178 protein-coding genes, 1 pseudogene and 1 CRISPR repeat array are annotated in these 230686 nt (G+C 62.6%); of the genes and pseudogenes, 83 read left to right on the top strand and 96 right to left on the bottom strand.

The genetic code is table 11. The features are described 5' to 3' along the window. Window positions 1–1036: 1036 nt before the first annotated feature. On the top strand, window positions 1037–2071 hold the full coding sequence (locus ACR9Y2_RS34895; RefSeq protein ID WP_435046531.1) for a hypothetical protein: 1035 nt from the start codon (window positions 1037–1039) through the stop codon (window positions 2069–2071). A 268-nt stretch (window positions 2072–2339) separates the two neighbouring features. On the opposite strand, the gene ACR9Y2_RS34890 is transcribed toward ACR9Y2_RS34895, so the two are convergent. From ACR9Y2_RS34890 to ACR9Y2_RS34875, 4 genes are all read right to left on the bottom strand, one after another. Then, a complete protein-coding gene (locus ACR9Y2_RS34890) occupies window positions 2340–2696 on the bottom strand; it encodes a hypothetical protein (RefSeq protein WP_435046530.1) in 357 nt (118 codons plus the stop codon). 631 nt (window positions 2697–3327) lie between these two features. Continuing rightward, window positions 3328–4272 carry an HNH endonuclease gene (locus tag ACR9Y2_RS34885; RefSeq protein WP_435046529.1) on the bottom strand — a complete coding sequence of 315 codons (945 nt, stop codon included), beginning with the start codon at window positions 4270–4272 and terminating at the stop codon, window positions 3328–3330. 36 nt (window positions 4273–4308) lie between these two features. Then, window positions 4309–4902, bottom strand: coding sequence for a hypothetical protein (locus tag ACR9Y2_RS34880; RefSeq protein ID WP_435046528.1), 594 nt, complete (start codon window positions 4900–4902; stop codon window positions 4309–4311). Window positions 4903–5136: 234 nt separating this feature from the next. Then, entirely contained in the window at window positions 5137–5574 is a 438-nt protein-coding gene (locus tag ACR9Y2_RS34875; RefSeq protein WP_435046527.1) for a hypothetical protein, read from the bottom strand. A gap of 675 nt (window positions 5575–6249) precedes the next feature. Here ACR9Y2_RS34875 and ACR9Y2_RS34870 point away from each other — a divergent pair. Further along, window positions 6250–9024, top strand: coding sequence for an nSTAND1 domain-containing NTPase (locus ACR9Y2_RS34870; protein ID WP_435046526.1), 2775 nt, complete (start codon window positions 6250–6252; stop codon window positions 9022–9024). Window positions 9025–9574: 550 nt separating this feature from the next. Here the strand turns inward: ACR9Y2_RS34870 and ACR9Y2_RS34865 are convergent. Both ACR9Y2_RS34865 and ACR9Y2_RS34860 read right to left on the bottom strand, forming a co-directional pair. Beyond that, on the bottom strand, window positions 9575–10765 hold the full coding sequence (locus ACR9Y2_RS34865; protein WP_435046525.1) for an IS91 family transposase: 1191 nt from the start codon (window positions 10763–10765) through the stop codon (window positions 9575–9577). Further along, entirely contained in the window at window positions 10762–11655 is an 894-nt protein-coding gene (locus ACR9Y2_RS34860; RefSeq protein ID WP_435046524.1) for a tyrosine-type recombinase/integrase, read from the bottom strand. The genes ACR9Y2_RS34865 and ACR9Y2_RS34860 overlap by 4 nt, the downstream gene beginning before the upstream one ends. Window positions 11656–11686: 31 nt before the next feature. Between ACR9Y2_RS34860 and ACR9Y2_RS34855 the strand changes: the two genes are divergently transcribed. The 9 genes from ACR9Y2_RS34855 (at window position 11687) to ACR9Y2_RS34815 (ending at window position 24732) form a co-directional block, all read left to right on the top strand. Next, complete coding sequence (locus ACR9Y2_RS34855; RefSeq protein WP_435046523.1) at window positions 11687–11947, top strand: hypothetical protein; 261 nt, start codon at window positions 11687–11689, stop codon at window positions 11945–11947. Between the two features lie 328 nt (window positions 11948–12275). After that, the gene (locus ACR9Y2_RS34850; protein WP_435046522.1) at window positions 12276–12869 is read left to right on the top strand and encodes a hypothetical protein; all 594 of its coding nucleotides are present in this window, start codon (window positions 12276–12278) and stop codon (window positions 12867–12869) included. 37 nt (window positions 12870–12906) lie between these two features. Beyond that, a complete protein-coding gene (locus tag ACR9Y2_RS34845; RefSeq protein ID WP_435046521.1) occupies window positions 12907–13851 on the top strand; it encodes a hypothetical protein in 945 nt (314 codons plus the stop codon). A 608-nt stretch (window positions 13852–14459) separates the two neighbouring features. Continuing rightward, window positions 14460–14927, top strand: a complete 468-nt coding sequence (locus tag ACR9Y2_RS34840; RefSeq protein WP_435046520.1) for a hypothetical protein — start codon at window positions 14460–14462, stop codon at window positions 14925–14927. 316 nt (window positions 14928–15243) lie between these two features. Beyond that, window positions 15244–16686 carry a hypothetical protein gene (locus ACR9Y2_RS34835; protein ID WP_435046519.1) on the top strand — a complete coding sequence of 481 codons (1443 nt, stop codon included), beginning with the start codon at window positions 15244–15246 and terminating at the stop codon, window positions 16684–16686. Between the two features lie 442 nt (window positions 16687–17128). Beyond that, complete coding sequence (locus ACR9Y2_RS34830; RefSeq protein ID WP_435046518.1) at window positions 17129–18961, top strand: tyrosine-type recombinase/integrase; 1833 nt, start codon at window positions 17129–17131, stop codon at window positions 18959–18961. Between the two features lie 483 nt (window positions 18962–19444). After that, complete coding sequence (locus ACR9Y2_RS34825; RefSeq protein WP_435046517.1) at window positions 19445–19858, top strand: hypothetical protein; 414 nt, start codon at window positions 19445–19447, stop codon at window positions 19856–19858. After that, window positions 19859–24559, top strand: coding sequence for a DUF5724 domain-containing protein (locus ACR9Y2_RS34820; RefSeq protein WP_435046516.1), 4701 nt, complete (start codon window positions 19859–19861; stop codon window positions 24557–24559). It abuts the gene before it with no gap. Window positions 24560–24603: 44 nt separating this feature from the next. Then, window positions 24604–24732 (top strand): hypothetical protein, encoded by a 129-nt coding sequence (locus tag ACR9Y2_RS34815; protein ID WP_435046515.1) that lies wholly within the window; start codon window positions 24604–24606, stop codon window positions 24730–24732. Window positions 24733–24739: 7 nt separating this feature from the next. Here ACR9Y2_RS34815 and ACR9Y2_RS34810 read toward each other — a convergent pair whose 3' ends face one another. From ACR9Y2_RS34810 to ACR9Y2_RS34800, 3 genes are read right to left on the bottom strand one after another with little or no spacing between them, the layout of a single operon-like run. Further along, complete coding sequence (locus ACR9Y2_RS34810) at window positions 24740–28381, bottom strand: efflux RND transporter permease subunit (protein ID WP_435046514.1); 3642 nt, start codon at window positions 28379–28381, stop codon at window positions 24740–24742. Then, window positions 28378–29547, bottom strand: a complete 1170-nt coding sequence (locus tag ACR9Y2_RS34805) for an efflux RND transporter periplasmic adaptor subunit (protein WP_435046513.1) — start codon at window positions 29545–29547, stop codon at window positions 28378–28380. The genes ACR9Y2_RS34810 and ACR9Y2_RS34805 overlap by 4 nt, the downstream gene beginning before the upstream one ends. Next, the gene (locus ACR9Y2_RS34800) at window positions 29544–30884 is read right to left on the bottom strand and encodes a TolC family protein (protein WP_435046512.1); all 1341 of its coding nucleotides are present in this window, start codon (window positions 30882–30884) and stop codon (window positions 29544–29546) included. The genes ACR9Y2_RS34805 and ACR9Y2_RS34800 overlap by 4 nt, the downstream gene beginning before the upstream one ends. A gap of 154 nt (window positions 30885–31038) precedes the next feature. Here ACR9Y2_RS34800 and ACR9Y2_RS34795 point away from each other — a divergent pair, with 154 nt between their 5' ends. Further along, a complete protein-coding gene (locus ACR9Y2_RS34795) occupies window positions 31039–33186 on the top strand; it encodes a hypothetical protein (protein ID WP_435046511.1) in 2148 nt (715 codons plus the stop codon). 23 nt (window positions 33187–33209) lie between these two features. Here ACR9Y2_RS34795 and ACR9Y2_RS34790 read toward each other — a convergent pair whose 3' ends face one another. Next, entirely contained in the window at window positions 33210–33917 is a 708-nt protein-coding gene (locus ACR9Y2_RS34790) for a hypothetical protein (protein WP_435046510.1), read from the bottom strand. Window positions 33918–34050: 133 nt separating this feature from the next. Next, a complete protein-coding gene (locus ACR9Y2_RS34785) occupies window positions 34051–34428 on the bottom strand; it encodes a TraR/DksA family transcriptional regulator (protein ID WP_435046509.1) in 378 nt (125 codons plus the stop codon). 101 nt (window positions 34429–34529) lie between these two features. Between ACR9Y2_RS34785 and ACR9Y2_RS34780 the strand changes: the two genes are divergently transcribed. The 9 genes and pseudogenes from ACR9Y2_RS34780 to ACR9Y2_RS34740 all read left to right on the top strand — a co-directional run bounded on the left by ACR9Y2_RS34780 (window position 34530) and on the right by ACR9Y2_RS34740 (window position 42999). Further along, entirely contained in the window at window positions 34530–35102 is a 573-nt protein-coding gene (locus ACR9Y2_RS34780) for a sigma-70 family RNA polymerase sigma factor (RefSeq protein WP_435046508.1), read from the top strand. Between the two features lie 57 nt (window positions 35103–35159). Next, window positions 35160–35798 (top strand): DinB family protein, encoded by a 639-nt coding sequence (locus ACR9Y2_RS34775; RefSeq protein WP_435046507.1) that lies wholly within the window; start codon window positions 35160–35162, stop codon window positions 35796–35798. A gap of 189 nt (window positions 35799–35987) precedes the next feature. Further along, window positions 35988–36680, top strand: coding sequence for a hypothetical protein (locus tag ACR9Y2_RS34770; protein WP_435046506.1), 693 nt, complete (start codon window positions 35988–35990; stop codon window positions 36678–36680). Window positions 36681–36701: 21 nt separating this feature from the next. Continuing rightward, window positions 36702–37211 carry a DUF4136 domain-containing protein gene (locus ACR9Y2_RS34765; RefSeq protein WP_435046505.1) on the top strand — a complete coding sequence of 170 codons (510 nt, stop codon included), beginning with the start codon at window positions 36702–36704 and terminating at the stop codon, window positions 37209–37211. A gap of 304 nt (window positions 37212–37515) precedes the next feature. Further along, the gene (locus tag ACR9Y2_RS34760; RefSeq protein WP_435046504.1) at window positions 37516–37842 is read left to right on the top strand and encodes a hypothetical protein; all 327 of its coding nucleotides are present in this window, start codon (window positions 37516–37518) and stop codon (window positions 37840–37842) included. 60 nt (window positions 37843–37902) lie between these two features. Beyond that, window positions 37903–40602 (top strand): PEP/pyruvate-binding domain-containing protein, encoded by a 2700-nt coding sequence (locus ACR9Y2_RS34755; protein ID WP_435046503.1) that lies wholly within the window; start codon window positions 37903–37905, stop codon window positions 40600–40602. A gap of 185 nt (window positions 40603–40787) precedes the next feature. Next, window positions 40788–40946 (top strand): annotated as a pseudogene (locus ACR9Y2_RS34750) (zinc-ribbon domain-containing protein); the annotation flags it as partial. A 186-nt stretch (window positions 40947–41132) separates the two neighbouring features. Continuing rightward, complete coding sequence (locus ACR9Y2_RS34745) at window positions 41133–41891, top strand: hypothetical protein (RefSeq protein WP_435046911.1); 759 nt, start codon at window positions 41133–41135, stop codon at window positions 41889–41891. Window positions 41892–42003: 112 nt separating this feature from the next. Next, window positions 42004–42999, top strand: coding sequence for a DUF4339 domain-containing protein (locus ACR9Y2_RS34740; protein ID WP_435046502.1), 996 nt, complete (start codon window positions 42004–42006; stop codon window positions 42997–42999). A gap of 6 nt (window positions 43000–43005) precedes the next feature. Here the strand turns inward: ACR9Y2_RS34740 and ACR9Y2_RS34735 are convergent, their stop codons facing one another. Then, window positions 43006–43329, bottom strand: a complete 324-nt coding sequence (locus ACR9Y2_RS34735; RefSeq protein ID WP_435046501.1) for a hypothetical protein — start codon at window positions 43327–43329, stop codon at window positions 43006–43008. 185 nt (window positions 43330–43514) lie between these two features. Here ACR9Y2_RS34735 and ACR9Y2_RS34730 point away from each other — a divergent pair, with 185 nt between their 5' ends. Genes ACR9Y2_RS34730 through ACR9Y2_RS34720 form a run of 3 tightly spaced genes read left to right on the top strand, consistent with a single transcriptional unit; the run spans window position 43515 to window position 48808 of the window. After that, complete coding sequence (locus ACR9Y2_RS34730) at window positions 43515–44402, top strand: hypothetical protein (protein WP_435046500.1); 888 nt, start codon at window positions 43515–43517, stop codon at window positions 44400–44402. A 4-nt stretch (window positions 44403–44406) separates the two neighbouring features. Further along, a complete protein-coding gene (locus ACR9Y2_RS34725; RefSeq protein WP_435046499.1) occupies window positions 44407–47493 on the top strand; it encodes a hypothetical protein in 3087 nt (1028 codons plus the stop codon). Window position 47494: 1 nt separating this feature from the next. Next, complete coding sequence (locus tag ACR9Y2_RS34720) at window positions 47495–48808, top strand: GYF domain-containing protein (protein WP_435046498.1); 1314 nt, start codon at window positions 47495–47497, stop codon at window positions 48806–48808. 31 nt (window positions 48809–48839) lie between these two features. On the opposite strand, the gene ACR9Y2_RS34715 is transcribed toward ACR9Y2_RS34720, so the two are convergent. From ACR9Y2_RS34715 to ACR9Y2_RS34705, 3 genes are all read right to left on the bottom strand, one after another. Continuing rightward, on the bottom strand, window positions 48840–49430 hold the full coding sequence (locus ACR9Y2_RS34715; protein ID WP_435046497.1) for a hypothetical protein: 591 nt from the start codon (window positions 49428–49430) through the stop codon (window positions 48840–48842). Window positions 49431–49545: 115 nt separating this feature from the next. After that, complete coding sequence (locus ACR9Y2_RS34710; protein WP_435046496.1) at window positions 49546–50667, bottom strand: substrate-binding domain-containing protein; 1122 nt, start codon at window positions 50665–50667, stop codon at window positions 49546–49548. Window positions 50668–50898: 231 nt separating this feature from the next. Beyond that, entirely contained in the window at window positions 50899–54216 is a 3318-nt protein-coding gene (locus tag ACR9Y2_RS34705) for a TonB-dependent receptor domain-containing protein (protein ID WP_435046495.1), read from the bottom strand. A gap of 150 nt (window positions 54217–54366) precedes the next feature. Between ACR9Y2_RS34705 and ACR9Y2_RS34700 the strand changes: the two genes are divergently transcribed. Then, window positions 54367–55302, top strand: a complete 936-nt coding sequence (locus tag ACR9Y2_RS34700) for a 3-keto-disaccharide hydrolase (protein WP_435046494.1) — start codon at window positions 54367–54369, stop codon at window positions 55300–55302. Window positions 55303–55400: 98 nt separating this feature from the next. On the opposite strand, the gene ACR9Y2_RS34695 is transcribed toward ACR9Y2_RS34700, so the two are convergent. Next, the gene (locus ACR9Y2_RS34695) at window positions 55401–56462 is read right to left on the bottom strand and encodes an alpha/beta hydrolase (protein WP_435046493.1); all 1062 of its coding nucleotides are present in this window, start codon (window positions 56460–56462) and stop codon (window positions 55401–55403) included. Between the two features lie 160 nt (window positions 56463–56622). On the opposite strand from ACR9Y2_RS34695, the gene ACR9Y2_RS34690 reads away from it, so the two are divergent. Then, window positions 56623–58179 carry a TolB family protein gene (locus ACR9Y2_RS34690; protein WP_435046492.1) on the top strand — a complete coding sequence of 519 codons (1557 nt, stop codon included), beginning with the start codon at window positions 56623–56625 and terminating at the stop codon, window positions 58177–58179. A gap of 20 nt (window positions 58180–58199) precedes the next feature. Next, complete coding sequence (locus ACR9Y2_RS34685; RefSeq protein WP_435046491.1) at window positions 58200–59435, top strand: oligogalacturonate lyase family protein; 1236 nt, start codon at window positions 58200–58202, stop codon at window positions 59433–59435. Window positions 59436–59442: 7 nt separating this feature from the next. Here the strand turns inward: ACR9Y2_RS34685 and ACR9Y2_RS34680 are convergent, their stop codons facing one another. The 14 genes from ACR9Y2_RS34680 to ACR9Y2_RS34615 form a co-directional block, all read right to left on the bottom strand. Beyond that, on the bottom strand, window positions 59443–60540 hold the full coding sequence (locus ACR9Y2_RS34680) for an ROK family protein (RefSeq protein ID WP_435046490.1): 1098 nt from the start codon (window positions 60538–60540) through the stop codon (window positions 59443–59445). A gap of 6 nt (window positions 60541–60546) precedes the next feature. Further along, the gene (locus ACR9Y2_RS34675; RefSeq protein WP_435046489.1) at window positions 60547–61695 is read right to left on the bottom strand and encodes an MFS transporter; all 1149 of its coding nucleotides are present in this window, start codon (window positions 61693–61695) and stop codon (window positions 60547–60549) included. 173 nt (window positions 61696–61868) lie between these two features. After that, window positions 61869–62738, bottom strand: coding sequence for a hypothetical protein (locus tag ACR9Y2_RS34670; protein ID WP_435046488.1), 870 nt, complete (start codon window positions 62736–62738; stop codon window positions 61869–61871). Beyond that, window positions 62735–64018, bottom strand: a complete 1284-nt coding sequence (locus tag ACR9Y2_RS34665; RefSeq protein WP_435046487.1) for a TolC family protein — start codon at window positions 64016–64018, stop codon at window positions 62735–62737. Before ACR9Y2_RS34665 ends, ACR9Y2_RS34670 begins: the two co-directional genes overlap by 4 nt. Beyond that, window positions 64011–67133, bottom strand: coding sequence for an efflux RND transporter permease subunit (locus ACR9Y2_RS34660; protein ID WP_435046486.1), 3123 nt, complete (start codon window positions 67131–67133; stop codon window positions 64011–64013). Before ACR9Y2_RS34660 ends, ACR9Y2_RS34665 begins: the two co-directional genes overlap by 8 nt. Continuing rightward, window positions 67133–68347, bottom strand: a complete 1215-nt coding sequence (locus ACR9Y2_RS34655; protein ID WP_435046485.1) for an efflux RND transporter periplasmic adaptor subunit — start codon at window positions 68345–68347, stop codon at window positions 67133–67135. Before ACR9Y2_RS34655 ends, ACR9Y2_RS34660 begins: the two co-directional genes overlap by 1 nt. After that, on the bottom strand, window positions 68344–69051 hold the full coding sequence (locus ACR9Y2_RS34650; protein ID WP_435046484.1) for an RraA family protein: 708 nt from the start codon (window positions 69049–69051) through the stop codon (window positions 68344–68346). The genes ACR9Y2_RS34655 and ACR9Y2_RS34650 overlap by 4 nt, the downstream gene beginning before the upstream one ends. Before the next feature lie 77 nt (window positions 69052–69128). Beyond that, the gene (locus tag ACR9Y2_RS34645) at window positions 69129–69779 is read right to left on the bottom strand and encodes a response regulator (RefSeq protein ID WP_435046483.1); all 651 of its coding nucleotides are present in this window, start codon (window positions 69777–69779) and stop codon (window positions 69129–69131) included. Beyond that, on the bottom strand, window positions 69776–71140 hold the full coding sequence (locus ACR9Y2_RS34640; RefSeq protein ID WP_435046482.1) for a sensor histidine kinase: 1365 nt from the start codon (window positions 71138–71140) through the stop codon (window positions 69776–69778). Before ACR9Y2_RS34640 ends, ACR9Y2_RS34645 begins: the two co-directional genes overlap by 4 nt. A 138-nt stretch (window positions 71141–71278) precedes the next feature. Continuing rightward, entirely contained in the window at window positions 71279–72088 is an 810-nt protein-coding gene (locus ACR9Y2_RS34635) for a DUF4097 family beta strand repeat-containing protein (RefSeq protein WP_435046481.1), read from the bottom strand. Window positions 72089–72098: 10 nt separating this feature from the next. Beyond that, window positions 72099–72920 (bottom strand): DUF4097 family beta strand repeat-containing protein, encoded by an 822-nt coding sequence (locus ACR9Y2_RS34630; RefSeq protein WP_435046480.1) that lies wholly within the window; start codon window positions 72918–72920, stop codon window positions 72099–72101. Window positions 72921–72983: 63 nt separating this feature from the next. After that, window positions 72984–73793 carry a HEAT repeat domain-containing protein gene (locus tag ACR9Y2_RS34625; RefSeq protein WP_435046479.1) on the bottom strand — a complete coding sequence of 270 codons (810 nt, stop codon included), beginning with the start codon at window positions 73791–73793 and terminating at the stop codon, window positions 72984–72986. Continuing rightward, window positions 73777–74382 (bottom strand): RNA polymerase sigma factor, encoded by a 606-nt coding sequence (locus tag ACR9Y2_RS34620; RefSeq protein ID WP_435046478.1) that lies wholly within the window; start codon window positions 74380–74382, stop codon window positions 73777–73779. Before ACR9Y2_RS34620 ends, ACR9Y2_RS34625 begins: the two co-directional genes overlap by 17 nt. A 187-nt stretch (window positions 74383–74569) precedes the next feature. After that, complete coding sequence (locus tag ACR9Y2_RS34615; protein WP_435046477.1) at window positions 74570–75154, bottom strand: OmpA family protein; 585 nt, start codon at window positions 75152–75154, stop codon at window positions 74570–74572. Between the two features lie 193 nt (window positions 75155–75347). On the opposite strand from ACR9Y2_RS34615, the gene ACR9Y2_RS34610 reads away from it, so the two are divergent. Together ACR9Y2_RS34610 and ACR9Y2_RS34605 are read left to right on the top strand one after the other, a co-directional pair. After that, on the top strand, window positions 75348–75998 hold the full coding sequence (locus ACR9Y2_RS34610) for a response regulator (protein ID WP_435046476.1): 651 nt from the start codon (window positions 75348–75350) through the stop codon (window positions 75996–75998). 114 nt (window positions 75999–76112) lie between these two features. Beyond that, window positions 76113–76439, top strand: a complete 327-nt coding sequence (locus ACR9Y2_RS34605) for a PadR family transcriptional regulator (RefSeq protein ID WP_435046475.1) — start codon at window positions 76113–76115, stop codon at window positions 76437–76439. A gap of 5 nt (window positions 76440–76444) precedes the next feature. Here ACR9Y2_RS34605 and ACR9Y2_RS34600 read toward each other — a convergent pair whose 3' ends face one another. Then, window positions 76445–77041: a hypothetical protein gene (locus ACR9Y2_RS34600; protein WP_435046474.1), complete on the bottom strand. Its 597-nt coding sequence runs from the start codon at window positions 77039–77041 to the stop codon at window positions 76445–76447. A gap of 167 nt (window positions 77042–77208) precedes the next feature. Between ACR9Y2_RS34600 and ACR9Y2_RS34595 the strand changes: the two genes are divergently transcribed. After that, entirely contained in the window at window positions 77209–78393 is a 1185-nt protein-coding gene (locus ACR9Y2_RS34595; RefSeq protein ID WP_435046473.1) for an ankyrin repeat domain-containing protein, read from the top strand. A 15-nt stretch (window positions 78394–78408) separates the two neighbouring features. On the opposite strand, the gene ACR9Y2_RS34590 is transcribed toward ACR9Y2_RS34595, so the two are convergent. Beyond that, complete coding sequence (locus ACR9Y2_RS34590; RefSeq protein ID WP_435046472.1) at window positions 78409–81156, bottom strand: TonB-dependent receptor; 2748 nt, start codon at window positions 81154–81156, stop codon at window positions 78409–78411. A 299-nt stretch (window positions 81157–81455) separates the two neighbouring features. Here ACR9Y2_RS34590 and ACR9Y2_RS34585 point away from each other — a divergent pair, with 299 nt between their 5' ends. Both ACR9Y2_RS34585 and ACR9Y2_RS34580 read left to right on the top strand, forming a co-directional pair. Then, window positions 81456–82007 (top strand): RNA polymerase sigma factor, encoded by a 552-nt coding sequence (locus ACR9Y2_RS34585; protein ID WP_435046471.1) that lies wholly within the window; start codon window positions 81456–81458, stop codon window positions 82005–82007. A 115-nt stretch (window positions 82008–82122) separates the two neighbouring features. Next, window positions 82123–82944 carry an anti-sigma factor family protein gene (locus ACR9Y2_RS34580; protein WP_435046470.1) on the top strand — a complete coding sequence of 274 codons (822 nt, stop codon included), beginning with the start codon at window positions 82123–82125 and terminating at the stop codon, window positions 82942–82944. Window positions 82945–83085: 141 nt separating this feature from the next. Here ACR9Y2_RS34580 and ACR9Y2_RS34575 read toward each other — a convergent pair whose 3' ends face one another. After that, entirely contained in the window at window positions 83086–83715 is a 630-nt protein-coding gene (locus ACR9Y2_RS34575; RefSeq protein WP_435046469.1) for an NAD(P)-dependent oxidoreductase, read from the bottom strand. 12 nt (window positions 83716–83727) lie between these two features. Further along, entirely contained in the window at window positions 83728–84126 is a 399-nt protein-coding gene (locus ACR9Y2_RS34570; protein ID WP_435046468.1) for a hypothetical protein, read from the bottom strand. Window positions 84127–84344: 218 nt separating this feature from the next. On the opposite strand from ACR9Y2_RS34570, the gene ACR9Y2_RS34565 reads away from it, so the two are divergent. From ACR9Y2_RS34565 to ACR9Y2_RS34530, 8 genes are all read left to right on the top strand, one after another. Beyond that, on the top strand, window positions 84345–84551 hold the full coding sequence (locus ACR9Y2_RS34565) for a hypothetical protein (protein WP_435046467.1): 207 nt from the start codon (window positions 84345–84347) through the stop codon (window positions 84549–84551). Window positions 84552–85071: 520 nt separating this feature from the next. Further along, window positions 85072–87729, top strand: coding sequence for a type I-G CRISPR-associated helicase/endonuclease Cas3g (gene cas3g / locus ACR9Y2_RS34560; protein ID WP_435046466.1), 2658 nt, complete (start codon window positions 85072–85074; stop codon window positions 87727–87729). Next, on the top strand, window positions 87726–90155 hold the full coding sequence (gene cas8g1, locus ACR9Y2_RS34555) for a type I-G CRISPR-associated protein Cas8g1/Csx17 (protein ID WP_435046465.1): 2430 nt from the start codon (window positions 87726–87728) through the stop codon (window positions 90153–90155). Before cas3g ends, cas8g1 begins: the two co-directional genes overlap by 4 nt. Next, window positions 90148–91173 carry a type I-G CRISPR-associated RAMP protein Csb1/Cas7g gene (gene cas7g, locus ACR9Y2_RS34550; protein ID WP_435046464.1) on the top strand — a complete coding sequence of 342 codons (1026 nt, stop codon included), beginning with the start codon at window positions 90148–90150 and terminating at the stop codon, window positions 91171–91173. The genes cas8g1 and cas7g overlap by 8 nt, the downstream gene beginning before the upstream one ends. Window positions 91174–91181: 8 nt before the next feature. Next, window positions 91182–92786 (top strand): type I-G CRISPR-associated protein Csb2, encoded by a 1605-nt coding sequence (gene csb2 / locus ACR9Y2_RS34545; protein ID WP_435046463.1) that lies wholly within the window; start codon window positions 91182–91184, stop codon window positions 92784–92786. A gap of 39 nt (window positions 92787–92825) precedes the next feature. Then, window positions 92826–93695 carry a CRISPR-associated endonuclease Cas1 gene (cas1, locus tag ACR9Y2_RS34540; protein WP_435046462.1) on the top strand — a complete coding sequence of 290 codons (870 nt, stop codon included), beginning with the start codon at window positions 92826–92828 and terminating at the stop codon, window positions 93693–93695. A gap of 178 nt (window positions 93696–93873) precedes the next feature. Next, window positions 93874–96738: direct repeats of the CRISPR family, unit length 36 nt; unit sequence CCTTCCGTGATCTTCGGATCACGGCCTCATTGAAGC. 238 nt (window positions 96739–96976) lie between these two features. Next, a complete protein-coding gene (locus tag ACR9Y2_RS34535) occupies window positions 96977–97876 on the top strand; it encodes a tyrosine-type recombinase/integrase (protein WP_435039120.1) in 900 nt (299 codons plus the stop codon). A gap of 4 nt (window positions 97877–97880) precedes the next feature. Further along, window positions 97881–99047, top strand: a complete 1167-nt coding sequence (locus ACR9Y2_RS34530; protein WP_435039121.1) for an IS91 family transposase — start codon at window positions 97881–97883, stop codon at window positions 99045–99047. 1103 nt (window positions 99048–100150) lie between these two features. Here the strand turns inward: ACR9Y2_RS34530 and ACR9Y2_RS34525 are convergent. Continuing rightward, window positions 100151–101218: a TIGR04053 family radical SAM/SPASM domain-containing protein gene (locus ACR9Y2_RS34525; protein ID WP_435046461.1), complete on the bottom strand. Its 1068-nt coding sequence runs from the start codon at window positions 101216–101218 to the stop codon at window positions 100151–100153. A 734-nt stretch (window positions 101219–101952) separates the two neighbouring features. Continuing rightward, complete coding sequence (locus tag ACR9Y2_RS34520; RefSeq protein WP_435046460.1) at window positions 101953–102654, bottom strand: Crp/Fnr family transcriptional regulator; 702 nt, start codon at window positions 102652–102654, stop codon at window positions 101953–101955. Between ACR9Y2_RS34520 and ACR9Y2_RS34515 the strand changes: the two genes are divergently transcribed. From ACR9Y2_RS34515 to ACR9Y2_RS34505, 3 genes are all read left to right on the top strand, one after another. Next, complete coding sequence (locus tag ACR9Y2_RS34515) at window positions 102594–102884, top strand: 4Fe-4S binding protein (protein WP_435046459.1); 291 nt, start codon at window positions 102594–102596, stop codon at window positions 102882–102884. The two genes, ACR9Y2_RS34520 and ACR9Y2_RS34515, sit on opposite strands and share 61 nt — an antisense overlap. Further along, the gene (locus ACR9Y2_RS34510) at window positions 102877–103218 is read left to right on the top strand and encodes a cupin domain-containing protein (protein WP_435046458.1); all 342 of its coding nucleotides are present in this window, start codon (window positions 102877–102879) and stop codon (window positions 103216–103218) included. The genes ACR9Y2_RS34515 and ACR9Y2_RS34510 overlap by 8 nt, the downstream gene beginning before the upstream one ends. Window positions 103219–103410: 192 nt before the next feature. Continuing rightward, a complete protein-coding gene (locus ACR9Y2_RS34505; protein ID WP_435046457.1) occupies window positions 103411–104007 on the top strand; it encodes a DnaJ domain-containing protein in 597 nt (198 codons plus the stop codon). A 106-nt stretch (window positions 104008–104113) separates the two neighbouring features. Here ACR9Y2_RS34505 and clpP read toward each other — a convergent pair whose 3' ends face one another. The 3 genes from clpP to ACR9Y2_RS34490 form a co-directional block, all read right to left on the bottom strand. Beyond that, window positions 104114–104740 carry an ATP-dependent Clp endopeptidase proteolytic subunit ClpP gene (gene clpP, locus ACR9Y2_RS34500; protein WP_435046456.1) on the bottom strand — a complete coding sequence of 209 codons (627 nt, stop codon included), beginning with the start codon at window positions 104738–104740 and terminating at the stop codon, window positions 104114–104116. Between the two features lie 62 nt (window positions 104741–104802). Beyond that, window positions 104803–105273 carry an RrF2 family transcriptional regulator gene (locus tag ACR9Y2_RS34495; protein ID WP_435046455.1) on the bottom strand — a complete coding sequence of 157 codons (471 nt, stop codon included), beginning with the start codon at window positions 105271–105273 and terminating at the stop codon, window positions 104803–104805. A gap of 290 nt (window positions 105274–105563) precedes the next feature. After that, window positions 105564–107228 (bottom strand): AsmA family protein, encoded by a 1665-nt coding sequence (locus ACR9Y2_RS34490; protein WP_435046454.1) that lies wholly within the window; start codon window positions 107226–107228, stop codon window positions 105564–105566. 42 nt (window positions 107229–107270) lie between these two features. Here ACR9Y2_RS34490 and ACR9Y2_RS34485 point away from each other — a divergent pair, with 42 nt between their 5' ends. Beyond that, entirely contained in the window at window positions 107271–108611 is a 1341-nt protein-coding gene (locus ACR9Y2_RS34485; RefSeq protein WP_435046453.1) for a glycoside hydrolase family 32 protein, read from the top strand. Here ACR9Y2_RS34485 and ACR9Y2_RS34480 read toward each other — a convergent pair. Further along, the gene (locus tag ACR9Y2_RS34480) at window positions 108588–109382 is read right to left on the bottom strand and encodes an inositol monophosphatase family protein (RefSeq protein ID WP_435046452.1); all 795 of its coding nucleotides are present in this window, start codon (window positions 109380–109382) and stop codon (window positions 108588–108590) included. The two genes, ACR9Y2_RS34485 and ACR9Y2_RS34480, sit on opposite strands and share 24 nt — an antisense overlap. Before the next feature lie 115 nt (window positions 109383–109497). Between ACR9Y2_RS34480 and ACR9Y2_RS34475 the strand changes: the two genes are divergently transcribed. The 4 genes from ACR9Y2_RS34475 to ACR9Y2_RS34460 all read left to right on the top strand — a co-directional run bounded on the left by ACR9Y2_RS34475 (window position 109498) and on the right by ACR9Y2_RS34460 (window position 115835). Further along, entirely contained in the window at window positions 109498–111303 is a 1806-nt protein-coding gene (locus ACR9Y2_RS34475; protein ID WP_435046451.1) for an AMP-dependent synthetase/ligase, read from the top strand. A gap of 39 nt (window positions 111304–111342) precedes the next feature. After that, window positions 111343–112788 (top strand): NADP-dependent isocitrate dehydrogenase, encoded by a 1446-nt coding sequence (locus ACR9Y2_RS34470; protein WP_435046450.1) that lies wholly within the window; start codon window positions 111343–111345, stop codon window positions 112786–112788. A 117-nt stretch (window positions 112789–112905) separates the two neighbouring features. Beyond that, a complete protein-coding gene (locus ACR9Y2_RS34465; RefSeq protein ID WP_435046449.1) occupies window positions 112906–113247 on the top strand; it encodes a PadR family transcriptional regulator in 342 nt (113 codons plus the stop codon). Continuing rightward, window positions 113247–115835, top strand: a complete 2589-nt coding sequence (locus ACR9Y2_RS34460) for an ABC transporter permease (protein ID WP_435046448.1) — start codon at window positions 113247–113249, stop codon at window positions 115833–115835. The genes ACR9Y2_RS34465 and ACR9Y2_RS34460 overlap by 1 nt, the downstream gene beginning before the upstream one ends. Window positions 115836–115847: 12 nt before the next feature. Here ACR9Y2_RS34460 and ACR9Y2_RS34455 read toward each other — a convergent pair whose 3' ends face one another. The 3 genes from ACR9Y2_RS34455 to ACR9Y2_RS34445 all read right to left on the bottom strand — a co-directional run bounded on the left by ACR9Y2_RS34455 (window position 115848) and on the right by ACR9Y2_RS34445 (window position 119100). Further along, window positions 115848–117257, bottom strand: a complete 1410-nt coding sequence (locus ACR9Y2_RS34455) for a nitrilase-related carbon-nitrogen hydrolase (protein ID WP_435046447.1) — start codon at window positions 117255–117257, stop codon at window positions 115848–115850. Next, window positions 117254–117856 (bottom strand): TetR/AcrR family transcriptional regulator, encoded by a 603-nt coding sequence (locus tag ACR9Y2_RS34450; RefSeq protein WP_435046446.1) that lies wholly within the window; start codon window positions 117854–117856, stop codon window positions 117254–117256. The genes ACR9Y2_RS34455 and ACR9Y2_RS34450 overlap by 4 nt, the downstream gene beginning before the upstream one ends. Window positions 117857–117918: 62 nt before the next feature. Beyond that, on the bottom strand, window positions 117919–119100 hold the full coding sequence (locus ACR9Y2_RS34445; protein WP_435046445.1) for a peptidylprolyl isomerase: 1182 nt from the start codon (window positions 119098–119100) through the stop codon (window positions 117919–117921). Between ACR9Y2_RS34445 and ACR9Y2_RS34440 the strand changes: the two genes are divergently transcribed. From ACR9Y2_RS34440 to ACR9Y2_RS34425, 4 genes are all read left to right on the top strand, one after another. Beyond that, on the top strand, window positions 119092–122334 hold the full coding sequence (locus tag ACR9Y2_RS34440) for a hypothetical protein (RefSeq protein WP_435046444.1): 3243 nt from the start codon (window positions 119092–119094) through the stop codon (window positions 122332–122334). The genes ACR9Y2_RS34445 and ACR9Y2_RS34440 overlap by 9 nt on opposite strands. Before the next feature lie 105 nt (window positions 122335–122439). Then, on the top strand, window positions 122440–122769 hold the full coding sequence (locus ACR9Y2_RS34435) for a PadR family transcriptional regulator (RefSeq protein ID WP_435046443.1): 330 nt from the start codon (window positions 122440–122442) through the stop codon (window positions 122767–122769). A gap of 2 nt (window positions 122770–122771) precedes the next feature. Beyond that, window positions 122772–125435, top strand: coding sequence for an ADOP family duplicated permease (locus tag ACR9Y2_RS34430; RefSeq protein ID WP_435046442.1), 2664 nt, complete (start codon window positions 122772–122774; stop codon window positions 125433–125435). A 44-nt stretch (window positions 125436–125479) separates the two neighbouring features. Next, the gene (locus tag ACR9Y2_RS34425; protein WP_435046441.1) at window positions 125480–125950 is read left to right on the top strand and encodes a DinB family protein; all 471 of its coding nucleotides are present in this window, start codon (window positions 125480–125482) and stop codon (window positions 125948–125950) included. A gap of 6 nt (window positions 125951–125956) precedes the next feature. Here the strand turns inward: ACR9Y2_RS34425 and ACR9Y2_RS34420 are convergent, their stop codons facing one another. The 4 genes from ACR9Y2_RS34420 to ACR9Y2_RS34405 are packed head-to-tail and all read right to left on the bottom strand — an operon-like array spanning window position 125957 to window position 132018. Then, window positions 125957–127315 carry a DUF1501 domain-containing protein gene (locus ACR9Y2_RS34420; protein ID WP_435046440.1) on the bottom strand — a complete coding sequence of 453 codons (1359 nt, stop codon included), beginning with the start codon at window positions 127313–127315 and terminating at the stop codon, window positions 125957–125959. Window positions 127316–127317: 2 nt separating this feature from the next. Beyond that, complete coding sequence (locus tag ACR9Y2_RS34415) at window positions 127318–129885, bottom strand: PSD1 and planctomycete cytochrome C domain-containing protein (protein WP_435046439.1); 2568 nt, start codon at window positions 129883–129885, stop codon at window positions 127318–127320. Between the two features lie 43 nt (window positions 129886–129928). Beyond that, the gene (locus ACR9Y2_RS34410; protein WP_435046438.1) at window positions 129929–131194 is read right to left on the bottom strand and encodes an alpha/beta hydrolase; all 1266 of its coding nucleotides are present in this window, start codon (window positions 131192–131194) and stop codon (window positions 129929–129931) included. Then, window positions 131191–132018, bottom strand: a complete 828-nt coding sequence (locus tag ACR9Y2_RS34405; protein WP_435046437.1) for an ankyrin repeat domain-containing protein — start codon at window positions 132016–132018, stop codon at window positions 131191–131193. Before ACR9Y2_RS34405 ends, ACR9Y2_RS34410 begins: the two co-directional genes overlap by 4 nt. A gap of 78 nt (window positions 132019–132096) precedes the next feature. On the opposite strand from ACR9Y2_RS34405, the gene ACR9Y2_RS34400 reads away from it, so the two are divergent. The 4 genes from ACR9Y2_RS34400 (at window position 132097) to ACR9Y2_RS34385 (ending at window position 138806) form a co-directional block, all read left to right on the top strand. Further along, on the top strand, window positions 132097–134502 hold the full coding sequence (locus ACR9Y2_RS34400) for a DUF1592 domain-containing protein (RefSeq protein WP_435046436.1): 2406 nt from the start codon (window positions 132097–132099) through the stop codon (window positions 134500–134502). Continuing rightward, a complete protein-coding gene (locus ACR9Y2_RS34395) occupies window positions 134489–135859 on the top strand; it encodes a DUF1552 domain-containing protein (protein ID WP_435046435.1) in 1371 nt (456 codons plus the stop codon). Before ACR9Y2_RS34400 ends, ACR9Y2_RS34395 begins: the two co-directional genes overlap by 14 nt. A gap of 32 nt (window positions 135860–135891) precedes the next feature. Further along, window positions 135892–136767, top strand: coding sequence for an amidohydrolase family protein (locus ACR9Y2_RS34390; RefSeq protein WP_435046434.1), 876 nt, complete (start codon window positions 135892–135894; stop codon window positions 136765–136767). Between the two features lie 266 nt (window positions 136768–137033). Further along, window positions 137034–138806, top strand: coding sequence for a DUF3300 domain-containing protein (locus ACR9Y2_RS34385; protein ID WP_435046433.1), 1773 nt, complete (start codon window positions 137034–137036; stop codon window positions 138804–138806). 89 nt (window positions 138807–138895) lie between these two features. Here ACR9Y2_RS34385 and pheT read toward each other — a convergent pair whose 3' ends face one another. The 5 genes from pheT to ACR9Y2_RS34360 are packed head-to-tail and all read right to left on the bottom strand — an operon-like array spanning window position 138896 to window position 143715. Beyond that, entirely contained in the window at window positions 138896–141238 is a 2343-nt protein-coding gene (gene pheT / locus ACR9Y2_RS34380; RefSeq protein WP_435046432.1) for a phenylalanine--tRNA ligase subunit beta, read from the bottom strand. An 18-nt stretch (window positions 141239–141256) separates the two neighbouring features. Continuing rightward, window positions 141257–142279: a phenylalanine--tRNA ligase subunit alpha gene (pheS, locus tag ACR9Y2_RS34375; protein WP_435046431.1), complete on the bottom strand. Its 1023-nt coding sequence runs from the start codon at window positions 142277–142279 to the stop codon at window positions 141257–141259. Window positions 142280–142293: 14 nt separating this feature from the next. After that, window positions 142294–142650, bottom strand: a complete 357-nt coding sequence (locus tag ACR9Y2_RS34370) for a hypothetical protein (RefSeq protein ID WP_435046430.1) — start codon at window positions 142648–142650, stop codon at window positions 142294–142296. After that, entirely contained in the window at window positions 142610–143218 is a 609-nt protein-coding gene (locus tag ACR9Y2_RS34365; RefSeq protein WP_435046429.1) for an ankyrin repeat domain-containing protein, read from the bottom strand. Before ACR9Y2_RS34365 ends, ACR9Y2_RS34370 begins: the two co-directional genes overlap by 41 nt. Before the next feature lie 32 nt (window positions 143219–143250). Further along, complete coding sequence (locus tag ACR9Y2_RS34360; protein ID WP_435046428.1) at window positions 143251–143715, bottom strand: hypothetical protein; 465 nt, start codon at window positions 143713–143715, stop codon at window positions 143251–143253. A 90-nt stretch (window positions 143716–143805) separates the two neighbouring features. On the opposite strand from ACR9Y2_RS34360, the gene ACR9Y2_RS34355 reads away from it, so the two are divergent. Continuing rightward, a complete protein-coding gene (locus ACR9Y2_RS34355; RefSeq protein WP_435046427.1) occupies window positions 143806–145110 on the top strand; it encodes an adenylosuccinate synthase in 1305 nt (434 codons plus the stop codon). Here ACR9Y2_RS34355 and ACR9Y2_RS34350 read toward each other — a convergent pair whose 3' ends face one another. Together ACR9Y2_RS34350 and ACR9Y2_RS34345 are read right to left on the bottom strand one after the other, a co-directional pair. Beyond that, window positions 145111–145557, bottom strand: a complete 447-nt coding sequence (locus ACR9Y2_RS34350; protein WP_435046426.1) for a DUF1648 domain-containing protein — start codon at window positions 145555–145557, stop codon at window positions 145111–145113. A 12-nt stretch (window positions 145558–145569) separates the two neighbouring features. Next, window positions 145570–147159: a matrixin family metalloprotease gene (locus tag ACR9Y2_RS34345; protein WP_435046425.1), complete on the bottom strand. Its 1590-nt coding sequence runs from the start codon at window positions 147157–147159 to the stop codon at window positions 145570–145572. A 401-nt stretch (window positions 147160–147560) separates the two neighbouring features. On the opposite strand from ACR9Y2_RS34345, the gene ACR9Y2_RS34340 reads away from it, so the two are divergent. Further along, window positions 147561–151046 (top strand): TonB-dependent receptor domain-containing protein, encoded by a 3486-nt coding sequence (locus ACR9Y2_RS34340; RefSeq protein ID WP_435046424.1) that lies wholly within the window; start codon window positions 147561–147563, stop codon window positions 151044–151046. 75 nt (window positions 151047–151121) lie between these two features. Here the strand turns inward: ACR9Y2_RS34340 and ACR9Y2_RS34335 are convergent, their stop codons facing one another. Genes ACR9Y2_RS34335 through ACR9Y2_RS34320 form a run of 4 tightly spaced genes read right to left on the bottom strand, consistent with a single transcriptional unit; the run spans window position 151122 to window position 154202 of the window. Further along, the gene (locus ACR9Y2_RS34335; RefSeq protein WP_435046423.1) at window positions 151122–152417 is read right to left on the bottom strand and encodes a dihydroorotase; all 1296 of its coding nucleotides are present in this window, start codon (window positions 152415–152417) and stop codon (window positions 151122–151124) included. Next, entirely contained in the window at window positions 152414–153325 is a 912-nt protein-coding gene (locus ACR9Y2_RS34330; protein ID WP_435046422.1) for an aspartate carbamoyltransferase catalytic subunit, read from the bottom strand. Before ACR9Y2_RS34330 ends, ACR9Y2_RS34335 begins: the two co-directional genes overlap by 4 nt. A 12-nt stretch (window positions 153326–153337) precedes the next feature. Next, window positions 153338–153889: a bifunctional pyr operon transcriptional regulator/uracil phosphoribosyltransferase PyrR gene (gene pyrR / locus ACR9Y2_RS34325; RefSeq protein ID WP_435046421.1), complete on the bottom strand. Its 552-nt coding sequence runs from the start codon at window positions 153887–153889 to the stop codon at window positions 153338–153340. Between the two features lie 19 nt (window positions 153890–153908). After that, entirely contained in the window at window positions 153909–154202 is a 294-nt protein-coding gene (locus tag ACR9Y2_RS34320) for a hypothetical protein (protein ID WP_435046420.1), read from the bottom strand. Between the two features lie 28 nt (window positions 154203–154230). On the opposite strand from ACR9Y2_RS34320, the gene ACR9Y2_RS34315 reads away from it, so the two are divergent. Both ACR9Y2_RS34315 and ACR9Y2_RS34310 read left to right on the top strand, forming a co-directional pair. After that, on the top strand, window positions 154231–155535 hold the full coding sequence (locus ACR9Y2_RS34315; protein ID WP_435046419.1) for a homoserine dehydrogenase: 1305 nt from the start codon (window positions 154231–154233) through the stop codon (window positions 155533–155535). Further along, the gene (locus tag ACR9Y2_RS34310; RefSeq protein ID WP_435046418.1) at window positions 155535–156191 is read left to right on the top strand and encodes a methyltransferase domain-containing protein; all 657 of its coding nucleotides are present in this window, start codon (window positions 155535–155537) and stop codon (window positions 156189–156191) included. The genes ACR9Y2_RS34315 and ACR9Y2_RS34310 overlap by 1 nt, the downstream gene beginning before the upstream one ends. Here ACR9Y2_RS34310 and ACR9Y2_RS34305 read toward each other — a convergent pair. The 9 genes from ACR9Y2_RS34305 to ACR9Y2_RS34265 form a co-directional block, all read right to left on the bottom strand. Further along, window positions 156181–156708, bottom strand: coding sequence for a hemerythrin domain-containing protein (locus ACR9Y2_RS34305; RefSeq protein WP_435046417.1), 528 nt, complete (start codon window positions 156706–156708; stop codon window positions 156181–156183). The two genes, ACR9Y2_RS34310 and ACR9Y2_RS34305, sit on opposite strands and share 11 nt — an antisense overlap. A 44-nt stretch (window positions 156709–156752) precedes the next feature. Continuing rightward, window positions 156753–158192, bottom strand: a complete 1440-nt coding sequence (locus ACR9Y2_RS34300) for an ASKHA domain-containing protein (protein ID WP_435046416.1) — start codon at window positions 158190–158192, stop codon at window positions 156753–156755. After that, on the bottom strand, window positions 158189–159196 hold the full coding sequence (locus tag ACR9Y2_RS34295; RefSeq protein ID WP_435046415.1) for a uroporphyrinogen decarboxylase family protein: 1008 nt from the start codon (window positions 159194–159196) through the stop codon (window positions 158189–158191). The genes ACR9Y2_RS34300 and ACR9Y2_RS34295 overlap by 4 nt, the downstream gene beginning before the upstream one ends. Window positions 159197–159207: 11 nt before the next feature. Further along, entirely contained in the window at window positions 159208–159957 is a 750-nt protein-coding gene (locus tag ACR9Y2_RS34290) for a DUF1638 domain-containing protein (RefSeq protein WP_435046414.1), read from the bottom strand. Next, entirely contained in the window at window positions 159942–160826 is an 885-nt protein-coding gene (locus ACR9Y2_RS34285) for a homocysteine S-methyltransferase family protein (RefSeq protein WP_435046413.1), read from the bottom strand. Before ACR9Y2_RS34285 ends, ACR9Y2_RS34290 begins: the two co-directional genes overlap by 16 nt. After that, window positions 160823–161470 carry a cobalamin B12-binding domain-containing protein gene (locus ACR9Y2_RS34280; protein WP_435046412.1) on the bottom strand — a complete coding sequence of 216 codons (648 nt, stop codon included), beginning with the start codon at window positions 161468–161470 and terminating at the stop codon, window positions 160823–160825. The genes ACR9Y2_RS34285 and ACR9Y2_RS34280 overlap by 4 nt, the downstream gene beginning before the upstream one ends. A gap of 98 nt (window positions 161471–161568) precedes the next feature. Then, window positions 161569–165111, bottom strand: coding sequence for a glycosyl hydrolase family 95 catalytic domain-containing protein (locus ACR9Y2_RS34275; protein WP_435046411.1), 3543 nt, complete (start codon window positions 165109–165111; stop codon window positions 161569–161571). A gap of 440 nt (window positions 165112–165551) precedes the next feature. Next, the gene (locus tag ACR9Y2_RS34270; protein ID WP_435044547.1) at window positions 165552–166871 is read right to left on the bottom strand and encodes an IS701 family transposase; all 1320 of its coding nucleotides are present in this window, start codon (window positions 166869–166871) and stop codon (window positions 165552–165554) included. 104 nt (window positions 166872–166975) lie between these two features. After that, entirely contained in the window at window positions 166976–167455 is a 480-nt protein-coding gene (locus tag ACR9Y2_RS34265) for a hypothetical protein (protein ID WP_435046410.1), read from the bottom strand. 460 nt (window positions 167456–167915) lie between these two features. Here ACR9Y2_RS34265 and ACR9Y2_RS34260 point away from each other — a divergent pair, with 460 nt between their 5' ends. Then, window positions 167916–169685, top strand: a complete 1770-nt coding sequence (locus ACR9Y2_RS34260) for a hypothetical protein (RefSeq protein ID WP_435046409.1) — start codon at window positions 167916–167918, stop codon at window positions 169683–169685. Between the two features lie 65 nt (window positions 169686–169750). Here the strand turns inward: ACR9Y2_RS34260 and ACR9Y2_RS34255 are convergent, their stop codons facing one another. Further along, the gene (locus ACR9Y2_RS34255; protein WP_435046408.1) at window positions 169751–171082 is read right to left on the bottom strand and encodes an FAD-dependent monooxygenase; all 1332 of its coding nucleotides are present in this window, start codon (window positions 171080–171082) and stop codon (window positions 169751–169753) included. 911 nt (window positions 171083–171993) lie between these two features. Here ACR9Y2_RS34255 and ACR9Y2_RS34250 point away from each other — a divergent pair. Beyond that, complete coding sequence (locus ACR9Y2_RS34250) at window positions 171994–172731, top strand: hypothetical protein (RefSeq protein WP_435046407.1); 738 nt, start codon at window positions 171994–171996, stop codon at window positions 172729–172731. A 386-nt stretch (window positions 172732–173117) separates the two neighbouring features. Here ACR9Y2_RS34250 and ACR9Y2_RS34245 read toward each other — a convergent pair whose 3' ends face one another. Beyond that, window positions 173118–173972, bottom strand: coding sequence for an HNH endonuclease (locus ACR9Y2_RS34245; protein WP_435046406.1), 855 nt, complete (start codon window positions 173970–173972; stop codon window positions 173118–173120). Between the two features lie 259 nt (window positions 173973–174231). Between ACR9Y2_RS34245 and ACR9Y2_RS34240 the strand changes: the two genes are divergently transcribed. Beyond that, the gene (locus ACR9Y2_RS34240; protein WP_435046405.1) at window positions 174232–174903 is read left to right on the top strand and encodes a hypothetical protein; all 672 of its coding nucleotides are present in this window, start codon (window positions 174232–174234) and stop codon (window positions 174901–174903) included. A 444-nt stretch (window positions 174904–175347) separates the two neighbouring features. Here the strand turns inward: ACR9Y2_RS34240 and ACR9Y2_RS34235 are convergent, their stop codons facing one another. The 3 genes from ACR9Y2_RS34235 to ACR9Y2_RS34225 form a co-directional block, all read right to left on the bottom strand. Continuing rightward, window positions 175348–175803, bottom strand: coding sequence for a hypothetical protein (locus ACR9Y2_RS34235; RefSeq protein WP_435046404.1), 456 nt, complete (start codon window positions 175801–175803; stop codon window positions 175348–175350). Window positions 175804–177000: 1197 nt separating this feature from the next. Beyond that, window positions 177001–178845, bottom strand: coding sequence for a hypothetical protein (locus ACR9Y2_RS34230; RefSeq protein ID WP_435046403.1), 1845 nt, complete (start codon window positions 178843–178845; stop codon window positions 177001–177003). Further along, complete coding sequence (locus tag ACR9Y2_RS34225) at window positions 178842–180233, bottom strand: DUF3142 domain-containing protein (protein WP_435046402.1); 1392 nt, start codon at window positions 180231–180233, stop codon at window positions 178842–178844. Before ACR9Y2_RS34225 ends, ACR9Y2_RS34230 begins: the two co-directional genes overlap by 4 nt. Window positions 180234–180693: 460 nt before the next feature. Here ACR9Y2_RS34225 and ACR9Y2_RS34220 point away from each other — a divergent pair, with 460 nt between their 5' ends. The 5 genes from ACR9Y2_RS34220 (at window position 180694) to ACR9Y2_RS34200 (ending at window position 187290) form a co-directional block, all read left to right on the top strand. Next, the gene (locus tag ACR9Y2_RS34220) at window positions 180694–181029 is read left to right on the top strand and encodes a PadR family transcriptional regulator (RefSeq protein WP_435046401.1); all 336 of its coding nucleotides are present in this window, start codon (window positions 180694–180696) and stop codon (window positions 181027–181029) included. A 16-nt stretch (window positions 181030–181045) separates the two neighbouring features. Then, window positions 181046–183760, top strand: a complete 2715-nt coding sequence (locus ACR9Y2_RS34215) for an ABC transporter permease (RefSeq protein ID WP_435046400.1) — start codon at window positions 181046–181048, stop codon at window positions 183758–183760. 68 nt (window positions 183761–183828) lie between these two features. After that, on the top strand, window positions 183829–184341 hold the full coding sequence (locus ACR9Y2_RS34210; RefSeq protein WP_435046399.1) for a peroxiredoxin: 513 nt from the start codon (window positions 183829–183831) through the stop codon (window positions 184339–184341). Window positions 184342–184547: 206 nt separating this feature from the next. Beyond that, entirely contained in the window at window positions 184548–185996 is a 1449-nt protein-coding gene (locus tag ACR9Y2_RS34205) for an IS1182 family transposase (protein WP_435046398.1), read from the top strand. A 274-nt stretch (window positions 185997–186270) separates the two neighbouring features. After that, window positions 186271–187290 carry a glycoside hydrolase family 43 protein gene (locus ACR9Y2_RS34200; RefSeq protein ID WP_435046397.1) on the top strand — a complete coding sequence of 340 codons (1020 nt, stop codon included), beginning with the start codon at window positions 186271–186273 and terminating at the stop codon, window positions 187288–187290. Between the two features lie 20 nt (window positions 187291–187310). Here the strand turns inward: ACR9Y2_RS34200 and ACR9Y2_RS34195 are convergent, their stop codons facing one another. Next, on the bottom strand, window positions 187311–187988 hold the full coding sequence (locus ACR9Y2_RS34195) for a SanA/YdcF family protein (protein ID WP_435046396.1): 678 nt from the start codon (window positions 187986–187988) through the stop codon (window positions 187311–187313). A gap of 76 nt (window positions 187989–188064) precedes the next feature. On the opposite strand from ACR9Y2_RS34195, the gene ACR9Y2_RS34190 reads away from it, so the two are divergent. Further along, complete coding sequence (locus tag ACR9Y2_RS34190) at window positions 188065–188889, top strand: isocitrate lyase/PEP mutase family protein (protein WP_435046395.1); 825 nt, start codon at window positions 188065–188067, stop codon at window positions 188887–188889. A 34-nt stretch (window positions 188890–188923) separates the two neighbouring features. Here the strand turns inward: ACR9Y2_RS34190 and ACR9Y2_RS34185 are convergent, their stop codons facing one another. After that, the gene (locus tag ACR9Y2_RS34185) at window positions 188924–189907 is read right to left on the bottom strand and encodes an AraC family transcriptional regulator (RefSeq protein ID WP_435046394.1); all 984 of its coding nucleotides are present in this window, start codon (window positions 189905–189907) and stop codon (window positions 188924–188926) included. A gap of 517 nt (window positions 189908–190424) precedes the next feature. Between ACR9Y2_RS34185 and ACR9Y2_RS34180 the strand changes: the two genes are divergently transcribed. The 3 genes from ACR9Y2_RS34180 (at window position 190425) to ACR9Y2_RS34170 (ending at window position 196054) form a co-directional block, all read left to right on the top strand. Continuing rightward, window positions 190425–191801 (top strand): phosphatase PAP2 family protein, encoded by a 1377-nt coding sequence (locus ACR9Y2_RS34180; protein ID WP_435046393.1) that lies wholly within the window; start codon window positions 190425–190427, stop codon window positions 191799–191801. Between the two features lie 30 nt (window positions 191802–191831). Beyond that, window positions 191832–192668 (top strand): class I SAM-dependent methyltransferase, encoded by an 837-nt coding sequence (locus ACR9Y2_RS34175; RefSeq protein WP_435046392.1) that lies wholly within the window; start codon window positions 191832–191834, stop codon window positions 192666–192668. Between the two features lie 137 nt (window positions 192669–192805). Next, window positions 192806–196054, top strand: a complete 3249-nt coding sequence (locus ACR9Y2_RS34170; protein WP_435046391.1) for a hypothetical protein — start codon at window positions 192806–192808, stop codon at window positions 196052–196054. A gap of 29 nt (window positions 196055–196083) precedes the next feature. On the opposite strand, the gene ACR9Y2_RS34165 is transcribed toward ACR9Y2_RS34170, so the two are convergent. From ACR9Y2_RS34165 to ACR9Y2_RS34155, 3 genes are all read right to left on the bottom strand, one after another. Beyond that, entirely contained in the window at window positions 196084–196608 is a 525-nt protein-coding gene (locus ACR9Y2_RS34165) for a GrpB family protein (protein ID WP_435046390.1), read from the bottom strand. Between the two features lie 153 nt (window positions 196609–196761). Next, window positions 196762–197346 carry a DinB family protein gene (locus tag ACR9Y2_RS34160; protein WP_435046389.1) on the bottom strand — a complete coding sequence of 195 codons (585 nt, stop codon included), beginning with the start codon at window positions 197344–197346 and terminating at the stop codon, window positions 196762–196764. Window positions 197347–197438: 92 nt separating this feature from the next. Next, window positions 197439–198218, bottom strand: coding sequence for a CmcI family methyltransferase (locus ACR9Y2_RS34155; protein ID WP_435046388.1), 780 nt, complete (start codon window positions 198216–198218; stop codon window positions 197439–197441). Here ACR9Y2_RS34155 and ACR9Y2_RS34150 point away from each other — a divergent pair. After that, window positions 198217–198948, top strand: coding sequence for a class I SAM-dependent methyltransferase (locus ACR9Y2_RS34150; RefSeq protein WP_435046387.1), 732 nt, complete (start codon window positions 198217–198219; stop codon window positions 198946–198948). The two genes, ACR9Y2_RS34155 and ACR9Y2_RS34150, sit on opposite strands and share 2 nt — an antisense overlap. Here ACR9Y2_RS34150 and ACR9Y2_RS34145 read toward each other — a convergent pair. The 3 genes from ACR9Y2_RS34145 to ACR9Y2_RS34135 are packed head-to-tail and all read right to left on the bottom strand — an operon-like array spanning window position 198930 to window position 202215. Further along, window positions 198930–199754, bottom strand: a complete 825-nt coding sequence (locus ACR9Y2_RS34145; RefSeq protein ID WP_435046386.1) for a TylF/MycF/NovP-related O-methyltransferase — start codon at window positions 199752–199754, stop codon at window positions 198930–198932. The genes ACR9Y2_RS34150 and ACR9Y2_RS34145 overlap by 19 nt on opposite strands. Further along, window positions 199727–200119, bottom strand: coding sequence for a glycosyltransferase family 2 protein (locus tag ACR9Y2_RS34140; protein ID WP_435046385.1), 393 nt, complete (start codon window positions 200117–200119; stop codon window positions 199727–199729). The genes ACR9Y2_RS34145 and ACR9Y2_RS34140 overlap by 28 nt, the downstream gene beginning before the upstream one ends. After that, complete coding sequence (locus tag ACR9Y2_RS34135; RefSeq protein ID WP_435046384.1) at window positions 200116–202215, bottom strand: radical SAM protein; 2100 nt, start codon at window positions 202213–202215, stop codon at window positions 200116–200118. The genes ACR9Y2_RS34140 and ACR9Y2_RS34135 overlap by 4 nt, the downstream gene beginning before the upstream one ends. 204 nt (window positions 202216–202419) lie before the next feature. Between ACR9Y2_RS34135 and ACR9Y2_RS34130 the strand changes: the two genes are divergently transcribed. Then, complete coding sequence (locus tag ACR9Y2_RS34130; protein WP_435046383.1) at window positions 202420–203277, top strand: hypothetical protein; 858 nt, start codon at window positions 202420–202422, stop codon at window positions 203275–203277. Between the two features lie 577 nt (window positions 203278–203854). Here the strand turns inward: ACR9Y2_RS34130 and ACR9Y2_RS34125 are convergent. The 5 genes from ACR9Y2_RS34125 to ACR9Y2_RS34105 form a co-directional block, all read right to left on the bottom strand. Further along, the gene (locus ACR9Y2_RS34125) at window positions 203855–206413 is read right to left on the bottom strand and encodes an ADOP family duplicated permease (RefSeq protein WP_435046382.1); all 2559 of its coding nucleotides are present in this window, start codon (window positions 206411–206413) and stop codon (window positions 203855–203857) included. 11 nt (window positions 206414–206424) lie between these two features. Next, window positions 206425–206766 (bottom strand): PadR family transcriptional regulator, encoded by a 342-nt coding sequence (locus tag ACR9Y2_RS34120; RefSeq protein WP_435046381.1) that lies wholly within the window; start codon window positions 206764–206766, stop codon window positions 206425–206427. A gap of 210 nt (window positions 206767–206976) precedes the next feature. Then, window positions 206977–207291: a hypothetical protein gene (locus tag ACR9Y2_RS34115; protein WP_435046380.1), complete on the bottom strand. Its 315-nt coding sequence runs from the start codon at window positions 207289–207291 to the stop codon at window positions 206977–206979. A gap of 360 nt (window positions 207292–207651) precedes the next feature. Beyond that, entirely contained in the window at window positions 207652–209274 is a 1623-nt protein-coding gene (locus ACR9Y2_RS34110) for an arylsulfatase (RefSeq protein WP_435046379.1), read from the bottom strand. A 174-nt stretch (window positions 209275–209448) separates the two neighbouring features. Continuing rightward, the gene (locus tag ACR9Y2_RS34105) at window positions 209449–210480 is read right to left on the bottom strand and encodes a cupin domain-containing protein (protein ID WP_435046378.1); all 1032 of its coding nucleotides are present in this window, start codon (window positions 210478–210480) and stop codon (window positions 209449–209451) included. A gap of 109 nt (window positions 210481–210589) precedes the next feature. Between ACR9Y2_RS34105 and ACR9Y2_RS34100 the strand changes: the two genes are divergently transcribed. After that, window positions 210590–211225 carry an NADPH-dependent F420 reductase gene (locus ACR9Y2_RS34100; protein ID WP_435046377.1) on the top strand — a complete coding sequence of 212 codons (636 nt, stop codon included), beginning with the start codon at window positions 210590–210592 and terminating at the stop codon, window positions 211223–211225. On the opposite strand, the gene ACR9Y2_RS34095 is transcribed toward ACR9Y2_RS34100, so the two are convergent. Further along, window positions 211222–212007: a methyltransferase domain-containing protein gene (locus ACR9Y2_RS34095; RefSeq protein WP_435046376.1), complete on the bottom strand. Its 786-nt coding sequence runs from the start codon at window positions 212005–212007 to the stop codon at window positions 211222–211224. The genes ACR9Y2_RS34100 and ACR9Y2_RS34095 overlap by 4 nt on opposite strands. Before the next feature lie 224 nt (window positions 212008–212231). Between ACR9Y2_RS34095 and ACR9Y2_RS34090 the strand changes: the two genes are divergently transcribed. Beyond that, window positions 212232–212720, top strand: coding sequence for a hypothetical protein (locus ACR9Y2_RS34090; RefSeq protein ID WP_435046375.1), 489 nt, complete (start codon window positions 212232–212234; stop codon window positions 212718–212720). A gap of 62 nt (window positions 212721–212782) precedes the next feature. On the opposite strand, the gene ACR9Y2_RS34085 is transcribed toward ACR9Y2_RS34090, so the two are convergent. The 7 genes from ACR9Y2_RS34085 to ACR9Y2_RS34055 form a co-directional block, all read right to left on the bottom strand. Then, the gene (locus ACR9Y2_RS34085) at window positions 212783–214030 is read right to left on the bottom strand and encodes a nitrate/nitrite transporter (RefSeq protein ID WP_435046374.1); all 1248 of its coding nucleotides are present in this window, start codon (window positions 214028–214030) and stop codon (window positions 212783–212785) included. Beyond that, a complete protein-coding gene (nirD, locus tag ACR9Y2_RS34080) occupies window positions 214027–214356 on the bottom strand; it encodes a nitrite reductase small subunit NirD (protein WP_435046373.1) in 330 nt (109 codons plus the stop codon). Before nirD ends, ACR9Y2_RS34085 begins: the two co-directional genes overlap by 4 nt. Then, a complete protein-coding gene (gene nirB, locus ACR9Y2_RS34075; protein WP_435046372.1) occupies window positions 214353–216794 on the bottom strand; it encodes a nitrite reductase large subunit NirB in 2442 nt (813 codons plus the stop codon). Before nirB ends, nirD begins: the two co-directional genes overlap by 4 nt. Before the next feature lie 5 nt (window positions 216795–216799). Further along, window positions 216800–218980 (bottom strand): molybdopterin oxidoreductase family protein, encoded by a 2181-nt coding sequence (locus tag ACR9Y2_RS34070; RefSeq protein WP_435046371.1) that lies wholly within the window; start codon window positions 218978–218980, stop codon window positions 216800–216802. Further along, window positions 218977–220440, bottom strand: a complete 1464-nt coding sequence (locus tag ACR9Y2_RS34065; RefSeq protein ID WP_435046370.1) for a DmsC/YnfH family molybdoenzyme membrane anchor subunit — start codon at window positions 220438–220440, stop codon at window positions 218977–218979. The genes ACR9Y2_RS34070 and ACR9Y2_RS34065 overlap by 4 nt, the downstream gene beginning before the upstream one ends. Beyond that, entirely contained in the window at window positions 220437–221186 is a 750-nt protein-coding gene (gene cobA / locus ACR9Y2_RS34060) for a uroporphyrinogen-III C-methyltransferase (protein ID WP_435046369.1), read from the bottom strand. Before cobA ends, ACR9Y2_RS34065 begins: the two co-directional genes overlap by 4 nt. 197 nt (window positions 221187–221383) lie before the next feature. After that, window positions 221384–222166 (bottom strand): uroporphyrinogen-III synthase, encoded by a 783-nt coding sequence (locus ACR9Y2_RS34055; RefSeq protein ID WP_435046368.1) that lies wholly within the window; start codon window positions 222164–222166, stop codon window positions 221384–221386. 39 nt (window positions 222167–222205) lie between these two features. Between ACR9Y2_RS34055 and ACR9Y2_RS34050 the strand changes: the two genes are divergently transcribed. From ACR9Y2_RS34050 to ACR9Y2_RS34020, 7 genes are all read left to right on the top strand, one after another. Further along, window positions 222206–222787 carry a precorrin-2 dehydrogenase/sirohydrochlorin ferrochelatase family protein gene (locus ACR9Y2_RS34050; protein WP_435046367.1) on the top strand — a complete coding sequence of 194 codons (582 nt, stop codon included), beginning with the start codon at window positions 222206–222208 and terminating at the stop codon, window positions 222785–222787. A 6-nt stretch (window positions 222788–222793) separates the two neighbouring features. Next, entirely contained in the window at window positions 222794–224368 is a 1575-nt protein-coding gene (locus tag ACR9Y2_RS34045; protein ID WP_435046366.1) for an Hsp70 family protein, read from the top strand. Beyond that, complete coding sequence (gene cax / locus ACR9Y2_RS34040) at window positions 224365–225501, top strand: calcium/proton exchanger (RefSeq protein ID WP_435046365.1); 1137 nt, start codon at window positions 224365–224367, stop codon at window positions 225499–225501. Before ACR9Y2_RS34045 ends, cax begins: the two co-directional genes overlap by 4 nt. Next, the gene (locus tag ACR9Y2_RS34035; protein WP_435046364.1) at window positions 225458–226204 is read left to right on the top strand and encodes a cyclase family protein; all 747 of its coding nucleotides are present in this window, start codon (window positions 225458–225460) and stop codon (window positions 226202–226204) included. Before cax ends, ACR9Y2_RS34035 begins: the two co-directional genes overlap by 44 nt. 3 nt (window positions 226205–226207) lie before the next feature. Continuing rightward, the gene (locus ACR9Y2_RS34030) at window positions 226208–226972 is read left to right on the top strand and encodes an SDR family NAD(P)-dependent oxidoreductase (protein WP_435046363.1); all 765 of its coding nucleotides are present in this window, start codon (window positions 226208–226210) and stop codon (window positions 226970–226972) included. 94 nt (window positions 226973–227066) lie between these two features. After that, a complete protein-coding gene (locus tag ACR9Y2_RS34025; protein WP_435046362.1) occupies window positions 227067–227678 on the top strand; it encodes a DVUA0089 family protein in 612 nt (203 codons plus the stop codon). 108 nt (window positions 227679–227786) lie between these two features. Then, window positions 227787–228419: a hypothetical protein gene (locus ACR9Y2_RS34020; RefSeq protein ID WP_435046361.1), complete on the top strand. Its 633-nt coding sequence runs from the start codon at window positions 227787–227789 to the stop codon at window positions 228417–228419. Window positions 228420–228962: 543 nt separating this feature from the next. Here ACR9Y2_RS34020 and ACR9Y2_RS34015 read toward each other — a convergent pair. From ACR9Y2_RS34015 to ACR9Y2_RS34005, 3 genes are all read right to left on the bottom strand, one after another. Further along, the gene (locus ACR9Y2_RS34015; RefSeq protein ID WP_435046902.1) at window positions 228963–229658 is read right to left on the bottom strand and encodes a transposase; all 696 of its coding nucleotides are present in this window, start codon (window positions 229656–229658) and stop codon (window positions 228963–228965) included. Window positions 229659–230013: 355 nt separating this feature from the next. Beyond that, window positions 230014–230346: a hypothetical protein gene (locus ACR9Y2_RS34010; RefSeq protein ID WP_435046360.1), complete on the bottom strand. Its 333-nt coding sequence runs from the start codon at window positions 230344–230346 to the stop codon at window positions 230014–230016. A 2-nt stretch (window positions 230347–230348) separates the two neighbouring features. Next, the coding region (locus tag ACR9Y2_RS34005; RefSeq protein WP_435046359.1) for a hypothetical protein at window positions 230349–230686 on the bottom strand (338 nt) is incomplete at its 5' end.

Here is a 230686-nt window from a genome sequence, read left to right as displayed (position 1 = left end):
GATTGCCGCATCTTTCAGGATTTGAGTTCCTCGAAACCGCAATGAAGTCCCTTGGAGTGAGAGCCTACGCAATCACTGATCTGATCGGCGACGCATGCTCAATCACACAAAGGTGGTCAGACAGTATTTGCCCATGGGAAACCATTGAATCAATATTAAATAGGGGGTGGAAATCCCTTAGCTCGAGATGTGAATTATTGCAACTGCCTGACGGAATGATCTCAAGGAACATGCTCGTATGCAGACTTGGCGAATTCCCAGAACGGGACGACTGGACGCGTGCGCTAATCCTCGTTGGCCGCACGACTACATTCGGCTTAGAATTCCCAGGCTTTCTGACTCGGGACTTCCCATTTGTGGAACTTGTTGCCGATCGAATGTCAAACCAGCATAAAAGATCTCCACATGACTCGGTATGGGAGGCCAGTGCAATTCGAAATCGGTTGGCCGGCCTTTTTGGAAGCCGCACTAAGTTAACTATTACGGAGCATGATTTGGTTGTCGCGGGACTGAGACCTCGTCCACATTATCAGGAGCTGCAAGGACTCTTCATGGTCGAGACGGCCATTCGTGAGCTATGCGGCTGGAGCATCGCAGAGAAGACTATGCTAGTAAGCCAAGGAATGCAAGAATCTCGCAACGAACTGCGAGAGCGATTTAGGATTATTATATACGGATACTATGTCTATGACAGAACGCTCTCCGTGCGCTTACTTCCAGGAGACTATGGGGGCGAAGTTATCCTCCCGACTGGATGGTGGTGGAGGTCAGGACCACTTGAGTGTTCGACACCACGTGAAAAGGCGGTAGAAGTCGCTCTTAATCACGAACGCCTGGCTCAGCCTCATTCCCCAGATATCCAGGCCGAGTTTGTCGAGTTCGCATTGTGGCCTAAACTTCCTGGAGGGAGGACGGTACACGTGATTCACTTAAAGACAAAGCAGGGGAAGAGTTCTCTGGTCGGAATTTGCGGACAAGATTCCAGTATCCTATTTCGTCGCTCATTGGTGAGGGTCTAAGCGAGATGAGTGAGCTCGTGAGACGACACCGTGCGACAGGAGTGGTTTTCGATACCAACCGACACCGTCGCGATGTTGTCGAGGTGGGCCTTGGCTTTCTGCGTGTTGTTCTCAGCGACGGCTCTCACCGCGTTACTGATTCGGATGGTTGGTACGATGTCCCGTCAAATCTTCACGTGCGTGGATCGCTCGAAGGGGAGTATTGCACGGTCTTCAAATGGCATGTCCACGAAGACGGTCGCCGTCAGTTGTACCATCGCGGCTCACCATATTTCCAATGGAATAAGAGCAGCCGTGACAACTACCGATTGAGAAGTGCGATGGCGTATCATCACGCCACTTGCGCCCGACACAAATTTTCGTCACTCTTGAAACGGGAAGGCTTCAGCACTTCGCATTCAAATGTCTTAGCCCATATCAAGATTATTGTTGACGATGCATCTGAATATTGGTCCAGATGGTCGGGATGGGATTCTACGAATGGATTGATTCGATTCGGGCGCGATGTACCCTACGTCCTTGATGCCGTGGCAATATATCACGAGTACGCACATTGTGTTATTGACTTCCTCACGAATGATGGCTTCCCTTGTGCCTATAGTCGCAATGACTCTGACGCCGATCGCGCCGCCACCGCGGTTTGTGAAGGATTTGCAGATTATCTCGCCTGCTCTCTCAAAGAGTATCCCGTGGTTTTGCAAGGCGAAAAGGACCACGAGAGGGCTCTCGCGTCTTCCGCATCTGGAGTTATTTCGACCGATGATGTTTACAGCATCTCACTTGGTCTATCTCGTGGACTCTGGAGACTCAGGGAAGAACTTGGCGCTGAACTGGTCGACGGCTTGGTTGTTCATTCGTTAGTCGAAATATCTCGGTTTAGCCAAGGTTGCTCAGATAGCACCCTGCTGTCTTCAATAGAAACGATGATAAGTGTTGATGAGCGCTATGCTGATGGAAAGCACCTTGCCAGCATTGCTGCAGCATTTGCCAGAGCTGGTGACAGGAGCGCCACCGCACCGATCGAAGATCCCCCACGCCCTGACAGAGCCTGAAGCTCGTTGCAGTGGATAGAGGTAGTTCGGAGATCTCTTTGGCGGAGCGAAGAGACATGCAGAATTTGGTCAGAATGAACCGTTGGCAGTAGATATCCAGATCATCAAGAAGTTGGTGGAATGTATAACGGGATAACCCTTCGCAAGTACCTGCTGCAGGCAGAAGCTTGACTTCCTGATATGGCGGCGGCCGAGCACGGTGAGACCTCCGCACTGATCATGTTGTCAAGCGTATGCTTTGGTGAGCGACCACACAGCAGAAGTTGGATTAGTATCGCTCTACGCAGTCCTTAGTGAGGGGCGGTCCTGAGTCGTAAGTGATCGTATCTAGCCGGTCCTCAATCGGGATGGACTCGTCCAGGAGCACCTTCAGACACTCCTTCAGCCGCATCATGTCCGAGTAGATGTCAGGGTGGCGATGGATCCCAGTCCAGTGGCGGTTGTTCTTGAGGAGCAGGAAATCCTTGAACCCTTCCACAGAGATTTTGTCAATGTTCGCCGGGGCGAAGAAGCGGCCGTAGCGATCAATTGCGGCCTGCTGGGCAACCACTTCCTCTGGGGCTCTCTCCATCCAGTCGTTCAGGAGTTGGACTCCCGCTTCAAGTGTGAGCTTTTCGTTGTCCATGGAGTGTCTGAGCTCTGTATTCGGCTGGATACGCTGTAGAATTTAGTCCCAAGATCGAAGAAAATGGCGACTGGAGCCAGGCAGGCGCTAGGGACCCGCCAATCCTCACCGTCACGTCGCGCCCGAACGCCCAGTTCAGGGATCCGCCCAGACTTTAGAGTCTAAAGTTCGTGCGCGCCACGTAAACCCCACGTCCAGAGATTCGACAAATTCGCCTTGGGCCGGCCCTCGGGCGGCGCGGTCAGCCGTAGCTCCGTTCATCCGGCAGCCACCCGGCGAAGTCAATTAAGTGCGCTAACTGGAGATTGGTCAGCAACTGCGTTATGCAGAGCTGCGGATCGGCGGTGCTGCGACGGCAAATACTCTTCAGTCTCGCCAGAATCGATGCAGTCCGGCGTTCGTGCTTGGCCGGATTGTCGACCACGCGATCTCCCGCGTCGCCGAACTCAAGCCTTGGAATGTTCAGGTGCCTGCCACACCCGATGGAACCCAGCCATCAACCTGACACATCCTGAAGTGTCCACTTATTGGGTAGGCGGACGGGGAGCCTTGCCGCCTAAATGGACACTTCGGACGGGACTGTCGAGTCCGGACGCTTTCGATGATATGACGTGTCCCTGCTCTTCTGAGCCTACTCCCTAAACACGTTGTCTGCGTGATAGGCCAGATATTCTCGCGCTGGGCCGGTTACGACCTCCATCGGGTCCCTCAGCACTCGACCCTCCAATGCGTAGTAGTCGCGCCCATTGTCAAATTCCTCCCGGATCCGCCTACTTACCAGGATCCGCCGTTCGTCTGGATCCACTGTCAAGTATCCGGCGTCGAAAAGCTTGTGGAGATCACTCCTCAGCAGCAACCCGTTTCGTAGCTCGTGCACTCCACCCTCTGCGTAAGGTTTGATGTGCGCCGCCTCCAACACGGGCAGTGTTCTCTCGCCTGTCATCGCACACCTGCGTTGATAGATGTCGGTCACCATTACTCTGAACGCACCTTGCCCAAGCCTGGGCGTCACGATCATGGGACGGCCATATCTCGCCGCATCCGTCGCCGCCAGAATTGCGGGGCTTGACGTGGGGCGGTTGACTTGTATCTGCGCTAGGCGTTCCCCCACAGCTCTCCAAATATACTGCCCATCTTCCTCATCGAGCCCGTACCCTCGCCCCTGAACGATGTTGAGCTTAAAGGCCGCGGGCACCGGGATCCAGTCTGGCTCCGGGAAGAAGAACGGCTCAACGAGAATGATGCACCCGATGTTCGGGTCTTCGTGCGGACCTATTGCAACGTTGCGGTACTTGGAGATACGGCTCTTCACCTCGGCCAGTGACCGAGCCCCATTTGCCTCACCGAACGAGTCCCACGCGAGGCTCACGGGAAGCCGGAGGAACTTGGCAAAGAACCCACCGCCTACAATGTAGTTACGCGGTGCATGAAGCTTGAAAAGAAATGGCTCGCCGGGCGCAAGAGCTCTGAAGTTCGTCTCAGCCGACGGACGCCAAAAGTTGACTTCCTCGACCAGGTGCTTTGAGGCGTGGAGGCTGAACCAGTCATAGTCTGTGATGCCAAGAAAAAGACGCATTTGAGTTCGAATCATGACCGCCGCTCAGCTGAGCGATTAAGCGCCTCCGGTGTCCACCGATTGCCTGACTCCCTTGAGAAGCTCGAATCTGAGCGTCGCCAAGTGATCAACGCTTTTCTTTGCCGCCGAGCCTCCAAGGAAGACTGCAGCCCCCCAAGCCATCACAAGTGTGGCAATCTTCGCTGCACTTGGCATGGCAATCCAGAAAACGCCGACGGACATCACCATTAACGCGATGGCCATGTTGATTTCGAACTTCAGCATCACCAGAATGTGCTTGAGGAAGCCGTGACCAACGGGCTCTATCACAAAACCGGTCCGAAGATACAGATACCATTCAGCTGTCGGATCGCGAGGAGGCGTGCTTTCTGAAAGCTCGGCCTTGAGCCCCTTGAAGTAGCGATTCTCCAGAATCATACCCACATCGTCAATGAGAAGCCCGGCAGCCGAAGCGACGAATAGAATGACTAGGTCGATTTCGAGCCGAAAGTCCCTGCATACCGCCGGAGAAGGGGTGAGGTGGGAGGCGAGCAGCCAGACGTATGTACTGATGGCAGTGGCGCCTGGAATTAGTCGGGTGACGAGGAGTTTGTATACCGCGGAATCAAGGATTCCAGTCAATTCCTTCATGATTGTTGTTGGCGCACAATAGTTTACCTCATGGCGGGTGCCAAGGGGACCAATCCCCGGGGATCCTTCAGAAATTTAGAGTCTAAATCTCTCCCCGACTGCCGCCGGCATTGAAGTGGAGGCGATAAGGAGTGAATCTAGCACACCGGCGGTAACCTCTGCCCACAAGCAGAACCTGACTAGTCAGTGAAGCTGAATAGTTTGTGAGTTCCGTTGCTCAGGCTGGCGGCCTGCTTAGGACTGGCGGGGCAGGGGCCGGCGGGTCTTCTGCCCGACGAAGTGGGGGGGGTAATCGAGGCGGCCGAAGGCGAATCGTATCCATGATGAGAATTGACGCGCATCCAATACTTGAAACCAGCCAGGGTTGGCAATGTCCCAAACGACGTTGAAACTGTCAATCCTCAATATCAGCCATTGGTAGCCGGAGATCTTGAACCCCATCGAGAGGTCCCGGCCGTGTTCCTGGAGCATCGATTTCGTCACCTGGGCGGCGAACCCCCGAGAGATGTTGCAAACGTGGGTCTCGACGTGTACTACGTCGCGGCGAGGTTTGACGATCTCCGCCGCTGGGAAGTAGGCTTTGGTTGAAGATTCGAGCTTGGAGTCGACTAGGTCACAACCCACGAGGAGGAGAGTCAGGGCGAGAATGGGTAGGAGGAGCGGTCGTGGCACGTGAGTATCCGGAGACAATATCGTCGGAATGATCGGGGAGGATTAGCCCATCAAGAACCCCGGCGTTGCGACTTGAGATACCGATCTCAATGGACGGAGAACTGGGGTAGGGCCGCAACCTGTCTGCAGGATGAAGGCCAGCCTGGGATCTCAGTAAGGAATGGCCCAGTGGCCGGTGACAGGCGATGTGCGTTACCGACGACAAGCCGACTTCTCGTTTCTAATTCGGCGACGCTTCCCCGAACGCCGTTTGGGGTCAGTGTCACCATAGGCGACTACACGTCCAAGTGGATTGCTTCCGAGTAGCCGACCACTCGGGAGTTCAGCAACCATGCTCTGCACTTCGCCGTTTATCGGTCCCGATCACTCGAAACCGCTCGAGTTCTTCAGCATCGCAGGTTTGGGCGTAATGCGGCCAAGTGGCGGGAAAGCGACGCGACGGCATGAACGCTTAGAGGCAAGACTCAGTGCGCCTTACGTCTGTTCTTAACCATACCGCCCTTTTACCGGGGCGCAGATCACCGGAACGGCACGGTATGCGCCTCCTCCAAGGGAGCAATTCGATACAATCAAGGCCCGACATGTTTCAGCGTGCGAGTCGGACTGTTTTCATACGGAGTGGTGTCGGCGCATCTCGGCAGAATAGGGTGCTCGCGGTGACGAGGTCTATCTTTCATGAATATCATTCAGGTATCTGATCCTCGAGTACTGATTCTGGCTGAGGGCGATTCTCCGGGCGCAGTATCACATGCTGCGGGTCATCTTTTCGAGGATTTTGTCGGACGATTGCTCGAACGCTATGGGTATTCCGAGCCCCGAACGGACAACTTGCGAGTAACCGCACGAGGCATTGAACTCGATTTGCAGGTTCGTCACAAACTCACAGGGCATCCAGCGATTGTGGAGTGCAAAGCCTACAGCAATGCCGTAGCAGCTGAGCAAGTGGCAGCGTTCTATGGAAAGCTCAGTGTTGCAAGGTTCAATGAACCAGACACGCAGGGCTTCTTTGTGGCGCTGCCAAGGCTCACCGGGGAGGCGACGGAGCAATCGAAGCACATCATGAACCGTGACCTGCGATTTAAGTCGCTTATCGCGCAAGACGTTGTTGACGCCCTCACCGAGCTCGGCGTTGTCGTCCCACCCCCACGCGATCTTGGCGTCACCAGCGATCCCGCTGTCGTTGTCTCGGAGCACGGTGTATACAGTGCGGTCATTGAACTCGAACCACTACAACGTACGGGATTACGGGTGCTAGCTTGGGGAACCCAACCGGTACCCGATCCCGTAAAGAAACTGCTTACCGCACATCAGGATTATGGGGGAGGTTTGCCCGTCCACGATGTGGCAAGTGAGTTCGCGAGTGTCGCAGCCCGACCGCGGTCAGCGGATGCAGAGCCGCTGATTGTAACTGTCGCCGGCAGTACTGAAGATTTCGAGTATCAGTTGCCTGCCTCGCCGCGCTTCTTCATCGGCCGTCAGAACTTAGTCGCAGAGCTTTCTTCTCTAATCGACCAGCGGACACGCGTGATTGTACTTAATGCGCAATCGGGATGGGGGAAGAGTTCCCTTGCGTTGAAGCTACGCCAACTGGTTGAAGACCTGAAGGGGCATGCGATGATCGTCGATTCAAGGACCGCGTCGCCGGGCAACTATCTGACTGCCGTTCTCAGGCGAGCCGCTTTGGAATCGCAGAGTGGCGGCCTCTTGAAACTCCGCGGCGAGAACTCATGGGCGACGCTGGGTAGTAGTCTTCGATCCATCAGTTCCGCAGAATGGGCGGAAGAGCGTGGCCCGCTTGTTGTTTTCTTCGACCAGTTCGAAAATGTTTTCCGCGATGCAGTTCTCACTCGCGACTTCAGAGACCTTGCATTGGGCGTTCGAGAAACGGCCGGCCGACTGATCATCGGGTTCGCTTGGAAGACCGATCTAGTGGGTTGGACTGAGGGACACCCATATCAACTCCGTGATGAGATTCGGGCAAATGCGAACGTTTTGACGCTCGCCCCCCTTGGCGCTCGTGAAGTCGAGACACTTCTCCGTCGGTTGGAGAAGCGGATAGGCCAAAAACTACTTCCGGATCTTCGCCAACGATTGCGCGAGTACTCGGGTGGGCTGCCTTGGCTCGTGAAGAAGTTGGCAAGTCACTTGATTCGTGAGATTGACTCGGGCGCCACGCAGGAACGGCTGCTAGCAGATGCCTTGAACGTACAAAACCTATTCGAGGCTGATTTGGCCGAGTTGCAACCGACGGAGCAGGAGGCCCTACGGTTTGTTGCCCGATTCGCCCCGGTCGCTGCGAGCGAAGTGATGGAGCGCGCCTCAGCGCCCATCGTTCAGTCCCTGATCGACCGGCGACTAATTGTACAAGTTGGCGAGAGACTAGACACGTACTGGGACATTTTCCGGGACTTTCTGACGACCGGGCGCGTGCCCATCGAGGACAGCTACATTCTCAGGCAATCACCGCGTGCTGTCGCCCGACTGCTCGCAGCTGTCGCCGAACGTGACGGCGACGCTGGTGTACCGGAGGTTGCTGAGGCCTTAAATACAAGTGAGAACGCCATATTCAACCTCGCTCGTGAGCTCCGGTTGCTTGGTGTCACCGCATACGAACCGAACCGTGTACGCTTCCCTGAAGATCTGTGGAATGCCGCAGATCGTGAGAATGCAGTCCGCAGGAGAGTCGCAACGGCGCTGCGGCGGCATCGCGCTTTCAGCGCTTTCGTTCGCTTGGCTGAGCGGGCCGACAGCAGCTTGTCATTTGCAGAATATGCGCGCGAACTCCCGAGTACCTTTCCGGCAGTTTCTGTGGCCGCCACTACTTGGCTGGTTTATGCGCGAGCCTTCGTGTTGTGGTTTGAGTACGCTGGCCTTGTTACGACAATCGGTCAGGTTGCGATGCTTGCGGCGGAAGGCGACCATTCGGAAGCACCCAAAATGTTTGGCGTCCGCCCGCCCATACGCACGAGGGGAGTGTTCCCACAACGGCCGCCTGGTCCGAGCATCGCGTTGTTGCGCCGAATCGCGTCAGGCTGTCAAGTTGGCGGCAAACCAACTGAACTTGGAAGGACGGATGCATTGCGCGATCTTCTTCTGCTCGGGGCGGTCGAATTTACGGCAGAAGGTTCTTTTAGGCTCGTCCGACCTGAGTTGATCCGCGACGGGGAGCTTGACCAGTCTTGCCTTCGCACCATGATCGAGGCCAAGAAGGGTTGCAAGGCAGCGCTCGAACTGATCGAGGAAGATTCCGCTGCGAACCCGGCGACGGTCGGCGAGGTTATCTGCAAAGCGCACGGTGCTGAATGGGCGTCAGGGACTGTGCACTCAACCGGTAAACACCTGCGCGCTTGGGCTCGTCTGGCGGGCATTAGAACGCGTTCGCGTCCACCTCGAGGCGATGACGGTTCCGCATCCAGTCTGCAGTTGGATTTCAATTCACTCCAAGACTAACGAACATGAGGGCGACCGCTAAACGAAGTGTTCGGGGACATAGGTCGGATAAGTCGCATAGTGTAGAGCGAGCCGCGCGGTTGCGGATCGATCCCGCGCCACTCGGAAGTTGGGCGGCCAGGCGGCCAGTCAAGTTGCCGCGTAACGCCCGTTCCACCGATTGTCGTCGGACACTGTCCCGAAGTCCCGTTCTGGGAAGTCAGTCTCGACAAACGATAGGTCCCTATCGGGACTGCCCCGGCGCGATGAGTCCCGAGTAGTGACGCAATCTTCAACGCCGGGGCAGTTTCGATAGGGCCGTTTGAACTGAGACGCTCGCGTTTGCGGCGGGCGCGGCACCTATGGGATTTGATCGCTGGTTTGGTACTGCGGCGGTGGCGTGAGGACCGGCGAGCGAAGCGAAATAGCGGTTTCGGACGCAGGGACGGTGGGGATTTCACGACGAGCGCCCATGGTTCGACAGGGAGACGACGTGGTTATCGCCTCGCTGGAAGACACCTCACCGGTTCGCGCCGAGGGGCGTTCATTGTTGGACAGCGGTGAGGGGCAACTACGAGGTGTCTGCAAAGGCTTCCAGATCAGCGCGCCGTCTTCGGATCTGTTGAGCGGACAACCTCTCTGAGATCGTCATCGGGCCAGCGCAGAGAGGGCAGGACCACGTGGTCGGGGCGGTTGGGTTTGGTCGACTTGCGTCTGCTGATTGCGGTGGGGCAACGCCGATCAATTGCCGGCATAAGTGGACGGACTCAGAACGTCGGCGATTTGCCAGGAATCCGAAGTGCCGGATCCGGACGAATCCTCGGGGTAGTACATGGAGCAGGAAGCGGCGGAGAAACTCCTCCTCCGTGACCGTCATCGCCCTCTTCTTGCTGCCGTGTGCGTAGTCCTTCCAGCGAAATGTAACCTTGCCATCGGCAAACGAGATTAGCCGATGGTTGGAGATTGCCACGCGATGGGTATAACGTGCGAGGTAGTGCAGGACGTGTTCAGGTCCGCCGAAAGGTCGTTTGGCGTAGACCACCCAATCCTGCCGAAACAACTGGCGGAGAAAGCGGCGGAATACTTTCGGGTCAGAGAACTGCCCGAGCTTCCCGTGAAAATCGAGCTCGCCGCGTCGGAACGCACGCTTCAGTGCGGCGACGAACTTGCCTCGGAAGACTCGACTGAGCACCTTTACAGGAAGGAAGAATCGGGAACCCGTGGAGATCCACGCCGCTCGATTGCTGGCGATCCCGCCAGCCGGTATGACGCAGTGGACATGGGGGTGATGCAAGAGGTTCTGCCCCCACGTGTGCAGCACGCTCAGGAAGCCGATATCGGCGCCAAGATGCTTTGGATCGGAAGCGACCTCCAGCAATGTTTCCGAACTGGCGCGGAACAGCAGGCTGTACAACACCTGCTTGTTCTGCAACCCCAAGTCGGACAGTTCCTGTGGCAGCGTGAAGACCACATGGAAGTAAGGAACTGGGAGCAGTTCCTCGGAGCGCTCAGCGAGCCACTTGTTCCGTGCATTCGTCTGGCACTTTGGACAGTGGCGATTGCGGCATGAGTTGTACGAGATGGCATGATGCCCACAGCGCGGGCAATGATCGATGTGGCCTCCCAGGGCTGCTGTGCGGCAGCGCTCGATCGCGCGGAGTACTTTGAGGTGCTGCCACGTTAGCCAGCCATGATTCTTGTCGATGAAATTGTTCCCTGCGCTGCGGATGATGTCGGCCACCTCGATGGGTGGCGGCCTCATTTCTTAATGCGTTTTCTGGAGCGGCTCACTTGATCCGGGTTGGACAGCTGGATGGACTCCAACGGACTAGCAACGGCTTGTAAGTGACGTCGGGACAGATGCAGGTATACCGTCGTATCGGCGAGCTTGGCATGTCCAAGCAAGACCTGGATTGTGCGCAGGTCGGAGCCTGCTTCCAGCAGGTGTGTAGCAAAACTGTGCCGCAAGGTATGGGGCGAAACTCGTTTGGTGATCCCAGCGCGTTCCGCCGCAGCGGCGACCGCAGCCCAGACCATTTTCTCGGTGATAGGCACGTCTGCACGCCAATTCTTCACCATGCCGGGGAACAAATAGGTTTTCGGCTTTATCCAACGCCAATACTCGCGCAGGGTCTCCAGCAGTTTGGGGCTAAGCGGGAGATCGCGATCGCGGCCGCCCTTTCCCTGCTGGACGTGAACGAGCATCCGGTCACTGTCTATATCGGCCACTTTCAGCCGGCAGAGCTCGGCGCGGCGCACGCCGGTTGCATACAGCGTCATGAGCATGGCGCGGTGCATCAGGTTCTTGCTCGACTCGATAAGTCGCTGGACCTCTTCCTGGCTCAGCACTGTCGGCAGTCGCCGGTGCTGCTTTGGAAACGGGATGTGGTCAGACAAGTAAGGCCGTCTCAAGGTCTTCACGAAGAGGAACCGGAGAGCGGCGCTATACCCTTCGATCGTACCCGCCGAGAGCTTGCGTTCCCGAAAGAGATAGACTTGGTATTCGCGGATGTGATCTGGCCCCAACTGATCCGGCGGGCGATTAAAGTATTTTGCGAAATCCTCGACCGCGTGGATGTACGACCGCACGGTATTCTGAGAGTAGTTACGACGCTGGAGTTCGTCCAGCATCAGCTTTCGAAGACGGGTCACAGGGACCTCCTTGTGACCCACACATTACCGAATGTTCACCTCGATCGAAGTATGGAAACGCGTAGACGAGCGCACGGCGATCCGGTATCGGTGCTTCCGATCTCTCGGAACCGGGAAGTACTCCGTACAGAGTGCAGACTTCTATCAGCTGCCACTGGATCCTGCACGCATTGCCACTCTGGACGAGCAACACATCGAGTTGTTCGTAGAGCAACCGCCCGATGCCCGCGCCGGCAGCTTCGACACTATCGAAGAAGCGATCACCGCACACGATGACGAATTCGCTCGCTAAGCGGGGTCTCGAACCCTGGATACGCGTAGCGTCCGCCGCGCGAGCGGCTTAGTTCAAACGGCCTTACATCGACCGATCCGCCTCTCTTGCCAGGCCGCCTGTCAAGCCTCTGCTGTGCGGGAGACCAAGAGGGCGGGCAATCTGAGCTGGTCAACGCCTCACTAATAGGTCCCCCCGACCATTCGAAGTCCGACCTCTGCGGCTCGGCCCTGCCCCGCCAGTCCTTCGGCTGTAGTAGCCGTAGTAGCCGGCTGCAGTCGACAAGAACAGGATTGTCGCGACATACAGAAATGGTTTCATTCCGCCGATGTAATGCCGAGCCATTTCGATGCAAACCCAGTTGCCAGAAGACCGCAAGCAAGAGATCCTCGAGGAAGAACGACGACGTATTGTCGAGGAGGACTACCGAAGACAGGTCCGCGCGGAGCTAAGACCCGCGCCGAGCCCGCCCAAGAGCCCGACGTGGAGCAGCATACTCATCAAGTCCCTCGTCTTCACCGTCCTAGTGTCAATCTCGATTCTTGTGCTGGGGAATGCGTGGAGTAGGATCAGCGCCTCATGGAACCGCCCTCCGACTCGGCACCTGTTGCTGGGTGGGAACATCGTCGTGCAACCCTCTCAATACCGGCACGCGACGTTTGAAGTTGACGAATCAAGGATGAAGGAGCCGGTTCTCGCCGGTTCAATTCGCGCAAGTGGAGGAATGGGCAACGACATCGAGGTCGTGGTGGCTGAGATGGGAGAGTATGAGAACTGGATCAACGGCCACCCGGCGACCCTCCTCTACACGTCGGGCAAGACGACCAATGCCAAGCTGCGCGTCCCCATTCGGCAGTCGGGGACATATGTTGTCGCACTTAGCAATTCCTTCTCCCTCGTCTCCTCGAAGACAGTCACAGCCGACGTCGGGTTGGAGTACTGACCTCGGTAACCCGACGAGTTCTGCAGAGGAGGCCGAAATGGCGAGACTAGACAGGGGACTTACTGACGCGGCATTCCGTCTCTGGATCGAGAAGGAGGTTCCAACCACCCTGCTCGGTCCAATTCTCACCTGCATCCCCAACGACCCGTGTGCGCTCGATGTCCAACTGCGCAAGGGTGGGGTGCTGCAGGTCTACCATGGGAACACATCGTTGCTTCGAATAAAGACCGGCAAGAGCGGAGAGCTCCTGCAACTCGACTTCGGCTCCTACGAGTCGGAGGTCGCCAAATTGGACTCGAAACTACGAGGAAGATGGCGGATTGACGAAGCCGAAGACCTAAGCCGGCAACTCTGTAGGGTACTTCCAACTCTCGCGGCCTGCGTGGGACGCTCCTACTACCAGAACCGGAAAGAGGGTTTCTGGGAGAATCAGCTGGCCTACACCCACGGCCGCGGCTGGAGGGCTGACAAGGAGTGGTTGGTCATCGATCGTCAAGCCGTCGTCGGGTTTGACTCCGGTGCAGAGCTCAATGACACCGTCGGCCCGATCGTCGGACGCCACGCTGCGGCCCTCGAATCGCTCATCGACCGGCAGCCCCGGAGGTGGGCCAAGCCAAAGGCCGTCGGCAACGAACTGGACCTCCTCGCCGTGAATCATCGAGGGGAGATCCTCTGCATTGAACTCAAGCACGCGTCCAACAGCGAGGGCGTCTACTGCGGCCCATTTCAGGCCGCCGTCTATCGCGACACGTTCCACGCTGTGGCGGAGTCCATCGTGCCCGACCTGGACCGACTTGTGAGGCAGAAGGTGGTGTTGGGACTTCTCCCACCAATGGCTCTGGGACTGATGCCATTTGTTAAACTTCCTGTGGTCCGGGGAGTCCTGGCGGTCGTTGGGAACCAGTCGAGAGAGGTGCAGAGGCGATTGAGGCTGTGTCTCGACAGCTGCGAGTATGTCGAATACTGGCAGTTGGATGATTAGCTCTAGCTCGATTGCAGCTGGCCAGGCACGCTCTCACGATTCGACGAGTGGGAGGGTCGTATCGGCGAGTTTAGAGAATAAACGCGAAGGCTTATTTGAAGACTGCGCCTCCTTCGTCTGAGCTTGGGAGGCTAGCGGAAATCTAACGCTACCTAGACTGCTTGGGCGTTGAGAGTGACGTCATCGATTCCGGAACCCCGTGATATTCTGGTCGAGGTTCCGGCCTGCATGGACCTTACCCGTGCGGTATTGGAGTTCCAGCTGACGACGGAGGTCACCCTCTGCTCTGTCCGCTTTTGGGGTGTGACATGAATCCGGCCTCCGAAGAACAGTCGATTCTATCGGCTATTGCGAAATGTCTCCTCGTACTGGAGACCCAGCGCCAACGTTTCGATAGCGCCACAAAGTCACTGGGTGGACCCGACATTAGCACTGCGAGGGACTCGGAGCGTGAAATTGTTGAGGCCCATTCGGAATTGGTCCGATCTACGCACCAGCTTGCCCAATTGCACCCCAGCGACAAGGAACTAAAGGAATTCGTCGACGAAGTGGAGTCCCTCCATCCGAGGCCAAGCAACGTAAGGCGAATCGTTAGGACAGTCAACTTGATGCTTGCGCCTCTGAACCACACTGGTTCGATTAGTGGCGGCGTGCTCGACCAGCGCCCTTTCGCTCAAAACTCATGTTTCAACGAGAGCGTGGAGGCGGTCGACCAACTCCCGATCAGCCAAAGCCAGGATGGGAAGATTGGGCTCAAGAAGAGAGAACGTGGACCGGACTTGGTGATGAGCCGAAAGCGCATTGAGCTTGAAGAACAACTCCGAGGGGAGCTGGCCCAAATTGCAGTATTGATTAAGAAGTACGCCACGCTCGAGAGTCTCAAGAACGCTTTGCCGAATGCCAGGATCTGGGGCATTCTTACGCTGGGGGAGGAGAATGCTCTCCTGAGGGGTGAATTCAAACCTAAGTTTTACGCTCGAGCGCTGACTGCCCGGTTCAATGACGTCACAGTAGACGCGATCAAGAAAGACCGCGCTAAGCTGCGACATGCGGCCAAATCGACAAACCCCGCTTGAGCACTGAGCCAAGCTCCATTCCAATCGGCTGCCGTATCTAACGTTCCCCCTTAACTGTATCTATTTTTATCCCGATTACCCCATTTCCATCCTTCATCATGGTCTCTGGGAGGTATGAGCGTGGAAGTTCCCAATTGTGATCTTGAAGACCTGTGGCAGGGACTGCGTTGTCGATTCAGGCACCGCCAGGGAGTGCTGAGGCGCATCCAGTGGGTGCTCTATCAGCGCTTCTACAGGTTCGTTCGGGCTGTGCTAGTGGCAGGGATTCGATAACTGATGAGCCCCAGGGGGATTGCGGCCCCCCAGGGCGGAATGGATGGTTCAGGTGCTTCAAATACATAATACCCAAAAATCAACGGTCGGCAAGCTCATTCAGAAGATGGAGAAGTATGAACTCTTCTTGTCCGAAATGGGCGAACCATGCATCACATTGCCGGTCTCGGAACACGATGAGACCTATTTGATACACACTTCCGCGTTTCGACGACAGCTGCATGCTGTAGCCCGTTGTGAGATCGGCGGCTCGATCGGCGGGCCTGCGGTCGATGAGGTTGTGATGGCGATCGAGACGACTGCCATGAGTCGTGGCTCACGAATGCCTGTGTTCTGTCGCGTGGGCGAGATGGATGGCAAGGTATATCACGACCTCGTCAATCCACGATGGGAGGCCATTGAAATCGACAAGACGGGCTACCGAGTCGTCACTAGGTGCCCTGTGAAATTCCGCCGCGAGCCCGGCATGCTCGAATTGCCGGTGCCCGTATCGGATGATTCAGGAGGAGAGCGGCTGAGGGGGGTACTCAATCTCAGGAATCGGGATCAGTTTGACCTGATCGTAAGCTGGATGTTGGGCGCAATGTCTCCATCGGGGCCGCACCCAATCCTAGGTGTGTATTCGGAGCCCGGCTCAGGAAAGTCTACACTTACGCGGATGCTCAGGGAGATTCTGGATCCCAACGTCGCCAGCATTCGAGGGATTCCGAGATCGGAACAAGAGCTGATCATTAGCGCCAAGAATGCTTGGATCTCGGCCTACGACAATGTGGGGGCCCTACCTGAGTGGATTTCAGACTGTCTCTGTCGTTTGGCAACCGGCGGCGGCTTCAGCACACGCAAGCTGTATACAGATGCTGATGAGGTTATTTTCAACACCAGACGGCCTGTGATTCTGAATGGCGTAACAGATATCATTACGCGACCTGACCTCATGGACCGCTCAATCATCGTTGACCTTCCTCCGGTTTCCTCAGAGCGGCGCCAGACAGAACGGCAGTTACTTCAGGAATTCCATGCTGCGCTCCCAGGCATTCGCGGGTGGTTGCTGCAGGTAATGGCCAATGGACTAGACGCTCGCGAGTGGATGACACTCAAAGAGTTACCGAGAATGGCGGATTTCGCCTCCAATGTGTATCCGGCGACAATCGGTTTCATGGACGATCCAGACAGGTTTCCCGCGCTTTTGGAGGGGAATCGACGGGAAGCGAATGATTTTTCGCTTGATTCTTCTCCCATCGGCCGCACGATTCTGGGTCTTGCGCCATGGGTGGGCACAGCATCCGAACTTCTCCGCGAACTCCAGCGCGGTGCGAGTGAGCCAGAGTTGCGATCTCAGTCGTGGCCCACAACGCCTCACAGTGTATCGGTGCACCTGCATCGCATTGCGCATGTCCTCCGGATGAGCGGAGTGGATGTTGTGTTCACGCGCGACACGGGGCGCCAACGTGAGCGCAGAATCTCGCTCTTGCGGAGGCCCAGTTGAAGATCGCGGAATTCTCTAGTCGCCGGTCGAATTCAGTTCGCCGAGCCTTGACTTCTGGATGCACGCCTGGGGTAACCGAAGCATCCGGACGTTCGGACGCATTCGGACGCAGTTTTTCTATATCCTTCTTCTTCTTCGCTAGAGGAAGGGGGAGGAAGGCGGGATGGGAGAACTGCGTCCGGATGCGTCCGAACGTCCGGCTCTCTGGCCCGGCGAATCGACAATCGACTCGCCGCAATCCAGGTTCTTGCTCGGCCTGGCAATCGGGGTTTGGGTCATGGCTAGAAACTCCCACGTCATTTGGCTGTTTGGGGACAGGTTCCGTCTGGCCGGGATTATGGAGCGGTTGCGAGAATTGCAGCAGTTTAGTTGCTGAGGAGGATGGAAGGCGAAATATGGATGCCAAGCCTGCCCAGGAAGCTGACGGAAGGGAGGCTGTTGAATGTTCGTGAATCTCGAATCGGCTATTCGCTCCACTGTCTGGGCCTTTGCTCTAGCAGAAGTCGCGTGGCTGGGGTTCCATCTAGTCTGCCCTCTCGCCGGCTGCTACCTTTGGGCGCCTTCCTTTTACTTAGACGCCTACGCCTCATGCGGGCTGGATTACTGGGTTTGGCCCGGCGCCGCATGGTGTGGGTCGTATGCCCGGACCCTTCTGCTCGGCCTAGGCCTCGGACTCGGACTGGGACCTGCTCCGGCCGCGGCGTCGGTACCGATCACGACCTCGTCCCAGGTGATTCAGTCCGGCGACATCATTTCCTCCAGCTCACTGACTGCCTCAGTAACGATCGAAGGCTGGGCCGCAGAAATGTGCGCTCGTCTGGCGGTTGCGACGGTGCCGAGCACGACGGCGCCCCAAGCGATTCAGTCCGGTGCCCCCGTCGCTTCCGGAGCGTTGACCGCGGAGGTCAAGGCGGGTGACCGGAACGCGGAAATGCAGTCAAGGCCGGTTGCATCTGCCACGGTCGATGAAAAGGGCCGGGCCATGGAGGCAAGCGAAAAGGTACGGGGGGATGCAGTACTCAAGGATCAGACGGACCGTGATAGGCTGTGCGGCGAGGCGAGCTACACCGGGCTATTCAAACGAGGAGAACTCGAAAGAATGGCCCGTCGGAGATTCCAAGACCCAGAGCCAAAACGTGAGGGCCGCTGGTGGTACCTGATCTACTGGCGTGATGTGATCGAGAACGGAAGGAGGAGGAGGATTCGGACGAGAGACAAGCTCGGCCCAGCAACCATGCCTCAGCGTGAGGCGAAGAAGCTGGCAGCGGAGTTGCTCAGGCCAATGAATCAAGGCCTTGAATCGTTCGGTTCCGCAACGCTGTTCATGACCTTCGTGAACGATGCGTATAGAGCCGGAGTCGTCCCAACTCTTGCCGCAAGCACCAAAGAGAGGTACGAGTCAGTCCTGCGCAATCATCTGCTCCCCACATTCGGTGGCGTGGCACTGAGGGATATCACCCCAGCCGCGGTTCAGCGCTACTTCGCCGGGTTTGCACAAAGATCGTTACAGCATGAGTCTGTGGACAAGATTCGAGACGTGCTGTCGGCGATACTCGGAGAGGCCATCCGCTGTGGGATGCTGACCAAGAATCCGGTTGAAGGTGTTCGATTGCCAAAGCCCAAGCAGCGAAGGGCAGCGAAGCATTACTTGACACCGGAGGAGTTCACTAAGCTTGTGACCGAGTTACCGGAGCCCTACGCCACGATGGTCTTTACGGCAGGACTGACTGGATTAAGACCGAGTGAGTTGATCGGCCTCCATTGGAATGATCTCGGGGAGGACTGCATCAGAGTTGACGAACGATACTACCGTGGCGACTGGAGCGAACCAAAGAGTAATGCCAGTGCTGCCACAATCCCGGTTGGTCGTGAGGTGATTGAACGGCTGCATCGATTAAAGCTACTGACCGTGCGCGTGAAAGCCGGACGTGCCACGCGCCACTACAGAGTGGTGAAGTCGCATGGACCGGCTGATTTAGTGTTTCAGTCCTTGGAGGACGGGCTGCCTATGAGGGACAACAATGTCCTCACGCGGCATATCAAACCTGCCGCCAGGAAACTTGGGCTCGATTGGGTGAACTGGCAAGTACTCAGGAGGTCCTACGCCACCTGGTTGAAGATATCTGGCGCAGACCCCAAGGACGCCCAAGCCCTGATGCGACATAGCAGGGTGGCCACCACCCTGGAGATCTACCAACAACACACCCCGGCCAGCCAGCACCGGGCAGTAGAGAATATGGGACGGCTCATGCAGCCGTCCTCAACCGTCAACTGATCTGTTCCAGAAGCTGTTCCATTACTGTTCCAATAAGTGCACGGAAAAAGGGCAAGAAGTAAGGATGAAAATCCAAGGCATCAACGAGATGCGGCTGATTGACGCTGGCCCTGAAAAGGCCGGCGTCGGCGGTTCAAGTCCGTCCCTGGCCACCAATTTTCTAAACTACGGATCCCATCGGCTTTCCGTTTCCCTCCTGGGCATACCCGCCCCAATCTTAGTCAATCACAAATCTGCCAGAGCTCCCGCTACGCCGTAGTTCCGCCCCGATCCGCTGAGCGGATCTCCCACGTGGCGCGACTGTTGCCTGCGTGTCCCTGTTGCATGGCGATATAGCCACTGGTTCCGACGGATTGGATGACGAGTTATCGGTTTCCCCGGTGCGAATTTGCAGGGAGTATCTGAACGAAGGAGGCGGGTCGATGGGAACCCCGAACGCTGGGCATGGGCGCGGCCGAGCCGCTGAGGCTATGATGGAAAAGCTTGACACGCATCACGATACAGGCGAAAGTCGCCGGACGCCGTGGGCCGGCACTGACCCCCCTGGAGTTGGAGACAGAGGTACCGATTCAGACCGCCCGTGAGCTGCTCTCGGCCATCGTCCGCCAGCAATTGGCGGCGTTTGCGGAGCGAAAACGCGAGGGCGGATTGCTGAAGATTCTGACGGAACGTGAGCTGGAAAGCGGCCGCGAATCCGGCAGGATTGCCTCCGGCGGGCAGGAACCAGATGACCGGATACCGGACGCCGAGAAGTCCATCGAGAGCGCAATCACCGCGTTTCGGGACGGCCTTTTCTTTCTGTTCGTCAACGATCTTCAGGTGGAGCACCTGGAGCACCCGCTCCATGACATCAGGGAGGTCCTGATTGTCCGGCTGACCGCCTTGGTGGGAGGGTAGATGCCGACACCGGAAGAGTTAGCGGAGCAACTGCAGCGGTTTGAGAATCCGAAGGGCGCCGAGGAGTTGCGGATCCGCCTGGCTGCACTGCCGGTAGAGCTTGCGACGATCGGGTTCGCCTTCCAGGACGGCCTGACCAGCGCCTGGGACGATGAGCGCGGACCACAGATCAAGCAGGAGCGGCGAGCGATCGAGGGTCTTTCCACCGGGGCCCGGCTTCAGCTTTTTTCCGCCCTGTTCCCGGGGATCGCGGAGCATGTCGAGGCCAGTTGGCAACTGCAGAAGAAACTGCCGTATCAGATGGGATATGCACGCCGGGCATTCCGCGCGCCGCGGCACCCGGAGTACACATCCGAAACCCGCATCAATTGGCTGGACGATCTTCTCCGGCGGGCGCTTCAGTACCACTGTGATCTCGAGTTCCTCACAGTTTGGGGCGCTCACCTCGGCTGGGGCGCGGAGCAGGCGGTGGGCCTCCTGCTGGGGGGCTTGCTCGATTCTGAACACGAAGCGCGCTCACAGACGTACGACACCCTGGTTCAGATTCTGAACGGCGAGCACGAGACTGCTGCGCCGGCCCGATATGCCGTGACGGCCCTGCTCTCGAGTTCGAGGCCGGAGGGGTGGGCTGTCGTGGAGCGGCTCCTGCTGGCGGCCCAGCGGCAGGAAGGATTGAGACAAGTCGTGTTGGAGTCGATCGACTTCGCGCAGCGCGATGCCTTCGTCAGCATGCTGCGGCTGATCGCCCGCGAGAAGCTCAACCGTTTTGCGGCGGTGGCGCGCGCCGTCGCCGTGTGGTTCGGGCTGCTGATCGATTCCGGGCAGACCAAGCTTATCGACGGCCTGATCCTGGAGACGCTGGAGAATCTCGAGGACGCGAGCGTGCGAAAGGATCGAATCGAACATGCCCAGGGGCAGGCACTCTTCCTGGCGCTGTGGGCGCAGGCATTCGACGATGTCACCGTGGCGACTGAGACCGCGGCCGGGATAGCGCTCGAACCCGAATTCGAGAGGCGCTACCCGGCTGTTCATCTCCTGGCCCAGATGGGCACCCTGCCCGCGAATCGAATCTTGCGGGAAGCCCTGCGTGACACAGACCTGAGGGTGGCGATCCTGGCGCTGGCAACTGTCCCGGCGTATTCGCGCTGGAATGTCGCGGAAGCTGACACGGGCGAGACCTTCGCCCATTTGCAGCAACTGATTCCGCGTGTGCCTGTTGACCAGACGCTGCCGCCGGCAGTCTGGGATTGGAACCGGATGAAGGCAAGGCAGGCTGATGTCGCGGCCAGGATGATCGCTCAGCGAGGCGACCGTCCATTTGCCGAACTCGCCCCTTACTTGCCCGCCATGGATGCGGACGGACGGCGGTCGCTGCTGGCTTCGATGCAGGAAGCGGTCAAGCAGCGGCAGACTCTGGCGGCGGATGAGCGGTCACTCGCGCTGTCACTGCTGGGTGATCCCAGTAACGGAGTGAGGCAGGCCGCGTTTGAGATTCTGAACAGCGCGACATTGACGGGCAGCGAAGCAGAGGAACTGGAGCCATTGTTGGCGCGGAAGGCCTCCGACCTGCGGCGCGGCCTCATTCGGCTGCTGCTGAAACAGAATACTGCCGATTGCCGGCTGAGTATTCAACGCCTTTCCGGATCCACTGATGGCCTGATGCGAAAGGCGGCAGAGGAGATCCGGTCGGAACTGGAGCCGAAGAGCGTACCGGCCGCTTCGTTGCAGGATGGCTTGGGCCTTTTCGACCCGGAGCAGAGAACGAAGCCAGTTGCCCCGCGGAACGCAATTGCGGGCAAGTTCTCATCCGAACTATCGGAGAGGCTGCTACAGTCGCTCAACGAGCTCATCGATCAGAATCGCGAAACACCAGTTACCTTGAAACGCTACGACGGCGAAGAGACCCACGAACTGTTTGGGAATTTGCGTTGGCTGCAGGCGGACGGGGAGTATCCGTTGGGCCCGGTATGGGCGGAGTGGTGGACGGATCAGAAGACAGCAGACGGAGTCGATGAGGTGGAGCTGGTCCGCGCACTGTGCACGGCCGGGCTGGCCACCAGCCAGCGTGACCCTGAGTGGGTGAAGAGCCTGTCAGCCGAGCTGGTGGTGAGTGTGAGGTTGAAGTATCCGGAACTGGTGAGAAGCACCCTGTGGTATCTGGCGATCGAGACCTGTTCCCAGCCATCGACAGGCTTTCTCCTGGACGCGGTCGAAACATACCTGCATCGGGTCTCGCAGACCTATGATCCCGATGTGGCCAAAACACATCACAACTCCAGTTGGCGCACCTCACCCCTGAGCCTGCTGACAAACGTGCTGGAGTCCTGCCGTGTCCGGCATCCTGAATACTGGGACGCCGGCCTCTGGCGGCGGTACTGGACACTGCTGCGCTGGATCGATGAAGGCATGCCGGCGGACTTCCGGCAATACCCGGCATTGGAAGTCACACTCGCCGCGCACAAGCTCGGCGTTGCCACTGATGCGGATGTCTACGAGCAATTGCTGGGTGGACGTGGACGGCATGGCCACGGCACGTATGATCTGGCGAGCTCCACGAAGCGCAAACCTCACAAGCTGGCCGCTGAATATCCGGAATTGAGCGTCTTCGCGGGCCGCTGCCGTGACCGCATCCTCGAAATCGAACTGAAGCGTGGCGACCTGCCGACGGCGGCGAGTGCGGCGGCGCTGAGCATCGGCTGTGTCCATGGCGCTGAACTGGTGGCCGAACTGCTGGAACTGCTCGGTAAGGATCCGTTGTCGAGGGGCTACAGCGTCGACAACGAGAGTAAATCCGTCGTGTTGAGCCACCTGCTTCGGGTGAGCCTTCCGGCGGAGGGCGACACTGCCGATAGTTTCGAGAAGTGCACGGCCAGGAGGCGAGTTTCCCGCAGGCGATTGGTGGACTTCGCTGTCTATGCTCCGCAGTGGGCCGCCTTTGTGGAACGGGCAACCGGCATTGACGGACTGGAAGACGCTGCCCATTGGCTGCACGCGCACACGAAAGACTCGCAGTGGACGGTGGAGGCGGAGATCCGTGAACTGTGGTTCGCCGAGGTGAGCGAACGAACGCCGCTGCCGCGGCAGGAACTGCTGGATGGAGCCGTGGACGTCGACTGGTTCCACCGGATGCGGCGCAGGCTTTCGAATGAGGACTGGCGGCTTATCGTGGACTCCGCGAAGTTTGCGTCGGGCGGAGCCGGCCACAAACGCGCGCAATTGTTTGCGGATGCGCTGAATGGAAATGTGGCATCCGGGGCATTGGCAGAACTCATCCGCGCGAAGCGGCACCAGGATGCGGTGCGGGCTCTTGGGCTGATTCCACTCCCGGCGCCCGAAGCCGAGAGGCGGAGTGAAGTGCTCAGCCGCTATGTGGTGCTGCAGGAGTTTCTGCGAGAGAGCAAGCAGTTCGGCGCGCTCCGGCAAGCAAGTGAGAAGCTCGCCTATTCGATTGGGCTGACGAATCTCGCGCGAGTGGCGGGCTACGCCGATCCGCAGCGCCTGTCCTGGGCGATGGAGGCGGAGGCGATCGCCGACCTGAAGGCCGGACCCGTGGTATTGCCAGTGGGGGAGGTGAGCGCCACCCTCTCTGTAAACCCTTCGGGCGAACCCGAGTTGACCTTTGAGAAGAACGGCAAGGCGTTGAAGGAGCTGCCCGCCTCGCTCAGAAAATCGCCGGGCATCGTTGAATTGCGGACCAGAAGAACGCAATTGGCACAGCAGGCATCGCGGATGCGGCAGTCGCTGGAAGAGGCGATGATTCGAGGAGACCGGTTCACGGGCAAAGAGTTGGAGGAGCTGTCGGCGCATCCTCTGCTTCGCCCCATGGTCGCCGCGTTGCTCTTCGCCTGTGAGGATGGCCAGATCCAGTGGCAGGAGGAGTTGGGTGCGGCGCAAGGGCCTTTCCGGATTGCGCATCCGGTTGATTTGTTGAGCAGTGGACACTGGCCTGACCGGCAGAGGGAGTGCCTGCAGGCGGAACGGGTCCAACCATTCAAACAGGCATTCCGTGAACTATATATCCCCACACAGGCCGAGCGTGACGCCGCGAAGCAGTCCGGGCGGTACGAGGGCAACCAGGTGAATCCTAAGCAGGCCATGAGCCTGTTGGGGAAGCGGGGTTGGGTGAACGTGCCCGATGAGGGCGTGCGCAAGACCTTTCACCACGACAATCTTTCGGTGTGGGTGACCTTCCTGGAAGGCTGGTTCACACCCGCCGACGTGGATGGACTGACGGTTCAGCATGTGGTGTTCACGGGCAGGAGCGACGGGAAGGCGATTCGGCTCGACGAGATCGACCCGCGCATTTTTAGCGAGGCGATGCGTGATCTGGACTTGATGGTCAGCGTGGCGCATCGGGGCGGAGTGGATCCGGAGGCGACTGCCTCGACCGTGGAGATGCGGACGGCTCTTCTCCGGGAGACGCTACAGCTTATGAAGATCGGCAATGTCCGCTTTCAGGAGCGGCATGCGTTCGTGGATGGGAAGATCGGAAACTACAACGTCCATCTGGGCAGCGGCACAGTCCACCGGCAACCCGGGGGCAGCCTGTGCATCATACCCGTCCACTCGCAGCACCGCGGCAGGTTGTTCCTGCCCTTCGCGGACAATGATCCGAAGACGGCCGAGATCATCTCAAAGGTCCTGCTACTGGCGCAGGATGACAAGATCAAGGACCCGACGATCCTGGAACAGTTGCGGTAGAACCGCATTGACCGGATGCATCCGGGGCGGCCCAGGACGGACAGGTGAAGCAATCGCCCAAGGGCGTCTCGCGCTCCAGGAGTGTCGAAGGGTGGAACCGCATGGTCGCCGCCGGTTCCATTCCCGTCGACGGCGACCATTGGACCCACCCCTGCCTGCTCACGTTCCGCTGAGACCCGCTCAGACAACCGAGCGGGTCTCGAGGACTTGACGGGCGGGCTGCCCAGCGGCGGCCGGCTCCGCGGGTTCGGGTTGTGCCGGGCCGGAGTCGGCGGCCACGCGCTCCCATTTCACGATCTTGAGGTCGAGGACGCAGATGGAATAGAACACGGGGACCAGGAGGAGGGTGATGAACGTGGCGGCGGTGAGACCGCCGATCTGGGCGTAGCAGAGCGGTTCCCAGAGCGGGCCGCCGTGCATTGCCAGGGGGACGAGTCCGAAGACCGTGGCGCCCACGGTGATGAGGACCGGCCTGAGACGGACGATGCCCGCGTCGAGCACCGCCTGTTCGAAGGGCTCGCCTTCCTCGTGCTTCTCCTCAATGAAGTCGAACAGCACGATGATGTGGCTGACGATGACACCCACCAGGCTGATTACGCCGAGGAAGGCCATGAAGCCGAAGGGGGTGTCCAGGATCCAAAGCGCGGTCATGGCGCCTACCGCGCCGAAAGGGACGGCGGCGAAGACGATAAACGGCTTGATCGCGTTCTTGAACTGGAAAGTGAGCGCGAGGAAGATGGCGACGACCGAGATCACCAGCACGACGGACAGGTTTTTGAAGCCATCCACCTGTTTCTCCTCCTCGCCGCCGATTTCGATTTTGTAACCGGGCGGCAGCGAGCGGCTGATGGAATCGAGCTCGGGGCGGAGTTGCTTCATGACGTCGGAGGCCAGCATACCTTCCACCGGCCAGGCGGAGACGGTGATGGCGCGGACCTGGTTGATGTGACGAATGACCTCGCTATTGAAGCTGTAGTCCAGCTTGGCGACCTGGCGAATGGGCACACGCTGCCGGCCGGAGTTGGAGTATGCATAGAGACTGTTGAGATCTCCGAGCCCGGCGAATTCATCGGCGCGCATGCGGGCGACGACAGGGATCTGTTTGTCTCCATCGCGGAGATAAGTGAGCGAGGTGCCGCTTACGGCCGTGGCGGAGGCGCCGGCGATGTCGCGGTTGGTGAGGCCGGCGAGGTTGGCGCGGTCCGGATCGATCTTCAATTCGACGTTAAACCGGTCTTCCCCCCAGTTGTCCCGAACGCGAGTGGCGGAAGGAGTGTTGTGGATGGCGCCGGCCACACGCTGGGCGATGGAACGGAGGGTGGTGTTCTCCAAGCCTGAGACGCGAATGGCCACGGGCAGGCCGACAGAGTCACCGGTTTCCAGCTCGCGGGCGTCGATGCGGGCCCCGGCGATTTCGCGGCTGACGCGCTCCTGAATATAAGGCAGCAGGTGGTGGGTATCGTGCTTGTCCTTGAACACCAGCACGATCTGGGCGTAGTTGGTGTGGGGGGCCTCAGGGGAGAGCGAGTACCAGAAGCGAGGCGCGCCGGCTCCGACGAAGCTGGACATTGCTTCGATGGGCATCCTGCGGGCGGCTGAGACTTCTTCCGTGATCTTCTCGACCTGGGCCAAAGTTTCGCTGGTCGCGGTGAACGAGGCGTCCTCCGGCAGCATGACGTCGATGAAGGCGAGTTGCGAGAGGTCTTTGGGGAAGAACTGCGGTTTGAGCGAGCGGCCGATCGCTCCACCAAAGAGGAGGATTCCGCCGGCGCCGGCAAGCACGAGCCAGCGGTGACTGATCGCCCAATGCCCGACCCGATAGTAAGCGGCTCCGAAGCCGTGTGATTTGCGCTGGTCCAGGGTGGACTCTCCGGTGGCGCGCAGCAGGTAGCCGCCGAGCAACGGGATGAAGGTCCAGGAGACGAGGCGCGAAGCGACGAGAGAACAGGTCATCACGACGGGCAGCGAGTAGACGAACTGACCGTTGGTGCCGGGCAGGATGAGGAACGGAACGTAGGCCACGATGTTGGTGATGGTGGCGTAGAGGATGGCCGTGGCCAGTTTAGTGGGCCCGAGCCAGGCTGCGATGCCTCGCGGCGATCCCGCCGCCAGTTCGCGTTTGATCGCATCACCGGCGACGACCGGATCGTCCACCAGGAGACCCAGCGCAATGATCAGGCTGGCGATGGAGATCTGCTGCAGATCGAGGCCGAGCAGTTTCATCATGCCAAACGTGAGCAGGAGGGTGAGCGGAATCGAGAGGGCCATGAGCAGGGCCGAGCGCCACTCCCAGAAGCCGATGAGGGAGACGAGGACGACGAGGGCAATGGCTTCGTACAAGCTGGCCATGAAGAGGTCGATCTTCTCTTCCACCTGGAGGGGCTGATCGCTGGTTCGCGCGACGATCAGGTCCTGCGGCAGCCGTTGTTTGAGGCTGGCCAGGGTCGCATCCACCTGTTCGCCGAAGTCCTTGATCTGTTGACCGGCACCCATCTGGATGGAGAGGGTGACCGCGCGGGTGCGCTGCCACTGCCCCTGGGGATCACGCCAGGAGTAGTAGTTGAGGAAGCGCGGCGGATTCTCATAGGTGCGCACGACATCCGCCACGTCGCGAAGGTAGAGCGGAGCGCCGGTTGAAGTGGCTCCAACAATTACGTCTTTGATTTCCCGTTCGCTCTTGAACTCGCCGGAGGGGTGGAGGGAAATGGACTTATTACCTGTGTCCAGTTCGCCGCCCCCGGAGGTCAGATTGCGGGCCTGCAGGACGTTGGAGAGAGATGCGGGCTTCAGACTGTAGGATGCCAGGCGCTCCTGCGAGTAGACGACCTGTACCTGTTCGGCGAGCACGCCGGAGCGAGTCACCTTGGCCACCAGCGGGGCATTGACGTCGTTGCGGCCGGTGGCCATGAGCGCCTTTTCCATGGCGTCGGTGTAGTCGTCCAACTCCCGATAGCTGTACTTGTCACCTACTACGGCAGCGAGATTATGCCGAAGTTCGGCGAGATCGCGGACAAGGAATGGCTGCCAGAGCCCTGGTTCGCGCCGGGACTGTGGAAAGAACTCGTGGAGAAACGATGACAGCAACTGCATGAGCTGTGCGTCTGTCCTGGAGGCCTCGACATCGGCACCTACGCAACTGGCGCCATCGAGCAGCCTGGGATCCAGAGTGGGGTCGGCCGCGGCCAGCCAATTGACCAGCTTGACGGCGCCCAGGCGGGGCAGGCGGAAGTCGTCGCGAGGAGGGAAGCAGAACACCATGGTGGCGCGCTGTTTTCCGGTGGGCCGGATGGCGGTGATGGCGTCGTGGACCTGGGCGCTGCGTACATCTATGTCGGTGCTGCTCATGCGAGGACTGGCGACCGTCAGCATGAGAGTCGCGGTGTCGCCAAAGTCGCGTTGATAGCGAATGGGCCCGGCGCCCTCGGGCAGGTCGCGGATGGCGGCCAACCGGCCGGCGATGTCGTCGAGCACCTGGCTCGCATCCTTGATTTCGTCTGAGACAGAGAAGGTAATGATGGAGATGTTCGAGCGCGAGGTGGACTCGATCTTCGAGATCTTGCTGTTGGAAGCCAGCACTTTCTCGATGTTTTTGGTGACGAGTTCCTCGACGCGCTCAGCGCTGGCGCCGGGCCAGTGTGTTTCGACAAGAGCCATTTTGACCGGGATATCGGGGTCTTTGCGCTGAGGCATGTTGCGGTAGCCGTAGATGCCCCAGAGCAGGGTCCCGATGAGGAGAACCCAGGTGATGTGCGGATGTTCCACCGAGAATCGCGAGGGATTCAGGCCGGAAGCGTCATTGGCGGAGATGTGTCCGTGTGTCATCGAACCACCTCCACGGCATCACCGTCCTTCACGAGCGTTCCGCCCGCGCTGATCACAAGTTCTCCTGGCTTCAAGCCATGCGTGACGGCCAGCAGTTCGCCAAACGTGGGGCCCAGGGCGACGCGGCGCGAGCGAGCCATTTTGCCATCGACCACCATGACGGCGAAGTTGGCCGGACTGGTTTGGTCCCGGACGACGGCGCTCAAGGGGACGACAGGCACGGGCGGGGTATCCACACGCTCCTGCAGTTCGAGTGCGGCAATCATCCCCGGCTTGAGTTGACGATCGTGATTCGCAATGTCGACTTCCACCTGGAACAGCCGGGTTTCAGAATCGGCGACAGCGGCGATGGAGGTGATGGCGCCTTTGAAGCCGCGGCCGGGCAAAGCCTCGACAGTCAGATCGATGGGGCGACCCGGCCTGAGTTGGACGACGACGGTATCGGGTACACCGAAGACGGCCTTGACGGTCCCGATGTCGGCCAGAGAGTATGCGATTTGGGACGGTCCGGCGAGCATCCCCACCTCGATGTTGCGTTGGACGACGGAGGCTACGAAGGGCGCTACCAGGGCCGTGTCGACCTGCGCCAGGCGAGCGGTGCCGAGTCCGCCTTCGGCATTGCGCACGTTATGGGCGGCGGTATCGACATTGGCTTGTGCGGCAGCGACCTGGGCGGCGGCGACGTCACGCTGAGCCTTGGCGGCATCGAACTCCGGCCGGGTAAGACTCTGGGACTCGAAGAGCGCCTGGGCGCGAGCGAAGTCGGCGTCCGCCTTAGCCTGGGAAGCCTGCATTTGCTGGAGTTGGGCGGCTGCGCCCTTGAGCGATTCGCGCGAGGCAGCCAATTGGCTGGAGGCCTGGGTGGCGGAGTGGTTGAAGTCTTCTTCCCTCAGCCGGGCCAGCACGGCTCCGGCCGGCACGATATCGCCGGGTTCCAAGCCGCGGCTTCCCAGGCGATAGATGTTGCGAACCAGGCCGGAGACGCGGAAGGCGAGGCTCACCTGGCGGGCCGGCAGGATGGTGGCGGAGTAGCGCGCGGCCGACTTGGGTTGGTAGGTGTCGACAGCCGCTACGCGAACTGGCGTGATGGTCTTCCCGGCGGGTGCCTGGTGTCTCTGGCACGCGGCCAGAGCGCAGAGCGGAACAATCAGTGCGATGCGATTCATCGGTCTTCTCCTATGGCCCGCTCGAAATCAGCACGGGCGTTCCAGAATGAGGTCAGCGCCTGTTGGGAGTCGGAGTTGGTCTGTTCCAGGCTCACTTGCGCCTGGAGCACGTCTTTCAGCAACACCGACTGAAGGCGGTATTTGTTGTTGGCCACGCGCAGATTCTCAATGGCCGTCTGCTGGGCCATCCGCGCCACGAGCAATTCCCCCCGGTAGTAGCGCAGCTGCCGGTATTTGTCATTCACGTCGGCCAGGACAGAGTTGCGCGCATCCCTTTTCGAGACCTGCGCCTGGTCCCGGATATGGCGTTTTTCGGCCATCTCGTGTTTTTTCCGGTTCCAGTCGAAAGGCTCCCAGGTCAGGCTGACGCCGACGCTGAGAGTCTGTGTCGGCATGAACCGGCCCCAGTTGAGAAAGGAGAGGTTGTTGAATTCGGCGGCGACATCAGGGATGTACTCCGCTTTTTTGGCCCTCAGGTCCTGCTCGGCCTGCAAACCGCGCAGCTCGGCCTGGCGGATTTCGGGGCGGTTCTCGAGAGCCCGGGTGTGGGCTTCCTGGAGGGTGATTTCCTCACTGGACGCCTCCAGAACAGACTGGACTTCAAATTCGGCGGTAACGTCGCGGCCCAGCAACTGATTGAGCTGCTCCCTGGCGGTGGCCTGCTGATTGAGAAGATACATCTCTGACTGCTGGGTTTTCGCAAGTCGCATCCGGGCGTCGAGCAGGTCTCCTTTGAGCGCGACCTGCTGGAAGACATATTTTGAGGTGAGCTTCTCAACCTCTTCATAGAGGCCGGAGGTCTCGCGAATGCTGCGCAGCGAAGCGTCGAATTGCTGGAGGGTGTAGTAGAGCTTCTTAACGTCCCGGACCGTCTTCTGGCGATCGACCCGCGTCTGTTCCTCCGCAAGTTTGACCCCTGTCCTGAGGGTGTCCAGGTTCCTCTGGATGCGGATCAGCGTCGTGAGGGGCTGGGATACGCGGCCCATGATGATTCCAGTGGGCTCGAGCGGAGTTTTCAGGTGGACATCCTGGGAGGGGAGCGGACCCGTGCCGGCGTAGTCGCCCAGCACGCCCTTCTCCAAGGTGAAGTCGAAAGAGCGCAACTGTTGCGCCGCCAACATATAAAGACTGAAGTTGGGGAACAGGCGGGTGCGTGAGTAAGCCAGTTTGTCCTGGGCCTTGAGCACGTCCAAGGCGGAGGACTGCAGCGTGCCATTGTTGTTGAGCGCCAGCGCAATCGCCTGGTCGAGGGTGAGCGTTTCGGCAGCGCTGGCGCTGGCCCCGGAGCACAGCACTGCGAGGGTGAATGGGACGGCGAAGCTGAGTCGATTTGCCACGGAAGCCCCTCTCTTTCCGGCGAGTTTCTATCGCCAGAACCAGAATGTCCGAGGGCGGGCTTTTTAAGCAGTGGCTTACCGTATGCTACGTGGCGCGGCGGCTGGATACCGTATGATTCTTGGGCCGGGCGAACCGGAATCCCATACTGGCCTCATGAAACGAAGTATGTGGATTCTCGCCTGCACCGTGATGTGCTGCGGCAGCGATCTCTACGGACAAAGCCGGGTCACAGACCCGGGCTGGCCGCGCACCTTTTCGAATGGAAGCGCGGAACTAGTGGTCTATCAACCCCAAGTGGATGAATGGAGCGGCTACAAATTGCTGACAGGCCGCTGCGCGTTTACGCTGAAGCCCGAAAGGAACGCCGGGACAGTGTATGGGACTTTCCGGTTTACGGCCGACACCCTGGTGGAGGCGGATGAGAAGTTGGTTCTCCTGCGCAACATTCGAGCCTTCGACATGCGCTTCCCCTCGGCCGGGCCCGATGAGTTAATGCGGTGGGCCGGACTTGCCGGGCGGTTGGTGCCGGGCGAGGCCATCATAGTGTCGCTGGACCGAATGCTTGCGTTCGTGCGGGCCAGGGATGTTCCCCGAAATGAGGCAGAGGTATTGATGGAGCCGCCGCCGATCTACGTGAGCACGCGGCCGGCCGTACTGTTGATGCTGGACGGCGAAGCCGTGATGGTGAACGTCGAAAACACACGGCTGCAGCGTGTGATCAACACCAATTGGGATTTGTATCTCGACGGGAGCACCAATACTTACTACCTATACGCCGCGAAACGGTGGCTGTCGGCGGCCAGCCTGCAGGGCCCGTTTACATTGGCACCGAGCGTTCCAGGCGAGCTCGCCCGCCAACCCGTTGAGGAGCAACTGGAAGGTCCGATACCGCGGGCAATCGTCGTGGACAGGCCGTCAGAACTGATCGTGGTGCGGGGCGCGCCACAAATGAGCCCAATCGGCGGTACGCAGATCGCACTCGTGAGCAATTCCGAGAGCGATCTGTTCTTCCACTCGGGGACGCGCTCGTACTATTTCCTGACTTCGGGCCGATGGTTCCGCTCAACGACCCTGCAGGGTCCATGGCAGTCTGCAACAGCCAGCCTGCCCGACGACTTCCGGAGGATCCCGCCGGAGCATCCGCGGGCTCACGTTCTCGCGGCTGTGCCTGGTACACGGGAGGCCGACGATGCCGTGCTGCTGGCCGGCATTCCACGGACGGCTGAAGTAACTCGGGCCGAGGTCAGGGCGGAGGTGGAATATGTGGGTACACCGCTGTTTGAGCCGATTAGTGGAACCCGTGTTTCCTTCGCCCGAAACACTCCGGGCGACGTGCTGCAAGTGGGCGGCCTCTACTATTTGTGTGCCCAGGGGGTGTGGTTCGCCGCCGCAAGCGCCACGGGTCCGTGGGTGGCGGCGGACCGGGTGCCGGAAGAGATCTACTCCATCCCGGCCAGTTCACCCAAGTACCACGTCACCTTTGTGCGGATCTACGCCACCACGCCGGCCACCGTGGTTGTGGGATACACGCCTGGCTATACCGGCGCCTATATTGCAGGCGGGGTTGTGGTGTGGGGTACGGGTTACTACTATGCGCCCTATGTGGCCGCCGGCGCCGCCGCGGTTCCGGTGTACTGGGGTGCGTCCTGTTACACATATGGCGCCAGCGTCTGGTACAACCCGGCGAGCGGCGCTTATGCGCGAGGCGCTGCGGTTTACGGGCCTTACGGCGGGTATGGAGCGGCGGCCTCATACAATCCACACACAGGCGCTTACACTCGCGGAGCGGCCGTCTGGGGACCGAATGGCGGCGCCGCGGCAGGCGGGCGTTACAATCCGTCGACGGGCACCTACTCCGCCGGGCATCAGGCTGCCAGCCCTTATGGGAGCTGGGGCCAGGGAGTGGTAGGCAACGGCGACAATTGGGCGCGAGGCGGATTCCAGAGCACGAGCCGAGGCACGGTTGCTGCCGGCGAGACCTCCAACGGAGGCCGCGGCGTGGCAGTTGAAGGGGCCAACGGAAGGAGCGGGTATGTAGGGAAGAGCGGCAGCGGAGATGTATACGCCGGAGCCAATGGAAACGTTTACAAACGCGACAACGGGCAGTGGTATCAGAACCAGAACGGCTCCTGGAACGAGGTGGACAAGGGCGCAGCCCAGGCGGAGAGGAGTCAGGCGGCGGCGCGTGACCTGGGCAACCGGAATACCCAGGCGACGGAAGCGTGGAGGTCGAGAGGAAGCGCCGCGAGCGGTGGGCAGGGAGTGGAGCAGAGACCACGCGTGCAAGCCAGCCGGAGGTAAGGCCGGCAGCGAGTGGATGGGCGCTAGGCGGCCCGGACCAGTTTCAACGGTTCGGGCTGCGCCAGGCCGAGATGCGCGGTGACATCAGCCGTGATCTCGCGGCTGAGTTCGGACTGGAAGGCGATGGTGGAGCCCGATTCCGAATGGTACTCCCGCGCCCAGAGTTGGGTTCCGTTGGGGATGTAGATGAGATTGACGATGATGCGGCAGCGGTTGCCGGATTCGATAATGCTGCCGTGGATTACGTGGCTGAGCCTCAGTTCCGAGGCGGCTTCGCGGAGGGAACACTCCCGCAGGCAGCCAGTCGCCACGGCCTCCAGACCTTTCAGATTTGTCAGGCCAGCCGTCAGTGACAGGGAGAGCGCGCGGCCCGCCAGTGCGGTCTCGGGGGCGGACGAAATGACGTCGAACGGAAGGACGGCCAAACGCCGCACCGCTTCGGAGGGCGCTGGGACCGGGTCCTCCTGGGGTGAATGGCGGTGGAACGCCGGAACATAGCCGCCTTTGGGGATATCGATGATCAGGCTATCGGCGGGGTCAACGGGCGTAAGGCGGTAGTATTCGAGCAGTTTGAAACGCAGCCGGCGAGCGTCGTTCCGAACGATGGGATCCAGCATGGGTTCGAAGTCGGCGCCGCGATCAAATACGGCGACACCGATGCCATACTCGCCAATCTGGCTCGAGCGGCCGGCGAGAGTCTCCTCGACGATGAACTGGAGGAATCTTTGCATTCTCGGCGAACGAGCAAAGATCGGGCTTTGGAGAATCCTTGATAGGTGCACGCGAACTACTTGCGGCGGAATCTCACGATTGAAGTTTCTGAGTTCAGTCATTTTGTCCTCCTGTAACGCCGCACGCCGGAAATCAAGCGGCCATGGGGAGGGCCATGCGGCGCGGCCTGGCCTCCCGTCCGCTATCGGCGGCTTCCTGACACTCGATGCACAACGATGCGGCAGGCAGCGCGGTAAGGCGCTTCAGGCTGATCTCGTCATCGCATTCCAGGCAAATGCCAAAGGTACCGTCATCCATTCTCTGTAGCGCCGCACGAATGGCGCGTATTCCGACGGATGCCGCCTCAAGAGTGTGCACAGCCAGGTCGCGTTCGCTGGCTCGCAGCGTACGATCCAGATCGTCGGCAGCCGTTTCAACCGCGATTGCATCGCGGCGCAAAGCCCTGCCACCCAGTTCGATCAAGTTTGCTTCCAGAATGTTACGGAACGATTTTGCTTGGCTCTTTGTCATAGCGCCCTCCTGCATGAAGATGCGCAGGCACGCATGGGACGCTATCATCAAACTCAAATTTCATTGTCGTTTTTATCAACACTTGGTACCATACCGACAATGTGCCGTTGGATGTAACCAAACTCCTGACGGACTGGAGCCGGGGCGACCAGAGGGCGCTGGATGAGCTGATACCGCTTGTGTATCAGGATCTACACCAGCGGGCGAGGAACTATCTGCGCCGCGAGCGTCCAGACCACACCCTGCAGCCAACTGCGGTCATCCATGAAGCTTATCTGCGCATGGTGAAGGACAGCCTTCCCGAATGGAACGGTCGAGCTCATTTTTATGCGGTAGCTTCAAAAGTCATGCGGCAGATTCTGGTGGACCACGCGCGCCGGCATCAGGCAGGCAAACGAGGCAGCGGAGTGGCTAACGTCAGCCTGGAAGAGGCATTAGTGCCGGCCCAGGCAGAGAACACTGAACTGGTGGCCCTGGATGAGGCTCTGCGAAAACTGGCTGCGCTGGACGAGCGGAAGGCCCGCATCGTGGAGATGCGTTACTTCGGGGGTTGTACGGTCGAAGAGACTGCTTCCGCGCTGGGCGTAGCCGGGATTACAGTGATGCGGGAGATGAGGCTGGCCGAGGCATGGTTGCGGCGAGCCATGCAGGGTGAACTTCCTGGTGAGGGATGAACCCGGGATCGGCCGGGACCGGGAATCCAAATCGTCCGGACCGGATGATAGCCCGGGATGCGTTTCCGCGCATTCACTGGCATGGGCCCCGAAGCGAGAGGCTTCGACCTGGCGAGATGGCTGGACGCAGCCGCCGCCATCGAAACCGAACTGATTGAACTAACGACTGACCTGACGGAAGCGCAATTCCATGCACCACCGCGAACCGGCGGCTGGTCGATTGGCCATTGCATCGAGCATCTGATTCTGGCCGGAAATGCGCTGCTTCCGGAGTTGGATGCGGCCTTGCGTCGACCCAACGGTGCTGCTCAGCGTGTGGAGCAAGGACGGCCATATTCCTGGTGGCAAAGAAAACTGTTGCGCTACGCGGAGAGCTCCGGCCGGCTGAAGCTAAAGACACACCAATCGTCCGTGCCTTACCTGCGCCGGTCGATCAACCAGACCATGGCGGGATTTCGCGACATGCACCGGGAACTCACCAGGCGAGCCTGCCACCTGAACGGATTCGACAACAGGCAGGCTAGAGTGCGATTCCCCTTCGCCGGCTGGGTGCGGTTGTCACTGGCCTACTCATTCGATTTCGTGCTGGCTCATGAGCGCAGGCACCTGCACCAGGCCGCTCGAGTGCGGCATCAGTTGCTGGATTTACCGCCGCGGGTTGAACCGAAGCAATCAGGTTCCAGGCCGGTTCGCTGAAGGAAGCCCAGTGCTGTCACACCCGGCTCCGGAGCCGTCCCCGCAGATTAAGACCCTCAAGCGATCAATTGCTGGTGCAGATGGAGATTTCGCAGTTCAAGAGAGTTTCCTCCTCCGACTGTCCGGATGCAAATGTTTTCGAGCTGGCCGGGTTAACCAATAACACTTCGCTCATTCGGTATGACACTTATGAAGGCGCCGCTTTCTGAAGAAACTGGAATTGCGATGATTACCAAGCGATTCGCAATAACAATTCCTCTGCTGATGGGCGTATTACTGGCCCAATCACAGAAAGCGCAAGCGCTGCTCATGGCGCTTAGCGCGAACAGCAGGCAGGTGGTGACGTACGAATGGAAACAGAAGTCGACAGTCATCCGAAGAGGCACTCCAGCGGGCTTCAAAATCGACGAAGTCCGTTTCGACTCCAATGGCCAGCCGGTAAGAATCACGCTGGCGCAACCGGAGGCGAAGAAGATGGGACCGATCAAGGCACGTAAGGCGGCCGAGATCAAAGATGACATCCAAGACGTGATGCAGCTGGCCGGCCAGTACACAAATCCTCATCAGCTCAGCCAGGCGATTCGAAAAGGCGAGATCTGGGAGGGGCAAGGCAGCCTACGCATCCGCGCCCGGTCTATCATCTTTCCCGCCGACGAAATGAACATGGTAGTCAGCAGCGCCTCCTGTCTGCCTGTGCGGGTCGAGTTCAAGACCCAGCACGAGGGCCGGCCAGTGATGATCGAAGCCGACTACCAACAATTGGCCAACGGTCCGAACATGCTGGTCCAGATGACGGTCCGTATCCCCGGCGATGACGTGGTCGTGCGTGTTGAGTCATTCGATTTCATGCGAATGGCGAGCCGCGCCGTCCCGGGACTGTAGAACTTTCAAGGAGAAACCAAAATGAAACGCATTACCTTCGCAGGACTCGTGTGTCTCGGCATGCTGGCGGCAGCCCAGGATATCCATTTCGATTACGACCGAACGGCCAGCTTCGGTGCATACAGGACTTACCGCTGGGTGGACGCTCCTTCTGGCGGAGCAGAAAACCCGTTAATGGACCAGAACATCAAACGGGCCGTGGATTCGCAGCTTGCGCTCAAGGGACTGAGGAGCGTCGAGACCGGCGGCGATCTACTGGTCAGCTACCAGGTGGGCATCGAGAAGGAGAAGCAGCTCAATGCTTTCGGGACAGGCCCACGCTGGAACGGCAGCGGCCGTGTGACTACATCGACAATCGAGAACGGGAAACTGGCCGTCGCATTCGTCGATGCCGCCAGGAACCAACTCGTATGGCAAGGTGCCCTGGAGAAGACCCTGGACATCAAGAAGGATCCCGAGAAGAACTTCCGGAACCTGGAAAAGGCGGTGGCCAAGTTACTGAGCAACTATCCCCCGTCCAGTGGCAAGTAAGTCCCCCAGTGGGCCCGGAGACAAACCGAGATGGATTGCAGGGGCAGTCCGTGCGGGCCGGGCTCCATGACCAGAGAACGTCCGCAATGGGGGGAATCGCCACTCTGTCCGGTTCCCTTCCAAGCCGTCACAACCGGGCAAAGGAGTCTGCAGGCCGCCGCCAGCATCCTCCTGAAGCCCACGGCGGGACGGGCCTCAAGCCATATACGCCGCAGAAGGCTGAGTGAGTCTCAAATCGCGGTGATTGGGCGAGTTCGTCCGCTCTGCTTTGGGTGGCAAAGATCACAACTCCGTGGAGAAGCAAATGAAATTTCCCATGCTGACTTACAGTGTGTCGTTGGGCGGATTTAGCTCCGTACTCGATGGCCTTTCCGGGCTGCAGGCCTGGAATGGAACTCTCTCCGAGCTACTGGGGGATCTGGCCGTCCCGATCCTCACAATATGCGCCGCGACCATTCTGGTCTCCGCCACCCTGCTGGCTTGCGTGCTGGCGCTGGGTCCTCCAGCGCCCGACTCCTCGCGTGAGACCATGCGCGGCCGCGAACGAATCTGTTTCGACGTCACCTGGACGTTTCTTCCGCTGGCCATCGTGTTTCTGTTCGCAATAGGCGCGCGCACGGGCCGATCGTAGCCATTTAGACGCCTCGCGCCAAGCATCAACTTCGAAGAATCAATCAACACAGAGAATGCAATGACCTCATCAAACCTGGCCCGAGCAGCCACATTCAGTCCCGATCATGAGCAGGAGTTTGTCCTCAACCTGGCAGACGTAGAAGCCGGCATGTTCCCTCTGGTGGGCGGCAAGGCCGCCAACCTGGGGGAACTCATCCGCGCACAGCTCCCGGTGCCCGCTGGCGTCTGCGTCACCACAGAGGCTTACAGGGTAGTAGCCGCCTCTGCGCGTATTGATTTTGAAGCATTGGCCGCCGCCCCCGTGGAACAGGTGGACGTCCTCGCCCGCCAGGCGCGAGAGGCATTGATGGCAGCGCCTGTGCCGTTCAGCATTATTCGAGCGATCGAAGAGGCCTACGTGCGGCTGGGCGACAATGCGCCAGTAGCAGTGCGTTCCTCCGCGACCGCGGAAGATCTACCCAACGCCAGCTTCGCAGGCCAGCAGGACACATATTTACACGTGATCGGCGTCAGCGCGGTGCTGGATGCGGTGCGGCGCTGCTGGGCTTCGCTGTGGACGGAGAGAGCCGTGGTTTACCGCACCAAGAATGGCATCGACCACCGCTCGGTGCGGTTGGCCGTCGTAATCCAGCGCATGGTGGAGTCCGTCGTCTCTGGCGTCCTGTTCACGGCCAATCCAGTCACCGGCAAGCGACGCCAGGCGGTGATCGACGCCAGTCCCGGACTGGGCGAAGCAGTTGTTTCGGGAGCGGTCAATCCCGATCATTTCGTGGTCGACACGGAAACGCGGCAGATCCTGGAGCGGCGAATCGGCGACAAACGGTTCCAGGTGCGTTCGCTGCGCGGCGGCGGCACCGCGCATGTGGAGGTGGCCGACTCCTCGACCGAGCCATGCATACCGGACACGCAGGTTCGGGCGCTCGCGATGCTGGGCGATCGAGTCGAGGCTCACTACCGCGCGCCACAGGATACGGAATGGGCCATTGACGCCACAGGCAAACTATGGCTCACGCAGGCGCGCCCGATCACCACGCTTTTCCCTCTCCCCGCGGGTGCGCGTCCTGAGAAATTGAGCGTCTACTTTTCCTTCAGCGTCGCCCAGGGGGTCAATCAACCGATGACGCCTATGGGTTTGGCCGGATTCAGGTTGATGGCGTCAGCAGCGGCCAGGCAATTGGGGATCCGGGTCGATAACCCTTTGAACGGTCCACCGACCTACGCGGAAGCCGGCCAACGCATCTTCATGGATCTCGCCCCAGTGCTGCGCGGCCGGGTCGGGCGCGAGCTCATGCCGAGGGTCCTCGACGTAATGGAATCACGCTCAGCGGCGCTGGTACGCCAGCAGATTCAGGACCCGCGCCTGTCGATCACTCACAGATCGCCCTTCCTGTTCCTGCGGAGAGTGATTCGGATGGCCCTTCGCTTTGGGGTTCCGCTGCAGTTGATGCGAGCGCTGGCGCAGCCTGGTCTGGTGCATGCTCGAATCAGGCAACAGGAGGTGGATCTCACAGGCAGGCTAACCCTGCCGGATTCGGCAGGCGCACTTCAACGGTTGAACTTCGTGGAGCAGGTCCTGCTCGAAGGAGTGGTTCCACTGGTTCCTCTTGCGCTTCCTTCCGCAATACTCGGGATGGGCCTGCATGGATTGGCCGGCCACCTGTTGGGTGGAGAGGCGCAAGCCAGTGAGTTGCAGGCCGTGCTCCGCGGCTTGCCGAACAATGTCACTACCGAGATGGACCTGGCCCTGTGGGCACTGGCAGCCAGCCTTCGGAGGGATGAGGCTTGCTGCCGGGTAATGCGAGACACACCACCCGCGGAGCTGGCCCGGCAGTACCAACTGCGAACCTTACCGCCGCATGCGCAGCAGCAATTGGGGGAGTTCCTCACGCGCTACGGCCATCGGGCGGTGGCGGAGATCGACCTCGGCGTGCCCCGCTGGGCTGATGACCCGACACATATCCTGGGGGTTCTGTCGAACTATCTGCGGCTGGATCAAACGGAGGCGTCGCCGGATGCTGTATTTGCCCGCGGCGCCGCGGAAGCAGAGGCAATGATCGAGAAACTGGCTGCGCGAGCCCGCCGGCGCGGCCTGCTGCGGGGGGCCCTTGTCCGTTTCGCACTGGGGCGAGCAAGACAGCTGTGCGGGTTGCGGGAGATTCCCAAATACTACGCGATCCTGGTCCTGGCCGCGGCGCGCCGGGAGTTGCTGCGCGTAGGCAGGGAACTGTCGCGACAGTCGCGCATCCAGACGCCCTCCGACGTCTTTTTCCTGAACCTCTCGGAGGCACGGGAGGCATTGATGGGCAGGGACGTGCTTGCCCTGATCGAGGAACGTCAGCGCACTCATGAGGTGGAACTGCGCCGCAAGCGCATTCCACGGATCCTCCTCTCCGACGGCACCGAACCGGAGATGCGAATCACAGAAACGGCCAGCGCGAACAGCCTGGCAGGAACGCCCGCCTCCGCCGGTTCGGTCACGGGAATCGCGCGCGTGGTACTCGATCCGGTCGGCGCCCGGATCGAACCCGGGGGAATTCTGGTGGCTCCGTCGACTGACCCCGGATGGACGCCGTTGTTCCTGACAGCCGGCGGTCTTGTCATGGAGATGGGTGGCGCTAATTCGCACGGAGCGGTGGTGGCCCGGGAGTATGGGATTCCTGCCGTGGTCGGAGTGCCGGAAGCGACTGTGCGGATCAGGAACGGCCAGAAAGTCACGGTGGACGGGGCAGCCGGCACAGTCTCGATCGTGGCCGAGTGAGGCGAGACCACGTGGTTCGACCAGGCCGGAGCACCTCAATCTGACTCAGGAGGCGGGCGGGGAATCCTCGTCCGCCGTCCGCATGCCTCCGAGTTGGGCCGGCAAACGAACACCACTGTGATTCTTCTCGAGATTCAGATATAGTTATCGTGAATTTTTGAGAGCCTCGGATAGGCTTGCCTGGAGTGAGCGTGACCTGCAAGGTATGTAACGCGCCCCTGCGGCCCGGCGCCGCGTTCTGCGGGAAGTGTGGAAAGACTGTGGAGGCTGAGGCGGCTGCCGCCCCGTCGGATCCCGGGAGTTGCGCCTGCGGCGCTCCTCTGCGAACCGGCAAGGCGTTTTGCGGCCAATGCGGAAAACCGGTTGCCGTTGCGGCCGCCCCGGCTCCACCTGTAACGACACCGCCACCAGCGGCAAGCCAGTTCGCGGCAGCACCTTCGAGGGCTCCAATTGGACCCGCTCCTGAGTTCCCGGCGCCTGCCGTCGCAGCTCAGTCCAGCTCCGGCGGAAAGGGTCTCATCCTCGGCGGCGTGTTACTCCTGCTGGCGCTGGCCGGCGGAGGCTGGTGGTACTACCAGCGCGGGCGCGAGGCCGAGGTGGGCACCGCACCCAACACTGAAGTTGCGCCCTCCGGACAGGCTCCGGCGCCACCAGGGCAAGCGGCGGTGACTCCTCCGCTGCCGGCCCAGACTGCTCCAGACAACACGCCAAGCCAGCCCGAGCAAGCTACCCCGCAGCAGGCAACCGTGGTCCAACCGGCCCCCACCAAAGCAGGGGGGCGGGAAACCGAGGTTCGCCGCTCCAATGCGCAGCCGCCGGCAGCCCAGCCTGCCGCCGTTCCCCCTCAGGTGAATACACCAGCTAGCCCGCCCGAGAGAGCGCCTGTGCAGCAGCAGGCGGCCGCCCAGCAACAGATCCCCCCAGCCCCCGTGGCACAGGCACCGCCGCCCAGTGCTGCACCGCCGGTTGTGGATACACCCAGGCCCCCGGTGGTTCGGCCGGAACCACCAACGCAACGTCCACAACCAATGGTGCCAGCGGCTGGATTGCTGACCTGGTCGGGCAAGTTGAAGAAGAACGAAGCAGTCGCCATTGACGGCTCGGGTGCCTCCACGGGCACGCTGCATGGCGCGCTGCCGGGCGTGCCGGTGATGATCGATGTCGAGCCGAAAGAGATCGGAGTGGCCGAGGCGCCCGGCCCCGGCAATGGATGGAGGCGCCTGGTTCTGCGCAGCCGCGCGGATCGCAACATGGTAGTCACCATTCGCTGGCAGAAATTGGGGAACTGACTCAGGAGGAACTGTGAATCGATACTGTGGAACTTGCGGAACACTGGCGGACACGGACGACCGTTTCTGTCCTGGCTGTGGCAAACCAATTGGCGGAGCCCCGGCACCTGTAATGGCGACTCAGCCCGCCCCGCCGCCGGCGCCGGCCTACGTGGCGCAGCCGGTCTCCACGCCAGCCTATGCACCACAGCAGAGAACCCCGCCCCCACCGCCCTTCCCCATGCCGGCCGCGCCTCCCCCCGCACCACCCCCACCTCCAGTGGCGCAGCGGCCGGAAGCACAGTGGTTCTACGCCGTGAATGGGAAACAACAAGGGCCCGTCCCCGAATCCGTCCTGCGCGTCGCCTTACAGACGCTGCCGGCGGATACCCTGGTCTGGCAGCCCGGTTTGCCCAATTGGAAACCCGCGGGCGAGGCAGGGCTGAAGGCCCCGGCCGCCCCTGCATACAATCCGCCGCCACAACCATTCCAGCCCGCGCCTTCTGCTCCGGTCCCTCCTGCCTTCGCAGCGCCACCACCGCCCGCAGCCTACAACACGCCTTCCTCAGGGTTCAACCAGCCACCGCCGCCCCAGCGCCCGTCATTCCCTGCCGGCGCTGGATTCGCTGCGCCAGCCGCACCGCAGTTCGGCGCTTCCCCCTTCGGCGGGGCGGCGCCCATTAATGGCCCCACCCCACCCAATATGCACTGGCTGGTGGTGCTGATCCTCACCTGGGTCACGGCCGGACTGGCCGGCCTGGTTTGGACTTTCCGCCAGGCATCGTTCGTGAAGAAGATCGACCCATCGAGCAAGGCCGTGATCCTGCTGGTGGTCACAACACTCGGCATGGTCGCGCAGGTAGCGATGTACATTGCCGCGATGCAATCGCTGTCCTCCTCCTCAGTGGCGACGGCGAGCGGCGTGATCATGATCCTCAATCTGGTGATCATCATCTGCGTACTCGTGGCCATCTTCTCCATGCGCAGTTCGATCGTGCGTTATTACAACAGCACGGAACCCATCGGCCTGAAGTTGAGCGGAGTCATGACGTTCTTCTTCAGCATCCTGTACTTCCAGTACCACTTCTCGCGCATTGCGGAATGGAAGAAGACCGGCCGGCTGGGTTGAGACGCACTATCCGATTGGTGGGACGCGCTGCGGCATGCCGGCTCCAGCCGGTTTGACCAGGCGGTCACCCGGTTGCATGCCCTTGTACCAAAAGGGGTAGGAAGTGGCTTCGCACTCGAAGGACAGGATCTCGCCGTCGTCCCGGATGTAACGCACCAGGTAGAACTCATGCGTATTGCTGTCGCCGTAATCGGCGGAACGCCGCTCAATGGCGCTTACCGTGCCTGACCAGGCATCGCGATTCTTCCGCTTCTGGACCAGCATGATGATGGCCGAAAGCACTCCGGCGGCCAACAGGCCCAGCAGCACTTGAACGATCTTTTCTCCCATCCGTGTTCTCCTTGTCCCGCGAGGCCGCCCTTAGCTGGGCCCGGCGATGGCACTGCGTCAGGCTACTCCGGGGTCCCAACTCACCCCCTCCAACTGCTCGAGCACGGCCTACCAAGGGAAGGGGCGCAAACAGTATATCTCTACAGATAGATTCAGATCTCTTTCTCGTATATGATGCGTGCAGCGTGCCGCACCTGCGAATCAGGACCCTCTCTGAGGATGAGTCGAGAGCTGTTACCAATCACGTGGATCAGCGGCTGTGCGTGTCGAAACTGTTGGCCGGACAACACCGTCTCGAAGGCGAACATCTTGTCCTGCTGACGCCACTCGATCTGAAGCTGCGCGGCTGTGCATCGGCCTTCGGCTATGCGGACCGGCGCCGTGGCACGGCCGTCGTCTCCACCTTCCGGCTGGGTGGGAGCGGAGAGCAGCAACTGGCGGCGCGGCTCATGAATGTGATTGAGCACGAGCGGGGGCACCTGGACGGGTTGAAGCACTGCCAGACGGCGGGCTGCATCATGTCGGTGGCGCGGTGTGTAGAGGATGTCGATGCGCGCAGCCTGCAGCGCTGTGAGCGCTGTCGTCAGCCCCACTCGGCGTGGCGTGCCCGGGCGGCAGCGATTGCAGTCTGCGTGCTGGCGATTGCCGCCGCCCAGGGGGGCGCATCGCTGGTTAAGGTGAAATCGCCACCGTTTTCTTCCCAGGCGGGCGAGGGCTCCGCCGTTGTGCTCTTCAAGAAACAGCCTGTGCTGGCGCTGGCCAGTGAGCAGGAGGCACACGCCGCGGCGTGTGCCCTCAACGTGCTCTACGCCCAGATCACGCCGCCCCCCATTGAAGTCAATGCCTCCGGCGCCCACGCGGTATTGACGGCAGGCGGCGCGAGGTTGGCAGAACTGGACGCGCGGAGCGTCGGCGGTAGGGATCCGTTGCCTTACGCGCGGGACTGGGCCGTGCGGACCGATTGGTTGATGCGTGCCAAGGGCGAGGAGGTGGAGGGCTGTCCCAGTTGCCACATCCACCGCCTCGACGAGGTGCTGGCAGCGGCAGAACTGCGGCGCCGGCGGAGGTGGTAGTCGAATGCGCGAGTTCCTGAAGACGATCGCGAAGAAGCAGGCGGACCTATTGCGATGGCTGGAGGCGCAGTCCTTCTGGAAGCCGGTGCTGGGGATGTCGACTCTCATCTGTGCGCCCGTGGTGAAACTGGCGCGCGGAACCTTGAACGCGTTTCCAGCACTGCACAAGCTGGAATGGCTATTGGAGATCGAATCGCTCACCAAGCGCCATCCCGTCCTGCTGGCGTTCTCCATGGTATTCCTGGCCTGGCGGGGCATTCAAACCACGCCCTTGGGCCATATCGGCACCGACGCCATCGTCTATCCGCTGATGGGCATCATCTCAGGCTTCAATCCATTTCTCGGCCTGGTGTGCGGCGGGGTTTACGGGGCGGCGGACCTGCTGCAGAAGTTCGTTCTGCCCGACATGTACGGGGCGCGCGGATGGGGCGACCCGAACTACTGGGGCGCCATGGGCGGCTATGTGGTGGCCTATTCGTCGCTGATGCTGATGGGCGTGTGCCCCGGAATGCTGTCGCGCTGCTTTCGCGCCGCCGTCCGCGGGCTCATCAAGAAACTCTTTTTCAATCGCTCAGCCTCCGCCGCCGATGGCGCGGTGCCGCTGGGAGAGGCAACCTATCCAGCGGCCGAACTGCTGGCCGCCGCTGTCGGCGGATACGCGGGCGGCTGGCTGATCATGCACCAGGTGGCTCCGGTCACTGAGATGCCTGCGTTCATGTGGCGCCCGAATCCGGATGTCTCCTGTCACCAGTTGGAGATCGGCACCCACTTGCAGGGGCGCGCCAACATCGGGGGTGCCGGCTCAGCGGTCGGAGGCACCATCCCCGCACTGATTCCGCCCACGCAGGGGCCACCGCCCGGTGCTTACGGTGCCCAACACGACGCGGCGACCTCGGCTCGCGACAAGGCCCTGGATGAATACGATCGCCTGAAGAAACAGTGGGACGAGCAGGACGCGACCGCGGACAAGACGGACCCCAACTACGAGCGGCTTCGCCAGCAGTATCAGGACTACATGGACTACCTGAAACAGCAGGCCGTGGCCAACGATGCGCAGGCCCAGGCGATTGCGGCAGCCACGGATCAGGCGCGCAACACGCGCGTGCTGAAGGGGCTCGATGGCCGCGACTACGAGATCGTCTACGATCCGCAGGCCGGCCAGTGGAGGAATGCGGCCAGTGGGACTTTCTTCGACCCCAATGAATTCGATCGCTGGCAACAGGATCTGGTGAAAAACCGCCAGTTCATGGACGCCGAAAACGAGAAGATGCGGCGCCGGGAAGACTGGTTCAGCAAGGAGATGGACCAGCAGGTGGCCCAACGCAAGCAGCAGGCAGAGGCGGCTGCCTACCTGAGCCGCATCCAGCAGGCCGCGTTGAAGCACGATCTGTGGAATCCGGGTGGTCCGGGTGACGTCGTCGGCAAGACCGACCAACTGATCAAGGACATCTACGCCGGCAAACCCATCGACTGGAACGCTATCCAGGCAACGCGAAAGTATACCGGTGACTCGATCAGCGGAGCCGTGGCCCCGGAATCGTCATTGCGGAACCAACCCGGCTTCCTGGATACGATGTCGGAAGCGGCATCCGGCTCCTTGCGCGAAATTATCACGGGAAAAGACGCGCAGGGCAACTCGACCCTGGCCGGCACAGCGGCCTCACTGCTGGGCCGGCTGACGGCAGGCGTCGCCACGGCCGGGTGGTCGGAAGCGGCCTACACGGCAGCCAATATGGGCTACGCGCAGCACGATGCCGCCATGCGCGGCGCCTCGGACGCCGAGATCTTCAAGGCTGGTTTCAAGACGGGCGTGATCGAGGCGGGCCCCACCGTATTGGGCGGCGCGATGATGCACTACTTCCCCAAGGCGTTCCCGAATGTCGCACGGGGCGTGGGCGAAATGCTGGAGCCTGTGGGCAAGGCGGTGCAAACCGCTGACCAGGCCGTGCAGGCGGGCAGCAAGTCACTCAGTAATCGCATGTCGAACCTGTTCACCACGGTGCCCGAAACCCTTCAGCCGACCCGGTCGGCCGTCAGCCGGGTGCTGGCTTCCAGCGATCCAGCGGACATCGCCAAGCTCTATAGCCAGGGCGGCATGGACCGCTTGGCCAACCTCCAGAAGGCTGGCGCACTGAGTGCGGAGGAAGCGAAGCTGCTGAATGCCCGGCTGGCAAATCGCGTCGGCCAGAATATCGACAATGGCGTCCGCGACAGCATGCGCTCATTCGAAGCCGAGACGGGCGTGAAGGTGAAGAGCAGCGTCATAGGCGATTCCGGATCGAGCGCCAAGCCGGGTGGGAATCCCAAGGCTCGGACCGACTTTGATGCGACGCATTCGACCAACTTCGACAAGGCGGATCTGGCCGGCTACGCCGAACAGCGCAGCCGTGACCTGGGCCGCACGATGAGCATGGAAGAGGCCAACAACGAGTTGCAGGCGAAATTCGGCCAGCACCTCACCGAAAACGTGGACCGCAACCTGCGCGCCGACGGGTTCAGCCGCGGCATCAATGACATCGACTACAAGACGTATAACGGCATCGGCAAAGGCTCCGGACCAGGCGATGCCTATCCGCCTGGGTTCACCGGCAGCCGCATGGCGGTGCAAGGCAAAGGCAAGATGTTTGAGTCGTGCAGCGACGGGTCGGTCAGTTCACACAACATTTCCGGGCAGGCCGTGGTAGACCAGCATGGCATGAACCAACTGGCTGTCACCGGACAACTGCCCGCGGATCCGACCAAGTTCGCCGCCAGCGAGTTTAAGGACTTCAGTGCGCAGCAGGTGAAGTCAGTCACCGAGCATACCGATGTCAAATCGCTGGCGAAAGCGATGGGCCGTGAGCAGGATCTGGCCGGGCGCATCAACAACATGTCGGGCAATCCGGTGCAGGCCGGGCAACTGCAGTCGGCGGGTCTGCCCAAGTCGCCCCCGGGCCTGGATCCCAAGCTCGTCGAGATCTCGAATCAGATCAACCGGAATCCCAGCCAGGCCCTGAAAGTGCTCGAGAAGAACGGCTTCACCGAACAGAGCTTCGGAGATGCGGTGCGGACTAATGTGACCCAGTACCACGGGGCCATAGGAGGGAAATAAGATGAACACTGCAATCACAACACCCCTGGTGCTCGTAGAGGAAGAAGACTTCCTCATCGCACTCGACGATCTGGCAGAGCTGGCCGATTCGCTGGGCGCCCGCGCGAATGCAATGTCGCTCATTCCTCCCGGGACGGGCGGCCAGCGCACAACTGAAGTGGCCGCGGCCTTTCAGGCTTTGAGCCCGGAACTCCAAGTGCGTCTGGCTGTGGCTGCAGCCATCCTGCGTGCCCCGGCGAAGATGGCCCACTGGCATCACACCATGGCGGACGAGACCGTCAGCCGTGCGGCCCTCGCCTGGTCCACCAGCGTGGAAGACTCGATTGTCGCGTTGGGGGGAACAGTCGACCCGCGACGCATTACCTTCTGGACCCAGGCCAGCGTCCAAACCTCCATCAGCAAAATGCTCGCGGCCGGCAGCGGGCTCAGCAACGACGAGATCGGCTGCAAGCTTTCGACACCCGCGGTGGTTGTGTTTCTCGCGGTCCTCGATCAGATGCGGGCGGCCCGTCTGCACGGCATGCTGACCCACAGCGCACCTGGCTCGACCTTTTCTCGCGATGAGATTCTGGAGCGCCTGCGCGACTCCGCGAGTGAAGACTTCCGCTGGCCGCTCCTCTTCGTCGAGAAGCTGATTCCCGGCCAACTCGTCACGTCCCTTACGGACCACGAGGTGGCCTCGGCGCTGGGGGAACTGATGCGCGCCGGATGGGTGGAGACCGCGGCGGAAAGCCGCAGTCCTCGCTACGAACTCACCACGGGCGGCAAGGTTCTCTCCGACGGCGTGCTGCACGATGTCAGCAAGGTGGCCCTCGGCGTCACGGAACCGCAGGCCGATGGCCAACTCGGTCGCGACATTGTGCTGCTGATACGCAGCACCTATCACTTGTTGCTATTCGCCATGGCTGGGCAGGCCGGCGCAATCGCGGCGCTCGACCAGGATGAACTGGCAGCGACCCTGCACTTTGCCCTGCGTCCGCCCGCACCGCCGCCACCCAGCGTACCGGCGCCGCCTCCGGCCGCCGCACCCGAGCCACTCGCGGCGTCCGCGCCGCCTCCTCCGCTGCCGCCGAAAGCCTGGCATGTCATCCATGCCGGCCAGAGCCGTGGACCCATCGACGAGGCGACACTGCTCAGAATGCTGCCTTCCCTTCCACCCGAAACACTGGTGTGGAACCAGGATCTGCCCAATTGGATGACCGCGAGCGAAGCCGGTTTGACGCCGGCGGAGACGGTGCAGCTCTGTTCGCGGTGCGGCACGGTGCGCGTTCCGGGCCAGCGCTTCTGCGCGAATTGCGGCCAGCCCCAGGCTTAGCGCGCTTATGTGGAATTGCGGTTGGGGCGGCCTACTTGGCTGCCTCACGCCGCTCACGGACTGAGAGCACAATCTCACTGCCCGAGGCGAAAGTGACGTTGGCTCCCTTGGCGCCCACCTGGATCAGGACGAGGGCCGCCGCCGCGCCTGCTCCGGCTCCAATAGCAGCACCTTTGGCTCCACCCGCCAGCGCGCCGATCAGGGCGCCAGCCCCGGTAACCGCGGCCAGCTTGCCGACGTTGCTCTTCTTCTCAATGATGCGGCCTTCTTCATCCACGTTCGCCTGGCCTTTGGAGTTGAAGCAGGATTTCACGTCGGAGTTGACCGGGATCACCTTGCCGCCGCTGTTGATGGTTTGAAACGTGAAGCTCAGGATCGACTTGCCGTTGACCTTTCCGCCGCTCTTCGACTCCTTCACCTCACCTTCCATCATGGCGTTCGCGAATTCCGGCGGCTGCAGGATCATGGCGGTGATCTTGTCGCCCTTCTTGTTCGTCTCCGTGCTGAGCGGCGCCGTGAGCTTCACGCGGAACTCCGTGTCGTTCTTAATAGTCTGGGCGGGCGCAACAAATAGGGCGGATCCCGGAACCAGGAGAAGAGCAATCAGAATTGGATGGCGCATAAGATCCCTTCGAGGATGAGTCATTCAAATCATAGTTTCAAACCTGAAAGACTTCAATGGACCTCCGAGCGCTCCGAGAGACACAGTGACCTCGGCCGGCAGCAATCGCTGGCTCTCAGGCCTGCACCGATCCTGTCTGCGCCGTATCGTAGCCCGCCAGTGTCTCCAGCTTGCGCCGCAGTGCCGCTCTCTGCAGCACATCCAGCAGGCTCTGCACCGCGGGCATCTCCAGGGTCTGCCGCCGCATGACGAAATCGTAGCGCTCGCTGCGCAGGGGCACGAAGTCTAGCCCGAATGCCTGCGCCGCAGAACGTGTCGCCAGGCAGCAATCTGCCTCGCCGGCCAGGACGGCATAGGCGGCCGCCAGATGCCCGCAGGCAACACGATCGTAGCCTGTCACCCTTCGCGCGGGTACGCCGGCCTCGGCCAGCAACCGGTCGAGCAGCCCGCGGCTCCCTGAGCCCTGTTCCCGATTCACAAACCGCACCGGGGCTCCGGCCAGATCGCCGGCCGAGCGGATCCCCAACGGATTGCCGGCTGCAATGACAAAACCCTCTTCCCAGCGGGCGAAGGTGACAACGGCCAGATCGTCATCGGGAAACACCAGCCGCAGATACGGCAGATTGAATTCGCCTGTCGCGGGATCCTCCAGGTGCGAACCCGCGATGTGGATCTTGCCTTCCTTCAGCCAGTTGAGCGCCAGCCGGCTGGAGGCGGCCGCGGAGACCAGTTCCACCCCACTCAGCTTCTCCACCATGCTGGAGACCAGGCCGATCGCCGGATCGCACCCCGCCAGCGTAATCTTCTTCTGCTGCGGGTCTTCCGGGGCAAACACGGCCAGTTCCGCTCGTCCGGCCGACCGCCCAACGCGAGCGATGACACCATCCGCCTCGGGTAGATAGTAAGGCGCGGACTGGACCGGAATGCTCACCAGGTGCTCCCCTACGCGGCAGATCCGCACAGCCTGGCCCTTCTGGGCCGGGACCGCGCTCAGCACCTCCGAATCGATGGCATCCGGAGCGGCAGAAGTCTCCGGCTCCAGCGCGAACAACTCGGCCACCTGGACTTCCAGTTCGCGGCTGAGCTTCAGCGTGACTTCCGTATTGGGAATGTACGAACCGGCCTCAATCGCGTGAATCGTCTGCCTGCTGACGCCCACCCGCCGCGCCAGTTCGGCCGCGCTGACGCCACGCGCCCGGCGGACAGCACCAAGATAATTGCGGATCGAAGTCGGCATGCAATTCCTGCCTTCTCATTGTGACGCTCTTCGGCCGGCCGGTCACTTTCTGAGGAGAGCCAACTGGAGCCCGGTTAACATGCGAACTCCGCGAGCGCCTCGTTTATCCCCCGGCGCCACCAACCCGAAAGGGCCTTGTCCCTCGCCCAAAGGCTTGCCATCCGCCGTATCGGCCAGCAGCCAAGGCCAGCAGCAGTATCAGGCACGCCCGGCGAGAGGGCATAATTCACCTCAAAATTGAAGCTTCAGAACCAGTTCGAAAACACGCGGATCCAGGGCCGTTGTGATCGTCCCGAAGGCCGCGCTGCCGAAGCTGCCGTTCGGGTTGCCCAGCGGCGGAGTGTTCGTCACATTGAACGCTTCCGCGCGGAATTCAGTCCGCACGCGCTCCGTGATCGGAAATGTCTTACCCACCATCAGGTCGACCGTTCGGTAGCCGGGTCCGCTGACGGGATTGCGGGAACTGCTACCAATGGTGAACTGCGGCGCCTGGATGAAGGCCGCGGTGTTGAACCAGCGGCCGGTGCTGCGTTGATCCACGGGCAGGGCCGGGTCCGCGACGCGATTGGGCCGCTGGATGCCGAATCCGGCGAAAGCATTGAAGTTGGTGGCCTGCGTTATCGCAATAGGGCTGCCGGATTGCGCACGCACGATTCCGCCCACCTGCCAACCGCCCGCCAGTGCGTCCTTCCAGCCCTCCAACGCTTTTGCACGGCCGCGGCCCACCGGCACCTGGTAGACGAACCCGCTGGAGAAGATGTTCGGGATATTGCCCGTCGAGACATCCTTCTCCAGTCGCTTGTTGTAGCTGTCGGCCGCCTGGAAGTTCGCGACTGGTCCGGTGAGCACCGCGGAATCGAACACCGCGCCCGCATCGTCGATCAACCGGGAGAACGTATACGCCGCGGTGAAAGTCAGTCCCTTCGAAAACCGTTTCTCCACCCGCGCCTGGAACGAGTGATAGGTTGAGTGGCCCGTATTGTTGCGGTACAAAGTGACCGTAGTGAATCGCGGATAGGGCCGCAGCAACTGCCCGCGCGCAATCGTCTGGGTCCCCAGCGAGGTGTTCGCCGGGATCTGTCCGAAATACGGATTCGCCACCTGCTGCGTGAGCTGCGAGCCCAGTGCCAACTGCTCCACCGCGAGCTGGTTCAGATTGACGTCGGGCACGCCCAGGCGAGTTAGTTTGGAGCCCAGGTAGCCGGCTTCCACGCTCCAGTCCTCACCCCAGGTCTTCTGCAGCGTAAAATTCCACTGCTGGGCATAGCCGCTGCCATTGTTCTTCTGGACGCCGAAGACGCCCTGCCCCAGGCCGGAATCGGGCGACGGACTCTGCAGCCCCACCGTGGGACCGGACGACAGCACAAAGGCCGGATTGATGTTGTCCAGCGACTGCTGCCCCAGCGTCTGGATGAAGGGGAAGAGCGGTGTTGTGAATGGGGTTGTAATGCCCGCCTGCTCGATCCAGGTCATGCCATACCCTGAGCGAACCACGAGCGTATCGTTGACCCTGTAGGCCAACCCGGCCCTTGGCGCGAAGTTCTTCTTCTCCAGATTGCGGGCGGCGCGTGGAAACCCGTTCTGCCCCAGGTAGTCCAGCTTCTGCGTGGCCAGGTTGAACACAGCGCCTTGGTCGTCCACGACGGTTGATGGGAAGTTCAGCGTATAGCGCACCCCGAGATTCACATTCAGCCGTCGGCTGGCGCGCCAGTCGTCCTGCAGGAAGAACTCGGCGATGTTGGCTCGAGGCTGGATCAATTGAGGTTGCGCGTCGATGCTGAACCGGCCCACCTGGCCTACCAGAAACGACGCTACGCTGTTGCCGGTGCCGGCCTGCGCCGTGCCGGCGGCCGTGAGTCCGCTGGTGAAGATGTTGGTGAACTGGAAGTTGCCGGTCGGGCTCGGCGGCTGCAGCACATCCAGCGTTTCGTGCCGGATGTCGGTGCCCGCCTTCAGGCTGTGTCCTCCGCGGACCCAGGAGAAGTTGTCGATGAACTGCGTCACGGATGTCGTGAAGGCAGCATTGCCGCTGGCCGGCGCACCCAGTTGCTGCAGGCCCACCACATCGTAGGTGGGCAGGACATCAGGAAATGAAGTCACCGGGATGTTGGGGATCAGCGTCGTCTGCGCGACCGGCTGCCCGGTGCGCAGCGCATCCCGGTCGAACTTGCGGCGGGTGTAGCCGAAACGCGCCTGATTCACCGACAGCGCCGAGAGGCTCCAGGTGTGCTCCGCGGCGATGCTGTCAGCCCGCGTGAGCGTGTTGCCGATCACGCCGCTGGTGAGATTGCCGCTGCCGTCCGGCAGTGGTGTGGTGGGACGGCTGTCGTCCCGCAAGTAGGAATAGCGGCCAAACAACCGGTGGCGGGCGCCCAGATACCGGTCCAGGCGCGCGTCAAACTGGTCGGCCGCCGTGGTGTCGTTGCCCAGCCGCCGGTAGTTGTTTGCAGAGGCTTCACCACCCGCCGCGGTGAAGACATTCGGCGCGGGATAGCGGCCCAGCACCGCCAATGTTGCACGGTCGAACCGGCTGGCGGGCACGGTGTTCGCGGCAAATGCATCGCGAGCGTAACCGGCCTCCGTGCGGCGGGTGGTCAACGGATCGAAGATCGCATTCGTGAAGACGCCACTCTTTTGGGCCGTGGTGGGCACCGTACTCGTACGCACCACACCTGTATTCAGCCGCGTACCCTGCCAGTCGAGGAAGAAGAACGTCTTGTCCTTCTGGATGGGGCCGCCCAGCACGAATCCATACTGGTTGCGCCGAAACAACGGCTTGCCGCCCGTGGTGGCAAACAGGTTCCGGGCGTTCAGCTTCTCATTGCGGAAGAACTCGAAGAGTGTGCCGTGCAGATCGTTGGTGCCGGCTTTCTGGTTCACCATGATCACACCACCGTTCGACCGGCCGTACTCTGCTGAATAGCTGTTCGCTTCCACCCGAAACTCGTCAATCGCGTCGATGACGGGATAGAATGCCACCTGCCCGGGTTCCGGCTGCAGCACGCTCACACCGTCGTAGATGTACTCACTCACCCGCGGCCGGCTGCCGTTCACCCGCGGCAGCAGGTTGCCAGGCGGCAGGCTGACTCCGGGCGAGAGCGCGATCAACGGGACAAAGTTGCGCCCATCCAAGGGCAGCGTCACGACCTTGCGCTGCTCCACGACATAACTCACCGTGCCCCGGCTGGCCTGCAGCAAAGGAGCCGCCGCCGTCACCTCCACAACCTGGGTCGCGTCGCCCACCTTCAACGTCAGCGGCACCTCCAGCCGGTCGCCCACCCGCAAGGTGATTCCATCCCGTTGCAGCGGAGCAAAGCCCGGTTTCTGCACCGAGACCTGATAGGCGCCCGCCGGCAGGGCCAGGAACTGGTAGCTGCCATCCGTCCGGGTCGTCACCGAAGACACCAGGTTCGTGCCGGTGTTTGTCAATTGCACAATGGCCAGGGATACAGGCAGATGACCGGGATCGGACACCACGCCGAAGAGTTCGGCCTTCGTGGACTGACCCGCGAGAGGACCGAACGAGAGCGCTGTGAGAGCTGCCAGCAAGCGAAGGAGAGAGGACTTCTTCCGATGACAGTTATACACGACATAGTAATATTAACATTACAATCCACTATCGGCGCCCACCCCTGCGGCCGTGCACATCTTCCGGGCAATCCCGGGCCGCCTCGGCCCGCTTTGTAATACACTTCGACCATGTATAAGATCGCCGCTGGATTTGCCCTCTTCGCGTCCCTTCTAGTGCCCGCATTCGGCCAGAAAGGCAAGAGCCCCCTGGTGGGCCGTTGGGATTTCAATATGACCACCCCGGGTGGTTCACGTGCCGCCTGGCTGGGCGTAACCGAGAAGGATGGCAAGCTGGACGTCTGGTATCAACCCACCGGCGGAAACGTCTATCAGGTGAAGGAGTTCAAGGCGGAGGGCGCCCACCTGAGCGCCACAATCTCAGCCGCCGCGGCCAATCGGCCCGCCGTCCTGTGGGAACTCGATGCCGCCGGCGACAAACTGACGGGCGTGCAGAAACGTGGCGACGCCAGCACCCCGCTGGCCGGCGTGCGTGCGCCGGAGTTGAAACGCGCCGAACCCAAGAACTGGAGCAAGCCCGAGCCGCTCTTCAACGGCAAGAGCCTCGACGGCTGGGAGCCGATGGGCGATCCGTCGGCCAGCCACTGGACCGTCAAGGATGGCCTGCTGGTCAACGAAGCCCATGGCGCCAACCTGAAGTCAGTGCGCAAGTTCGACGACCTGAAGCTGCACTTCGAGGTCAATTGCCCCGATCACGCCAACAGCGGCTTCTATCTCCGCGGCCGCTATGAAGTCCAGATCGAATCCGAACCGCTAAGTGCGAATCCCGTGGAACGCCGCATCGGCTCCATCTACGGCCGCATTGCCCCCAAGACGGAACTGCCTCGCACACCCGGTGCCTGGGATACGTTCGATGTAACCCTTGTCGGGCGCACAGTGACCATCGTTCGCAATGGAGTCACCACCATCGATCATCAGGAGATTGAGGGAATCACCGGCGGCGCGCTTGACGCGAATGAGGGCGAACCCGGGCCGTTCTACATTCAGGGCGATCACACCGGCGGCCTGAAGTTCCGCAACATTACTGTTGCCGTGCCCAGCCGTTAGTCGACTTGTCCACCGCGGGCGGCCCCACTTGCGGAGCCGCCCGCTTACCCCGCCTGATTACGCACCAAGCTGCGATTCCACCTCAACTACCACACCGCTCACCGCTTCGTCCCGGCAAACACAAGGTTCGACGAGAAGAACGGCAGCACCTTTTTGTCGATCCGCTCGGCGATGTGGTTGATGTGGTTTCCCTTGTACAACTCATAGGTATGCGTCACCCCGTAGGCCGTCAACATGCGATCCAGCACCACGTTGGTGCCGGCGATCATACGATCTTCATCGCCCGCGTCAAACGCAATGGCATGCAGTTTCCGGATGTTCGGGATGTACTGGTCCAGCATGGACAGCGGAGCGTTCGCCGCCCACCGCGCCAACACCTCCGGTTGTGGCTCTCCACCTTTCGAAGGCAGATCCAGGAACAGCGGCGGATTGGCGGGATTGGGCGACCAGGCAGCCGCCGATGCCAGCATAGCCTTAGTTCCAAAATCGGCCTTCTCCACATCGGCCGCGCTTTTCACTGATTCCGCCGGAACTGGTCCAGGCTGCGTCCTGCTGCTGAAACGCGTACTCATGCAGCACGGGCTGAGCAGATAGATGCTCGAGAATACTTCCGGGTTTTTCATGCCGATCCGCATCGCACCATAACCGCCCATGGAATGTCCGGCCAGTCCGCGGCTTTCCGCGCGCGGCATCGTGCGGTAGTGCTGGTCGATATAAGCGACGAGTTCGCGCGCCACATACCCTTCCCAATCGCCTGTTGTGACAGAGCTGGAGTACATGCTGCCCTGATACGCCGTGAAGGCGTTGGGCATCACGATGATCATTTCCTTCGCCTCACCCGCGGCCATGGCCTTGTCGACGATGGGCGGCACGGAAATCCAATGCTTCTTGAAACCGAACCAGAGCTCATCACTGTCCGTGAAGCCGTGCAGCAGATACAGCACCGGATATCGGCGCTTCGTCTCCTTCTTGTAACTCGGAGGCAGATAGATGGAGACATCGCGATCGGGCGAATCACCCTCCAGGTTCTTCTCCAGGCCAACGCCATGGACCTTGATCCGTTGAACCGATCCCTTCAGCGGCGCACTCTCCACCTGGCCGAACAGCAGGCTGGCCGCGACCGGCGCCAGCAGGGCGCATTTCAGGACAGTGACTCTCATAGCTCCTCCTTGCACCGGGATTCCGGCAACCGCTATCCATGCTATGCAGCATGCATCGCAATCGCAAGCTGGCAGAAGAGACCCGATCCATGATAAGTTCGGGGCGTCCCACGACCGGCGGATCGCCTGGGGCGAGCGAGCCGGCACCAGGAGCCCAGCTATGCAAATCAGGATGAACCGTTTCCATTCCGGCGTCGCCGCACTGGCCGCCACATTTCTGGCCGCCGGATTCGCCCACGCGCAACCCGCCGCCTCTCCTCTGGGCCAACTCGAGTCGAGCGCCGATATCGGTATCACCCCAGTGAAGGGCAGCGCCGTCTTCGACTCCGCCAGCGGGGAGTACCGCATCACCGGCGGCGGCGCCAATATCTGGGCCGTTGAAGACGCCTTCCAGTTCGCCTGGAAGCGCATGCCGGGCGACTTCAACATGACCGCCGATGTCCGTTTCATCGGCACTGGAGCGGTGGCCCACCGCAAGGCCGTACTCATGGTCCGGCAGGACCTCACGGCTGGCTCCGCCTACGCCGACGTGGCCTTGCATGGCGACGGGCTCACCTCTCTCCAATACCGCCCCACCGCGGGCGCCGCTACTCAGGAGGCTCGCTCGACGGTCACTGGCCCTGTACGCATCCGCCTCGAGCGCAGGGGCAACCGCTTCACCATCGCCGCCGGAAATCCAGGAGCTGACCTGACGCCTGGCGGCCCGGTTACCCTGTCGCTGACTGATCCCGTCTACGTCGGCCTCGGCGTCTGCTCCCATGACGCGAATGTCCTCGAAACCGCGGTCTTCTCCAACGTCCGCATCGAGCAGGTGCCGCGACCGCCCGCCTTCCGCAGCAAGGTCACCATCTATGACCTCAAGAAGCGCAGCACGGAAGTCATCTACCAGATGGACGGCATCATGGAAGCGCCTAACTGGTCGCGCGACGGCAAGTTCCTGCTCGTCAATACGGGCGGCAACCTCTACCGGTTGCCTCTGGGCGTCACGGGCGAACCAAAGCTGGAGAAGATCGAACTGGGCCCCGGCGGCTACCGCTGCAACAACGATCACGACCTCTCCAAGGACGGCAAACTCCTGGCCTTCTCGGCTTCCAGCACTGCTTCCCGCCAGTCGCAGGTCTACACGGCACAATCCGACGGAACAGGCGCGAAGTTGCTGACACCCGCATCGCCCAGCTACTTCCATGGCTGGTCGCCCGACGCGAAATGGCTCGTCTTTGCCGGCCAGCGCGACGGCAAGTTTGCACTGTTTCGCGTAGCGGCCGAAGGTGGACCGGAGGAGCGGCTCACCTCCAAGGGCAACTATGACGACGGTCCGGAGTACTCTCCCGACGGGCAGTGGATCTATTTCAATACCAACCGGTCAGGCAATTGGGACATTTGGCGGATTCCCGCCAACGGCGGCGGCCCGGACGATGTTAAGGCCGAACAGGTCACCAAAGATGAGGGCGAGGATTGGTTCCCTCACTTCTCGCCGGACGGTAAGAAGATGCTCGTTTTCTCTTTCCCCAAAGGCACCGCCGGACACAACGACCGCATGAAGGGCGTCGTCCTGCGCGTCATGAAGGCGCCAGGCAAGAAACTCAAACCGGCGAAGTTCGACAAGCTGCTCGAGTTCTTCGGCGGCCAGGGCACCATCAACGTGAACTCCTGGTCGCCCGACTCCAAGCGCTTCGCCTTCGTGCAGTACGAGCCCATCGCACCGCCCGCCCAGTAGCAGGAAAGGCAACCCTGGTCATGTCGCGCCTGCTACCGCTCGTGCTTCTGGCCGCCTGCGCGGCGGCCCAGCCTCCGGCTGCCTCGGAACCGCCACGCGACTGGATCGATAAAGACACCGGGCATCGCGTCGTACGGTTGACCGGCGAGCCGGATAGCGCCAGCCTGTACTTCAATCAGAACGGCTATACCGCCGATGGCAGGAAGCTGATCTACACGACGCCGGAAGGCATCTCGGCCCTGGATCTCGCGACCCGTTCGGCCAAGGCCGTTGTGCAGGGCCGCGTGCGCGTCATCGTCACAGGCCGCAAATCGCAGAAGGTCTACTACACAAAAGACGGGGCAGTCTTCTCCACCGATGTCGACAGCGGCGCGACCACTGAGATCGCCAAACTCCCGCCGCGCGGGTCGGTCACAACCGTGAACGCGGATGAGACCCTACTCGCCGGCACTTACATTGAAGGCCAGGGCGCGGACTACAATCCCAACCGTCCCGCCCAGCCCCAGCAATTGGATCAGCCCAGGAATAAGGGCGAAATGATGGAGCAGCGGCTGGCGGCGCGCCTGCCCATGGCCCTGTTCCTGATCGATACGCGTAACGGCACCACCCGCGTCCTCCACCGCGCTACCGATTGGTTGAACCATCTGGAGTTTTCACCCACCGACCCCTCGCTGCTGATGTTCTGCCACGAGGGTCCCTGGCACAAAGTCGACCGCATCTGGACCATCCGCACCGACGGCACGCAGCTCACCAAGATCCATACCCGCACCATGGCCATGGAGATCTTCGGGCACGAGTTCTGGAGCCCCGACGGCAAAGTGATCTGGTACGATCTGCAGACGCCGCGCGGCGAGGACTTCTGGCTCGCCGGATTCGAAGTGCAGACCGGCCGCCGCACCTGGTATCACCTGCAACGCAACGAGTGGTCCATCCACTTCAACGTCACACGGGACGGCAAACTCTTCTGCGGCGATGGCGGCGATCCTGGCCAGGTCGCCAAAGCGCCGGACGGCCAATGGATCTATCTCTTCCGCGCGGAACTGCTGGAGAATCGCGGCACCGACGACAGGTCGTTCGTCCAGCCGGGCGTCTTGCGCGCAGAAAAGCTCGTGAACATGTCGAAACACCAATACCGGCTGGAACCAAACGTCAGCTTCACGCCCGACGAGAAGTGGGTGGTGTTCCGGTCGAACATGTTCGGTCCCACCTACACCTTCGCCGTGGAGATCGCCAAGGCAGCTCCGCAACAGAAGTAAGAGCGGTTTACAGGCGGCTGAGCGCGAACGAGTACGCGCCGATCGCGGTCGCCTGGCTCGTGCCCAGCCGTGATAGGCCAACGCCGGTGCGTTGCAGCCCGTCGAAACGCACCGTGCGCTTGCTGTGAGGCACACTGAGTTCCTTTGTCTCTCCGCGCAGGAATTCTGCCCGCTGCGCCTCGTCTTCCAGGTTGAAAGCGCGCGGGATCAGCCGGCGGAACCGCTCGCCCTGCGGCGACAGGTATGTCCCGTTCATCTCGTCGACAATCGCGGGCAGGAACTGCCGGTGCGCCCCGGCGATGCCGCCGCCCACCACAACCAGCGCATCCATCAGAGTGATCGCTTCTGAAATCGCATCCCCGGCCACCTCGCCCATCCGCCGGAAGGCCGCCTGTGCCGCTTCGCGATTGCCTTCGACGGTGCCTTCCGCAATCTCATAGATCACTTTGGGCTCCGGAGCCTCCGCGAAGCCGATGCCGGAACGTTCCGCGTAGACCCTCCGCACGGCGCGAATCGCCGCACCTTCCTCGGCGTTGGTGTCCCGCTCCAGCTTGTGCCGCAGCAGCCACACCTCGCCGGCCACGGAGTTGTCACCAGTGAAGAGTTGACCGTCGCGGACGATGCCCCCGCCGAAGCCCGTACCCAGCGTGACGCCCAGCAGGTTGCGAAACCGCTTGGGGCTGCCGGCCTGTTCCAGCAGACCGTTGACATAAGGCAGGAAGCCGCTGGTGGCCTCGCCATACGCAAACAGGTCGCCATCGTTATTGATGAAGGTAGGCAGGCTGAAAGTGTCTTCCAGCATCGGGCCCAGGGCCACGTTCTTGTACGCAGGCAGATTCCGGGGTCCGACAATAATGCCGTTGAAATAGTCGGCCGGCGCTGGAAAGGCGAAGCTGATGGCCACGGGTGGTGCGGGCGCGGCCGCCTGCACCCGCTTAAAGCCCTCCACCAGGGTATTCAGGGAGAGTTCCAGATCATCGGCGCGCGACGGCAGAGAGAAGCTCTCCACCACCGGTTGATTCGCCCGCATGGCGGAGAAGACAAAGTTCGTGCCGCCGGCATCCAGCGTCATGACAACGCGGCTATCGTTCGAAGGATTGGACATGGGAAATTACGCCTTTGCGGTCTTCAGGTTCATCAGCGCGGTCCAGGTGATATACAACACGCAGGCCAGCGGAACCAGGAAGCTCAGCTGTACGGTGCTGCCGTCGGCCACCAGGCCGGTCAACGGTGGGACGAACGCCGCGCCGACAATCGCCGTTACCATCAGGCCCGATAGCTCATTCACGTGGTTCGGCATCGACTCGACCGCAATCGCAAACACCAGCGGGAAGATATTCGCAAATCCAATCCCGGTGAGGAAGAAACTGGCCACGGCAATATTCTGGTCCGGCACGAACAGCCCGAGCAAGCCCAGAATCGAGACGCCGCAGGTGACCAGGAAGAACTTGCGCGGCGACATCCAGTTCAGGATTACGCCACCGGAGAAGCGGCCCACCGTCAACGCGGTGAAGAACAGCCCCGTGCCCAACAGCCCCACCTTTGCGATCTCGAGGCCAAACCGTTCCTTCAGGAACAGCGGGATACCCGCGCTGACACTCACCTCGGCGCCCACATACACAAAGATCGCCCCCACCATGGCCAGCGCATAGCCGTTCTTCAGCAGCGCCATGCACGATGCAAGCGTAGCCGCCTTGTGCTCTGCCTTGTGCTCCTGCACCTTCATCGGAGCGATGGCCAAAATCGTCAGGATCAGTGCGCCCGTGTAGACAAGGAAGATCACCTTCCAGTCGGCCCCGAAGTATTTCGCCGCAATCACCGGAATCATGGGGCCGGATAGCGATCCAATCGCTTTGATAAATTGGCCCAGCGAAAGATTCCGTGCGTATTTCCCTTCCTCGGAAACATCGCGCATGATCGGATTGCCCGCCACCTGCAGGATGGCCGCTCCGGCGCCCACCAGCATCACCGTCACCAGGAATTGGGCGAACGAGCCCAGGCCGATGCTGGCATTCAGCAGGCCCATCAGCGCCACCAGCAAGCCCATCATCAGGACAAACTTCTTACCCTTCTTGTCCTGGAGCAAGCCCACGGGGACCGACAACAGGCCGAACATGCTGAATCCCACGAAGGGAATCAGTGAGGCCACACTGTTGCTCAACTGGAATTCATTCTTGGCGAGGCTGACAAAGGGCCCCACGGCGTCGGCAAATCCCATGGCGAGAAACGCCAGGAACACCGGCATCGTACGCAATCTCATGCGAACTCCTCTTTTTCTTCGACCGGCGGACGCCTGTGGAGCCCGCGCGGTCCTCACTAATCCGGAGCCGCTCATCTGAAAGCCCGGAAGCTGTCAGTATATCGTCAAGGCTATGCCGGGCTCTGGTCGGAGGAGTTGTGATTGTGCGGCGATTCCCGCCGGGCAGGTGCGGCCTATCTCTGACGAGACGGTTGCATGCCCAAACCGTTCGGCCACTGCCTCTGATACCGAAGATTCACGCCGCCGTGCGCCACCCCGGGCGTCCAGTCCACTTTCAGGCGCTGCTCATGCGCGCAGGCCGCGGAATCCGCGGCGGAGAGCCATAGGCGGTATTGGGGACGCACGTCAACCCGAGCCAGTGCATCCCCTAGCTTCGCGAAAGACGAAACGTCCCACGAATCGCCACCGCTCTCCTGGGCCAGTTTTTGCAGCTCAAATGCCACCGGCACCTGATCGTCTGCAAATCGCGGGCACAGGTTGACCACGTAAACAGGAATGTGGGCGGATAGCAGGCGCGCCGCCAGTTCCTTGGGTTTGATCACGCTGGCCACATCGTCATTGGCGAGAATCACTATCAGTGCCCGATTGGTGTTTCGGGCATGCCCCAGGTAGTCCAAAGCGAACGTGATGCCGTCCAACAAGTGCGAATGCCGCTTGCCTGGAGGAACTGAGATGCTCGACACCAGCGCGTTTACTTCCGAGGTGAAACCGGCGCCCAGAATGGGCGCATCCAGGCTGTTCACTGTGAAGAACTCGTCGCCCGCCCGGGCATGCTGCAAAAATCTGCGCAGCGCCAGTTGCGCATGGCCCGTGTTCTCCTGCATCGCCTTGCTGCCCTGCACCACGATTCCGACCGAGATTGCGCCTCCGCCCGCTTTGAGCTTCGCGCCGGACACCGTCTGGCGTCCGCACGACACGCGCACGTCGGAAGCCTTCAACTCGAGCGGCCGGTCTGAGTACACAGAGAGGGGCAGCCACCGTGCGTCCTGCCCCGTTACCAGCAACGGCGCCAGCAGGAATGGGAGTTGCTGCCACCATGTCATTTCAGGGCACCTGTCTGATAGTTGAGAGACGCCCGTTCAGCCTGGTAGTCAAACTTCGCGCTGGCCTGTGCAATCTGGGCACGCGTCACATTCAACTGCGCCTGTGACAGCTCAACGATGCTGCTCAAGCCCAGTTCATAGCGCGCCTGGGCCAGCTTCAAAGACTGCCCGGCCTGGTCCAGCAGCTGCGCCGTCAATTGCAGCCGTTTGTACGCATTGACAGCGGAAAGATAAGCCACGCGAACGTCCCGCGCGATTCGGTTCTCGATATCCCGGCCCTGTTGGCGGGCTGCTTCCATCCGCAACTCCGCTTCGGTCCGCCTCGCCGTGAACAGCCCTCCATTGAAGATCGGGATCTGGACATTCACAGCCGCGGCAGCCCATCCGGGGCTGAAGCGTTCGGGACGCACCGGAGCGCCTCCAGCGTTTGCGCCCGCCGATAGAGTCGGATAGCGCAAAGCTCTTTCCGCCCGTGCAAACCGTTCAGCTGCCTGGATCTGCAGCTTCGCCTGTTTGGCCTCCGGCCGCTGATTCAAGGCTTCACTGATCAGCGGTGACGAATCGGCCGGAAGCTCACCAGGAATTTCGTCCTCCTGAAGTGTGTACTCCATAGGAGCACTTTCGCCTAACGCCGTTGACAACTCGGCCATCGCTGCCCGCTCTTCGTTCTCTGCGTTGGAGAGCAACAGCAGCGCCTCTTCCAGGTTTACCTTTGCGAATGTCACATCAAGGTCTGAGCGCAACTTGCTCTGCGCTAAGGTGGATGTCTGGTCCGCAACCAGTTGCCTGGCCCTGACTGTCTGCTGCGCCACGCGCAATATCGCCTGAGACCGCAACGCCGTATAGTAGCTTCGGTCAACCCCTAAGAGAACCCCGGCGTGCGTGGTATTCGTCACCTCGCCTTGCGCCTGAGCCTGCAGTTGCGCACTCGCCGTGAGGTTCCTCGTCCGGCCAAAGTCCGTGATCAACTGACTTACCGAGAGCCCGGCACCCACGTGATTGAAGAGGCTCGGCGCGTTCAGGGCGCCCGCGAAGATCCGGGCCGTGTCGTCATTCACGATCGCCCCGGTCACATTGCTCTCCACTGTGGGAAACAGGCGGGAGCGCACCTCTTTCGGCACCTCCAGCGACGCCTTTTCCAATGCCCTCGCAGACTGCAGCGAAGGGTGGTTCTTCAGCGCCAGTTCCTCTGCCTCCCGCAGGCTCAGCTTACGGGGTGGATCGCCTGGGGCTCCCAGCAGGACCGCCGGTAAAAGGATCAGCCAGACACGCCTAAGCATGCTGCGCCTCCTGGCGGTCGCGGCCGCGATACCACAGGTAATAACCTGCCGGCACCAGGAATACTGTCAACACCACGGAAAGGGTAAGACCTCCTATGATAGCCCGCGCCAGCGGCGCATAGGCCTCACTGCCTGCGCCTAGCTTCAGGGCCATTGGCATCAAGCCGATAATCGTTGCGAGCGATGTCATCAGCACCGGGCGCAACCTCACGCGGCAGGCCAAAGCCACTGCGGAACGCACATCCATTCCTTCATGCCGCAAGTGACGCGTGAACTCGACGATCAGAATACTGTTCGAGACCGCGATGCCCACGAGCATCACCACGCCCATCAGCGACATCACATTCAGCGTCGTACCAGTAGCCGCCAGTGTGATCAGCACGCCAGCCAGGCCGGGCGGCACGGCGAGCAGGATGATCAGCGGATCCACGAACGACTGGAACTGGGCTACCAGGATCAGGTAAAGCAGCATCACCGCCAGCACGAGTCCAATCGAGAAACTTCGGAATGAGGCGCGCATGCCCTGCACCATGCCGCGCAACGTAACCGCAACGCCTTTCGGAATGGGGGTGACGGCGATGATCCCGTCGATCGAATTGGCCAGCTTCCCCAGGTCCTCATTCAACGGCCGGACGTAGACATCGATCACACGCCGCAGCTGGAAGTGATCCACTTCCGTGGGCGAATCCACGCGCTTCGTCGTACTGATGGATTCCAAGCGCGCCGGATTCTTCTGCCCCGGTCCGCGCAACGGGATTGCCTTGAGATCCGCCAGCGACTTCACCTGATTCTCGCCATACTGCACGGTCAGCAGGTAGTCGTTGCCCGATTTCGGGTCGATCCAGAACGTAGGTGCGATCATCGCATTCGAGGTCAACGCCGTAATCACGTTGCCCACCACTTCGCGCTGATCCAGGCCCATCTGGGCCGCCCGCACGCGGTCCACGTCGAGCTGCAGCGCCGGATAGTCCAGATCCTGCGGGATGTAGAGGTCGGCCACGCCCGGCAGCTTGCGGATCTGGGAGGCGAGTGCCACGGCGGTCGAGTAGGAGTGCTCCAGATTCGAGCCATCCACCTGCACGTCGATCGGCGCCGGCAACCCCAGGTTCAGCACCGCGTCCACCAGTCCGCCGGACTGGAAGTAAGCCGTGACATCCGGCATCTCCTCGGCCAACTTCGCCTTCACCCGCGCCATATACTCAAAACTATTGACCTTGTGGTCTTCCTTGAGACTCACCTGCACAAACGCGGTATGCATGCCCGCATTGGGGGTGTAGACAGCCGAGAAGTCGTAGTTGATCCCGATATTCGAGACGATCAGCTCCAACTCCTCGGGAGGAACGACCTGGCGCACAATCTGCTCGACGGCGGCGATTCGGGACTCCGTCCGTTGGATCCTGGTGCCCGACGGCAGTTTGATGTTCATCATGAACTGGCCAGCGTCTGTGCGCGGGAAGAACGACATCCCCATCAGCGGCCACAATGCCAGGCTGATGGCGAACACCGCCCCAAATCCGGCCAGCACGCGGATGGGGCGGTCGAGCACGCGCGACACCACGCCGTCATAGGAGGCGAGCATCTTCTCGAACCGGGCATTGAAGCCCGTATTGAACCTCGCAAAGAAACCCGTCCCGGCGGACTGGGAATGCCCGTGAATGAAGCGCGCGCAGAAGAGCGGCACCACTGTCAGCGCCACCACATATGATGCGAGCAGCGAGATCACCACGGTCAACGCGAGCGCCGAGAACAGGAACTTGCTGACGCCGTAAAGCAAAGTCACGGGGAAGAACACGATGGCGGTGGTCAGGGTCGCAGACAGCACCGGCAATGCCACCTCACGCCCGCCCTTCTCCGCCGCCACTTCCGGACTCTCACCCAACTCCAGGTGCCGGTAAATATTCTCCAGCACCACAACTGAGTTGTCGATCAGCCGCGAGAAGGCCAGCGCGAGCCCGCCCAGCACCATGCTGTTGATCGAACTTCCACCCAGCGCCAGAATCACGAAAGTCGCCAGAGCGGAAAGCGGAATCGAGAAAAAGACCGCCGTCGTCGCCCGCATGCTGCCCAGGAAAAGCAGAATCATCAGCGAAGTCAGAAACAGGCCGATCGCCCCTTCGTGCAGCAGCGTCTCAATCGCCGTCTTCACAAAGACCGATTGATCGAACACCACCTTGCTGGTCAGTTGCGCGGGAACGTCCACCAACTTCTTCAGCGCTTCGCGCATGCCATCGACCACGGCGATCGTGTTCGTATCGCCGCCCTGCTTCAGCACGGGCACGTAAACCGACCTCTGTCCGTCCACGCGCACCACGTTTGTCTGAATCTGCTGGGCATCCTTGGCAGCGCCAATGTCCACAACACGAACCGGCGTCAAACCCTCCATCTTCACTGGCAGCTGGTTGATGTCTTCCAGCGAACGCAGTTGGGAGTTCGTGTAGATGTTGTAGTCGAGATGCCCCACCTGAACGTCGCCGGCCGGCAGAATCAGGTTGCCCAGATTGATAGCCCGGACCACGTCCATCAGGCTCAACTGGTGCGCTTCCAGGCGGTAGGGGTCGGCGTACACCATGATCTGCCGCAAGCTGCCGCCAAACGGCTGCGGCACCGACGCTCCGGGCACATTGGCGATCTGATTGCGCACCTGGAACTGTGCCAGATCACGCATCGCTGTCTCCTGAATTCCTTCCCCCTTGAAGGTCACCAGGCACACCGGCAGGCTCGATGCGTCGAACTTCAATACGATCGGAGGCAGCGTTCCAGGTGGAAGACGCCGCAGGTTCGCCATCGCCAGATTACTGATCGAGGTCACCGCCGAGTCTGGATTCGAACCAGGCTGGAAATAGATCTTGATGATGCTGACCCCGGGCAATGACCTCGACTCGATATGTTCCAAGCCACTGGCCAGCGTGAAAAACCGCTCAAAGCGGCTCGTGATGTCGGTCTCGATCTGCTCCGGCGGCATGCCCGAGTAGTACGTCGCCACCACCACCACGGGGATGTTCATCGAAGGGAACATGTCCACCGGCATCTTGGACAGCGTATTGATGCCTAGGATCAGGATCGTCAGGCACACAACTACGATGAAGTACGGCGTCTTGATCGCGAATCGGGACACTACTCAGCGCCCCCTTCCAGCTTCGGCTTCACCGTCTGCCCGGCCGTCAACTGGCCCGCGTTGCTGACGATCACCATGTCGCCCGGCTCCAGCCCCTTCCTCACTTCAGACAGCAGCGCTGTCTCAATACCCGTTTCCACCTTGCGAATCGCCACCTTGCCGGACGCGTCAACGACATAGACAGTGCGCCCGCCGTCTTTCTCCTTGAGCGCTGACACCGGCACCGCCAGTGCGTCCTTGCTCGCCGCGAGAGTCAGGTCCACTTCCGCGAACATGCCCGGAATCAGCTCACCCGTCGGATTGGGCACATCCACTTCCGTTTCCATGGTTCTGGTAGCGGAATCCACCTTGTCCGAGGTGCGGGCGATCACCCCGCGGAAGGCCTTCTGCAGCGTCGGGATGCGTACGGCGAGAGTGTCTCCTTTGTGCATCAATCCGGCCGCGGATTCCGGCACCGGCATCACCAGCCTCAATAACTGGTTCTGCGACAACCGCACAATCGGCATGGCCTGCAGGTGGCTGGCCGTACCCGCCTGGATCATCGAGCCGTTGTCGGCAAAACGTTTGGTCACCACTCCTGTAAAAGGAGCTGATACCCTCGCATAACTCATCAGGGTCTTCAGCTTTGTCTGCTCCGCCTCAGAGACGCTGATCTGCTCTTGTGACGCAATCAACGCCGACTTCGCCGCTGCCACCTGCGCCGCCGCCATCAGGTCTCGGCCCTGGGCGTCATCGATCTCCTGCTGCGCCACTAGGCCCGGCTGCGACTTCAGCACTCCCGCCAGGCGCGTGTAAGCCAGATGCGTCATCTGGTTCGCCGACTCCGCCCTGCGCAACTCGTCCTTCGCCCTGGAAAGCTCCGCCCGGTTCCGCTGGATGGCCGCCGCCGCCCTTACCAGGTCGTCCCCCATTTCTGGCACTTCCAGCACGGCCAGCAGTTGGCCCTGCGTCACGTGATCGCCGACATCGACGTACATCTTCTGCACATAGCCGGCGACCTTGGCCATCACTTCCACTTCCTGGAATGGAATCAGTTCAGCTGTTACAGTCAGTGTCTTGGCCAGGTCTTGACGAGAAACCTTTGCGACACCCACGGTCGTTTCCTTCTCCGGTTCCACCGATGCCGCCACGGCGCGCGGCCTCAGTGCCAGATAGCCAATCAAAGCGCCACCCGCCAACACGGCGGCGAGCAGCGGAAACAGTCGTCGCTTCATTGCACATTCTCCAGTTCCTGAATCTCCACCCTGAGCCGGTCGAACGAGAACCGGCCCCCATGGCAAAGATCGATGATCTTGACTAGTTTTTGTTCCCGCTCGCGCGCGACGCGCAGGATGTCGCCGACATGCTCAACCGGGATGGACAGCATCCCGTGAACATCGGCATAGAGGAGGTCGCCAGGTTTCACGCGCAGCCCGAGAATCTCCACCTCGACGCCGTACTCCACCATATGGGCGTAGGCGTGCGACATCGTGACATGGCACGAGAACGCGGGGAAGCTCATTGCTGCCAGCGAAGGAATGTTGCGCACCGCACCGTTAGTCACCACGCCGCAGCACAGCAGCGAACGCAGAATCTCTGCGTGCATCTGACTCAGCACCGCGCCCTGCCCCGGTTCCGGATCGACGTCCTCGATCACCGCGATCCGCGGCGCACGGCGATCTCGCAGTTTGGCCCACCAGTCCGCCAGTTCCAGATGCGAAGTGCCGCGCATTGGGGGATCGGCGCACTTCACTTTGCTCGTTACGGCATAGCCGAGAATGGCGGGAAAGCCTCCGGTGACGCACCGCAAACCGGGGCGCGTAAAGCCTTCGTTTTGCAGGCGTAGTTTTAAGACTTCGATCGCATTGGCGATCTTGCAGGTGTCGAATGCGAGGATCTCGCTCAGGTTCGGTACTGGTTCTGACGGCGGGGAATGCACCACAACTCCCAGCCTAGGGCTATGGCCCTTTCGGAACGATCCCGCTGCGGCTGTATTTTAGTCCGCTCGCGGACAGGTCAGGTGACGATCCCCTTACGCACCGCATATAGGATCAGCTCCGGCACGGAGTGCAGATTCAGCTTCTGCAGAATGCGCGTCCGGTGGGTCTCCACGGTGTGCAGGCTCAGGTTCAACAGCGAGGAGATCTCCTTATTTGCCTTTCCTTCGGCGATGAGCTGGAGAACTTCCCTTTCCCGGTTCGTCAACAACTCGTAGCTGTCGTCCGTCCCCTTTACCCGCATCTGGCGGACATAGTCCTCCAGCAGTACCCGGCCCACCGATGGGCTGAAGAACGATTCGCCTGCATACACCGACCTGACCGCGCGAATCAGGTCCACCTCGGCCGAATCCTTCAGTAGATACGCCTTGGCCCCTACCTGGAGCGCACGCATCACATAGCCTTCATCCGAGTGCATGCTCAGGATCACCACGGCCACCTTCGGGTTCCGCGCCACAATCTGGCGCGACGCATCGATTCCGTTCAATTGCGGCATTGCGATGTCCAGCACGGCCACATCGGGCGTCAGCTGCTCCGCCAGGTCCACCGCCTGCCGTCCGTTCTCCGCTTCGCCCACCACTTCCAGGTCAGGTTGCCGCTCCAGCAACAGCTTTAATCCGGACCGGATCACCGTATGGTCATCAGCCAGTATGATTCGAATCTTGCTCATGCAGCCTTCCCCGCCGGCACAGGCGGCAGTTCAATGCGTAGGACAACACCTTGTCCCACCCCTGACTCCACTTCCATCTGACCGCTCAGGTGCGCAATGCGCTCCTGCATCCCCAACAATCCCATACCTTTGGTCGTGTCGGGGTCAAATCCTTTGCCATCATCCTGGATCAGCACCAGCAGGCGCCGCGCCTCCGCCCTTACCAGAATCGAAACATTCTTGGCCTCGGAGTGCCGCGCCGCGTTGTTCAAAGCCTCCTGCACCACCCGGTAAATCGTTGTTCGGTACTCGTCCGGGAGCTCCAGGTTGTAGTCCTCCGCCAGCACCTCCACCTCCATGCCGCTCCGCCTGGCCGTCTCCCTCGCCTGCCAGCGCAACGCGGCGATCAGCCCCAGGTCGTCGAGCATCGACGGCCGCAGCAGCAGGCTCAGATTTCGAATGGAGGAAAGTGTGGACTCGGCAGACCGCTTGATCGAGGCCATTCGCGCCTTCAACGAGGGTTGGTCGCCCGTAATCTCCGCCGAAGCGTTCGCCACATCCACCAGCAGCCCGGAGAGAGCCTGGCCCGCTTCGTCATGCAGTTCACGCGAAATCCGGCGGCGCTCCTCTTCCTGGATCTCCAGCAGGCGCGTGGAGAGCGCTTCCAGTTGAGCACGATCGTTCAGCGATGCCTCGTACCGCTGCGATGCCGCCCGCTCCAGCCGCATGAAGTAGTTAAGGGTGATGCCCGCCAACGCCGCGCCTATCAGCAGCGCCAGCACCACAACCATCGCCAGCCGTTCCTGCAGCAACCCGATCAGCGAGGCCGAATGGTCGATCGCACTCCGCAGGTCCACCTCGTTCGACCGCCGTAACTCATCGCACAGCCTGAGAAACTCGTCCCGTCGCGGCGTCAGTTGCTCCGACAGCAAGTCGTAGCCATCCACCTCACGCTTCGTGTCATTCCAGCTCAGGGCTTGCCCCGCCACGTTCCAATAGGCTTCCAGCGACAGTCGCAGCTGTTGAAATGCGGGCCTCTGCGCCTCCGGGCTCACCGCACTGTAAGCCTTCAAGGCAGTCAGCGCCCTGTTCCACGCGGCCACCGCATCCTGACGGTGAACGTGCGGCGCTTTCGGTTCACGGTCCAACAGGAAGTCCCGCACCCGGCTCGTCGCGGTATACGCGTTCTGCCGGATTACTTCCAACGCATCGCTCCGCTTCACGAATTCCCGCGTGCTCTCATCATCCGTACGTGCCACCTTCCGCAGCGCGTGCAACGAGTAGAACCCAGCGAACCCCAGCAGGCATAACAGTCCCAGAAAGCCCGCCACCAGGACCAGGCGGACACCGGAGAGCAACGGTGGTTTTGAACTGGGGCTCATCGGCAACAACGGGCAAACTCCTCCAGGCCCTCCCCTCCATTCAAGCATCACGGGACGCCATTTGTGCTGTCCATACGGTCCACACCGTATTGGCACACCCGCGATGGTTGTACTGGATTGAGCCTGGAGGAGTTAACTCTACTTGCCGGCTTTGCGGATGTAGATCGACCCGTTGAAGTTGCTGAACTGCATCTCCGGCCCGCCGCCGTTGATCGTCCCGTAAATCGACTGGTCCAGCTTCACCCGGTACTTCCCCTTCTCCGTCCGTGCTCCCTCGGTCGTCGCCTTCGGAGCCGCCGTCATCACCACGTCGAAGTCGCTGTATACCTCGCCGCGCTGCGTTTTCAGCTTCACGTTCGCCTTCAGGTTCGCGGGGAACGTCACATCAATGTCCCCGTTCAGCGAACTGAACGACATCTGCTTCTGCGGATCCACCTGGCTGAACACCACCTTCACCTTCTCATTCAGGGCATGCGCCACCACCGAACCCGAAATCCCGGTCAGCGTCACCGGACCATTGATGTTGCTCACCTCCACGTCCCCTTGCACGCCCTCCACCGTAATCTCACCATCGTTGGTGGACTTCAGCTTCAGCGACGTCCGCATCGGCACCTGGATCTCGATGTCAATCGCCCTGTGCATCGAGGACGCCCCAATCCGCACCACGTTGTTATCCTCTTCCGCCTCCAGGCCGGTCGAGTTGATCGTGATACGGCGCATGCCGTCCTTCCGGGCCGTGTCCGAAGCCTTCTCCTGCCGGGATTTGGCCTCCACGATGATCTCCTTCCCGGAGTAGCCCTTCACGTGAATACTGCCCGTTAACAACGAGGCCTGCAGCGTCGCCGGCCGCGACGGATCGCTCAGCGGCACCGTCAGTTTGTCCTGTCCCCGAGCCGGCAGCGCCATCGCCGCTACCGTCAAAACACCCACCCACATCGTCTTCGTCATTGCCTTATACCTACTTGCCTTCCAGAATTCTAATCTCGCTGTTAAACCCGTCCACCAGAATCTCCGGACCGCCGCCGCCGATACGGCCTCCGGAATACTTGTCCGCGCGGAACACCCGCTTGCCATTCCGCGTCTCCTCCGCCACCGGTCGCACCGGCAGCGCTGTAAACTCAAAATCCGAGTAAATCTTCCCGTTGAAGGTATTCAACCTCAGGTCGGCTGCCAGGCCTGGCCGGAAGTAGAGGTCAATCGGACCATTGATCGTCTTGAACGAGGTGCGCCCCTTCGGATTCCTCGCAAACTCCGCCTTCACATGCCCGTTTACCGTCTTTACCTCACCCGACCCCATCAGCCCGCTCAGGTCCACCGTCCCGTTCACATTGTGGATCGCGAAGTCACCGCCGACGCCGCTCATCGCAATCCACCCTTCGTTCACCGTCGACAGCTCGACCGCCATGTTCCGCGGCACCTGCAGCTCGAAGTCGTAGCGCACCACATACCCTCTCCGGCGCCGTTCCCCTGACCACCGGCCGTCCTCGCAGTGACAACGGAAGGGCCCATCCACGTAGATCCGCGCCGTCTCGCCCTTCGTCTCGACATCCAGCCGTACTTCCTTGCGCGCCAGTTCCAGGTCCGCCTGCGAATCCGCCCGCACCGTCTCCGTGGCCACCATCTTCACTTCGTGCCCGTCGTAGCCCGTCACCCGGATGCCGCCCCATACCGTATCCACTTCCAGCCGCGCGGCCTCCGGCAGGCTCTTCCGGATCGTCTGCTTCTCTTCCAGCGCCTCCGCCATCAACAGCATCGGCGCTAGCCCCAAAAGTGCGAACACACGTATCGCCATAGCTCCGTACCTCACTTCGAATCGAAACTTGAGAAACCAGCCTGGAAAACCCTAGAACCGGCCAATGGCCCACTTCGCCCGCTGGCGGACCGATTCATTCGCCGCCTGGTCCGCACTCAGCTTGTTCAGCACCGTGACAGACCGCCGGTCTTTCATCTCCACCAGCGCGTCGATCAGCGCAATCTGCACCAGTGGGGAATCCGATCGGCCCAGGGCCGTCACCATGCCCTGCCCCACTTCCGGAACATTCGAGTACTTGCGCAGCGCATCCGCCGCCGCCAGCCGCACATCCACACTCGGATCCTGGTCTACCGCCGCCAGCAGCGCGCCCAGCACCTCTTCGTCCGGCCGGTTCAATCGCGCACTCCAGCTCACGCCCCGCAGACGATCACTGGCCGATTGCTGCCGCATCAGCGACACCGCCACCATCTCCCGCGTCCCGCGCAGCTCATCGTGCAGCTTCGCGAACTCCTTCGCCGAAGGCGCGCTCGATGACGCCACCACTCCAATCGCTACTCCCACAGCCAGGCAAGCCGCCGCAATCGACACTTGGAATTCAAGCTTCGCCGGCCACCAGCCATACAGCCATTGGGAAAGCGAGAACTTCTGCTTCGGCTTTGGCTGCTCCGCCTGCTCCAGGCCGTGACGGTACGCCGCCAGCATGGTCCGGAACCGCACCGCCACCTCCGGGCCCGGCTGCTCGTCCGGCAGCTCGCCCAGCATCGACCACAGCCGCGACGACTCCCGGCAATCCGCGCACTCCGCCAGGTGGCCGTTCACCAGCTCACGATCCTGTGCCTGCGCCGATCCCGCCCAGAACTCCGGTAGTAACTCCTGAATCTCTTCACACCGCATTGCCATGTCCCTCGTCCGCAACAGCCCACGCCCCACGGCCCGTCCGCTTGTGCTCCGTCAACAGGCCCTGGTACACCTTCTTCAACTCCTGCACCGCCCGGAAAACCCTCACCTTCACTGTGCTCACCTCGCAGTGCAGCAGCTCCGCAATCTGCTCGTGCTTCAGGTTCTGATACCGGCTCAGCACCAGCAATTCCCTCTTCTCCTCCGGCAGCAGCGCCAGAGACCGCCGCAACAGCTCTTCCTGCTGCGTCGACTCCGCCCGGTCCGCCGGTGTCGGCCGCTCATCCGCCGGCGATAGCGTTTCCAACTCCACCCCGATCTCCGGCCGTTTCTTTCTCAAGGCATCTACCCGTGCATTCCGTGCGATTTGGTACATCCACGTCGTGAACGACGTCCCATCCCGATACGTCTGCCGGTATCGCAGAATCCGGAAGAACACATCCTGTACCAGGTCCTCACTGTGCGCCCGGTCGCCCGTCAACCGCAGCAGGAAATTGAACAGATGAACGTGGTGGCGTTCAAATAACGGGCCCAGCGCGCGCAGTTCGCCCTGCCGCACCCCGGACATGAGATCTTCGTCTGTCTGCGCCATCCGTCCTGTACTCTGAGTCACCCGGCCGGAACGTCAATGTCCCTGCCTTCAGTCATATATACAGCCGAAGCGCCTCGTGGTTACGGGAATTTGCGGGAATCGCGGGGAGGGAAGCAGAAGGAGGGGGGAGCCCGCCGGCCGGTTCTACGCGGCCGGCGGATACTCTCAAAGGGGCAAACTCAACAAACTACTGGGCTTGCGTCAGGTGCGCGCGGCGGTTCTTCTGCCAGCAGTCTTCGTCATGCTCGGTGCAGACCGGCTTCTCTTTGCCGTAGCTCACCGTCTTCAACTGTCCAGCCGGCAGGCCCAGCGATACCATGTAATCCTTCGCCTGCTTCGCGCGGGCATCGCCCAGCGCCATGTTGAACTCGTCGGAACCGCGCTCGTCGCAGTAACCTTCCACCGTCAGCCGGAAATCCGGGTATTGAGAGATGATCTCGCTCAGCGTCTTCGCATTGGCGCGCAGCGCCGTCTCAGCGTCGGGACGCAGCGTGTGGCGCGCAAAATCGAAGTACGCGTCCTGAATCCGGTTCAACAAATCCTGGATCTGCAGTTTGGTCGCCGCATCGGGCATCCGGCTCTGTTCTTTCGCCACAACCCGCGGCTGGGCAGGCGGCGCGGGCGCAGGCGCGGCCGCACGTGTCGGGGCAGCAGGCGCAGGCGCGACGGTCGGCGGCGGCGGTGTCTGCTGAACCGCGGTCTTCTTCGTACAGGCGCCGAGCGACAGACAGAGGACTGCTCCAGCGAGGCAAGTGGCAACGTTTAACTTCATGTAAGGCTCCTTCGGGAGAGGATGTGCTAATTCTATTAAACCGAATCTTTCTGCCATTGGCCATACCTTCCGGACACTAAAGGTCCAGCCCGCAAGATACTTTGCGGAGGGGATGGTTTGCCGCCCCCCCCAGGCCTTATCCTGTCATTGGAAACGCAACCCCGCGCCTCACGGCCGATTGAGAGTGCAAGCTATGGATTCGATCCGCATCCTGCTGGCTGACGACCACAACGTCCTCCGCGATGGTCTCCGCCTCCTCCTGGAACGCCAACCCGGCTATGTCGTTGTAGGAGAAGCCGCCGACGGCATCGCCGCCGTCCAGATGGCTACCGACCTCAAACCTGACGTCGTCGTCACCGACATCGCCATGCCCACCCTCAACGGCATCGAAGCCACCCGCCGCATCGTCGAAAAGAATCCGCACATCGGCGTCGTGATTCTAAGCATGCATTACGACGAGAGTTACGTCCTCCGCGCCCTCAAAGCCGGCGCCCGCGGCTACCTCCTCAAAGACTCCGTCAAAGCCGACCTCCTCGGTGCCATCCAGGCCGTCGCCAAAGGACGCTCCTTCTTCAGCCACAAGGTCAGCCAGATCCTCCAGGAAGACTACGTCCGCACCCTCCAACGCATGAACGCTGAAGACAGCTACGACCTCCTCACCGACCGGGAACGCGAAATCCTTCACCTCGTCGCCGAAGGCCGCACCAGCAAGGAGATCGCCAACTTCCTCAACCTCTCTGTCTACACCGTGGACACCCACCGCGGCCATATCCTCGAAAAACTCAACCTCCACAGCGTCCCCGAACTCATCCTCTACGCCGTCCGAAAACAGCTCATCTCCTAGCCCAAATCTGGAAGCGACAACCCGCATTCTCGAATTGACTCCGCCCGAATAATCCGGCGCTCAATCCCCCGCCCCAAACCTCAGCCGTTCTTCAGTCGTATAATCAGTCAGTCTATGGGAAAGAACGACCTCCTCCCCGGCACGCTCGACATGATGGTCCTCAAAACCCTCACCCGCGGCACCCTCCACGGCTACGCCATCGCCCAACTCCTCCGCCAGCTCTCCGAAAACATCCTCCAGGTGGAAGAAGGCTCCCTCTATCCCGCCCTCCAGCGCCTGGAACTCAATGGCTGGATCGAAGGTGAATGGGGCCAGTCCGCCAACAACCGCCGCGCCCGCTTCTATCAGCTCACCGCCGACGGCCGCCGGAAACTCGACTCGGAAACCGCCCGCTACCGCGAAATGTCGGGCGCCATCGCCCGCGTCATGGGGCTGGCCTGACGCCCCTACCTCATCTCCAGATAAGGCCGTAGTATCACACCCAACTCCTCCGCCGTCACCCGCCCCGCCTCCTGCTCCGATCCAAACCGGATGTTGAACCGCGACCCGTGCCGCGCCCGCTCGTCCCGCTCCAACTGCTCCCGCAAGGGCCGCACCCGCCGCCTCCTCACCCGGTCATACTCACTCTCCAAACGCCGCCGCCGTGCCTTATCCCGAGTCCCGATCATGCTATTCCGGATCCGCCGCTCCTCCTCGGACATGCCCCAGTGCACTGAGTCATACCCCGGCAAACCCAGCAGTTGGCGATTCGTGAACCCTCCGCCATTCAGGTGGAACTCAATGTGGTCGCCCTTCCGCTTCACCAGGGTGACCTCCGCCGCCTGACCCCGCCGCAACGCCGGCCCATACTTCGTCAGCCTCTCTCCAGCCTCATCCTGATGACCGGCCGGAGCCTCTCGCGCGTACACATCCACCCCCGAATCGTCCCCCGGCATGTCCACCAGCAGCTTCACCGGCCGCCCCTGGAAATGCTCCTCCAACGCCGCCGGCGGCTGGCCGTGCAGCACCGCCGCAAAACCCAGAAACGCGAGTGATCGCATCATAGTGGCTGCCCAGCCCCCCGCTGCAATGGAATACGGCACAGGCACAGCGGCAACCAGCCCGGCACCCGGTTACTCCGCCAACCCGCACGAAACTCTCTAGAGTATGCCGCAAGATAGCCCCGTTTGCGCCCCCGCGAATCGTCTCAAAATCGACGACAATGTCTGGTATGCCGCAAGGACCCTCCCCCCAGAATCCGGGCGGCCCGCCCTGCCTCCACCAGGCCGTCGGCGGCACCGCCACGTGGCGCAGCCTCTCCGAAGCGTTCTACGGCCGGGTCGCCCACGATCCCCGCATCCGCCACCTCTTTCCCGGCAAGACCTTCCACTGCGCCATTGAGGAACTCACCGCCTTCCTCGTCCAACTCTTCGGCGGACCCGGCACCGACACTCAGCGCCGCTGGTGGCTCAGCCTCCACGAGTCCCATCAACGCTTCCACATCGGCCAGCCCGAACGCTCAGCCTGGCTGGACAACATGCGCCTCGCCCTCGACGACATATCCCTGGAGCCTCATCACCGCGCCGCCCTCCTCGCCTTCTTCGAACAATCCTCCGCCTACGTCGTAAATACCGGCGAACCCATACCGGCGCAAACGCCCGGTGCCCCTCCGGATGCCACCCGCCACGAGATCGCCCGCCGCTGGCAAAGCCAGTGCGCCCTCGACCATCTCGTAGCCACCCTGCGCACCAACACCCCGGAAGCAGCCCTATCTCTCCTGGACGACCCCGTCCTGCGCGACCGCTTCCAGCACGACCGCTCCAGCCTCGTCGGCCTGCTCGCCCTCATGCTCGCCCTGCCGCATCCTGCCCTCCAGGCCTACGTCCTCACCCGCCTCACCAACGACCCCACCCTCGCGCGCGAACGCTTCGCCGGCCGCACCCTCCTCCACCAGGCCGCCGCCCACGGCCACCGCCCCGGCGTAGAGTTGCTCCTTCACCTAGGAATGGATCCGAATATAGAGGATGCGGGCGAACACACCCCGCTCTATGCCCTCGCCAACGGGTACTCCGGAGCCGGCGGCGGAGACATCGTCCGCCTCTTCGTCCACGCCGGAGCCGCTGTCGATGCCAACGCCGGCGCCAAACGCTGCACCCCCCTCCACATGGCCGCCCGCCGCGGACACGTCGAAATCGCCGCCGCCCTCCTCGACGCCGGAGCCGCCATCGAAGCCCGCGACAGCCTCGGCGAATCACCCCTCCGCCGCGCCGTCAATTGCGACAAAGTGCAGGTCGCCGCCCTCCTCCTCAGCCGCTCCGCCAACCCTCACTCCCTCGGCAGCAAACGCCTCACCCCGTTCCTTGCCGCACGCTCTCCGGCCATGCGGCAACTCCTGCAGGCGCACCAGTCGCGCTGACGCCGGCCAAGCCCCTCAGAACTTCAAGCGCAATCCCACCCACGCCCCCCGCGGAGCCCCCGGCGCATAAAACGTCGACTGCTGCACCGGATACTCTCCATTCCCAGCCACGGGAAACGGCCGCGCCACAAAGTTGCCTTCCGCCGTAAAACCCGTCGGCCCCAACTGCGCCCCCGTGTAGTAACGCCGGTCAAACAGGTTGTTCACCTGCGCAAACAACTCCACCCGCCGGTGCAGGCTATACCGCGCTCCCAGGTTCACCAGCCCATACCCCGGAGTCCGCCCCGGACCCAGGTAATAGGTCCCGTCCGGCTCATGCTCATTGTTCTCGTTGCCCCGCGCATACGACCCCGACACGCCCACCACACTCACATCCGCCAACAGCTTCGAAGTCACCTGGATATCCGCATACGCCTTCACCAGATGGCTCGGGATGAGCGGAATATGGCTACCGGGTCCAATCTCGATCGTGCCCTCCAACCCGCGCGACACCGTGTGCGCCAGGTCGTTGCTGCTGTTCCCGCTGCCGTTCACCGTCTCGCTGCTCTCGAACGTCGCCCGCAGCAAAGTGTAGCCGCCCCCCAAGGTCACGCGTCCCGCCCGCGCATTCACATCCAACTCCACGCCCTGCCGCCGCGTCGTCTCGAAATTCTGGAAATAGCCAAACCCCGTCTGCTGCGACGCCACGAACAGAATGTCATCGTGATTGGTAGCCCGGAACCAGCCCGCGCTCCAACGCAGCCCGTGTTCGCCGCTGCCCCGCACACCCGCCTCCCACGTCCTCGTCACCACTTGCCGCAACGGCGGATCCCCGGCCATCGCATTCGGCAGCTTGCAAGGCGTCTCCGGATCCGCGCAGCCCAGCTCAATCGACGTGGGCGCCCGGCTCCCCTCCGTGAAGCCTCCATATAAGCTCAACGCTCCAGCCGCGCGATACGTCGCGCCCAGCGCCGGATTGAACCGCCGGAACTCGTGCCGGCCCGTCAGCGATCCGCTCCCCGCCGCCGGCCGGATCTGGTCCACGTTCTCGATCGTCGTCCGGTTGAACCGCCCCGAGGCTGTGAGATTCAATCGCCCCGCCGTCAACGTATCCGTGGCATACACACTCGCGCTATGCGTTCGCCCCTTCAGGTTCACTCGGACGTCATAAGGTGCGCCATCCACATCGCCACCCGTCACCCCATCCCCATAAGCCCCCGTACCCACCACGCTCCGGTCCGCCGCCAGATACCCCAGCTCACTCGACTGCTCAAACCCCACCCGGCTCCCGTCATACGCCGCCCCGGCCGTCAATTGGTTGCCATACCCGCCAACGCGCCCCACCCAGCTCACCTGTCCCGAAACTCCGTAATTGCGCTGCTGCGAAGCGCCCCGGTTGATCAGCCCATTGCACTTCTCCGCCGGCTCATCCCCCAGCAGCACATTGCCGATACACCGCCAGAAAGGAAACGGTGTGTTGGCCGCCGTCGCGCCGGATGTCGGGAAACCCGTATACCCCGCCGCGGTCAACGCCGCCCGCTCCGCCGCACCCGGCTGGTAGATCGACTGGTCCAGCGAATCTTCGTTGATGTCCCCGTTCAACGTCCGCGTCCGGATGTACCGGAAATAGGTATTCCCAGAAAAGGTCACCGTATTCGAAAAATTGTGCCGCAATTGCAGGTTGATGAACGGTGACCGGTTCGCCGTCCGGTCCGGCTTCGTATACACGCTCCCGTAATCCCGTTCCAGCAGCCGCAACTCCTGCAGCCCGTTCCCCGTCAGCGAATTGTTCGCATAGGCCGCCGTCAGCCCAAGCGAAGTGCGCGCCCGCTGCCACCCCACCTTCCCCAGAAACTGCCGCGCATTCGAAGGCGAAGTCACACGCCACCCGTCTTCGAAAAACAGGCTGCTCGCCACATACCAATGCAGCCCCTGCGTCGTCGATCCGCCATGCTCCAACTCCGCCATCTTCCGCCCGAAACTGCCTCCGCTCACTTGCAGCGCAGTGCCCGGATGACTGACCCCATCCTTCGTTCGCAGCGACAAGGCGCCCCCCAGCGTATTCAGCCCGAACAGTGGATCCGACCCCGCAATCATTGCCATCTCCGCCACCGCCACCCGCGGAATCAGATCCCAACTCACCACATCGCCAAAAGGCTGGTTCATCCGCACGCCATCCAGATACACCGACACACCCTGCGGAGTCCCCAACAGCGGCGAGGCCGTATACCCGCGGTAATTCACATCCGGCTGCAGCGGGTTGCCCTGCATCTCATTCACATAGACATTGGCCAGCCGCCGGTTCAGGAAGTCCGCCACATCCAAAGCCCCGCTCGCCTCGATATCCCGATCCGTGGCCGCCTTCACCGGAGCCGGAATCTCCTCCAGCAGCCGTTCCAATCCGGCCAGCGGAGTCGCGCTCACCACCGCAACGGCATACGACGAAGCCCCAATCTCCAGGCGCACCGTCCGTTTCACCAGCCCGCCAGCCGCAACCTCCAGCGTCTCTGTATAGGTCGCAAATCCGTCCCGGGCCACCCGCAGCCGGTACCGGCCCGCAGCCAGTCCGGAAACCGTCCCCAGGCCCCCACGGTCGCATTGAAAACTCCGTCGCAAGCCCGAAGCCACGCCCTCCACGAATCCATGAGCCTGCACGGCCGCACCAGACGCGTCCTGCACGTCCACCTGAATCGAACCAGCCGCCCCCTGCCCCAGCAGCGAGGGCAACGAGGTCAACAAGGTGAGAACAATAAGGCGCAACGAACGCCGCCAGAACAAAGCCATATGACAAATATCCGGAAAGCCCCCAACCTGTTCAGCCTTTTTCACCGCCACAAAGCCGCGAACCAACAAATAGCGCCGCGACAAACCGAGCCGCAACAAACCGCGCCGCGAACCGACACATTGAGCCGCGACTGTCAAGGAGCGGGGGAGTCACCGCAAGCCCCCAACCATCCGCAAGGAAGGGCCACCAACCCCGCCCGCCAGCAACCGGGGCCCCCGAGCCCAGCCGAGTCCACCCGAGCCCTCCCCCACCACCCCACTTGCTACAATCAACCCCAAACCCACCGAGCCCACCAACCATGTCAGACTTCTCCTGGACCCAACTGGCCCGCATCGTCTCCGCCCGGGACCAGGAACCGCCCAACCCCACCCACGACGAAGTCGTCCGCTTCTTCACCGAACTCCGCACCCCGCTCCTGCGCTACCTCTACACCCTGGGCCTCCCGCTCAGCGAAGGCGAAGACGTCATCCAGGAGACCTTCCTGGCCCTCTACCGTCATCTCTTAGAAGAGAAACCCCGCGACAACCTCCACGGCTGGATCTTCCGCGTAGCCCGCAACCTCGCCCTCAAACGCCTCCAGCGCACCGCAACCACCGCCGTCGACCCGGATTACACCACCCTCGCCGACCCCTCCGCCACCCCGGAACAACAGGCCCTCCGCAACCAGCAGCAGCGCGCCATCCAATCCGTCATCGCCGCTCTCCCCGAACTCGACCGCCAATGTCTCTACCTCCGCGCCGAAGGTCTCCGCTACCGCGACATCGCCCAGGCCCTCAACATCTCCCTAGGCTCGGTAGCGCAAGCCCTCAGCCGCGCCCTGGACAAACTAGCCCGAGCCGCGCAACGCTAGCCGGCAATCCATCCCTGGAAAAAACCATGAACAGAAACGGCGCCAACGGAATATCCCAGCAGGAGCAGCCGCGAATCAACCCGGGCAAACCCCGCCCATCAGCCAGGACCGCAGCATGACACCGGAAGCCCACATCTCCGAAGAGGAACTCCTGCTGGCCATGGACGGCGAACTCGACGCACCCCGAGCCGCCCAGGTCCACAGCCACCTGCTCCACTGTTGGGACTGCCGCGCCCGCCGCACCCGTCTCGAGCAATCCATAGCCGGCTACATGGACCTCCACCGCTCGGCCCAGCCCCTGCCCATCCCACCAATAGAAGGACCCGCCGCCAAACTCCGCGCCAGCCTTCGCCTCGAAACGCCGCCCTCCACTCCTCAATCCTGGTGGCGCTGGACCTGGACCCGCCCCACCCCCTCCTTCCTGGCCGGCGCCCTCGCGCTCCTCATCACCCCGCTCGCCCTGCTCCTCTGGCTGAGCGCCAACAAGGTGGAAGCCGCCGGCCCGCTACCCGATGGCCGCCTCACCCCCGGAGCAGCCCACACCCTCTCCCGGCAGCAGGTCTGCGGAGCCCCCACCGAAGACGAAGGCCGCCTCGTCCCCGCCCACCTCGCCCGTCTGGTCTTCGCGGAATACCGCATCCACAACCCCAGACCCCGAACCTACGAAGTCGACTACCTGATCAGCCCGTCCCTCGGAGGCGCCAGCGAACTCAGCAACCTGTGGCCAGTCCCCTACGACCAGGGCGTCTGGACCTCCCGCGTGAAAGACGCCCTGGAAGCCCATCTCCGGACCCTCGTCTGCGAAGGCCAACTCGACCTCCCCACCGCCCAGCACGAAATCTCCACCAACTGGATCGCCGCCTACCAGAAACACTTCCACGCCAGAAAGCCCCTCCCCGCCCACACCCGCTTCGTCAAAGACAGCCCCTGGGAATAAGCCGCGGCTTTCGAAAGCCACCCTCGACCGCCCGCGCCGCGGCCGCTGCCCCGCCAGCCGCGAGCATCACTCCGCGTCGCCGCAAAGCCGCCGGAGTCCTCGCGCAGCACCGGCGGAGTGTCCGGCGCCGGCCACCTGGGATCAGTAGCCCACCAGGGGTGCTTGGTGAATGTACGTGTCGCTGCGCAATTGCGCCAGTACGAAGGCCGCCGCGTCGGCTCGGGAGATGGAACGGATCGTGACGCCCTCCAAGTTGGTCAAGGCCCGCAAATGCCCACGCTGCGGACCATTCGTGAAGGACGCTGGGCGCACAATAATCCAGTCCAGGGAGCTAGCCCGGATCAACGCTTCCTGCCGGTCTTTATCAACGTAAGTCTCCCTGGTGATCCATGGGAATACGATCCTGTCGTACAGGAAGCCGCCGTGGCCTCTGCTGTCGCCGGCCCCGATTCCAGTGACGCAGACCAGGCGCCGCACGCCGTGTGTAATCATCGCGTGAATCAGGATCCGGGTTGCGTCGGAGAACATCGTCGTCGGCGCGCGATGACTCCGCCGGCCGAGCGAGAATACGACCGCGTCTTGCCCAAGCACGGCGGCGGCCACGGCCACCGGGTCCAAGGCGTCCCCTGGCATCGCACGCAGGCGTTCGTGCCTGGCTTCGAGTTGGGAAGGATCCCGGACCAGCGCGGTCACCTCATCGCCCAATGCGAGAGCCTGCGGCACCAGATGCCGGCCGATGCTGCCCGTTGCCCCTAGAATGAGTACTCTCATGACGTCACCCCGCTATTGCTGCCGAACTCGCCAAGCCAGTCCCACCCCGGCCATCACGGCGCCCAGCAGCAGATAGAACGGCTGCAGCGGTGGGTCGCTACTGTAACCAATGATCGCGACCTCGACGGCCAACCAGATCAGCAGCGCCACACCGATGCTGAATGTGGCATCGGGCGCCCGAGGATTTCGGCGCCACGCCAACCAGGCCGCCGCCAGCGGTCCCAGCCCAAGGATGGTGAACAGAATCACTCCTGGCACGAAGTAAGTGGCAAACGGCGAGCCCTGCAGCGCCGACAGCGGCAGTGGGATGATCTCGCCCCGTGGCCCAAGCATCAGGGCGCCGCCGCCCGCAAGCGCGCCCAGGCTCAGAAAGATCTCCAGCGAAATGGCGGCCTTTGCAAGCGGGCGCAAGGAACGCGTTTCAGGCATGACCTAGATTGGATCACGAAACACCTCCGCTTCACCGGGTCTTTTCAGAGGCCGAGGTATCAATCCCGTGCGGAATCCGCCTTCTGGCTCGCCTTGTTCAGGCGCCGATCTCCGTCGCCCCGGTCGGGACGATCGCCCGCGCCTGAAGTTATCTTTGGCGGTCTGATCCGCGACCAGTTTCCTATGCGCTCAAACTCGCGATGTCTGGCGTCAACCATTCCGCCGGTCGCGTGAAAGACGCACTGGAAGCCCATCTCCGGACCCTGGTCTGCGAAGGCCAACTCGACCTCCTCACCGCCCAGCACGAAATCTCCACCAACTGGATCGCCGCCTACCAGAAACACTCCCACGCCAGGCCCCCCCTCCCCGCCCACACCCGCTTCGTCAAAGATAGCCCCTGGGAGTGAGCCCGCCCGCCAATCGCCCCTCCGCCGCACGGGAATAAAAAAGGAGCAGGCCCGCCACCGCCAAGCCGATGTGGGGTGGGCTTTAGCCTGCGAGGGACTTCAGTCCCGCCACGGCAGCCTCGGCAGGACTACGCAGGAACGTTCATCGCCCCGCAAGCCAGGCCGGCAATCACCGCACCGAGTCACAAGGAGACTTACATGGGATCTCCGGATCACGGCCGACGGCCTGAGTCCATGCACCTTGCTCAGCACAAGGCACCACAGAAAATGCCTCCCGCGAATCAATCAATCTACGGAGTGAAACATTCCTTCGCCGCGTTTCGTGACCGTTTCGATTGAAACACCGGCATATAATTCGCACCATTCACACGACAGGCGCAAATTCAAGTATGATATCCAATCGAGAACCTTGACTACGCTACAGCTGCTGCAACGATCTCTTTTGTCATCCAGGCGCACTTGGTGCGCTTTACCGTCTAGCTCTGTCCATACCTTGAAATAGCGGCCATCAAATCCTCACATGTCGCAATTGCCTCCGATCAAACAGTGGTTCCAGAAAATAACCGGCCACACATCCCCGCATGACTGGCAGCGGAAGCTACTTGCCCTTGAGTCGTGCCGGAGTCAGATCGTTCGGGTGCCAACCGGACTCGGCAAGACAGAAGGCGTCTTGGCCGCCTGGAGTTATCATCGGATCTGCAAGGCAGATCGCAATTGGCCACGTCGACTGATCTGGTGCCTTCCAATGCGAACCCTGGTTGAACAAACCGAGCACGTTGCGAGGGAATTGGCTGCCAGAATACCGGCAGAAATGCGGCCTGAGGTCTTCACGCTTATGGGTGGTCAAGACTCTGGTGAGTGGTTCTTGTACCCGGAGCGTCCTGCCATCATCGTTGGAACACAGGATATGCTTCTCTCCCGTGCTCTGAATCGGGGCTTTGCGAGTGGCAGGGCGCGCTGGCCAGTCGAGTTCGGCCTCTTCAATCAGGACGCCCTCTGGATAATGGACGAGGTCCAATTGATGGATGTTGGACTGGCAACCTCGGCCCAACTGCAGGCATTTCGTGAGCAGGACCATGAAAAGCAGATCCGATCTACTTTCACTTGGTGGATGAGCGCAACAGTACAGCCGGAGTGGCTGACGACAACCGACACGGTCCCATTCCACACTGGATGGATTGAAGATCCTTGTCGGGTCGAGCCGGAGGAAAGACTTGGCTCATTGTGGACAACTCGCAAACCACTTTCGACCAAAACGGTCGACGCCTCTGATTCTGCACTATTTGCGCGGCTAATCTTGAATGGCCACAACAACATTCAACTCGGAGGTCTTGGCAAAATCTCACTGGTGGTCTGCAACACAGTGGATCGTGCGATCGCAGTCTATGACGCACTCAAGCAGGCAGGCCGAACTCAGCAATTGGAGCTCGTGCACAGCCGATTTCGTGCCGCGGAGCGCAGGAGGTGGCGCCAGCAATTCCTCACGCGCGAGGCATGTAACCCGACCTCAGACCTAATCATTGTCTCAACTCAAGTTGTTGAGGCTGGCGTCGACATATCGGCGGGGAGCTTATTCACCGAACTGGCGCCATGGTCGAGCTTGGTCCAACGGTTCGGACGTTGTGCGCGATATGGCGGATTTGGGCAGGTGACAGTGGTCAACCGAGGTACTGCGCCCGGCGAAGCTGCACCATATATGCCGGCGGACCTTGAGGCATCAATTGAGGCAATCGCTTCACTCGATGATGTCAGTGTCTCAAGCCTTGAATCCTTTGAGGATTCCTTGACGATCCAAATCCGTGCGCGGTTATATCCTTATTCGCCGGACCACTTGCTGCTTCGTCGCGACTTCGACGAGCTATTCGATACCACACCAGACCTGACTGGCGCGGATCTCGACATAAGCCGCTTCATCCGTTCAGGTGAGGAACGGGACTTGCAGGTATTCTGGCTCGAAGTCGACAACCTGGAAGCCCCCCCTAACGACCGTCGCCCCTTCCGAAACGAACTCTGCGCCGTGCCCTTCCTTAAGGCTCGCAATTGGCTTTGCGGAGACGAGACAAAGACCAAACGAAAACCCCATCTGCGCCCCGGGATCCGGGCATGGGTGTGGGACTGGATAGACGGAACCTGGATTGAGCCAACGCGCTCGAGTTTGTTACCGGGGAGAATAGTATGTGTTGCGGCGGAAAGTGGAGGTTATTCCACAACTCATGGCTTCGATCCTCAATCTCGCCAGGCCGTACCTCCCGCCCCAATCCCTCCGGTTTCGACAGAGCATATAGCTCTCGAGTCAGCCGACAATCAGCAGGATGGAGAGGCCCTCAGCATCAGCCGATGGAAGTGCATCGCTTCTCACAGCCACGAGGTTGTCGATGAAGTGCTTGCCATCGGGAATTCTCTTTCATTGCCGGAAAGGCTGACAGAAATCTTGGCAGTGGCTGGCACTTGGCATGACTGGGGCAAGGCGCACCCGGCATTCCAAGGAGCGATGCGTGCATCTGATCGTCCAGCGCGAGAAGACCTGGCAAAGGCACCGAATGATGCATGGCTGCGTCCGAGGGGGACCTACAGATTTCTCAACGATAGCGAAACTCGTCCAGCACTTCGTCACGAGCTAGCGAGCGCGCTCGGCCTGTTCTCCCTCCTCGAGACCTATGATCCAGGACACCCGGCCCTCCTGGGCCCCTGGACCGAGGCGTTTACGCTGATCGGGCTAAATCCAGCGGTACCGACATCGACAACTATTTCGCACAACGCAGTCCGGCAAGTAGTAGAGTGCTCTGCGGAAGAGTTCAATTTAGTCGCATATTTGATAGCCAGCCACCACGGCAAAGTCCGGATCGCCCTTCATTCCGCACCCCTCGACCAGTCCTACGTTGACCGTGACGGACGAGGCCTACCAATTCGTGGAGTGCGTGAATCCGACACTTTGCCTTCGATTCTGATCCGGCCAGGGTTACCACCCATCGAGCCGATGACACTTACACTGGAACCTGCTGCACTGGGACTTTCCACTCGTACGGGCTCCAGTTGGAGGGAGCGCACCATCAGTCTGCTCCATTCCTACGGCCCATCGGGGCTCGCCTATCTGGAAGCACTATTTCGCGCCGCCGATGTTCGCGCATCCAGAAGGAGCACTGAGGATCCCGTCATCCCAGGCGAGGTCCGAAAGTGAGTCTCTACATTCATGTCCTCAGTGGCTGCTCTCCTATTCCACTGGCAAGCTATTTGAAGTCTCTGGGGATTCTCCGTTTGCTCGTCAGACAGGGCTTCGACCCGAACGCGCGCGGCTGGTGGCAGGATCGGCAATTCAACCTTCTAACCAAACTTGACAGGGATCAATTGGAGGACTGCTTCCTCACGCAGTACGAACCCACTCCCCTGCTGTCGCCATGGAACAAGGGTTGCGGATTCTACAAGCCCGGCGATCCTGGGCTCACCCCTCTTGAGCACTCCACTGCGGACCGATTCGCAGTATTTCGACGTGGAATTGCGCAGGCGCGCACAATCCTCGATGCAACGTCGAATGCCGATGCGGTGATCCGCTCGCTTAAAGCCCGAACCAAGACAAATAGGGCATTTCAGTCCGATCAACAGCGGGAGGTACTGAAGGGAAGCGAGATCTACTCCTCCACTGTTCAGTTCCTCCGGGAGCAACTGTCAACCGCACAAGCTGCCGGATCACCTCAACGGGAGGCGACTGAGTCCGATCTCTCAGTGGTGGAGCAACTAGTTGCCCATACATCCAAGCCACCATCTAAAGCCGAAGCCGATCGGATTAAGGCCTCATCGGGATACAAACGCCTGCTCTCTACTGCGGAACGCCGCTACAAGTCACTGAAGGCCACTCTCATCGCCGATTGCTACAGGACATGGCGCGGCCCCCATTCGGATTGGTTGTCGGCGGCTGTTGTGCTCGACGATGAAGGGGGTCAAGTCTGGCCATCCTTGCTTGGGACAGGGGGAAATGATGGAAACCTCGACTTCACCAACAACTTCATGCAGCGGCTTGGTGAGTTATTCGAAATCCTCTCGCCGACCGGTAGACCAAGACCAAATTCTCGTGAGCTTCTCTCAAACGCTCTGTGGTCGGATCCCACGCGTGAACTTGGCAATTCAGCGATTGGGCAGTTTCACCCTGGGGCCGCTGGGGGCGCGAACGCAACTACAGGAGCAATTGGAGAAAGTCTCGTTAACCCTTGGGACTTCGTGCTAATGATGGAGGGCACTATTCTTCTCAGCCCAAGAATCACACGTCGCCTCGATCAGATCTCGTTCAGCCACGCTGCCGCCCCTTTTGTTGTACGTTCCCACTCGGTAGGCAACCTTTCCCCCGGAGATGAGAACGCCCAGCGAGGGGAGCAATGGATGCCCCTTTGGTCTAGGCCGGCCGCTCTTGACGATATTGTCGCCCTGTTCGGAGATGGACGGGTCCAATTGAACCGCCAAACCGCAGCCTATCCAATCGACGCGGCTCGCGCAGTTGGGCGGCTTGGTGTCGCCCGCGGCATCTCAGCCTTTACCCGCTTCGGTTATTTGGAAAGGAACGGGCAGTCGACCCTTGCTGTTCCGCTAGGATTCGTCGAGGTACGACCATCAACAAGAGGCCACCTCGTTGATGATCTTTCACCCTGGCTGGATAGGCTGAGACGTCTCACACGTAGCAAGACTGCGCCGGCGAGCCTAATACACCGAGAGCGGCAACTCGCAAATGCGGTAATGGCCGCACTAACACATGACGATTCAACCCAACGTTGGCAAGCCGTTCTGTTGGCTGCCGTTAATATCGAGCGGCTGCAATCCACTGGGACTGCAATCGAGGTTGGCCCGATTCCTCCACTTGCACCGCATTGGATCTCGGCGTGTGGAGGCGATGCCACAATTAGGCTGGCACTCGCGCTTGGCAGTGCTGCCGGCTCCTACTCCAGATTGGGACGGCCGCACGATCCTGTGCGGCACCATTGGCTCGCACTGGAGACCGGTGCCCGACGATTTCGGCTATCTGGCGGCAAACTCGCCAACGACGCACGCGTGGTTGCACCCGGGTTCGACCCCTTAGTGGATTGCAGCTCGCTCGTGAAGCGCAGAATCATTGAGGCCGCCACTCAAGGCAGCCGCCACCTCGCCATCGTTTCCCCTGTCGGTTACGCAGCCAGACTACCCGATCTGGCCTTACTACTCAGAGGCGAGGTTGATCTGAATGTGGTGGTCAGCCTCGCTCGGGCCTTCATGGCTCTCTCTTGGGACCGCATCGGAGAGATCTCAACACCACCTAACATATCCTCAGCCGACCGCCCTCTAGAATCCTGGCTCGCTCTGAGGTTGTCCTGTCTCCCCTGGCCGCTCTATTCGGTGGTAGACATCCCGACTGAGCCCGGCCTACTGTACAGATTGCTGGCGGGAGATGGTACCGGAGCCGTCAGGATCGCTCTGGATCGCCTTCGTGCGGCACGCATCCGTGTGCCGTTACAAGCAGCGGTAATGAGCCCTCAGACCTCCCGGCTGTGGGCCGCAGCACTTGCGTTCCCAATTGACAGACACACCGCCCGCCAAGCGAGCACCGAACTTGACCCCGCCTTGAAAGGATCGCCCAATGTCTGACTATTCTTGCCTGCTACCTCTGACGCAAGCCCCCCGTGTCCTCTTCTCTGTCGCTCTCCAGCCCGTGCAAGGCGATAGGTTTCAGCCCACGGGTTTTCCGAGCCTCGGCGCCGCAACCTACCAGACCCGGCAGGGGCTCAAGCTACTCGTTGAAAGCTCTCAGAGCATGGCAAACAGGCTTGAAGCAGCATGTTGGGACTCAACTCTCAACTCTCCAGTTGCCGAACTGGAGGGCATTAGCCATATCACTGCCACACGAGCTGGACGTTTCCTTACAGATTCAATGCTTGAGGCTCATCGGATCAACAGCCCCTATTTCCTTGAGGGAAAGGATCGGAAATTTTTCGAAGCTCTGAAATCTGACCTCGGAGGGCTTTCAGCCGGTCCAATCGACCGGAAGCGTTTGGCCCAGGTTCTCTTCAAGTATGATGTTGGGTGCCTCATCCACGGTGCCTTTCTTGCCAAGAAGGACTTAGCCGGTGGTCGCCTGAGGGTAGCCAGATCTCTTTCTTCCTTTATTGAGGCCTCCGGAGTCAGCGCCGCACCCTCTGGTGGCGTAAAAAATGATCATGTCAATCCCTCTGGGGACACGAAGAGCGGATTTGGAAATGTCCCCTTCTCCAGAGACGAATTCGTTGCTGACCAGATCGACTGTTTTTTCAACCTCGATTTGGCCCAAATTCGTGGATACGGTCTCAATCTTGACGAGACAAACTTGCTCATTCTACTCGCGCTCCATCGTATTCGGAGACTACTCGACAGTGAGCTGCGTCTGCGAACTGCCTGTGACCTTGAGGTTCGCACAGACCGCCCCATGGTCATCCGGCCGGTCGAATTCCAGCTTCCCGAGTTGCCAGTCCTCATTGAAGCGGTAATATCGGCCATCGGGAAATGTCGCGCCTCGATGACCCATTCGACTGTTGCCTTCGAGGATGAACTCAGGAAAGGAAAACGCGCAGGGCTTGACATCGAAGAACCTGACAATGAGCCGGACGATCCGGATTCGGATCTCGACTAGGAGCAGAAATGCCGGCGCTCCTTCTCAGATTCCCGGGAGGGCGGTACCACGCCACTCCCTTTGAGCACCACGTCAATGAAGGTCATATCGAGTGGCCGCCCAGCCCCTGGAGGCTTCTGCGCGCGCTGATCGCCGTAGGTTTTGCAACTCAACACTGGAAGGAGGTTCCTCCTGTTGGGAGACGCCTAATCGAAAAACTAGCGTGCGTGTTGCCCACCTATTGCCTCCCGCCCGTCAACGCGGCTCACACCCGCCACTTCATGCCCGTTGGAAGAATCGAAAACGGGCGCGAATTGACAACGCTTGTTTTCGATACATGGCTTGACATAGGAAACGGAGAAGTGACAGTTCATTGGCCGTGCCCACTAGCGGAAGAGGAAGCAGGACTCCTCCATGACTTAGCAGGATGTCTAAATTACCTGGGCCGCAGCGAAAGCTGGGTCGACGCAAACCTCATTCCCGATAACTTGATTCCTGCAGTGCATTTCAATGCGTTCCCTCACCGGGCAGGGGATGTTCTCGGTGCCGGCTGGGAGCAAATCGCACTCCTGGCTCCGCTGCTGCCAGGGCGGTACGCGGAATGGCGAAATGCTGAGGTGAATCGAGTAGCAGCTCAGCTCCCAGGAACGAGCAAAAGGCCTTCTAAGAAAGTAGCTGGCGATCTTCAGCCGGAACACCTAGCCTATCCCCTGGATCTAGTGGATTGTTTTACGAAGGATACGGCTTGGTGGAAATTGCACCGGTGGGCTCAGCCTCCAGGATCTCAGCGAGTGATCTACTGGCGCTCGCAAAGCGCAATTGAGTTGGTGACAACTTCTGCGACAAAAGCGGCGCCTGCTACGCCAGTCACAACCATGGTCCTCTCCATGACCACACCAAGCGGGAATTGCTCCTCCTTGCCGGCACGCCACCGGACACTGCAGCAAGCCGAGTTGCTCCATCAGGCGATAATCAGTTCCGCCGCTAGGGGCCAGCGGATCCATTGTCCTGAATTGACGGGCCGTGACGAGGACGGATCACCCCTTAAGGGAAGGCATGGCCATCTCCATGTCCTCCCCATTGATTGTGACGCCGATGGACATCTGGATCACATCGTTCTTCACGCGCCGATGGGGTTTGGGGCTGAGGCACAGGAAGCTGTTCGACGTCTTAAGCGTACGTGGACCAAAGGAGGTGCAGGCACAATCCAGCTTGCCTTAGCCGGCTTCGGTGGCCTCGACCTCCTGCGCGACTTGCCCGCCCCTCTAGATAGATACATCACTGCCTTTTTGGCCCCGCCGGACGGTGCGCGCACTTGGATAAGTGCTACCCCTTTCGTTCCACCAAGGTTTTTGAAACGAAGTGGCGCGAATACACTGGGAGGACAGATCAATGCTGAATTGTCCTCGCGCGGTTTGCCGATGGTGGAAGAGATCAGCCCGTTGCCCAGAACTCCGGAGAGTCTCGCGCTGCGTCACTATGTCCGAAGTCGCCGGAGGGGAGGGGTTCCACCACCGTTGGATGTGGGGTACGCTCTCAAGCTAACCTTCTCCCAACCAATCCGCGGCCCATTAACCATAGGCTACGGATCTCACTTTGGATTGGGGCTTTTCCTTTCAATCAATGAACAATGAGCACTCACTTGGGGTCGAAGGCGAGCTGTCAACCTCGCATTGCGAAGCAGGAAACAACTGCGGCTGCATTACCGCCTGGAGCTCGCCACCCAGCGGAGCCTCCAAAGCGAGCGTGGTCAACTGTTGAGTACCCGCCGCAATCTCCTCGCAGGAAGGCGCCATCCGCTTCCACGTGGACACGGAGGACAAGTCGATCCTTCATGGTTCACCCTCAAACTCGCCCGCCGCCTCGTCGCCGGCAAAGCCCGCAACCAGCGCACCATGCTCCTTCGCAATCACGAGGAACCGCCGCCCGAAACCCTGCGCGCCATGAAGTCCATGATCGATCGCGCCGAAGAAGCCGAGTCCCTCGCCGAACTCCTCGGCCTCGAAGGCAATGCCGCCCGCCTCTACTTCGGAGCCCTCTCCGGCATGATCAAAGCGAACCGCGATCCCTTCCCCTTCGACTTCGAAGGCCGCAATCGCCGCCCGCCGCGCGATCCCGTCAACGCCCTGCTCTCCCTCGGCTACAGCGTCCTCGCCAAGGACCTCACCATCGCCGCCTACGCAGTCGGCTTCGACCCCTTCGTCGGCTTCTACCACCAGCCCCGCTTCGGTCGCCCGGCCCTGGCCCTCGATCTCATGGAGCCCTTCCGCCCCCTGATCGTCGACTCCGCCGTCCTCTCCGCCATCAACACCGGCATGATCACCGCCAACGACTTCGTCCGCGCCGGACAAAGCGTCGCCCTGACACCCGAAGGCCGCAAATCGTTCTTCCGAGCCTATGAAGCCAGAATGGACACCATGGTCACCCATCCTCTATTCGACTACCGCGTCAGTTACCGCAGGCTCCTGGAGATCCAAACCCGGCTCCTCGCCCGAGTGCTCGACGGCGAGATTGCCGACTACCCAGTCTTCGTGACAAGATAATCGAGCGGTCCAGTGCATTTCAGACCCCAGGAGCCGCTCGCGACCTCTTAAGAATCTGATTCCACGTAATTTAGCCCAGTGCTGAGTCTACGGAAACCCGCTCTCCTCACCCAGAAGAGCGGACCGCTCGCAAAGCACCGCCCAGCTCATTGAAAACAAGATAGAATTTGACAGTACTCCTTCCGTGATCTTCGGATCACGGCCTCATTGAAGCGATGCGCTTACGCTTGGGGCTGGGTGCAGGTTCGGGCGGCCTTCCGTGATCTTCGGATCACGGCCTCATTGAAGCGCTGATTGAGTGGTTTTCTCAAGCTCAGAACCCGTCTTCCTTCCGTGATCTTCGGATCACGGCCTCATTGAAGCAGCCCTGGCTGGAACGCGCAGCGGCGCCAGAACTCGCCTTCCGTGATCTTCGGATCACGGCCTCATTGAAGCTCGCTCGCGATCAGCGAGCCAAGGCAGAATCAGCTCCCTTCCGTGATCTTCGGATCACGGCCTCATTGAAGCGTGATCGTTGCGCGAGTGATGCGCGATCGGGCCCAGGGTCCTTCCGTGATCTTCGGATCACGGCCTCATTGAAGCTAGCTTCACCTGGGCGGCATTGGGATTGCGCTTGATCCCTTCCGTGATCTTCGGATCACGGCCTCATTGAAGCCACAATGGAGTCGTGCCAAGGAAACACGGGCAGTTTCCTTCCGTGATCTTCGGATCACGGCCTCATTGAAGCGAGTCGCTTACTCGTTACTGACAGAAGAGTCTCTACCCTTCCGTGATCTTCGGATCACGGCCTCATTGAAGCGCGTTCGTTCGGTCAAAGGCGAAGGAAGAACGCAAGGCCCTTCCGTGATCTTCGGATCACGGCCTCATTGAAGCTCAAAATCTTGCTGGCGGCAGGGCTTGATACCTGCTCCTTCCGTGATCTTCGGATCACGGCCTCATTGAAGCCCTGATGGATAGATCGGCACCGCAGGCGGAACACTCCCCTTCCGTGATCTTCGGATCACGGCCTCATTGAAGCTACAACGGGCTTTGGGCTATGTCCACGGTAACCACCCTTCCGTGATCTTCGGATCACGGCCTCATTGAAGCGAGGTATGGGCGGATCCGGCCATTCGGCTCGGCCACCCTTCCGTGATCTTCGGATCACGGCCTCATTGAAGCGCTACGTTCCAATTGATGAATCGATCCTCGTTCCCGTCCTTCCGTGATCTTCGGATCACGGCCTCATTGAAGCCGGTCGAGAATGTAGGTCCTCTACCGCGCAACAATTCCCTTCCGTGATCTTCGGATCACGGCCTCATTGAAGCATGTCGCAGCACCGCTGGCCATCCGCTTCAGCAAGCCCTTCCGTGATCTTCGGATCACGGCCTCATTGAAGCGTTGAACTGATCTACAACGGAACCACTTTCCAGATCCTTCCGTGATCTTCGGATCACGGCCTCATTGAAGCTTGTTGCTGTTTTTTGGTGCGTCGCCTCAGTGAAAGCCTTCCGTGATCTTCGGATCACGGCCTCATTGAAGCCGCACGTCGCGCATATTCTGTGCCTTGACGGCGCGCCTTCCGTGATCTTCGGATCACGGCCTCATTGAAGCTCGCTGACGTGTTTGAGCATCAGCACACCCTCGGTGTCCTTCCGTGATCTTCGGATCACGGCCTCATTGAAGCGAAATTCTGATCCCGAGACCTTGCGTGTTTTTACTTTCCTTCCGTGATCTTCGGATCACGGCCTCATTGAAGCCCTTGAGTTGAAGAGCCTGTACGAGTTCGAGACGAAGGCCTTCCGTGATCTTCGGATCACGGCCTCATTGAAGCAGCCGGGCCCGCGCGTCGTCTTCCTTTTCCTTCCGGACCTTCCGTGATCTTCGGATCACGGCCTCATTGAAGCGTTCTGTTGGACGTCGCAATGGGCAACTCACTCCCCCTTCCGTGATCTTCGGATCACGGCCTCATTGAAGCTCGTTCCGGCTGGGGTCGTACTTCGCCCGAACTCTCCCTTCCGTGATCTCCGGATCACGGCCTCATTGAAGCGGAATATGTCTACTCAAAGACCAACACGTACTCACTACCTTCCGTGATCTTCGGATCACGGCCTCATTGAAGCTGTACAAATGACAGATCGAACTCTGTCAGTGGGATGCCCTTCCGTGATCTTCGGATCACGGCCTCATTGAAGCTGGAATTTGTTCTTTGGGCCGATGGTAGTCTTGCCGCCTTCCGTGATCTTCGGATCACGGCCTCATTGAAGCCCACACAAGCTAACGCCGCGCTTTGCAGTTCCGAGACCTTCCGTGATCTTCGGATCACGGCCTCATTGAAGCGAGCTGTACTTGTACGCGTTCAGGCCAACGACGCCGCCTTCCGTGATCTTCGGATCACGGCCTCATTGAAGCGAACCGACCGCGCCCGCTGTTCCGGAGGCGCGGCCGACCTTCCGTGATCTTCGGATCACGGCCTCATTGAAGCGGCTGGACCGATAACCCGGTGTGGGGCACGCGGCACCCTTCCGTGATCTTCGGATCACGGCCTCATTGAAGCGTTTTTAAGAGGTCCCCATGTCTGACTTAAAGACCGCCCTTCCGTGATCTTCGGATCACGGCCTCATTGAAGCGTCATACCAGTGAGCCGGCCGTAGACCGTGATTCCACCCTTCCGTGATCTTCGGATCACGGCCTCATTGAAGCCAATTGAACTCGCAGGACAGGAACCGGAGATTGCTCACCCTTCCGTGATCTTCGGATCACGGCCTCATTGAAGCAACGCGAGTTCCGCCTTGATGTCGGCGCCGTCGATCCTTCCGTGATCTTCGGATCACGGCCTCATTGAAGCCAGCAGCCGATCTCAATCACGGAGCCCATCTGGCGTCCTTCCGTGATCTTCGGATCACGGCCTCATTGAAGCGGCGTGCTTTCGTCGATCACGATGGTACCTGGCTCCCCTTCCGTGATCTTCGGATCACGGCCTCATTGAAGCAATGGAGCCATCCTCTGTCCGGATACCCAGAATCGGCCTTCCGTGATCTTCGGATCACGGCCTCATTGAAGCGCGGTGCTCGCCAAGTGGCGACGGGCACTCCACCAGGACCCACTTCAACCCGGACCCACCCCGAAACTCCTCCATTTCCCTCATCCCAGCATCTTCGTGAACTAAACCGCTAACGCGGTATCCCCCCTCGGCCTTTTCCGAACTCCCTGCGATCATCGGGCCCCGGCGAAACCGGCTCCAGGCTCACACTCAAGTTGGTTGTTATCCGCAACCCACTTTGTCGATTGAAGGAGCGACCATGAGCCTCTTGCGCCAACGCATGCTCGAAGACATGCAGATGAGGAACCTTTCCGCCGGAACCCAGCGTAGTTATATCCACTACGTCGCTGACTTTGCAAATCATTTTGGCCTCAGCCCCGCCAGGCTGGGCCTCGACGACATCCGCAACTACCAGTTGTTCCTCATCGAGCAGCGCCAACTGTCACCCGAATCCATCAACTGCTTTCTCTCCGCCGTCCAGTTCCTCTATACCGTTACCCTGGAAATGCCTTGGAGCAACGCCCAGTTCGGACGCATGAAAGTCGGCCAGAAGCTGCCGTCCGTACTCAGTGCCGACGAGGTGGTCCGGCTCTTCAGCCACATCCACATCCTCAAGCACCGTGTCGTGCTGATGCTCTGCTACGGCGCCGGGCTCCGCATCTCCGAAGCCGTCTCGCTCAAGGCCGCCCATATCGACTCGGGCCGCATGCTCATCCACGTCGAGCAGGGTAAGGGCGGCAAGGACCGCTTCACCGTCCTCAGCGCCCGCCTCCTCAGCTTGCTGCGCGCCTACTGGAAACTCCAGCACCCGGTCGACTGGCTGTTCCCCGGCACCAAGGCGGGCACGCATCTCCAGCCGGCCAGCGTGCAGCAGGTGTGCCGCCAGGCGGCTCAAATGGCGGGGCTCACCAAACACGTGACACCCCACCTGCTGCGGCACAGCTTTGCCACTCATCTGCTGGAAAACGGCTCCGATACGCGCGCCATTCAAGTGTTGCTCGGCCACACCCGAATCGACACCACCGCACGCTACATCACGATCTCCCCGCAGACCGTGGCTCGCATCGTGAGCCCTCTGGACAGCCTGCCCGCCGAGGCGCCGCCCAAGAGAAAGCGCGGCCGTCCGCCGAAGAATCAGACAGTGCAGTTGCCCGGCTAAAGTCTTGCCGAGGCCAACCCTTGAGGTGGCCAGCATCTTCCGCCGCCATGGCGAACGGTTTCGCGCCCGGCAGCGTCTGCCCGTTCAGCAACTCCGGCTGATGCAGGCGGTCGAAACCTGCCGCACTGCCGCTCTCGGCGGCCATGTGGAGCGCTGCAGCCACTGCCAGCATCAACGCATCAGCTACAATTCCTGCCGCAACCGCCACTGCCCGAAGTGCCAGAATCTGGAGCGCAACCGGTGGCTGGAGCACAGGCGGGCCGAACTGTTGCCAGTCCCCTACTTCCACGTCGTCTTCACCATCCCGGACCAATTCAACGCGCTGGCCTTGCGCAATAAGGCCGTCGTCTACGGCATCCTGTTTCAGGCCAGTGCGCAGGCCTTGCTGACCATCGCGGCCGATCCCCGCCATCTCGGCGCCCGCATCGGCTTCTTCTCGATCCTCCACACCTGGGGACAGAACCTGCTGCTGCACCCGCACGTCCACTGCGTTGTCACCGGCGGCGGCCTCAGCCCGGACGGTGAGCGCTGGATCAGCTGCCGTCCGGGTTTCTTTCTTAGCGTCCGTGTGTTGTCGCGCCTCTTCCGGCGCCTGGTTCTTGATGCCCTTCGCCGCGCTTTCGACAAAGGCCAACTGCAGCAAGCCGGCGATCTGTGTCCATTGCTGGCACGGCTGTCAAAACGCGAATGGGTCGTTTACGCCAAGCCGCCTTTTGGCGGTCCCGCCCAGGTGCTCGACTATCTCGGCCGCTACACCCATCGCGTGGCCATTTCCAATAACCGACTCCTCGGCATGGACGGCGAGCAGGTGAAGTTCCGCTATAAGAACTACCGCGCCAAGAACAAAGACCGGCACCGCACCATGACGCTGGAGGCGGGTGAATTCATCCGGCGTTTCCTGCTGCATACCATTCCGCCGGGCTTTCAGCGGATCCGTCACTATGGTCTGCTGGCGAGCCGGCAGAAACAGGCCAACCTGGCCCATTGCCGCCGACTACTGCCCGGGGCACGGCCGCCAGAGGCGCCACTTGCCCCAGCAATCCATGTGCCGAGTGGACCGGATCTCATGGCTCCCTACCTGCGCTGCCCAGTCTGCGAGACCGGTCAAATGCAGAGGGTAGAGGTGTTGCTGCCGCGCCTGTACCGCTGCCGGGAGATGAACTCCTCATGAGGCCATCGGCTTCGCCCACAGGTCTGGAAGCGACCCGGCATTGGGCTGCAACTTGGAGTGTGTTCGGAACCACTCAACTCCCGCCAGAAGGAAGCCGTCAACTCCCATTGCGACCGAACGGAAGGCGTCAGCCGGCATTGCCATCGGCCGGCGTTACGCGAAGAGTTCGCGGAGCCATCTTCGTGGAGCCGGAACACCAAGCCCGGACAGCCAAACCAACTGGCGAACCAAGCAAAACCCATATCGCCAAGCCCTGAGCCCGCGGTTTGAGTTCATCGAACGTTCTCATCACCGGGACGGGGCACAATCTCCCAAGCCGCCGCGTTTTCGCCCCGTCCCGCCGATGAGAACTTATGCGATCACACCCCAAAGAAATAAATCGCATCCATCTTTTCAATCACTTACCGCCCGCCTCTTCATGACACCCTTGCCCTCCATGCCACACTAAGCGCCGAACGGAGGCCCGTACAGCCCCGTCGTCGTTCCGGCAGGCCAAAACCTGCCGGTTCGTCACCGATCTTTGACAACTGCACCGCCCTGCAATTCGATTCAGACGCCCGGAGACTCATGGCAGGTCTTCGGGCGCTCGCCGGAACGTCCCCCGCTGAGCCGATCTCACCGGCCAGGCTCGCACGCCAGTGGGACGCCCAATCCTCTCTCCACGAGGCATCAAACCCAATCAGACGATCTGGCCAGCCTACACACCAGTGGGACGCCCAATCCTCTCTCCACGAGGCATCAAACCCAATCCGAGGATCCGGCCGGCCCACACGGGAGTGGGAAGCTCAATCCTCTCTCCACGACGGATCAAACCCAATCCGAGGCGACCCTGGGCCCAGGTCCCGTCGCCGAACTCCAAGTCCAAATCCGAGGCAGCCCCACCGAACCAGCCTCGCCCCACCAGCCACCAATCCACTCTTTTTGGCTGAACAAACCCACCGCACCAGCGGCCATCACGACCCGCTTGCCGTACTCCGGCCGCCAGTCACCAGCCCAACATCCTCTGGTTTTGAGTGAGCAAACCCACCAAAACCAACCACCGTCCCCAGCGAACGCCCCCACCGCCGTCGCAAATCCAGCCAGCGGGAGCGAACAAAGCCAACTCAGGCCGCACTCGCCGGCACATACGAACACCGCGGATCCGACTCCAGGTAATCCCCCGTCAACGCGTACGCCCGGCTCCTCGACCCGCCGCACAAATTCCGGTACTCACACCCGCCGCACTTGCCCACCAGCGCATCCGAATTCCGCAGCACCTTAAACAACCCCGAGTCGCAGTACGCCTGCTGCAGCGGAACCCGCCGCACATTCCCCGCCGATACTTCCAGAAACCCCGAGGGGAAAATCTCGCCCGTGTGCGAAATGAACACGAACCCCTTCCCGTCGTTGATCCCCGCCTGCCGCTGGATAATCCCCGCTGGAGCCCCCGCCACCTTAGCCCCCGCGCCCCCCGGTTGCGCCTTCCGCCTCTGCGCCACATACCGCCGGTAGTGCTGCGCCTCCGTCGTCTTGATGTCAAACGAAGCCGTCAATGACGTCTGGTACAAATACTCGAACACCTGCTCGTACTCGTCCGCCGTCAGGTCGTCCGCCAGCGAAGCCCGCCCCGTCACCACCAGGAAGAACACGCTCCACAATCGCGCCTTCTCCGCCCCCACCACCTGCGCAATCCGGTCCAGCGACTCGACATTGTGCCGCGTCACCGTCGTGTTGATCTGCGTCTCCAGCCCGATCCGCGCCGCATGCCGCAACGCCGCCATCGTCCGCTCATACGACCCCGCCACCTGCCGGAAACTGTCGTGCGCCGCCGCATCCGCCCCGTCCAGGCTCACCGCCATCCGCGACACACCGCAATCCCGGATCCGTGAAACCGCATCCTCCGTCAACAGCGGAGTCGCACTCGGCGTCACCGTCGTCCGCAGCCCCAGCGCCACGCTCTCCTTTAATAGCTCGAACAGATCCGGCCGCTTCAGCGGATCCCCGCCCGTAAACACCAGCAGCGGATCGCCAAAGTCCTTGATCTGGCGCAACGTCTCGCGCGCCTCTGCCAGGGACAGTTCGCCCGGATCCCGGTCCGGCCGCGCCGACGCCCGGCAATGCTGACAGGCCAGGTCGCACGCCTGGGTCACTTCCCAGATCACGAGAAAAGGAGCTTGTGAAAAGTCGCGCATAAGGTTGTCCGCCAACAACCTCAATTTATCTGGACTTTTTTGTTCTGTCGGTGACGAAAGTCACGGTGCCCCAGCCGTTTCGGCCGCATGCTGGAAACGTGATCAGCGGCAATCCAACCCACCCGACCAACCTGCACATTGAGCCGCGAGCGTCAGCGAGTCCCGCACGCCCCTCCCAGCCGCCAAAGCAAAGAAAACCACTGCGAACCCCGACCGTCAGGGAGGGGTCCCCGCCGCGCTACGAACCGCGCACGGCAGTAAGCGGGCCCCCAGCGCAGTCGCGTCTTCAACGCAGTCCCGCACGCCCCTCCCAGCCGCCAAAGCAAAGAAAACCACTGCGAACCCCGACCGTCAGGGAGGGGTCCCCGCCGCGCTGCGAACCGCGCACGGCAGTAAGCGGGCCCCCGGCGCAGTCGCGTCTTCAACGCAGTCCCGCACGCCCCTCCCAGCCGCCAAAGCAAAGAATGCCACTGCGAACCCCGACCGTCAGGGAGGGGTCCCCGCCGCGCTACGAACCGCGCACGGCAGTAAGCGGGCCCCCGGCGCAGTCGCGTCTTCAACGCAGTCCCGCACGCCCCTCCCAGCCGCCAAAGCAAAGAAAACCACTGCGAACCCCGACCGTCAGGGAGGGGTCCCCCCCGCGCTGCGAACCGCGACTGGAAAGGAGCGGGCCTCGGTCATTCGCGAGGCTTCCTCGGAGCGGAGGACCTATTCCCAACGTCCAGCCGCGAGCCTCAGTACTCCGTATCCGCCTCCGCCTGCAACGCCCCGCGATCCGCAATCTCAATCTGCCGCTTCACAATCCGCACAATCCCCTCAGCCTGGAATCGCGCCAGATTCCTCGACACCACCTCGCGCACCGTCCCCAGCCGCAACGCCAACTCCTCGTGCGTCAACGGAATCTGGACACTGCCGTCGGACTCCCGCTCCGCCTGCAGCAACGCCTGCGCCAGCCTCTGCCGGACACTCCCAAACGTCACGGCCTCAATCACGCCCACCAGCTGGCGCAACCGCCGGCCCACCAGAGCCAGAACCTTGATCGGTACCTCCGGATGCTGCCGGCAAAATCGCCGGAAATCTTCCTTCCTCACCAGGAAAATCACGCAATCCTTCATGGCTGTCACCGTAGCCGGATAGTCGCCATTGTCGAACAACGGCACCTCCGCCACACTCGACGGAGCCGACTCCACCCCCAACATAATCTCCCGGCCCGATGGGCTGGTCTTCAGAATCTTCACGCTGCCAGACCCAATCACATGCAGCCCCTCACAGGACGTGCCTTCGAAAAACAGGGTCTCCCCGGCCGCATACGTCTTTTCCACCGCGAGCGCCGCAATCTGCTGCCGCTCCTCGGGCGTCAACGTCGTGAACAACGATGTCTTGTCGAATGTCTCCCGCCGCAGGGGAGATAACGGAGATTCAGATGGCTTTTGCAATCGGGTTTCAATGTATCGCATGTGGAGCATGCCGCTCAACGTGCCCCAACGGCGCCATCCAGGGGGCCCGCCCCCGCTTCCGCATCGAGCCGCTCCTCTGCACCGAATGCGTACTCTTCTCCCATCAGCCCCTCTGCGTCGCCGAATGCCCCGTAAGGGCCATCGTGGAACGAAGCCCGACCCCTTCCACCATCCACAACAATCTTCAAAACGGAGTCCACCATGAGTGAAAAATACATATTTATCAACGACTTGAAAGACCATTCGCCGCTGCCCGAAAACGGCATCCTCAGCCGCACCCTCCAAAACGACACCCGCACCAAGGTGATCCAGTTCATCTTCGCGCCGGGTCAGGAACTCTCGGCCCACACCGCCCCCATGCCCGCCACAATCTACATCGTCAGCGGCCAGGCCACCCTCCGCCTCGGGGACGACACCATGGAAGCCGCCGAAGGCGCTTTTGCCTACATGACCCCACTCCTCGAACACGGCATTCAGGCCAAAACCGAAGTCATCATGCTCCTCACCATGATCAAGAACCCGCCCGCCGAGCCGAAATCCTAACCCGAGCAGAGGACCTCCGCCTTCCCCGAGGGCATCATCTGTCTCTGGGAACGTCGCCGTCCCCGAGATCGTCCGCCGTCCCTGGGAAGGCGGACGCCCTCGTCCGCAGCCGACCCCCCGGTCGGCTTTCAGCTTCTTCTCTCCCACCCCGAAACCCCAAAGATTCCCGCCCGTCCCGCCGATACATCGGGTATGAACTCCGCCTCGGTGAACTACTACGACCTGCTCCAGATCCACCCCAAGGCCGAGCCCGAAACCATCCAGCGCGTCTACAAGATCTTCGCCGCCCGCTACCACCCCGATAACCGCGAAACCGGCGACGCCGAGCGCTTCCGCATCTACCGCGAAGCCTACGAGATCCTCAGCGACCCGCCCGCCCGGGAACAGTACGACCGCAAACTGGAACTCACCCAGCCCGACGCCCTCCCCGTCTTCCAGTCCAAGGAGTTCACCGATGGCATCGATGCCGAAGCCAAAATCCGCATCGGCGTCCTCTGCCTCCTCTACGCCAAACGCCGCGCGAACCCCGACTACTCCGCCCTCTCCATGCTCGACCTCGAACACGTCATGGCCTTCCCGCGCGAACATCTCCAGTTCGCCATCTGGTACCTGAAAGCCAAAAAGTTCGTCACCCAGGACGATCGCAGCAGCTTCATCGTCACCGCCGAAGGCGTCGACTACCTGGAGACACAACTCCCCGGCAACGATCTCTTATATAAGATCTTCCGTGCCTCCGAGTCCGGCGTCATGGTCTATCCCAAGGCGCTGCTCAACTCGAAAAACCGCTGAGTCCTACGGCCAGCCAGGTTGTTTTTGGGGTATCTGCGAGGAGAGAGTCTGCGAGGGGAGAGAAGGCTCGGGGGAGCCGGATGCTCCCCCTGGAAATCGGACTTGGTTACTTGGCGCGCTTGGCGATGATCTTGTCGACAATGCCGTACTCGACGGCTGCTTCGGCTTCCATGATGTAATCGCGATCGACGTCGCGAGCAATCTTTTCCACCGTCTGGCCCGTCGCGTCGGCCAGCACACCGTTGAGAATCTCGCGCATGCGCAGAATCTCGCGGGCATAGATGTCGATGTCGGTCGCCTGGCCGGCCAGCCCGCTCATCGACGGCTGGTGGATCAGGATCCGCGAATGCGGCAACGTATAACGTTTGCCCTTCGCACCGCAGGCCAACAGAACTGCGCCCATCGAGGCCGCCTGTCCCACGCAGTACGTCACGATATCCGGCTCGATCAGATTCATCGTGTCGAGAATCGCCATACCGGCCGTGATCGAACCACCGGGGGAGTTGATGTACAGAGAAATGTCCTTCTCCGGATCTTCCGACGCCAGAAACAACATCTGGGCAATGATCAGGTTGGCCACCTGGTCGTCGATCGGCGTGCCGAGGAAGATGATGTTCTCCTTCAACAGCCGCGAATAGATGTCAAAGGCGCGCTCCCCTCGGGAGGTCTGCTCGACCACCATCGGGACCAACATATTATGCGGGGTCGGAATCTCCCCATTGCGAATCGGCATTATGCCTCCTTGCACCGGCTCAGGAGACCTCCAGGCACGGTCTCGAAGCCGTCTGGAGGCCGCTAGGCCTTCTTCGTCGTGGAGCGTTTCGCTTTCTTCGTGATCTTCTCCAGGTTCTTCCGCTTTTGCTCGAAGCCCTTGGCAAGATCAAGGATCGTAGTCCGCTCCAGATACTCCATGATACGATTCCGCAGGGCCTTCCAGCTATCGTGCATTCCGCACGGCGCCTGATCGTTGCACTCAGCCATTCCGGCCGGGCAGCGTTCGAAGTCCGCAAGGCCGTCTACGGCGTCGACAATGTTCAGGATCGAGAGCTCCGCCGCGGGCATCCGAAGGCAGAATCCCCCAGTCGGTCCCTTACTGGATCGGAGGAATCCCTTGCGCGCAAGTTGCTGCAAAATCTTGGCAAGGAAGTGAGACGGAATGTCCGCCTCCTCGGCGATCTGCTTCACCATGGCATACTTGCCCTCCGGCACAGCAGCCAAGTGGACAAAAGCGCGGATTGCGTACTCAGCCGAACGGGAATAGATCATGAGCTACCTCTAGAGAGCTAGATGAAAATACACGTTTATCTTATTTCTACTAGAAAATGGATGCAAGAGGCACGTTTCGGGTTTCAGGGATTTCAGGCCCTGAAAAGCGTCCCCAGAGCAGGTCCGCTCCGAGCCGTCACCGGCCGCCCCATCCAGCTTCCAACAGCAAAGATCATTAATTTCAGTTGCTTACAGCCCACAGCGGCAAGTCGCTCGCGGGGCGACACAGGGCCACCATTCTGTTTATAACAATTTCGGAGCTTCTTGTGGGGAAGCCCCTGCCACCGGGCTCACTTCTTATTGGCCTTGTTGGTCAGCAACTTGTCGAGAAATCCACCAACATAGTTTTTGGTGGCTTCCGCCGCCAGCCCCTTCACGCTGGGCGTCACCTTCGGGCTGGATGTAGTGCCCGCTACATCCACCGGGATGATCGATTGCGCCGGCTGGTCGCCCCGCGGCCGCGCCCCCAGCAGCTCCGCAATCCGGCCGCTCACCTGCGCCTGCAGCTTCAGGTTCAATGCTGTATCGAAGCCCACACGGCCCGCGCCGGTCGTCCGCAGCCCGCCGCCGTCCATCACCGCATCCGTCAGCGTCAGCGTCTGATCCTGGATCGCGAAGTTGGTCTTCAGCGTGGTGAAGGTGGTCGAACCAGTGGCCTGCATCAGGCCCGCCTTGCCCATCGCGCCCGTGATCGAGCCCAGCAGGTCCATCTGTTTGAGCTTACCGTTGGCGACCTCGATCGAGCCCGCGCCCGACAGCGCATTCCGCATCTGCGGAGCATCGCGCCCCACCGTGCGCAACTCGAACCTGGGTATGTGCAACGCGCCCTGGATGCCCGGGTCGTTGTCCAGGAACGCACCCAGCAACTGTTGGATATCCAACCCCTTCAGCGAGCCCGCGAGGGAGGCGCGCTCCTGCCCGGCATCGGACGCAAACGACATGCTGGCCGCCAGCTGCCCCGCCGCCAGGCCAAAGGCCGATTTCGGAATGTCGATCTGGATCGCCGGCCCCGAGAGCGCGTGCTTCAGCGTCAACTGCCCGGCTACGTTCCCGGTCAGCGGCAGCCGGTGCTGCTCGTCGCGCCCAATCAGGAAGTCCGCCAGCGTCACCTGCGTCGCCCCGGAGGCTGTTCGGGCAAGGTCGCCTTTCAGCGCCACCCCCACCTTCAACAGCGCCTTGTCTCCAGGCGCCGCCAGGAACGCGCCAAACTCCTTCAGCAGAAATGACTTCGGCAGCTCGCCCGGCGCGAACGCCACGTCGAGCTTGCCGTCGATCGGAGTGGAGCCCTCGGCGAACGGGCCAATGGTCCCCTGGAACTCCAACATCGACTTCTTGGTCTCCATCAGATGCGCTGAAGCCTTGGCCGTCAGCGGCCGGCCCGACCCGAAGCCGCCCAGCCGCAAATCAATCCGCCGCCACGAGCCCAGCTCCTCTCCGGCCAGCTTCATTGACCCACCTTCAACCTTGAGATCCTCAATCGACAGCGAGCCACCGCCCGCGGGCGCGCCGGCCTGCTGGGTGGACGCCGCCGGTTTGGCCTGCAACCGGTCCATAAACACTTCCAGGTTGGTCTTGCCCGCCGCGTTCTTCTCCACCAGCAGCAAGGGTTTCGTGATCGCCAGCGCAATGATGCGGGGCGAACTGGAGAACAGCGAAGAGACGGAAATGATAGCGTCGATCCCCTCCGCCTCCACCATCGGCTTGCTGCTGAAACCGGGCGGATTAGCCAGCCGGATCTGGTCCAGTCCCAGCGCCGGTTCCAGCTTGAGGAGGCTCCCGATCTTGACATCGATCTCGCCGACCGTCACCGCCACACCCAGAGAATCGCTCAGCATGGCCAGCATCTTCTGCTTGCCCGCCCCGGAGATCATCGAACGCGCCATCAGTACCGCCGCCCCGGCCAGCACTGCCACCAGCACGACGAGTCCCAGCAGAATTTTCCAGAGTTTCGACATAGGCTCATGTTACGCCGGATGCCGCTGCGATAGAATCCGTGCATGTCGCAGGGCTGGACTCGCCGGACCTTTCTCGGTACGCTCTCAACCAATCTCTTCGCCGCCCCGGATCTCGCCAACGATCCGGACCGACCGCAGTTCCACTTTCTTCCCCCGTCCAACTGGATGAACGACCCCAATGCCCCCGTGTGGTTCCAGGGGGAATACCACATGTTCTACCAGTACAATCCCAAGGCGGCGCAGTGGGACACCATGCACTGGGGCCATGCCACCAGCCCGGATATGCTGCATTGGAAGCACCTGCCCATCGCCCTGGCGCCGACGCCCGGCGGTCCCGACAAGGACGGCTGCTTTACCGGCTGCATGGTGGTGGATAACGGCAAGCCCGTCATTGTCTATACCGGGGTGAACCCGGAAGTGCAGTGCCTGGCCCGGTCGGAAGACCTCCAAACCTGGACCAAGCACCCCGGCAACCCCATCATCGCGGGGCCGCCGCCCGGCATCGATAGCCCGGGGTTCCGCGATCCGCACGTGTGGCGCGATGGGGACGAGTGGCTGCTGTTGATCGGCGCCGGCTTCCGCGGCAAGGGCGGCACCGTGCTGCTCTACAAGTCACCCGATCTCATCCACTGGACCTATGTGAAGCCACTGCTCACGGGCGAGAAACTCCCCAGCGGGTCGGACCCGGTCGCCAGCGGCGAGATGTGGGAGTGCCCCGACTTCTTCCCGGTAGGCAACAAGTGGCTGCTCTACGTCTCCACTCAAGGCAAGGTCCTGTATTGGCTGGGCACCTGGAAAGACCGCGTGTTCACGCCGGAATCGAACGGCGTCCTGGTCTACGGCGCCGGCTATGCCCCTAAAAGCTGCGATGCCTCGGGCAAGCGGCGCATCATCTGGGCCTGGCTGCGCGAGCAGCGGAGCAAGGCGGACCAGCTCAAAGCCGGCTGGTCGGGCTCCATGTCGCTGGCCGTGGTTCCTACCCTCGACAAGCAGGGCGGGCTGATGCTGAAGCCGGCGCTGGAGTACGAGAAACTGCGCGGCAAACGGCTGCGCGAAGCCGCCCACGACGACTGCTGCGAGATCCACGCCAAGCTCAGCGGCCTGAAGCCCTTCGGCCTGCTGCGCGGTGGGCATGAGGTGCTCGGCTTCGATCCGGAAGGCCATACCTTGTCCGTGGGCCGCACCGAAGCGCCGGTGCCGGCAGGGCCGGTGGACCTGCGAATCTTCCTCGACGGCTCCGTCGTGGAGGTCTTCATCAACAACAGGATCTGGGTGACCGGTCGCGTCTACGGCGGGAACCAGGGACTGAGCATGCGAGGCAGCCCGGAGAACATCGAATCGTGGGCCCTGAAGCCGGTCTCAGGCGACCGGTTGACCACTTAGCCCGAGGAACGACCGGACTTCCGCCTCGAGTGCGGGCGTCACCACGACGGCATTCCCGCCATAGATGGTGTCGTTGCCGGAGTAGTCGAAATAGCGGCAGCCGGCTTCCTTACAGATCACCGAGAGGGCGGCCAGGTCCCACGGCTTGGCTGTGGGTTCCAGCCAGAACTCGGCCTGCCCGGACGCGACCAGCATGGAGTCCCACGCGCCCCCCAGGCTGCGTACCGCCCAGAACCTGGACAGGAACGGGAGCAGCCGGTCTGAGTGCGGCCGGATGGCCACGTTGTTGAACTGGAGCACGCAGGCGACCGCCCGCTCGACCGTATCGATGGAGGACGCCTTCAGCCGGGTGACCTCGCCTTTGACAACCCGGAAGGCGCCGCCGCCCCTTACCGCATAGTACTGTTCGTCCAGGGCGGGAAAGGTCGCCACTCCCACCTCGATGACCCCATCCACCTCCAGCCCCAGCAGGTTGGACCACAAGCGGTTGCCCCGGACGAAGTCGCGCGTCCCGTCGATGGGATCGATGATCCAGCGCCGCGAATTGGTCCCGGTTTTATTGGCCCCTTCTTCGCCCAGCAGGCCGTCGGCCGGAAATTCCGCCTCGAGGGTGGAAGCAAAAAGCTTTTCACAAGCTTTGTCGGCGGCCGTCACCGGAGAGGAGTCGGGCTTGTCCTCGACCTCAAATCCGTCCTGCTGGTACTGCAGGGCGAGGTTGCCGGCATCCAAGGCCAGTTGACGAGCCACGGCCAGTTCTCTTTCAAAGCTCATGGACAATATTCTAAGCTGTAGGTCTGGAGATCCCGCCGCCGTAACGAATATAGTAGTGTGTCCGGTGTTCCAGGCGTTTTTGTAAAGAAGGAAGGAACCGCGTCGAATGGGAAAGATGGCGCCGTCGCTCCCGGTTGAGCTTCGCACGGTCTACCGGATGCTGAAGATGGCTGAGGCCACGTGGGGGGAACTGCCCGCGTTGCACCAACCCGTGGGCCAGGGCAAGTACCGAACCTACAACTGGGTGGAGTACGCGCAGATTGCGGGCGAGGTCGCGGCCGGGCTGCATGCGCTGGGCATCCTCCGCGGAGACATCGTCGGCCTGGCCTCCGAGACGCGGGCCGAGTTCTATCTGGCCGACACCGGGGTGATGACGAACGGCAGCATCTCCGCCGCCGTATATACCAGCCTGCCGCCCGCGGAGCAGGTGAAGACTTTGAAGGGCTGCGACCCGCGCCTGGTGTTCCTGGAGAACGCAAAGACCATGCAGGCGCTGGATGCAGCGGGCCTGAGCGACCTGCAGGTGCCCCGGATCCTGATGGACGGGGACGGCGAGGGGGCGATGACCTTCGAACAGCTCCGCGCAAAGGGGCGCGAAGCGATGCAGGCCGACGCGGGCCTGCTGGAGCGGATCGTCAACGCCGTCGAGCCGGGCGATTATGCGATTCTCTACCTGACCTCCGGCGCCACCGGGGAGCCGAAGATGGGCCTGGTGACGCACTACTCCATCGTGTCGAACTGCGAGTGCGGGCCGCCGGTGCTGCCGGTAAACGAAGACGACCGGACGCTGGCCTTTCTGCCCTCCGCCCACATCACGCAGCGGATGGTGATGCAGCAGTTGATGATGCGCATGGGGGTGCCGGTCTACTTCAGCGAAGGGCTCACGAAGATGCCCGGTGAGTTGCGCGCCATCCGGCCGACGTTCTTCGTCGCTCCGCCGCGGGTGTGGGAGCGCATGTACGCCAGCATCACAACGGAGATCCGGAAGAAGCCGGCGGTGATCCGGAAGCTGTTCTACCTGGGGCTGGGTGTCGGTTCCGAGGCCGCACGGGCGCGCCGCGACGGACGTACTCCGGCACCCTGGGTCACCTCGTCGCTGAAGTTCTTCGACAAGATCGTATTCTCGAAGATCCGCGCCCGGCTGGGCGGCGCGATGCGCATAGCGGCCAGCGGGTCGGCGCCCCTGGGCAAGGACCTGGCGGAGTTCTACGCTTCCATCGGCCTGCCGCTGATCGAGGGCTACGGTTTGACCGAAGGCGGCGTGGTGGCCTTGAACCCCATCGAGCGGCCGCGCGCGGGCTCCATCGGCAAGGTGCTGCCGACGGCGGAGATCCGCTTCGCGTCGGACGGCGAGTTGCTGATCCGCGGTCCGATGGTGTTTTCCGGCTACTACAAGGACCCGGACGCGACAGCCGCGGTGCTGCGCGACGGCTGGCTGCACACGGGTGACATCGCGGAGATCGACCCCGACGGATACATCTGGATCACGGGCCGCAAGAAGGAGCTGATTGTCGCCTCGAACGGCAAGAAGATCTATCCGGCCCGCATCGAAGGGCTGTTCAAGCTGGAGCCGCTGGTGAACCAGGTGTTGCTGGTGGGCGACCGCCTGCCGTATGTCACCGCAGTAATCACGATCAATCAGCAGGCGGCGGAGCACCTCGACGGAGTGAGGCCCGGTTCGGCGTTGAGCGAGGTGTCGCAATCGGACGCGGTGCAGAACGAGGTGAAGCGCATCGTGCAGAAGGTGAACCGGCAACTGGCGCCATTCGAGCAGATCAGGAAGTTCAAGATCCTGGAGCGCGAATTCTCGCTGGAGGCCGGGGAGCTGACCCCCACAATGAAACTGCGGCGCGGCAAGGTGATCGAAAACCTGCGCGGAGAGATTGGGGCGCTCTACGTCGGACGCGACAGCATCGACTAAGTAAACCGCCGGAAGCGCTCTGGCGCTGGGAATCCCGCAATGTCTGCAAAAACGCCCATCACGGTCGCTAAAGGCGACGGTATCGGTCCGGAGATCATGGACGCCACGCTCCAAATCCTGAAGGAGGCCGGCGCCCGGATTGAAACCGAGGAGATCGAGATTGGCGAAAAGGTTTACCGGCGAGGCCACTCCGCCGGAATCGAGCAGGGCGCGCTCGACAGCCTGATGCGGACGAAGGTATTCCTGAAGGCGCCGATCAGCACGCCGCAGGGTGGCGGCTTCAGAAGCCTGAATGTCACGATGCGAAAGCTGCTGGGCCTGTATGCGAATGTCCGGCCGTGCGTCGCCTACGACCCCTATGTCCGCACCAAACACCCCGGCATGGATGTGGTGATTGTCCGTGAGAACGCCGAGGATCTCTACGCGGGCATCGAATACCAGCAAACCCCGGATCAGGTACAGTGCCTGAAGATCATCACCCGCGGCGGATGCCAGCGCATCGTGCGGTACGCGTTCGAATATGCGCGGCGCAACGGCCGAAGAAAAGTCGCCTGCTTCACGAAGGACAACATCATGAAGCTGACCGACGGCCTGTTCCACAAGGTGTTCGACGAGATCGGGCCGGAGTATCCGGAGATCGAGAGGGAGCACATGATCGTCGATATCGGCGCGGCCCGCATGGCGGACACTCCGGGCGCGTTCGACGTCATTGTGATGCCGAACCTTTACGGCGACATTCTGTCGGATGTGGCGGCGCAGATTGCTGGATCGGTTGGGCTCGCCGGGTCAGCGAACATTGGCGAGAAATACGCGATGTTTGAAGCGATCCACGGTTCGGCTCCAAGGCGCGCGGGCCAGAACGTGGCGAATCCGTCGGGCCTGCTGCTGGGCGCGGTGATGATGCTGGTACACATCGACCAGGCCGATGTCGCCGAGCGCGTCCACAACGCCTGGCTGTGCACCATGGAAGACGGCATCCACACCTATGACATCTTCAAGGAAGGCAGCAGCAGGGAGCAGGCCGGGACCAGCGAGTTCGCACAGGCCGTGGCTGACCGACTGGGCAAGCGTCCGCAACTGCTGAAGCCAGTCCATTACAACGCCGAGCCCGGCCGGAAAGGGTTGGCGCACGTGGAAGTGAAGCCGAGCGGCCAGCGGCAACTGGTGGGCGTCGACATTTTCGTGCATCACGCTGCCTGTGATCCGAAAATTGTTGGGCACCTCATGGAGGGCGTCGCCGCTGATGGCCTGAAGCTGGTGATGATCTCCAGCCGCGGAGTGAAGGTCTTCCCCGATCCGCTGCCTGACGTGATCGCGTGCGACAGTTGGCGCTGCCGGTTCCAGAGTTCAACGGACAATCCGGTGATTACGCTGAAGCAGGTAGTGGCCGCGATGAGCCGCGCGGTGGATGCCGGCGCCGACATCCACAAGACCGAGTTCCTTTACAACTACGACGGCAAGGCCGGCTACTCGCTGGGCCAGTAAGCCGAGTCCGGAAGAAATGGGGGCGGGCCGGCCTCTATATCCGTTACACATATATCCATTGCGCATATATCCAGTGTGGATATACTGAAGGAGATGCGGCACAGCCAAGAGAGCGAAATGAATTCCCTGCTCCCCTTACCGGAAGCGACCTTCCACATCCTGATGGCGGTGGCGGAGGAAGACAGGCACGGTTACGCGATTATCCAGGACGTGGCCGCCCGCACGGACGGGGCGTTGAAGCTGAGCCCCGGGACGCTTTACCGGTCGATCCAGCGAATGCTGGAACAAGGGCTGCTGGAAGAGACGAAGGAACGGCCGGCTCCGGACCAGGATGACGAACGCCGCCGTTACTACAGGATTACCGAGTTTGGCCGGGAAACGGCGAAGGCAGAGACGCGGCGGCTGACGAACCTGGTGCGGCTGGCGAAGGCGAGCGGACTGGCTCCGGGGCGGGCGTGATGCGGCTGTACAGTGCGTTGCTGCGGCTGTACCCGAAGTCGTTCCGGCTGGAGTATGGGGCGGAGATGCGAGCCGTATTTGCGGCGCGGCGGAGAGACGCGGGCTCGCTGTTGGGGATCGCGGGCCTGTGGCTGGAAACGATCCCGGACGTTTTGCAGAGTGCGGCGGGTGCGCATTGGGATATTGCGCGGCAGGACCTGCGCTATGCGGCGCGGACGCTGCGGCGGGCGCCGGGCTTCACGCTGACGGCGGTGCTGGTTTCCGCGCTCGGCATTGGCGCCACGACGGCGGCATTCACCCTGCTGGATCATGTGCTGCTGCGGCCGCTGCCCTTCCCTGACCAGGACCGGCTGGTGAAGCTGTGGGAGAACCATACCATCAACGGCAACTTCTGGGATATTGCCCCGGCCAACTATCGCGACTGGAAGAGAGAGAGCAAGTCGTACGAGGGCATGGGCGCCTACCGCCAGCAGGCGGTGGATCTGGTGGGCCGGGACGATCCCGTCCGGCTGGAAGGCGCAGCGGTGACGTGGGAGGTATTCCCCCTGCTCGGCGTACAGCCGCTGATGGGACGGTTCTTCCAGCAGAGCGACGACACGACGGGCGCGGCGGGTGCGGTGGTGCTGAGCTATACGCTGTGGCAAGGCCAGTTTGGCGGTGACGCGAGCGTGCTGGGGCGAAAGGTCCTGCTGGACGGAGCGCCCTATAACGTGATCGGCGTGATGCCGCGCGGCTTCTATGTGCCATCCCGGGAGGCGCTGTTCTGGACCGCGATGCGCTTTGAGCCGGAGGATTTCGAAGACCGGGAGAATACCTATATCTACGGTCTGGCGAAGCTCAGGCCCGGTGTCAGTGCGCGGCAGGCGCAGGTGGAGTTGTCGGGCATCAGCGGACAGTTGGCACGCGAATATCCGAAAGAGTTGACGCACATCGGCGCGAAGGTGCTCCCCCTGCGGGACGACGTCTCCAATAGTTCCGTGCTGATGCTGAGGACGCTGCTGGGCGCGGCATTCTGCGTCCTGCTGGTGGCTTGCACGAATCTCGCCAACCTGCTGATTGCGAGGTCGCTGGGACGCCGGAGGGAACTGGCTGTACGGACCGCTATGGGCGCCGGCCGGGAACGGCTGGTACGACAGATGCTGACCGAAAGCCTGCTGCTTTCGCTGGCGGGCGGCGGCCTGGGGATCCTGATGGGCACCACGACGCTACCGTTGCTGGCGCGGCTGGTGCCCAATTCGCTGCCCATCGCGGAGGTGCCGAGCGTCGATCTGCGGGTGCTGGGCTTTGCCGCCCTGCTAACACTGTTCACGGGCCTTGCCTTCGGCTTGTTGCCGGCGCTGCGGCTAAGCCGGCAGGAAGACTCGAAGGATTTGCGGGAGGGCAGCCGGTCTGGCATAGGGGGCCGCAAGGAGCGTCTGCGGTCCACCCTGGTGGTGGTGGAGGTGGCGGGGTCCATTGTGCTGCTGGTTGCGTCCGGCCTATTGATGAGGGCGCTGTGGCGCGTGCAGGCGACGGATCCGGGCTTTCGTGCGCAGAACGTGCTCACCCTGCGCAGCGCGCTGCCGATGCCGAGGTACAGAAGCCGGGCTGCACGGGAAGAGTTCTACACGCGGGTGCTGGGTGAGGTGCGGCAGATCCCAGGCGTCGCCGGGGCGGCGTATACCAGCTTCCTGCCGATTGTGCTGCGTGGCGGGGTTTGGCCCGTGGAGATCGCCGGGCGTCTGCAGGACGGCGCCAACCGCCTGAACGCGAGCCTGCGGTTTGTCACGCCGGGCTACTTTGCCACCATGCGGATTCCCCTGCGCCTGGGCCGGGATGTTTCGGATCAGGACCGTTTCGACAAGCCCTTTGTCGCGGTGGTGAGCGCCTCGTTCGTGCGGCGCTATTTTCCGGATGAGAATCCGATCGGCCGTCACTTCGAGTTCGGCAATCACGACCGGGCGATTGTCGGCGTGGTGGGGGATGTACGGGTGCGCGGGCTGGAGCAGGAGAGCGAGCCGCAAGTCTACCTCTCGTACTATCAGCATGACCAGGTGTCCACCTGGTATGCGCCCAAGGACCTGGTGGTGCGCTCGACCCTGCCGACGGAGACCCTGGCGAACACGCTGCGCCGGATCATCCATCAGGTGAATCCGGAGCAGTCGGTCTCGGACCTGCAGACACTGACGGAGGTTGTGGAGGCCCAGACCTTGTCGCGAGCGGTGCAATTGCGAGTGCTGGGGGCGTTCGCGCTGGTGTCGTTCCTGCTCGCGGCTATCGGCATTCACGGACTGCTCGCCTTCAACGTCTCCAGCAGGCTGCAGGAGATCGGCGTGCGCATGGCGCTGGGTGCGAAGTCAGGGGACATTGCCGGGATGATCCTGAGGCAGGGCGCCGGACTGGCTGCTGTTGGCATTGTCGTTGGCGTGGCCCTGGCTTATGGTGCCGGGGTACTGCTGCGGTCGCTGTTGTCCGGTGTGGAGCCCGGGGATGGTCCTACGATGTTGGCCGCGGTGGGGCTGTCGGCCCTGATGACCATCGGCTCCGGCGCCATACCGGCATGGCGCGCGGCCCGCGTGGATCCGACGACCGCGATCCGGGCGGAATAGACGTGGCCGCCGCTACACGGAGCCTCGCCGGCGCAGGCCATCGAGAAGGCTGGCGCAGAGGATCAGCGCCAGGGCCGCGATGAACCAGTCGCCCCAACGTGTGTAGAGTGTGGGCTGCGCCCCCAGGCCCACGGGCGCCAGCAGGGTTGAGAAGGGCGCCGCGTCGCTACGGTGTTCCATCCGGACACGGCCGCGGGTGTCGAGTAGTGTCATGCGGCCCTGTTTCGCGAGGCGCGCGATGTGGAAGCCGTTCTCCACTCCACGCATGAAGGCCATGCGGCTGTGGAGCCAATCGTCGACCACGAAGTCCCAGGCGGGCACCAGCAGCAGGCCGGCGCCTTCGCGGCCGTAACGGCGGGCCAAGGGGGTGAAGTCCATGTCGCGGCAGATCTCGATCCCGATTGTGGAGCGCGGATCGCGCAGCAGGGTGAGTTCGGTGCCGGGCCGAGTGCGGTCCTCCAGCACAGGCACGAGATGGTGCTTCCAGTAAGTGGCTTCCAGGCGGCCGGAAGCATCATAGAGCCGAGCTTCATTGCGCCGCCCCTCGGGCGTGGGATGAATGATGGGGACGAGAATGCGGGCGTTGGCGGCGCGTGCCGTCTGGCCAAAGAGCTGATCCAACTCGGCGATGTGCTCGGGTTCCACCACTGCGACCATCTCCGGCAGCATAATGATACGCGCACCGCGGCGGCCGAGTTTTACGGCCTCCTCGGCGTACTGCTTCAGCAGGCGGCTGGAATCCTCGGGCTTCTCGGGAAGGAGATTCGGCTTGAGATCCGACACGACCATGCCGACCACCACCGTGGGGCCATCGTCGCCATCGCTTCGCAGGCGCGAGATTCCGAAGCCCAGGACGACGACAAGGACCATGCCCGTGACGGCCAGGACCGTACGCTTGTATCGCACGGATAAGGCTGCCGCCACGGCCGCGGGCAGCAGCATGATGACGAAGGTGATGCCGGACATGCCGGTGAGGGCCGCCAGTTGCAGCAGGGGCAGGCAGTCCATCTGGGTGTAAGCCAGGTCCCCGTAACTTCCACCCACGTATTCGATCAGGGATTGGCACAGGGTCCAGAAACTGGCGAAGGCAGCGGCAGCGGCCAGCGCGTGTCCGCGCAGCAACAGCAGCCGGTAGAGCAGGACCGAGAGTCCAAACAGGATGGCGGGTGCAATCACGATGACGGCGATGAGCGCATACGGGATCTGCACCAGGCGGTAGTAGCTCACTACGTTCAGGTGCCCGGCCGCCCAGGCCAGGAACGCGGCGCCGAAGAGCGGCAGGGCCTTCAGGCGTGTGGCGAGCAGCAGCACGGGGATGGGGGCAAGCCACATCAGCCACCAGACGGGGTGCAGGGAATCGGCGAAGAAGAGGGCGGCGGCCGAAAGGGCCACGGCGGAGAGGGCGGCGAGGGCGGGTTTCAAGATGATGCGCCTTCCTGGGCTCGAAGCCCGTCCAGCAATCTTTTCAGGGCGCGATGCACGAGTTCGCGAAACTGAGATTCGTCCAAATGGAAGCGGCCTGCACGGTAAAGGGTGATGTAGCCGTGGGCGAGGGACCACAGTTGGAGAGCGACCTCCCAGGGGTCGTCCTGGGCGAGCTGGCCCTCGGCCATGGCCCGGGTGACGAGGTCGGCGATGGGTGTGAGGGTCGGCGACTGGCGGGCGCGAAAATCGTCCGGGAAGCGGCGGGCGCCGACGCGGGGTTTGGAGAAGACATGATCAAAGACGCGAGCGCGGGTGAAGGCATAGTCGAGATAGCCATCCATACAATGCAGGATCTGGGTCCGCAGCGAGCCGCGATGCCGGCGTGCCTGGATGAACTCGAGCAGTTTGTCGAACTCGGCGTCGGTGACCTGGCGCAGCAGCGTCTCGCGGGAGTCGAAGTGATGGTAGATCGCCATGGGGGTGATACCGACGGCGGTGGCCACTTTGCGCATGGTGACGGCGTCGGGCCCGTCGTGTTCCAGCAGATGGAGCGCCACGCTGGAGATGCGCGTCTTCAGGTCAGAAGGAGCAGACACGTATACAGCGTATAGCAATTCCTATACGCTGTATAGTAAATTCTATAGCGCGGAGTGAAGAATCAGAGCGGGTCGACGACCGCCTCGATCACGCGCAGGTTGCGTTTGGGGGTTTCTCCGTCGAGTTCTTCCTTCTCGAAGGCGTCGAGCACTTCGAGCCCTTCGACGACGCGGCCGAAGATGGTGTACTTGCCGTCCAGGTGGGGTGCGGGTGCGAGCATGAGGAAGAACGAGGTACTGGCGGAGTCGGGATCGTCGTTGCGGGCCATGGAGAGGATTCCGCGCTCGTGCTTGAGATCCTGGCGGAATTCGCCCTTCACCGGGTGGACCCAGCGGTCGGCGGGATGGGTGGGATTCGGCTCGCGTTTGTCGCCCATGCCGCCCTGGGCCACGAAACCTTTGATTACGCGATGGAAGGCGGTGCCGTTGTACCAGCCGGTGTCGACGAGCTTGAGGAAGTTGCGCACGTGGTTGGGCGCCCACTCGGGTTCCAGCTTGATCTTCAGCGTGCCGAGGGTGGTTTTCATCGTCACGGTGCGGCGCAGTTGCTCGACTGTGGCGTCCAGGAACGGCTCAGTCTTTTTCTTCTCGATGGTGACCTTGAGGATGCGGACCGGCTCAGTGGCGATACCGGCGGCGTCCACTTTGGACTGTGAGATCTTCTCGACCACGTCCATGCCCTCGGTGACGCGGCCGAATGTGGAGTACTGCCCGTCGAGTGGAGGCTGAGGCTGGACGCAGATGAAGAACTGGCTGCCGTCGCTGTTCTTCTGATTCGGGATGCGGACAGTGGAGACGGTGCCGCGCTCGTGTTTCATGTCGCTGAATTCGTCGGCTTGCAGTTTCAGGCCTCCGGTGCCCCACAGCGTGCGAGCGCTCTTGGCGTCCTTGAGCAACGGATCGCCGCCCTGGATGATGCCGTAGGAGATGGTGCGGTGGAAGGCTCCGCCGTCGTAGTAGCCCTGGCGGGCCCACTTGAGAAAGTTCTCGACATGCTTGGGCGCTTTGTCGGGGGCGAATTCAAATCGAATGGTCCCGGCGCTGGTCGTGATGACCGCTTCCAGGTCGGCCGCATTGGTTTGGGCGGCGGCGACCAGCGGGAGGAAGGCAAAGATGGGGAGAAGAGCAAGGCGGCTGGAACACATCTCCTGTTCATCGTAGCCCCAGAGAGTGGGTCCGGTCAGCCGGGCGTGCCCCACGGGCGCCGCGCGCTGCAATATCGTAGAGGGAAGCCGATGACGCACAAATTCTGGGAACGCCTGCTATTCGCCTGCCTTGCCGCAGGTCTGGGCCTGCAAGGACAACCTGCATCGCTGCCCGTGGTGCAGAGCCGCACGGGGCCGATCCGGACGGAGACGGTGGCGTTGCCGGAGCTGAGTCCGGGCAGCCAGTACAGCCTGCTTTACTCGGCGGCGCCGTTGAGCGGCTTGGGGCCGGACGCGCGGATCAGGGTCCAGGTAGCGCAGGGCGAAGCCGTACTTGCCGAGAAAACACTGCACATGGGTGACGCCGATTTCTATACGCAGTTCCGGGTGCAGCAGCCGGGCAAGGCCGAAGTGCGGATCGCGAATTCCGGCGCGGCGGGCCAGTTCCATCTGACTGTCAACCGCTGGCCGCTGACCGACGCTGTACGCCGCGGCCCCAGCCATCGCTGGCAGGACGCCATGGAGATGACGCTGGGCAAGACCGTGTTCGCCTCGGGTGACGACGCGCCGTACATCCCGTTGCCGGGCACCGCGCGCACCGCCATAGTCGAGGATCCGGTTCGCACGGACTGGTACAAGTTCCACTTCGCGGGCTCCGCACCGAAGCTGGTGTTCTTCCAGATTGAGTTGATGGAGCGCGACCAGGTGCCGGCGAACGTGGCGGTCTACCGCCTGGCGGGCGGCCAACTGGAGGAGCACTTCCAGGGAGAGGATCCGGTCTCGCTGCCGCACGAGGTGCAGGCGCTGCCGGGCAACAAGTTTATCCCGCGCATTCTGAGCGAGGCGGGTGATTACTACATTGCGGTGCGGGCCGCGCATCCGGAATACAAGCTGCGCACGCGGCTGTATGATCCGGCGCCTTACAAGGATCCGCGGACGGCCGTGCGGACGGGTATCGACTACATCCTGGCGGCTGGCGATTCGTGGCATGCGAACACTCCACGGCGCGGAGGGACGCTGGACCGCGTGAGTTCCGTGCATCAGGAGACATCGCTGTGCGTGGCCTGCCACGCTACGCACTTCTCGCAGCGCGCGCAGTTGTATGCGACGCGCAACGGCTACCCGGTGGTGCAGCGCCAGCAGCTGCAGTTCCTGTCGGAGCGGTTTTACAACAACCCGCGGCCGTTCTATGGTTTCGAGCACGAGGGGGCGGTGTGGGCGCGCATGATCTCGGCTCCGGCGAATGTGCTGGGGCGGATGTCGCACCTGATGGACATCTTCGAGGATCAGGTCACCGGCGAACGGCGCGAGAAGTTCCACCAGGGCATCGCGCAGTATTTGAACCTTTACTATGCAGGGCGGGACAAGCTGCCGGGTGACGAGACCAATGGCAATACGCCTCTGGTGAGCGCGCACGAAGTGGCCTGGTATGCGTGGACCGAAACGCATGACGCGCGGCTGCCGCAGATGGTGGCGGGGGGTGAGGTCAAGAACATGGTGGACCTCTGCTACCAGACACTGGCGCTGGCCGAGATGGGCAAGGTGCGGTATGAGGAGCAGATCGCCCGCAACGCCAAGCGCATCCTCTCGCTGCAACGCCCGGACGGGCAGTGGGCGATGAACTTCGCAGCCGGGCAGCCGGAGGTGGAATTCCAGACGGGGCACGCACTATGGGCGCTGCACGCGGCAGGCATTCCCGCAGACCATCCGCAGGTGGCAAAGGCGATCGCATACCTGCTGGGGCGGCAGCAGCCGTGGGGCGGATGGTTGGATCCATTGCAGTCGTATGAGAACTTCCGCACGCCGTTTCGGGAATCGCAGATGGCGATCCTGGCCCTGAGCGCGTACTTCCCCCAGGCGGGCCGGCCCAAGGGCTGGAATTCGCCGGTGATTACAGCATTGTCCAGCGATCCGGCGCAATTGCTGGCGCAGCTGGATGAGGTGTGGGACAGACCCTCGGCGGCCGTGTTGGCGGGCATAGAGTCGGCCACGAAATCGAACGATGCATTGATCCGGCAGGCGGCGGTGGAGGCCTTGGGGCGCTTGGGGCAGACTGTGGATCCGGCCTTGCTGGGCGATGCGAGCAAGATGGTGCAGAGGACCGCGGCCTGGGCGATCCGGCAGTCGTACCGGTCGCGTGTGGATGCTCCGGTGGCTCCGGTGCTGACCGCATTGGCGAGCCGGGACGACCGTATGCGCTGGGGCGGGGTGCGTATCTTCGCCGCCCACTTCTCAACGCTGGCGACGCGGGCTCCGCTGGCGGCCGCTTTGGAAAAACTGCTGAATGATCCGGCTCCGCTGATCCGCATGGACGCGGTGAAGGCGCTGTGGCAGTTCTGGTTCTGGAACGCGGATCCGGGGGTGCGGTCGGGTATCGAAGACGCCACCTTGCAAGCCCTGGGACAGCCACAGCACACCTGGGTCGCGCAGAATCTGCGGCATGCCGTTTACAACCTGGCCGATGAGAATATCCGCTATCTGTACAACAACTGGGTGCCGCTGCTGGGCCGGCCGGAGGATCGCGACAAGGCAATTCGCGGACGCCTGGCGGTGGAGTCCCAACTCGCAGCAAAGTTCGATTCGGTTCTCGAGAAGGGTTCCGAGGCGGCGAAGAAAGAACTGCTGCGAGCGCTGACGGAGCAGCCGCTGCGGCGCGCGGACATTTACGACCTGAAGGCGGACCTGGGCATGCAGGCTCCGCTGGTCTACAACCGAATCGGCAACGACATCGAGCAGATCACGTTCTTCGGCGAAAGCGCGGAGCGGTTCGCGGGCGCATTGAAACCGCTGCTGGCTTCGCAGGACGGCGAGATGCGGGCGCTGGCTTCGCGAGCGGTGTACCTGGTCCGGTCTACCCGGTTTGGCGATGTGAACCGGCTGGCCGGCGAGACCGGCGAGCAGGTGAAATTTGTGACGGCGAAAGTGGAGCAGATGCCGGAAGGGGCAGAGGTGGCGCGGGCGTTGAAGCCCCCACCAGTCACGGTGGCCGCCAAGAGTACGGGGCCGAGACCTGCGATGAAGGTCAAGCTGGATGAAGCGTATTTCCGGGGCTATGTGCAGCCGATCCTGGAGAAGCGCGGTAAGGACGGGTACGCCTGTGTGCACTGCCACGCATCGCACGCCATCTTCGATGGGACCTATGGAACGGCGATGAAGGTGGTGGATCCAGGCCAGCCGGAGAGCAGCCTGATCCTGATGAAGCCGACGTCGACATCGGAGTCAGAAGGTGTGGCCGGTGGCAACACAGTGGCGCACGGCGGCGGCATCCGGTGGGCGAAGGACTCGCCGGAGTACGTCACGATCCTGGAGTGGATCAAGGGTGCCAAGGAGTAGGCGTGCCGGTTCGTCCGACGCACAACCAAGCATGTGAGTTTACAGGCGACCCGCGTTTGGCCGCTTGCATTTTACTCAGACAGCTATATACTTAGCTTACTGAGTATGGCAAAGACTGATTCCCTCCAGGGTTCCCTGGACCTCATGGTTCTGAAGATCCTCTCCCGCCGGCCGCACCAGCACGGCTACGCGATCATGACTGCGATCAAGGAGATGTCGGACGAGGTGCTGCGTGTGGAAGAGGGGTCGCTTTACCCGGCCTTGCACCGCATGGAGGAGGCCGGCTGGATCAAGGCTGCGTGGATCACCAAGGACACAGGCCGGCGCGCCCGTATCTATGAGTTGACGACGGCCGGGAAGCACCAGTTGATGTCGGAAGAGGCCCGCTGGCAGGCCGTGACCGCGGCTGTAAATCAAGTCTTAAGGATGGCCTGACTATGTCCATCTGGTCGCGCATCGCGCACGTTTTTCGCCCTGGTTCACTGGACCGGGAACTTGAGGAAGAGCTGCAGTCGCACATCGACGAGGCGGTGGAGAACGGCCGCGATCCGGAAGAGGCGCGGCGAGCCTTTGGGCGTATGCTGCAGACCCGGGAGCAGAGCCGCGACATCCGCATCGCCACCTGGCTGGATTCGCTGCGGGCGGACGCGGTCTTTGGCTGGCGTCAGATTGTGAAGCGCAAAGTCACGTCGGGGGCGGCCATCGTGTCGCTGGCGCTGGCGATTGGCGCGTGCACCTCGGCCTTCCGGCTGGTGGATGCCATGCTGTTGCGGCCATTGCCGGTGTCCGATCCAGGTAGCCTGTTTGTCCTCAACTACGAAGTGTTGGACAACGACGACAAGAAGGATACGGCCGACTCCTTCGAATATCCGTTGTTCCGCCAGTTGCGCGCCGCCGCGCAGGGGCAGGCTGAATTGATGGCCATCTCGTATGCGGGGCAGGTGGACCTAACCTTCGGCACCGATCAGGAGATGGAGAAGGCGTATCGTCAGTACGTCTCCGGCTGGACCTTCGAGACGCTCGGCCTTCGGCCCGAGTTGGGACGGCTGCTGACGGCCAACGATGACGTGAAGCCGGGGGGACATCCTTACGCGGTGCTCTCGCACGACTTCTGGAAGCGGCGCTTCGGCGGGGACCGCAATGTCATCGGGCGTACCTTCCGCCAAGGCACCACCGCGTACGAGGTCGTAGGTGTACTGGCGGCAGGCTTCACGGGTACGGAAACCGGAACAATGACGGATGTGTTCGTCCCCACGATGATGAATGCCAAGGCCATCGACAACCCCAATTGGAGTTGGTTCCGGACGTGGGTGCGGTTGCAACCGGGCGTCGAGGGCGAGCAGGTTAGGCAGAAGCTGCGGGCAGCGATGCTGGCAGCACGCCAGGAGAAGGCAAAGGAGTGGAAGTCGCCAGGCGCAAAGCACCGCACGGAGCAGTACCTGAATGCGGCGGTCACCCTGGAGTCGGCCGCAGCCGGCGTGTCGGGCATGCAGCGGGCCTACCGGCGGTCGATGATCATCCTGGGCGTGCTGGTTGCACTCGTGCTGCTCATCGCCTGCGCGAATGTGGCGAATCTTCTCACTGCCCAAGCCACGGCCCGGGCGCGAGAGATGGCGCTGCGTGTATCCATCGGCGCAGGGCGCGCACGCCTACTGCAACTGGTGCTGATGGAAAGCGCGCTGCTGGCGATCATCGCATCAGTACTGGGCGGGCTCTTTGCGGCATGGTCGGCGCCTTTTGTCGTGAGCATGATCAATCCGCCGGACAACCCGGCGCGCCTCGTGTTGCCGGCGGACTGGCGGGTGCTCGGATTCGCGGTGGTTCTCACCCTAGCGGTGACCGTTCTCTTCGGCCTGGCGCCGGCACTGCGAGCCTCCTCCGTCAAACCGGCCAGCGCCTTAAAGGGCGGCGAGGATCCGCATTCCAAGCGCCGGCTGATGCACGCACTGGTTGCGGCCCAGGTGGCCTTCTGCTTCCTGGTCCATTTTGTGGCCGGCATGTTTGTATCGTCCTTTGACAGGCTGGCCAACCAACCTGTCGGGTTCTCAACGGAGCGCATCGTCCTGCTGGACACCGTGGCGAAGAAAGAACTACCGCAAGTTACCTGGGATCAGGCGCTGGAGAGGCTGCGCGCGGTGGCAGGCGTGGAGTCCGCCGCCCTGGCCAGTTGGCCGCTGATGAGCGGCAATTTCTACACCTCGGGCGTGTGGGCGAACGGCCACACCCCCGACCGGGAACAGCCTGTTTATTTCCTGGGTGTCTCGCCGGGCTGGCTGGCGACGATGAAGATTCCACTGCTGAACGGCCGCGAGTTCCGCCGCAACGAATCGAACCCGGATTTCGCCATCGTCAATGAAGCGTTCGCGCGCCGCTACTTCAACGGTCAGGACCCCGTCGGCCGGACGCTGGAAACATCCGACGCCAAGGGCAAGCACTTCACCGCGCAGATTGTCGGACTGGTGCGGGACGCGCGCTATGGCGAACTGCGCGAGGCCATCCGCCCCACGGTCTATATCCCCTTCGCCTCGAAGGACGAAAACGGCGCCCCGAAGGGCAGCGACTGGGGGGCCTTCATCGTCCGCACCGCCACGAAAGATCCGCTGGATCTAGCCACCGTATTGCGCCGGGAGGTCGCCAACGGCGGGCCTGAACTGCGTGTCAGCGATGTATCCACGCAGGCAGCGCTGATCCGCTCCAAGACCTTGCGAGAACGCATGCTCTCCACCCTCTCGATGTTCTTCGCCGCCGTCGCGCTGCTGCTGGCTTCCGTCGGACTGTATGGCGTCCTGGACTACTCGGTCATCCAAAGGCAACGCGAGATCGGGATCCGGCTCGCCCTCGGAGCGCGGTCCAATGACATCATGCGCCGCGTCACCACGGAGGTTTTCTCCATGCTGATCTTCGGGGCCTTTATCGGGCTGGCGTTGGGCATCGCCTCGGAACGCTACGTCGAGACGCTGCTCTTCGAGGTGAAGGCGCTGCAGTTCTCGGTGCTGCTGTGGCCGACAGTGACGATTCTCGGGGCGTCGGTATTGGCCGCTCTACCGCCGGTATTCCGCGCGGTACACATCGATCCCTCATCGATGCTGCGGTCCGAGTAAACCGCCGATTGACGAACCGTGGCGGGCCTCCCTATCCTCTAGGGATGCCCGCGCAAGAGTCCTCTCAACAGGTGGAGACCTGGAACATCCACAACCGGATCCACGCGTTCCTGTTGGACGCCCTGGATCCCGAATCACTGGCCGCCATCCCGCAACCGAAAGGGCGCAGCGTGGCGGCGCAGTTCTCGCACGTCCACAATGTACGGAAGATGTGGCTGGCGCAGGCCGCGCCGGATCTGGATGCACCGCTGCTGAAACTGGAAGGCCCGGACTGGACCGCCGAGGATCTCAAGACGCACCTCGCCGCCTCCGGAGCAGCGATCGCGGCATTGCTGGAGCGCGCCATTGAGCAGGGCAAAGTGAAGGGCTTCAAGCCGCACCCGGCGGCCTTCCTCGGCTACCTCATCTCGCACGAGAGCCACCACCGCGGACAGATCCTGCAAACGCTCAAGCAGAACGGTAAGCTGCCGTCCAAGAAGGTGCTCTTCGGCCTGTGGGAGTGGGGCGTCCGCTGACGCCGGCTACGAGATGATCGCCTGGATCAGATTTCCGTGGACATCGGTCAGTCGGAAATCCCGGCCGCTGTAGCGATAGGTCAGGCGCGTGTGGTCGAGCCCCAACTGATGCAGGATGGTCGCATGCAGGTCGTGCACGTCCACCGGATTCTCCACCGCCTTGAAGCCGAACTCATCCGTGGCGCCATACACCATTCCGCCACGGAAGCCGCCGCCGGCCACCAATGAACTATAGCCGTGGTTGTTGTGGTCGCGGCCGTTCTGTACCTTCACTAGGCCGCTTACTTCCGTGGCGGGGGTGCGGCCGAATTCGCCGGTCACCACGACAACGGTCTCGTTCAGAAGCCCGCGCTGCTTGAGGTCGCGGATCAGCGCGGCGATGGGCTTGTCGGCCAGGCGCGCCAGGCGGCGGTGGTCGAGAATATCTTCGTGGCTGTCCCACGGCTGGTCATCGCCGAAGTAGACCTGCACCATGCGTACGCCGCGCTCCACCAGGCGCGCCGCCATCAGGCAACCGCGGGCGAAGTCGCCGTCGCCATACGACTCACGCACCTTCTCAGGCTCCTTGGAGATATCGAACGCTTCCGCCGCTTCGGTCTGCATGCGGTAAGCAATCTCCATCGACTGAATGCCCGCCTCCAATTGAGGATCATCGCCCTCACGCTTCGTCTGCAGGCGGTTCAGTTGTCCCAACAGGTCCAGTTGCCGCTTCTGGTCTTCCGGCTTCCAACGCGTGTTGTGCAGATTGGGGACGAGCTTGTCGACTTCCTTCTCGTTATTCGGAATGTAAGCGCCCTGATACACGCCCGGCAGGTAAGACGATGTCCACAGAATGGGGCCCAGCACCGGCAACCCGGGACACAATACGACAAAGCCCGGCAGATTTTTGTTCTCGGTGCCCAGGCCGTAAGTCACCCAAGAGCCCATGGAGGGATGGCCCGGCAGCCGCTGCCCGCAGTTCGTCAGCAGCAGCGACGGCTCGTGATTCGGCCGCTCCGTGTGCATCGAGCGGATGACGCAGAAGTCGTCGATCACCGACCCGACTTCGGAGAAGATCTCGCTCACCTCAATCCCGCTCTGGCCGTACTTCTTGAATGTGAACGGCGAGCCCAGCAGGTTGCCGGTCTTCCGCTCACTCTTGAGATTCGGCGTCGGCATGGGCTTGCCGTGCATTCGCTGCAGCGCGGGCTTGGGGTCGAACGTATCCACCTGCGACGGCCCGCCGTTCAGGAACAGGAAAATGACATGCTTCGCCTTGGCCGGGAAGTGGGTCGACTTCGGAGCCATGGGGTCGTTTGCCACCTGGGCAAAGGCGGCCATGGGGAAGCCGGCGCCCATCGTCTTGAGCAGGTCACGTCGTGTCATTGTCACTCCACGTACAGGAACTCGTTCGCAGCCAGCAGGACCTGCGCATAGCGGGGCCATGCGTCCGGGCCTTGCTGCAGGAACTCCAGCCCCAGCTTCAACTCTTCAGCATTCGGCGGCCGCGAGTACATCAGTTCATAGGCCGAGCGGATCTTCTCCTCATCGGTGCCCTTCAGGCGGGCAGCCAGTGCGTCGGACTCGCGCAGCACCAGCGGATTGTTCAGGAAGAACAGGCGCTGCAGCGGCACGCTGGTCACGTTCCTCTGTTCGTTCGTCGTATTGGGATTGGGGTGATCGAACATCGCCAGCAGTTGATCCAGCTTGCGCCGGCTGCGGAAGCCATACACGGTGCGCCGCAGGTTCTTCTCATCCGTCAGCCGCAGCGCCGGACCGCCCAGTGTCGACGTATCCAGATTCCCGGCCACGGCCAGCAGGGTGTCGCGCATCGACTCCACATCCAGCCGCTGGCGGTTGGCACGCCACAAATAGCGGTTGCCCGGATCCTTCTCTTCGTTTGGAGCCGAGCGCTGCCACGCGCCGGCGTAAGTGCGTGACAGCACGATCTCCCGGTGAATCGCCTTGATGCTCCAGCCGCTCTCCACAAAGCGCGCCGCCAGATAATCCAACAGTTCCGGATGCGTGGGCCGTTCGCCCAGTTGCCCGAAGTTGCTGGGCGTACCCACGATGCCGACACCGAAATGGTGCTGCCAGATGCGATTCACCATCACGCGCGGCGTCAGCGGATTGCCGGGGCTGGCGATGTCCCGCGCAAGCTCCAGGCGCCCGCTGCCCTGCGAATAGGGCTTGGGTTCACCGGCACTGAGAATCGAAACGAAATGACGCGGCACCTCAGCGCCCGGATTGTCGCGGCTGCCGCGAATCAGGATATGCCCGTTCTTCGGCTTCTCGACATCCTTCACGGCATGTAGGAAAGGATACTGATCCGGCAGCGACTTCTTGATCTCCGCCACGTCGGAGCGCAGCTTCGCCAGGTGCGTTCGGTGTAACTCGCCCAGCCAGCGGTCGAGTTTGTCGCCGCTGTAATACAACACACTCTTGCGCGTCCCGAACAGCTCGTTATAGAACCGGAATTTCGGCCGGTCGAGCGACAGCAATTCCGTCTCACTCAGATCGTTTCTCTGCGACGACCCGCCCAGGCGAATCAGGTTCTTCTGGTCAGTCTCCTTCTTCTCCGCCAACACGCCCAGAACCAGCTGCTGGAATTTGTCGGCCTCTTTCCAGTTGTCGAGGAAGGGATGCTCGTGCATGCCGGGCTTCAGGTAGGCCCGCCAGTGCTCCAGTGTTTCCGGATCGAGATCCTTGGCATCCCGCTCGCCCTGCACCGCCCTGACATAGTCGGCCGTGCGCGTCGCCAGCATGGCCGCCACTGAGATCGCCTGCTCCTCCTGGAACGCCTTCAACTCCGCCTCTTTGTCGTCCAGACGCTTCTTGTGCGCCTTCCAGCGCTCCACCACCTCGGCGGATGCCAGCGGCACCTCTTCGACGACCGTATTGTTGAAGACACCCTGCAGCGAGTAGAAGTCGGCTTGCGGAATGGGATCGAACTTGTGGTCGTGGCATTGCGCGCAAGCCACAGTCAGCCCCAGGAAGCCGCGCGTGGTCGCATCCACCCGCTCGTCCTGCTGCTCCGGACTCAACCCGTAGAACGTCAACCCAGGCAGCAGTTTCGCGCGCTCCGCTTCCGGCATCTGGTCAGCTGCGATCTGCGCCATCACAAACCGGTCGAACGGCATGTCGTCGTTGAAGGCCTGGATCACCCAATCGCGATAGCGGAATGCATTCGGATGAACCAGTTCCTTCTGGGACTCCAACCGGTCGTCGGAATAGCGCGCAACATCCAGCCAGTGGCGCGCCCAGCGCTCGCCGTATCGCGGAGAAGCCAGCAGGCGGTCGACCACTTTGGCCTCGGCCTTCGGCGAACGGTCGTCCAGGAATTGGTGGATCTCCTCCGGCGTCGGCGGCAGGCCGGTGAGATCAAACGTGACGCGGCGCAGCCACACGCGTCTGTCGGCGCGCGGCGCGGGCGTCAGGCCCTTCTCACGCAGCTTGGCGTAAATGAACTGGTCCACCGGCGAACGCGACCATTCGGCGCTCTGCGCGGCCGGCGGGGCCACCTTGCGTACCGGTTGAAAACTCCAGAAGGCACGCTGCTCCGGGCTGATCGCCGTGGCGGGCGCCTGCGCTTTCGCCCGTTCCGGCCATACCGCGCCGTCGCGGACCCACTCCGCCAGCACCTCAATCTCTTCCGGCTTCAGCTTGCCCATCGGCGGCATGGCCTTGATGGATTCGTCCGTCTGGCGCACTGCCTGGATCAGCCGACTCTGGTCGGGCTTTCCTTCCACGATGGCGGGCCCACCCTTGCCGCCCGTCAGCAGGGCTTCCCGTGAAGTCATCGCCAGTCCGCCCATCTTCGACGCCGTATGGCAGGCGAAACAATTGCGCGCCAGAATCGGCCGCACCTTCATTTCAAAGCGCTCTTCCGGCGTATCCGCCAACGCGGGGACACACATGGCAAGCAGTAATCCGGCAGGGATCGCCCAGGAGGACATTTGACGGGATTGTACCAGAGCTCTACCGCTAACTGAACCCCGGCTACCAGGAGTCGCGATTCGAGATCGTCACGCGGTAGTAGGGCTTGTCTTTCTCCGCCGCATCCATTGTGAAATTCTCAGTGGATTTCGAGGCGTCATACCCACGCCACAACCACGTCAATGACTCCGGCAAATCCAGCGACGACTGCGACGAGTTGTGCGCCGCATGGCCGAAACGGAAGTGGTAGTCGTACTCCCGCATCTTCAGCGAATTCGCAAGCTCAATATTCTGCAGCGGCCACGACCCGTGATTGTTCTCCAGGTCATCAGCGCCATCGCTCATCCACACCCGGATGTTTCGCTTGTCCTCTTTCCGCACCTTGAAGGGATAGACGTTGCCGCCTTCCAGCTTTTCCTGCGGCCGCCACTGGATCGACGTGTAGCTGCCGATTGTGGAGTGCACGCGCGCGAATTTCTCCGGCATGAACCATGCCACATTGAACGAGCAGATGCCGCCCGATGATTCTCCACCGATCCCGCGACTGTAACCGTCCTGACGCAGCTTGTAGATCTTCTCCACCTCGGGCAGCAACTCCTCCATCAGAAAACGCGCATACAGATCTGTCACTGTGTCGTATTCAATCGACCGCATCGCCTTGCCGGCGGCCGTGAAACCGGGCGAGATCATCACGTGCACCATCGGCGGAATCAGCTTCTGCGCCACCAGGTTTTCCGTCACCGTGAACAGCCGCATGCGCGAGAGGTCCCCGGCGATCAGCGTCTGCCCGTCCTGCCACACCATCAGCGGCGCCGGCACGTTCGCATCGACACCCGGAGCCGCATACACCCACCAGTCGGCCTTCATCCCGTTGTAGAGCCTGCTCACAATCGTGTGCTTCTCACTGAGCTTGCCCTGCGGCACTCCGGCCTTGGGATAGGAGTCCGGGTTGTAGCCTGTGAGGTCCGCCCGCGCGCCCAGCGCCTTGCCGGCCGCGTAGTACTGATACGAGTGCGTCACGCCGGTCCGCATCTTCTCCAGCCGCATCCACAGGTTCGAACCGCCGATGCGTGCCATGCCCACCGCGGGCTGCCCGTCGATTGAAACCGTCACCGCGTCGTCGGACGCCATCACGAACAGGAAATCCTGCCCCCAGACGGCCGTGCTCCCCTTGGCCGTCAGGGTCTTCGCGATTAATTCCTGCAGGCCTGGCGAGGCAGGACCCTTGCGCGCGGCCTCGATGAGCGAATCCAGCGGATGCGGCTGCGCAGTGGCGCACACGGCCAGCAGGCCGGCCACCATGAGGCGGTTCAGTTTCGGGCGGATCATTTTTCTGACTTGGACTCCTGTTGAGGATTTGAGGACTTGCGTTCTTCCAGGTAAGCGAGGATCTCTTTGGCGCGGCGGCGGCGCGCGTAGTCGATAGCGGTCTGGCCGCGGCCATCCTTTGCGGTGACATCCGCCCCAGCCGCCACCAGCGTCTTCACGGCGGACACACAGTTCTGGCTCACCGCCACCAACAACGGAGTCATGCCCTGCGGGCCCTTCGGATTCAAGTCGACATGCGCCGAGAGCAGCAACTCAAGCACGGGCGCCTGGCACGACCGGGCGGCCAGGTGAATCGGCCGGGCTCCGGCGGTGCCTGCCAGTTCGGCATCCGCGCCGGCAGCCAGTAGCACCGCGGCCGTCTCCTTGTGCGCGCCCTGCACCGCCAGCCAGAACGGCGTGATGCCCGTCTTCGACTTGGCATCCGGCTCTGCGTGATGCTCTAGAAGCAGGCGGACGATCTCCACGCGGCCGTCTCCGGCGGCATAGTGCAGCGCTGTCTGACCGCGGCGGCTTTCTCGCTCGTTCACCGGCACGTCTTTCTCCAACACCAGTTTCACGGCGTCCAAACGGCCCGATGAGACCGCCGCATGCAGCAGCGTCTCCCCGTTCCCGCGGCGCGCCTGGCTGTTGGCTCCGGCAGCGACCAGCAGTTTCATCAAGGCGACACTGCCCTTGCGCGCGGCCAGCAGCAGCGGAGTCTCGCCATCGTCACCGGTCTGGTTGACGTCCGCACCCGCCTTCACCAGGGCCGCGGCAGCCTTCACGTCACCATCCGCGCAAGCCTTGATGAGAGAGCCAGGCGGCGGATCGGCCGCCCACAGCATTCCTGCAAATAGGGCGAAAGAAACTACACAAATGTGGGTTCCCAAGACTGGTCAATCTTATACCATACTGAAAGAGAAATGAACCGAATCGCGGGAGGGGCTGTCGCCGCGTTCACCGTCCTGGCTGCCGGTGCGCGTTTGGCTTGGCCGGCGGCGGAACCTCCGGAGCAGGAAAAAGCCTTCCAGGAACAGGTACGCCCGTACCTGAAGCAGTACTGCGCCGGTTGCCACAATGCTCGCGTCAAGACCGCCGGCGTCGCCGTGGATGGGTTCACCGACGTTGCCTCCATCGCCGCCCACAACGGTGAGTGGGAGAAGATCCTGCGTAAGCTCCGCACGGGTGAAATGCCGCCCACTGGCCTGCCCCGCGCTCCTCAAGAGAAGACCAACTCGCTTGTCACCTGGCTGGGCTCCGAACTCGACCGTGCCGCTGAGCGCAATCCCGATCCCGGCCGCGTCACAGTCCATCGCCTCAACCGCGCCGAATACAACAACGCTGTTCGCGATCTGCTCGCCCTCGATTTCCGCCCCGCCGACGATTTCCCGGCCGACGATTCCGGCTACGGCTTCGACAACATTGCCGATGTTCTTTCGCTGCCGCCGGTGCTGATGGAGAAATACCTGAGGTCCGCCGGCAAGGTGAGCCGCGAGGCCCTGGGACGCGTCAAATACGACCCAGTGCTCGACCGCCTGAACGCGCCGCGCGATGTTCCACAGAATGCCCTCATCAGCGATGCCGCCCCGGTGAGTTCCCGCGGCGGTATGGAAGTGGAGCGCCGCTTCCCCGTTGACGCCGAGTATCTCTTCCGCCTGCGGGTCCGCGGGTCCCCCGATCCCCTGGCACCCGACGTGCTCGACATCCGGCTGGATGGCAAGTTGCTACAGCGCGTCGACATCAACTTCCCTGCTAATGATGAGGACGAAGAACGCCGCCGCGTTGAGTTCAGGCTGCCCCTCACGGCAGGCCGCCACACGCTGCTCGCCACCTTCCTCCGCGACGACTCCAAGAACGAAACCGCCACCCTCGACTTCAACGCCAACGGCACCGCCCGCCGCAATCAGGTCGGAGTCGACTGGGTGGAAGTCGGTGGGCCGTTCGACGCCAAGCCCAATCCCGATAAGCCCAGCCGCCGCGCCATCCTAACCTGCACCCCAGGTCCCGGACGCACCGAAGACGCCTGTGCCGCGCGCATCCTGTCCCGTCTGGCACGCCGTGCCTGGCGCCGGCCCGTCACCCCGGAAGAGTCCGTCAAGCTCATGACGTTCTACCGCATGGGCCGCCAGGACTCCGGTGAATACGAAGGCGGCATCGAGCTTGGCCTCAAGGCGATCCTCGTTTCGCCTAACTTTCTTTTCCGCGTCGAGCAGGATCCCGCTACGGCCAAACCCGGATCCACTTATCCGCTCAGCAGCCTCGAACTTGCGTCGCGCCTCTCGTTCTTCCTCTGGAGCTCCATCCCCGACGAGCCCCTGCTCAGCCTGGGCGAACGCGGTGAGCTCAACAAGCCGGAGGTCTTCGAGGCGCAGGTCCGCCGCATGTTGAAGGACCCCAGGGCGCACGCTCTCACCGAGAACTTCGCCGGCCAGTGGCTGCATCTGCGGAACCTCTCCGCCATGAAGCCCGACCCGGAGAAGTTTCCGGGTTTCGATCAGGGCTTGCGCCAGGACATGACTCGCGAGACGGAGCTTTTCTTTGAGGCCTTGCTGCAATCGGACGCCAGCGTCGTCGACTTCCTCGATGCTCCCTTCACCTTCCTCAACGAACGTCTGGCGAAGTTCTATGGAATCCCCAATGTCGCAGGCCGTCAGTTCCGCCGTGTGGAGTTGCCCGATGGCAGCCGCGGCGGCGTACTGACGATGGCCAGCGTCCTCACTGTGACCTCTTACCCCACGCGCACCTCCCCCGTCATTCGCGGCAAGTGGGTGCTGGAGAACCTGCTGGGCGCGCCGCCGCCCCCGCCTCCGCCCGATGTTCCGCCATTGCAGGAAGCCGGCCTGGGCACCACGGTTTCCATGCGCCAGCAGCTCGAACAGCACCGCGCGAATCCGTCCTGCGCCGCGTGCCACGCCAAGATGGATCCCATCGGTTTCGCACTCGAAAACTACGACGCCATCGGCCGCTACCGCACTAAGGACGGTGGCTTCCCCATCGACTCCAGCGGCAAGCTCCCCTCCGGCTCCAGCTTTAAAAACGCCGCCGAGTTGAAGAAGATTCTCCGTGACAATCCGCAGGAATTCGTCCTCTGCTTCACCGAGAAGCTGATGACCTACGCCCTCGGCCGCGGCGTGGAACGAACCGACAAGCCGCTGATCCGGGCCATCACGCGCGACGCGGCCGGCAGCAACTACCAGATCTCGTCCATCGTCCTCGGCATCACCAATAGCGCGCCTTTCCGCATGCGGCGCGCCACCCAGATCTCCAGCGAAGGTCCGCAACGTCCGGTCAAACCGGTTTCCAAGGAAAAACCCAATGCTGCTGAGTAAGAAGGCGCTCTCCCGCCGTACCCTGCTGCGCGGATTCGGCTCCGCCCTCGCCCTGCCGGCCCTCGATGCCATGGTGCCGGCGCTGGCCCGCGGAGCGGCCAAGGCAGCACCGCTGCGCATGGCCTTCGTCTATGTCCCCAACGGTATTGTGATGAAGCATTGGACCCCGGAAGCGGAAGGCCGCGACTTCGCCCTCAACGGTGCGTTGGAGCCCTTCGCCTCCGTACGTGAACAGATCATGGTCCTCAGCGGGCTCACCCAGAACAACGGCCGCGCGTTGGGCGACGGGCCCGGCGACCACGCCCGCGCCGCCGCGTCTTATCTCACTGGCTTCCATCCCCGCAAGACCGAGGGCGCCGACATTCACAACGGGATCTCCGTCGACCAGGTGGCTGCCCAGGCCATCGGCCAGGCCACCCGCTTCCCTTCCCTCGAACTCGGCCTGGAAGGCGGCGGCCTGGTGGGCAACTGCGACAGCGGCTATAGCTGCGCCTACACGAACTCCATCTCCTGGCGCTCCGAACAGACACCCCTGCCGCCTGAGCTGAACCCGCGCGCCGTCTTCGAACGCCTCTTCGGCGATGGCGAACTCCACGACCGCGCCACTCGCCTCAAGCTGGCGAAACAGGATCGCAGCCTGCTCGACTTTGTACTCGAGGACGCCTTCAAATTGCGTCGCTCCCTCGGCGTCACCGATCAGCTCAAGCTCGACGAATACCTGGGCTCCGTCCGCGAGATCGAGCATCGCATCCAGATCGCGGAAAAACAGGACATCGAGAACCGCAACGACAAGTCGAACGACCCCAGCATGCCCAAGCCGGCCGGCGTCCCGGTCACGTTTGAGGAGTACGCCCGCCTCATGTTCGATCTCATGACCGTGGCGTTCCAGACCGACTCCACGCGCGTCGCAACTTACCTCGTCGCGCGCGAGGGCAGCAACCGTACCTACCGCTCCATCGGCGTGCCCGACGCCCACCACGGCATCTCGCACCACATGGGCAACCAGGAGAAGATCGACAAACTGGCGAAGATCAACCGCCTGCACGCCGAGCTGTTCGCCGGTTTCCTCAAGCGCCTGCAGTCGCTGCCCGACGGCGACGGCACCATGCTCGACCACACGATGATCGTCTATGGCAGCGGCCTCAGCGATGGCAACGCCCATGCCCACGACGATCTCCCTCTGCTGCTGGCCGGCGGCGCCAATGGCGCGTTCAAAATGGGCCGCCACGTGAGATACCCCAAGGAGACGCCGCTGAACAACCTATTCCTCTCCCTGCTCGATACCGCCGGCGTCAAGGCGGAATCGCTCGGCGACAGCAGCGGCCGGCTGCCGCGACTGACTGACCTCACTGCCTAGCCGGCGTTAGGCTCGATAGACTCTAGGTCGAGATGGACCGCCGCACGTTCCTTGGCACCGCCGCCGCACTGCCCGCCTTCGCGGGTGGGCAGCGGATTCTCGACACCCACACGCATTTCTACGATCCCTCACGCGCCCAGGGCGTCCCCTGGCCGCCAAAGGACAACCAGACGCTCTATCGCACGGTGCTGCCGCCTGAGTTCCAGAAACTCACGGCGCCGCTGGGCGTCGAAGGCACCATCGTAGTCGAAGCCAGTCCCTGGCTCGAAGACAATCAGTGGATCCTCGATCTCGCACAGGATCACCCCGTCATCCGCGGCTTCGTCGGCCATCTCGACCCAGGCCGCCCCGGGTTCGCAGCCAACCTCGAGCGCTTCCGGAAACATCGCCTGTTCCTCGGCATCCGCCTCGGCGGAGCCGTGCTGGCGAAGGAGCTCGGCAATCCGGCATTCCTGGAGGACATGAAGCGCCTGGCCGGAGCGAACCTCGAACTCGACGTCCTGGGTGGACGCGCGCCTTTCGCGGACACGGCTCGACTCTCAGACCGCGTACCCGGGCTCCGCATCGTGCTCAACCACCTGCCGAACGACGCGCCCAAGGATGGCGTGGCGCTGGCGGCCCTCAACAGCCGCCCCAACGTCTACGCCAAAGTCTCGGGCGTGCTCCGGCGTGTCGATGAACGTGTACCGGTCGATGCCGCCTTCTACCGCGAGTCGCTGGATGAACTGTGGGCCGCCTTCGGGGAGGACCGCCTGGTCTATGCCAGCAACTGGCCGGTCAGCGACCTGATTGCGCCATATCCCCAAATCCTCGGGGTCGTTCAGTCCTACTTTGCCGCCAGGGGCCCGGCTGCTGCCGATAAGTTCTTCTGGAAGAATGCCCAAACCGCATACCGGATCCCTTCCTGAGATGAGGCGAAAACTCGGAGAAGACAAGACGCGGTCAGACGATGGCACGCCGTAGTCAGGAAGAGAGGGCGCGTAAGATCGACCGGGGTGGATTGCCCGGTTACTTTCCAGCCAGGTGGCCGATCCCAACCTCAGTGGTGGTTTTCAGCCGGGCCGGCCGTCCGGAAGCATATCGGAAGTAGCCTTTTTGCAACACTTAGAGAGTGGACCTCAGTTTGCTCATAGAACAGCGAAGCCTTCGAACAGGCATTGAAAGGTGGAAGAAAATGAGTTCACTGTGGAGTCGGACAGCAACCCAGCGCACCGTAGCAGCACTCTTCGCGCTGCTGGTCGCTCTGCCCGTGAGCTACGGCCAGGAACCGGCGGACACCGTGTCGGCGCCTCCCGCGGATGTGCAGGATGCCGCCGCGCAGGCCGCTCCGCAGCTTTCCCGGCAGCAAATGAGCAACCTGGTCGCGCCCATCGCGCTTTACCCCGATCCGCTGCTCAGCCAGGTGCTCGCCGCCAGTACCTATCCCCTCGAGATCGTCGAAGCCCACCAGTGGCTGGCTGACAACAAGAATCTCCAGGGCTCGCAGTTGATCGATGCCGCCAAGCAACAGAACTGGGACCCCAGCGTCCAGGCTCTGGTCGCCTTCCCGGATGCTCTCGGCCTGTTGGCCAATGACATCCGCTGGACCACTGACCTCGGCAACGCGTTCCTGGCCCAGCAGGCCGACGTCATGGGCGCCGTGCAGGACCTCCGCGCACGGGCTCGGGCCAACGGCAAGCTCACCAACTCTCAGCAGCAGGTGGTGACCACCGAGACGCAGGATGGCCAGGACGCGATCCAGATCATGCCGGCCGATCCGCAGGTGATCTACGTCCCCGTCTACCAGCCCTCTTATGTGTGGGGCCCGCCTGCTTACGGCTACTACCCTGAAATGTGGTACCCCAGCTGGTTCTCCTTCGGCTTCGGTTGGGGCCCGGGTCTCTACATGAGTTCCTACTACCCGTCTTGGGGCGGCTGGGGCGGTTGGGGCTGGAACTGCGGCTGGTTCGGCCGCGGACTCTACCTCAACTTCAGCTTCTTCAATCACTATGGCTATCGCGGATATGACTACGGCGGTTACCGTGGCTACTACGGCCGCGGCTACTCCGGACGCGCCGCTTGGGCGCACAACCCGGGTCATCGCTGGGGCGTCGCCTACCCCAACCGCAACGTAGCCAGCCGCTTCAGTGGCGGTGGTTATGCGGGCGGCGGACGCAACAGCCGCGGCCCCTGGAGCGGCAGCCGCTACGACTCGCCCCGCAACAACGGTTCGAGCTTCAACCGCAACGGCGGCAGCAACGGCGGCTGGAGATCCTCCGGCGACGGCAACCGCGGCGGTGGTGGACGCGAGAACGCGACGGGCCGCTCCTCGAACTCCAACAGCGGCTGGCGCAGCTTCGGCGACGGCAACCGCAGCCAGCAGGGCGGACGCTCCAACTTCGGAACCAACAGCCGCGGCGACTCCGGTTCCCCGCGTATGTCTTCTCCGAACTCCGGCGGTCGCGGCAGCGCTGAAATGCAGAGCGGTCGCGGCTTCGGCTCTTCGCAGGGCTCCTGGAGCACGCGCTCCAGCGAGCGGTCCGGCGGCTCCAACTACTCGGCCCCGCGCAGCGGCGGCAGCAACGGCGGCGGCGGGTTCTCGTCCCCCCGTTCGGCGCCTTCACAGAGGCAGAACTTCTCCTCCGGATCCTCGTCGGGCTCGTTCTCCAGCCCGCGTAGTTTTGGCGGCGGTGGCGGCGGGTTCTCTTCTCCGAGATCCTCCTCGGCGCCCAGCCGCAGCTACTCGTCGCCCGCTCCTTCCGGCGGCTCCCGCGGCTTCGGCGGTGGTGGCGGCTTCTCAGCCCCCAGCCGTGGTTTCGGCGGCGGTGGCGGCGGCTTCTCCGGCGGCCGTTCCTCCGGTGGCGGCGGCGGCTTCTCTGGCGGCGGACGCTCTTCCGGCGGAGGCTTCTCCGGCGGCGGCGGCGGACGCTCGGGTGGTGGTGGTGGCGGCGGCCATCGTGGACGCTAACTTCACCCGCTGAGATTCATCCTTCAAACGCGAAACCCGCCGGAGCAATCCGGCGGGTTTCGCATTTCCAACTCAGTCTCGAAGCAGCCCTACCGCAGTTCAAATCCCGCCGAAGCCAGCTCCGCAATAATCGCATTGCGAATACCCGTCACCTCTTCGTTCGACAGCGTATGGTCCGCCGCACCCGCCGTCACCCGAAAGCTCAGGCTCTGCTGGTCGTCCGCCAGCGGCTTACCCTGGTACGCATAGAGGAACCGCACCTTCTCGCACAGCGGCCCGGCCGCATTCCGGATCTTCGTCTCCAGCGTGCCGCACAAATCCCGCAGCCCGGCAATCACCGACAGGTCGAACTCGCTGGTCGGATATCGCCGCAGCGGCTTATACCGCCGGGGCGCCGGCCCCAGGCGGAACAGCACCGCCAGGTTCACATCCAGAATCGCCGCCCGGCCCGTATCCATCAGCGAGGGATGCAACTCATAGAGGGTGCCCGCCGTCTCGCCACGCCACTCAATCGTCGAACAGCGCGCCGGATGCTGGTTCGGCCCGGACTCCGCCGGTGTCACCGTGCAGCCCGGCATCAGGCACTCCGCCAGTCGCTTCAACTCGAACAGGCCAGCCTTGCCGTCACCCTTGCTGTACAGCGCCGCCATCAGGTGCGGCACCTCGTTCGGCAGCTCGCCCGGACCCCGCTTGTGGATCTCATTGCCGATCTCGAACAGCCGGAACTCTTCATACCGCTTCGCGTTCTCGACAAGATTCCGGTGGATCCCCGGCAGCAGGCTCAGCCGCATCAGGCTCTGCTCACTGCTGATCGGGTTGATCACCCGCAGGTGCGCGCCCGGCTCGAAGTGGAACTGACGCGCCGCATCCTCGCTCAGGAACGAGTAGTTGTACGACTCAGTGAATCCCTGCGCCGCCACTAACTCCCGCACGGAATGATGGAACTGCCGCTCTTCGTTCACCCACGGCTGCTTCACCGGCTGCAGCGGAGCCACCGGCGGCACCGTCGCATACCCGATCATGCGGCCCACCTCTTCCAGCAGGTCGTCCTTGATCGTGATGTCCTTCGTCGCCCGCCACGTCGGCACGGTCACCGAAAACACGCCCGGCGCCGTCTCGTCCACCAGGAACTCCAACGACTCCAGGATCCCGCGCACCTCATCGGCCCCAATCGGCCGGCCCAGCTTGCGCACCAGCCACGTCATCGGCAGCTCAATCGGCGGAGCCACCGCAGCAGCCTGCCAGCTATCCACCAAACCGCCCACCAGCCGGCAACCAGGCGCCACTTCCTGCAACAGCGCCACCGCCCGCGCCAGCGCCCGCACCGTGTTCAGCGGATCCTGCGCCTTCTCAAACCGCATCGAGGCATCGGTCCGGATCTTCACCGCCGAGGACGTCATGCGGATGTTGGCCGCCTGGAAATTCGCGCTCTCCAGCACGATCCGCGTCGTTTTGTCGTTGATGGCCGACCCGGCTCCGCCGATCACACCTGCCAACGCTACGGCTCCGTTGGCATCCGCAATTACCAGGTTCGACGTGTTCAACGTGTACGACTCATCGTTGAGCGCCTTGAAGACTTCACCTTCCCCAGCGCGCCGCACGATGATCGTTTCGCCGTGCAGCCAGTCCGCATCGAAGGCGTGCATGGGCTGCGCCAGCTCCGCCATGATGAAGTTCGTCACGTCGACGACGTTGGAGATGGGATTCAAACCCACCGCCTCCAGCCGCTGCTGCAGGCATAGCGGCGACGGCCCCACCTTCACGTTCTCAAACACCAGCGCCGAGTACCGCGGGCAGAGCTCGAAATCGCGGATGTCCACATGCCACGCCGGCTCGCCCTGCGGGATCAGCGTCAGGTCCACCGGATCCTTCAGCTTCACACCCGAGATCGCCGCCACCTCGCGCGCCATCCCGTGATGCCCCCACAGATCCGGACGGTGCGTCAGGCTCTTGTTGTCGACCTCGATCACCGCATCGGGCGCGCAGCCCGGAATCGGTTCGCCCGGCTCCACGCCGGTCAACTCCAGAATCCCCGCATGGTCGCGATTGATGTCCAGCTCATCGCCGGACGCCAGCATGCCGTCGCTCTCCACGCCGCCGATGGTGGCCTTGCGAATCTCTTTCCCACCCGCCACCGTCACGCCCGACGGCACATACGCCGTCAGCACGCCCGGCCGGCAGTTCGGAGCGCCGCACACCACCTGCTTCTGCCCGTGCACCGGCCCCGCGTCCACCAGCGCCTTCACATTGTGGCTGCCCTCAATCAGCTCCACCGAAATCACCCGCGCCACGCACACCTGCGCCAGCCACGGAGCGTGCTCTTCCACGCCCTCGCACTCCGCGGTCTTCATCGTAATGAGCTTCATCAGTTCCGGCGGGTCGATCCCCAGGCCGTCCGTCAGCTCATGAATCCAGTTGTAGGAGAACTTCACTTCGACGTTCCTCGCTGACTAAAACTGCTGCAGAAAGCGGAGATCTCCGCTGGCCAGGTGACGGATGTCGTCGATGCCATAGCGCATCATCACGAGCCTCGTCAGTCCGAGTCCGAACGCGAACCCGCTCCATTCGTCCGGATCGATGCCGCCCGACCGCAGCACGTTCGGATGCACCAGCCCGCACGGCAGCAGCTCCACCCAGCCGCTCTGCTTGCACACCGGGCAGCCCGGCCCGCCGCAGATCAGGCATTGGATGTCGAGCTCAAACCCCGGCTCCACAAACGGGAAAAATCCAGGCCGCAGCCGCACTTCCACGTCTTTCTTGAAGATCGCCGTCAGCAGCGACTTCATGAAATACAGCATGTGCGCCACGCTCACGTCGCGGTCGATCATCATGCCTTCCAACTGGTAGAAGGTGTGCTCGTGGCTCGCGTCCACTTCCTCGTTGCGGAACACCCGCCCCGGAGCGATAATCCGCAGCGGCGCTCCAAACTTCTCCATCGCCCGCACCTGCACCGGAGACGTGTGTGTCCGCAGCAGCAGCGTGTCCTCCAGCCAGAACGTATCCTGCGCGTCGCGCGCCGGATGCGACGGCGGAATATTCAGGGCGTCGAAGTTGTGCCAGGGCGTCTCCACCTCCGGCCCGTCCACCACGGCAAAGCCGAGCGACGTGAACAGCTCCTCCAACTCCCGTTGGATCAGGGTCAGCGGATGCAGCGAGCCCGGCCGTGTGCCCGGCGCCGGCATGGTCAGGTCCAGCCATTCGCCCGCCAGCCGCGCATCCAGCGCCGCGCGCTCAAAAGCAGCCTTGCGCGACTCGTAACGCGACTCCAGGTTCTGCTTGACCGCATTCAACAGCTTGCCGACACGGGCCCGGTCCTCGGGCGCCATCTTGCCCATGTCCTTGCCGATGTTCGCCAGCGAGCCTTTACGGCCCAGAAACTCGACACGAGCGGTCTCCAGGGCTTCGGCATCGGCGGCCGCTTCAATCAGCGACACCGCCCGCGTTTCCAGTTCTGACAGCGTGGAATCCAGCATTTGGGGTGAAACGACTATTGTAACGCGCGCACGAGAAAGCGCTGCAAAGCGCGCGCCGAATCAGCCGATTCGCCCAGCAGTGGAGCCGAATCCGCCGGCCGCACTTCCACCCGCACCTTGATTTCGCCGTTCTTTCCCTCAGTCAGCCAGACCGCCACCGTCTCGGCTTTGTTGTGCGCCACCACGCGGCTCTTCTCCGTCTCGATCTCGCCGCCTTTCACGCGCTCGGCCAGAAACACCTTCACCGGAGCCATCAACCGCTCAGCCGTAACCGTGCAGCTGAACGCGGTACTCAGCCGGTTGGCCGGTGCCGCGCATTGCGCGTACAGGCTAAGCGGCAGGCAGAAGCTGAGCAGGAGTTTTACCATCATCGGCAGCCAGATTCATATCCCCGCCGCGCAGCAGCAGCAGGTTCAGCGTGGCCTGATCCCCATTCTGGGCCGCGCTGTGCAGAGCCGTATAACCGCCATGCTGCGTAGCATTTGCGGGCGTACCCGCGTCCAGAAGCAGTTCGACGATCGCCGCCTGACGCGCAGCCGCCGCCGCGTGAATAGGCAGGTTTTCCATCTTGTTCGTAGACCGCGCCAGCACATCGGCGCCACGCGAAATCAGCAGGCCCGCCACCGCCGGTTGACCGAAAAAGGCCGCCAGGTGCAGCGGTGTCCAGCCGTCGGCCGTGCGTTCTGCCAGCAGCTCCGGACACGCGTCCAGGAACCGCACCACCTCTTCGGCCAGGCCCAGCGCGCAGGCCAGCGGGAAATCCACGGCAGCACCGGCCTCGATCAACGCATCGGCGCAAGCGCGCTGCCGTAAGTATAGGGCCAGCATCGCCGCCGGTACGCCATTTTCGTCGCGCTCATCGACCGCAGCCGCGTCGACGGCCAGCAATGCCTTCAACCCGTCCAGGTCGCCGCTGCGAATGGCTTCAATGGCGGTCATGCCTGCTCCCTCCCGACCGGGGCGATCAGCCCCTACTGCTGAGGTACAAAGACTTCGCTCGAATGACCAGTCTCCACCGCCAGGTGGTTCAGGTAGAACTTCAGCACGGCCGCCGGATACTTGTCCTTCAACCCGTCAAAGGCGCGTTGCTGCCAGCCCTCGGTCAGGTGGGTGCTGATATCGGCGTCCTTGGCGAAGAAACCGTCCTGGTGGGGCACGCCCAGCAGGTCCAGCGCCGCAATAATCATGTCGAGATGCGATACCAGGATCGCTTGCGACAGATCGGCCGCCAGATCTTCATCCTGCTCGGAGAGCCGCGCCCAAAGCCGCGGAGCCGCTTTGCGCAGGTTCTCACTATTCAGCTTCACCAACCGCGTCCGCACCTTAATGTGCTCATAGATTTGGAAGGTGCGCAGGCGGCTCATCGACACGCTGCGCAGCACGTCGGTAAAGCCGCTCTCGCCCTGCGAGAGGAACACGTCACACAACTTCGTCACAAAGAGAGATTACCATGAGGCCCCCCGCTTGCTTCAATTCCGGGCCCGCGGCCCGCCCTGCGATACAATAATAAGTTTGGTCCTAGAACAATGAGCAATCTGATTGTATTGGGCGCGCAGTGGGGCGACGAAGGCAAGGGCAAGATCGTCGACCTCTTTTCTGAGAACTTCGATGTCGTGGCTCGCTACCAGGGCGGCCATAACGCCGGCCATACCGTACAGGTCGGCGACAAAAAGTTCGTCCTCAAACTCATTCCCAGCGGCGTACTTCACCCGGGAGTACAGGTGGTCATCGGCAACGGCGTTGTCATCGACCCCCTCGCCCTCCTCGAAGAGATGGAAATGCTGGAAAAGGCGGGCGTTGACGTCCGTGGGCAGATCCACATCTCCAACCGCGCCCATGTCATCTTCCCCTTCCACCGCATGGTGGAGAAGGTGAGCGAAGGCCGCGAGGACCGCACCGCCATCGGGACCACCTCCCGCGGCATCGGCCCCTGCTATGAGGACAAAATCGGCCGCCGCGGCATCCGCATGGCCGACCTGCTCAACCCTGCCGTCTTCGACAAGCTCTACGACTTTCTCGGCGAAGACAAAGCCACCACCGCCAAGGCCTTCGGCATCGCCAATGACCTCAAAATAGAGGAGATCCGCGAAAGCTACAAGCAGATGGCCGAGCGCATTCGACCCGTCGTCTGCGACACCGCCAAACTGCTCAACGACTCCATCGCCGCCGGCAAGCGCGTTCTCTTTGAAGGCGCCCAGGGCACGATGCTCGACATCGACTTCGGCACTTATCCCTTCGTCACCAGTTCCAGCGCGGCCGCCGGCGGCGCCTGCACCGGCACCGGCGTCCCGCCCACCAAGATCGACGGTATCCTCGGCGTCTCCAAGGCGTACATCACCCGCGTCGGCGCCGGCCCGTTCCCGTCCGAAGACTTCGGTCCCGAAGGCGAACGCATCCGCCAGGCCGGCCGCGAATTCGGCTCCGTCACCGGCCGCCCACGCCGCTGCGGTTGGTTCGACGCCCCCCTGCTCCGCTACACCGCCATGGTGAATGGCTTCGATTCGCTCATCGTCACCAAGCTCGACGTGCTCGACGGCGTACCGTCCATCAAGGTCTGCACCGCCTACAAAGTCAACGGCGAACTCATGGACACCATGCCGCCCGAGAATGCCCTGATGGAGAAGATCGAGCCCGTCTACGAGGAGTTGCCCGGCTGGCCTCAACCCACCGTCAACATCACCTCCTACGACGAACTGCCCCAGCAGGCCAAGGATTACATCGCTTTCCTCGAAGAGAAGACCGGCGTTGAAGTGGGCTGCGTCTCCACCGGGCCCGAGCGCACCCAGACCATCGTCCGGGCCGGCTCGAAGATGGAAAAACTGCTCGGCTAACTACTTCATTTTCAACAGCAGGATCGGCGCTACCAGCAGCGCGGAGAACAGCAGCATCAGGAAGATGTTTGCTTTCTCCGCCTGCGCGCGAGCCACTCGGATCATCGTCCAGATCAGGTAGCAGAACAACCCCTCGATCACCAGCTTGGTCCATAGCATCAGGAACGCGACCGCCGTGAACGGCAGCGGTTCTCCCGACAGGTAATCCAAGCTGCGACCCTGCAGGCTAAACATGCAGTAGATGAAGATCTGCAGAGCGGCAAAGAACACGAATACCCAACGTCCGCCCCACCGGTCCGGCTTGCCCATGATATTGAAATGGCTGGGGATCCTGGCCGGCAGCGTACTCCACTGTGAGAACGGCAGGATCACCCCCGCCAACAGAAACAAGAGAGCCAGCCCTTCCAGGGGCCACTGCATCCCGCCAAACGGCACTACGTCGAGCATGCCGTTATCTTATTACTTACGCGTCACCGTCATACTCCGCCAGCTCTGGTTCCCCGCCGCATCCCACGCCCTCACGGTAATCGTGTTGATCCCGACGTAAAGCGCAATCGGCCCTGCCGTGAACGAAGCCGTACCCACGGCATCCGCTCCGCTGCCGGCGCTACTATTCCAACTCACTTTCACCACCCCGGTGTTGTCCGTCGCCACCCCGCGTACCGTAATGCTGCTCGCACTCGTGATACTCACCGCGGAAGCCGGCGCGGTGATCGTCACCGACGGCGCGGTCTTGTCCCCCGTGGGCACGGCCGGCGCCGGAACAGGCGCGGCAGGCGTACTCGGGACGATCGGACTCACCGGCACAACCGGATTCACCGGCATAGCCGGAATCAGCGGAGGCACCACCGGGACCACTGGCGGCACCACTGGCACACCAGGCTCCACCGTCGTCGTCACCGCCGCGTACAACTTCCGGATCTCCACAATATCCGCCGGACGCAGGCCATTCACCCTCCGGTAGTAGGGATACATCACCGAGCTCGGATCATCGTTGTGCCCCAGGCCCAGGACATGCCCCAACTCGTGTAGCGCGATGGAGAAGATGTCGATATCCGAGCCGGTTTTCCAGGGCTCCGCCGCATCGAAGTGAAGATCCCCCGCCACCGGCTCCGCATTCGGCGGAGGATAGAAGCTGTGCGCCAGCACCCCACCCGGCCCGTCGAAGCTGTACCCATCCCCGTGGCTCTCGGTGAACCAGGCGAACTCGACCTGCCTCCGCAGCCGGGCCGTATACGATTGCGAAAAATGCAACTGCACCACGCTCGACCACGCCTGCAGCGCAGCGCGTAATTCCCTCTGCACATCAGCCACCGGCAAGCCCATCGGCATCGGCCCGAAATAGTAGTACAACGAGGCCGCCCCCAGGCCAGGCCCGTCCCACCCATCTCCATACATGGCCACCAGGTTCGCCGCTGCCTGCAGGCCTTCAACCCCCAGCCCGCCATGCTCGCACGCGATCACCCGTTCGCCCCGCAGCAGCTCATCCGCCGCCGGAAATACGCGCGCCACCTCGTCCCACTCCGCCAGCGATCGCACCCGCGCCGCCGGCCCGCGCACCATCAGGTGATGCGAGCCAAGATCCGGATTCTCGCTGATTTCCAGCCCCAGTTGCAGCACAATCAACCGGGCCGTCCAGTCGGCCACATCCGCGTGAAACTCAACCAGCGCCGCCCCCGAATCGTGCCGTCCAAGCAGCTCGCTGACCTTCTCCGTAACTGCCAGCTCACCCGTCCGCAGCACCGGCCAGCCGCTGAAATCGAAACCGTCCGGACCGCTCACCAACACCGCATTGTCCGGGACATACCCCAACAACCGGAACCCGGCCGCCCGCAGCATCGCCAGCTCACTCTCCGCCGGTCGCACCCTGAACTGGATGATCCGATGTCGACGATTCCAATCTGTCCGCCGGACGCCGCCCACACCTGCGTCCCCCATCAGGGGCGCACTACCCGCCTTCAATCGGAGCACCGCCTCCTGCGCCTTGGCGGCGAGCGGGCAACCACCGGCAAGGAGGAGGATAGCCAGGATTGTGCGCTCGCCTTTCATACGATTCCCTCATCGTGATAAGCGTCAGCCTCGTGAGGAAAAATGAGCCGCATCGAAACTCGGATCCTGCGTCGCCCGCTTCACAATGTGATATTTGTATCCAGCCAGAACATAAGTCCTGAAAGTCCGAGATGTTTTCCTCTCGAATGGCCCTATCCAATCACCAACCCGCCCAATCCGCCCGTCTTTCCGCAGCCCTCCAGCGGCTTGGCCGGTCCTCTCCCTTTCTTCCCTGCTCCGTTTCTCCTTGCATGGCCTGCACTTCCAATCCCCTCCTCCCGCCCGACATTCAATACCTTCGCATCCTATTCATTCTCAAGGCCTCTAAGTGTGCTAGTCTCTACCCAGAACAAAAGCTGGGGCCACGTACGTAGCCCCGCTTTCTTCCGTGCAGAGGAACCATGCAACAGAAACTTCGAATGCTTCTAGCCGCGGCTGTCATCGCGGCCATCCCAACATATGCGCAGGAAGTGCGTGCCAGTCTCGCTGGCGTGGTGAGCGATCCGGTGGGCGCTCCCATTCCCGGCGTTACCGTCGTCCTCACCAGTGTGGAGCGCAACGTCGCCACCACCACAGAAACCAACGAACAAGGCAACTATCTCTTCCCCTTCGTCGTCTCCGGCAAGTACACCCTTACCATCGAACGCCCCGGATTTAAGAAGTACCTCCGCCAGAACATCATCCTGCAAGCCCAGGACAAGGCCCGCGCCGACGTCGCTCTCGAAGTGGGCGACATGACGCAAAGCGTCAGCGTGCAGGCCGACGTCTCCCAACTCCAGACCGAGACCGCCTCGCGCAGCCAGATCGTCTCCAATCAGCTCATCGCCAACCTGCCCACCCAGGGTCGCAACCCCTTCCAGATCGCCTGGGCCATGCCCGGCGTCGTGAAGACCGGCGACTGGCGCTATCTGCGCGCCTTCGATACCGGCGGCATGTCCGGCTTCTCCATCAACGGCGGCAAAAAGGGCGATAACGAAGTCCTCATCGACGGCATCAGCAACGTGCGCGGCAACCGCAACGTCATCGGCGTGCCCTCCATGGAAGCCGTCCAGGAATTCAAAGTCCTCACCAATACTTACGACTCGCAGTACGGCCGCACCGGCGGCGGCATCGTCACCATCGTCTCGAAGTCCGGCGGCAACGCCTTCCACGGCACCGCCTATGAGTACTTCCAGGCTGAGGAGCTCAACGCCAACCAGTCGGAACTGAACTCCGCCGGCGCCAAAAAGCCGCCCATGAACATCAATACGTTCGGCTTCCAGGCCAGCGGCCCCATCTTCATCCCCAAGGTTTTCGACGGCCGCAACAAACTGTTCTTCCTGCTCTCCTATGAAGGACTGCGGCAGCGTTCAGCCGACCCCGGCGCCGTCACCTTCCCCCTCGACGCCTGGCGCACCGGCAACTTCTCCGGCCTCCAGAACGCCCAGGGCGCCGCAGTCACTCTCTACGACCCGCTCACCACCGACGCCGCCGGCAACCGCACCCCCTTCGCCGGCAACATCATTCCTACCAACCGCATCAACCCCGTCGCGGCCAATGTCCTGAAGGACTATCCGTCCCCCAACGCCCCCGGCACCGGCCCCGCCCGCATCAACAACTACATCTATCCGTCGCGCTGGGTCGCCGACATGAACGCCTGGAACGGGCGTCTCGACTACCGCCTCAACGACCGCAATACGGTCTACTTCCGCTACGGCCAGGCGCCCTTCTCCGAATACCGCGCCCTCGTCTGGAACGGCTCCAATGCCGCCGAACCCACCGGCAACGCGCCCCTCATCCGCAACGGCCGCAACTGGGTAGCCGACTGGACCACCATCCTCTCCCCCACCATGACCTTCAACCTCCGCGGCGGCCTGGCCCGCTGGGAGACCTCCAGCGGCAACAGCTTCGGCGCCAACTACAATCCGGCCACGCTTGGCTTCGCCTCCAGCCTCGTGTCGCAGCTCACCCGCTTCCAGTACCCCCGCTTCGACTTCAGCGACACCTATCAGTCCATCGGCTCCGGCAACAGCGTGTTCAATGCCTCGCCCTCCGACACCTACACCCTGCAGCCGAACCTGAACATCGTTCGCGGCAACCACACCCTGAAGTTCGGTGGAGAAGCCCGCCGCTACCACGACAACTCCAACAACCCCGGCGCCTCCAGCGGCGTGTATGGCTTCAGCCGCGCCTGGACCCAGGCCAAGGCCCTGCAGTCCGACTCCGTCAGCGGCAACGAAATCGCCAGTTTCCTGCTCGGCGCGCCCAACAGCGCCTACGTCGAGCGCAACATCGACCCCGCCTATCGCAACTACTACTTTGCGACGTTCTTCCAGGACGACTGGCGCCTCAACAACCGCCTCACCCTGAACTTCGGACTTCGCTGGGACTATGAGCAGCCGCTGGTCGAGCGCTACAACCGCATGCTCGGCGCCTTCAACTTCACCACCGCCAGCCCCATCGCCGCCCAGACCTCCGGACTCTCGCTCGTTGGCGTGCCCACCTTCGCCGGTGTCGCCGGCCAGGCCCGCGGAGCCTTCGCTACGGACCGCAACAACTGGCAGCCCCGCGTCGGCGCCGCCTACCGCATTGCGCCCACCTGGGTCATCCGCGGCGGTTACGGCATCTACTACCTCGGCCAGAACGAACGCGGCGAAGCCCAGGGCTTCAGCCAGCGCACGAACGCCATCACCAGCACCGACGGCAACCTGAAGCCCGCCGTGGATCTCACCAACGCCTTCAGCAATCAGCCCGGCGGTCAACTGCTCAGCCCCATCGGCGCCAGCCAGGGCGCTTCTAGCTTCCTGGGACAGTCGATGACGGTGAACTACTACAACCGGCCCCTGCCGTACACCCACCAGTTCTCGTTCGACATCCAGCACGAATTACCCGGCAACATGCTGGCGGAAATCGGCTATGCCGGCAACATCAGCCGCAAGCTGCCCATCAATGTGAGCAACTACAACGTGGTGCCCGCCGCCTACCTCGGCCGCCGCACTTCGTCAGGCACCATCGACTCCGCCTGGTACACCGCTCCCGTCGCCAACCCCATGGCCGGGCTCATCCCCAGCAACCCGGGCCTGAACGGCGCCACCATCCCCCGCCAGAACCTGCTGTTCCCCTTCCCTCAGTTCTCGGGCATCAACATCAACAACCTGCCCATCGGCGGCCAGAACTACAACGGCCTCCAGACGCGCCTCACCAAGCGCTTCTCCCGCGGCCTCACCTTCGTCGCCAGCTACTCCTGGAGCAAGACCCTCGAACAGCTCAGCCTGCTCAACGCGCAGGACCTGAACCTGAGCGACGTCTACTCAAGCCGCCTCGAGAACCGCTCCGCGCAGGAAACCGACGTCCCGCATAAGTTCTCCTTCGCGGGCGTCTACGAGCTCCCCTTCGGCCGCGGCCGCTCCCTCGGCAACAACATGAACAAGGTAGCTGACGCCGTCCTCGGCGGCTGGCAGTTGAACTGGAACCTCACGTTGCAGAGCGGCTGGGCGCTCGACTACCCCAACGTGAAGCAGGTGCAGAACGGCGACGCCAGGCCCACCGATGCGCAAAAGGCGCAGGGCTACCTCTTCAATGTCGATCTGTGGAACGATCCCACCACAGGCAAACGCGTCGTCGCCCAGCAGGAGCCCTTCACTCTGCGCGACTTCCCCACCCGCTTCGGCAGCGCTCGCGTCCCCGGCTACAAGAACATCGACGCTTCCGTGGCCAAGAACTTCCGTATCACGGAATCCATGCGGCTGCAGTTCCGCGGCGAAATGGTCAACGCCACCAATTCGCCCTGGTTCTCACGCCTCGCCAGCAATGGCACCAACGTGACCAATGCCAACTTCGGCAAGCTCGACATCACCCAGCGCAACCTGCCGCGCTTTGTGAAGCTCGTTCTCAACCTGAGCTGGTAGTCCAGCTCCTCCTCCACGCAAAAAGGGCGGGGCCTCCATCGAGGTCCCGCCCTTTTTCCATTGCTGCTGTTGCGGCTAGAACCCGGGCGCGCGCCACACCACCTGGCCATTGACGATGGTCAGGATGGGTCCACCCTGGAAGGTCCGGCCGCCGAACGGCGTATTGCTCGACTTCGACAGGCTGTTCTTGACGTCATACACCCACGGGTACTCCGGATGGAACACCGTGACGTCGCCCACATAACCCGGCTTCAGCGCGCCGCGCGCCAGTTCACCCTTCCAGCCGATCACCCGCGCCGGTTCCGACGTATACAGTGCGATCAGCCTCGGCAGGCTGATCAGGCCGGAATGCACCAGCACTTCCAACGAAACGCCTAGCGCCGTCTCCAGCCCGATAATGCCGAACGGGCAGCGCTCGAACTCCTGCATCTTGTCATCGCCAGCGTGCGGAGCATGGTCCGTCGCCAGGCAATCGATCGCGCCACTCACTACACCTTCCACCACAGCCTTGACGTCGTGGTCGCAGCGCAGCGGCGGCTTCATCTTATAAGCCGAGTCGTATGGCTTCATATGACCCGTATCCAGGGCGATGTGATGCTGCGTCGCCTCCGCCGTCACGCGCAGTCCGCGCTGCTTGGCATAGGCGACCATCGCCACGGCATTCCTGGTCGAGATGTGGGCGACGTGATAGCGCACGCCCGTCAACTCGGCCAGGATGATGTCCCGTGCCACCATCACATCCTCGGAAGCCGAGGGAATCCCGCGCAGGCCCAACCGCACGCTGTCGTCGCACTCGTGCATGTCGCCGCCGGCGCTCAGGTTCAGATCCTCGCAGTGCTCGATCACCGGAATGTCCAGCGCCCGCGCCGTCTCCATCGCGCGCCGGATCACTCGCGCATTCATCACGGGCTTGCCGTCGTCGCTGATCGCCACGGCGCCCGCCGCGATCATCGACCCGATCGAAGCCAGCTCCTCGCCATTGCTGCCCTTCGTGATCGCACCAATCGGGAAGACGTTGATCGATGCCTTGCGTCGCGCCGTCTCGACGATGTACTTCGTCACCGTCACTGAGTCGTTCACCGGGTTCGTGTTCGGCATGCAGCACACGGTGGTGAAGCCGCCCGCCGCCGCCGCCTGCGTCCCCGTCTCGATCGTCTCGGCATGCTCGAAGCCGGGCTCGCGCAGATGCACGTGGATGTCGATGAAGCCCGGCGCCACCACCAGGCCCGCCGCGTCGATCACCTCCGCTCCGGCAGTGCTCAGCCCCGGCCCCACGCCCGCAATGCGGCCGTCTTCTATCAACACATCGGCCACTGCGTCGTGGCCCGTTTCAGGGCAAATCACCCGCCCGTTTTGGATCAGCAGTTTCACTGCAGCAGCACCCTTTCCAGAACGGCCATGCGGACGGAAACCCCGTTCTCCACCTGGCTGAGAATCATCGATTGTTGCGAGTCGGCCACCTCGGACGAAATCTCGCGGCCCCGGTTCATCGGCCCCGGGTGCATCACAATCGCATCCGGCCGCGCCAGCGCCATGTGCTCCTGCCGCAGCCCGTAGAAGCGGAAATACTCGCCCGCGGGCATGGCGGGCTCGTGGATCCGTTCCAGCTGCACGCGCAGCATCATGATCACATCGGCGTCCTTCACCGCGCGCCGCAGGTCGTACTCCAGCGTGACGCCGCTCGCTACCCGCTCCATCTCGCGCGGCAACAGCATCGGCGGCCCGCACAGCACAAGGTCCACGCCAAACTTGGCCAGCAGATGGATATTCGACCGCGCCACGCGGCTGTGCGCAATGTCCCCGATGATCGCCACGCGCAGCCCTTCCAGGCGGCCGCAGCGGTCCAGGATCGTCCGCGCATCCAGCAGCGCCTGCGTCGGATGCTCGTGCGTCCCGTCACCGGCGTTCACGATGGGCGTCGTCAAGTGGCGCGACAGAAAGTGCGGAGCGCCCGATGCCGCATGCCGCATCACAATCGCCGACGGCCGCATCGCCACCAGCGTGTTGATCGTGTCCACCAGGCTCTCGCCCTTGGACACACTCGAACCCGAAGCCGTGATGCTCAATGTATCGGCACCCAGGCGTTTGGCGGCGATCTCGAAACTCGAGCGGGTGCGCGTGGAGTTTTCGAAGAACATGTTCACCACCAGACGGCCGGTGCAGGTGTTCACTTTGGCGAACGTCTGTCCGCCATGAGGCTGGAAGGCCCGGGCGCGTTCGAGGATCTGCTCGATCTCGTCGCGCTCGATACCCTCAATTCCGAGCAGGCCCTTCGGCATCGCCGTGCCTCCTCAATCGACCTTTTCCACCAGCAGCACTTTTTCCAGCTGGTCGATCTCCTGGAACTTCACCTCGATAATTTCACGCGACGAGGTGGGCACTTTGCGGCCGACATACTGTGCTTCAATCGGCAGCTCGCGGTGGCCGCGATCGATCAGCACCAGCAGTTGCACACGCGCCGGGCGGCCCAGTTCAAACAGTGCGTCCAGGGCAGCACGAATGGTGCGGCCCGTGTAGAGCACATCGTCCATCAACACTACGTCCTTACCCGCCACCGGGAAGTCGATCTTGGTGTCGCTGACAACGGGCTTCGGACCCACCGTAGAAAGGTCGTCCCGATAGAGCTTGATGTCCAGGACGCCCACCGGCACCTTTACCTTCTCGAGCTCTTCAATCTTCTTTGCCAAACGCTGCGCCATCGGAATCCCACGCCGCCGGATGCCGATAAACGCCAGTTTTTCCAGGTCAATGGTTTTTTCCAGCACCTCATGAGCGAGCCGCACCAGGGTACGGTCGATCTCAGAGGCGCTCATCAGTTGGGCTTTTTCTCGCGTTGCGCTCATCGCTGTTCAGTTTACTACTTCAGTACCTCTTCATCCGGGTCCGCATTCGCTTGACAATCTTCTCTATCTCCTCAAGATCCTTGAAGGTCTTGAGCGCCAGCACGTGCCCCTGGTTCTTCTTCGTCTCCTCCTCGATGGAGTCGGTGAGTCTCCGCAGTTCCGCCAGATCTTTCAGGTTTGCTTTGTAGTCGGCCTTCAGGATCTCTTCCGATTGCAGCTTGCCGTTGGGCAGCCGTTTCGGCTCCGGATCTTCGCCGGGTGGCTGCGGGAACTGCGCCGGCAGTGAGAATGCGAACAGCAGGCACAGGGCCAAGCCTCGCCAGTTGCTAAACTTGCTTCTAATGAAGGACGTTAATCTAGGCATCGTTGGCCTCGGCAATGTCGGCAGTGGAACTCTTACCATTCTGGCTGAAAACGGGGATGAGATCGCCCGCAAGCTGGGCTTTCGCTTAAATGTCACCGCGGTCTGCTCGCGCAGCGTGAAGTCGAAGACTCTGCCGCCCAGGCTCGCGCCGAAGCTGATCACCACCGATTGGCGCGAGGTGGTCGCACATCCGGACGTCGACATCGTGGTCGAACTCATCGGCGGCACAGGCACCGCGCGTGAGGTGGTCGAAGGCGCAATTGCCGCCGGCAAATCCGTCGTCACCGCGAATAAGGAACTAGTGGCGCTGGAAGGCGTCTCCATCTGGAAGAAAGCCGAAGCGCAGGGCGTCACGCTCACCATGGAAGCTTCCGTGTGCGGCGGCATCCCGATTCACGCCGTGCTGCGCGAAGGCATCGCCGGCGACCACATTGAGACCCTGTTCGGCATTCTGAACGGCACCAGCAACTACATCCTCACCGAGATTGAGGAGAATGGCTCGGCTTTCAATGACGTGCTGGCGGAAGCGCAGCGCCTGGGTTACGCCGAAGCGGACCCCACTGCAGACGTCGACGGCTTCGACGCGCGCTCGAAACTCGCGCTGCTGGCCTCGCTCGCCTTCGGTGTGCAGCTCACGCCGGGCGACATCCCCACGGAAGGCATCCGGCGCATCAGCCCCATCGATTTCCACTACGCCAAGCAGCTCGACTGTACGATCAAACTGCTGTGCTCCGCCCGCCGCGTCGAAGACGGTCTGTTCGTCTCCGTCCGCCCCGCACTGCTCTCCAAGAAGACCATCATGGCCGGAGTGAAAGGCGCTTATAACGCCGTGTGGTCGCGCGGTAAGTTTGGCGCCGATACGTTCTACTACGGCCGCGGCGCGGGCCCGAACCCGACCGGCGTCGCCGTTGTCAGCGATCTGATGCGCGTCGCGCGCTCGCTGCGCCCCGAACCCGCCCATCGCGTGCCGCCCTTTGCTTACACGGACCTGGCCGCGGCGAAACCGCTCGAAATCGGGTTGCAGCACCGCCACTGGTACCTGCGTTTCCGCATCACCGACCAGCCGGGCATCATCCGCGACCTGTCGTCGATTCTGGCCGAGCACTCCATCTCCATCGACGCCGTGCTCCAACTGCCGGACCTCGACAAGCACAACCTGCCGTTCGTCATCACGCTGGAGAACTCGCCCGAGTCCGCTGTCCGGGCGGCCGTCGAGAAGATGAGCAAGCTGCCGTTTATGGTGGAGCCGCCATTGGCCTTACCGATCGAGAGGGGTGTTTAGTGAGAGTTCTTCTACTGAGCCTGCTGGCGGTCGCCGCCTACGGACAAGTGGCCGACAAGGCCAATGCGCGCTATCGAACAGCGGAAGGCCGCGAAGGCATGCTGGTGACGCTGGGTGCACCGGACCGGCCGGACCGCATCCACGCCGAAACCATCGTCAAAGTCCTCAAGATCAAACCGGGCCAGACGGTAGCGGATATCGGAACCGGTGCCGGCGCGCTGCTGAGCGTGCTGGCGCCCGCTGTCGGCGATGCGGGGAAGGTCTTCGCGGAGGACATCTTCGACGACTTCCTGGGCGCCGCCAAGAAGCGCCATGCCGGCGCTAAAAACATCACTTTTGTGTTAGGTAACGAGAAGGATGTGAAGCTGCCCGAGGGCTGCTGCGACGTGGCCGTGACTGTGGACGCCTACCACCACTACGATTACCCGGCGGAGATGCTGGCCTCCATCCACAAGGCCCTGAAGCCCGGCGGCCGGTTCGCCGTGGTGGACTACTACCGCCGTCCCGGGGCTATGGGGCCGGGGGGAAATCCTCTTGAGCACATTCGCATCGACAAAGATTCTGTCATTGCGGAAGTGCAGGCGCACGGATTCAAATTGCTGGAGACGACTGACACGGTCGCGGGCTCACAGTATATTGCTGTGTTTACGCGGTAGCTGGATTGCGGCGGGCTTTCATTTCGGCGGAGATCGCCAAAAGCGCATCCTGCTGTAGATGTTGTGCGGCGTAGCCCTGGAGTGTCGCGTCCTCGGACTTGATGTGCGCACGGTAGAGTTTCACGAAGCGCGCCACGACTTCCTTCACCTGGGCTGAATTGTCGGGGTGGGAATAGACGTCTTTCAGTTGCGCGTAGATCTCATGGGCTTCGGCGTGGTCGTGTTCGAGTTCGGCGAGGTAGGAACGTTCGCCGGGTTCCAGCAGGGGTTTCAGCCGCGGGAAGATGGAAACCTCTTCGTCCTCGGTGTGAAGCACTCCACTGGTGTCCAGGAAATGAAAGGCGCTTTCGAACGCCTCGAGCGCTCTATCGCGGTGTGAACCAAGGCGGGCTGCGGCGCGTTCGAGCGTGTCGAGACGCTCTTCAATGCGCCGGTGACAGGCTTTGATGTGGTCTAACGGAGTATCCAACGAGGATCGCTCGGACTGCTTGGCAAAGAGGGCTTCCGCACGAATCATACTTCCATTGTCGTTCATTGCGGCGCGGCGAACCGTGACTCAAATCACACAAGTGAGTACGGTTCGAGAATCATCGACTCGGCGAAGAGATCCTGGAACGCCGGATCGGCCGCCAATTCGACGTGCGTGGTGCGTTCCAACAGACGCTTGAGCCTTTGTTGCCGTGCACTTGGCGACAACAGGAGGAGGCGCGCGCCGCGCAGCGCGGAATTGCCGACCGGTTCGACGGGACAATTTTGCGGAAGCAGGCCAATGGCCGTTGCGCTGGCCTCGCGAATATAGTTGCCGAATGCGCCGGCGAGGTAGAGTTTCTCCGGTTTCAGGGTGGAGAGCATCTTCAAACCGGCAGCCATTGCGCCTTTGGCGAGCTGAAGTTCGCGCAGATCGCCCTGCGAAAGAGTGACTTCGCCGGCCAGTTCGACGACCCTGCCGGGCGTCATGACGCGGCCGTTCTGGCGCACATAACCCAAGTATCTTGAAGCAGCTACGGCGTCGACGAGACCGCTGCCGCAGAGGCCGCGCGGAGGAACTCCGCCGATGATGCGGCACTCGAAGCCGCGACCGACGGGATGAACGCTGTCGATGGCTCCGGTGCCGGCTCGCATGCCTTTGGAAATGCGTCCGCCTTCGAAGGCGGGGCCGGCGGCGGTGCTGGCACAAACAATCTTTCGATGGCTACCTACGACGATTTCGCCGTTGGTGCCGATGTCGAAGAGGGCGGTGACCTGGCTGGACTCGTCGAGGCCGGTGGCGACGATGCCGGCGAGCAGGTCGCTGCCGACAAAACCGCCCAGATTCGGCAGGAAAGTGGCCGGACCGGGCCAGTCCAATTCAGCGGCGGTGAAGGAGACGGCGCCCAGGTGGGGGGATTCGAAGGGCACGCTGGCGAGCGGCTCGACGCTGAGGCCGCAGAACAGGTGGTGCATGGCCGTGTTGCCGACCAGGAGGATCTCCTCCAGTGCGTCGTCCTGCGCCAGGCGGCGGAGCATGGAGCCCAGGTCGCGGCGAATGAGCACCGTGAGGACGCCGGGGTGCTGCAACTCGTACTGGATGCGGCTCATCACGTCCGCGCCACAGCGGGCCTGCGGATTCAGCGCGGTTTCGACGCCGAGGACCTCGCCGGACGCCAGGTCGACCAGTTGCACGACGAGGGTGGTGGTGCCGAGGTCGACGACGGCGCCAAAGCCCTGGCGCGGCTCGAGGGCGACGGTCTGGTCATCAGACAGGATGCGGGCGGTCCACTGCTCGATTTCGACCGTGACGGGGCCGGCGGACCCGGCTGTGCAGGCAAGACGCCAGCCGGCGGCCAGATCCTCTTCGGAGATCACCTCGCGCATCTGGCTGGTGACCGGGACATCGCCCACCACGACGCGGACGCGGCAGCCGCCGCAATTGGCTTCTCCACCGCAGGGGAACTCGACGCCGGCGGCGAACAGGAGGTCTGCCAGATGCTCGCCCGGCTTGGGCTGGAGTTCGAGTCTCACTGCCGTGTGCGGGCGAACTGAGTCATTGCTTCGACGTTGGCGAGGGGAGTGCCGCGGGGGACTTCGCAGCCGGCGCCGACGATGTAGTTGGGGCCCGCCTGGGCGTAACACGCGGCCAGGTGGGCGGTGACGGATTCGGGGGTGCCATCGCGGAGAGCGCGGACGGGGTCCATATTGCCGAGGAGAACCTGCTGATCGCCCATGGCGGCGCGGGCTTCGTCGAGGGGAGCAGGATAGTCGAGATCGACGATATCGGCTCCGGCGGAACCCATGTCGCCGAGGATGCGGCGGGTATTGCCACAGATGTGAAGGCGCACGGGGACGCCCATGGCGCGGATGCCGGCCAGCAGGCGTTTTTCGAACGGCAGGACGAAGTTGTGATAGATGCGGGGGCCGACGAGGGAGGCGGCGGCGTCACCGATACCAATGAGAGTGGCTCCGGCTTCGACCTGAGCCTGGGCGAAGTTCAACTCCATGCGGACGGCGTAGTCGAAGAGGGCCTCGACGAAGTCCGGGTCGTCGCCGAAGTCCAGCATGAGGGTATTGAGGCCGCGCAGGTCAGACGCCATGGCGCAGGGGCCTTCCACCCAGCCTTCGACGATGCGGGTGTCGCCGGTCCTCTCGGCGAGCAGGCGGACGGCGCAGACGCGGTCGCCCATGCGGCCGGCGGCGGGATCGGGCAAGGCGAGACCCGAGAGAACGGCCTTGTCGTGGATGAGGGCCTTGCTTTCGTTGATGGCGGGCGGCTGGTCGTCAAACCACTCAATGGCGGCGCCGAGGTCGCTGGCTTCGCGGGCGGGATCGGAGATGGCGGAGACGTAGTCGAAGTCGAAGCGGTCGGCCACGGTCAACTGGGCCTGGACCAGGGCTTCGTGATTGCGGGCGTAGACACCGTAGGAGATGCCCGCGATATCACCGGCGTACATCATGGTGATGGGCATCAGCGGCAGCGAATCGGGCGTGCCGTGCTGGAGTCGGGCGAGGATGCGTTCTTTGCCGGTCATGGGATTGCCTGTCAAGCGGTGGCGGTACGGCGGATGTCTTCGGCGCGGACGATGGACGGATCGTAACTGGCGGCGATGCGCTGGCCGGGCTGGGTGATGAGGAAGTCGGAGCCCTTCCAGTCGCCCTGGATGAGGCGGCGCACGAGGATGAGGTTGCCGACGAGTTTCTCGAAGGTCCAGCCGCGTTCGGCGGCTTCCCAGCGAGCTTCCTCTTCAAAGCGGGTATCGGCTTCGAGGCCGGTTTCGATGAAGGTGAGGCGCTGATAGTTGGAGCGGTAGCGGGTGAGCTGTTCGTAGAGGTAGCGGCCGTTGTCCTCGCCGTACTTGGCGATGAGGTCGGCTTCGGAGACATCCATGCCGACCGTGTTGTGAGTGAGCTGCTGGAGGCCTTTGCCGCGTTCGAGCCAGCCGGTGGAGCGGTAGTAGGTGCCGGGGTGTTCGTCGAAGTAGCGCTGGTATTGCTCGCGGCTGCCCATGAGGAGAGCGATGCAATCGTGGGCGCGGGGCAGCACGAGCATGGTGTCGCGGGCCTCGAGGCCATGCAGGCCATTGCCGCAGAGGCCGTAGCCCAGCAGGATGGCGTCGAACTGTCCGGCGGGGACGGCGTCGATGCGCTTCTGGAGATCCTGGGCCATGGCCTTGCCGCCGAGGTCGTGGAGGCCCTTGGGCATGAACTCGACGTCGACCTGGTGGGGCGAGCGGGCGAGTTCCGAGCACATCTCGCGGAAGAGCACTTCGCAACTGATCAGTTTGAGGCGCATGCGGCGTTCCTTGTCGCGACGAGGGCGCGGATGAATTCGGGATTGGTGCCGCAGCAGCCGCCGAGGAAGGAGGCGCCGGCTTCGATGAGCAGGGAGTAGTGGCCGGCGAAGAAGGCGGCGGAGGTGGTGTAGACGACGGCTCCGGCTTTCACTTCGGGCAGGCCGGCATTGGCCTTGATCCAGATGGGCAGGGAGCAGGCGGCCCGGAGGCGCTGGCAGACGGGGGCAAAGCGTTCGATGCCGGCTCCGCAATTGGCGCCGACGACATCGGCTCCGGCGGCTTCGAGCTCGCTGGCCACGGTCTCTGGCGTGGAGCCCATCATGGTGCGATCGAGGTTTTTGCCGGAATCGAAGGCGAAGGAGACGATGACGGGCAGGCCGGCCTGGCGGACGCCGGTGAGGGCGAGTTTGGCTTCCTCGAGGTCGCTGAAGGTTTCGAGCAGCAGGGCATCGGCGCCGTTGGCGGCGAGGACACGGGCCTGTTCGGCGAAGGCGCTGGTGACCTGTGCGGGGTCGAGGTCATCGGTCAGGAGCATTTTGCCGGTGGGGCCCATGGAGGCAAAGACGAGGGCCTTGCTGCCGGCGGCGCGGCGGGAGATGGAGACACCGGCGCGGTTGAGCGGCTCGACGAGGTCGGCCAGGCCGGAGTCGGCCAGGGTGATGCGGTTGGCGCGGAAGGTATTGGTGAGGATCACCTGGCTGCCGGCTTCGACATAGGCGCGGGCGACGGATTCGACATGCTCCGGATGCTCGAGATTCCAGGTGTCGGGCACCACGCCGAGAGGCAGCCCGAGGGACTGGAGCTGGGTGCCCCAGGCGCCGTCGGTGATGAGCGGGCCGTTGGCGAGCCAGGCAGCGAGGCGGCTCATGCCGGTGCGCTTTCCGCGACGAGTTTGCGGGCGAGAGCCACGGCCGCGTTGGCATTGTCGCTATAGCCATCGGCGCCGATCTCTTCCGCGAACTGCTGAGTGACGGGCGCACCGCCGACCATGACCTTGACCTGATCGCGGACGCCGGCTGCCTTGAGGGCATCGATGGTCTTGCGCATGGACGGCATGGTGACGGTGAGCAAGGCGGAGAGGGCGACGACGCGTACCCCTTTGTTCTGGATGGCGTCGATGAACTTCTCGGGCGCGACGTCGGCGCCGAGATCGATGACTTCAAAGCCGCCGCCTTCCAGCATGGAGGCGACGAGGTTCTTGCCGATGTCGTGGAGGTCGCCTTTGACGGTACCGATGGCGACGCGGCCGGCGGGCTCGATGCCGCTGGCGGTGAGCAGGGGCCGGATGAGATGCAGCGAGCCTTTCATGGCGCGGGCCGACAGCAGGAGCTCCGGCACGAAGTAGTCTTCGCATTCGAAGCGGCGGCCAACTTCGTCCATGGCCGGGACCATGTAGTTGGTGATCAGGTCGAGAGGAGTGACGCCTTCAGCGAGGGCCTGCTCCGTCACCGCGATGGCGGCTTTCTGATCGCCGTTCAGAACCGCGTCGTAGAGCTTCTGAAGATCTGCCATGAGGAATCTCCTTGCTGCGGGCGTAGAGCCCGTAATAGCGACAAGCGTATCTAAATCTCCGAAAAGGGTCAACTTTGCTTTTCGTGGCAGTTTCCAGCCTAGGCGAAGAGGATACGGCAGGGCTTGCCTTTCTCGGCCTGGATGCGAATGCCGGCGGGTTCGGGGGTCATGCGGACGGGGCGGCCGGCGGCTGTGATCTCTCCTATGGATTGGCCGGCGGGCGGGCGGATTACTAAGGACAGAGTCGCGTCGGGACGGAGGGTGGCTTCGGTGGCTTTGCCGCCGGACCATTGGAGATCGACTTCGGCGCCGCCCCGGGCGCGCAGGCCACGGACGGAACCTTGCGGCCAGGATTTGGGCAAGGCGGGCAGCAGGTGGAGGGCGCCGTCGTGGCTCTGGAGGAGCATTTCGGCGATGGCGGCGGCTCCGCCGAAGTTGCCATCGATCTGGAAGATGAAGCCGCTGCCGGCAGGGTGGGTATCAAAGAGGTTGTGGGAGGTGCTCTTGCGCAGGAGCATGACGATGGACTCGTTGGCCTGGTCGCCGTCGTGGAGGCGGGCCCAGAAGTTGATGGCCCAGGCGCGGCTCCAGCCAGTGTAAGCGCCTCCGGCCTGAAGGCGGCGTTCGAGGGAGACGCGAGCGGCGCGGGCGAGGGCCGGCGTCTGGCGAGGCGTGATCTCGTTGCCGGGATAGAGCGGATACATGTGGGACATGTGGCGCTGGCCGGGCTCGGGTTCATCGAAGTCGAGGGCCCATTCCATGAGCTGGCCGTGTTTGCCGATCTGGTAGGGCGGGAGCTTGGCGCGGGCGGCTGCGAGCTGGGAGCGGAAGTCCGTATCGAGGTTGAGCGTAGTGGAGAGCTCGATGCAGTGGGTGAAGAGCTCGCGGATGAGGGCGATGTCCATGGTGCAGCCGGCGCTGGTTTGGGCGGTGCGGCCGTCGGGGGTGCGGAAGGTGTTCTCGGTGGAGAACGAGGGGCAGGTGGTGAGGTGGCCGGAGCCATCGTCATAGAGCCAGGCGAGGCAGAACTCGGCGGCACTCTTCAGGACGGGGTAAGCGCGCTGGCGGGCGAACTGGGTGTCGCCGGTGAAGCGGAGGTGCTCCATGAGATGGGCGCAGAACCAGGGGGCGCTCATATTCCAATTGGCCCAGGTGGGCGAACCCTGGCCGAAGGAGCCGACGGGCGCGGACTGGCGCCAGATGTCGACATTGTGGTGGGAGACCCAGCCGGGCAGGCCGTAGTTGACGGAGGCCGTGGCTGCGCCGTTGCGGCTGAGCTCGTCGATGAGGTCGAAGAGGGGCGCGTGGAGCTCAGAGAGATTGGTGGTCTCGGCGAGCCAGTAGTTCATCTGGGCGTTGATGTTGGCGGTCCAATTGGCGCTCCAGGGTGGGCGGACCTCATAGCTCCAGATGCCCTGGAGGTTGGCGGGCTGGGTGCCGGGTCGGGAGCTGGCGATGAGGAGATAGCGGCCGTACTGAAAGTAGAGCGCGGCGAGGTGGGGATCCGGTGTGGTTTCGAGGCGGGCGAGGCGTTCGTCGATGGGGAGAGCAGCGGCGGACTGGCCTCCGAGATCGAGGGCGACGCGGCGGAAGAGGCGCTGGTGGTCGGCGATGTGGTCCGCGCGGAGTTTGGCGAACGGGCGTTTGGCGGCCGCTTCGAGGGCTTTGGCGCACTTATCGGAGATGGCGGCGGCGGGCAGGTCGGGCTGTTGATCGAAGCCGCGGAAGCCGGTGGCGGCGGCGATGAAGAGGGTGGCGGAAGAGGCTCCGGTGACCTGGAGGACTCCGTTGTCGATGGAGACCTTGCCACCCTTCTGGATGACGTGAAGGCGGGCTTCGAAGAGCATGCCCTGGCCGGGGGTCTCGTCGAAGATGACGGGTTTGGCGGTGTTGCTGACGTAGTTGGGGTCGACGTGGGCGGGCGCCTTGCCGGCCATGCGGAGGGTGTCGGGGACGGGCGCGGTGACCTTGACGGGCAGGGGGTTCTGGAAGGAGGCGCGGAAGGTGAGGCCGGCGGGCTGGGTGGTGGTGAGCTGGACGACGATGACCTGATCGGGGTGGCTGGCGAAGACTTCGCGGGTGTAGGCGGCGGAATTGACCTGGTATTCGGTGCGGGCGATGGCGGAGTCGAGGTCGAGCTCGCGGCGGTAGTGGGTGGGCGGGGCGGCGTGGTCGAAGTGGAGGAGGAGGTCGCCGAGGGTCTGGTAGGACTCGTTGTAGGGGCCCTGCATCTGCTTGCAGAGTTCGTCGGCCTGGGGGTATTTGCCTTCGGCGACGAGCTTGCGGATGGCGGGGATGTGTTGTTTGGCGCCGGGGTTGTTGGCGTTGTGGGGGGAGCCGGACCAGAGGGTGTCCTCGTTGAGTTGGAGGCGTTCCCCGGGGGCTCCGCCGAAGACCATGGCTCCGAGGCGTCCGTTGCCGACGGGGAGGGCTTCGACCCAGGTTTGCGCAGGCTGGCGGTACCAGAGGGCGAGGGGCTTGGGGAGTGGTGGTGTTGCGGCGACTGCTGTTACGGCGGATAAGGGGGTGATGGCGGCGGCCTGGAGGAGGTGTCGGCGGGTGGGCTTCGGCAACATGGCGACTCCCAGGGTATCAGGGGCGGGTTGTTGGGCTGAATGGGTTTGGTCGGCCAGAGTCGTTGGTGGCTGGGGTTGGATGGAGGGGGTTGGGGGTTTGGTGCTTTGGCTTTGAGGGTTTGGCTCGGGTGTTGTTGATATTGCGGCGGGCCCCCGGCTGCGCCGGGGGTAAGGCTGGGGGTGGCTGGCGTTGGGGTTGGGGTTTGAGGCTGCGGCTGGAGCCGTGGAGGGAGAGCTGGAGGGTTCCGCACTGCTGGGTGAATGGGTTTGGTCGGCCAAGATTCCCTTGATTTGGGATTCAGGGATGGTCGGCGATGGTTCGGTCTGGTTGCTTTGGTTTAGTGGGTTTGGCTCGGGCGTCGTTGGGGTTGCGGCGGGCCCCCGGCTGCGCCGGGGGGAATGCTGGGGGTGTCTGGCGTTGGGGTTGGGGCGTGAGTTGAAGACTTCGGTGGGGGAGAGACTCGGTTGGCTGGCGGAATGGGTTTGGTCGCTCAAAAATGGTTGGGTTGGCGATTCGGGCGGCACTGGTTCGGGCGGCAGGGGCTGTGCCGTTGGCGGGGCAGCTTCGGGCGCGGGCGGAGTCATTGCGGCTAGTTCGGCTTCGAGCTTTTCGGGGCGGGCGCTGAGGGCTAGTTCGACTTTGCGGAGACGGGCCTGGATCCAGCCGTCGTAACGGTTGAGGGCCTGGATGTAGCCGCTTTGGCGGAGGACCCATTCGGTGGCGAGTTTCTCGTCGCCGCGGCCGTAGTCGAGGCCGGCATTGAAGAGGCCCTGCTCGCGTGCCTCGTGGAGGATGCGGTGGCCGTCGAGCATCCACCAGTCGTAGTGGAGGGCGCGACGGGCGGGGTCGGCGATGGTTCGGGTTTTGTCTTCGGCGATGGCGCAGAAGTGGGCCTGGAGGTGGGGCGGCATGCGATGGACTCGGGCGTAGGCTCGGGTGCGGCAGCCGTTGGCGGAGACGGTGGCTTTGCCGGCGGCGGTGCGGGGGCCGGTGGATTTGCGGGCGTTGGCGCGGTTGGCCGCTAGTACTACTGGGTCATAAAGTATCCGAAACTCCAGGCTCATCGAGGAAGCATTTCTTGATGAGGCATGACTCCTCGGCAGGTTTTTGGACAGGCTGTGAGTGAGGTACGTGGCCTTCTTTGCTTGGCGGCTGCCCGCCGACAGCAACAGGTGGCGATTTGTATCGGGCTACCCCGCCGGCCTTGCCATGCGCAGAGCCGGAAGCCCGGCCGACTCCGGGCAGTCGGCTATCAATCCAGTCTGGACCACCACCACCGCGGCGGCCTGCCGGCGTTGTCTCGCCATGCGGAGACGCAGCAATGTCGAAGTTCGCTCCAAAGCCTGGCATGCTGAGCCACGCGCCTCGCAGCATACCTGCCAGGGTTGAGATCGATTCTGCTGCCGGCCCTTAGCCTGATGTGGACCCGCAGTAAGGACAGTGAGGCAATTCCCTCAGCAGAAGGCGCGCCAACACAATGCGCAACGTCGCGATCGAGTGCGGGTTATGCCGCTCCGGGCGTGCTCGACGAACCGCGTGGCCGGAAGTCCGGCGCCGGCCCGAGGGCGGCGAATCCAAGATGACCGGCGCGGGCAGAGGGGGAAAAACGGTTCCGCTCGGCCACAAGGAACCCATAAGCTGCGATGCAAAGCGTAGCGTGATGGTGGAATCCGCGCCAGTTGCGACCTTCAAAATGGCCCAGCCCGAGTTCCTGTTTCAACTCCTCATAATCCCGTTCGATGATCCACCGGTGCTTAGCCATCCTGATCAACGCCTTGAGCTTGGTAGCGGGCGGCAACGTCGACAGCCAGTATTTGGTGGGTTCTTTCTCCCCTTGCGGCCATTCGATCAGCAGCCATTCTTCAGCACGCGGTTCCGCTTTTTCGTAATCTCGATGAGCCGGGCGTACGCGGACGGCGGCGAAGCGGGAATGCAACTTCCGGTCTGCGCCTTCACGCCATGTGATTTCCTGGAAGGCTGCCGGGGGCAGACTCATCGCCAACTGCTTGACCGAGACAGGTTGATGGTCGGCAGTCCGCTGCAATAGCCGCGGAGGTCTTCCCATCTTTCCTCGAGGCTTCGCCGGCAAAGGCTGTTGGCCGGGCTCCCAGACCGTGATCGAACCTTGCACCCCGACTGCATATTGCAGGTCGAGTGCGGTGAGTCCGTCACGAAACTCGGTGTTGATGCCGTAGGCCGCGTCGGCCAGAACCACGCCACGGTCCAACTTTGCAGCAACCGCCGCCCGGATCTGATCCAGCGCTATGTCCGGCTTGGTTTGAAACTCAACCTCCGTGGGGACTTCGGCCTTTTCCCGCCGCTCGGAATCATCGGCCCACTCCTTTGGCAGATACAGGCGATAGGCGATCGGCAGACTGGAACTCCATGTGGCCACTGACAGACTTACGGCTACCCGACAGTTGTCCTGTTTGCCCACTTGTCCGCAGTACTGACGGGCGACGCCCACCGAGTGCTTACCCTTCTTCGGGAAGCCTGTGTCATCCACGATCCAGGCCACCAGTGGCCCCTGTCTCCGCATCGCCGGCAAAACATGGTTACGCACTTCCGCGAGCACCGTCTCGTCGCTCCAGCGGGCCTTGGCCACCAAATGATGGAGAGACTGGCGCATCGGCTGGACGTTCTCCGGATCCAGGCGGGCGGCCATCGGCTCAATGCTCTTGCGTTCACCGGGCAATAGCAGGCCTTTGCAGTAGTTCTTCAAAGGGGCGTGCCGGTCTTCGTGCCCCGCGGCGTTCGCCAGGCCCTCCACATATGCCGCGAAGCGTCTCTCTTGTGGGCCTGGCGCAGTATGACGTGTTCCCACGAAACAATTCTACAACAAATTGTTCGTTTGTGACCCAGTAGTACTAGGCGTTTCTCGGAGATGTGAGTGAGGGGCATAGGGGGGTCCTTTTCTGGGGTCGCGGGTTAGTTGGGGTAGAGGCTCTGGACCAGGCGCAGTTCGGCGGCGAGGGTGCGGTGGCGGCGCCAGTAGCGTTCCTCGAGTTTGAGGGCTTCCTGGAGGGATTTGCGCTGGGCGGGGTCCATGGTGATCCAGGCCTGATAAGCGTGGATCCCGGGGCTGGCTTTGGCGACGAGTTCGTTGGTGTTGTCCCATTGGCGTTGGATTTGGAGGGTGAGGGCATTGGCTTCGAAGGAGGCGTAGCGTTCGGCGCGCCAGATGCATTCGGCCATGCGGTCGGCCAGGATGTGCTGGTAGGTGGTGGCGGGTTTGTACTGTTCGTGGACAGCGGCACGAACTTTCCTGAAGTACTCCTTGCGTTCGCAGAAGGTGGTGACGGCGGAGGCTTTGGGGCCGGTGAGGATGCCATCCTCGACGACCTTGGCATGGTGAGTGAGGAGGTCGATGTCCGGGAAGGCGCAATCGACTGGTTCGGGTATGTTCATAGGAAATGTCTTCTATACCCATTGTTGGAGAGGGTAAACCTAGGATTTAGGAGTGGAATATCTGCAATGTATTGATTGCAGGGGAGAAGATATTTTTGGAAGTCCCGTGATGAAGGAAGGTTCATGTGGGGAAATGGGGTGGTTCTTGGGGTGGGCGACGGAGGGGGTTGGGGGCTTTCGGTTGGGGGACGTTCACGCCCTGGCAACAGGGAGAGAGAGTTGAGCTTTCAGAGGTATTCGGTTGTGCCAGGGATGAACGTCCCCATGGGAGAGTGTTGAGCTTGCGGAGGTTTGCGTTTGTGCCAGGAATGAACGTCCCCTGGGCGGATTCGGTGGATTGTGGTGCCGTTGGCCCTTTTGGGACTAGGTCACGGTACACTCCTAGAAATAGCAAAGCGTCCGCATTTGTACTGTTTGGGACCGGCGGACTACTTCACCTGCTCCCAGAGGGTTGGATGGCATGAGCCCGGCTGACATTGATGCGCAAGTCGAACGGATTCTGGCGAGCCCCTTGTTCTCACAATCGGCGCGACTGATCCGTTTCCTGCGGTTCGTGGTGGGGGCCACACTCTCGGGTCGGGCGGACGATTTGAAGGAATACACCTTGGGCGTGGAGGTCTTCGATCGCGGCCAGGACTTTGATCCGCGCGTAGACAACATCGTCCGGATCCAGGCTGCGAAGCTGAGGTCGAAGCTGGTGGAATACTATGCGGGCGAGGGAGCCCAGGATCAGATCCTCATCGGGATCCCCAAGGGGAGTTATGTCCCGCAGATGAGGGAGCAGGCGGCCGCCGGGATCAAGGCCGCGCCGGCGACAGACGGGCGATCACGCATAGCGGTGCTGCCGTTCGTGAACATGAGCGCTGACGTGGAGAACGAGTATTTCAGCGACGGCTTGACGGAGGAGCTGATCAACCGCCTGGCCTGCGTCCCGGAGCTGCAGGTGGTGGCGCGGACCTCAGCGTTCCGTTTCAAGGGGCTGAACGAAGACTTGCGCGAGGTGGGCGCCAAGCTGAACGTGACGACGGTGCTGGAAGGCAGTGTCCGGAAGGCCGGCAACCAACTGCGAGTGACGGCGCAGCTCATCGACGTAAATACCGGCTTCCATCTCTTTTCGAAGACTTACCAGCGCGAGTATAAAGATGTCTTCGACCTGCAGGACGAACTGGCGCAGGCGGTGGCGGCTGAAGTGGCTCCGCAGGGGGGACGGCCGGGACCGGCGAGCCAGGAGACACGGACCGAGAACCTGAACGCCTACAGTGCGTATTTGCGGGGCATGTTCGCGTTGGGCAGCCGGTTTGTGGATCTGCGCCAGTGCCTGGATTGCTTTCAGGAGGCGCTGTCGAGCGCGCCGGAGTATGCGGCCGCGTGGGCAGGGCTGTCGCACGGGTATCTGCTGCTGGCCTGGTTCTATCGTGCCGAGGAGAGCGCGGCCGTGCCCTTGTCGAGGGAGGCAGCGGCGAAGGCGCTGGCGCTGGATCCCGATTCGGCGATGGGCCTGAGTTCGCTGGCCTCAGTGGAGTGCGCCAGCGACTGGCAATGGGCATCCGCGGAGGCGAAATTCACACGGGCGATTGAGCGGCAACCGACGCTTTCCATCGCCTACATCGCGTATGCCTTCTGGTGCCTGCTGCCCCAGCTTCGGCTGGGGGAAGCTCAGGCCGTGATCCAGCGGGGCCTGGCGGTGGATCCCTTCAATCCGCTGATGCAGGCGATTGCGGTCTATATCCACGGGCGGGCGCGCCATTTTGAAGAGGCGGAACGGCAGGGTGTCCTGGCGATGAACATTGCGCCCGGCTATGCCCCGATTCCAGCCTGCATCGGCTGCGCCCAGGAGTGGGCGGGGCAACTTGCACCGGCAATCGCAGCCTACCGCGAGGCGTGCAAGCTGTCGCTGAATGCCGGGTTCCCGCTATCCTGCCTGGGCCACGCGCTGGCGGCGGCGGGAGAGACAACGGAAGCGCTGCGGGTGCTGGACGAGTTGCTGCAGGCGGAGCAGCAATCCCCCGCCGATATCGGCCGGGTGCTGCTGGGGCTGGGACGGGAAGACGAGGCGCTGAATTGGTTGGAGCTGGCCGCGGAGCGGAGATCGGTTTATCTGCTGCGCGTACCGGGCGACCCGCGATTCGACCGGCTGCTGGCGCATCCGCGTTACCAGGCGGTGCTGCGCCGGATGGGGCTGCCGATCGGGGCAAGGGCTTCGGCCGCGGGCCGGACCGATCGCCGTTGAGGACGGCTAGCCTGAGGCGCGCTTCCGGCAACCCGGCAAGCGACGGTCAGGCTTCCCCTGCAGCTTCATGACGGACAGTCAGGGAGACGGGCGGCCACGGTGTGATTTGGAACCGGGGCGACCGCGGCAGGTGATTGCGCGATGGCGGCCGGGAGCTGGGCAAAGGACCTGCGGCTGAGGCCGGAAAGCTCCATGGCGATACGGCGGCGCACAGGGGGCAGCCTGTTGATGAGGGACAGAAGGCCATTGCGCAGGGCGAGTTTCGCCGCGCCGCGCAAGGTGGCGAGCGTGGTGAGACGGCCGGCCAGAGCCAGGACGCGGCTTGCCGCCGGGCGGCGCATTTTCCGGTAAGTGTCGAGGATCGCGGCGCCATCCGCCGAGCGGACGGCCCTGGCGAGCAGTTGGCCGAGAACGACGGCATCCACCAGACCGGTGTTCATGCCCTGGCCGCCCGCGGGGCTGTGGACATGGGCGGCATCACCCATGACGAGCAGGCGGCCGTTCCGGTAGTCGTTGGCCACGCGGTGGTGCAGGCGGAAGCGCGAGCTCCAGAGGACTTCTTTCACCTTGTCTGTGCCGGCCGCGGGTCCGCGTGAGTCGAGCAGAGCCTGGATGTCGTCGACTCCGGGCTGCTCCGGCGCCTGGTGGACGGTGGCCACTACGCGGAAGATGCCATTGGGCAGCGGCGCCACGACGACGAGGCCCAAGGGGGAGAAGAAGAGGGAGACTTCGTTAGCGAGCGCCCAATCCATGCGTACGTCGGCGAGGACGAAGGACTCCTCGTAGGTCCCGCCTTCGAAGCCGATGCCGGCGGCGGCGCGCACGATGCTGTGCATGCCATCGGCTCCGACCACATATTGGGCACGAAGGGAGGCGGGTCCGGAGGGGGTGGCCAGGGTGACCGAGACACCGGCGGGATCCTGGGTGACGGCGGTGGCGGTGACTCCGCGGAAGATGTGTCCGCCCAGGGCGGTGAGGCGGTCGCTGAGCACCTTTTCGGTGAGGTCCTGGGGGAGCATGAGCAGGTAGTGGTAAGGGGTGGGGAGCGGATTGAACTGGAGTTTCAGGAGGACTCCCTGGCGATTGCGGATGCAGAAGTTGCTGAGCGGTATGCCGAGTTGCACCAATTGCCGCGAAACTCCGAGGGATTCCAGCATTTCCAGGGTATGGGCATGGATAACGCCAGCGCGGGAGGTGTTGAGGCCCTGCTGTAATTTGTCGATGATGACGTGCTTCACTCCGGCCTGTTGCAGGGCAATGGCGAGGGCCATGCCGGTTGGGCCGGCGCCGACGATGAGGACTTCGGTGGCGGCCGGGAGGCATTCCGGCTGATGGAGCTGAGGGTGTTCTCCTGCGATCGGCGGAGGAGTGGATGGGGTCGACGATGGATGCAGCATGGTTTGGGGTCTCCTTGGTTAGGATGCGGTGGATGGGGGGTGGAGGGGGAGTAGCTTACCGTTCGAGACGTTGGTGAGAGGGGTAGAGGCGGCGGCGGGCGGCGGCCGGGATTCCCGACTGATCTAGGAGGTGATCTGGATGGGGTTGGGGGGTGGCGGCTGGGTTGGGGTTGGGGGTGCTGTGAGGTGTGAAGTCGAGGGGGCGGTTTTGGCTGGAGGATCAGGATCGAATTGGCCAGCCGGTGACTGGCCGATCGGGGGGCGGGCGGGGGTAAGTGGGCTGATTGGACGGGCTGCGTGCTCATCGCGGCTAGCTTTGGCATCTTCTGGTTTGCAGATTGGGGCGATGGTCAACCTTTGGTTTACAAATTGGGGAAGTCATAATCCTTGCGTCGCCGCGTCGACAGTGGTTGCCACGTGAGGCAGGAGCACTGGGGGCACTGGAACTGGCGTTGGACGCTCTCCAACCCGAAGCACCATCCTCGGACTACTGCACGGATGCGCTGTGAGATCTCGACCCGAGCTTGCGGTCGCCCCGAATCTCAGTGCCTTGCTATTGTATTCATCACCTCGGATTGGAGTTGGGTATTGGTGGGTGCGGCGTCCGACGCAAGGCCTCGTTTCTGGAGATAGCGCAACCCGGAATAGACAAGGGCACGGAAGTCCAGTTGCCAAGGTCGCGGGACTGAAGACCGAATTTCTCATCGGATTGTCAGTAGCAGACGACGCCGGCGTAACATGGAGCCAGTATGTTCAACGAGCAGATGATCGCTCTGAGGTCAATTGACAACCTATTCGAGGTTCCGTTCCGAGGTCCGCAATGCATGGTTCATCGAGACCACCGGTGGACTTTATTCATTCTGCACTGGGCTCAACAAATAGGGCTAGCGCCGACTCCCTGTAATCTTGTGATGTTTGACGCTCATGATGACGCTTGCGAACCAAGATGCAAGCCTCGCTTAGATCGTGTTCGCAAGAGCGGGCTGACAGCTGATGAACTCTTCGACATCTGCCGGGGTCGTCAGAATTCCGATGACGCCGATCGGCTAAGTGAACTTGATGATGATTGGATCCAGGCTGGAATGCTATTGGGCCTGATTGGAAGCGCCGTAGTATTCGGAGTCCATCGGCCAAGCTTCCACCACCAGTTGAAGGTTATAGATGCGCTGGATGAGGTACATACCGTAGACTTGCTTCCCCGCCCCAATACGTCAATGGGCTATCAAGGCGCATTGGGTGATTCGATACGAGTGAATCGCAGGGCTTGCGAGATCCTCGGATGGGAAGAGGATCGAAAGCTGCGTTGCTTTGGGCATTCAAACCCTCCGTTCCTTTTCGACATCGATCTGGATTATTTTGCGATCCCGTGGGAACAATATATCCTCCCCTGGACAGAGGAAATATTCCGTCACGAATTCCTGACTCCGTCGCGGCAGCACACGACACAAGGCTTGACAGCTAGAGATTTTATGGATGGCTTGCTAGATCGGGCGGCGCTGCTTACGATCGCGACGGAGCCTCGGCACTGCGGAGATGGCGAACTCGAAGGACCAAAAGTGGCGTCCATCCTTAATGGCCTGAACAACTTCGCCTTTGAAGGCCGAATGGACATCGAGAACTTGCGAAAGGGCGAAGTTGGCTCGCGATAGTGGAGGCTCCAGACCTTCCAGCTTGGAATAGTTCGTGGATTGACGGCTGTCCAAGATGATATTCTCGGGAGCAAATCGAACAATGCGGAACATGCGCTCAACGCCGTGAGCTGATCGCTAGTAAATCGAGAAGAGGAACAAATCGCGCCTCAGGACCTATTGGAACGCCTACGTAGGGCGCTAGGCCGCAGTCCGTTGTTTTGGACTGGATTTTGGGTCGGGCGGGAACCTCGTCCGAAACGGATTCCGTGCTTCAGGCAAGAGACTTACCGCGTCCAGGGCACGGACTTTCAGCTTGTTTTGAACAAAGGTGACCCTTGTCACGCTTCGGTCGAGGAGGCCCTGATCACGGCGGATAGTGGAACCTGCGGGCGGGACTGCATTTGTCAGGTCGGCCTATGAACGCCATCCGTACGAGCAGTCGAAGCCTCGTAGTCTCTCGCCATCCGGCCACAATGGGCAAACCGGCGATCTGAAGCTCCCAGCAAACCCATCATTTGCCGTTCGATCTCCTCCGATCTTGCACCAAAATGCGCTTCACGATGGTCGTCTGCACAGAGAGCAATAACATTCGTTGTCCTATCAGCACCGTCCTTGGCTAGTGCGATTATATGGTGAGTTTCCAAATACTGAGAACCGTCGGCCTTCATGAATCCGAGCTTGCCGCAAAATTCGCACTTGCCACCGGCCCGACGCAGTACGGCTGCGCGCACTCTTGGATCGCGTGCATACGTCCATGTCTCTAATCTTGTATGATTTGGCATATCTACACCAAGGTCTTCGACGGCATTTGCATTAACGTCTACATTGCCTTTGGTAAGTCTTTGATATAACTCATCCTCAGAATACAGACCCTTGACATATTTCCACGCCTTCCTGTTTCCGCCTCCTTCAAGCTCCAAGAGAGCTTCGGCAATCGCTGTAAAATCCTCGGGTATGAACTGATGATCTTGTGACCGCTTGATGATTGCATCACGCATTGGGCCATATTCCTTCTCCCATGCCTTCGGATTGATCTCACCAGACTTAGACCGCACTGCTACAAGGGCGAGGAGGGGAACGCCGGCGAGGCACGCCGCGGCGTCAAGCAGGTCACACATCTGTGCGATCGCACGCGAATGGTGTTCTGGACGTCCCATCAGCCTCGCTGCCTCTCCATATGTGAGTAGTTTGCTGTTCTTCGCAGTTGACTGAATAATGTCAAGCAATCTCCGTGCATCCTGATGCTGAATGCTGGCCATTTTGCTGCCTCCGTGCTTCCAATAATACTCAAACGAACCACGCCCACGAGTCAGGCGGCGCCCACCTGGGCGCATGCTACGATCGCACGATGATTGCAGCGGGTGCTGCTTCTGCGCCCTGCACTGCCCCCATAACCTTCCTTAGGGCATCTCCGAACAGTGGCATGCTGCCATCCAGCATGAACGGACGTCTTATTAGGCTTCTCACCGAGGCTGGGTATCTAGCGGGCCAGGTGAGGGTTAGGTAGGCTGGATGAGCATGCCGCTCGAACTTGTGCACATCGGTGAAGACCTTATCGAGAAAATGCTTTGCGAGATTTCGCGGCAGAGGCGGCTCGCGGAGGTCGCCTGCGCCGTATCGGGCCGGACATTTGCCGATGACGTCTGCGCCGGTGGGCTGATTGAGCCTCAGAAGTTCTCGGCAAACAAGGCCTCAGTTTGCGTCCAAACGGATCTAGGCGACTATGCCTGCGACGGAGCGCAAAGAATCGATGTATTGTGCGTGGGCGGCGAGCATGGAATTGCCATCGAGGCGAAGTTGGGTGAGAGTCTGATGCTGGGCGATCAGTTCCGGAAGAGGTTCTGCGCACCTTGCGAAGCCTCTCTCCACCCGAATCGACGCCTACGCGGCAGCATGATCGCTGTGCTGGAACGCTCCTTTCATGACGATGTTCCGAAGTGCTCAAAGATTGTCTGTCGCGTCGGGGACAGAACCGTCACCCTCGGTCTGGGGTGGTGGCTCGTTGTGCGCCGTTCCGTTCTGGCGCAGTGGATGAAGCGACAGGACGTTCCCGTGTCGCCCCAATTCGCGCGGGTTGTGGAGTTCGAGAGCCTGTTGGCGCTGTATGGGCGCGACCGGTTCGATGCGCTGGTCCGGGAAGTGGTGGGGGAGAAGGGTTTCGCCAGGGAATGGAGACTTGGGGCAGGTTAGTGCTGCGACAGTGCTGAAAGGCTTCGCCTAGCAACTCGTGTCATCGAGGTTACGGGTGTTCGAATGTTGCCACTCCGTTGAAGGCGCGCTGGTAGCCCGTCACTGGCGTTCCGGGACTGCGGAAAAGACGGGTTCCCTCTTCTTTCGCAGCCGCGAGGACCATGATTGACTCCCTTGGCTACGCTTCCGCCGCCGAGGCCCACTCCTTGCCAGTCGTGGTTCGCAGCGCGGCGGGGACCACTCCCTCACGGTCGTGGTTCGTAGCGGCTTGCTCCGCTTTGGCGGTATCGGGGTGCGTGGGTGAAGACGCGCGGATTGTGGCAGTGCCTGGTTCGCTCGTTGGTTGGAGGCTATCAGTTGCTCCCCCGCTCCTTTTAGTCGCGGCTCTGATCGCGGCTTGCTGCGCTTTGGCGGGCCGGGCGCGACTTGATTGAAGTTCTACGACTATCTCGATCGCTTCAGCGCGCGCAGGGCCGGGAGGTGTTCCTCCAGCCGTGGTGCGTCGAGGGTTCCCGTGCAGGCACTTGTGTACAATTCTCCCGATTCGGGGTCGGTTTGTGCGTAGACCAGGTAGAGTTCTCCGGGCAGGAATGAGAAAGTGCAGCCGGCGTACGTGGCTGCTACGGTGAGGCGTTCCTGGTGTGGACCTCGAAAGGACTCCTGGATGCGGAAATTCACATGGCGGTCGCCGAGGAAGCGTTGCGCCGGCCGGAAGCGCGCGATGAAGACGGCGATGTCGTCCGTCCAACTACGCTCCACGACGCCCAGGAAGACACGGCTGGACCGGCGGTAGGTTTCTTCCACGGAACGGTTGTCGCAGGAGCACATGCAGGCGCTCGCTGGCATGGCCAGCAGGAGTGACTGCGCGCAGAGGAGGAGCAGACGGGCCGGGTGCGTCATCGGGGTGACCTTTCGGGCGGGCTAGGCGGGACTTTGATACGGGCTTCTATGGTTCCGCTGGAGATGGCTCGCCGCACGCTGAAATTGACACCGGGGCGGCTGTGTTGGTTTCTGCTGGCCGGCGTGGAGTGCGGGGCTCGGCACGCTGGGGACGGGACTGGCTGCATTGCGGAGGTATTCAGATGGGTCGAGAGGATACTGGGTTGCGGCGGGCCCCCGGCTTCGCCGGGGGTAATGCTGGGGGAGGCGGCTCGGGTTGATCGGGGGGCTTGGCACGCTGGGGACGGGACTGGCTGCATTGCGGAGGTATTCGGATGGGTCGGGAGGCTACCGGGTTGCGGCGGGCCCCCGGCTTCGCCGGGGGTAATGCTGGGGGAGGCGGCTCGGGTTGATCGGGGGCTTGGCACGCTGGGGGGCTCGTTCGTTCGATTGCGGAGGTATTCGGAAGGGTCGGGAGGCTACCGGGTTGCGGCGGGCCCCCGGCTTCGCCGGGGGTAATGCTGGGGGAGGCGGCTCGGGTTGATCGGGGGGCTTGGCTCGGTCGGGGCTCGTTCGTTCGATTGCGATGGTATTCGGATGGGGCGAGAGGCTACCGGGTTGCGGCGGGCCCCCGGCTTCGCCGGGGGTAATGCTGGGGGAGGCGGCTCGGGTGGATTGGAGGGCTTGGCTCGGTCGGGGCTCGTTCGTTCGATTGCGATGGTATTCGGATGGGGCGAGAGGATACTGAGTTGCGGCGGGCCCCCGGGCTTCGCCGGGGGTAATGCTGGGGGAGGCGGCTCGGGTTGATTGGGGGGCTTGGCTCGGTCGGGGCTCGTTCGTTCGATTGCGATGGTATTCGGATGGGGCGAGAGGATACTGAGTTGCGGCGGGCCCCCGGCTTCGCCGAAGGCTTCGCCGGGGGGGAATGCTGGGGGGAGGCGGCTTGGGTCGATTGGGGGCTTGGCTCGCTGGGGGGCTCGTTCGTTGGATTGCGGAGGGATTCGGATGGATCGGGAGGCTACTGGGTTGCGGCGGGCCCCCGGCTTCGCCGGGGGTAATGCTGGGGGAGGCGGCTTGGTTTCGTTGGGGCCTGGCCGAACGCGTGTTCCGCTTGGGCTTACGGCGGCCCTCCGGGCTGCGCCGACGCGCACTTCGTAAATGGAAGCCGGCGGAGTGGAACCGACGAGGGCGTCGGCTGCTGACCAGGGGTCCGACCTACTATCGGTGGCTCAGCCAGCCCAGCAGTTCCTTGTTGGCGCTGGCGATGTCGGCCTCGCGGCCGAAGCGCTCGGTGTTGATGCCTTGCAGGCAGCGCAGGGCTAGTCTGGCCGCTTTGGTGCGCAGGGGGCCGGGGCCGGCGTCGCGGGCTACTTCCTCCAGGATCAGGTAGGCGCGCCAGCCCTCTTCCTGGCTGTCGCGGAGTTTTCTTTCGCCTTCCACCAACGCCCCCCGCTCGACTCCAGTCAGGCGGCTTTCTTGCGCTGCGTGGAGCGCATAGCGCTGCATATGGCTCCAGAGCGTGTCGTTGAAGTAGAGTCTCTCAGGGTTGGCCGCCAGATACGCGGCGAACTCGTAGAGGGCCTCCAGCAGCGCTTCCGGCCTGAGGCCGGGGGCCTCCATCGCATGCTGGAGGCTTGCCAGCTTGCGCATGCGCTGCGCCCGGCGGTTGGCTTGGATCGATTCGTAGATCTCCGCTGACTCGCGGTAGCGGTCTTCCCGCGCCAGGCGCACCGCCAGCGCATAGCGAACCAGGCGGATATCGGCCAGGTTGGGGTTCGCAGCGACAAAGGATTCGAGCGCAGCGGTGGGCGCGCTGCTTTCCAGGATCAGGCCCAGATCCCAGCCGGACGACGCCCAGTAGATGGAGAGGTCGGCGAGACTGCTGGGCACCATGTAGAATTCGCGGCTGCGGCCCGCCGCGCGAAGCCAGAGTGCGAAGCGAAGTTGCCCGGCCACATTGAGGGTCTTTTCGTAGACACCGCACAGGGCATAGGCGGCCGCTGCCCTTTGATCGTCGCTGGCGCGCGAGGAGCGAAAGAGGGCCAACAGGGGCTGCTCCGACGCGGCATACTCGCGGGACAGGAAGTGCGCGGAGGCCGACATCCATAGGTAGTCGGGCGCCGTGCGGATGGCTGCCGCCGCGGGGATGGACTGAGCGATGGCGCGGGCGGCGGCCGGGTCGCCCATGCGGAGCGCCGTGCGCACGCTGAGCAGGGCCAGCGTGTTGGCTCCCTTGTCCGATTGCAGGAGTCCTTTGTGGCTGGCGAGCAGCGCCTGGATGCGCCGATAGGTCTCCGAGTTGTCATGCGGAAGGGCGAAGCGGCCCGAGAGGAGTTCCCGGGAGCGCCGCGGGTTGGTGACGAGTTGGATGGCGAAGGCGGCATGCTCTGGAGTGTCGAAGTATTCGTCCAGGTGGGCGATGAGGTCCGAGCCGCCGTTGTACCCGTAGTTCATCTGGAGCGAGTTGAGCAGGGTTTCGCGGCTCAGGTTCGAGCCGGGGCGGTTCAACTCGTCCAGGTAGATCTTGCCGGCGGCCGTCTGGTCGCCCAGCAGGTAATGGATGTGGGCGAGCCAGCCGCGCGCTTCGCTGGCAAACTCCGGCGTGCGGGCCGTGCGAAGGAAGGCCTGGAGTTTCTGCTTGGCGCCCTGAAGCAGGGCAGGCTGTCCGGTTTCGCCGCCGCGCATTTCGATTTTCGCTTCGATGAGATCCACTTCCTCTTTGTCGCGGGGGGAGAGCGTACGATCCGCGCGGGCCGCGGCGACGGCCTGGCGGAGCGGTTCCACATTCACCAGTGGGCGGGGCGGCCGCATGTAGAGCTCGGCTGGCTGCAACTGCTGGTAGGCGGCGCGCAGGCGAGCGAGCGGGCTGCCGCCCTGGGCCGCGGTCATGCCGGCATAGGGCTCGTCCATGCGCTCGACATTCGGGTGTTCGAAGCTGGCGGAGTGTTTGGCGAATGGCAGCCAGAAGTGAGCGCTGAGGTATTCCCGCAACTCGTTACTCCAAGGGCAGGCGCCAGCGGTCACCAGGGCCAACAGGAGCAGGATCCAGCGGCGGGCCTTCACGGTTCCACCTCCACGGAGTATTCGGCCTGTTGCGAGCTGACGGCGCGGCCGAGGTACAGGCGCCCACGCCCGCAGTAGGGCGGGAGTGCGACCGCGACGTCGGAGGATCCGGCGAGGCGGGCAGGTATGTTCGGCTGGGGTAGAAAGTAATCCAGCGGGGTGGAGGCGTGGATGCGGTAGCGCACCTCGCGTGGGGCAAGCGGGCCTGGACTTTCGAGGTAGAGATCCACGCACTTGACGACGGCGCAGCCTCCAGGAACGACATGGACGCGGGGCGGGCGGGCGGCGTGTGTTTTGCCGGCGGCGCCCAGTTCGTTCACCGTGTCCAGGACTTCGTCGGGCTGCAGGGCCCAGGTTTCGTCTTCCGAGGGCCAGCGGAAGAAAACGACTCCGGCGTTGTAGCCCTTGATCTGGTGTGCTCCGCGGAGGGCGGCGCGGAGGGCATCGGGCGTGCAGAGGATGAACTGAAAGGTCTCGCCGGGCTCGAGGTCGTTGTGGCCGAGGCGGAGCTTCCGGGTGGCCCGATAGTTGAGGATAGTCTCGTCCGCCTGGTTGCGTTCGGCGTGGAGTTCGAAGGCGGGATTGGTGGCGAGGTCGAGGGGCTGGAGGTCGCCATAGAACTCGACGCGGTAATTACCGGTTTGCTCGGGGACAGGGTTGTGGAGGAGGCGCGTCCGGCCGAAGGTCGAGATGCCGATGCGGAAGCGTTTATGGAAGCGGTTGAAGACGGGGTCCCACCGCTGGGGGTCGATGCGGGCGGCGATGGCAGCCTGCCTGTTCCGGTAGCCGAGTTCGCCGAGGTCGTAGAACTGAGGGACGAATTCGTCCACCTGTTCGATGACACCTGCGATGGCAGTGCCGGAGCGGAACCAGTCGAGCAGGGCGGTGATGGAGATTTCGAAGCCGGGCGGCAGTCCTTTGCGGACCTCGGCCAGGAAATTGGCGTATTGGGGCAGGGCGGAGGTGGGGCTGTCGATGTCCAGTTGGACGCCTACGACGTGCAGGTTCCGCCGGCGTGCTTCCGCCTGAAGGCTGGCCAGAGCTTCGACGAGTTGGGCGGCGGCAGGCAGGCCAGGCACGCCTGGCTTTTCATAGCGGTAGACCAACCAATAGTCGCGGGCCTGCGGGAGTTCCTCGGGCAGATCGCCGTAGGTGTACCAGCGCACTGCTCGCGCGGCTCCGGGGCGGGGGTAATCGTCGGAGGTGATGCTGCCCACCTGGACGAAGAGGACGTCCAGCGATTTGCCGGAGTAGGTGGGATCGAGGTCGCTGCCTCCCCAGAACCAGAAACCGGTGGTCCAAGTGGTGGGTGGGGGCTGGTGGACAGAACGGCAGGCGGATTGAGGGAATGACGCCAGGAATAGAAGAACCAAGACGGCTGAGCGCACGAACGGAATGACTCCGATGATCAGCGTAGCAAATACGTTCGGAGTTTGACGGTCGGCTGCTCGATTTTTGCAGAAATGCGAGGTAATAGGAGTTGAGGGAGAGCGTGGCGGGTTGCGGCGGGCCCCCGGCTTCGCCGGGGGTAATGCTGGGGGAGGCGGCTCGGGTTGATCGGGGGGCTTGGCTCGGTCGGGGCTCGTTCGTTCGATTGCGACGGTATTTGAGTTTGTCGGGATGCTGCTGGGTTGCGGCGGGCCCCCGGCTTCGCCGATGGCTCCGCCGGGGGTAATGGTGGGGGAGGCGGATTGGATGGGTTGGGGACTGTGTGGGACCGGTGTTCCGCTCGCGGGGCGTTTCGGCCGGTTCGACGGAGGGGGCGGGTGCGTTCTGTAAACAGTGCGGCGGACGCCAGTTCTCAATTGACAGGCTGCCTTCCAGCCTCTAAATTATACCTAGCTAGTTATGCCAAAGAGCCGGAACGATAAACTGCAGGGCACCCTGACGCTGCTGGTGCTGCGCACGCTCGCATCGCGCGGGGCGCTGCATGGATATGGTTTGTGCGAGCACATCCACACGGTCTCGGATGAGCTGCTGCAGGTGGAGGAGGGTTCGCTCTACCCCGCGCTGCATCGCATGGAGCAGGACGGTTGGATCACGGCGGAGTGGCTGGTGACCAACAAGGGCCGGAGCGCCAAGTTCTACTCGATTACCGCTCGCGGGCAGCAACAACTGGCCGATGAAGAGGCCACCTGGGATCGCTTGACGCGGGGCGTCACTCGCGTGCTGCGGTACTCGTGAATCTGGAGGCCCGGAGATGTCCTGGTACCGGCGTTGGCGCAATGTGTTTCGACCGGAACGGCTCGATGACGAGTTGGAACGAGAGCTGCAGTATCACCTGGCCGAGACGGTGGACCGGCTGACAGAGGCTGGTTGGCCCGAGCGCGAGGCGATGCGCGAAGCGCGGCGGCGGCTGGGCAATTACACCCTGCAGAAGGAGAGGACCCGGGCTATGAATGTGGCCGGATGGCTGGATGAAACGCGCGCCGATGTGGTGTTCGGCTTGCGGCAGTTGAGGCGGAATCCCGGATTTGCGGCGGTGGCGATTCTCTCGCTGGCGCTGGGGATCGGCGCGAATACGGCGATTTTCCAACTGGTGAATGCGATCCGGTTAAAGACGCTGCCGGTGCAGCAGCCGGAGCAACTGGTGACGATTGGATTCCAGGAGGGGGCGACGCGCGCGGGGTGGTGGCCGACTCGCGACGCGGTGATGACCCATACGGTGTGGTCAGAGATCCGAGGCCGGCAACAGGCGTTTTCCGAAATGCTGGGGTGGAGCGCGGCCCGGTTTAACCTGGCCGACGGCGGGGAGCCGCGCATGGCGGAAGGGCTCTTTGTGAGCGGCAACTTCTTCCGGCTGTTGGGCGTGGACGCGATGCTGGGGCGTACGTTCACGGCGGAGGACGACAGCGCGGCCTGCCCGGCGGGGGCGGTGGTGAGCTATGCATTCTGGCAGCGGGAGTTGGGCGGCGACGCGGGGGTGCTGGGCCGGAGTGTACGGCTGGACGGACATGCGGTGCCGGTGATTGGCGTGACGCCGCCCGCGTTCTTCGGCGTGGAGGTGGGCCGGCGGTATGACGTGGCCGTGCCGCTGTGTGAGGACCAGGTGATGTCGGAGGATGGACGGGGGCGCGCTCCGGATTTGGCCGCCTGGTGGATGTCGGCGATGGGCCGGTTGAAGCCGGGCTGGACAGTGCAGAAGGCCGATGCGCACCTGCGCGCGCTCTCTGCGGAGGTGATGCGGGCGTCGCTGCCGACGGGCTACCAGACTGAACTGGCGAAGCGCTTCCTGGCGAATCGACTGACGGCGGTGGCGGCGGAGAAGGGCACGTCGGGACTGCGCGCCGAGTATGAACGCCCGTTGTGGCTGCTGATGGCGGCCACGGGGCTGGTGTTGTTGATTGCCTGCGCGAACCTGGCGAACCTGCTGCTGGCGCGGGCGACGGTGCGGGCGCAGGAGATCGCTGTGCGGCTGGCGATTGGGGCTTCGCGGTGGAGGCTGATCCGGCAACTGCTGGCGGAGAGCCTGCTGCTGGCCATGTCAGGTGCCATGCTGGGCGCCGGGCTGGCGCTGGGGCTGAGCCGCGGGCTGATTAGTTTCCTGAGCACAGCGGGCAATCCGGTGTTTGTGGATGTGGCGCTGGACTGGCAGGTGCTGTCGTTTGCGGCGATGCTGTCGCTGATCACGTGTGTGTTGTTCGGATTGCTGCCGGCGTGGCGGGGGACGCGCCTGGCTCCGGCGTCGGCGATGCGCGGCGGAGGGGCTCGGGGGGCGACGGCGGGCCGGGAGCAGTTCGCGCTGCGCCGGGCACTGCTGGCGGCCCAGGTGGCGTTGTCGCTGGTGCTGCTGGTGGGGGCGCTGCTGTTTGTGCGAAGCCTGCACAATCTGATGACGGTCGATACGGGCTTCCAGTCGCAGGGGATCCTGGCTGTCTTCGTGGATTACAGCCGGGCGCACTATCCGCTGGAGCGGCGGGCGTCGATTGCGAAGGAGTTGTCGAACCGGCTGGCGGGCGTGCCGGGCGTGTTGTCGGCGGCGCATGTGGACATGATTCCGCTGGGCGGCGGCACCTGGGACAACCTGGTGGGTGTCCAGAATGCGGCGGTGGCGGGAGGCGGGCGCACGGCCTTTTTCAACCGGGTGAGTCCCGGGTATTTCCGAACGTTGGGCACGCGGCTGGCGGCGGGCCGGGATTTCAACGAGCAAGACACGCTGACGGCGCCGAAGGTGGCGATTGTGAACGAGGTCTTCGCGAAGCGGCTGTTTGGCGGCGCGAATCCGGTGGGGCGGACCTTCCACATGGCCGCGGGTGCGGGTCAGGCGGAACCGGTGTTCGAGATCGTGGGGCTCGCGGCGAACACCAAGTACGAGTCGTTGAAAGAGGAGTTCCGGCCGATTGCGTACTTTCCGATCGCGCAGAATGCGCGGCCCGGCGGCAACGCCACGTTCCTGTTGCGGGTGACGGGGCCGGTGGGGCGCGTGATGGGCGCGGCGCAGGCGGCGGTGGTCTCGATGAATGCGGCGATGGGGGTCGAATGCCGGCCGCTGTCGAGGCAGTTGGAGGAGTCGCTGCTGCGCGAGAAGCTGCTGGCGTTGTTGTCCGGCGCGTTCGGGTTCCTGGCGGCATTGCTGGCGACACTGGGCCTGTATGGCGTGATCGCGTATATGGTGGCGCGGCGGCGGAGCGAAATTGGGGTGCGGATTGCGCTGGGCGCGAACCGGGTCCAGGTGATCCGGTTGGTGCTGCGGGAGGCTTTGCTGATGCTGGCGATCGGGCTGCCGGTGGGCCTGCTGCTTTCGGTGTGGGCCGGGCAGGCCGCGGCGTCGATGCTGTACGGGCTGCCGGCGCAGGACCTGGTTTCGCTGGCCGGGGCGAGCCTGCTGCTGGGGCTGATTGCATTTGTGGCGAGCTATGTACCGGCCAGGCGGGCGGCGGCGCTGGATCCGGCGAGTACGCTGCGCGGAGAGTGAGGGGCGGGCGGACGCGGAGCAGGTTTTGGCGCGATATCCTGTGGTCAGGACTAGAGGGACCTGGACGCATGAAACATAACTGGTTAATTGCTACTTTTGCGGCCGTGATTATGGGCGCTGCCGCTTATTGCGCGGAAATGCCGCAGACGGGCCAGCAGGCTCCGGAGTTTTCGCTGCCTTCCCAGGAGGGCACGAATGTGGCCTTGAAGGCGCTGCGCGGGAAGTGGGTGGTGCTGTATTTCTACCCGAAAGACATGACACAGGGATGCACCATCGAGGCGCATAACTTCCAGCGGGATCTGGCCAAGTATGAGGCTAAGAATGCCGCGATTTTGGGGGTTAGTGTCGATTCGGTGGATAGCCACAAGGAGTTCTGCACCAAGGAGAGCCTGACGTTTAAGCTGCTGGCGGATGCGGATAAGAAGGTGGTGGAGGAGTACGGTTCGTTGAACCAGCGCGGGATGGCGTCGCGGAATACGTTTCTGATTGATCCGAAGGGGAAGATCGCGAAGGTTTGGACGGGTGTGAGCCCGGCTAAGCATAGCGAAGAGGTTTTGGCGGCTTTGGCGGAAGTGAAGTAGACGCGGCTGTTTTTGGGATTCGTTGGCGGCCGGGGGGAGAAGGTTCCCGGCCGCTTTGGTTTTTGGGGTGGGGTTTATGGGGCTCGGTTGCTTGTTGGTGCGGGCTTTCGGGGGGTTGCCCGCTCGCTCACGGGTCTGTGAAAAAATCCAAGCCTCCCCAAACATTTCTATGCACAAATGTTTGGGACTGGTTTTACTCTGGATTCGTGGAACAGGCGACTGAACTGCTTGGCAAGATCAAGTACCTCCCCATCGACCGGGCGCAGATGCGGTTGGAACCACTGGACATCGAAGGGCTCATCCCCCAGAACCACGCGGCGCGGGTGATTTGGGCGGTGAGCGGACGGTTCGATTTCAGTGCGTTTGAGACGAACCTCAAATCGCGCGAACAAACTGCGGGACGCGCGTGTTGGCCGCCACGTTTGCTGGCCAGCCTGTGGATCTACAGCTACAGCCTGGGTGTCGCCTCGGCGCGGGCCATTGAGCGGATGATGGCGCACGAGCCAGGAATGCGGTGGCTGGCGGGCACCCAGGTCATCAATCACCACACCTTGTCGGATTTCCGGGTTGGGAACGGAGAGGGAGTGGAAGGGCTCTTTGCTCAGTTTCTGGCGATGCTGGAAACGGCTGGGGTGGTGGACTTCCAGACCATGCTGCACGACGGGACCAAGGTGAAGGCAGTGGCCGGGCGGTCGTCGCTGCATCGGCGCAAGACGCTGCAACAGCGGCTGAAACAGGCACGGAAAGTGATGCGGGAGCTGGACCGCCGGGCGAGCGAAGAGGGAGAAGGGGCGGATCGGAGGCGGGAGGCGGCGCTGGAGAAACTGAAGAAGTTGGAGGCGGATGAGACTCCGCGAAACCGGAAGGAAATCCGGGTCAGCGACAGCGAACCGGATGCCCGCAAGATGAAACATGCCGATGGGAGTTGGGCGCCGAGCTACAACGTGCAAGTGAGCACGGAACCGAAGTCGCGGATGATTATAGGGATCGGGGTGAGCACGGAAGCCAACGACACACAGGCGTTGCTACCGGCGGTGGAGAAGGTCAAAGACAATACCGGCCAGCAGCCCACGCAGGTGATCTGTGACAACGGGTATGCGACGCGGGGCAATGTGGAGATGAGCAGCGCGCGGGAGATCGAGTTGATCGCGCCATGGAAAGAAGATCGATCGAGGGAAGCTGGGGCGTGTGCGCGTAACAGGATCGCCAAAGAGTTTGCGCCGTCGGCGTTTCGGGGCCGAAGAGGAGGCAAGCACTTGATCTGTCCGGCCGGCAAGCAACTGGTGGTGATTCAGGAGCGGGTGCATCACGGAGTGCTGCGCGAGAAGTTTGCGGCACAGGCAAGCGACTGTGGGCAGTGCCAGTTCCAGAAGCAATGCTGTCCGGGCGGAGGGGCGCGACAAGTGGAGCGTGTGGTGGAAAGCCCGGCGATGAAGCGATACCTGTCGAGGATGAAGCGGCCCGAGATCAAGAAGCTTTACAAAAAGCGGAGCGAGATAGCGGAGTTTCCGCATATGTGGGCCAAAGCGGTGAAGGGCTGGCGGCGATTCTCGGTGCGAGGCGTGGTGAAAGCGGGGATGGAAGCGCTCTGGGTGGCCCTGGCGTACAACGTGACGCAGTGGATGCGGGTGAAGCCCCAGGCAGAAGCCGCGTAGCGCCAGTCACTGGACGAATAACCGGCGAAAGTGGCCGATTCAGGCGCCTGCGACGGGTATAACCGGGCCGGCCAGCCAGGGCGGGCACCTCCATCAACTGCAGCCTGCGAAATCAAGCCGATCGCCGAAAACCGGGCCAACCAGGCCGCGGGAATCAAAATTCGATTGTTTCACAGACCCTCACGCTCGCGGCTCAATGCGCTGGTCGCGGCGTCGTTTGTTGTTACGGCTCCGGTTGTGAGCTGGGATATCTTAGTTGGCAGAGGATATTCGCATGCCAAATGGATGGTGGGCGCTTCTGCTGGCCGCTCCGCTGCTGGCCCAGACTCCCGTGAAGACCGGGATGCCGTTTAGCGACTTTTATCTGCACGACCCGTTCATTCTTGCCCACAAGGCGACACAGACCTATTACCTGTATTGCGGCGCCGGTGCGCGGCAGTTGGGCGGGCAGCGGTCGGGCGTCGTCACCTATAAGAGCAAGGACATGCTGCATTGGGACGGTCCCTACAAGGTGTTTGAAGTGCCTGACGGGCTGTGGGCCGATCCGGCGCAAGGGGTGTGGGCTCCGGAGGTGCATTTCTACCGGGGCAAGTATTACCTGATGGCTACGCTGCACAACAGCAACAAGCTGCTGCCGTATGCCGATGAAGAGAAGCTGCCCATCTATAACGGCAAGAAGGCCAAGCCGCACCTGCGGGGGACGCAGATCTTTGTGGCGGACTCGCCGGAAGGTCCGTTCGCACCTCTGGGCAACAGCCCGGCTCCTCCGGCGGAGCTGATGACGCTGGATGGCACGCTGTATGTCGAGGGCGGCGTGCCGTATATGGTCTATGCACACGAGTGGATCCAGGTGCTGGACGGGACGATGGAAGCGGTGCCGCTGAAGAAAGACCTGACGGCGCAGGCGGGGGCTCCGTTCCTGTTGTTCAAGGCGTCGGAGGCTCCGTGGGTGAGTGAGCAGGCGAAGAAGGCGGAGAAGCCGCAGAACTTTGTCACCGACGGTCCGTGCCTGTATAAGACGAAGAAGGGCAAGTTGGTGATGCTGTGGTCGAGCTACCGGGACGGGCTGTATGTGGAGACGCTGGCGTACTCGACCAGCGGCAAACTGCGCGGACCGTGGAAGCAGGGCGAGGTGCTGGTGGGCAATGACAGCGGCCACGGGATGCTGTTCGAGTCGTTTGAGGGCAAGCTGATGATGGTGCTGCACCAGCCGTTCCGGCAGGCTCGGGGGAAGCTGTTCGAGATGGAGGACACCGGCGAGTCGGTGCGGGTCGTCAAGCAGATTGTGCAGTAGAGGCGGAGGCACGCGCCGGGCTAAATGGGGATCGTCTGCGGCGCGCCCGGCGGCCGGGCCGGGGTGCGGATTCCGGCGAGATCGAGCATGAGGTCGGAGCGGGCGAGGACTTCGCGCCAGCGGGTGCGGAGGCTGCCGAAGACGGTGACCTCGGCGGCGTTGAAGCCGATGGCGTCGATGCCCTGACGCTGGGCGAGCCAGATGGCGCGCTGGTTGTGGAACTCCTGGGAGACGATGATGAGCCGGGTCTGGCCGAAGATCCAACGGGCCCGGAGGATGGATTCGCGGGTGGAGAAGCCGGCGTCGTCGCGGTAGATGCGATCGGCCGGGACTCCGGCGCGGATGAGGCTGTCGCGCATGTCAGCGGGTTCGTCGTAGACGGCTCCGTGTTTGTCGCCGCTGACCAGGAAATAAGAGACCTTGCCCGCGTGGTAGAGCTGGGCGGCGGCCTGGATGCGGTGGGCGAAGAAGGCATTGGCGCGGCCGTCGGGGAGTTGCCGGGAGCAGCCCAGGACGAGGGCGACACTGCGCGGCGGGATGGCTTCGGCGGCGGTGTAGGTGCGGCCGGCGGCGTTGCGGTTCACCATCCACCAGGCGGAGATGGCCCAGATGAGGGCGATGGCCGCGAGGGTGAGGGCGGGCCGGGCGAAGCGGCGTTTCCCGAGGATCCCAGAGAGGGCCCGGAGTGGGCGGAGCATGTGAATAGTTTACGAAACGGAGCGGGTCGGGCAGCGGGTGGGGGCGGAATGTTACGTTGACCTCAGAGGGCGATCCATGAGCGAGGCACTGAGGGAAAAAGCGATCCAGTTCCGGGCGTTGCACGAAGGGCCGGGGGCGTTTGTGATTCCGAATCCGTGGGATGCCGGGTCAGCGCGGCTGCTGGCTGGGTTGGGTTTTCCGGCCCTGGCGACGTCCAGCGCGGCGTGCGCCGTGGGGCTGGGCCGGCGGGATGGCGGCATCACGCGGGACGAAGCGCTGGCACATGCGGCTCTGATTGCGGCGGCGACGGACCTGCCGGTTTCGGCGGACCTGGAAAACGGGTTCGGAGACGCGCCGGAGGTGGTGGCGGAGACGATCCGGCGGGCTGCGGAGGCGGGTGTCGCCGGTTGCACGATTGAGGACACGACAGGGCGGGCCGGGGCTCCGCTGTATGAGTTTTCGCTGGCGGTGGAGCGCGTGGCGGCGGCGGTGGAAGCGGCTCGCGGGCTGGATTTCCCGTTTGTGTTGACGACGCGCACGCACAACCTGCTGTTCGCGGAGCCGAAGCTGGAGGAGACACTGCGGCGGCTGCAGGCGTTTGAAGCGGCTGGGGCGGATGTGCTGTTTGCTCCGGGGTTGCCGGACCTGGCGGCGGTGCGGACGGTGTGCTCGGCGCTATCGAAGCCATTCAACTTCATGGTGGGGATTCCGGGCCAGTCGTTTTCGGTGGAAGAGCTGGCGGCGGCGGGCGTGAAGCGGATCAGCCTGGCGACTTCGCTGTGGCGGGCGGCGATGACGGCGCTGATCGAGACGGCCAGCGCGGTGCGGGCCACAGGCCAGTTCGGGTTTGTCGACGAGGTGGCGAGCACGGGCGAGATCTGCCGGATTATGGGGATCTGAGGGCTTGGGGCGAACCTGGCCTGTTGGCCGGGCCTCAGACGGCGGGCTGGTCAGCGAGGGCGACGCGGCGTTCCCGGCGGTAGCGGGCCGGGGGCAGGCCGAACTCGCGTTTGAAGGCGCGATTGAAGGCGGCCTCTGATTCGTAGCCGACTTCGGCGGCGATTTCGGCTACGCCTTTCGGGGTGCGCACGAGGGAGCGGGCGGCCAGTTGCAGGCGCCAGCGGGTGAGATAGGTCATGGGCGGTTCCGAGAGGTAGCGGGTGAAGCGCTCGACGAGCGCGGAGCGGGAGACGCCGACTTCGCGGGCGAGATCGGCGATGGTCCAGGGATGATGGGCCTGGCGGTGCATGAGGCCGAGGCTGCGGCCGACGACGGGGTCGCGCGCTCCGGAGAGCCAGCCGGTCTGCTCCTCGGGCAGGCTCGCAATGTAGCGGCGCAGGATGTCGACGAAGAGGGCCTCTGAGAGTTTGGAGAGCATCGCCTCGCTGCCGACCCTGGAGGAGGAGGCCTCCTCCACGAGTTGCAGGATGGAGTTTTCCAGCCATCGGCCGGAGGAGCCGGTGCGGACGTTGACTTTCAGAATGGGCGGCAGGCCGCTGAGGATGGGCCGGCTGAGTTGCGGGTCGCAGCCCATGAAACCGCAGACGAGGCGGGTACGCGAGCCGCCACCGCCGGCCTGCAGGCGGGTGAGGTCGCGGGAGAGCACTTTGCGTCGCACTTCCGGGGTTTCGCGGGTTTCACCGGACTCCGGCTCACTGCTGAGGATGTGCGGGTGGCCGTGGGGGAAGACGACGACGTCTCCAGCGACCAGGGGGAGAGCGGAGCCACCGAGATGGGCGAACGCCTCGCCTTCGATCACCAGGTGATAGATGACCAGATGGGGCGTGCCGGGCGCGAGGATAGCGGAGAGGTTCTGGGAGGCCGGCGTGTCGACGCCCCAAGGGGCAGAGAACTCGGCATTGAAATACAATGCGCCGTTCAGTTTGACCCCGCTCAGGATATCCGAGAAAGCGTCCATGATCCCCTCTGGACTCTCTGCAAAATTGCGCGGATGATCGGCAAATCAAATCGCCGGCTTCGGATTCCCGAGCAAAAACTGGCGACGCCAGAGCATGGTTGAATCCGGTTCGAATCTGCACAATTGTATCCATGCGCACCGAGAGCGGGCAACTTCCCCTGGGCAGAGGCGATGATCCATTGCCGGAAGCCATGGCATCCGGCTGGAGCCGGCATGCCGGGTGAGGCCTGGACCTTCGAGTGTGCCAGGAGTGGATACGGGGCGAATTCAGGTCCTTCAGGGCGGCCTGACGCCCGGGAATAATATCGCGATCTTCTGAGGCCCCCGCCCGGGCCGCGATCGCGTCATGTTTCTCATCTCCAGAGGGTGAAAACAGCAGGCGGCGCTGATGCGTCCCGAAACGGCCATGAGCCGGCTTCGCGGCGGCCGGCGCTCGTGTGTTGCGCCCCTGGGCACCAGCAGCAGACCCAGCGTTCGGAGGAATGCTGGCTTCATTACACACGAGGAGAGGTTTTCGATGAATAGAACAATTTGGATTCCATGCGTATTGAGCGTACTCAGCACCATCACCGGCACGGCCCAAGCGCAGGATGCGTCCAAGGCAGGCCAGTGGAAGACGTGGGTGATTTCGTCCGGCAATGATCACGGAGTGCCGGCGCCACCGGAAGCCGCTGAGTCGCGTGGAGAGCTGGACTGGCTGCGTGAGGTCTCGAAGGAGACGGATCCGCGCATTGTGGAGCAGATGCGGTATTGGGATTCAGGGCCGGCCTCTTACCGCTGGATGGATCTCATCACGAAGAGGCAGAGCGCGGGCCAACCCGTGGGCCGGTCGATGGTGCATGCATATACGTATGTTTCGCTGGCCATCTACGATGCAACGGTGGCGGCGTGGAATGCGAAGTATGCGTATCAACGCGCACGGCCGTCGCAGGTAGACCCGTCGATTCAGCCGCGGGTCCCGGTTCCACACAGTCCTTCCTATCCGTCCGATTATGCAGCAACGGCGGCGGCAGCGGCAGGCGTGATGGCGTACCTGGTGCCGGCCGAAGCGGCCTACTTTCATGGCCTGGCAGAGGAGGCGGGCAAGTCCCGTTTGTACGCCGGGGTGGAGTACCCGTCGGACTATCTGGCCGGATGGGAGTTGGGGATGCGCGTGGCGGAGCAGGTGATCGCCAAGATCAGGGCGGACGGATCGGACCTGGTGTGGTCGGGCACGGTGCCGACGGGTGCGTGTCTTTGGACCGGGACGAATCCCGCCAATATTGCGGCTGCGAACTGGAAGCCGCTGTTGCTGAGCACTCCGTCGGAGTTCCGGCCCCAGCCGCCGCCGGCCTGTACGTCAGCCGAAGTGCAGGCGGACCTGGCGGGTGTGAAGAACTTCCCACGGGCGTTAACGTCGGCGAATCTGAGCACCAACGCCCGGGCGCTGTACTGGCAGACTCCGGAGGGTGTCTTCCCGTGGGCCTTCGCGCAATTGAGCCGTTGGGTTCTCGAGGACAAGCTCGAGTCGAATCCACCCAAGGCGGCGCGCGCATATGCGCTGCTGGGCGCAGTGGGGTTCGACGCTTTCATCGCCAGCCAGGATGGCAAGTTTGCTTACTGGTACCCGCGGCCGGCCCAGTTGGATCCTTCGCTGGCTCCGCTGTTTCCGGCGCCAAACTTCCCGTCTTATCCGTCGAACCACTCCACGTTTTCGACAGCTCGATCGGAAGTGCTGGCTTATCTGTTCCCGGACAGGGCCCAGGCGATCCGGGCGCTGGGCAAAGAGGCGGGTGACTCGCGCATTTGGGCGGGCATCCATTTCGAAATGGACAACCAGGCCGGCGTGACGCTGGGCAGGAACATCGCCCACAAATTCATTGCGTGGGCGGAGAACGACGGATCCCAGCAGTAAACGAATCTTACCCAGGAAGAAACAGACATCATGCACACAACAGCAACACAACAACAGAACAGTCCCGAGTTCGACGCGCTGAAGGCGCGGCTGAAGACGACCTGGATGACCGGAAACTATGACGTCTTCTCGCGCTTCATGCAGAAGGGCGCGGAGGAGTTCTTCAGCCGGTTGGGAGTCGCGCCCGGTGCGCGCCTGCTGGACGTCGGGTGCGGAGCGGGCCAACTGGCACTGATTGCGGCCAGGGCCGGCGCGCAGGTGACCGGTTGCGACATTGCGACGAACTGGCTGGAGCAGGCCAATTTGCGCGCCATGGCAGAAGACCTGGATGCGATCTTCGAAGAGGGCGATGCCGAGGCGCTGCCGTACCGCGACGAGCAGTTCGATGTCGTCGTGAGCCTGATCGGGGCCATGTTCGCGCCGCGACCGGAGCGCGTGGCGGCCGAACTGATCCGCGTGTGCCGGCCCGGCGGGCTCATCGCCATGGCCAATTGGACACCCGGCGGCTTCGTCGGCCAGATGTTCAAGACGATTGCCCGGCACATCGCTCCGTCGGGTATGCCATCGCCCGTACTGTGGGGCGACGAGGCGACGGTGCGCGAGCGTCTGGGGGACGGGACCACCGGCCTGACCTGCACACGCCATCAATACCGGTTCCAGTATCCCTTCCCACCGGCCCAGGTGGTGGAGTTCTTCCGCGAACATTATGGACCAATGACGCGAGCCTTTGCGTCGTTGGACGGGGAAGCGCAGAAGACGCTGAGGAATGAACTGGTGCAACTGTGGACGGCTCACAACAAGGCTGTCGATGGAGCCACCAGTGTCGATGCTGAGTATCTGGAAGTCATCGCCACACGCGGCTGGTGACCTGGCTGCCTGAACAGGCAGGACAGAAGTCGCCGGTGCGGGAGCCGCGGGCCCCAGCGTCTCGTTTGGGCGGATGTTCCGTCCAAACGGGCGCCGGGACTTTGGGATTACGGCCAATGGTGAGATGATTTAGGACGGTGACCGCTGAATTACGCAGGCGGGCAAGCGGGCTGGTCCCGTTGCCCCTGCGGCAGCAGGGAGCGCATTGCTTTGCGATTCTCCTGACCCTGTCGATCTTCCTGCCATCTTGCTGTATCCCGGCCCAGGCCGCACAGGTGTCGCAGACGCCCCTGCCGGTTGTGATCTCTGTTCCAGACACGCCAGCCGGCGCGCTCGCCCAGATTCGCTTCGCACTGCGCTCACCCCACCCCATCGCCAGCGGACACGTGACTGTGGACTTCGACCCCGCTGTGTTCGGGCCCGCCGCTGCAGTCGACGTGTTCAGCGCCTACGGGGACCAGATGGGCCTGGCACGCCTGGATGGCCACCATGTGGAGATCTTCTTCAGTTCGCCCATGGGGGGCATTGGGCGGCTACCCGGAGTTCCTGCATTTACGATCACCGTGCCTGTACTGGTGAGCGCCAGGGTGGGCGACGGCACTGCCATCACGGCGAACTTTGCCGGCAAACCGTGGAAGGACGTGCAGGGTTATCAGTATCTGCCGGAGGGGGAGCCCGGCCAATTGCGGGTCGGCGGCAGCCTGGTGATAGAGGCCGTGACACCTGGAGGCGGGCTGCTGCCCGCGGGGACGCGGGTGCGGATCGAGGGGCTGGGCTTCACCGCGCAGACCACGATTGAAATCGAAGGGGCCGTGGTGGAGGCCGCTGTATACAACGGGCCGAAGGCGATGGAGGTGACCCTGGCGTCTCCAGCCGATTTGACCGGCAAGCGGGTGGTGGCACGCAATCCGGATGGGACGCTGGCGGACTTTTTCTCCTCCCTCCGCGGGCATGCCGGCACGGGCTTTCCAGGCGCGGAGTTCCAGCCGGTCTTTCCATCGCGCACGGCCCTGCTGGCCAGCGGATGGCCGATGGTGCAGAACGCCTCCACAGAAGCCATCGATGTTACCTACGTAGCCCGCATCGGCGCAGGCGCTTACCTGCAGTATCCGACCGCGACCGGCCGGCTTGAGCCCGGAGAAATCGCGGCAGGTCCGCCGGTGTCCCTGGCCAATCGCGTTGCCCCCTCGTGGGCCTTGACGCTTTCCGCATCGAAGCCGGTGAGGATGATGACTCTCCGGGCTCCGGGTCCAGAGGAGGGTGGATTGGAGGGAGAATTGATTCCGCAGGCGGCCTGGTCAGTGGCGCCCGTCCTGCACGCCACTTGGACCGATGGCAAGCCGGTTTGCTTCGAGGATATGTCCGCGGAGGTAACCGAAGACCCGGCCTGCGTGGCGTGGCCGGTCGGTCCGACGCGGCCCAATGCCCTGTCGCTGAACGTGCGGGCATCGGCATCGCCGGTGCAGGTGACTGCCTCCGTGTCGACCAATGACGCGGGTCCGTGGCTATCCATCTCGCCCGAGCACGCAACGGTGTGCGGGGATTCCGCCAATTGCCAGCCCACGCCGTTCAGTGTGCGGTTGAATTCGTTGGGACTTGCGCCCGGCGAATACTCAGGAACGCTCCACTTCACGTCCAGCGGCTCCAGTTATCCACCGCTCGCAGTACCGGTGATCCTACGCGTCGCGGCCAGCGTCATCTCAGTGAAGCCGGCGGGTAGCGTGATCTTCACGGCCAATGCCGATGGTTCAGGCGCGGCGCCGGTCGAACTGAAGGTCACCAGCAGCGGGGCGCCGGCCCTGATCTCGGCCGGCATACTGAAGGAGCAGAAGGATGGAGAATGGCTGTCCATCTTTCCAACGGAGGCGACCACACCGGCGACGCTCACGGTGACCGCCAATCCCGCCGCGCTGCGCAAAGGCCTCTCCGCAGCGCTGAACTACGTCCGGATCGTGGGGCCAGCCAATGGGGTCGCGAGGCTGGCGGGGCTCTATCTGCCTTCCCAGCCAGTCACGCCGGCGATCACCACGAGTGCGGGCGGCAATCCGGTGATGTTCTGGCTCGAAGCGGGCAGCAGCATGCCCTCGACACGGTTCCTCAGCACAGGGCCCAACCCACCCGACAAAGTCAGCATCGACACCGAAGACAGCGGCGAATGGCTCAGTGCGGCGCTCGCCACCGGCCCCACTGGAGCGAAGGGGGTCCTGATTGCGGCGGACGCGACTGCCCTGCCCGCCGGAGTGTACCGAGGCAACATCGTAATGTCCTCGACAACTCACGCCGAGTACACGCCCGCCCAGGTTGCCGTGACGCTTGTGGCCTGGCAGGATCCCCCACCGCTGACTGTTTCGCCCGGGGCACTGAGGAGCTCCATCCCCAGTGGGGGTGCAACAGCAAGCGAGTGCGGCCCGGGCTTCAAACTTCAAATCAGCAGCAACGGCCTGCCGGTCGGCGCGACGGCCACCGCGTCGACGGCGGATGACAACATGTGGCTGAAAGTGCAGGGCGCGTCGTATGCGGAGATTTGTGTCGCGGTGGATGCCCGGGCACTGCCGCCCGGAGAATACTCGGGAACCATCCGGATCACCGCGCCCTCTGGTTCGCAGAACGGAGCCAGTGTGCCTGTTGCCCTGAATGTCACCCCGGCCACACTGCCCGGGCTGACTGGAGCGCCTCCGTTCGGCTTCACGGTCGTCAATCGCGCTTCCCAGACGGTGCAGCCGCTGGCTGCCGGCGAAGTGATTTCTGTCCTGGGCCTGGATCTCGGACCAGCGGGCGGAATTGCGTCCAGCCCTGACGAAGAGGGCAGACTGCCTGAGGAAGCCGGCGGCGCCCGCCTGTTGTTCGACGGCGTTCCAGCTCCGCTGCTCTTCGTTTCGCAATCGGAGATCCAGGCTGTGGTGCCTTACGAGATCGAAGACCGGCCGTTCGTCGAAGTAGCAGTGGAGTTCCAGGGGCTGCGTGCCGTGCTGGGCAGTATGCCGGTCGCGCAAACGGCGCCGGGCATCTTCACCACTGACGGCTCGGGGCAAGGCCAGGCGGATGCCATGAATCAGGACACTTCCCGGAACAGTGCCGGAAACCCGGCGGACCGGGGCACCACGATCGCTGTGCTGGCCACGGGTCTGGGGCAGACGGTACCAGCGGGCTCGACGGGAACAATCACCAGGGACGGACGGAAGAGACCAATACTGGAGTTAACCGCGGCGGTGGACGGAGTGGAGGCAGTGGTCGTGGATACGTGCTCAGTTTCCGGCCAGGTGGAGGGCATCCTGCGGGTGGAATTACGAATCCCGGAGGATGTGAAACCGGGTCCGGATGTGCCTGTCTTGCTGCGGGTGGGTGCAGCGTCGAGTCCGGAACGAGCGACGATTGCGGTCAGGTAGCGGCTGCCGGCCCCGCAATCACTCCCAAGTCAATCACCAATCCCGCCGATGAGTACCTCCTGGATAAACGCGGCTTTGCCCGCCGTGTACGACGCAGTGTCATCGGAGTGAAGCGCGGCTAGTGCGATCTTGAGTTCCGCGTAGCGAAGGCGAAGGTCTACCCGGCGGCGGAGTGCATCGCGAAAGGCCAGGTAGCCCCGCCACTGCTTACTGCCACCGAGGACGACGTGCAGGTGAATGGTCCGGACGTCTGGAGCGGATTCGACGATGAAGAGATGGCCGCCCGTCTCAGCGCGATGGCCGCGATAACAATAGCCCATCGACGCCAACCGCGGGATGAGGTCCGGAAGGACGTCGAAGGTCAAGACGGCCGCGGCCAGGTCGAGGACCGGCTTCGCGGGCAAGCCAGGTATTGCCGTACTGCCAACATGCTGGGTCTCGACGAATAGATCGCCGGCTTCGTTTTGGAGGGCAAGGCACGCGGCGCCGGCAAGCACGGTCCATTCAGGGTCGAAATCGACGAGCTTGACAGTCCGGCGCCTGAGTCCGATCATCGGGAACCCCCCGATCTCAGATTAGGCTGGCAACAGAGTGAGTGGGGTGCGATGAAATGCCCCGGCTGGTTCCCGGACACAGCTCAATCGAAGGCGCCCACGCGGAGGGTGACGTGCATACCAGGTTGACCGGGAACCTAGCCCAGCGAAAAGTCAGGCTGTGGGCACAGGATCCGCAGGCATTTGCTCAGGCATGTTCTCCAGGCCCGCCAGTGGATCGGGCCATGGCAACTTCATGCCGAAGGTGCGAGCGTAGGCGATGGCTTGCCCCATGTGTTCATGGGTGTGCACCAGCATCCGGAGATACAGGCGGCGGCGCGTGGTTTCCTCTCCAATGAAACTACGTGGCTGCTCCAGCATCGCGTCACTGGAGTCGAGCCAGGCAAGCTGGACCGCCTCCAGCGAGCGTCGTAGAAAATCAATCGTGCCCGGCTTATCCACGATGGCGCGTTCCGTGGCCAGATTCCTGCGGACCATGGCCAGGCGCTGGACTGGATCGTCCGGCTCCCACTCCCCATACAACTCAATGCCGGTTGCGGTTCGGACTCCGGCGAGGTGGAGCAGACAGAAGTTGGCAACGGCGATGTGAACCAGGACGGCGGAGAAGGGGCGGGTGCCCGGAGCCGGGCTCCATTCATACAATTGCGTGGGGGCGGCATCGGCCAGGGCGAGAAGCTGCGTCCGGGCCATGTCCAGTTCCCCGAGGTACTCACCAGGAAAGCCAGGGATGCGCGGCATGATGTCCGGCACTGTACTCCGCGGTGCGGAGGGGCGCAAGGGGATTGTCAGGATGGAGCGAACAGCCCCTCCGCGTAGCACCATGGCGCGAACTACGGCTTCGCGGGGTCTTGCGTGCGCTTCAACCAGGTATTCCCGAAGTAGCTGAGGCCGGAGAAGTCCACGGAATCCTCAAACGTGGGGACGAACCGCTCGCGTCGAAATTCAGGATGTGCCTCCAGGAACTCGTCCACCGCGACGCCCGGATTGTCCTGGCTCCAGGTACGTTCTCCATTGGGGAGTTCGGCCAGTTGCGCCAGGTTGCTGTCGGCGACGACAAGATAGGAGCCGCCGCTGACCAGCGGTGCGAAGTTCCTCAGTTCACCGGCGACATGTTGTTTGTGGTGATCGCTGTCCAGAAAAACGAAGGTTGACTCTCCTGGTGCTACCAGTGAACTCACGGCCGCGCCGGTGCCGGGCGCACTGGAATCACCCTCCACCAAGGTCACGAGACCGGCCGCATGCTCGTCAATCGCAGCCCGTACCTCGCTCCGGAGTTCCGATTCCACCGAGATCACACGGCCATGCCCCATCAGTTTGCAGAGTGACGCAAACCAGAGCGTGCTGCCGCCGTCATAGACGCCTGTCTCCACAATCACTGCAGGCCGCAGCCGCCAAACCGCCTCAGCCAGCCGGAGCATATCGTCCGGCAATTGGAGGAACTGCCGCCCCAACCACGAGAACGTCGCCCAATGCTCGAGATTCCAGCCGAGTTTCAGCCACTCGCGCGACAATATATGAAAGGCGTCCGGGCTATGCAGCGGATAATTCGTCTGGTGGCCGCCCACCGCCACGGAAAGCGTCGACGCTTCTGTATTAATTGTGATGATCATGAATTCGTCCCCCTGGGATCGCGAAGAGATGGAGCGGCACGACGCCGAGGCCGCGGCACAGTTCCCCGGACCGGACTACCGTCTGGTGATGGAGTGGCTGCACGAGTTGCTGAAGCCGCGGGTGTATGTGGAGATTGGCGTGTATTGTGGGGATACGCTGCGTCTCGCCGCGGGCGCCGAAATTGCCGTGGGCGTGGACCCGGCCGCACAGATGCCACCCAACCATCCGGCAGAGGTGCGAATCTTCCGCACGACCAGCGACGAGTTCTTCCAGAGCGGCGCACTGCGGGAGATCTGCGCTCACGGCCCCGTTGATCTGGCTTTCATCGATGGTCTTCACCTGTTTGAGCAGGTGATGAAGGACTTTCACGGCCTGGCCCGGTACGCAGGGCCAAACAGCGTCATCGCCATCCATGACAGCATCCCTTTGAACGCCGAGACGTCCACTCGCGAGCGCAGCACGGAATTCTACACGGGGGACGTGTGGAAGGCCGTAGCTTGCCTGCACGCGCACCGGCCCGAATTGAGGATCCTCACCGTGCCTGCCGCCCCCACGGGTCTCACCTTGATCCGAGGCTTCGGCGGGGAAGGCTCGCCTTTCCCGGACCTGGACCCGATGGAACTCAACCGGTTTCTGCATCTGGATTGGACGTACTTTCGAGACAACCACCAGCACTTCCTGAATCTCGCGCCAAACGAACTCTCCACACTTCAGTCTTTCTGCCAATAGACCCCCGTCCAGTCGACGGCCCGCAATTCCGGACGCAAGCCGTGCTGTGCCAGGTACTCGTCCACCGCCAACCGGCAACCGGGGATGCACCCATAGTCGTCCACGATCACAAAGCCTCCGGGTGAGACTTTCGGGTAAAGATATCGCAGGACATCCTGTGTGGATTCATAGAGATCGGCGTCGATGCGCAGCAGGGCCAGGCTCCGCACCGGAGCAGAGGGGAGTGTGTCGCGAAAGAGTCCCTCGAGGAAGTGAACCTGCTTATCCAACAGACCGTAGCGGGCGAAGTGGTCCTTCACCCTGGCCAGGGAAACGGCAAGGTTGGGAAAGCGATCGGCGCTCAGATCCTCGCCCTCATCCTGAGGCAGGCGGGACGCGGGGACCCCGGCGAAGGAGTCGGCGGCCCAAACATGACGCCCGGTGATGCCGTGCGCCTTGAGGAAGCCCCGCATGAAGATGGGGACCCCGCCCTGCCAGACACCACACTCCATCAGATCGCCGGGAATCTGCTCGCGCAGGACCTGCTCGAGGCACGCTTCCACGTTGGTGAGCCGCAACCGCCCCACCATGGTGTGCTGATAGCCGAGGTTCTCCACACGATCCTCAATGAAGCGTCCGATGGAACTCAATGCCCTGAACGTGCGGCAGAAGTCAGGCAATTCGTCTTCGATGCGGAGTTCAGTCTGCCAACGATACGGACGGGAGTCCCGGGCGCACTCACGCAGATAGAGGATGCGGGCTTCGTTCTCCCAGTAAAGCTCACCGAGCAGGCTCTTCTTCAGCAACTCGAGATATAGCGTTTCCATGAACCCAGCACTTCCTCATCGGTTAGGGGAGCCCGCTGGCTCCACCATCTGCCGCGCGCGATCCGCCACATCGTCCGCCTGCCGGTGAACGATTCGGTAACGTCCTCCGGAGCCCCGGCCAGGAGGTCCAGGACGCTGTCGAGGCGGCCCGCAGAAACCCAGTTTCGCAACTGGAAGAGCGCCCGGTTGCGCAGCCACATGGCCTCCACCTGCGCCGGCGTGAAGAACCGCCTCACGGTGGCGCCCTGCTCATGATGAACGGCCGAATCGGCACAAAACAGGCTCCGGTACCCGAGCTTGCGGGCGCGCCAGCCCCATTCGACGTCTTCCCAGTAGAAGCGGTCATAGGCGTCACAATCGATCAACCGGGCAAGCAGGCGCGTCTGGAAGAGCGACGCCCCTCCGCCGCATAGAATCCCTCCACACTCGCAGCGGAGCGAGGGATGCAATCGGAAATCGTCGCCAGGCCGTCTTCGTCCTTGAGGTCCGACCAGTTGGTCTCTTCCCGGAACCGGGTGGTGTCGTTCAGAAAGATCTGCGAAGCGACGGAGAAGATCCCTGGCGCACGGTGCACGGCGACGGCGGCCAAGGCATCGGTCTCCAGCAAGGCATCACTGTTGAGGAGGTAGACCCAGTCGTTGTGGGCGGATTTGAGCCCGGCGTGTACGGCCCGCGCAAACCCCAGCGGCCGCTCGCTGAACACCCACTGCACAGCCGGGTTCTGCGCGCGCAATGCGGCATACTCATGGGCCGGCGCCCCGTTCACGACAACGACCACCTGCAGCGGTTCCAGCAACCGGACACCGGCGGCGGCCACGCTACCAAGACAAGCGGCCAGATCGGCGGGACTATCCCGTTCGGGAATCAGCACGGTCATGCCAGGCCGCGCCATCGGCAGCGGTGTAATCCCGCGAGCCGGGAGAGCCTGCTTCGCCGCTGCCACAAACCGGTCAACCCGGTGAATCCAGTCCTCGAGGGAAGCCAGAGACTGCCGGCGCTTCCGCTGAAGCACGCTGTCGACGTGCGGCTTGGAGGCCAGCAGCACCATGGCGAACCCGAGATCGCGCTGATCAGCGCCGACGCCGCGCTCACTGGGCCGGTAGATGTGACGAGTGCGGAATTCGAGAGTCCATGGTCCGGGCTCGGCCGGCCGTATGGGGAAATCCAAGCCAAACGGCATGATCTCGGCGAAAGGATTGGAGACGACACCGGCGGGCCGGCCGTTGCAACGGATCGCAAGTTCGTTCGCTTCGGATTCGCGGCCAGGGGGTAGAAGTCCGGAAACATGGATGGAGCACGATGATTGGAGCGGCGCGAGCACGGCCGTGGCACTCTGCGTGGACCAGATATGCTCCTCGCCCTCGGGCCCATGCCAACCGTGGGCGAGTTGTGCGCTGCCGCCGCGTTCGGCATGAATCGAGGGCTGCAATTCCGATGGCTGGTAAGCGGTCTTCCAGGCACAGTTCCGGCATTCGGCGATTTCGCCGCGACGGTAGCGGCCACGGAACTCGCGGTAAAGGGGGCCGTTCCAGATCTCTTCCGGCTCCTGGTGTAGCAGGTTGCCCATGGGCTGCCGGTCGAGAACTTCGCAGACGACGACATCCCCATTCGACAGCACATGCGCCGTGTCCCAGGGATTCTGCTCGCAAGTGTGGATGGCCCCACCCTCGGGCAGAGGCCAAGCATAGGCGATGGGCACCTGCCCCAGGCGTGGCGGATCGCTGGAGGGGAGCGGACTGGAGAGGGTCAGGCAAACTTCCGGATGCTGCCGGCGGGTGGCGTCCATCTGCTGGTCCAGGCGGGCGCGGAAGTCCGGACGCGGTACTCCGGCCGCGTCCAGTTCCAGGGAGAAGGACTCGGGAATGGGGTCGCGGCGCAGGATGGGGAAGACCATGACGTCGCGCAGGCCCAGTGTTTGAGCCAGGTCAGCCACAGCCGGCAGTTCCGCCAGATTCCTGTCCATTGCGACAAAGGCAAGATCGACCACCGGCGGGTTGGGCAGCGCGCCGCAGCAGGAGAGAAACCGCTCGAGTTTCGCGCGCTGGTCAGCGAAAGAGCCGTGACGGTAGATGCCGGCGTAAAGCTGCGGATCCGTGGTGTGGACGGACACGGTCAACCGGTTCAAGCCGCTGGCGGCGAGCAGCGGCAGCATCTCCTCCGATAGCGGCGAGAGCACCGAAACCAATTCGACATAGGCGCCCACGGAACGGGCCATCTGGATTGCTGGGATGAGCTGGGGGTAATAGGTGGATTCGCCAGAATAATTAAGCATCAGGCGGCGCGGATCCACAAGGGACCGCACTAATTTTTCGAATACCTGGAACGGAAAATGCTGCCCGCCGCCACGCCGCAATTTCCGCGAACAGAACACGCAATCGAATGCGCACTTGGAAGTGAGTTCAATCCACAGCGACCTTGGCGTCTGAGCTGGCGGAGCGGGCAGAACCTGCGTATTCACCATGCCTAACTGCTAGTGTATCGCTCAGGGCCGGGTGGCGTCGTGTGTAGATGAGCGGAGAAAGAGGGCGATAACCAGCAGGCGTCCACGAAGGAAACACGAATCCCCGCCCTGCCCACTTGCATCCCAGAATCCGGACGCCTGCGGCGCGGTGCCGGGATGTATAATTGCCGCAAGAGCGGAATTCACGATCTTTGTCGTAAATCGATGGCTATTGAAGATGACATTCTGCGCCTGGATGTGCACGCGGCCGCCGGCATTGTCTCGCCGGAACAGGCTTACATCGAAATGGCGATAGTGCTGGACCGCCGCACGCAGCAGCGGAACAGCGGGTGGAGCCAGGAGGAGGTACGCGAGCGGTGGGCGCGCCGCATTGCGGCCGTACTGGAAGACGAGTTGGGTGCCCGTGGAGCGGACCTGACACAACAGGTCGAATCCGTCAAACAGCGGCTTCCGGGCGAGCTCTTCACTGAACTTCAGAATCTGGCATTGGTCGCCAGCACGGAGGAGCCCCAGGATCCTGTCAAGAGAAGCATCGAAGCGCTGCGGAAGCTCCTGCGGCTGCGTCCTCGCAAACCGGCCAAGCTCTGGCCTCATCCGATGAAGTGTTGCGGCTCTGTACGGGAAATCTGCAGTTACCGCTCTGGCCCCAATGGCCGATATGCGGCCCTGATGGATCTTGATGGGCGGATCCTCACCCTCACGTCAGACCAGCCGGCCGAAATCGCAGCCGGAGACGTGATCACCGTCGCCGGGGCTGATCGGAATCGTGCCACTCTCTACCAGCAAGGGGCGGGCCCACTCCAGATCGAGACGCTCCCCTTCAGGCGCTATTTCGTGATCGGCGCCCTGGAATCGGCGCTGGGCCTGGCGGGCCTCATCTTGGCCGTGGCGTTCAGCGTGCGCAGTGTTCAGGGAGGCGAATCCTGGCTGGACCTCTGGAAGTACTTGCTGCTTGCCTTCTTTTCCATTGCGAGCCTCGCCGTCGGAGGCTGCACCCTCATCGTGACGAACGTGGCATTCTGCGTCGGCTTTCGGCTGAGAAAGGCGAAGGATCTCGACTGATCGGCCCCGAACCGGACACCTGGGCCTCCGCGCATACGGTGGCCGCTGGACCTGGAGGCCGCGCTGAAATTCACGGGAGAGCAGGCAGAAGCTGGCGACGGCGATGTGAACCAGGACGGCGGAGAAGGGGCGGGTGCCCGGAGCCGGGCTCCATTCATACAATTGCGTGGGAGCGGCATCGGCCAGGGCGAGAAGCTGCGTCCGGGCCATGTCCAGTTCCCTGAGGTACTCACCAGGAAAGCCAGGGATGCGCGGCATGATGTCCGGCACGGTACTGCGTGGTGCGGGCGCGCGCAAGGGGACGGGCAGGTGTATGTCGCCAAGATGCGATCTGTCCCGTCCGTTTCACACATGATCTGTCCGCTCGAGCCGGGCGGCCGTTCAAAGTTGCCGGGCGAAAGCCGTCAAGCAGTGCCTGACGGAAGAAATGGAACGCATGATCGAACCTCATGATCTTCTGCGCAAGGCGATGGGCAAAAGCTTACATGGCGCAGTGCGGCCGAGATCATAGGCGTAAGTGCTCGGACGATGCGGCACACCTTGATGAATTCTGTCGAACGGGCAAACCGAAGTGCGTCTATTGCTGCCGCAACGCCATGACCGGATCCAGCCGCGCTGCGCGTCGCCCCGGAAACCACGCCGCGACCAGCGCAACGATCAACAGTAGAATCGCGACGCCGAGATAAATCGCAGGTTCCGTCGTCGTGACGCCATACACCTGCGACTGTAGGAACCGTGTCAGCCACAGAGCGAAAACGATGCCAGTAACAATTCCGGCGCCGGTCAAAGTAATCACGTCCCGGACCACCAGCCGCAGTACGTCGGCGGGCGTAGCGCCCACCGCCATGCGGATGCCCAACTCGGATGTGCGCTGATTCACCGTGTACGAAAGAAGTCCATACAGCCCGAGGGCAGCCAACAACAATGCCAGCGCTGCGAAAGAAACCGTCGTCCAAGTGATATACCGGAGGAAGTTGTAGGAACGGTCAACCAGGTACTCGAGCGTCCGAACCTTCCATACAGACTGTTGTTTTTCGACAGCCCAGATGGCCTGCTTGACGCTCTTCGCCAGTTCCATAGGGTCGCCTTTCGTACGCACGACCAGCGTCGCAAAGTCGTACGGATCCTGCGCATACGGTCTGTACAACTGGGGTTCGTTCCCGTCGTCGAGAGCGAACTGTTTTACATCGCCGACGATGCCAACGATTGTTACAGGAGTGGAAGCCGATGCACCGGTGGATATCCTGACCTGACGCCCACGGACGTCTTGCCCTGCCCAGAAGCGGTCGGCAAACGTCCGGTTCACCAGCGCAACCGCTTGCGAATTCTCCGCATCGGCAAATGAGAAGTCGCGCCCTTTGAGCAGCGGTATGCCTGCTGTCCGGAAGTACCCCGGCGAGATGGGGTTGTAGCCGATCGCCACGGGCTCTGGGCGATCGGGCAAGGTGATCGAAATCCGGTTTGCATTTCCGCTGAACGGCAGGGCGCCCACCAAGGCTGCTGAGGCAACTCCCGGAACCGCGGCCACACTCTCGACGATGCGATACTGCACCGTGGCCTGGCGGCCTGCACTCGCGTACTTACCCGGCGCCAGACGATACTCCATCGTGAGGACCCGCTCGGCGCGGAAGCCCGGCTCGATGGCGGCCACGTTCCGCAGGCTGGCCCCCATCAGCCCTGCGCCGATCAGCAGTATCAGCGCCAGCGCAACCTGCCCGGCGACCAGCGCGTTCTGGAACCTGCGCCTTCTCGTGTCCCCCCTCTGCCGCAATGAGGCGGTTGCCTGTGTTCGGGCGTTGAATGCCGGCGCTAGTCCGAACAAAATGCCGGTTAGAATCGCTACCACCGCGAGATAGGCCAGCACCTGTGGATTCAGCCGCAACTCCGTCGATCCGACAAGATCTGGACTGTAGACGCGAAGTATCTTAATTCCGAAATCCGCAAGTATCATCCCGACGACGCCGCCTGCTCCGGCCAGCAACAGAGATTCGGTCAGGAGTTGGCGCATCAGCCGGCCCGTCTTGGCGCCCAGCGATGCGCGAATCGCGATCTCCTGTTTGCGCCCCACTGCTTTCGCCAGCAGTAGCCCTGCGATGTTGGCGCATCCCAGCAACAGGATACACGCCGCGGCCGCGCTCAGGACCAGCAACGGTTTGCGCCTGGACCCCACCGCAATCTCACTCAGCGCGCTCACGGCAACGCCACGGTCACGATTCGTTTTCGGGTATTCCTGCGCAAGCCGCAGCATGACACCCCCCAGTTCCGCACGCGCCTGCTCAATGGTTGCGCCGGGCGCCAGTCGCGCCAGCGCGAATACCGGCGTACGGGCACGATCCCGTGAATACCCGGGATAGTCGCGCACAGGCATCCATGCCTCGGCATTGGTGTAGCGCGGCCTGAAACTCTCAGGGAGGATTCCGACCACGGTGTGCGCTGCATTGTTCAGAATCAGCGATCGCCCGAGGACACTCGGGTCCGAGCCGAATCGGTCGCGCCATACGGCGTAATTCAGGACGCAAACACCCGGTCCATTCGGCTTCTCGTCTTCCGCATTGATGCCGCGGCCCAACACTGGAGTAACGCCGAGGATTCGGAAATATGAGCTACCGACGAACCCGCCGATCAGCCGGCCAGGCTCCTCAACTCCGGTAAGATTCACGCTCTGGGTCTGCTCCGCGGCGATGCCGGCGAGCGAAGGCGCCGACGCCAGAGCTTCCAAATCTGCGATTGAGATCCCCTCCTGACTGGAGTCCTTTGTCGTCCCGTAGAGTTGAAGCAGACGATCCGGCTCCGGGTACGACAGTGGGCGCAGAAGCACGGCTTCCACCGCGCTAAAGATCGCGCCGTTGACGCCGATGACCAAACCCAAAGTCACTACCACCGCGGCCGTGAAGGTGGGCTCGCGGCGCAGCCGCCTGAGACCGTACCGGAGGTCCTGAAAAATGCTTTCGATCCCGGTAAAGACGTGAAGTTCGCGCGTGCTTTCCGCCACAAGAGTCGCATTTCCGAAACGCCGTCGTGCTTCAAGGAGAGCCTCGTCTCGAGGAATGCCGTTCGCTTCAAGCTCCTCCGCTTTCAGTTCGATATGCGAACGCAGTTCATCTTGCAGGTCCTCATCCAGGCGTCGGTTCCACATGGATCGGAGTTTCATCCGTAGCATTCCAGCACCTTTTTCACCGCTAGAGTCAGTTCATCCCAGCGCTTCTGCTCAATCTCGAACTGTCGCCGCCCCGCCGCCGTCAGGCTGTACAACTTGACTCGACGGTTCGTCGACGACGTGCTCCACTCCGAAGAGATCCACCCCAATCCCTCAATGCGATGCAGCGCCGGATAGAGTGATCCTTCCTCTACCCGTAGAAAATCGTCCGATACCTGCTGTATGTGTGTCGAGATGGCATAACCATGCAGGGCACCACGCGCGGCGAGAGTCTTGAGCACCAGAAGATCGAGCGTGCCTTGCAGGTTGTCGCTTCTTAGAGGTCTAGGCATAGGCGTCTATGCGTAGAATGCCGCCACCTGAAGAAGATGTCAATAGATAAATGCGACAGGGGACCAGGAGGCGGGTATGCTTGAGCCGGGGAACGGGGCAGTTGGGCCGGCGACGGCGCAAGCCTATACGAGTCGGTTGGCGGAAGCTTGAAGGTCAGGCCGAAGTTGGCTTGAAGCGGCACGTTGGCCGAACAGGAACATCCGAAGCTCTCAATGGTCGTCGAGATTTAGCCTCGTGAAATGCCGTCCAAACGGAGACTCTTCACTTGACTGGCCGTCGACCGCAACGAACTTGCGCCCGATCCGTTCGATGACCTTGATGGCTTGCGCCTCGTCGACGAACGGGAGTACGCACGTGCCCGAATGCTTCCCCACGGCGCATACACCGCCGAAGGTGTTGGATTCGGGCCCACGCTGGTCCTCTCGATACTCCAGACAGCGTACGCTGGCGCGCGGGATTCGGATTTCGGATTGAAACCAGTTCGCGGTGTGTGCTCCGCGTGAGACGTATTCAAGATTCGTCACGCGAAGCTCTGCTCGGCTCGGACGCATCGCGCCGCGGAAGGAAAGCACAGCCGCGGCTCCCACCGCAGGCAGAAACAACGGCATCGGAATCCCTAGCCAGTGAGCGGCGAATCCCACAACTCCACCAATGGCGATGGACGCGGCAGCGGCTTGAAGCCGCGATGGCGTCTCCTCGACGCGGAAGACGAGTGCACGCTCGTGCTCCTCTACCTCTAACCGGCAGGCCATCGCGTCTGTTGTTCCCGCATTGAATATAGCTTTTCGGCGCAGTTACAAATACGTGCGCCAGGCCGGAGGGAAGGCTCCGGCATTGACTTTGGCGATCCTGCCCTACAGGGATTCCGGCGCGCGGTTCGCACTCTACCGCGCCGTCTGCTGCTTGCTGACCTCGTCCCAGGGCAGCACCCCTACGCGCTGGGCCCAGCGGCCCCAGTCGGCGGCCATTTCCCTGACGCGCTGCGGGTTCGCGGCTGCCAGATTGTGCAACTCGGTCCGGTCCTCGTCGATGTTGTAGAGCTCCCAGTCTCCGGGATGCTTGCCCACCAGTTTCCAGGCGCCGCGGCGCAGGGCCCGGTTGCCTTCGTGCTCCCAATAGAGACTCCGCTCGGCGCGGGTTCCACCCGCTGGAACCAGGGAACGCCCCTCCAACGGGATCGCGGAATCCGCACCGCCGTTGGGCGCGGGATAGGGTGCCCGTGCCGCATCCACACAGGTCGCCATCACGTCGATGAAATGGGCGGGAGTGTGATCGAAACGCGGCGCTGTGGTCACATGACCGGGCCAGCGCACGATGAGCGGCGACGAGATCCCGCCTTCGTGTACCCAGTGTTTATACAGGCGGAACGGAGTGTTGCTCGCGTTCGCCCAGGGCAGCCCGTAACTCTGGTAGGTGTCGTCCGGGCCCGGCATCACGGTCGCCCGGTTGCCGATGCTCACCGGCCGGCCATCCCGGGTCCCCTTTGGAATATGGCGTCCGGTCCAGTTGGGCTGGATCTCTTCGGCGCAGCCGCCATTGTCCGACATGAACATCACCAGCGTGCTGCGATCGCGGCCCGTGGCGCTCAGCTTGTCAAAGATGCGGCCAATGTTCACGTCGAGGCGGTCCACCATGGCGGCATAGACCTCCATGCGGCGAGCCTGCCAGGCCGCATCGGTTACATCGCGCCACGCCGGAGACTGTTCGTCCCGGGCGGTGATCGGCCAGCGTTTGGGGAGTAATCCCATCTGCAGTTGCTTCTCATGCCGCGTCAGCCGGAGTTCATCCCAACCCTTGTTGTAGCGGCCGGAGTACTTGCGGATGTCCTCCGGGCGGGCATGCAGGGGCCAGTGCGGCGCGGTGAAGGCGGTGTACAGAAAGAACGGATCGGGCTTCTGGGCGAATTCGTCCAGGAAGCGAACAGCGTAGTCTCCGATAGCATCGGTGAAGTAGAAGTTGGGACCGGGTGCGACGGTTTCGTTCCCCAATGTGAGAGTGGGCGGATTGTAGTAGTCCGCGGCACCGTGGATCATGCCGTAGTAGCGATCGAAGCCGCGCTGCAGCGGCCAGTTCTGGCGCGACTGATTGACCGGAGTGACATGCCACTTGCCGGCCATGCCTGTCTGGTAGCCGGACGCTTTGAGCACCTGCGCAATCGTGCGACTGCGCGGGCTGAGGTCGTTGACATAGCCCGGGGCAGGCCCAGCCTGGTCGACCATGTGTCCGATGCCGGCCTGGTGCGGGTAGAGACCGGTGAGCAGGGAAGCGCGCGAGGGACAGCAGCGGGCGCAGTTGTAGAACTGCGTGAAACGCACGCCCTGTCCGGCGAGGCGGTCCAGATTGGGCGTGGCGATCTCCGATCCATAGCAGCCAATGTCCGAGAAGCCCATGTCGTCGGCCAGGATCAGCAGGATGTTCGGGCGTTCCCCCTGGGCGGCCGTCAACTGGCCGAGACCGGCCGCGGCGGTGGCCGCGGTGCGGAGGAACGATCTGCGAGTAGTGCTCATTGGTAATTCCGGCATCGCGGGCACGCCGGCGATGTGATCGCATTCTATGTGAAATGGGACAGCCACCGGGCATCGATGAGACGGTGGGCGATGGCCCGTCTCTCCTTACGATTCAGACGGCGGTGCGTGAGAACTCGGCGAGAGAACCGACGCGCGCCAGTCTCACCCTCCCGGTCATCGCACAGCCGAGCGCGGCAGGTCCGCCTGCGCATCTGGCGCATTGCGCCGGTAGGCGCCCGGCGAAACTCCGATGATCCGTCGAAAGGCCTTGCCGAACGAAATCTCGGACTTGTATCCGGCCAGTTGAGCCGCCTCCGCGAGCGGGACTCTCCGTTCCCGCAGGGCCCGTGCGGCGCGCTGCATGCGCAGCCGGGTGAGATAGGTCAGCGGTGGCTCTCCGACGAATTGTGTGAACCGCGCGGCGAACGGCGAGCGGGAGAGCCCTACCTTCCGGCTGAGCGACTGCAACGTCCACGGGTGTTGCGGGTTCTCGTGCATCAGCGACAAAGCCGTATGAATCTGCGGGTCGTTCAGCGCGGCCAGCCAGTGGCTGTCGGCAGGCTGGTCGCTGAGCCAGGTCCGGATCACCCGCACAAAGAGAATGTCCATCAGGCGTGTCAGAACAGTCTCCCAGCCGGGCAGGGTATCCTCCGACTCCAATACCAACGCACGCATCAAAGGCTCCAGGTGGGCCCGTGTCTCGGCCCGGCCGCCCTGCAAATGCAGTACCGCCGGCAGCAGCGATAGCAGGGGCGCCCCTTCCCGCACAAAGCTGAATGAGCCGCACATCATGGACGTGAGCGGCCCCGAACCACCCTGTGTCAGCAACCGGCACCGGCCGCTGCCGCCACCACCCACCCAGTCGAGCACCGGCTCGGCTTCGCCGCCAGGCTGATCGCAGAGATAGTAGGCATCGCCGTGCGGCAGCACGATCAGGTCACCGGAGTGCAGCATTCGCGGCTTCCTGAGGTGCCCCCGGCAGTGCAGCCAGCACGTCCCCTGGTCGATCCAATGGAAGTGGGCCAGGTCGCTCTGCTCAAAGCTGAGGCCCCACGGCGCGTGCAACTGGGAGCGGCAGAAGAGCCGCGACTGCAGGCCCAGTCCATTGAGGACATCCGTCAGGACATCGGCGCCGCTGACCTCAATCACACGCCGCAGCTTGCGCTTCGCGGGACGATCGGTTTGCTTTTTGGGACTCTTGCTCATTTACAGTTCTGCCCGATCAACGAAAAATGACTATAAGCCACTCCATTCGGTCACTGCAAGCCGGCGAATGGAGCAGTCAGTTGAATTTTCCGTGAGGAGCGAAGACACCATGAAGATCGCGGTCATAGGAGCCGGCCATGTGGGTGGGACCCTCGCCCGCCGCTGGTCCGCGCTGGGACATGAGGTAGTGCTGGGCCTGCGGGATCCAGCATCCGCGAAATCCCAGGCCCAGGCCGCCGAACTTGGCCTGGCGGCAACGGATCGCGCCGCCGCCGCGCAAGGCGCTGAAATCGTCCTGCTGGCCACACCGGGCGGAGTGCCCGCCATCGACGCCGCGCGCGCCTGTGAGCTCAAGCCTGGACAAATCCTGGCCGATGCCACGAATCCACTGAATGCCAACCTGGACGGGCTCGAGCATCCCGGCGGACTCTCAGGCGCCCAGCAACTGGCCCGGGCGCTGCCCGGCGTTCGGGTCGTCAAGGCGTTCAATACCGTCGGCTTCGGCATCATGGCCCAGCCCGTGCGAGAGGGGCGCCGCAGCGTGTTGTTCGTCTCTGGAGATGATCAGCCTGCCGTGGAGGCGGTCTCCAAGCTGGCCGCCGAGACCGGATTCGTGCCTGTCCCCCTGGGCGGCCTGCCGGCCTCGCGCATGCAGGAGGAACACGCCGTGCTTTGGATCCATCTGGCCGTCAAGACCGGACTAGGTGTCGACTTCCTCTTCTCCCTCTGCCGGGGCGCCGCTTAGGGAAACCGGCCCGTGACCGTGCGCATGGACAGGGTCTGCCGCAGCAACTCCGTGCGGACCCACACTTCGTACAACGAGCGGGCCAATTGCAGCTCGCCGTCCGAGCAGTATCCGCCCTCCACGAGTTGGGCGCCGACGCTGTCGATCACCTCGATCCACAACGAGGTTCTCGCGGGAAAGCCGGCTTCGCCGCGCTGAGTCAATTCATCCTGGAGGTGGCTCTGAACCTCTACCAGGCCCGCCGCCTGCATCAGGGCGGGCAAATGTTCGGCCATGCGGTTGTCCCAGTGGTGGGCCTGCCGCCAGTCGAGGAACGCCTGGTAGAAGTGCTGGAACTCAGCCGGGGGTGCCGGATCCCAGCCGTTGTCCTCGTGATTGTAGTCGAGGATGACGACGAGTCCACCGGGCTTCGCCGCCCGCGCCATCGCCGCCACAGCCGCCCCCGGATCGGGGGTCCACTGCAGCGTCCGTGCGGAGGTCACGATGTCGAAATGAGACTCATAGGTGAGCGAAGCGGCATCGCCCAATTCGAAGCGAAGATTCGCGTGTTCCGGGAGGTGTGTCCGCGCGGATTCCAATTGGTTGGGATCGCGATCGACTCCGACGACCTCACCCTCCGGCCCGACGGCTTTCGCAATACCAACAGTGATCGCCCCGCCGGCGCAGCCTACATCCAAGACGGAAAGGCCCGGACGCAGGAGTCCGGCCAGATGGCGGTGGTCCTGTTCGAGCGTACGGCGGCCCAGGGTACGGGCGTCGGAGCGGTGTGATTGTGATTGCATCCCTAGTCCACGATAAATCATCGCAGCACCGTCACTAACACTTTCCGTGGATGTGCCAGTTACTCCAACTGGGTAGCAGGCGAACCCCGCTTTGTGGCATGTACTCCGGCCGACGATCCCGCAGACTTAGGTAGTCGCGGAACTGGGATCAGCGATGACGAGTCCGCCGCGTGGCCCTTGCGCCGCGCATTCCCTTCAAGGAGCCACGAATCATGATGCTCGGCATGAGCCTTTCCACTTTCACCTTCGTTCACGTCCTGATCAGCCTGATAGGCATCGCCTCGGGCTTCGTAGTCGTGGCCGGATTGCTGGGATCCAAGCGGATGGACGGCTGGACGGCAATCTTCCTCACCACCACGGTACTCACCAGCCTGACCGGTTTTGGCTTCCCGGTGAAACAATTTCTCCCGTCACACGCCATCGGCATCCTCTCGCTGATCGTGCTGGCGGCGGCGATCCTGGCGCGCTATACCTACGGCCTGGCTGGCGGCTGGCGGCGGGTATACGTCATCTGCTCGATGATCGCCCTCTATTTCAATGTGTTCGTGGCGGTCGTGCAATCGTTCCAGAAAGTGCCCGCCCTGCACGAGCTGGCGCCCACGGGCTCTGAACCAGCCTTCGTCGTGGCACAGTCCGTAGTGCTGCTACTCTTCGTCGGGTTGGGGATTCAGGCAGGCAAGCGCTTCCGCAGTGGCTCCTTGTTGACGGCCTAAACGCAAACTGGCGATGACGGGCGAGGGGACTCACCCTTCGCCCGCGTCCTTCCGTCTGGCTTCTACTCCGCGGGCTCCGACGCCCAAACGGAACGCAGACTGAATAGCCCGGCTCTGCGCACCGTCTCCTCCGGCCATTCCTGAAGCCACTTCGCTCCCAACCTCAGCAGCGCGCACAGCACCAGCAGCGTCAGGCCGCCGAAGGCCAGCAACCCCGCGCCGTAGCTGCCCGCATGGTCCTTCAAATACCCCATCTGGGACGGCAGCAGAAATCCGCCGATGCCGCCCGCGGCGCCCACCAGGCCGGTGATCGTCCCCACTGATCCGGCAAACCGCTGCGGAACCAACTGGAAAATCGCGCCATTGCCCAACCCGAGCATCGCCATGATCAGGCCCAAAACCGCGACCGCCACGCCCAGCGCCGGCAGCGTACTCAACGCGCACAAGCCCGCACCGGCCACCAGCAGGACGCCCAGCAGCACACGGTAACCGCCTGCACGATCAGCCAGCCAGCCGCCCACCGGACGCAGGAAACTGCCACACACCACAATCAACGTTACGAAGTCGCCGGCCTGCACCTTGGGCAGCCGGTATTGATCCACAAAGAAGACGGTGAGGAAGCTCGCCAGTCCGACGAAGCCGCCAAAGGTAATCGAATAGAACAGGCAGAACCAGCCGGTGTCCGCCTGCGCCAGCAAGGCCTTGTACTGCTTCCACGTCACTGGAGCCTTGGGAGCCGGGCTCTCCTTGGCCAGCAGCGCGAACGCGATTAACACCAGCGCCACCGGCACGGCCGCGAACGCAAAGGCGCTGTTCCAGCCGAAGTGCGTGGCAATGCGCGGCACGAATAGCGTCGCAAGCAGGGTTCCGGAGTTCCCCGCCCCGGCAATGCCCATCGCCAGTCCCTGATACTCCGGCGGATACCAGCGCGATGCCAGCGGCAGCGCCACGGCGAAGCTCGCACCAGCCACGCCCAGCAGCGCGCCGATGCCCAGGAAGTGCTCAAAGGAGGAAGCGTAGCGCCAGCCCAACAGCAGCGGCAGCAAGGTGACGGACAGGCCCAACAGGCCCGCGCGGCGCCCCCCGATGCGATCGGCCAATGTGCCCAGCACCGGCCGGAAGAACGAGCCCGCCAGCAGCGGAATCGCCACCAGCAGCCCCTTCTGTGACGCCGTCAGATGCAGTTGCTCCGCCAGAAAGGGACTCAGCGGCCCCAGCAGCACCCACACCATGAAGCTCACGTCGAAGTAGAGGAACGAGGCAAGCAACGTCGGCCAGTGGCCGGCTTTCAGAAACGCCTTGGAGTTCATGCGACGGCCTCTTTCATCTCCGGCAATTGGATCTCGACAATCCCTTCACTCACGCGCACCGGGTAAGTGGTGACGCCCACCGGCACATCCGGCTTCAACACCTTGCCGTTCTCCAGGTTGATGTTCCAACCGTGCAGCGGACACACCACGGTGGTCCCCTTGGTGATGCCGTCACACAGCGGCCCCAGGTTGTGCGGGCAGCGGTTGTCGATCGCCCGGAAGCCGTCAGGCAGGTGGAAGATTGCGATTTCGCGCCGTCCGATGCAGACGCTGCGGCCTTCGCGCAGGGGTACATTTTCAGCGGGAGTGACTTTCAGCCAGCTCATCGGTAGGAGACCTCCTCGGGTGCTTCCATGGGTTGAATCTGAACGAACTGCGTGGCCGTCTTGGGCTGGTCGCCCTCCAGCCACGCGTCATAGGAAGCAGACTTGGCTTTCCTCAATCGATCGAGCAGTCCGGCTCTTGCCTCGGGTACTGCGTATACGGTCTCGCGGCGGATCTTGTCCATGCCCGTACGCTCGACGAAGTCGTAGGTGCGCTCCAGATAATTCGCGTGCTCGCGGTAGTACTGGAAGAACAGCTCGGCCGATTCCAGCGCCTCTTCCGTCGAAGCCACGGTCACCAGCACGTCGGCTTTGCGAACGGACTTGCCGGCCGCTCCGCCCACCACCACCTGCCACGATCCCTCCTGGCCCACCAGGCCGATATCTTTCACCGTGGCTTCCGCGCAATTCCTGGGACACCCGACCACCGCCAGCTTCGTCTTGTGCGGAGTGAACAGGTTCTCCAGACGCTTCTCCAACTCGACGCCGGTGCTGATCGCGTCCTGCGTCCCGAAGCGGCAGAACTCGCTGCCCACGCACGTCTTCACCATGCGGACACCCTTGGCGTAGGCCTGTCCCGAGGGCATACCGAGATCGGCCCAGATCCCTGGCAGATCCTGCTTCTTCACACCCAGCAGGTCCAGGCGCTGGCTGCCGGTGACCTTCACCAGCGGCACGTTGTACTTCTCCGCCACCTCGGCGATGCGCCGCAGTTCCGCCGGCGATGTCACACCTCCGCGCATGCGGGGCACCACGCTGAACGTTCCGTCCTTCTGGATATTCGCGTGGACGCGATCGTTGATGAAGCGGGACGACCGGTCTTCCTCGTGCTCTCCGCACCACACCATATCGACCATGTAGCTCAGCGCCGGCCGGCACTTCTCGCAGCCCGTCCCATTGCCGTAGATGTCGAGCACCTGCTGCACCGACCGGATCTGCTGCGTATGCACCATCTCCCGCAACTGCTCTTCCGGGAACGGCACGCAACTGCACAGCACCTGCTTCCTGTCAGGCTCGAAGCCCGGCGCCACCGCCGCCAGCAGTGCGGTACACGTACCGGCGCATGATCCGCAGCCGGCCGACGCGCGGGTCGCCTCTTTCAACTGCGACAGCGTACAGATGCCACGATCGTGGATCGCGGTGATGATGGTGCCTTTGCTGACACCCATGCAGCCGCACACCACTTCGCTGTCGGACATCTCCGCGATGGAGGCGCCCGGATCCTTCGGGGGCTCCGGAATCAGCAGGTTGCGGCGCTTGGCCGTCAGATCCTCTTTCGACCGGATCCATTCCATGTAACGGCCGCTCTCCGAGGTGTCGCCCACCAGGATCGCACCCACCATCTGGCCGCCCTTCAGCACCAGCTTCTTGTAGATGCCGAGCCCCGGATCCTCATAGCGCACAACGTCCAGGCCCGGTTCCGTCTCTTCGATCAGGCCGGCGGAGAACACTTCCACTCCGGCTACCTTCAACTTGGTCGCGGTGGAACTGCCTTCGTACGTCGGCCCCTTGTTGCCTGTGATGGTGGCCGCCAGGACCTTGCCCTGCTCGATCAGCGGAGCCACCAGCCCGTAAGTCATGCCGCGGTGTTCCACGCACTCGCCCACCGCGAAGATGTCGGGATGGGAGGTCTCCAGAAAGTCGTTGACGACGATGCCGCGCTTCACTTCCAACCCGGCCATGCGGCCCAACTCCGCATTCGGCAGGATGCCGGCGGCGACCACAACAAAGTCGGCGGGCAGGATCTTGCCGGTATTCAGCTCGACGCTCTCCACCCGCTCTTTGCCGTGGATCGCGCGCACCGTGCACTTCTTCCGCACGGTGATGCCGAGGTTCTCCATCTTGCGCTGCACATAGTGGCCGCCCGTGCTGTCCAACTGGCGGTTCATCAGCGTGTCCAACAGGTGGATCACCGTCACCTGGCAGCCCTGCACCTGCAGCCCGCGCGCCGCTTCCAGGCCCAGCAGTCCGCCGCCCAGCACAATGGCATGCTTGCCCGGAGCCGACCATTCCAGCAGCCGCTGCGTGTCGTCCAACGTGCGCCACGCGCACACGCCCTTCTTCTCCAAACCCGGCACCGGCGGCACGAACGGATGGCTGCCGGTGGCGATCAGCAGCTTGTCATAGGAGGTCACCGCGCCGTCGTCCCCAGTGATCGTATGGGCCACCGCATCGACACCGGTGATCCGCACACCCAGCCGCAGCGAGATGTTGCGCTCGCGGTACCACTCCAGCGGATTCAGCGTAATGTCGTCGAAACCGTGCACGCCGGCCAGGACGTTCGACAGCAGGATGCGGCTGTAGTTCACGTGCGTTTCATCGCCGAAGATGGTGATGTCGAACATGTCGCCATAACGCAGGATCTGTTCCAGGCAGGCGATGCCGGCCATGCCGTTGCCGACCAGAACCAGATGGGGCTTCTTTGCTTTGCGGGGCTTCATTTTGGTTAATGGCTCCTTTCGACTCGTACGGCACACTGCTTGTAGTTCGGTTCGCGGGAAATCGGATCGTACGCGCTCAACGTCAAACGGTTCGAGTTGTACTCGAAGTAGTGGAACGGCAGAAAGACGTGGCCGGGCGCGATGATCGAGGTCACGCGCAGCTCCACTCCGTCCACCTGGCCGCGCCTCGAAACCAGCGTGACCTTGTCGTGCATCTCCAGCCCCAGCCGCTCGGCATCTGTTGGATTCATCTCGAGCCAGGCCCGCGGGCTCATGCGGTGCAGCATCTCCACCTCACCGGTCTTCGTGCGCGTATGCCAGTGCTCCACCGTGCGCCCTGTGTTCAGGACGAAGGGATACTGGCGGCTGGGCTGCTCCGGCGCCGTTTGCCACTCAATGCAGAACAGCTTGGCCTTCCCATCCGCGTACTCAAAGACGCCGTCCGCATACAGACGCCGCGTACCGGTCGACTCCGTCCCTTCCGGATGTGGCCACTGCAGCGGGCCGGCCGTCTCCAGCAGTTCATAGCTCAGGCCGGAGTAATCGCACAGGCGGCCCTTCGACACCTGCCGCCACTCCTCAAAGGCGTCGCGCGGGCCGGTCCAACCTGGGAAGAGCTTCGCCCGCACGCCCAGCTTGCCGGCGGTGCGCAGGAAGATCTCGAAGTCGGAGAGTGCCTCGCCGGGCGGCGCCACCGCTGCGTTCACTTTGCTCACACGCCGCTCGGAATTCGTGTACGTGCCTTCCTTCTCGCCCCAGATCGCCGCGGGCAGGACGAGGTCGGCATGCAGCGTGGTGGGCGTGGGATGGAAGCCGTCCTGCACCACCAGAAACTCCAGGTTGCCCAGCGCCTGGGTCAGCACGTCGTAGTTGGGGAACGAGACCAGCGGGTTGGTGGCGATGATCCACAGCGCCCGGATCTCCTTCTTCACCATGCCTTCCACCAGGTCGGGGTAGGCATGGCCGCGCTTCGTCGGGATCACCGAAGGATCCACGTTCCACAGGTTCGCGATCTCGGCCCGGTCCTCGGCGCTCTCGAACTTGCGGTAGCCGGGCAGCGAAGAGGTGCAACTTGCCTCCCGCGAGCCCATCGCATTGCACTGCCCCGTGATGGAGAACGGAGCCGCACCCGCGAACCCCAGCTTGCCCGTCAACAGCGACAGGTTGCAGATCGCATTCACCGTCTCGGCGCCCTGCGTCGAGTGGTTCACGCCCATCGTCCAGGCCACGAACGGCGCGCGGGCCTGGCCGAAACGGCGCGCGATGTCCAGCACCTGCTCTTCGCTCAACCCCGTAATGCCCGCCACATGCGCTGGAGTGTAGGCGGCCAGGTGCGTCCGCAACTGCTCAAAGCCAGTGGTGTGCCGCTCGATGTAAGCAGCGTCGATCAGTCCCTCCGCAATCAGTACGTGCCCGATGCCGTTCAGCAGCGCGATGTCGGAACGGGGCTTCACCGGCAGATGGATGTCGGCCAGCATCGCCGTCTTCGTGACGCGCGGATCCACCACCACCACCGTCCCCTGCCGGTTCTCCGCCAGCCGCTGGCAGAGGATCGGGTGGTTGTCGGCGATGTTCGCGCCGATCAGGATCACCAAGTCGGACTCGGCCAAATCATCGTAAGCGCCGGGCGGCCCATCCGACCCGAAGCTGCGCTTGTATCCTGCCACCGCGCTGGCCATGCACAGCGTCGTGTTGCCGTCGTAGTTGCTGGTCCCGAACCCAAGCTGGATCAGCTTCCCCAGCGCATAGAACTCTTCCGTCACCAGTTGCCCAGTGGAGAGCACGCCCAAAGCCTGCTTGCCGTACTTGGCCTGCACGCCGAGGAACCGCTCGACCATCGTGTCCAGGGCCGTATCCCAGGAAACCGGTTGAAACTCATTGCCTCGCTTCAGCAGCGGCCGCAGGGCCCGGCTGCGCGCCTGCAGCGTATGATGCTCGCTCAATCCCTTGGGACAAAGCTTGCCCCGATTCACGGGATGATCCTCGTCGCCGCGCACCGCCACCGCCCGGCCGGCCCGCACGCCCACCTTCATCCCGCAGCCCACTGAGCAGTAGCCGCAGGTGGTCTTCACCCACTTCTCGGGAATCTTCTCGGTCGACGTCCAGCCGTGCTCGGCGTCGTTCGAGTAGGCGTATTTGTCGCTGAGGATATCCAGCCCCAGCAGGCGCTTCCAGCTCTTCGTCATGCGGCTTCAGCTCCCGAAAAGAAGGTGGCGGCCATGTTGCGGGGCACCACGCTGACAAAGAACAGATAGCGGCCCAGGATCTCGGAACCCAGTCCAGCCGCCAGCGCCACCGGAACCGGAAGCCCGGGCACGATACACAGTGCCAGCAGCGCCAGCCGCCACATCAGGTGATTCCGCAAGGTGCGCGTCATCAAACGGGCGCTCTGCTTCATCTCGAATTCAGCCGAAGTGCGCATCGCGTAGATCTTCCAGCCGGTCAATGCGGCCTGGGCCACCGCGGCGGCGATGGTGAACCAACCCGGCCCGCCCGCCAACAGCGATCCCAACACCGCACCCGTCAGCACGAACTCCGCCAGCGTCCGCGGGCTGTTCCAACCGGGTCGCGCCGGCACCATATAGATCCGTGCGCTCGACACGACCCCCGCCAGTCCGGCCAGCACCGTCGCGGCCAGCAGCGGCTTCACCGGCCCGATTCCAAAGAACGCGGCCGGCGCCGCCAGGGCCGTCAGCCCGGCGAACAGCGAGAAAAACAAGACCTCCCGGCTCAGCCACGACCGCTTCCACATCTTCAAGGCCCTGATCGCGTGCGCCGGACGCCCCAGGTGCAGCAGCGAGAAGCCCAGCGCCGCATGGCCGGCCGCCGTGGCAAACAGGAAGGCCAGCTTCGGAGCCGCCTCGCCCAGCGCCAGCAGCACCGCGAAGGCGCCCACCGACATCTGCGTCAACACCAGCAGGAAGACCAGCGGCCAGTGCGGATGCTCCGGCCTTACCCGGTGGTAATCCGCCTTCCGCAGCGAATCGTCGATGTGCCCCGGCAGCGTGATCCGCGTCGTCGACATCGTCTCGAAGGCCGCGGGCAGCCCGGGCGCATTGCCCGCCGCGGCGTTGGTCGCCCGCCACGCGTCAATCTGAACCAGTTCGATGGCGATCGCGCCCTGGGGACAGGCGTTGACACAAGCCGGTTCACGCCCCTCGCTCAGCCGCCCGTGGCACATGTCGCACTTGCCCACCACCCCACGCTCTTCGTTGAACTGCGGCACGCCGTAGGGGCAGTTCCAGGTGCAGTACTGGCAGCCGATGCACGTGTCCGCGCTGTGGAGGACGATGCCCGTATCCGGCATCTTTGTATACGCATCCACCGGACAGCCGATGAGACAGGCCGGCTCCAGGCAGTGGTTGCAGCCCATGGAAAGGTGGAACCGCTCCGCGAAAGGATACGTGCCGCCCTCCAGTTCGCCCACCCTCCGCCAGCGGATCTCGGCCGGATTGTTGTTCTGCTCGTTGCACGCCACTTCACAGCACTTGCAGCCGATGCACTTCGTCATGTCGAAGTGGAAGCGGTACTGCTCACCCTCCACCGGCGCCCGTACGGGGATTCTCAGCTCCAGCGGCTCCGCCTCGGCCGGTGTGTACCGGCAGAACGAGGGATCAGCCGTGCGCTGCAGCAGGGGCAGGCTCATGCCACGCTCCGGGCACACAGCGACAGCATCGCGCCGCGCATCTTCACAACAGCCCCCAGCACCAGGACAGCCGGCGACTCCACCGCCACCTTGCCCGCCGCAATCGCCCCCAACGTCGTTTCGACGACCCGCTCTCGCGAAGTCGTCGCCCGTTCAATGAAGGCCGCCGGTTCCTTCGCCGAACGTCCGCACGCCAGCAAGTGCCGCGCGATCCGCTCCCGCCACTTCACGCCCATCAGGATCACCAGCGTGTCCACCCGCGCCACCTTCGACCAGTCCGCCTCCGTCCCGCCCTTGCACCGCGCCGTCATCACCGTCACCGAAGCCGCCACACCCCGGTGCGTCACCGGGATCCCCGCCAGCGCCGGAGCCGCCATCGCACTGCTAATCCCCGGCACCACTTCCACCTCGATGCCGTGCTGCCGCAGAAACAGGACCTCTTCCCCACCCCGCCCGAATACAAACGGATCGCCGCCCTTCAGCCGGATCACGCGCTTCCCTTCCCACGCGTACTGCAACAGCAATCGGTGGATCTCCTGCTGGATCGCCTCCGCGTGCCCCTCTTCCTTCCCCGTGTCGATGAAGATCGCATCCGGATCCGCCAACGTCAGGATCTCCGCACTCACCAGGCGGTCGTACAGCACTACTTCCGCCTCGCGCAGCCGGCGCGCCGCCTTCAGCGTCAGCAGCTCCGGATCTCCGGGGCCCGCGCCGACGAGACACACTTTTCCCATGCTTTCAGGCATTTACGTGGTTGCTCCCAGTTTCCGGAAATCAGAAGGGTGAAGAGTGAGGAACGGTGGATCCGATCAGACAGGTGACCGGGGACAGGACGGGTAGGGCTCCAACGAGGAGGTTATGGCCTAACTGTACTCGGAGTTAGAGTTTTCAGTCCAATCGAAATTGCTGATGCGGGGCAATCAACCGGCTTATACAGTTCACGTTAAGAGTTCTTCATGAATGCCGCAAACTCATGAATCAAAAAGCCTAGCTTCGGAGTCGCTGGTTCCACCGCCGGTTCCAGGCCCGCCGCCCGCAACGCCTCGCTCATCGTCGGCCCGATGGACCCGATCTTCATCTTCGACAGTCCGGCCAGCACATCCACCCCAAGCTCAGCGGCTATCTGCTGCAAATGATCGAGTTGCACGGACGACGTAAACAACACCGCCTCCGCCTCGCCGGCCGCAATCCGCCGCGCTGCTTCCTGCAAAGGTTGAATGTCCTCCGGCAGCGCCCACTGATATACCGGCACCTGCGTCACCCGGCAGCCGAGTTCCGCCAGCCCGGCCAGCAACCGCTGGTCCGGACGCCCATACTCCTGCACCGCCACCCGCCGCTCGCTCCGCCTCGCCAGGATCCCCAGCACCTCGCGGTAAGTGGCCGGATCCGGAGCAATCGCGGTCGGCTGCACACCGAGTTCCCGCAGCGCCGCCGACGGCTTCGGCCCGCGCGCAATCGTAGTCACCTGTTTCAGCGCCTCGATCAACTCCGCCTCGTCGAAACGCGTCTTCAGCAGCGCAAAGAGCTGCCGCACCCCCACGCCAGTCAGGCAAATGAGAGCCTCGAACTCGTTTCGAATCAGCGCCTCGCCAAAAGCCACCGCGGTCGGATTGGCCTCCAGCCCCACTTCCCGCACGGAAGGGGCAACAAAAGGATCAAAGCCCTGGCGGCGCAACATCTCTTCCATCTCACGAGCGCGGCGGGATTCCAGAGCAATCACTCTCATGCCCATATGGTAACCACAAGGTTGAGGGACAATCGAAGGATGGCCGAGGGCTACCCGATCATCCTGGACGTCGAGGGCAAGAAATGCCTCGTGCTCGGCTCGGGCCGTGAAGCCGACGAGAAGTCCGCCGCCCTGCTCCGCGCTGGAGCCCAGGTGCACCGCCAGGAACACTACGCCTCCGCCCACCTCGACGGCTGCTTTGCCGTGATCTCCGCCGGCCCCGACCGCTCCCGCAATGCCGAAATCTTCGCCGAAGCCGAGCGCCGCGGCATCCTCGTCTGCTGCGTCGACGATCCACCCCACTGCCGGTTCACCTTCGCCAGCATCGTCCGCCAAGGCGAACTCGTCATCGCCATCTCCACAGGCGGCGCCTGCCCCGCCCTGGCCGTCCGCCTCCGCGAAAAACTCGAGCGCGAACTCGGCCCCGAATACGCCGAATTCCTCAAACTCGCCCGGCGTCTCCGCGGCCGCCTGGCCGAAACCGTACCCGACTTTCAACAGCGCCGCAAACTCTGGTACGCCCTCGTGGATTCCGCCATTCTCGACCACTACCGGCACGGCGACGAAGAGGCGGTGAAGCGCGAAATTGCGGCAATTCTCCCGCCGGACGCGCTAACCTAATTCCACATGCGGCTCGGCATCGATTTCGGCACGACGCGAATCGTGGTAGCGGCAGTAGACCGGGGCAACTACCCCGTTGCGGCCTTCGAATGCCCCGACGGCGCCTCGCGCGAGTGGATTCCACCCCTCATCGCGGTCCGCGGCACAACCCGCCTCTACGGCTGGGACGCCTGGGCGGCCCAGGGCACCGAGGGGATCCTCCTCATCCGCAGCATCAAACGCGTGCTGGCCGACGCCGGTCCGGAAACCCGCATCGACCTCGGCACGCACCACCTGCCCATGCACCAACTGCTGGCCGAACTCCTCGGCTATGTGCGCGAACAGCTGCTCCACCATTCGTCCCTCCCCATCCTCGACGGCGAGCCGCTCGAAGTCATGCTCGGCGTACCCGCCAACGCCAACTCCAACCAGCGCTTCCTCACCGCCGAAGGCTTTCGCCAGGCCGGCTTCACCGTCGCCGGGCTGCTCAACGAACCCTCGGCCGCCAGCATCGAGTACGCCCACCGTCTCGCGGCGGACGATGCCAAAGCGCCGGAGCGCGTCCTCGTCTACGATCTCGGCGGCGGCACCTTCGATGTCTCTCTCGTCCTCAAGGAGGACCGCAGCCATACCGTCGCCGCCACCGAAGGCATTTCCACCCTCGGCGGCGACGACTTCGACGAGATCCTCGCCGAACTCGCTCTCGAGAAAGCCGGCCACGCACCCTCCGAACTCACCGCCCACGAAGAGTTCCTGCTGCTGGAAGAGTGCCGCGAGAAGAAGGAATCACTCCACCCCAACACACGCCGCCTCATCGTCGACCTCGATAGCGTCCGCGAGGGCTGGCCCCAGGTCGCTGTCCCCGTCAACGAGTTTTTCGATCACTGCCAGCCGCTCATCCAGGAGACCCTCCACGCCACCCACGACCTCCTGCAGCGCGTGCCCGAAGGCGAATCCGTCTCGCTCTACATCACCGGCGGCGCCAGCGAACTGCCCTTGATCGGACGCCAGCTCCGCGAAGAATTTGGCCGGCGCGTCAAACGCTCGGCCTATACCCGCTCCGCCACCGCCATCGGCCTCGCCATTCAAGCCGACGCCCAGCCCGTCTATCAACTCCGCGAACGCTTCACCCGCTTCTTCGGAGTCTGGCGCGAGAGCGAAGCCGGACGCGTGATGGTCTTCGATCCCCTGTTCGAGCGCGGCCTCGAGCTGCCCGGCCCCGGCGAGCCGCCGCTGGAACGCGTCCGCCGCTATACCCCGGTCCACAACATCGGCCACTTCAGGTATCTGGAATGCTCCAGCCGCGGACCCCATTCCGAACCCACCGGCGACATCACCGCCTGGGACGAAATCCGCTTCCCCTTCGATCCGGCCCTCGCCGCACTCGACGATTTGACCACTGTCCCCATCACTCATGACGCCGTCGCGGAACCTCAGATGATCGAGGAGTGCTACACCGCCGATGCCAGCGGCGCCGTACTTGTGCGAATCTCGAACCTGACCTCCGGCTATGATCGAAAATACCGTCTGGGCCGCTGGGCTGCAGGCGACAGGCCGGTACAACAGGTGAAATCCAGGAAGAGGGCGGCGCGCAAGGGATGAAGATCAGGTTTTCGTTGGATTGGTTTCTGGTATTCGTACCGGTGACCGTGGGCTTGGAGTATCTGCGTCCCACGGATCACGTCACGATATTTGTCTGTGCCTGTCTCGCCATCCTGCCTCTCGCGGGCTGGCTGGGCCATGCCACTGAGCATCTCGCCGCCCACACCGGCGAAGGCGTAGGCGGCCTGCTCAACGCCACCTTCGGCAATGCCGCCGAGCTCATCATCGCCCTGGCCGCCCTCCAGAAAGGGCTCCACGACGTCGTCAAGGCGTCCCTCACCGGCTCCATCATCGGCAACATCCTGCTCGTCGCCGGCGCCTCCACCTTTGCCGGCGGCTTGAAATACCGCATCCAGCGCTTCCAGGCCACCGCCGCCCGCACGCAATCGACACTGCTCACCCTGGCCGGCATCTCGCTCGTCGTCCCCGCCATGTTCCACCACCTGGCCGGAGCCAAGGGCATCGCCAAGGAAGGCGGCCTCAGCGTCGAGATCAGCGTCGTCCTCCTCCTCATCTACACCGGCCATCTCATCTTTTCCCTCGTCACCCACAAGCAGCTCTTCAAAGGCCTGCCCACCAGCGAGGAGACCGAATCCCCTCACGACCACCACCCCGGTTGGAGCGTCACCAAGTCCGTCACCGTGCTGGCCGTCGCCACTGCCTTCATCGCCTGGATGAGCGAAATCCTCGTCGGCAGCGTCGAACAGGCCGCCCACACCTTCGGCATGACCAGCGTCTTCGTCGGCGTCATCGTCGTCGCCATCATCGGCAATGCGGCCGAACACTCCACCGCCATCCTCATGGCCCTCAAGAATCGCATGGACCTCAGCCTGTCCATCGCCATCGGCTCCAGCATCCAGGTCGCCCTGTTCGTCGCTCCCATCCTCGTCCTGGCCAGCCAGTTCATCGGCCCCCGGCCCATGGACCTCGTCTTCTCCCCTGCCGAGGTTCTGGCTGTGGTACTGTCCGTGGTGATCGTCGGCGAAATCGCCAGTGACGGAGAGTCCAATTGGCTGGAAGGCGCGATGCTCTTGGCGGTGTATATCATCCTCGGCATCTCGTTCTACTTCCTGCCGGAGATGGGGAGTCATGAAACAGTTACTGGAGCAGCTCAGGCAGGCGCGAGTCATTGATCTCGCTCAGACTTGGTTCGTGGGTATGCCCCACTGGCCCACGCATCCGCCCTTCGCCATGGCCATGACCAAGGAGCACGGCGACTACGTCCTGCCCGGCGGCGTCTCCGCCGCGGCCGAAATGATCGCCCTCGGCACCCACGTCGGCACCCACATCGATGGCCTCGGCCACTTCTCCTGCAACGGTCTGCTCTACCAAGGCAAATCGCCGCGCGAAGTCGGCATCGACCTCGTCCCGCCCGTCGTCCGCCGCGGCGTTCTCCTCGATGTCGCCGCCGATCGCGAATTGGCCGAAGACGAATCCATCGGCGTAGCGGAACTGGAACAGGCCGCCCGCTGCCCCATCGAACCCGGCGATGTCGTCCTCGTCCGCACCGGTTGGGGCCGCCATTGGACCAACGCCCGCGCCTTCGTCAACGAACAGCGCCAACCCGGCATCACGCTCGAAGCCGCCCACTGGCTGTCCTCCCGGCACATCTATGCCGTGGGCGCCGACAATGTCGCGGTGGAGCGCATTCCCTCGCCCCGCATGGAAGTCCATATGCACATGCTGGTCGAAAGCGGCATCCACCTCATCGAGTGCCTCAACCTGGAACAACTCGCGCAGGAGAAGGTGACGGAGTTCCTCTTTATCGCCTCGCCCCTGAAGATCGTCGGCGCGACAGGCTCCCCTCTGCGCCCCTTCGCGATAGTGGAAGAATAAGGCATGGCTCAAGAGTTTCAAGGCAAAACGGCGCTGGTCACCGGCGCATCCCGGGGCATCGGCGCGGCGACCGCCATCGCCCTGGCACAGGCCGGCTGCACCCAGGTTCTCATCCACTACGCCAGTGGCCTGGAAGGCGCCCGGGAGACCGCCAAAGCCGTCGAAGCCGCCGGCGCCAAGGTCGTGCTGTTGCACGGTGAACTCGCCCACGAAGCCGGCATCACGGCCTTCCTCGAAACCCTCAAGCCCTACTCCGCCTTCATCGACTTCCTCATCAACAACGCCGGCTCGCTGCTCAAGCGCGCCAAACTGGCCGACATGGACTTGGCCACCTACAACCAGGTGATGGACCTCAATGCCAAAAGCGTGTGGTTCATTACACAGGCAGTAGCGCCCGGCATGATCGCCCGCGGCTCCGGCGTCATCGTGAACCTCAGCTCCATCGCGGCCCGCAACGGCGGAGGCCCCGGAGCCACCATCTACTCAGCCTCCAAAGCAGCCGTAGCCGCCATGACCAAGGGCCTGGCCAAAGAACTGGCTCCTGCCGGAATCCGTGTCAACGCCATCAGCCCCGGCACCGTGGACAACGACTTCCACGCCCGCTTCTCCACCCGCGAGATCCTCGACGGAGTTGTGAAAATGACACCCCAAGGCCGCCTCTCCACCAACGAGGACATGGCGGAAGTCGCGCTCTTCCTCTGCTCCAATGCCGCCCGCAACATCATCGGCCAGACCATCGAGATCAACGGCGGCGCGTTCATGGTCTGACGCGGCAGCAGGACGTCCCACCAGCGGAAATACGCCCAAATAGGGGCTTGTCCCAACCTACGGACAGGCGTACTATCGCGCCGGAGGAGATCACATGCCTCACTCGTGGGGCGTACTTCTGTTTTCTGTGCTGGGCGCATTCTCTGCGTCCGCGGGCACAATTTCCATCGTGGGCAGCCTGGCTGCCGGCGATCCCAACGATGTCTTTATTTACGCTGTGACGGTTGCGCCAGGTGGCAACCTGACGATCCAGGGCTGGGGCTATGGCGGAGGAGTCAACGCGGCTGGAGCGGTCATCCCACCTGGCGGCCTGGATGGCTACCTTTCCGTCTTTTCCGGCAGCGGTCCCACCGCCACCTTCCTCGCTTCGGACGACGATGGGGGCTGCCCGCCGGGCGCCGCCGCACCGTTCTGCGCGGATCCCCGCCTGGTTCTCACCGGACTGGCGCCGGGCGCTTATACACTCGCCCTCAGCACCTTCGGCAACATGTCGTTTGCCGAAAACTGGGGCGCGGGCACGCTCGGCGACGGCTTCGTAGGCTTGGGTAGTTATTTCGACTGGAGGACGCTCTCCGATCGCACGCCCGCCTACGCGCTCGACATCACGACGGACAATGGAGCCCCGGTACCCGAGCCGGGTTCCGCGTCTTTGCTGGCCCTGGCCATACTGGCTGCGGCATTCAGGGCCGCGCACAAATCAATGTGACTGTGCGTGATTCCGGCACACGCCCTCGACCGCGAGCCGTGTGCCCGCATGCCCGCAGCGCAATCTAAATATGCTTGGAACAACCCCCAATACCCTACGGAGGAGGACATGATGCGCAGTATCCGTCATCGAATGCCCGCGACAACGGGGTGCGCCGTTGCCGCGCTGGCGTTTGCTACCTTGATCCCCTGGCCCGGCATGGCCCAAACGGCGAAGCCTGTCATTACACGCTCGTGGACCAGCACGAGGCAGACGCCTGTAGGCGTGAATGCCACGACAACAGCGAAACCGGTGATTGTCCGCAATCTGGATGGAGCCGACCGGCAGACCATCCTGACGAATTTCTGGACCCATATGAGCGGCGGACTGGGAGACGGCGGTGGAGGCTGCGGCTCTGGATTCGCGATCCCGGACGGAGGAGTGATGGTGATCGAACTGATCAGCGTGAAGATGATCACCTCCAGCGCCGGACAGGGTGCCTATGTCGCCGTCGGCGCGACGAAGAGCGGCTCGCTGGGCACGCAGGAGTCGGAAGTGGGCGCCATCCACCTCGGGCTGCAGCCGCAAGGCCAGCACTATGCGGGTCCAAGCGCGACCGCGTACCATTATGTGGCCGTGCAACCGGTCCGGCTCCGCCTGACCAAAGACGACTGGCTCTGCGAGAACATCTATACGGGCCCCGGCAGTGCGAGTGGCAGCGTCCACATCAGCTACTTCGGCTACATTCTCCCTGCGCCATAAAACCGGTTCTGGCCGCAGCCCTGGGCGCCAGAGCCTCGCCGGCCCAGGCCGTCAACGGCTGCGGCCCCCGCCGCGACAACCACACCGTAACCTCACCGATTGGTGCGCCAAGCCGACCAGCGGATGCCGGCGCACCCACAGGCCAGGGTGTCCCCTTTTCGACTAAATCATTCTGCTGTGTATAGAGCGGCCCTTGCTCCATATCAATTGATGGGAGACTTGACAAGGTTCAACTCCGGACTTTTTGATGAGGCGGCCCGTCCGTATTCACATCGGAGTATCCGCGTCTCGTCGACATAGAACGACCGAAAGCCGGTCACATCACGCTGAATTGGGTCTGCGATAACGCTGTAGTGGCGCCCTGCAACTGCTAGACTGAATAAGTAGCCATTTTTCGACTGCGGTAGATTCGGATAGAGATTAATACCATGAAAAGGGGACGTCCTGGACTGTCCCTTTCGATTTTCCTATATATCTTTCCAGACCATACACTCAGCATTCTACTCGAAGCGAACGCTTCCGATCACACTGGCTCCGCCTCATTCACCCTCTGGCTCTCAGTACCTCGACCTCCCTCGCTGGAGCCAACTCTCCGGCCACCTTTGCCCAAAGCACAGCCCGTTGCGCGCGCATTTCCTTCGTAAACGCCTGATCTCCAAACGGCTGACCAGAGTGTGTGGCACGACGCAGCTTTCTTAGCTCAGTTTCCACTTCCGATTCCTCCAACAGGCGCGCCCAAGCAGGGGCGGCGCCCGCCGCGCGCCAGAACGACAGGTCCGCAATCCGCGCCGGATCTTCCCCCGATAGATGAGCCTCAGCGCTGGCCCATTCATAGCTCCGCGGGTCTGTCATGAGTCCGGCCCGAACTGGATTCACTTCCACATAGCGCAAGGCCGCCCAAAGATGCGATGCGCCCAACGGACAGGAATTGAAACGGTTCTGCCAAAGGTGCCCACAACGACCCCGGCGAGCGTTCAAATACTGTGCGTACCGGCCGTGCACTCGCTGCATCACTTCGGCTAGGACCGGCGCCTCGTGCGGCACGGCAATCAGGTGTATGTGATTGGCCATCAGGCAATAAGCCAGAATCGGGAGGTTGCTGACGGCCGCCTGTTCCCTTAATAAACTCAGGTAGGTCAGCCGGTCTCGGCGGGAATGGAACACCGACTGGCGGTCGATACCACGTTGGGTAATGTGATGCGCTACACACGGCGCAATGAATCGAGCGGATCGAGGCATTCTGATCAATCAGTACGCTGCAGGATGATTATTTCTCATCCAAATACGAGAATGACAGGCCAGGACGTCCACCTTCGCGTTGATTGTTGGCTCCACTTCACCAGTCCCAATTCCTGGTGGCGGTATTGCGTCCAGGAGCTCGAATTGCCCACCCACGTCAGATACCCGGCTTCTCCGGTGGCCCCAGAATCGGAGCATACTTTATTCGTAGCGTCATAGACCTTACCGTCGTAGCACCGGATTTCTTCGGGCGTCGTCATCCCGGTGTAGGTCTTCTTCGTCAGCCGGTCCAGTTCATCGTAGAATGCGGTGAAGCATTTGCTTACGAGTAATCCTCCCAATCTGTCGACGCCCATCACTCTTGAGCTGCAAAACGACCATCAGCCTCGAACAACTCTGAAAGCGTGCGAAGTGCCGATATATAGATAAGTCGCGTTTCGGCGTTACAACTGGTTACTAAATCTCCACTCACAATGCGCTTGGCAACATCATTGTACACCCGAGCGACCCAGGCCTCGTCGGGACTGTAATTTAGATCATCGTGGAGAATTGGCTCGATCTGCTCAAGATAGTCGCAAAGTGGTTTATTAGCCGGGTATGCCGCTCGGATGTCATCAAAGAACTGGTGAAATATCCATTTGGGGACATCCCAGCGGTTGTTAGCCGAAAGAAGAATTGAAGCTGACATGTTTAGTTTAGGTATTTTATCTTGGCTTGGTCCTCACTCGAGAGGGCCCCAATCCATCTCATTACATCGGCGATCTGGGCCTTGGACAAGTTTCGCATTTGCAGGACAACAACATCGTATTTCGCAACATGCTCAAAGAAGCTATTCTCTGCCTTTACCCAAGCGGAACCTGCAGACCTACTCGTATTAGAGCTGGTAAACATAAAATCGATAGTTTTCCCCGCTAACTTCCCGCTAGCGCCGACGAAATCGGAAAGGGACTGAGCAGCAGGTTGGACCAAGTGCACGCCCTCTCGCCGCGCAAACTCCTCTGCCGCCGCGTGGAAAGGGGACGTCCTGG

The sequence above is a fragment of the Paludibaculum fermentans genome, assembly GCF_051172195.1.
Classification (GTDB): Bacteria; Acidobacteriota; Terriglobia; order Bryobacterales; family Bryobacteraceae; genus Paludibaculum; species Paludibaculum fermentans_A.
Note: the sequence above shows the minus strand (reverse complement) of the source record. Positions and strands in the feature narration are given on the sequence as shown.

Coding starts and splice junctions, on each gene's coding strand:
- ACR9Y2_RS34385 (WP_435046433.1), top strand. CDS start 137,034: ATGAGTTCACTGTGGAGTCGGACAGCAACCCAGCGCACCGTAGCAGCA.
- ACR9Y2_RS34865 (WP_435046525.1), bottom strand. CDS start 10,765: ATGAGGCCGCCACCCATCGAGGTGGCCGACATCATCCGCAGCGCAGGG.
- ACR9Y2_RS34885 (WP_435046529.1), bottom strand. CDS start 4,272: ATGCGTCTTTTTCTTGGCATCACAGACTATGACTGGTTCAGCCTCCAC.
- ACR9Y2_RS34415 (WP_435046439.1), bottom strand. CDS start 129,885: ATGTCCTCCTGGGCGATCCCTGCCGGATTACTGCTTGCCATGTGTGTC.
- ACR9Y2_RS34180 (WP_435046393.1), top strand. CDS start 190,425: ATGAATAGAACAATTTGGATTCCATGCGTATTGAGCGTACTCAGCACC.
- ACR9Y2_RS34610 (WP_435046476.1), top strand. CDS start 75,348: ATGGATTCGATCCGCATCCTGCTGGCTGACGACCACAACGTCCTCCGC.
- ACR9Y2_RS34670 (WP_435046488.1), bottom strand. CDS start 62,738: ATGACATGGTGGCAGCAACTCCCATTCCTGCTGGCGCCGTTGCTGGTA.
- ACR9Y2_RS34330 (WP_435046422.1), bottom strand. CDS start 153,325: ATGCCGAAGGGCCTGCTCGGAATTGAGGGTATCGAGCGCGACGAGATC.
- ACR9Y2_RS34265 (WP_435046410.1), bottom strand. CDS start 167,455: ATGAACATACCCGAACCAGTCGATTGCGCCTTCCCGGACATCGACCTC.
- ACR9Y2_RS34725 (WP_435046499.1), top strand. CDS start 44,407: ATGCGCGAGTTCCTGAAGACGATCGCGAAGAAGCAGGCGGACCTATTG.
- ACR9Y2_RS34485 (WP_435046453.1), top strand. CDS start 107,271: ATGTCGCAGGGCTGGACTCGCCGGACCTTTCTCGGTACGCTCTCAACC.
- ACR9Y2_RS34245 (WP_435046406.1), bottom strand. CDS start 173,972: ATGGCCAGCATTCAGCATCAGGATGCACGGAGATTGCTTGACATTATT.
- ACR9Y2_RS34400 (WP_435046436.1), top strand. CDS start 132,097: ATGAACCGAATCGCGGGAGGGGCTGTCGCCGCGTTCACCGTCCTGGCT.
- ACR9Y2_RS34505 (WP_435046457.1), top strand. CDS start 103,411: ATGAACTCCGCCTCGGTGAACTACTACGACCTGCTCCAGATCCACCCC.
- ACR9Y2_RS34345 (WP_435046425.1), bottom strand. CDS start 147,159: ATGAAAGGCGAGCGCACAATCCTGGCTATCCTCCTCCTTGCCGGTGGT.
- ACR9Y2_RS34410 (WP_435046438.1), bottom strand. CDS start 131,194: ATGATCCGCCCGAAACTGAACCGCCTCATGGTGGCCGGCCTGCTGGCC.
- ACR9Y2_RS34590 (WP_435046472.1), bottom strand. CDS start 81,156: ATGGCTTTGTTCTGGCGGCGTTCGTTGCGCCTTATTGTTCTCACCTTG.
- ACR9Y2_RS34350 (WP_435046426.1), bottom strand. CDS start 145,557: ATGCTCGACGTAGTGCCGTTTGGCGGGATGCAGTGGCCCCTGGAAGGG.
- ACR9Y2_RS34685 (WP_435046491.1), top strand. CDS start 58,200: ATGTCGCGCCTGCTACCGCTCGTGCTTCTGGCCGCCTGCGCGGCGGCC.
- ACR9Y2_RS34585 (WP_435046471.1), top strand. CDS start 81,456: ATGTCAGACTTCTCCTGGACCCAACTGGCCCGCATCGTCTCCGCCCGG.
- ACR9Y2_RS34145 (WP_435046386.1), bottom strand. CDS start 199,754: ATGGAAACGCTATATCTCGAGTTGCTGAAGAAGAGCCTGCTCGGTGAG.
- ACR9Y2_RS34190 (WP_435046395.1), top strand. CDS start 188,065: ATGAGCGAGGCACTGAGGGAAAAAGCGATCCAGTTCCGGGCGTTGCAC.
- ACR9Y2_RS34440 (WP_435046444.1), top strand. CDS start 119,092: ATGACGCACAAATTCTGGGAACGCCTGCTATTCGCCTGCCTTGCCGCA.
- ACR9Y2_RS34095 (WP_435046376.1), bottom strand. CDS start 212,007: ATGCAATCACAATCACACCGCTCCGACGCCCGTACCCTGGGCCGCCGT.
- ACR9Y2_RS34600 (WP_435046474.1), bottom strand. CDS start 77,041: ATGATGCGATCACTCGCGTTTCTGGGTTTTGCGGCGGTGCTGCACGGC.
- ACR9Y2_RS34120 (WP_435046381.1), bottom strand. CDS start 206,766: ATGCCTAGACCTCTAAGAAGCGACAACCTGCAAGGCACGCTCGATCTT.
- ACR9Y2_RS34340 (WP_435046424.1), top strand. CDS start 147,561: ATGCAACAGAAACTTCGAATGCTTCTAGCCGCGGCTGTCATCGCGGCC.
- ACR9Y2_RS34210 (WP_435046399.1), top strand. CDS start 183,829: ATGAAACATAACTGGTTAATTGCTACTTTTGCGGCCGTGATTATGGGC.
- ACR9Y2_RS34315 (WP_435046419.1), top strand. CDS start 154,231: ATGAAGGACGTTAATCTAGGCATCGTTGGCCTCGGCAATGTCGGCAGT.
- ACR9Y2_RS34625 (WP_435046479.1), bottom strand. CDS start 73,793: ATGGCAATGCGGTGTGAAGAGATTCAGGAGTTACTACCGGAGTTCTGG.
- ACR9Y2_RS34675 (WP_435046489.1), bottom strand. CDS start 61,695: ATGAGATTGCGTACGATGCCGGTGTTCCTGGCGTTTCTCGCCATGGGA.
- ACR9Y2_RS34465 (WP_435046449.1), top strand. CDS start 112,906: ATGAATTCCCTGCTCCCCTTACCGGAAGCGACCTTCCACATCCTGATG.
- ACR9Y2_RS34830 (WP_435046518.1), top strand. CDS start 17,129: ATGTTCGTGAATCTCGAATCGGCTATTCGCTCCACTGTCTGGGCCTTT.
- ACR9Y2_RS34680 (WP_435046490.1), bottom strand. CDS start 60,540: ATGTCCAATCCTTCGAACGATAGCCGCGTTGTCATGACGCTGGATGCC.
- ACR9Y2_RS34010 (WP_435046360.1), bottom strand. CDS start 230,346: ATGTCAGCTTCAATTCTTCTTTCGGCTAACAACCGCTGGGATGTCCCC.
- ACR9Y2_RS34740 (WP_435046502.1), top strand. CDS start 42,004: ATGGCGACTCAGCCCGCCCCGCCGCCGGCGCCGGCCTACGTGGCGCAG.
- cax (WP_435046365.1), top strand. CDS start 224,365: ATGAAGATCAGGTTTTCGTTGGATTGGTTTCTGGTATTCGTACCGGTG.
- ACR9Y2_RS34275 (WP_435046411.1), bottom strand. CDS start 165,111: ATGAGCCTGGAGTTTCGGATACTTTATGACCCAGTAGTACTAGCGGCC.
- ACR9Y2_RS34615 (WP_435046477.1), bottom strand. CDS start 75,154: ATGAAGTTAAACGTTGCCACTTGCCTCGCTGGAGCAGTCCTCTGTCTG.
- ACR9Y2_RS34100 (WP_435046377.1), top strand. CDS start 210,590: ATGAAGATCGCGGTCATAGGAGCCGGCCATGTGGGTGGGACCCTCGCC.
- ACR9Y2_RS34255 (WP_435046408.1), bottom strand. CDS start 171,082: ATGCTGCATCCATCGTCGACCCCATCCACTCCTCCGCCGATCGCAGGA.
- ACR9Y2_RS34770 (WP_435046506.1), top strand. CDS start 35,988: ATGAAGGCGCCGCTTTCTGAAGAAACTGGAATTGCGATGATTACCAAG.
- ACR9Y2_RS34495 (WP_435046455.1), bottom strand. CDS start 105,273: ATGATCTATTCCCGTTCGGCTGAGTACGCAATCCGCGCTTTTGTCCAC.
- ACR9Y2_RS34160 (WP_435046389.1), bottom strand. CDS start 197,346: ATGCCGCGCATCCCTGGCTTTCCTGGTGAGTACCTCGGGGAACTGGAC.
- ACR9Y2_RS34250 (WP_435046407.1), top strand. CDS start 171,994: ATGTTTGACGCTCATGATGACGCTTGCGAACCAAGATGCAAGCCTCGC.
- ACR9Y2_RS34215 (WP_435046400.1), top strand. CDS start 181,046: ATGTCCTGGTACCGGCGTTGGCGCAATGTGTTTCGACCGGAACGGCTC.
- ACR9Y2_RS34425 (WP_435046441.1), top strand. CDS start 125,480: ATGCCCGCGCAAGAGTCCTCTCAACAGGTGGAGACCTGGAACATCCAC.
- ACR9Y2_RS34605 (WP_435046475.1), top strand. CDS start 76,113: ATGGGAAAGAACGACCTCCTCCCCGGCACGCTCGACATGATGGTCCTC.
- ACR9Y2_RS34220 (WP_435046401.1), top strand. CDS start 180,694: ATGCCAAAGAGCCGGAACGATAAACTGCAGGGCACCCTGACGCTGCTG.
- cobA (WP_435046369.1), bottom strand. CDS start 221,186: ATGCCTGAAAGCATGGGAAAAGTGTGTCTCGTCGGCGCGGGCCCCGGA.
- ACR9Y2_RS34045 (WP_435046366.1), top strand. CDS start 222,794: ATGCGGCTCGGCATCGATTTCGGCACGACGCGAATCGTGGTAGCGGCA.
- ACR9Y2_RS34810 (WP_435046514.1), bottom strand. CDS start 28,381: ATGACACACGGACACATCTCCGCCAATGACGCTTCCGGCCTGAATCCC.
- ACR9Y2_RS34280 (WP_435046412.1), bottom strand. CDS start 161,470: ATGGCAGATCTTCAGAAGCTCTACGACGCGGTTCTGAACGGCGATCAG.
- pheS (WP_435046431.1), bottom strand. CDS start 142,279: ATGCTGGATTCCACGCTGTCAGAACTGGAAACGCGGGCGGTGTCGCTG.
- ACR9Y2_RS34430 (WP_435046442.1), top strand. CDS start 122,772: ATGTCCATCTGGTCGCGCATCGCGCACGTTTTTCGCCCTGGTTCACTG.
- ACR9Y2_RS34105 (WP_435046378.1), bottom strand. CDS start 210,480: ATGAGCAAGAGTCCCAAAAAGCAAACCGATCGTCCCGCGAAGCGCAAG.
- ACR9Y2_RS34395 (WP_435046435.1), top strand. CDS start 134,489: ATGCTGCTGAGTAAGAAGGCGCTCTCCCGCCGTACCCTGCTGCGCGGA.
- ACR9Y2_RS34015 (WP_435046902.1), bottom strand. CDS start 229,658: ATGCCTCGATCCGCTCGATTCATTGCGCCGTGTGTAGCGCATCACATT.
- ACR9Y2_RS34110 (WP_435046379.1), bottom strand. CDS start 209,274: ATGAGCACTACTCGCAGATCGTTCCTCCGCACCGCGGCCACCGCCGCG.
- ACR9Y2_RS34535 (WP_435039120.1), top strand. CDS start 96,977: ATGAGCCTCTTGCGCCAACGCATGCTCGAAGACATGCAGATGAGGAAC.
- ACR9Y2_RS34285 (WP_435046413.1), bottom strand. CDS start 160,826: ATGAGCCGCCTCGCTGCCTGGCTCGCCAACGGCCCGCTCATCACCGAC.
- ACR9Y2_RS34025 (WP_435046362.1), top strand. CDS start 227,067: ATGCCTCACTCGTGGGGCGTACTTCTGTTTTCTGTGCTGGGCGCATTC.
- ACR9Y2_RS34055 (WP_435046368.1), bottom strand. CDS start 222,166: ATGAGAGTGATTGCTCTGGAATCCCGCCGCGCTCGTGAGATGGAAGAG.
- nirD (WP_435046373.1), bottom strand. CDS start 214,356: ATGAGCTGGCTGAAAGTCACTCCCGCTGAAAATGTACCCCTGCGCGAA.
- ACR9Y2_RS34065 (WP_435046370.1), bottom strand. CDS start 220,440: ATGAGCCTGCCCCTGCTGCAGCGCACGGCTGATCCCTCGTTCTGCCGG.
- ACR9Y2_RS34510 (WP_435046458.1), top strand. CDS start 102,877: ATGAGTGAAAAATACATATTTATCAACGACTTGAAAGACCATTCGCCG.
- ACR9Y2_RS34200 (WP_435046397.1), top strand. CDS start 186,271: ATGCCAAATGGATGGTGGGCGCTTCTGCTGGCCGCTCCGCTGCTGGCC.
- ACR9Y2_RS34720 (WP_435046498.1), top strand. CDS start 47,495: ATGAACACTGCAATCACAACACCCCTGGTGCTCGTAGAGGAAGAAGAC.
- ACR9Y2_RS34790 (WP_435046510.1), bottom strand. CDS start 33,917: ATGCAAAGATTCCTCCAGTTCATCGTCGAGGAGACTCTCGCCGGCCGC.
- ACR9Y2_RS34795 (WP_435046511.1), top strand. CDS start 31,039: ATGAAACGAAGTATGTGGATTCTCGCCTGCACCGTGATGTGCTGCGGC.
- ACR9Y2_RS34260 (WP_435046409.1), top strand. CDS start 167,916: ATGAGCCCGGCTGACATTGATGCGCAAGTCGAACGGATTCTGGCGAGC.
- ACR9Y2_RS34665 (WP_435046487.1), bottom strand. CDS start 64,018: ATGCTTAGGCGTGTCTGGCTGATCCTTTTACCGGCGGTCCTGCTGGGA.
- ACR9Y2_RS34090 (WP_435046375.1), top strand. CDS start 212,232: ATGAGCCTTTCCACTTTCACCTTCGTTCACGTCCTGATCAGCCTGATA.
- ACR9Y2_RS34365 (WP_435046429.1), bottom strand. CDS start 143,218: ATGACCGCCATTGAAGCCATTCGCAGCGGCGACCTGGACGGGTTGAAG.
- ACR9Y2_RS34150 (WP_435046387.1), top strand. CDS start 198,217: ATGAATTCGTCCCCCTGGGATCGCGAAGAGATGGAGCGGCACGACGCC.
- ACR9Y2_RS34295 (WP_435046415.1), bottom strand. CDS start 159,196: ATGACCGGCAAAGAACGCATCCTCGCCCGACTCCAGCACGGCACGCCC.
- ACR9Y2_RS34760 (WP_435046504.1), top strand. CDS start 37,516: ATGAAATTTCCCATGCTGACTTACAGTGTGTCGTTGGGCGGATTTAGC.
- ACR9Y2_RS34855 (WP_435046523.1), top strand. CDS start 11,687: ATGTTCACCTCGATCGAAGTATGGAAACGCGTAGACGAGCGCACGGCG.
- ACR9Y2_RS34565 (WP_435046467.1), top strand. CDS start 84,345: ATGTCTGGCGTCAACCATTCCGCCGGTCGCGTGAAAGACGCACTGGAA.
- ACR9Y2_RS34735 (WP_435046501.1), bottom strand. CDS start 43,329: ATGGGAGAAAAGATCGTTCAAGTGCTGCTGGGCCTGTTGGCCGCCGGA.
- ACR9Y2_RS34070 (WP_435046371.1), bottom strand. CDS start 218,980: ATGACGAAGAGCTGGAAGCGCCTGCTGGGGCTGGATATCCTCAGCGAC.
- ACR9Y2_RS34755 (WP_435046503.1), top strand. CDS start 37,903: ATGACCTCATCAAACCTGGCCCGAGCAGCCACATTCAGTCCCGATCAT.
- ACR9Y2_RS34765 (WP_435046505.1), top strand. CDS start 36,702: ATGAAACGCATTACCTTCGCAGGACTCGTGTGTCTCGGCATGCTGGCG.
- ACR9Y2_RS34580 (WP_435046470.1), top strand. CDS start 82,123: ATGACACCGGAAGCCCACATCTCCGAAGAGGAACTCCTGCTGGCCATG.
- ACR9Y2_RS34640 (WP_435046482.1), bottom strand. CDS start 71,140: ATGAGCCCCAGTTCAAAACCACCGTTGCTCTCCGGTGTCCGCCTGGTC.
- clpP (WP_435046456.1), bottom strand. CDS start 104,740: ATGCCGATTCGCAATGGGGAGATTCCGACCCCGCATAATATGTTGGTC.
- ACR9Y2_RS34050 (WP_435046367.1), top strand. CDS start 222,206: ATGGCCGAGGGCTACCCGATCATCCTGGACGTCGAGGGCAAGAAATGC.
- ACR9Y2_RS34475 (WP_435046451.1), top strand. CDS start 109,498: ATGGCGCCGTCGCTCCCGGTTGAGCTTCGCACGGTCTACCGGATGCTG.
- cas3g (WP_435046466.1), top strand. CDS start 85,072: ATGTCGCAATTGCCTCCGATCAAACAGTGGTTCCAGAAAATAACCGGC.
- ACR9Y2_RS34820 (WP_435046516.1), top strand. CDS start 19,859: ATGCCGACACCGGAAGAGTTAGCGGAGCAACTGCAGCGGTTTGAGAAT.
- ACR9Y2_RS34695 (WP_435046493.1), bottom strand. CDS start 56,462: ATGAGAGTCACTGTCCTGAAATGCGCCCTGCTGGCGCCGGTCGCGGCC.
- ACR9Y2_RS34480 (WP_435046452.1), bottom strand. CDS start 109,382: ATGAGCTTTGAAAGAGAACTGGCCGTGGCTCGTCAACTGGCCTTGGAT.
- ACR9Y2_RS34130 (WP_435046383.1), top strand. CDS start 202,420: ATGGCTATTGAAGATGACATTCTGCGCCTGGATGTGCACGCGGCCGCC.
- ACR9Y2_RS34470 (WP_435046450.1), top strand. CDS start 111,343: ATGTCTGCAAAAACGCCCATCACGGTCGCTAAAGGCGACGGTATCGGT.
- ACR9Y2_RS34125 (WP_435046382.1), bottom strand. CDS start 206,413: ATGTGGAACCGACGCCTGGATGAGGACCTGCAAGATGAACTGCGTTCG.
- ACR9Y2_RS34305 (WP_435046417.1), bottom strand. CDS start 156,708: ATGATTCGTGCGGAAGCCCTCTTTGCCAAGCAGTCCGAGCGATCCTCG.
- pyrR (WP_435046421.1), bottom strand. CDS start 153,889: ATGAGCGCAACGCGAGAAAAAGCCCAACTGATGAGCGCCTCTGAGATC.
- ACR9Y2_RS34460 (WP_435046448.1), top strand. CDS start 113,247: ATGCGGCTGTACAGTGCGTTGCTGCGGCTGTACCCGAAGTCGTTCCGG.
- ACR9Y2_RS34035 (WP_435046364.1), top strand. CDS start 225,458: ATGAAACAGTTACTGGAGCAGCTCAGGCAGGCGCGAGTCATTGATCTC.
- ACR9Y2_RS34435 (WP_435046443.1), top strand. CDS start 122,440: ATGGCAAAGACTGATTCCCTCCAGGGTTCCCTGGACCTCATGGTTCTG.
- ACR9Y2_RS34155 (WP_435046388.1), bottom strand. CDS start 198,218: ATGATCATCACAATTAATACAGAAGCGTCGACGCTTTCCGTGGCGGTG.
- ACR9Y2_RS34515 (WP_435046459.1), top strand. CDS start 102,594: ATGTCTTGTCGAATGTCTCCCGCCGCAGGGGAGATAACGGAGATTCAG.
- ACR9Y2_RS34785 (WP_435046509.1), bottom strand. CDS start 34,428: ATGACAAAGAGCCAAGCAAAATCGTTCCGTAACATTCTGGAAGCAAAC.
- ACR9Y2_RS34490 (WP_435046454.1), bottom strand. CDS start 107,228: ATGTCGAAACTCTGGAAAATTCTGCTGGGACTCGTCGTGCTGGTGGCA.
- ACR9Y2_RS34135 (WP_435046384.1), bottom strand. CDS start 202,215: ATGGTGAATACGCAGGTTCTGCCCGCTCCGCCAGCTCAGACGCCAAGG.
- ACR9Y2_RS34710 (WP_435046496.1), bottom strand. CDS start 50,667: ATGCCGACTTCGATCCGCAATTATCTTGGTGCTGTCCGCCGGGCGCGT.
- ACR9Y2_RS34595 (WP_435046473.1), top strand. CDS start 77,209: ATGCCGCAAGGACCCTCCCCCCAGAATCCGGGCGGCCCGCCCTGCCTC.
- ACR9Y2_RS34690 (WP_435046492.1), top strand. CDS start 56,623: ATGCAAATCAGGATGAACCGTTTCCATTCCGGCGTCGCCGCACTGGCC.
- ACR9Y2_RS34635 (WP_435046481.1), bottom strand. CDS start 72,088: ATGACGAAGACGATGTGGGTGGGTGTTTTGACGGTAGCGGCGATGGCG.
- ACR9Y2_RS34240 (WP_435046405.1), top strand. CDS start 174,232: ATGCCGCTCGAACTTGTGCACATCGGTGAAGACCTTATCGAGAAAATG.
- csb2 (WP_435046463.1), top strand. CDS start 91,182: ATGCCGGCGCTCCTTCTCAGATTCCCGGGAGGGCGGTACCACGCCACT.
- ACR9Y2_RS34420 (WP_435046440.1), bottom strand. CDS start 127,315: ATGACACGACGTGACCTGCTCAAGACGATGGGCGCCGGCTTCCCCATG.
- ACR9Y2_RS34575 (WP_435046469.1), bottom strand. CDS start 83,715: ATGAGAGTACTCATTCTAGGGGCAACGGGCAGCATCGGCCGGCATCTG.
- ACR9Y2_RS34700 (WP_435046494.1), top strand. CDS start 54,367: ATGTATAAGATCGCCGCTGGATTTGCCCTCTTCGCGTCCCTTCTAGTG.
- nirB (WP_435046372.1), bottom strand. CDS start 216,794: ATGAAGCCCCGCAAAGCAAAGAAGCCCCATCTGGTTCTGGTCGGCAAC.
- ACR9Y2_RS34715 (WP_435046497.1), bottom strand. CDS start 49,430: ATGCGCCATCCAATTCTGATTGCTCTTCTCCTGGTTCCGGGATCCGCC.
- ACR9Y2_RS34405 (WP_435046437.1), bottom strand. CDS start 132,018: ATGCTGTGGGCGGCCGATCCGCCGCCTGGCTCTCTCATCAAGGCTTGC.
- ACR9Y2_RS34195 (WP_435046396.1), bottom strand. CDS start 187,988: ATGCTCCGCCCACTCCGGGCCCTCTCTGGGATCCTCGGGAAACGCCGC.
- ACR9Y2_RS34845 (WP_435046521.1), top strand. CDS start 12,907: ATGGCGAGACTAGACAGGGGACTTACTGACGCGGCATTCCGTCTCTGG.
- ACR9Y2_RS34390 (WP_435046434.1), top strand. CDS start 135,892: ATGGACCGCCGCACGTTCCTTGGCACCGCCGCCGCACTGCCCGCCTTC.
- ACR9Y2_RS34370 (WP_435046430.1), bottom strand. CDS start 142,650: ATGATGGTAAAACTCCTGCTCAGCTTCTGCCTGCCGCTTAGCCTGTAC.
- ACR9Y2_RS34890 (WP_435046530.1), bottom strand. CDS start 2,696: ATGGACAACGAAAAGCTCACACTTGAAGCGGGAGTCCAACTCCTGAAC.
- ACR9Y2_RS34775 (WP_435046507.1), top strand. CDS start 35,160: ATGCGTTTCCGCGCATTCACTGGCATGGGCCCCGAAGCGAGAGGCTTC.
- ACR9Y2_RS34175 (WP_435046392.1), top strand. CDS start 191,832: ATGCACACAACAGCAACACAACAACAGAACAGTCCCGAGTTCGACGCG.
- ACR9Y2_RS34835 (WP_435046519.1), top strand. CDS start 15,244: ATGGTTCAGGTGCTTCAAATACATAATACCCAAAAATCAACGGTCGGC.
- ACR9Y2_RS34085 (WP_435046374.1), bottom strand. CDS start 214,030: ATGAACTCCAAGGCGTTTCTGAAAGCCGGCCACTGGCCGACGTTGCTT.
- ACR9Y2_RS34805 (WP_435046513.1), bottom strand. CDS start 29,547: ATGAATCGCATCGCACTGATTGTTCCGCTCTGCGCTCTGGCCGCGTGC.
- ACR9Y2_RS34880 (WP_435046528.1), bottom strand. CDS start 4,902: ATGAAGGAATTGACTGGAATCCTTGATTCCGCGGTATACAAACTCCTC.
- ACR9Y2_RS34645 (WP_435046483.1), bottom strand. CDS start 69,779: ATGAGCAAGATTCGAATCATACTGGCTGATGACCATACGGTGATCCGG.
- ACR9Y2_RS34020 (WP_435046361.1), top strand. CDS start 227,787: ATGATGCGCAGTATCCGTCATCGAATGCCCGCGACAACGGGGTGCGCC.
- ACR9Y2_RS34620 (WP_435046478.1), bottom strand. CDS start 74,382: ATGGCGCAGACAGACGAAGATCTCATGTCCGGGGTGCGGCAGGGCGAA.
- cas7g (WP_435046464.1), top strand. CDS start 90,148: ATGTCTGACTATTCTTGCCTGCTACCTCTGACGCAAGCCCCCCGTGTC.
- ACR9Y2_RS34870 (WP_435046526.1), top strand. CDS start 6,250: ATGAATATCATTCAGGTATCTGATCCTCGAGTACTGATTCTGGCTGAG.
- ACR9Y2_RS34655 (WP_435046485.1), bottom strand. CDS start 68,347: ATGAAGCGACGACTGTTTCCGCTGCTCGCCGCCGTGTTGGCGGGTGGC.
- ACR9Y2_RS34165 (WP_435046390.1), bottom strand. CDS start 196,608: ATGATCGGACTCAGGCGCCGGACTGTCAAGCTCGTCGATTTCGACCCT.
- ACR9Y2_RS34030 (WP_435046363.1), top strand. CDS start 226,208: ATGGCTCAAGAGTTTCAAGGCAAAACGGCGCTGGTCACCGGCGCATCC.
- ACR9Y2_RS34185 (WP_435046394.1), bottom strand. CDS start 189,907: ATGGACGCTTTCTCGGATATCCTGAGCGGGGTCAAACTGAACGGCGCA.
- ACR9Y2_RS34235 (WP_435046404.1), bottom strand. CDS start 175,803: ATGACGCACCCGGCCCGTCTGCTCCTCCTCTGCGCGCAGTCACTCCTG.
- ACR9Y2_RS34525 (WP_435046461.1), bottom strand. CDS start 101,218: ATGCGCGACTTTTCACAAGCTCCTTTTCTCGTGATCTGGGAAGTGACC.
- ACR9Y2_RS34840 (WP_435046520.1), top strand. CDS start 14,460: ATGCTTGCGCCTCTGAACCACACTGGTTCGATTAGTGGCGGCGTGCTC.
- ACR9Y2_RS34290 (WP_435046414.1), bottom strand. CDS start 159,957: ATGCGCCTCAAACTGATCAGTTGCGAAGTGCTCTTCCGCGAGATGTGC.
- ACR9Y2_RS34850 (WP_435046522.1), top strand. CDS start 12,276: ATGCAAACCCAGTTGCCAGAAGACCGCAAGCAAGAGATCCTCGAGGAA.
- ACR9Y2_RS34355 (WP_435046427.1), top strand. CDS start 143,806: ATGAGCAATCTGATTGTATTGGGCGCGCAGTGGGGCGACGAAGGCAAG.